Source organism: Nocardia sp. NPDC003726 (assembly GCF_053586955.1).
In genome coordinates, this window is record NZ_JBSFNF010000008.1 from 57,168 (window position 1) to 282,315 (window position 225,148).

The following is a 225,148-nucleotide window of genomic DNA, read 5'->3' on the forward strand; positions in this document are numbered from 1 at the left end:
GACGGTGCGCCTGCCGGTGTTGAGGATCAGTTCGAGGCCGCAGGCCTTGGCGGCGGCGTCCATGCTTTCGACGATGTCGGCGAAGAAGGCGTTGCGCAGGTCGGAGACCATGACGCCGACGATGTTGGAGGTCCGGCTGGCCAGCGAGCGCGCCATGATGTGCGGTCGGTAGCCGAGGTCTTCGGCCGCGTCGAGCACGGCTCGGCGGCGGTGCTCGCTGACCTTCGGAGAGTCGCGCATGACCAAGGAGACGAGGGCGCGGGAGACGCCGGCGCGGGCGGCGACGTCTTCCATGGTCGGTCGTGCCATGTCGCCTCCGTTCCGTCTTCGCAGGCATTTTCGGCTCGCACGATACAAGCTGCCCACGTGCTGATCAATAGAGCGCTCCAATCGGGGTTCAGGGTTGGCGTTTCGCGGCGCGGAAGCCCCATATTGCCTGGTGAGCGGGTTTCAGACGCTGCGCTGACGACGCTTGACACCCTATGACCTGCGTTACATAGTTGGAGCGCTCCAACAGAACGGACACCTCGACAGTCGAAGGTCGGAGAAGCACCGATGACCGAACCCCTGCACCCGCTGCGCGTCGCGGCCGCGCCGATCTCCTGGGGAGTCTGTGAGGTTCCCGGCTGGGGCCGTGTGCTCGACGCGCCCACCGTCTTGGCGGAGATGGCCGCACTCGGCCTGACCGCAACGGAACTCGGTCCTCCCGGCTATCTGCCGCGCGATCCGGGGGCGTCGCGCCGGTTGCTGGAAACCTTCGGGCTCAGGGCGGTCGGCGGGTTCCTCGCCGTCGTGCTGCACCGCGATCGGCACGGCGCCGTCGCACGCGCCGAGAACGTCGCCGCCCAGTTGGCCGCCGCGGGCGCGGAAGTTCTCGTGCTCGCCGCCGCGACGGGGTTGAGCGGGTACGACGCGCGCCCGCGACTCGACGGCTCCGAATGGCGCGCCTTGGTCGACACGGCCGCGGCGGTCCGCCGCGCGGCCGCCGCACACGGCTTGCGCACGGTGCTGCACCCGCATGTCGGCACCCATGTGGAGAGCGAGGCCGAGGTCGAGCGGTTCCTCGCCGATTCCGATCTCGACCTCTGCCTCGACACCGGGCACCTGCTCATCGGCGGCGCCGAGCCGGTCCGGCTCGCGCGACGGTACGCCGAGCGGATCGGGCACATCCATCTCAAAGACGTGCGCGGCGCGCTGGCCGATCAGGTGCGCGCCGGAGAACTGGACTACAGCGCGGCCGTGCGCCGCGGACTGTATGTGCCGCTTGGCGCCGGCGATGTCGATATCGCGGCACTTGTGCACACCGCGCAGACCGCAGGTTATGGGGGTTGGTACGTGCTGGAGCAGGACGCCGCGCTGCGGCCGGGCGAGTCGGCGCGGCAAGCGAGCGACGATGCCCAGCGCAGCCTGGGCCACCTCGCGGCCATCGCGCCGGCCACGGCGGGAATCTAGTGGAAGCGGCGACAACGATGACAACACCGCGCGACGTGACCGCGAGACGGCGGCGTTCGAGCCGATTGCTGCCGTGGATCGCCACGGCCGCCTTCCTGGCCGCGTGCAGCGGTCCCGGCGCCGACGCGCCCGCGCCCGCACAGACGCCGATCGCGGCCGGGACGGTGGAATCCGTCGCGGTGGTCACCCACGGCAGCCCCGGCGACGCGTTCTGGAACGTCGTCGAGAACGGCGCGCACAACGCGGGCAAGGATCTCGGCATCCGGGTGCAGTACAACGCCTCCGGCGATCCCGCGCAGCAGGCGAAGCTGATCGACAACGCGGTGGCGCAGGGCGTCGACGGGCTCGTCGTCTCGATGGCCAACCCGGAGGCGCTGCGGCCGTCGGTGGAAAAGGCCGTCGCAGCGGGCATTCCGGTGGTGACCATCAATTCCGGCGAGTCCGAGAGCGCGAAGTTCGGCGCGTTCGCCCATGTGGGACAGAGCGAATCGCTGGCAGGAGAGGCCGCGGGCAGGCGCCTCGCCGAGGCGCGACGCACCAAGATGCTGTGCGTCATCCACGAGGCGGGCAATATCGGCGCGAATCAACGCTGCGCGGGCGCGACCAAGGCGTTCGGCAACGCGACCACGTTGCAGGTGGACATCAACAATCCCACCGACGCGCAATCGAGGATCAAAGGCGCGCTGGAGGCCGATCGATCCATCGACGCGGTCCTGACGTTGAACTCGCAGGTCGCCGCGCGAGCGGTGGACGCGGTGCGGGAGGCCGGGTCGGCCGCGACTGTCGCCACCTTCGACCTGAATTCCGATGTGGTGGAGGCCCTCCGGGAGGGAAAGCTGCTGTTCGCGGTCGATCAGCAGCAGTACCAGCAAGGCTATCTGCCGATCGTGCTGCTGAAGCTCTATCGGACGAACCTGAACACCGTCGGAGGCGGCGCGCCGGTGCAGACCGGTCCCGGCTTCGTCGACAAGAGCAATGTGGATGCCGTCGCCGCGCTCGTCGCGCAGGGCACGCGCTGAGGGGGATGACATGATCGCTGCCACGACGACGACCGACCCGGTGCGAGATGCGGGCCGCGCACCGCTGCAACGCTTGGCGATGCGTCCGGAGATCGGCGCGGCGCTGGGCGCGCTACTGGTGTTCGTGTTCTTTTCCGTGGTCACCGACCGTTTCCTGAGCCCGCTCGGTGTCGCGACCTGGTTGGACGACGCCTCCACGCTGGGCATCATGGCGGTGGCCGTGGCGCTGCTGATGATCGGCGGCGAGTTCGACCTGTCGGCGGGCGTGATGACCGCGTCCACGGCGCTGGTCACCGCGCTGCTGGCGGTGCACGCCGGCTGGAACGTGTGGTTCGCGCTGCTCGCTTCGCTGGTGTTCGCGCTGGTCGTCGGCGCGTTCAACGGCTGGGTGGTGATGCGGACCGGGCTGCCCAGCTTCATCGTCACACTGGGCAGCTTCCTCGCCCTCCAGGGCCTGAACCTCGGTGTGACGCGACTGGTCACCGACACGGTGCAGGTGTCGGGCGTGCGGGGCGCGGACGGCTACCAGTCGGCGGGCTGGGTATTCGCCTCGACGCTCGACATCGGGGACGCGCACCTGCAGGCGTCGGTGGTCTGGTGGGTCGTGCTCACCGCGATCGCGGCGATTGTTCTGGTCCGCACCAGGTTCGGCAACTGGATCTTCGCCGTCGGCGGCGCGCTGCCCAGCGCCCGCGCGGTGGGGGTGCCCGTGGATCGCACCAAGATCCTGCTGTTCATGGGCACCGCGTTCGCCGCGTGGGTGGTCGGCTCCTGCAACATCCTGCGTTTCGCCGGCGTGCAGGCCAACCAGGGCGTCGGGCTGGAACTGCACTACATCATCGCCGCCGTGGTGGGCGGGTGCCTGCTCACCGGTGGCTTCGGCTCGGCGGTCGGGGCCGCCATCGGCGCGCTGATCTTCGGCATGGCGCGCCAAGGCATCGTCTTCGCCCGCTGGGACAGCGACTGGTTCATGCTGTTCCTCGGCGTGCTGCTGCTGGCGGCGGTGCTGGTCAACAACCGATTCCAGAAACGAGCCGAAAGGGTGCGCCGATGACTGCCCTCATCGAGGCCGTCGGCCTCGGCAAGAGCTACGGCGGCGTCGTCGCCCTACGCGAGGTGTCGACGGTGGTGAACGCGGGCGAGGTGACCTGTGTGCTCGGCGACAACGGCGCGGGCAAATCCACGCTGATCAAGATCCTCGCCGGGGTGCATCAGCACGACCGGGGCGAACTGCGCGTCGAGGGCGAAGCGGTGCGGTTCGCCTCGCCGCGGGCGGCGTTGGATCGCGGCATCGCGACGGTGTACCAGGATCTCGCGGTGGTGCCGCTGATGAGTGTGTGGCGCAACTTCGTGCTCGGCTCCGAGCCGACGTTCGGATTCGGCCCGTTCCGGCTGCTGGACCGCAAGAAGGGCGGCGCGATCGCCCGAACCGCGTTGACGGACATGGGCATCGAGATCCGCGACATGGAACAGCCGGTCGGCACCTTGTCCGGTGGGCAGCGTCAGTGCATCGCCATCGCGCGGGCGGTGCACTACGGCGCGAAGGTGCTGATCCTCGATGAGCCGACCGCGGCGCTGGGCGTGAAACAGGCCGGGGTGGTGTTGCAGTACGTCGTGCGGGCGCGCGAACGCGGGCTCGGCGTCGTGCTCATCACCCACAACCCGCACCACGCCTATCCGGTCGGCGACCGCTTCCTGCTTTTGCAGCGCGGCGCGACGCTCGGCTCATACGAGAAATCCGAGATCGACCTGCCCGAGTTGACCCGCCAGATGGCGGGCGGGGCGGAGCTGGAGGCGTTGCAGCACGAACTGCAGCGTGTGGTGACGCCGTGAACGCACAGACCGAGCTGGAGGCGTTGACCATCGGCCGCGTCGGGGTGGACCTCTATCCCGAACAAAGCGGGGTGGCATTGGCGCAGGTGCGCAGTTTCGCGAAGTTCCTGGGCGGCACCGCGACCAACGTCGCCGTCGCGGCTGCCCGGCTCGGCCGGCGTGCGGCGGTGCTGACCAAGGTGGGTCCCGACGGCTTCGGCGAGTTCGTGCGCACGGCGCTCGAGGACTTCGGCGTCTCGTCCCGTTACGTGACGACCGCGCCGGATCTGCAGACACCCGTCGTGTTCTGTGAACTCACGCCGCCGTCCGATCCACCGCTGCTGTTCTACCGTTCGCCGATTGCGCCGGATCTGACCATCACTCCGGACGAAGTGCCCTGGGACGTGGTGGATGCCGTGCCGCTGTTGTGGGTCACCGGTACCGGAGTGAGCGCGCAACCAGCACGCGGCACACAGCGGGAGATCTTGCTGCGGCGGGCGCGACGCGGGCATACGGTGCTCGATCTGGACTACCGGCCGATGTTCTGGCCGGATGTCGAAACCGCGCGGGCCGAGATCGGGTGGATGGTCGACCACGTGAACGTGGTGGTCGGCAACCGCGCGGAGGTCGAGGTGGCGGTGGGCACCGCCGACCCGGACACGGCGGCCGATCGACTGCTCGCGCGTGGCGTGCGCTTGGCGGTGATCAAGCAAGGCGGCGAGGGCGTACTGGTGGCCACTGCCGAGGAACGTTGGACGATGCCGCCGTGCCGCGTGGATGTGGTGTGCGGGCTCGGCGCTGGTGACGGTTTCGGCGGCGCGCTGATCCACGGCCTGCTCTCGGACTGGGAACCACGGCGCATCGCGGCTTACGCGAACGCGGCGGGCGCGCTGGTCGCCGCCCGTCTGGCCTGTGCGGACGCGATGCCGACCGGCGCGGAGATCGAGGAACTGCTGTGCGGTTGAGCTGGCGCGATGTCACCGGTCCCGGGCCGAGGACGGAGGAGGCGCGATGACACTGCATCGTCCGGAAGGCACCCTGCGCGATGACGGTGACCCGATCCTGCTGACTCCCGACGACGCCGGATGGACCTACGCCGGGCTACGGGTACTGCGGATTCGCGCGGGCGAGTCACGAACCCTCCGGACGGGTGAGTTCGAGGCGTTCGTCCTGCCGCTGTCCGGAGCGTGCGCGGTGCGCGTGGACGGCGCGACCTTCGCGCTGACCGGCCGGGCCTCGGTCTTCACCCGCGTGACGGATTTCGCCTATGTCCCGCGCGACGCCGAGGTGGAACTGATGGCCGAGGGCGGTGATCTGGAGGTCGCGCTCCCGATGGCCCGCTGCGGAAAGCGGCTGGAGCCGAGATACGGTCCAGCCGAGGCGGTTCCGGTGGAAGTGCGGGGCGCGGGAAGCGCGACGCGTCAGGTCACCAATTTCGGCATACCCGGTGCGTGGGAACACGCGGACAAACTCAACGCGTGCGAATTGCTCACCCCGGACGGCAATTGGTCGTCCTATCCGCCGCACAAGCACGACGAGGCGAGCGATTGCGAGGTCGTCAACGAGGAGATCTACTACTTCCGCATCGCCGGACGCGACGGGGTCACTCCGTCCCGCGAGGGGTTCGGCCTGCACCGCACATACACCGCCGACGGCACGGTGAACGAGAACGTCGTCGTCCGCGACGGCGACGTCTTCCTGATCCCGCGCGGTTATCACGGCCCGTGCGTCGCGGCGCCCGGCTACCCCATGTACTACCTCAACGTGCTGGCCGGTCCGGCGCCCGAGCGGTCGATGGCGTTCTGCGACGACCCAGCGCACGGTTGGGTGCGGGCGCGCTGGAACGACGAGCCGCTCGACCCGCGCTGTCCGGCTACCTCCCACGAAGGACGGATCGGATGAAGCTGACCACGGCGCAGGCGCTGGTGGCCTGGTCGATCGCCCAGCGCTCCGAGACGCTCGACGGCAGCGAGGTGCCGTTGTTCCCCGCCGTCTTCGCGATCTTCGGCCACGGCAACGTGCTCGGCCTCGGTACCGCGCTGCACGAGCGTCGCGCCGAACTCCCCGTCTGGCGCGGGCACACCGAAGAGGGGATGACGCTGGCCGCCGTCGGCTACGCCAAGGCCACCCACCGGCGTCAGGTCGGCATCGCGACCTCGTCGATCGGTCCAGGCGCACTCAACATGGTGACGGCGGCGGGCGTCGCGCACGCCAATCGCCTCCCGCTGCTACTGCTTCCGGGTGACACCTTCACCGGACGCGCGCCGGACCCGGTCTTGCAGCAGGTCGAGCACTTCGGTGATCCGACGGTCACGGTCAACGACGCGTTCCGCGCGGTGAGCCGCTACTTCGACCGCATCACCCGCCCGGAACAGCTGATCGCCACGTTGCCGCAAGCGGCCAGGGTGCTCACGGATCCGGCCGATGCCGGTCCGGTCGTCCTGGCGCTGCCGCAGGACGTCCAAGCCGAGACCTACGACTTCCCCGACGCGCTCTTCGAGCCGGTGGTGCACCGTCTCACGCGGCCACGTCCCGACCACCGCGCACTTGCCGAGGCGGCCGCCGCACTGCGCACCGCCCGCCGCCCGCTGCTGATCCTCGGCGGTGGTGTCCGGTATTCGGGCGCTGGACCTACCGTGCTGGACTTCGCGGAGCGCGTCGGCATGCCGATCGTCGAGACCACCGCGGGCCGCACTCTCGTGCCGCACGCGCATCCGCTGTACGCGGGACCGCTCGGCATCACCGGCTCGGCGTCGGCGAACGCGCTGGCGGCCGAAGCCGACCTGGTCCTCGCGGTCGGCACCCGATTGCAGGATTTCACCACCGCGTCCTGGACGATCTTCGCGCCGGACGTTCGCCTGGTCGCGATCAACGTGGCACGCTTCGACGCCGTCAAGCACGGCGCCCTCGCGGTGGTCGGCGACGCCGAGGCCACCGTGGGCGAGCTGGCCGGGCAGACGGGGGAGTGGCGAGTCGACGCCGAGTGGACCGCACGAGCCGCCGAACTGCGCGGCGCCTGGGACGCGCACATCGACCGGTTGCGCGCACCGACCCAGGGCGCGCCGAGCTACGCCCAGGTGGTGGGCGTCGTCAACGACTCGAGCGAACCGGGCGACTATGTGATGACGGCCTCCGGCGGCCTGCCCGGCGAACTCGTCGGCGGCTGGCGGGCGGCAGGCGGCGCGCCGACCATGGACGTGGAATACGGCTTCTCCTGCATGGGCTACGAGCTCGCGGGCGCGTGGGGCGCGGCCATGGCGCGCACCGACGGCGTGGTGACGACCCTGCTCGGGGACGGCTCGTATCTGATGCTGAATTCGGAACTGTTCTCCGCGGCGTTCGCCGGGCACCCATTCGTGGCGGTGGTCTGCGACAACGACGGCTATGCCGTGATCGCGAGGCTGCAAGAAGGGCAGGGCGGCGAACCGTTCAACAACTTCTATGCCGATTGCCGCACCGTGGGCGCGGGATCGCCCCGAGTCGATTTCGCCGCCCATGCCGCCGCTCTGGGGTGCGCCGCTTTCACCGCCACCGACCTCGACGAATTCCGGGACGCCTACCTGCGGGCGCGGGCGACGGCGATCGCCGAGCGGCGTCCCGCCGTGCTGGTCGTGCGGACGCTGCCGTCGGCGTGGACCGATGCCGGCGCGTGGTGGGAGGTAGGCGTGCCGGAGCAGCTGCCGGGCCGCGCCGCCTACGACGAGGCGAAACCGCGCCAGCTGCGCTATTCGCGCTCGTGAACAGAACTTAACGAACGGTGCGCCGGCCGCCCCACGGACCTAAGCTGAAGTCGGGGTCTGACCGTGGTACGCTGAAATGCGTTGCGGCGCAATCTAATTGGTAGCAAGACAGTATCAGTGTCGAGCCGCGTCGCGAATATAGCTCCCTACCGCCCGGGGCGGTGGCTCAGGTCGGTGGGGACATGCTCGCCGGGGAGGGCGGCGAGCGTTATCCGGCGAAAAGTGCGGGTACCCGACGGGTGGGCCCGGCAATGTCGTGCGATCGGGACCCGACCGAGCGTGGGAGGTGACAACCAGCCCGCCCCTGAGCGAGCGTTGCGAGGGCACTCGCGAAGAGCACCCTGGTGAGCGTTAGCTCACAGTTGGGGGCGGGAAACGTGAGTAATTCGTCGGATCATGGCATCGTTGATCTACGAGACCAGGGCATATCGATAACACCTACCTGGCTCGTCTACAGAAAGTATGAAATGGCTCAAGGCATTGTGAAGTGGTTCAACAGCGAGAAGGGCTTCGGCTTCATCGCACAAGACGGTGGGGGCCCCGACGTCTTCGTGCACTACTCGGCTGTGAGCGGCGCGGGTTTCCGGTCCCTCGATGAGGGGCAGCGCGTGGAGTTCGAGATCGGCCAGGGACAGAAGGGTCCGCAGGCCCAGGACGTCCGCGTTCTCTGATCGCGACTTGACTTTCGAAAGGCCCCGCACCGGGATGGTGCGGGGCCTTTCCGTTTGCGTGGAGCGCCGCACGCCTGGTGGCGGGCGAAGGCGGGGGCAGCGCACGGCTGGCTGGTTGTATTCTGCAAGCAGTAGTTGCCGACCGACAGGAGTGCCAGGATGCGGGAGGAGGGACGTTCGGGATGCCCGATCAACGCGACGATCGAGGTGATCGGCGATCGGTGGACGCTGCTCGTGCTGCGTGACGTGATGTTCGGCGATCGGCGGCACTTCCGCGAACTGCTCGCCGGATCGGAAGAGGGCATCGCCTCCAACATCCTGTCCGACCGGCTCAAGCGCCTGGTGGCGGCCGGGCTGCTCAGCCGCGCGGACACCAGGCCCGGCCAGAAGGCCGAATACCGGCTCACCGAACCGGCCATCCAACTGGTGCCGATCATGGCGCAACTCGGCGCGTGGGGTCTGCGGCACCGCCCTACCACCAAACGTCTCCGGGTGCGGGCGGAATTGCTCGAGGCGGGCGGGCCGCCACTGTGGGCGGAGTTCATGGACGAATTGCGCGAGAGTCACCTCGGCATACCGCGCCTGGACCCGGATCGTCCGACCGCCACGCAGCGACTCGTCCAGGCTTACGCCGACGCGGTCGCCGAGGACGGTCGGGCGGCCGTCTCGTAGTCGTCAGCCGGCCAGGGCCTCGGCTCGGAAGAACTCGGCGGTGATCGCACGGGCTCGGGTGAGGTCGCGCCCATTGGACTTGACGAAGAAGTCTGCCGCACAGGCGAATTCGGCGACAATGAACGCCGTTATCGGTGCGGGGACCGCTCCGCTGCCCATTTCGCGGGTCCGCGATTTCAGGTCGGTCAGCTCGGCCACCGCCGCCGACAGATCGGCGGGCAGATCGCACTGCCGTAACAGCGTGGGCAGATGCATCGGCGCCACCGCCGCCGAGGGATGTTCGCGCAGCCAGCGCAGCGCCATCGCGGGGCGCAGCGCGTAGAACACCTTCTTCAGCGATCCCGTGCGCTCGAACAGCGCCCACTGCTTGGCGCCCAGATGCAGATAGTGCCGGCCGACCCGATTGCGGTCGGCGACCTCGTCGGCCAGCGCGCGCAGTCGGTCGCGGAATCGCGGGTCGCCGCGATACACGATCGGCGACATCAGCCACTCGATGAGCACCGCGTTGCCGCCCACCAGCAACCGCAATGCCTTCGCCAGATCCCAGCCGTTCACGTCCAGCAGGCCCGCGAGGGGCGTCTCCACCACGTCGCGGGTGCGCCAAGGGGACAGGTAGGTATCCAGGGCGGCGACATAGACGAACCGGCAGTCGTAGTCCGAATCGGGCGACGGGAATCCCCAGGCGCGGCTACCGCTTTCGATCGCCAACCGGATCGACACCCGGTGCTCCAGCTCGACTCGGGCCAGCTCACGATCGATGGACCCGACCACCGCCGGGTCCATCGAATCCGGAATCGCGCGTAGAGACATGGACGCGATGGTAAGTGCCGGAGCGAGGTTGTCGCAGCGGCATTTTCGTCGCTCAGGGCCTGCGCGCACCGCCGAGCGCGGCGGCGAATACGGCCATGATCGCAAGCGCCCCGCCCAGCCACGTGGCGGCGGCAACGCCCAGCGCGTCGGCCGCCAGGCCGCCGCTCAGCGATCCCAACGCGATGGCGGCATTGAAAACACCCGCGAAGAGGGCGGACGCGCCTTCCTTCGCGTGCGGGGACGCGGCGAAGACCCAGCTCTGCGTGCTCACCGAGACGCCGCCGTAGGACACGCCCCACACGATCATCAGCACGACGGCCCACGGCAGCGAGACGCCCAGCACGGGTAGGGCGATCGCGGCCGCGGCGAGAACCGAGTCGATCGCGATCAAGGTCCTGCGCGGCGCTCGTGCCGCCGCGGCTCCCGCGCCGAAATTACCCGCGACACCGGCGATCCCATAGACCAGCAGCAGCGCGCCGATCGTTTCCGCTTCGACGCCGGTCGCTTCCTCGAGCACGGGCCGCACGTAGGTGTAGGCGGCGAAGTGGCCGGTGACCAGGAACGCGACCACGAGCAGGGCGATCCGCAAGCCCGGCTGCCGTGTCAGCCGCAATACGCCGCGCAAGGCCAAGGATTCCGTCGCGGGCAGCCGCGGCAGCAGGACCGCCAGGGCCGCGAGCACCACTACCGCCAGGCAGGCGGCGGCCACGAACGCGATCCGCCAGCCGGCGAGCGCGCCGAGGAACGTTCCCGCCGGAATGCCGAGCACCGAGGCGACCGCGACGCCGGAGAAGACGAGCGAGGTCGCCGCGGTGACCGAGCGCGCGGGCACCAGCCGCGCCGCCAGACTCGCCGCGATCGCCCATACCCCGCCCATGCCGACGCCGACCAGCACCCGTGCCCCGATCAGCACGCCGAAGCTCGGCGCCGCGGCGGCACCGAGATTGCCGAGCGCGAGCACCGCCAGCAAGCCGCACAGCACCACCTTGCGCTCGGCTCGGCGCAGCGCGGCGGTGACCGAGGGCGCCGACAGCGCGGCGACCAGACCCGTGACCGTCAACGCGAGACCGGCGCGGCCTTCGCTCACCCGCAGCGCCGAGCCGATCGGAGTGAGCAGGCCGACCGGCAGCATCTCGGCGGTGACCACCGTGAACGTGCTCGCCGTCACCGCGCCGACGCCGAGCCACCCGCGCAGCACCGAAACCGGCTGCGGCGCATCGACTTGCTGAACCTGTGTCATGTCCTCCAGCCAACGGCTCGTGGCGAGGGGAAACAACGACGAAGGTCTCATAGTTCTATGAGCTGGACTCATCGACCGTGGAAGGGAAGCTGATGGGTGGGCTGGAGGTCCGCGAGCTGGAAGCGTTCCTCGCGCTCGCGGAGGAACTGCATTTCGGACGGGCCGGCGCCCGGCTGTATGTGTCACAGAGCCGGGTGAGCCAGCTGCTGCGTTCCCTGGAGCGGCGCATCGGCGGGCAACTGGTGGAACGGACCAGCCGCACCGTCCGGTTGACGCCGCTCGGCGCGGCCTTCCTCGCCGAACTGCGGCCCGCGTACGCGGCGTTGCGCGCGACGGTCGACGAGGCTCGCGCCGCCGCCCGGGGTGCCCACGGGAGCTTGCGCGTCGGGTTCCAAGGCGCGGGCAACGATCACCTGATGGCCGCGGTCGCGTTGTTCCAGCAGTGGCACCCGGGCTGCTCGGCAGAACTGGTCGAGATACCGCTCGCCGATCCGTTCGGTGCGGTGCGGCGCAACGAGGTCGACGCCGCCGTCGTGTTGCTGCCGATGGGCGAGGGTGATCTGGTGCTCGGCTCGGTGTTCGCGGGGCAGCAGCAGACTCTCGCGGTCGCCAGTTCCCATCCGCTCGCGGGCCGGGCCGAGCTGTCGGTGGAGGAACTCGCCGCTGTCGCGTTGATCGGAGTGCGCGCGCCCGCGCCGGAGTACTGGCGCAGGGCCCAAGCGCTCGACGTCACACCGGGCGGGCGAAGGGTGTGCTCCGGGCCGGAGGTCGGCACGTTGGAAGAAGGTCTCGCCGCGGTGGCGGCTGGGCGTGGGGCGATGTTGCTGTGCCATCCCACCGCGGAGTCGCACCGCAGACGGCCCGTGCGCTTCGTGCCGGTCACCGGGATCGCCGAGTCCCGCCTCGGGGTGGTGTGGCACCGGTATCGCGAGACCCCGCGGGTACGTGCGTTCTCCCGCGCGGTAGCAGCCACGAAGCCTGCCGAAGATGTGCGATCGGTCACCATCGGGGCGCACTGACGATTGGTCAGCGTGGTGTCGCGCGAATGGGTGAACAGCGCCGCCGATGTGGCGTAACAATTTCGTCAGCTGGTCGGTTCAGGTATTGGAAACTTATTTGCTGTCTCTATCGAAGCTGGGGTGAAATCGCTCCGTGCCCCCCATTTTTGCGGGCCGCGAAATTCGTCCGCATCGCTCCCTGTGTGCCATCTCGGCGGATCTATTAGCAAAGGAAAATAAGAGGTCCATTCAGCGCGTTGACCTGGGCAGACGGCGAGATGTGCAGCTCGCGAGCGTCACATGGCGTGCGTGTGGTCACAATCTTTTCATTTTGTGGTCTGCATCACCAATTTATCGAATTCCGTAACTGACGCTGTCCCTGCGCCGACATGCCGCATGTCAGCCAGTTCGACTGGAAAGTTTCGAGGAAGAGGTATTTCCATGATCCCCGTTATCATCGACACCGGTAGCGCTGCCCTGAACGGTCTTTTCGACACCCTCGGCGCCGCGTTGCACGGTCTTGTCGACACCTTGTGGACGGGTTCTTTCGGCGGCCGCTGACCGACGTAACGGTCGAACAGCTCCGACCGGGTCGCACGCCGACCGATGGCGTGACCGAGCGGGCCCCCGCACCCGAGGGTGTGGGGGCCCGCCGCCGAGCGCTGCAACGCCGGAGCTCGGGCTGGCCGTGTGCCGCGACGCGGGAGGACGGGATCAACCGTGCGCCGCGACGGCGGAGATCCGGGCGAGTTCTGCCGCGAGCCGGGCCGGGTGGGTCAGTTGCGGGTAGTGGCCCGCGCCCTCGATCGAAACCCGTTCCCGCGCGGTCGTGCCGGTGACCGGGTCGGCGGAACCGGCGATGATCCGCACCGGCACCTCGACCCTTTCGAGCAAGGTACGCAGCTCTTCGCGCCGCGCGGGGGCACTCGCCTCCTGTAGTGCGGCGACTGTTCGGCTCGCGACGCCGCGCCTGCGCAGGTTCGCCGCCGCGCTCGCGATCGCGTCGCTCTCTGGCACCCCGAGCCGTCGCGCCAGTGCCGCCGCCGAGATCCGGCGCATCGACGCGGTCGCGAGTGGCGAGCGCAGCAGCCGCCCCGACCGCGGCTGCAAGAACGCGGGCGCGACCAGCACCACGCCGGAAACCTTCTCGGGATGCCGCGCCGCGTACCGCAGCACCGGCCCGCAGCCGAGCGAATGGCCGACCAAAACCGGACGCGAGCGCACCGAAGCGAGCAACGTGGGCAGCGCCGCGTCGCGATCCCCGGGCGCCGAACGGCCGAGGCCGGGCAGGTCAACGACCAGGCTGGGCCCGTCCAGCTCCGCGCGCACCGCGTTCCAGGACTCGCCGTCCAGCGGAAGGCCGTGCAGCAGAACATAAGCCGGACGAACGCGTTCGCCGCTCACCCAGATGCCGTCGGTGAAACCGGCGGTCGGGTCGTCGGCCGCCGCGCCGAATCGCGTGGCCACCAGATGGTCGGCCCAGCCGAGCAGGGTGGCTTCGGTCGGCGGCATGGTGAGCCCGGCGCGGCGCGCCACCTCTTGTGCCGCCGAGGTGTCGTAGCGGTCGTCGGCGATGAAGCTCAGCGTCTCCGGATCGGCGCCGGTCAGGGCGGGTGGAAGCTTCGAGATGACGCCGACCGGGATCGAGAACCGGGGTGCGCGGACGCCGAGGTGATCCGCCAGCAGCCGAATCAGGCCGGGCAGCACGGGAGTCCGCTCGTCGAGCACCGTGTAGGACCGGCCCGCGGTATCGGGCAGCGTGGGCAGGCTGATCAAGAAATCCGTGAAGTAGTCCAGATCCACGATCGGCACAAAGGTGTCGGGCCCGCCGGGGAGCGCAGGAAGTCGCCCGTTCCACAGATCCTCGACGACGCTCGCCAGCCCGATGTATTGGCCGGGGCCGATCACGCTGCTCGGGTTCGCGACGGTCAGCGCGACGCCTTGTTCGGCCGCCCGCCGGCGCAGCAGCGGATCCGATTCGAACTTCGACGCCCCGTACGCGCCGTTCTCGTAGTGCTGTTCCTCGGATTCCTCGACGGTGATCCGATACCCGGTGATGTGCACGACGCGTCGCAGATCGGGCAGGGCGGCGGCCCACTCGAGCACGCGCAGCGCCCCGGTGACGTTCACCGCGTACGCGTCGTCGGCCGCGAGCCCGAAGGCGAAGCGGGCCGCGCAGTTGTACACGTCGCGAACGCCGGACGCATCGAAGTCGGCGGGCAGGCCGAGGTCCGGCGCGGTCACGTCGCAAGGAATGATCTCCAGCCCGCGCTCGTCCACGCCCTGTCTGCTCAACCATCCGGTGAGGCGCTGCTCGCTGCCCGCCCGCAGCGCGGCGGTGACGGAATGCCCCTGCTGGAGCAGGCGGGCGACGGCGTTGCGACCGAGGAACCCGGCGGCTCCGAAAACGATGCTGTCGGACATGTCAATCTCCTTACTAGACCGGTCTACATATTTTGTGGACACGAGAAAGCCATTGGCTGAGCGCCGTGTTCGGGGCTCAGATCATGGCGCGCAGAGTGCGTTCGACGCGTTCCAAGGGCGCACGGCTGCGCTGCGCACGGGCCAGCAGCAGTGCCCCCTCGACCATCGCCAGCACCGCGGCCGCCAGATCGTCCGCGTCGTCGCGGCCATCGGCGCGAAGCCGGATCCGCAGCGCCTGCTCCCACGCCGCGTACGCGGCGGCGCACTCGGCCTGAATGGGGTCGTTCGCCGCCGCCACGTCCAGGGCGACCGTGGCGACCGGGCAGCCCTGTTGCCAGCCGGATGCCTCCAGTCGGTCGCCGAACGCTCGCAGCAGCCTGCTCGCGGCCGCGGCGGCGTCACCCGGCTCGATCGTGTCGATCATCGCCGTGATCTCCTTGCCTGCCTGTGCGATCGCCGCGGCGACCAATTCGTCTTTGCCGCCGGGGAAATGGAAATACAGCGACCCGCGCGGCGCGCCGCTGGCCGCCAGGATCTGGTTCAGTCCCGCGCCGTAGTAGCCGTGCCGCTCCACCAGCGTGCGCGCCGCGTCGACGAGTTTGCCGCGAGTCTCGGTGCCTTTGACGCCCATGCGGTGACTGTAGACCGGTCTTCATATTTTTGCCAGCGCCGGGACTGACGACGGCCGCCTACCAGGTGGTAGCCGGGCCGGAAATCGCGCGCACTAAGCTGGTCGGCGGTAATTGCCGACCACATCCCCAGGAGTACTCCACGTGAGCCAAGCAGGCCGTCCTGTAGTTCTGATCGCCGACAAGCTCGCCCAGTCGACCGTCGACGCGCTCGGTGACGGTGTCGAGGTCCGGTGGGTCGACGGACCGGACCGCCCGGCCCTGCTGGCCGCGGTGCCCGAGGCCGACGCGCTGCTGGTGCGGTCGGCGACCACGGTCGACGCCGAGGTCCTGGAAGCCGGGAAGAACCTGAAGATCGTCGCCCGCGCCGGCGTCGGCCTGGACAACGTCGACGTGCCCGCCGCCACCGAGCGCGGCGTCATGGTCGTGAACGCGCCGACCTCCAACATCCACACCGCCGCCGAGCACGCCGTCACCCTGCTGCTCGCGGCCGCCCGCCAGATCCCCGCGGCCGACGCGACCCTGCGCGAGCGCACCTGGCAGCGCAGCAAGTTCAACGGCGTCGAGATCTTCGACAAGACCGTCGGCGTCATCGGACTCGGCCGTATCGGCCAGCTGTTCGCCGCCCGCCTGGCCGCCTTCGAAACCAAGATCGTCGCCTACGACCCGTACGTGTCGCCCGCGCGCGCCGCGCAGCTGGGTATCGAGCTGCTCACCCTGGACGAGCTGCTCGAGCGCGCCGACCTGATCTCGATCCACCTGCCGAAGACCCCGGAGACCAAGGGCCTGATCGGCAAGGAGGCCATCGCCAAGACCAAGCCGGGCGTGATCATCGTCAACGCCGCCCGCGGTGGCCTGGTCGACGAGGCCGCCCTGGCCGAGGCCATCAAGTCCGGCCACGTGCGCGCCGCGGGCCTGGACGTGTTCGAGACCGAGCCGTGCACCGACAGCCCGCTGTTCGACCTGCCGCAGGTCGTGGTGACCCCGCACCTGGGCGCATCCACCTCCGAGGCTCAGGACCGCGCGGGCACCGACGTCGCCAAGTCGGTGCTGCTGGCGCTGGCCGGTGAGTTCGTGCCCGGCGCGGTGAACGTCACCGGTGGCGCCGTCGGCGAAGAGGTCGCCCCCTGGCTGGACATCGTCCGCAAGCAGGGCGCCCTGCTCGGCGCGCTGTCCAACGAGCTGCCGGTCAGCGTGGAGGTGCAGGTGCGCGGCGAGCTGGCCGCGCAGGAGGTCGGCGTGCTGGAGCTGTCCGCGCTGCGCGGCATCTTCTCCGCGCTGGTCGAGGACCAGGTCACCTTCGTCAACGCGCCCGCGCTGGCCAAGGAGCGGGGCATCACCGCCGAGGTCACCACCGCCACCGAGAGCCCGAGCCACCGCAGCGTCGTCGACCTGCGCGCCGTGTTCGGCGACGGCAGCACCCTGAACGTGGCGGGCACGCTGACCGAGCCGCAGCTGGTGGAGAAGATCGTCAACATCAACGGCCGCAACTACGACATGCGCGCCGAGGGCCTCAACCTGGCCATCCTGAACTACGAGGACCGGCCGGGCGCGCTGGGCAAGATCGGCACCAAGCTCGGCGAGGCCGAGGTCGACATCCTGGCCGCGCAGCTGACCCAGGACATCGACAAGGAAGGCGCCACCGTGGTGTTGCGCGTGGCCCGCGAGGTGCCCGCCGACGTGCAGGCCGCGATCGCCGAGGCCGTGGGCGCGGCCAAGGTCGTCCAGGTCGACCTGTCCTGATCCGATCCGGGGCAACGCGCCCCGGTGCCCGCGGAACCGGCGCCGCGCACGAAGCACTCGTGCGCGGCGCCGGTCTCTTCACCCGCGTGCGGAGCCGCGTCGTCCGCGCGCCCGATGCTCGGCGACCCGGCCGCGCCGAGTAGCGTGACGGTGCTGCGGTCACCCGGCCGGAATGTCGCGCGCACGCCGACGGTCGCCTCATGGCCGCACGGTGCGGCGGCCGCGACCGGCAATATCGAACGGAGCATTTGTCATGAAACTTGCTGTCATCCCGGGCGACGGGATCGGGCCCGAGGTCATCGCCGAGGCGCTCAAGGTGCTCGACGCGGTCGTGCCCGGCGTGGAGAAGACCGAGTACGACCTCGGTGCGCGCCGCTACCACGCGACCGGCGAGATCCTGCCGGATTCGGTGCTGCCCGAGCTGAAGCAGCACGACGCGATCCTGCTCGGCGCGATCGGCGATCCGTCGGTGCCCAGTGGCGTGCTCGAACGCGGCCTGTTGCTGCGCACCCGGTTCGCGCTGGACCACCACGTGAACCTGCGGCCGTCCAAGCTGTTCCCCGGCGTGACCAGCCCGCTGGCGGGCAACCCCGACATCGACTTCGTCGTCGTGCGTGAGGGCACCGAGGGCCCCTACACCGGCACCGGCGGCGCGATCCGGGTCGGCACCCCGCACGAGGTGGCGACCGAGGTCAGCACCAACACCCGCTTCGGCATCGAGCGCGTGGTGCGCTACGCCTTCGCCAAGGCGCAGGCCCGGCGCAAGCACCTGACGCTGGTGCACAAGAACAACGTGCTCACCTTCGCCGGCTCGCTCTGGCAGCGCACCGTGGACCAGGTCGCGGCCGAGTTCCCCGAGGTCACAACGGCTTACCAGCACATCGACGCCGCGACCATCCACATGGTCAACGATCCGGGCCGGTTCGACGTGATCGTCACCGACAATCTCTTCGGCGACATCATCACCGATCTGGCCGCCGCCGTGAGCGGTGGCATCGGCCTGGCCGCCAGCGGCAACATCGACGCGTCCGGCGCCAACCCGAGCATGTTCGAGCCGGTGCACGGCAGCGCCCCCGACATCGCGGGCCAGTCCAAGGCCGACCCGACCGCGGCGATCCTGTCGGTCGCCCTGCTGCTGAACCACCTGGGCAACGCGGAGGCAGCCGCGCGCATCGAGTCGGCGGTCGCGAAGGACCTCGAGTCGCGTTCCGGCGCGGCGTCGACCGTGGAAATCGGCGACCGCATCGCGGCCACGCTCTGACACCGTCACACCGGAAGGTCCCGCTGCCACTGGGCAACGGGACCTTCCTGCGTTCGGGCCGGCACCTGATCGTGCTTGCCCTGGATTATGCGGCCTTCGGCGGTGACGGCATCGTTCGCCAGAGGGTTCAGGTAACCCAATCGTTCGACGCGCGAACCTAGTCGGGGTCGCGGGGAACCAGCGGAACCGCCGCGACGGCCGAAACCGCGGCCAGAAGGAAAGCCGCGGGGAAGCCGCTGGCGGTGATGAGCGCGCCGAACACGGGCGGGACCGCGGCCATGGCCAGGTTCTGCCCGGTGTTCTGGATGCCGAGACCCCGGCCGCTCCAGTACGGCCCCGCGATCTCGGCGACCGCGGTGAAGGCCAAGCCGTTGTCGGAGACGGTGATCACGGACGCGGCGATCAGCAGCGGAATGGCCGCCCACCACCAGTGGGTCGACGCGGTCAGCGCCAGCGCGGCCATCGACAGCACCGCGGCGACGGCCACCGTGCGCAGCGGGCCCATCCGGCTGCCGACCCGGTCCGACCACGCGCCCGCGCCGATGCGGCCCAGTGCGCCCAGGATCTGCGTGACGGTCACCAGCGCACCCGCGGCGGCCAGCGACCAGCCGACGTCGCGGTGCAACCACAGCAGCGCGAACGTCCACACGGTGCCCTGCGGGACGACGAGCAGCACCGAGACCAGATGGATGCGCCACAGCGTCGCGTTGTCGCGATAGGGATTGGCGCGCAACGCCGGATCGGCGGCCGCCCGGTCAGGGCGCGGCGGGTCGACGATGCCCGCCAGGCAACCCATGGACGCCACACCCGCCATGAGCGCGGGAACGAGAATCGCCGCGGGCACGCCGTGGGCGGAGGCGACGGCCGGAATCGCCAGCGCCCCGACGCCGACGCCCAGCGGCTGCGCGGTCTGTCTGATGCCCATCGCCAGCCCGCGCCGCTGCGGCGGGAACCAGCCGACGATCACCCGGCCGCTCGCGCCGTTGGTGCTGGCCGCGCCGACGCCGCCGAGGAACAGCAGCGCGCCCAGGGCGATGTCGTTCGTCGTCGCGGCCGCGGCGCAGCCGGCCGCCAGCATCAGCAGCGGGCCGCCGACCAGCACCTTGCGTTCGCCGATCCGGTCGACCAGATAGCCCCACGCGATCAGGGTGCACACCAGGCCGACGGTGGGCATCGCCACCAGCAGGCCTGCCGTCGCCAGCGGCATGCCTCGGTCGGTCAGCGCGGGCAGCAGGAACGGGACGCCGTGGATGAAAACCGCGCTGGAGGCCTGGGCGAACACGCCGAGACCGAGCATGGACCAGCGCCGAACCTCGTCGATCTGCGTAACGGTCGCCATCGGCCTCACCTCGAAATCTCATTATTTGGGATCAAATTCCCACTTTGTGAACTTCGCTGCTCACGGTACACCCGGTGGGGGCTCGATTCGACGGTTGTGGCTGTCGGACTGCTCACAGGCGCGCCGTCGCCGGACCGGGGCGGAATCCGTACCACCCGGTCGGGCGCGTTCGAGCAGGTGGCGGCGGGTCGATAGACTCCGGGAATGCGTCTAGGTCGAGTTGCCAGTCCCGATGGAGTCGCCTTCGTCAGCATCGAAGGCGACGGAAGCGACAGCGTGGCCAAGGAGATCGCGGAACACCCGTTCGGCACACCGACGTTCACCGGGCGGAGCTGGCCCCTGGCCGACGTGCGGCTGCTCGCGCCGATCCTGGCCAGCAAGGTGGTCTGCATCGGCAAGAACTACGCCGCCCACGCCGCCGAGATGGGCGGTCCCGCCCCCGCCGACCCGGTGATCTTCCTCAAGCCGAACACCGCGATCGTGGGGCCGAACGCCCCGATCATCCTGCCGCCCAGCTCGTCCCAGGTCGATTACGAAGGGGAGTTGGCGATCGTCATCGGCCGTCCCTGCAAGGACGTGCCCGCCGCCCGCGCGCTGGACGTGGTGCTGGGTTACACCGCCGCCAACGACGTCACCGCCCGCGACCAGCAGCGCCACGACGGCCAGTGGACCAGGGGCAAGGGCTACGACACCTTCTGCCCGCTGGGTCCGTGGATCGAAACGTCCTTGGACCCTTCGGATCTGGAGATCGTCACCGAGCTCGACGGCGAAGTGCGCCAGCGCAGCCGCACTTCGCTTCTGCTGCACGACATCCCGAAGCTCATCGAGTGGATCACCACCGTGATGACGCTGCTGCCCGGTGACGTCATCCTCACCGGCACTCCCGAGGGCGTCGGCCCGATGCGCGAGGGCCAGCAGGTGTCGGTGACCGTCGAAGGCATCGGCACCCTCACCAATCCCGTTGCCGCCAAACGCTGATCGAAAGAGAGCCATGACTGAAGTACGGGTCCGATTCTGCCCGTCACCGACCGGAACACCGCACGTCGGCCTGATCCGGACGGCGCTGTTCAACTGGGCCTACGCCCGCCACCACGGTGGCACATTCGTCTTTCGAATCGAAGACACCGATGCCGCACGGGATTCCGAGGAATCCTACCTGGCGATAATCGACGCGCTGCGCTGGCTCGGCCTCACTTGGGACGAGGGCCCCGAGGTCGGCGGGCCTTACGCGCCATATCGCCAGTCGCAGCGAAAAGAACTGCACCAGGACGTTGTCCGGCGTTTGCTGGAGGCGGGGGAGGCGTACGAATCGTTCTCCACGCCGGAGGAAGTCGAGGCCCGCCATCGCGCCGCCGGGCGCGATCCCAAGCTCGGTTACGACAACTACGATCGCGACCTGACCCCCGAGCAGATCGAGGCCTACCGGGCCGAGGGCCGCCCCGCCGTGGTCCGGCTGCGGATGCCGGACGAAGACCTGTCCTGGCACGATCTGGTGCGCGGGGAGACTGTCTTCAAGGCGGGCAGCGTCCCGGACTTCGCGCTCACCCGAGGCAACGGCCAGCCGCTGTACACGCTGGTCAACCCAGTCGACGACGCCTTGATGCGGATCACCCACGTGCTGCGCGGCGAGGACCTGCTCTCCTCCACGCCGCGCCAGCTCGCGCTGTACGCCGCGCTGCGCCGGATCGGGGTCGCCGAATTCACTCCCGAGTTCGGTCACCTGCCGTTCGTGATGGGTCAGGGCAACAAGAAGTTGTCCAAGCGTGATCCGGAGTCGAATCTGTTCGCCCATCGCGACCGCGGGTTCATCCCCGAGGGTTTGCTGAATTATCTCGCGCTACTCGGCTGGGGACTGTCCGAGGACCGTGACGTGTTCTCCATGGCGGAGATGGTCGAGGCCTTCGACATTTCGAAAGTGAATTCGAATCCGGCCCGTTTCGATCAGAAGAAGGCGGACGCGCTCAACGCCGAGCACATCCGATTGCTGGCGCCGGGTGATTTCGCCCACCGGCTGCGGGAGTATCTCACCGGACAAGGCCATATCGGCGCCGAAATCGATGAGCGGGTGTTCGCCGCGGCGGCGGAACTCGTGCAGACCAGGATTGTCGTGTTGTCCGACGCTTGGGACCTTCTGCGTTTCTTGTTCGCGCCCGCGGAAGAGTTCGCGATCGACCCCGCCGCCGGAGCCAAGAATCTGGGTCCCGACGCGACCGAGGTATTGCAGGCCGCTATTACCGCGGTGGAGCCGTTGACCGAGTGGACCACCGAGGCGATCGAAGGGGCGCTGAAAAAGGCGCTGATCGATGATCTCGGGCTGAAACCGCGCAAAGCCTTCGCCCCGGTCCGGGTCGCGGTCACCGGATCGCATATCAGCCCGCCGCTGTACGAATCCCTGGAACTGCTCGGCCGCGACCTCACCCTGGACCGGCTGCGCGCGGCGGTGGACTGGAAGGAGGCGGCCCAGGCCGGCTCACAAGGCTGAAAATATGGCTTTGACCAGGCGATTTGTAGTTAACCCGTAGCCGTTTGGTACTCTTCTTCTCGGCCCGGAACACGGTCTCGAGTCACCCAGACGCGAGACGGAAAGACCTGGTCATTGGGGTATGGTGTAATTGGCAACACAGCTGATTCTGGTTCAGCCATTCTAGGTTCGAGTCCTGGTACCCCAGCGGAGAGTGTTGTAAGACTTCGGTTCGCGGCCGAAATCACTCAGCACCTGGCGATTTGGTCGCCGGGCCTCGGCCAGATAAGCTAGCCGAGCCTCCTGATCGAAAGATCAACCATGGCGCTCCTCGCGACAGCGAGAAGCAGTCCTGGCCCCGTCGTCTAGCGGCCTAGGACGCCGCCCTCTCAAGGCGGTAGCGCGGGTTCGAATCCCGTCGGGGCTACACGAGTGGAAGGCCCATGCTCATCGAGCATGGGCCTTTCTCGTTTCGCGGTGTCTTGTGGGGGTGCAACCCCCACACCCCGCCCGGAGGGCTTCGCCCCCGGACCCCCGGCGAGGGCTTCGCCCCGCCTGGCGGTGGTCCGGTGCGGTTGTCGGGTGCGGATCTGGGCGTTGCCCGCATGGGAGCGCCCTTCCCGAGTTTGCCTTCGCCGCGTCGGCTAGCGGTCATCGGCTGTACTGGCTGCTGTGTGTTGTATCTCGCCCAGGCGCTCCGCTCGGGTGTGTCCCAGGCCGAACGCGCCGACCGCCGGGTGACGCCGGGCGCGGTGGGGCCGACCAGCCGCGCCGCGACGGCGGCGGTGCGGCGCAGCATTCGGGTTGTGCGGATGAGTCGATGTCACCGGCCGCGATCCGGAAGCGTCGGCCCCCTGCCGGGTGTGCCTACCGCCCTCGGTTCCGCTCGCCGACATGAGATGGCCCTCTGAATGACGCGGTCGCGGGGGAGCGGCAAGAGAAAGGCCCTCCAGCGATCTTGCTGGAGGGCCTGCGGGGACTGTGCGGACTTATCCGCTCTTGCGCCGGAATTCCCGCTTGTGGCCGACCGCGGACTGCGCCGCGGACGCCTTCGACCGTCCGTCGAGGTGGTCGGCCGCGCGGGCGTTCTGCTGGTTCTTGCGCTCCAGTGCTTCCCGGAACTTGCGCTTCACCTCGTCGGCGCCATGGGACTTACCCGAATCCGCCATCGCTGCTCCTCGTCGTCGCGGCCGCGCGGCGCGTCCTCGCGGGCGGCGCTGCCCGGCCGATTGCTGTCGAACACCCGACGCTAGCCCGTGCGGGTGGTTGTGTCAGTTGGTTTTCGGGCGCGTCGCGCTACCCGAGCACGCTCGGTCAGTCCAGCGGCTGCGCGGTGGTGCCGCCGAGCGGCATCGCCGGGAGTCCGAGTTTGCGGTGATCCCAGCTGCGCGTGCGCTCGGGCACCACGCGCACGGCGACCCGCTTGTGCAGCATGGCCTCCACCATCGGCCGCAGCTCCTCGCTGTAGGGGCCGGTGTAGCGCTCCCACACGCTCACGCCGACGGCGAAGAGTTTCTCGGCGTCCTCGACGATCTCGGCGCGGCCCTCGATCGACACGCCTCTGAGCTGGTCGTAGGTGTCGCCCTCCTCGATCATGCAGGTGACCCTGGGATCGCGGCGCAGGTTCACGGCCTTCTGCGATTTGGCCTTGGTCTCGAACCACATCTCGCCGTCGATGAGCGCGTACCACATGGCGGTCAGGTGCGGCGTGCCCTTCGGGCCGATGGTCGCCAGCGTCGCGATCCGGCTGCGCCGCAGGAACTCGGTGATTTCGGTGTCGGACATCACGATCTGTGCCCGTTGGTTGACTCCCATGGGCCAACTGTAGAGAGTCCGGACTGAAACGTGTTACAGACGCTTGTGCAGGGCCTCGGCCGCCGCGACCAGATCCGCCGCCCACCGGGCGCCCGGCCTGCGGCCCATCCGATCGATCGGTCCCGACACCGACACCGCCGCGATCACCGTGCCCCCGGCGTCGCGCACCGGCGCCGAGACGCTGGCCACGCCGGCCGCGCGTTCGGCCGCGCTCTGCGCCCACCCGCGCTTGCGCACCTCGGCCAGCGCGCGCTCGCCGAACACCGCGTCGGCCAGGATGGTGCGCTGCAGTTCCGGGTCGGCCCACGCCAGCAGTACTTTGGCCGCCGAGCCCGCGGTCAGCGGCAGCCGCGCCCCGATCGGCACGGTGTCGCGCAGTCCGACGGGAGGTTCCAGCGCCGCGACGCAGACGCGGGCGTTGCCGTCGCGGCAGTACAGCTGGACGCTCTCGCCGGTGATCTCGCGCAACCGGGGAAGAATGGCCGACGCCGCCTCGAGCAGCGGGTCGTTGGCGCTGGTCGCGAGTTCGGCGAGGGCTGGACCCGGCCGCCAGGTGCCGTTGCTGTCGCGCGCGAGCAAACGGTGCACCTCCAAGCCGACGGCGAGACGGTGTGCGGTGGCGCGGGGCAGGCCGGTGCGCGCGCACAGCTCGTTGAGACCCGAGGGATGCTCGGCTACGGCGTAGAGGACCGCCACTGCTTTGTCGAGGACGCCGATGCCGCTATGCTGTCTCATAGAACGATACTAGCGTCTCGAATGTTGAGAAATCCACCTTCGTGGATCCCTTCTCTCAGCGTTCGGACCAGGCGCAGCTATCCCAACTTGTGCAACCGTCGCCGCATCGAAGTCCAGATCGCGGAACGGCTGCTTCGTCCGAAAGGTGATCGACAATGGCCGAACCGCGCACGCTGGCCGAGAAGGTATGGGACCAGCATGTCGTCGCTCGCGGGGAGGGCGAGGGTGCCTCGCGCGAACCGGACCTGATCTACATCGACCTGCATCTGGTCCACGAGGTGACCAGCCCGCAGGCCTTCGACGGGCTGCGCGCGGCGGGCAGGGCGGTGCGGCGGCCCGACCTCACGATCGCGACCGAGGACCACAACGTCCCGACGATCGATATCGACAAGCCGATCGCCGACCCGATTTCGCGCACCCAGGTGGAGACGCTGCGGCGCAACTGCGCGGAATTCGGTGTGCGGCTGCACCCGATGGGCGACCTTGACCAGGGCATCGTGCACGTGGTCGGGCCGCAGCTGGGCCTGACCCAGCCGGGCATGACCGTGGTCTGCGGCGACAGCCACACCTCCACGCACGGCGCGTTCGGCGCGCTGGCGATGGGCATCGGCACCTCCGAGGTCGAGCATGTGCTTGCCACCCAGACCCTCTCGCTGCGCCCGTTCAAGACGATGGCGATCACCGTGGACGGCGTCATGCCCCCCGGCGTCACGAGCAAGGACCTGATCCTGGCCGTCATCGCGAAGATCGGCACCGGCGGCGGCCAGGGCTACGTCCTGGAGTACCGCGGCGAGGCCATCAGGGCCATGTCGATGGAGGCCCGAATGACGATCTGCAACATGTCCATCGAAGCGGGCGCGCGGGCCGGCATGATCGCGCCGGACGAGACCACCTACGAATTCCTCAAAGGGCGGCCGCACGCGCCGCAGGGAGCCGACTGGGACGCCGCGGTGGCCGCCTGGGAGGCGCTGAAGACCGACGAGGGCGCCGTTTTCGACGCCGAAGTGCACATCGACGCCTCCGCGCTCACCCCGTTCGTCACCTGGGGCACCAATCCGGGTCAGGGCGCCCCGCTGGGCGAGGCCGTGCCCGATCCCGCCACCATCGCCGACGAGGTGGCCAGGGAGTCGGCGGAGAAAGCTCTGCGTTACATGGACTTGGAGCCGGGTACTCCGCTTCGACAAGTGCCGATCGACACCGTATTCGTCGGCTCCTGCACCAACGGACGCATTGAAGATTTGCGTGCGGTGGCCGGGATTTTGAAGGGACGACATGTCGCCGACGGGGTGCGAATGCTGGTTGTACCGGGGTCGATGCGGGTTCGCGCACAGGCGGAAAAAGAAGGACTCGGGGAGATTTTCACCGCGGCCGGCGCCGAATGGCGGCAAGCGGGCTGTTCAATGTGCCTGGGAATGAATCCGGACCAGCTGGAGCCGGGCCAGCGTTGTGCGTCCACCTCGAACCGCAACTTCGAGGGCAGGCAGGGCAAAGGCGGCCGTACGCACCTGGTTTCTCCTCTCGTGGCGGCCGCGACGGCGGTCCGCGGAACACTGTCGTCGCCTGCGGATCTGGACTGACCGCCCCCGATTCCCTCAATCAAACCCAGGAGATTCGTTATGGAAGCCTTCACTGTGCACAAGGGCATCGGGGTGCCGCTGCGCCGCTCCAATGTCGATACCGATCAGATCATCCCGGCGGTCTACCTCAAGCGGGTGACGCGGACCGGATTCGAGGACGGCTTGTTCGCCGCATGGCGGACCGATCCCGACTTCATTCTGAACATCCCGCCTTACAACAGGGGTAGTGTCTTGGTGGCGGGTCCGGATTTCGGTACCGGATCGTCACGTGAGCACGCTGTTTGGGCGCTGTCGGACTACGGCTTTCGGGTGGTCATCTCATCCCGGTTCGCCGACATCTTCCGCGGCAATGCGGGCAAGGGCGGTCTGGTCGCCGCTCAGATGTCACAGAACGATGTCGAAATGCTCTGGAAGTTGCTCGAGGAACAGCCCGGCTTGGAATTGGTTGTGGACCTCGAGGCGCGCACGGTGACGGCCGCAACCGTCGTGTTGCCGTTCGATATTGATGACTACACCAGGTGGCGTCTGCTGGAGGGATTGGATGACATCGGGCTGACGCTGCGCCGGGAGGACGCGATCGCCCGGTTCGAAAAGGCAAGGCCAACATGGAAACCCACTACCCTGCCAGCACATATTTCGCAGACGTAATCACCCCCGCCGGTTAGCTGGGCAGCCGGAGTTGTGGTAGCTGGACGTGTGCTAAACCACATGAATTTTGGCGTGGCACATAGACTCTTGCCCAAAGTGGGTTTACCGTGGTACCTAGTCGGTCCGACGACGGGCCATTAGTCTGCGGAGGATTCAATGAACAAGGCGGAACTGATCGACGTTCTGACCGAAAAGTTGGGTACGGACAGGCGCACGGCCACCGCGGCAGTCGAGCATGTGGTCGACACCATCGTGCGCGCGGTGCACAAGGGTCAGAGCGTCACCATCACCGGTTTCGGTGTGTTCGAACAGCGTAAGCGTGCGGCTCGCGTCGCACGGAACCCGCGTACCGGCGAAACCGTGAAGGTCAAGCCCACTTCGGTGCCCGCGTTCCGCCCCGGAGCCCAGTTCAAGGCGGTGATCGCGGGTAAGCAGAAACTGGCCGCGACCGGGCCCGCCGTCAAGCGCGGGGTGAATGCGCCGGTGTCGGCGAAGAAGGCGGCGGCCAAGAAGACGGCGGCCAAGAAGACCGCCGCCAAGAAGTCGACGCCGACCAAGGCGCCCGCCAAGACCACGGCCCGCAAGGCCGCTGCCAAGGCCCCGGCGAAGAGCACCGCGCGCAAGACGACCGCTACCAAGACCGCTGCGAAGAAGGCGCCCGCGAAGAAGACCGCGGTCGCGAAGAAGGCTCCGGCCAAGAAGACGGCCACCAAGGCCACGGCGGCCAAGAAGTCCACCACCACCGCCGCCAAGAAGACCACCGCGAAGAAGACCGCGGCCAAGAAGGCCCCGGCTCGCGGCACCCGCTGATCTCGAGCCACCGCCGGATCGGCGCTGAATGCGTGGCCCCACGACTGGGCCCATTCGCCTCAACGTCGAGACGGCCCCGGGAGACACCCGGGGCCGTTTTCGGCTGTCCGCCTACCGAGAACTCACGGCCGTGGCCGCCGCTCGGCGCCCGCCGACCCGCGCGGTGACGCGGAAGGTTCCGGTCTAATCGGACCGCACCACGTAGGCTGACAGCGATCGATCCAGATGGTCGGCGGCCACCAGGCGATGGCCGACGAACGACAGCACCCACACACTGCCCTTGCGATTGCGCGCCGACGGCAGCGCGATCCCGTCGCGTTCGGCCAGCCATCCCAGCAGATCGGGGATCACTTTGCCTTGACTGCAGACCACGCGAATGGCGTTGTCCGACACCAGGGCTCGAAAACGTTCCCGGGCCTGGTCCGGGTTTTCGGCGTACCCGGATTCGGAAAGCAATGGCTCCTCGATGATTTCGACACCGAGCTTCTCCGCCAGCGGCGCCACGGACTGCACGCAACGCAGCGGGGGAGCCGAGTAGACCTCGGATGCGCCGAATGCCAACAGATTCGACGTGAGGGCCTGCGCCTGCGCCTCGCCGTCGCGGTCGAGCGGACGCTGATCGTCCGGACCGTTGAAGCGGTCCCTGCGGCCCGCTTTGGCATGCCGGACCAACAGCACGGTCTGGGTACGCGCGGGCAGCCGGGTGAAGGCGCGCACCACCTGCCGGTCCATCGGATACGACAGTTGGTCCATCACCCGATCCAGCGGATGCCAGCTGAGCACGTCCACCTCGGAGTTGACCGTGAATTCCCCGCCCACCTGTTCGGCGGCCCAATAGTCGACCCGCTTCAGCTTGCGATGACCGGGGATCGGGTAGGTCACGTGGCCGAGGTAGCGGCCGAGCCTGCTCTCCAGCCCGGTTTCCTCCCTGACCTCGCGGACCGCGGCCAGCACCGGCGTCTCACCCGGGTCGAGCTTGCCCTTCGGCAGCGACCAGTCCTCGTACTTGGGACGGTGGACGAGGGCGATCTCGATCGCACCCGTGGACGACTCACGCCACAGCACCGCTCCCGCGGCGTGGATATTGGCGGTGACGCGGGGATCCCAGAAGGGGCCCCCTTCCTGCTCGAACCCCGTTTTGGCGTTCACTGCTGATCTGGCCTCCGCAGCCGCATCAAGAACTCCTGATGATCTCTGATCTTGTCCCCGTCGCCGGAGGTGCCCGGCGACGCCCGCCACGTGCCGTCCGGTTGCAGCACCCAGCAGCGCGTGGTCGGCGACAGGGCCGAGTCGAAGACCCCGCCGAGTTGTTCGGTCAACCGCGGATCCTTCACCTGCGCCATCACCTCGACCCGGCGATCGAGGTTGCGGTGCATCATGTCGGCGCTGCCGATCCAGTACTGGTCCTGCGCCTGGAAGTGCATGATGCGGGAATGCTCCAGGAACCGGCCGAGGATGGAGCGCACCTCGATGTTCTCGCTCATGCCCGGCACGCCGGGGCGAAGGCCGCAGATGCCGCGCACCACGATCTGCACCGGCACGCCGGCTTGGGAGGCCCGGTACAGCGCATCGATGACCTCTTCGTCGACGATGGCGTTGGCCTTCATCCGGATTCGGGCGTCCTGCCCCTGACCCGCCAGCTCGGTCTCGCGCTGGATGCGCTCGATGATGCCGGAGCGCACGCTGTGCGGGGCGACGAGCAGATTGCGGTAGTTCTCCTTGCGCGAGTAACCGGTCAGCGAATTGAACAGGTCGGTCAGATCGGCGCCGATATCCGGTGCGGCGGTGAGCAATCCGACGTCCTCGTAGAGGCGGGCGGTCTTCGGGTTGTAGTTGCCGGTGCCGATGTGGCAGTAGCGCCGGATGGTGGCGCCCTCGCGGCGGACCACCAGGCAGGTCTTGCAGTGGGTCTTCAGGCCGATGAGGCCGTACACCACGTGCACGCCGGCCTGTTCCAGCGCGCGGGCCCACTTGATATTGGCCTGCTCGTCGAAGCGCGCCTTGATCTCGACCAGGGCCACGACCTGCTTGCCCGCCTCGGCGGCGTCGATGAGCGCGTTGACGATCGGGGAGTCGCCGGAGGTGCGGTAGAGCGTCTGCTTGATGGCGAGCACCTGCGGGTCCGCGGCGGCCTGTTCGATGAATCGCTGCACGCTGGTGGAGAACGAGTCGTACGGATGGTGCACCAGCACATCGCCCTCGCGCAGGGCGGCGAAGACATTGCGCGGCGTCTCACGCTCGCCGAAGGCGGGCGGCGTCGCCGGGACGTACGGGGTGTCCTTCAGGTTCGGCCGGTCGACGCCGTACACCTGCCAGAGGCAGGACAGGTCGAGCAGGCCGGGCACCTGGATGACGTCACCGGGATCGACGTCCAGCTCGCGCAGGAGCAGATCGAGCATGTGCTCGGTCATGTCGTCGGACACTTCCAGTCGCACCGGCGAACCGAACCGCCGCCGCGCCAGTTCCCGCTCCAGCGCTTGCAGCAGGTCCTCGTCGCGATCCTCGTCGACCTCGAAGTCGGCGTTGCGGGTGATCCGGAACGAGTGGTGCTCGACCACGTCCATGCCGGGGAACAGCAGGTCGAGGTGCGCGGCGATGAGCGCTTCCATCGGCAGGAAAGCGGCGATCGGGGAGCCGGATTCGGTGCGGCGCACGCGGACGAACCGATCGACGTTGTCGGGGACCTTGACGCGGGCGAAGTGCTCGCCGCCGGTCGCGGAATCCTTGACCGTGACCGCGAGGTTGAGGCTCAGACCGCTGATGTAGGGGAAGGGGTGCGCGGGGTCGACCGCGAGCGGGGTGAGGACCGGGAAGACCTGATCCTGGAAGTAGCCGGACAGGCGCAGGCGTTCGTCCTCGTCCAGATCGCTCCAGTCGATGATCGCGATGCCCTCCGCGGTCAGCGCGGGCAGCACGCTGTCGAGGAAGACGCGGGCATGCCGCACCGCGATCTCCTGGGTGCGCGTGGCGATCAATTCCAACTGCTCGCCGGGGGAGCGGCCGTCGGCCGAGCGCACCAGCAGGCCGGTCTCGGCACGGCGTTTCAACCCGGCCACCCGCACCATGTAGAACTCGTCGAGATTCGACGCGAAGATCGCCAGAAACTTCGCACGCTCCAGCAACGGCAGCGACTCGTCCTCGGCGAGGGCGAGCACGCGGGCGTTGAAGTCGAGCCAGCTCAATTCGCGATTGAGGTAGCGATCGCGGGGCAACCGCACCGCCGACGAGTCGGCCGACAGGGGTGTCGCCGCTGGGGGTGGCGTGGGAAGCAACGGCTGCTGCTTGACGGTTTCCGTATCGCTCACGCCAACGATCATCCCCTACCGGAGAGGTCATGTGCATCCCGCGACCGGGATCGTCATGTGTCTCACGCCACCATGGCGACCGGCTAGCACACGTGCGGAACGGGTTCGTGAACGCCGCCCGGCCAGCCGATGTCGTGCAGGACAGCACGCGTCGCGTTTCCGGCCCCGAGGGCCACCGCGCGGTCGAGGTCGGCGGCGGTGTCGACGTCCAGGCGCAGGCCCGGCCAGTCCCCGGCGAGATCGACCGCGCCCGCGTCGATATGGCTGCGTGCCGAGCCAGGGCCGAAACGGGGATCGAGCGCGGCGACCGGGTCGCGGACCACCAGCGCGGCGGTGCCGCTGCCCTCGTGATCGATCACGATCGAGCGCAGTCCGCGCGGGGCGGCGGCGAGCATGTCCGACAGTTCGTCCGGGCGCAGCGCGGGCAGATCGGCTTGCAACGCGAGCAGATCGATCGGGCCGTGCGCGCCGCGCAGCGCGGCGGCGGTGGCGGCGAGCGCGGTGTTGAGCCCGTCGGCGTGCTGCTGACGCGGTTCCGGGTGGACTTCGGCGCCGAGCGTGCGGGCCAGATCGGCGACGGCGGGGTCGGGCGTGACCACGGTGACCGACACGACCTCGCCGACCGCGGCGGTGGCGGTCACGGTGTCGGCGAGCATCGCCAGCACCAGCCGGGCCCGGTGCTCCGGGCGCAGCCGGTCGGCCAGTCGGCTCTTGGCCCGATCGAGGCTCTTGACCGCGATCACGGCATGCACGGCGTGCGGGCGCATGCGGGCAATCCTTCCATGGCATATTGGGCTGATGACGAGGGCGGCTGTGCTGGGCGCGGGATCGTGGGGCACCGCGTTCGCGAAGGTGTTGGCGGAGGCGGGAACCGAGGTCACGATCTGGGCCAGGCGGCCGGAGGTCGCCGCGACGCTGGCCTCCGAACATCGCAATCCCGATTACCTGTCGGATATTCCGCTGCCGCCGGTCGCGGCCACCCACGACCCGGCGGTGGCGCTGGAGGGAGCCGACATCGTCGTGCTGGCGGTGCCGTCGCAATCGCTGCGGGCCAACCTCGCGGAATGGAAGGGATTGATCCCCGGCGACGCCACGCTGCTGAGCCTGGCGAAAGGCATCGAGACCGGCACGCTGCTGCGGATGAGCGAGGTGATCGCGGAGGTCAGCGGCGCGGATGCGAGCCGGATCGCGGTGCTGTCCGGGCCGAACCTGGCGCGCGAGATCGCGGTGGGCCAGCCCGCCGCGACCGTGGTCGCCTGCTCGGACAACGAGCGCGCGGTCGCGGTGCAGCACGCCTGCGCGACCGGATACTTCCGGCCCTATACCAACACCGATGTGGTCGGCTGCGAAATCGGCGGCGCCTGCAAGAACGTCATCGCGCTCGCCTGCGGTATCGCGTCGGGGATGGGTCTGGGCGACAACTCGATCGCCAGCCTGATCACCCGAGGGCTGGCGGAGATCATCCGGCTCGGGGTGGCCCTCGGCGCGGAGCCGGTGACGCTCGCGGGCCTGGCCGGAGTCGGCGATCTGGTCGCCACCTGCACTTCCCCGTTGTCGCGCAACCGGTCGTTCGGTCATGTGCTCGGCGCGGGCGGTTCCATGGACGCTGCCCAGTCGGCGACTCATGGCCAAGTCGCCGAGGGTGTGAAGTCCTGCACATCGGTGCGCGCGCTGGCCGAGCGGCACGGTGTCGAGATGCCGCTGACCACCGCGGTGCATCAGGTCTGTCACGAAGGGCTCTCCGTGCGCGAAGCCGTCGGCAACCTGCTCGGGCGGCGGATGAAGCCGGAGTGATCCCGGCTCGCCGTGGCGGGAGTGTCCGGGACGGTCAGCGGTGGGATCGCGTTCCGAAACGGGTACGGTTCGGGGCATGACGAACCGGATCAGGGTGGCTGTGGTGTTCGGCGGGCGCAGCAACGAGCACGCCGTGTCCTGCGTATCGGCCGGCAGCGTGCTGCGCCACCTGGATCAGGAGAAGTACGAGGTCGTGCCGATCGGCATCACCGCGGAGGGTCGCTGGGTGCTGGGCGGTTCGGACGTGGCCGCGCTCGGCATCCACGATCGCGCCCTGCCCTCGGTGGACGCCACCGGCACGGCACTGACCCTGGCCGCGGACCCCAGCCGCTCGGGGGCGCTGATCGCGCTGGACGATCCCGGCGCGGCGCTCGGTTCGGTCGACGTGGTGTTCCCGATCCTGCACGGACCGTTCGGTGAGGACGGCACCTTGCAAGGAATGCTGGAACTCGCAGGAATCCCCTATGTCGGCCCCGGCGTACTGGCCAGCGCGGCGGGCATGGACAAGGAATTCACCAAGAAACTGCTCGCGGCGGAGGGGCTGCCGGTCGGCACCCAGGTGGTGTTGCGGCCCGGCGACGCGACGGTCGGCGAGGAGGACCGGCAGCGCTTGGGCCTGCCCGTGTTCGTCAAACCGGCGCGCGGCGGATCCTCGATCGGCATCACCCGCGTCACCGACTGGAACGAGCTGGACGCGGCCATCGCCGCCGCACGCGCGCACGACCCGAAGGTGATCGTCGAAGCGGGGATCGTCGGACGCGAGGTGGAGTGCGGGGTGCTGGAATTCCCGGACGGCCGGGTCGAGGCGAGCGTGGTCGCGGAGATCCGGATGCCGGAGACCGGCGTCACCACCGACGGCCCCGGGTTCTACGACTTCGACACCAAGTACCTCGACGACGTCTGCGAATTCGACGTCCCCGCGAAACTGGACGACGAGGTGTCCGACCGGATCCGGGAATTGGCCGTGCGCGCGTTCCGGGCCCTCGACTGCCAGGGCCTGGCGCGGGTGGATTTCTTCGTCACCGAGCAAGGGCCGGTGATCAACGAGATCAACACGATGCCGGGATTCACCGCGATCTCCATGTACCCGCGCATGTGGGAGGCCACCGGCATCGATTACGCCGCGCTCGTCTCCACCCTCATCGAAACCGCGCTCGTCCGCGGCACCGGTCTGCGCTAGGGCGCGGCGGCGCGGTAGCGATCCGGCGAGCAATCACCGGGTGCCCGGCCAGTTATCGGCGATACGTGGAATCGGGCGGGACCGCGCGGAGTCCTCGGGAGATCAGTACGAGCTCCCGCAGCGCATCGGACATCTTTCGTCGGCTGCGACCCGGGGCCCGACGGTTGCTGAAGAATCGCCACTCGAAATCTCCGGATGATCGGGCGGACGCGGGGAACGCGATCCCGCGCGCGACGTCCGCGGCATGCTCGACATCCACGCCGGGACCGGGCAGCGAGCGCTGCGCGAGGCGCGTCAGTTGGGCAGCGGTCCCGGGTCGATCGGCTGGAGCGGAAGGTTGGCGGTGATGGTGTCGGAGACTTCTTGCAGCGGGGTCGGACCCGATCCGTCGGGGACGGTGAGCGCGACGTAGGTCCCCCGGTCGACGGCGAACCACGTGCTCGCTTTGGCGGCCTGGTCGCGGACCTCGAACCACTGCACGCCGTTCACGACCTGCAGCGGCGAAGCGCGGTTGAACTCCAGCGGGCGATCCAGCCCGCAGCGCAGCACGATCGGGTCGCCGCCTTCGGCGCGCTGCCACGCGCGGGTGGCCGGTGGAGCGGGTTCGACCAGGGTCGATTTCGTGAACTCGCCCAGGTCCGCAGGCAGGGCGGGCAGCAGGGCGGCGCAGGCCGGGCCCTCCGCCGCCGGAGCAGGGACGGGGCCGAGCACCAGCGGTTCCCGCTCGACGGGCGCCCGGCGCGCGAGCACGGCGGCCACGAGCACCGCGACGACCAGCACGACCGGAAGCGCCACCGCCGTGGCGATGAGCGCGGGCGGGTACTGGTGTGCCCGGGCCGGCGCGGGTTCGCTGTCCGGCTCGGCGACGCCGGCTTTCTCGCCGTCCGCGCTCTTCGCGGCGGAGGCGGCAGCGGTCTGCGTGTCATCGTCCGCGCCGCTCGAGGACGAGGGCTCCCTCGGGGCGTTCCCCGGGTCCGTCGCATCGGTGTGTTCGTGCCCGGGCTCCGCCGAATCACGGTCCGACGAATCCGCCGCCATGCTCACCGATCCTTTCTTCCTCGCGCGTCGGCGCTGGTCGCCGCCCCCGCCGCAGGGCGAGGGGCCGGGTGGTACTCGAGTGCCTCCGAAAGGGTACCGTCGGGCTCGTTCCAGCAAGCAGCGCGCCGGAAAGGATCGGTCATCAGCGCCAGCAGGGCCCCGAGGACAGTGCGTGAACTGGGCGAGTTCGCGCTGATCGAGCGCATCAACGCGGGCCGCGTGCAGGCGCCGGGTGTCCTGCTCGGCCCCGGCGACGACGCGGCGCTGGTCGCGGCGCCGGACGGCCGGTTCGTGGTCACCACCGACATGCTCGTGCAGGACCGGCACTTCCGGCTGGACTGGTCCGGTCCCGAGGACGTCGGCCGCAAGGCGATCGCGCAGAACGCCGCCGACGTGGTGGCCATGGGGGCGACGCCGACCGCGTTCGTCGTAGCGCTCGGCTGCCCGGCCGACACCCCGCTCGAGGTGATCGACGGCCTCGCCGACGGCATGTGGGCCGAAGCCGCAAGGGCGGGGGCGTCCATCGCGGGCGGCGACCTGGTTCGCAGCCGCGAACTGGTCGTCTCCGTCACCGCCTTCGGCGATCCCGGCCGCGGCGCGCCGGTCACCCGGGCGGGAGCGCGCGTGGGCGATGTCGTCGCGGTGGCGGGCCGCCTCGGCTGGTCGGCCGCTGGACTGGCCGCCTTCACCGCCGGAGCGACCGGACCCGAAGTCGCGGAAGCCCTTGCGGCGCATCGTGTTCCGCAACCGCCGTACGCGCTAGTGCTGGACGCGCTGGGACGCGGGCGACAGGGAGGAAAGAAACTTTCTATAGCGCAGCGCATTTCGCCTGCCGAGACCGATGCCCCCGATATCGGCCTGCACGCGCTGACCGATGTGTCCGACGGGCTGCTCGCGGATCTGGGTCACATCGCGTCGTCCTCGGGTGTCGCCATCGACCTGGATTCGGCCGCCCTGCGCGACCCGGCGCTGGAATCCGTCGCGGCCCTGCTGGAAGCCGATGCGGCGCAATGGATCCTGACCGGCGGCGAGGACCATGCCTTCGCGGGCGTCTGGGCGCCGGGCCGCGCGCTACCGCCCGGATGGGTCGCGATCGGGCGGGTTGTGGCCGGTCGCGGGCTCACCGTCGACGGTGTGGCGCAGACCGGCGACGGCGGGTGGGAATCGTTCCGTGGGGCGGACTCGTCATCCGGCGACCGGCCACGCTAAGTTGTGCGGTCATGGGCGCGAAACCACTGTCGGAAATCATGGATCCGGGATGGGCGAAGGCACTCGAGCCGGTGGCGGATCGGATTGCCGCCATGGGCGAATTCCTTCGTGCCGAGAACGCCGCCGGCCGTGGCTACCTGCCCTCGGGTGACAACGTCCTTCGGGCCTTCCAGCGTCCGTTCGACGCGGTGCGCGTGCTCGTCGTCGGCCAGGATCCGTATCCCACGCCGGGCCACCCGATGGGACTGAGTTTCTCCGTCGCGCCGGACGTTTCGCCGATCCCGCGCAGCCTGGCCAACATCTTCGCCGAATACAGCAAGGATCTCGGTCACCCGACGCCGTCCTGCGGCGATCTGAGCCCGTGGTCGGATCAGGGAGTCCTGATGCTGAACCGCGTGCTCACCGTGTCGCCCGGCAAGCCGGCCTCACATCGCGGCAAGGGGTGGGAGGCGGTCACCGAGCAGGCGATCCGCGCCTTGGTCGCCAGGGACGAGCCGTTGGTCGCGATCCTGTGGGGCCGCGACGCGGCGACGCTCAAACCGCTGCTGACCGAAGCCGAGGTGCCCTACATCGAGTCCGCGCATCCGTCGCCGCTGTCGGCGTCTCGTGGATTCTTCGGTTCCCGCCCCTTCTCGCGAGTGAACGAATTGCTCGACGAACTGGGGGCCGAACCGGTTGACTGGCGCCTGCCCTGAATCGGGCGTCTGTGTGTGATCGACCGAGTTAACGAGTGAGGAGCTGTTCCATGCACAACACCACCGTCCGCGGCGCGCTGCGCGGCACGACCGCGACCCTGGCCTTCTGCGCCGCTCTCAGCAGCGGCGCCGCCGTCGCGAGTGCGGCCCCGCTGCGGCTGGAGCCCGCTACGGAGACCACCACGGCTCCGGTCGCCGAGGAATACACCTCGACCGGCTCCTCCACCATCTCCGCGTCGGTGAACGCCAAGATCGCGTGCCTGTTCTTCGCGGGCAATCTCGCCTGCTGAACCCTCGAAACGCCGGGTTCGCGCCAGCGCGGCCCGGCGTTGTGCGATCCTACGGATCGTGAGTAATGCGAACTATCTTCTCGAACCGTCCCGGCTCCGGCTGCGCGGTTCGGGCGGAATCGAGCTGGCCGCCGATCAGTTCGGCCCGGTCGACGGCCCGCTCGTCGTCTTCTTGCACGGTGGCGGGCAGACCCGCCATTCGTGGAAGAAGACCGGCGCCCGGCTCGGCGCGTCGGGGATGCGGGTCGTCACGGTCGACGCCCGCGGCCACGGCGACAGCGAGTGGGCGCCGGATCGCGACTACCGGCGCCAGACCATGGTCGACGACCTGCTGCTGGTACTGGAACAGCTGGGCGAGCCCGCGGTGGTCGTCGGGGCCAGCATGGGGGGAATCACCGGTCTGCTCGCCACCGCGCGGCCCGGCGGAGAGGCGATCACCGCGCTGGTGCTCGTCGACATCGTGACCCGGCCCGAGCCGGAAGGGGTGGCCCGAGTGATCGACTTCCTCGGCAAGCATCGCGACGGCTTCGACAGTCTCGAACAAGCCGCCGACGCGGTCGCCGAGTACCTGCCGCACCGCCCGCGCCCGAAGAGCCCCGAGGGACTGCTGCGCAATCTGCGCGAGCGCGACGGTCGCTGGTACTGGCACTGGGATCCGGACATGCTCAGCGACCGGGTCGAGGATCCGTCCGCGATGATCGAGCCGATGGAGGACGCGGCGCGGGCGCTGCGCATCCCGGTGCTGCTGGTGCGCGGCATGCGCTCGGACGTGGTGAGCGCCGAGGGAGCCGAAGCCTTCCAACGGCTCGTGCCGCACGCTCAACTGGTGGAGATCGGCGGCGCCGCGCACACCGCGGCCGGTGACGACAACGACTCGTTCACCGACGCGGTGGCGAAATTCGTGCTCTCGACCCGGGAGTGACGCCCGATCAGGCGAGCCCGGCGTAGTCCGGTTTGCGCTTCGCGACGAACGCGTCGACACCTTCGCGTCCGGCGGCGGAGCCCGCGGCCGCTGCGATCCCGTCGCGCTCGCTGTCGAGCTGATCGCTCAAAGTCGCCGTGTCCGACTGCCGCAACAGCGACTTGATGCTCGCGTGGGTGGAACGCGGCCCGGCGGCCAGGGTCCGCGCGAGGCGCTGCGCCTCCTCGGCGATCTCGGCGTCGGGAACCAGCCTGCTCAGCACGCCGAGGCGCACCGCGTCGCCGGCGTCGAGGACGGCGTCGGTGAGCAGGATCTCGCGCGCCCGCGCCCGCCCCACGATGCGCGGCAGCGTCCAGGACATGCCGCCGTCGGGGCTCAGGCCGATGCCGGGATAGGCCGGACGCAGTTTGGTGCCGGGTCCGCCGAGGGCTATGTCGGCCAGGCAGACCAGGCTCATACCCGCGCCCGCCGCCCAACCCTGCACCGCGGCCACCACCGGAACCGTCGTAGCGTCCAGCGCGCGCACGAATTCGTGCAGGTCGGTGGCGAGACCGTGGATGTGCGCCGAGCGGTCCTGCGCCGCGGCGAAACCGCGCACGTCGCCACCCGCGCAGAAGTTCGCGCCCACGCCGCGCAGCAATACCGCGCCCACCTCGGAGCCGAGCGAGCGCAGTGCGGCGGTGCCCGCGTTGATGCCGGCGAAGTCCATGGATGTGCCGTTGGCGGAAGTGGCGATGGTGATCTGGAGGACGCCGTCGACGGTCGTCACGTACCCGGCTTGCTCGCTGGTGGTCATGTTCTGCACCTTAATCGGCGCGTCCGGGCGCGAGCCCTCGGTGGTCCGCGGCATCCGGGCGCGGGAGAGACACGAACTCTATGGCCGAATTATGTCGCCTAGGGGCTGTCCTCTGCGGAGTCGGCGTGCATCGTGGGCGTGCGCACCATGCGCACCTCGATCGCGGCGGTGAATGCCTCGACCTTGCGCGTGCCGTCGAGCACGAAACCGTGCCGCCGGTAGAACGCCTGGGCGCGCGCGTTCTGCTCGAACACCCACAGCGAGCACGGAGCGGCCGGATCGAGCGCGGCGCGAATCAGCTCGTCGGCGACTCCGCTGCCGTGCCAGGAGGAACGCACGTACAGGGCGTGCAGCTCGAGCGGGGTCACCGCGTCCGCGTCGCCGGGCGGGCCCGCGCTGGAGAATCCGATCACCACGTCGTCGACGATCGCGACCTGCGTGCGGCCCGGATAGCGCGCCCGGTCGCGCTCCCACTGCTCGGCTCGCCGCCCGATGTCGAAGGCGTCGAGCACGTGCGCGGGCACCAGCCCCCGGTACGCCTCGCGCCAGCAGGCGATGTGGCATTCGGCGAGGCTGTGGACGTGCTCGGCGCTGAGCGGCTGGACCCGCCACGGACGCTCGGTCACCGCGGCCATGCGCGGCCCGCACTCATGACGACGCCCCGGACCACCCGATACGGGTGCCGGGGCGTGTGCCGGCGGTGCCGGTCAGCCGGAGGGCGGATCAGCCGCGGGCGACCTTGCCCGCCTTCAGGCAGGAGGTGCACACGTTCATGCGCCGGGTGTTGCCCGGGGCGACCTGCGCGCGCACGGTCTGGATGTTCGGGTTCCAACGACGGTTGGTGCGCCGGTGCGAGTGCGAGACCGACTTCCCGAAGCCGGGGCCCTTGGCGCAGACGTCGCAGACGGCAGCCATAGTCGCGAACTCCTTCATGTCAATGGTGGGGACCGCCGCCTTCGCGGTGCGGCGCGTCCTCGTGCAATGTCGAGTGTGTGCCCTGCCGGCGGAGAGCCGGCCAGCGCTGACCGGTGACGGCCGCGCGAGGCAACCCTGCAAGGGTAGCTGTGCCGCCTTCGATCCACCAAACCGGTCCCCGCGAACGAGTGCCGGATCGGTCGCCGGGCATATCCATTCTAATGACGCGGTCTTGCCGGTCGCCTGTCGGGACCGCCCGCTAACCTGGCGGGCGGTGGTGGCGCGTGGGTGGCGGAAGGGAGTGAGGTGACGGTGTCCGCAGCGCGAGACGTGATGGACGGCACGGCATTGCTGCGCTGGGGCCGCACCTGTCTCGCCGGCCTGGAGCAGCGGCGTGACGAGATCAACGCGCTCAACGTCTTTCCGGTGCCGGACGCCGACACCGGCACCAATCTGCTCGCCACCATGCGCGCCGCGGTGGAGGCGGGCGAGGGGGCCGCGCGGGCGAACGGGAGCGCGAGCGCCGTCGCCGTCGCGATGGCGCACGGCGCGACGGTCGGCGCCCGCGGCAATTCCGGCATCATCCTGTCCCAGGTGCTGCGCGGCGTCGCCGACACGGTGCACCGCGGTCCGTTCACGGCCGACAACCTGCGCGCCGCGCTGGCCAGGGCCTCGGAACTGGTCCGCGAGGCGCTGAGCGTGCCGATCGAGGGCACGATCCTCACCGTGCTGGACTGCGCGACCGCCGCGGCCGCCGGATGCCCCGACCAGGAATTGGCCGACGTGGCGCTCGCGGCGGCCGACGGCGCGGCCAAAGCGCTCGGTGACACGCCGTTCCAATTGGGTGTGCTGCGCCGGGCCGGTGTCGTCGACGCGGGCGCCCGCGGGCTGGTCGTGCTGCTGGACAGCTTGGTCGCCGTGACCAGAGGGGAGGCGCCGGCGCGGCCGGAGTACCCGCGGCCCGCGGCGTCCGCGCGTCCGGCGCCCGCTCGCGAGGCCGAACCGCAGTACGAGGTGATGTACCTGCTGACCGACTCCGACGAGCGGAGAGTGGCCGCGCTGCGCGCACGTCTTGGCGAACTCGGCGACTCGGTCGTCGTGGTCGGCGACGGAAGCGGGTCATGGTCGGCGCACGTGCACTGCGCCGACGCGGGTGCGGCGGTGGAGGCGGGCATCGCGGCGGGCAGGCTGAGCCGGATCCGCGTCGAGAACGTCGCTTTCGCGTCGCATGCCGAGCTGTCCGACGTGAGCATCGGCGCCGCCGATCGCAGTGGGGGCGCGGGTCGAGATCCGGGCGAACCATTCGATGGTGGTGCGTTCGGGACCGGGGCAACCCGCGTCGACGGCATCGCGGGGTCCGCCCCGGCCGCCGATTCGACGCAGGTGGTGGCCGGAGCGCTCGGCCCGAGCGCGGCGCCCGCGGGAGTTCCGGCCGATCGCGGGATTCTGGCGGTGGTCGCGGGCGCGGGCGCGGCGGCGCTGTTCGAGGACGCGGGCGCGGTGGTGCTGGCGGACGAACCCGTCACCGCGTCCACGTTGCTGGCCGCGATCCGGCGGATGCCCAACCGCGAGGTGCTGGTGCTGCCCAACGGCGCGCTGCCCGCGCACGAACTCGTCGCCGTCGGTGTCGCCGCGCGTGACGCCCACCGCGACGTGCTGCTGTTGCCCAGTGGGTCGATGGTGCAGGGACTGGCCGCGGTGGCGGTGCACGACCGCGGGCGGATCGCGGTGGACGACGCCTTCGCCATGTCGGAGGCGGCCGCCACCACGCGCTGGGGATCGCTGCGCGTGGCGACCGAGCGCGCGCTCACCATGGTCGGCACCTGTGCACCGGGCGATGGGCTCGGCCTGGCCGGGCACGACGTCGTCGTGATCGAGCGCGACGTGCGCGCCGCGGGACGGACGCTGCTGGACCGCCTGCTCGCCTTCGGTGGCGAGCTGGTCACCCTGCTGATGGGCGCCGCGGCGCCGGACGGACTCGGCGACGAGTTGGCGGCGTATATCGCGCGGCACTTTCCCGGTGTCGAGGTGATCGTGTATTCCGGTGGGCAACAGGGTGATTCGGTGCAGATCGGAGTGGAGTAGGGCATGGCGACACTGAGCGATCGGCTCGACCACATCCTCGGCGCGAAGGCGGCGGCCTCGCTCGCGGACGCCTTCGGGATGCAGACCGTCGAGGACCTGCTGCGGCACTACCCGCTGCGGTACGCGACGCAGGGGCAGCCGCTCACCGAGGAAGCGCCCGAGGACGGCTCGCACATCACCGTCATCGGACGGATCACCAAGGCCGAACTGCGGCCGATGCGCAACCGCCGCGGGTCGTTGCTGAAGGTGGTGCTCGACACCGGCGCGGGTCGCGGCGTCGACGTCACCTTCTTCCACGGCGACAAAGTGAAGTACGTGGTCCGCGAAGGCATGCGCGCGATGATGTCCGGCACCGTCAACTACTGGCGTCCCGGCCAGTGGAATCTGAGCCACCCCGGCTACCTGATCCTGCCGGAGACCGAGGGCGAGGACGACTCGGTCGGCGCGCTGACCAAGGTGCGCGGCGGCGGAGACCTGCGCGGCCTCGCCGAGAGCGCGAAAGGCGCGGCGGGCGTGGATACCTCCTTCATGGAACGCGAGTTCATCCCCGTCTACCCCGCGACCGCGAAGGTGCAGAGCTGGGACGTGCTCGCCTGCGTGCGTCAGGTCCTCGATCAGCTCGATCCGCTCGACGATCCGCTGCCGGAAGACCTGCTCGCCGAACGCGCGCTGCCCACCTTGTCCGACGCGTTGCGTCTGATCCACCTACCCGAGCGCAAGGGTGACATCGATCGGGCCAAGGATCGGCTGCGTTTCGACGAGGCGCTGGCTCTGCAATTGGTGCTGGCCGAGCGCAGGCACGAGGTGTCGGGGCGCAGGGCGCGCGCCTGCGCGCCACGGCCGGACGGCATCGCCGCGGCGTTCGACCAGCGGCTGCCCTTCGAGCTCACCGCGGGGCAGCAGCAGGTCGTCGCGGAGATCTCCGCCGATCTGGCTCGCGAGCAGCCGATGCACCGGTTGCTGCAAGGCGAGGTCGGCTCCGGCAAGACGATCGTCGCCCTGCACGCCATGCTGCAGGTGGTGGACGCGGGACTGCAGTGCGCGCTGCTCGCCCCGACCGAGGTGCTCGCCGCGCAGCACTATCGGTCGCTGCGCGGCATGCTCGGCGAGCTGGGCGCCGCGGGCGAACTGGGCGCGGCCGACCACGCCACCCGCGTGGTGCTGGTGACCGGGTCGATGTCGGCCGCGGCCAAGAAGGCGGCGCTGCTGGAAGCGGTGACCGGAGAGGCGGGCATCGTGATCGGCACGCACGCGCTGATCCAGGACAACGTCGAGTTCTTCGACCTCGGCATGGTGGTGGTCGACGAACAGCATCGCTTCGGCGTCGAGCAGCGGGACGCCTTGCGCGCCAAGGCGAAAGCCGGGACCAGTCCGCATCTGCTGGTGATGACCGCGACGCCGATCCCACGCACCATCGCCATGACGACGCTCGGCGATCTGGAGACCTCCACCCTCACCGAACTCCCGAAGGGCCGCTCGCCGATCGTCTCCAAGGTGGTGCCGCGCAGACAGCACCCGAACTGGGTGGATCGCGCTTGGGAGCGGATCGTGGAGGAGGTCGCCGCCGGGCGCCAGGCGTACGTGGTGTGTTCGCGTATCGGCGACGACGAGGAGACCGCGGGCAGATCCCGCAACGGGCGCGCGAAGAACGGCGACGGTGAGAAGGAAGGACCGACCACCCAGGCCGTGCTCGACGTGTTCGAGATGCTGCGCGCGGGCCCGCTGTCCGGCGTGCGGGTCGGCCTGCTGCACGGCAGGCTGCCGGCCGACGAGAAGGACCAGGTGATGCGGGCGTTCAACGACGGATCGGTGGACGTGCTGGTGTGCACCACCGTGGTCGAGGTCGGCGTGGACGTGCCCAACGCGACGGTGATGGTGATCGTCGACGCCGACCGGTTCGGCGTCAGCCAACTGCATCAGCTGCGCGGCCGGATCGGCCGGGGCGAGCACCCCGGCCTGTGCCTGCTGATCACGGACGCCGCGCCGGGCGGGTCGGCCATGGCTCGGCTGGACGCGGTCGCCGCAACCACCGACGGCTTCGAACTCGCGGTGCTCGACCTGCGGACCCGCCGCGAGGGTGACGTGCTCGGCGCCGCCCAGTCCGGCACGGCCCGGTCGCTGCGGCTGCTGTCGCTGCTGGACGATCTCGAGGTCATCACCGCCGCGCAGGAATTCGCCCGCGCGGTGGTGGCCGCCGACCCGGGGCTGCGCAGGCATCCCGGCCTCGCGGGAATGATGCACGCGGCGGTGGATTCCGAGCGTCTGGAGTACCTGGCGAAGTCCTGACTGCACGGGCGCTCTTCCCGCCACAGGTCGCGCGGTATGCCGAAATCCTCGGCTGCTCCCCGCAACGGATCGTCGGCTCGCTCTCCGGTTCGAGGTGTGGGTGCATGCGTGGTGGTGTCGCCGCCGCGCCCATACGCTCTGCGGTTGGAGGTGTGGGTGCATGCGTGCGTGGTGCCGCCGCACCCATACGCTCACCGCTTCGAGGTTCGCGTCCATGTATGGCGGTGCCGTCGCCGCGCCCATACGCTCTGTGGTTCGAGGTGTGGGTGCATGCGTGGCGGTGCCGTCGCCATACCCTTACGCTCGCTGCTTCGAGGTTCGCGTCCGTGTGTGGCGGCGGCGGCGCACCGATACGCGCACTGGGGGAGCCGAAGAGTTCAGCGCCGCACGGCGGACTGGCGGGCGCGGTTGTGTGTGGTGTTCTGGTCAGACGGCGGCGAATGAACCGCAGCGCTGCGGCCGTTTCAAGGCCGCGACCTCGTCTACGCCCACGAAGGAGCGGTCTCGGGCCCGGCGTCTGGAAAAGCCCGACCGGAACCAGGTCACGTCTCGAGTCCGCGCACGCCGAGGGTCCGGACGATCCGCGCCGTGGTCGTCCGGAACAATTCGCCGGAATCGGAGTGGTCAGCGCCCGAGCCGCGGGTAGGGCAGGTCGGTGCTGGTGTGCTCGGCGATCGCCAACGGACTGCCGATGTGCGGGAAGGCGCGCTGTGGGCACGCCGGGCGCTCGCACACTTTGCAGCCCGCGCCGATCGGGACCGAAGCCGCCGGGTCGTCCAGTTGCAGCCCGGCCGAGTACACCAAGCGGTCGGCGTATTCGATATCGCAGCCGAGGCCGATGGCGAAGTTCTTCGCCGCGGTGCCGAACCCGTGCGGGGTGATCGCCGCGGTGCGCGCGATCCACAGATACCGGCGGCCGTCGGGCATCTCGGCCACTTGGGTGAGGATCCGGCCGGGATTGGAGAAGGCCTCGTGCACCACCCACAGCGGGCAACTGCCGCCGACCCGGGAGAAGTGGAACGCGGTCGCGGACTGGCGTTTGGAGATGTTGCCGGCCCGGTCGGTACGGACGAAGAAGAACGGAACGCCACGCTGGCCCTGCCGTTGCAGGGTACTGAGCCGATGGCAGATCGTCTCGAACCCGACCTCGAAACGCAGACCGAGCAGGTCGATGTCGTAGCGCAGTTCCTCGGCCGAGCGCAGGAATCGGCCGTAGGGCAGCACCAGCGCGCCCGCGAAGTAATTGGCCAGCCCGATGCGCGCCAGCGTGCGGGATTCGCCGGTGAGCGAGGGGCTCTCGGCCAGCACGGCATCCAGCTCGGCCCCGTACAGCAGCAGGCCGAGCGTCGTCGCGATCTGGAAAGCGCGCTGGCCAGGACGCAACCGGCGAGCGAGCGTGAGCGTGCGGGTCTCCGGGTCGTAGTGGCGCTTGGGGACGGTGGGGTCGGCGCCGTCGCCGCGCACCAGAACGGTGACGCCGGCGCGCTCCTCGGCGATGCGGGCGAGCTGGCGGTCGAGCGAGCCGATGGTCAGCCCGGAGTTCTCGAACAGTTGCTCGGCGGCGATGTCCAGTTGTGGGATGTGGTTGTGGTGGTCGTAGAAGAAGTCGCGCACGTCCTCGTAAGGCATGGGCACACCGGGCGCGCCCGCAGGCGCGGACACCCGCGCCGACAGCAGGTCGAGCTGGTCGGTGGCGGCGCGTAGTCGGCGATGCATGGCGACGACGATCCTGGCGACTTCCGGTTGGCGGGTCGCCAGCTCTTCCACCTCGGTCAGCGGCGCGGTGTGCCCGCCCGCGGCGTCGACCAGCACTTCGTGCAGGTCGGAGACGAGCCGGGCGTCGGAATCCGCGGCGAAGAACTGGACATCCAGATCGAAGGTGGAATTCAGTTTCAGCAGTACGGGAATGGTGAGGGGGCGCTGGTCGCGCTCGAGCTGATTGAGGTAGCTCGGCGACAGATCCAGCGATTTCGCCAGAGCCGCCTGAGTCATCCTCCGCTCTTCACGCAATCGCCGAAGCCGGGCGCCCGCATACATCTTGCGCACGTGCACGATGGTAGCTGCGATTATTTGCAATCATCGCAATAACGCGCGTTATTACACACAAAACTCTGCTTTTGCCAGGTGTCCAGCAATGCATTCGATCTGCGTAGCGTGCGAAGAGAGGTTTTGCCGTCGCGGAAGTCGAGGACACCCTTCCCTACCGAACGATTGCTTGGTTCAATCGATCGGTTCCGGTATCCCGCTCCGGCGCCAGGAAGTGAGTAGAACGAATGCCCGATCCCGACGAACTCGTGCGTGCGATGTGCCGAAGCTGGTCCGATCCCGATCCGGACCGGATCAGCGCGTACTTCGCCGAGGACGCCGTCTACCACAACATTCCGATGGAGCCCATTGTCGGCCGCGCCGCCATCCGCGACTTCATCGCAGGCTTCCTGACCACCTTCGAGGCCATCGATTTCGACATCCACCACCAGATCGCCGCGGGCAACGTGGTGATGAACGAGCGCACCGACACCCTCCGCTCCGCCGGGCGCGAGACCCCGCTCGCGGTCATGGGCTTCTTCGAAGTCGCCGACGGCGTCATCACCACCTGGCGCGACTACTTCGACATGGCCGCCATCAACCGCGCTTTCGGCCTGTAGGAGCCTCAGCCGAAAAGATCGTTCGCGGATTCGGCCGTAGCCGCCTTGCGCGTCCAGGACTCGAGCTGGTCGAGATCGGTGCACCCGGCGATCTCGGCTCGGGTCCTCGCCGGGATGTCGATCCCGCGTGCTTCCAATACAAGGAAGAGAGCTCGCACCGCTTCTTCGGTCCGCCCCTCGTCGCGTCCTTGCGCCACGTACTTACGGGCGAAATCGCTCTGGTACTCGTACTTGAAGGTCGACGTCATCAGTTCCTCCAGTCGATGCCGGGCCGTCTTCGACAGTGCCGCGACAACAAGGTCATAGTACATTTTCGCCCGCTCGTCATCGGTACTCTGCAGTCCGGCGACACCACGCGGCCACCTGAGCGTCCGGTGTGACGATCATCAGGAAGACCGGGCACTGCAATCGAGCCCGGAGAGTGCTGACATACACCGGCCAAGCCCACTGTCGGGAGCGGTCACGACCGAGCTGCACTTCCAGCACGATGCCGGCCACGGCGATTCCCGCCGAATCGGTGCAGATCAAGGCGACATCGCCCCGGAACTCGGTGGGGCCGACGTCCGTGTAGTCGGATGACTCCGTGCGCGCGTCAGCGTACTCGGGTAGGGAGATGCCGAACGCGTCGGTGAGTAGACCGGCCGCCAGAATCGGCCGCGACCGGAACATCTCTACGAGCACTTCGTGCTGCTGTGTCGGCATGAGGTGAAAGATAGTAGGGCGCAGCGACATTCGGATTTGTGAAGTGAATTTTCATATCGATGGAACCGAATCGAGGACAGGCGCGTCGAAGGTAGGCAAGAGGGGAAAGACGGTGTCGTAGTCGACTTGTGAGGAGGGGTAGCCGATGGAGCGTTGTTCCGGGTGTCATACGGCGTGGCGGCGAGGGATGCGGGCGCGGGCGCGGGAGTTGCTGGTGACGCGGCGGGAAGAACCGTGTGATCGGTACACCCGACGGCGGCGGCAACCGCCTCGGCCGGAACCGGAGTCCAGCTGAGATGCGGAAGATCGGTGCCCCCTTCGACAGGCGAAGGGGGCACCGAATCAGCGATCGGCGGGCAGGATCACCGCACGGCCGCCGCCGCGGCGACCATATTGCGGAGCGAGGCTTCCACCTCGGTGCGTCCCCTGGTCTTCAAGCCGCAGTCCGGGTTCACCCAGAGTCGTTCGGCCGGAATGGCTTTCAGCGCCGCGCGCAACGATGCGGTGATCTCGTCCACGCTGGGCACACGCGGAGAATGGATGTCGTACACGCCGGGGCCGACGCCGAGGTCGAATCCCGCCGCGTTGAGGTCGTCGAGCACCTCCATGCGCGAGCGTGCCGCCTCGATGGAGGTGACGTCGGCGTCCAGCCCGGCGATCGCGTCGATCACCTCGCCGAACTCCGAATAGCACAGGTGCGTGTGGATCTGCGTCGCGTCGGACACCCCGGAGGTCGCCAGCCGGAACGCCCGCACCGACCAATCGAGGTATCCCGGCTGATCGGCCGCGCGCAGGGGGAGCAGTTCCCGCAAGGCGGGCTCGTCGACCTGGATGATCCGGATGCCGGCCGCTTCCAGGTCCACGGTCTCCTCCCGGATCGCCAGCGCCACTTGGCGGGCGGACTCGTCCAACGGCTGATCGTCGCGCACGAACGACCACGCCAGGATCGTCACCGGGCCGGTCAGCATGCCTTTCACCGGTTTGCCGGTGAGCGACTGCGCGTAGCCGATCCACTCGACGGTCATCGGCTCGCGCCGCGCGACGTCTCCGAACAGGATCGGCGGACGCACGCAGCGCGTCCCGTAGGACTGCACCCACCCCTGCTCGGTCGTCGCGAACCCGTCGAGTTGCTCGGCGAAGTACTGCACCATGTCGTTGCGTTCCGGCTCGCCGTGCACGAGCACGTCCAGCCCCAGCTCCTCCTGCAGCGCGATGACGTCCGCGATCTCGGCGCGCATCCGGCGCACGTACTCCGCTCGATCGATCTCGCCTTTGCGCAGCGCGGCGCGCGCCAACCGGATGGCCGAGGTCTGCGGGTAGGAACCGATCGTCGTGGTCGGCAGCGCGGGCAGCCGCAAACGGTCCCGTTGCAGTTCCCGGCGTTGTTCGGCGGGCGCGCGGCGGTCGGCGTCCGGCCCGAGCGCGGCCAGTGCGGCCCGCACCCGCGGATCGTTCAGCCGCGGATCCGACCTGCGCGACGCCAGCGCCGCGCGCACCTCGGCCAACTCGGCGGCGATCGCCTCCGTGCCCTGGGTCAATCCGGTCGCGAGCAGGCGTACCTCCGCGACCTTCTCCGCGCCGAACGCCAGCCAGGACCGCAGTCGCTCGTCCAGCCCGGTTTCCGCGGCCAGCGAGTACGGTACGTGCAGCAACGAGCAGGAACTCGAAACCGCCACAGGCGCAGCGGATTCCGACAAGGCGCCGAGTGTGGCGACGGCCCGGTCGAGATCGGTGCGCCATACATTGCGACCGTCCACGACCCCCGCGACGACCAGCTTGCCCGCCAGCGCGGAAATGGTGGAGATGTCGGCGCCCGCGGTGAAGTCGAGGGCGACCCCCTCTATCCCCGTGCTCGCCAGCGCCGGCAGTGCGGCACCCGGCTGCCCGAAGTAGGTCGCGACGAGCACCGCAGGGCGCTCGGCGGCGTCGGCCAGTTCCTCGTAGGTGACCTGCACCAAGCCGATCTCCTCCGCCGTGAGGTCGGTGACCAGCGCAGGCTCGTCGATCTGCACCCACTCGGCGCCGGCGACGGCGAGCCTGCGCAGCAGCTCCCGGTACAACGGCAGCAACTCGATCAGCCGGGCCAGCGCCGAACCGCCGGTCGCCTTCGCCAGCTTCAGGAAGGTGATCGGCCCGATCACCACCGGACGCGCGGGCACGCCCAGTTCGAGCGCTTCGCGCAGTTCCGCCAGCAGCTTGTCCGGGTGCAGCGAGAAGGAGGTGTCCGGGCCGATCTCCGGTACCAGGTAGTGGTAATTCGTGTCGAACCACTTGGTCATCTCCAAGGGTTCGACGGCGTCGGTGCCGCGTGCGGCGGCGAAGTACCGTTCCAGCGGGTCCGTGATCCCTGCGACCCGGGGCGGCAACGCGCCGAGCAACTCGGCCGTGTCGAGCATCTGGTCGTAGTAGGAGAACGTACCGACCGGAATGGAGTCCAGGCCCGCGGCTTGTAATTCGGCGAACTGGGCGTGCCGGAGTTCGCGCGCCACGGCGTGCAACCGACCGGCGTCGATCTTGCCTGCCCAATAGGCCTCGGTGGCCCGCTTCAGTTCGCGCCGCGGCCCCACTCGTGGAAGCCCGAGAACCGTCGCGGTGAACGACTTTTGCTGTGCAACAGTCACGATGTTTCTCCATTGCTGAGGACGAAAGCCATCGCCATACGGGCAGGCGGAGAACCCGGTGACATGCCGGTGATGTTCCCGGCCGAGGAGCCCGACACGTCAGCTGGTGATCCGCGCGCCCAATCCACGAGGCGGTGGCCGCCGGATACGGCGTACCCGGCACGGCTGGCAGGTCTTCGGACTCGCGGGCACCGGCCGTGCGGGCCGGCATACGCCGGATAGCTCCCGATGGCCGACCTACTGGCCGTCGCTTCCCGAGTCGCGGAGCCTTCCGGCTCGGTGAACTCAGTGCCTGGTGACGGCGGTCGTTCCTGCATACCGCTGCGGGACAGTCCCGGATTCCCACCGGGTTCCCTCTCACCCGCCGTGACGTCGCCGCACGGGCGGGCTCGACTCCGTCGCGCGACGTCGGGGCTCCATCTCGTCGTGCTGCGGTGAACCAGCTGCCCACTCAGCATAGGACGCGGCGAGGCGAGCAGATCGCGAGGGATGTCACGCCGGCAATTGCCCGGCCCGCGCGACGCGCAGCGATCGGGCGCCTGCTTCCCGTTCCGGCTACCGGCCCGCCCGCGCATGCGGACTCGGATCGCTCCATCGGCCATCCGGACGTCGGGCCATCCGGTAACCACCTTCTCGAACTCGCCGTTCGCCTGGTCCGCAGGTGCGGACGCGGGTCAGGCGAACTCGGCTCGATACCGCGCCCGGCCATCGGGCACCTGTTCGACGGCCCACGCCCTCGGACCTCCGCACCGATCCCGGCCTCCGGACAGCACATCGGTTGCTGCCGCGGCGCCCATGTGTCGGGCCGGTGAACGCAACTTCGCAACGGTGCTAGCCGGTCTTGTGAAGAGGTTTGCGAAGGGGGCTTCTGTGTCGGTGCGGTTCACGCGGCCGGGTACCTTAGGTCAATGTTCTCGAAAGTCTTGGTTGCCAACCGTGGCGAGATCGCCATCCGCGCCTTCCGCGCGGCCTACGAACTCGGCATCGGGACGGTCGCCGTGTTCCCGTACGAGGACCGCAATTCGGTCCATCGGTTGAAGGCGGCGGAGTCGTACCAGATCGGCGAGCCGGGCCATCCGGTGCGGGCCTACCTGTCGATCGAGGCGATCATCGAGGCGGCCAAGTCGGCGGGCGCGGACGCGATCTACCCGGGCTACGGGTTCCTGTCGGAGAACCCGGATCTGGCGGCGGCGTGCGCGCGGGAGGGCATCACCTTCATCGGACCGTCGGCCGAAGTGCTCGAACTGGCCGGTAACAAGGCGCGGGCGATCGAGGCGGCGAAGGCCGCCGGGTTGCCGGTGTTGCGTTCGAGCGCACCGTCGTCGGACGTGGAAGAGTTGCTGGCGGCGGCGCGGGAACTGGAATACCCGATCTTCGTCAAGGCGGTCGCCGGTGGCGGCGGGCGCGGAATGCGCCGGGTCGCCGCGCCCGACCAGCTGCGCGAATCGATCGAGGCGGCCTCGCGGGAAGCGGAGTCGGCGTTCGGCGATCCGACGGTGTTCCTGGAGCAGGCCGTGGTGAACCCCCGCCATATCGAGGTGCAGATCCTGGCTGATCAGCACGGGAATGTCATGCACCTGTTCGAGCGGGACTGCTCGGTGCAGCGGCGGCACCAGAAAGTGATCGAGCTGGCGCCCGCGCCGAATTTGGACCCCGCATTACGCGAGCGGATCTGCGCGGACGCGGTCGCCTTCGCCAGGCAGATCGGCTACTCGTGCGCGGGCACCGTGGAATTCCTGCTGGACGAGCGCGGCAACCATGTCTTCATCGAGATGAACCCGCGCATCCAGGTGGAGCACACGGTGACCGAGGAGATCACCGACGTCGACCTGGTGCAGTCGCAGCTGCGCATCGCGGCGGGCGAGACGCTCGAGCAACTGGGTCTGAGCCAGGACGCCGTGACGATCCGCGGCGCGGCCTTGCAATGCCGGATCACGACCGAGGACCCGGCCAACGGATTCCGCCCCGACACCGGCCGCATCACCGCCTACCGCACGCCCGGCGGCGCGGGCATCCGCCTGGACGGCGGCGCGAACCTGGGCGCAGAGATCGGCGCCTACTTCGACTCCATGCTGGTCAAGCTCACCTGCCGGGGCCGCGACTTCGGCGCCGCGGTGGCGCGGGCGAGCCGGGCGCTGGCGGAATTCCGGATTCGCGGCGTGGCCACCAATATTCCGTTCCTGCTCGCGGTGCTGGACGATCCCGACTTCAGGGCGGGGCGGGTCACCACCTCGTTCATCGACGAGCGTCCGCAGCTGCTGACCCTGCGCAGGTCCGCCGACCGCGGCACCAAGATCCTCGACTACCTGGCCGACGTCACGGTGAACAAGCCGCACGGCGAGCGGCCGACCACGGTGTACCCGCACGACAAACTGCCCGCGATCGATCTGAGCGTGCCGCCGCCGGACGGCTCCCGCCAGCGCCTGCTGCGGCTGGGTCCGGAGGGTTTCGCGCGGGCGTTGCGCGAGCAGAAGGCGGTCGGCGTCACCGACACCACCTTCCGCGACGCGCACCAGTCGCTGCTGGCCACCCGGGTGCGCACCAACGGCCTGCTGGGCGTGGCGGGGCATGTGGCGCGGTTGACGCCGGAGCTGCTTTCGGTGGAGTGCTGGGGCGGTGCCACCTACGACGTGGGGTTGCGGTTCCTGTACGAGGACCCGTGGGAGCGGCTGGCGGCGTTGCGGGAGGCGATTCCGAACATCTGTCTGCAGATGCTGCTGCGCGGCCGCAACACCGTCGGCTACACCCCGTACCCGGAGGCGGTGACCCGCGCGTTCGTCTCGGAGGCGACCGCCACGGGCATCGACATCTTCCGTATCTTCGATGCCCTCAACAACGTGGACCAGATGCGTCCGGCCATCGACGCGGTCCGCGAGACCGGCACCGCGATCGCGGAGGTCGCGATCAGCTACACCGGGGATCTGGCGAATCCGGACGAGTCGCTCTACACCCTGGACTACTACCTGAAGCTGGCCGAGCAGATCGTGGACGCCGGCGCGCACGTGCTGGCGATCAAGGACATGGCCGGACTGCTGCGCGCCCCGGCCGCGACCAAGCTGGTCACCGCGTTGCGCAGCAATTTCGATCTGCCGGTGCACGTGCACACCCACGACACCCCCGGTGGCCAGCTGGCCACCTACTTGGCCGCGTGGCAGGCCGGAGCCGACGCCGTCGACGGCGCCAGCGCGGCGATGGCGGGCACCACCAGCCAGCCCGCGTTGTCGGCGATCGTCGCCGCGGCGGCGCACAGCGAGTACGACACCGGGTTGAATCTGCAGAACGTGTGCGACCTGGAGCCGTACTGGGAGGCGCTGCGGAAGGTGTACGCGCCGTTCGAGTCCGGTCTGCCCGCGCCGACCGGCCGGGTCTACACCCACGAGATCCCCGGCGGGCAGCTGTCCAACCTGCGCCAGCAGGCCATCGCGCTCGGGTTGGGCGACCGGTTCGAGGAGGTCGAGGCGAAGTACGCCGCCGCCGACCGGCTGCTGGGCCGTTTGGTGAAGGTCACCCCGTCCTCGAAGGTCGTCGGCGACCTGGCGCTGGCCCTGGTCGGCACCGGCGTCGACGTCGAGGACTTCGCCGCCGACCCGGGCCGCTACGACATCCCGGATTCGGTGATCGGCTTTCTGCGCGGGGAACTGGGCACACCCGCTGGTGGCTGGCCCGAACCGTTCCGCACCAAGGCGCTGGCCGGGCGCGGCGCGGCCAAGCCGGAAACCCCGTTGACGCCCGCGGACGAGAAGGGCCTCGCAGGCAGCTCCGAGGAGCGGCGGGCGACGTTGAACCGGTTGCTGTTCCCCGGCCCGACGGCCGAATTCCTCGCCCACCGCGAGAAGTACGGCGACACCTCCGGGTTGTCGGCCAACCAGTTCTTCTACGGCCTGCGCCGCGGTGAGGAACACCGGGTGCAGCTGGAGAAGGGCGTCACCCTGCTCATCGGCCTGGAAGCGATCTCCGAGCCCGACGAGCGCGGCATGCGCACGGTGATGTGCATCCTCAACGGGCAGCTGCGGCCGGTGTCGGTGCGCGACCGGTCGATCGCCAGCGAGATCCCGGCGGCGGAGAAGGCCGACAAGGCCAACCCGGGTCATGTCGCGGCGCCATTCGCCGGTGTCGTCACTCTCGCGGTGTCCGAGGGCGATTCGGTCGCGGCGGGCGACACCATCGGCACCATCGAGGCCATGAAGATGGAAGCCGCGATCACCGCGCCGCGCGCCGGCATCGTCGGCCGCGTCGCCATCGGCGCCGTGCAGCAGGTCGAAGGCGGTGACCTGCTCATCGAACTGGCGGTACGGGAGTCGTCGGCCGGATGACGCGGATCGTCGCGGGGACGGCGGGCGGACGGCGCCTGCGGGTGCCGCCGTCCGGCACCCGTCCGACCTCCGATCGCGTCCGGGAGGCGCTGTTCAGCGCGTTGGACGCCCGGCTGGACTTCGCGGGCGCGCGGGTGCTCGACCTGTACGCGGGTTCCGGCGCGCTGGGCTTGGAGGCGCTCTCGCGCGGCGCCGAGCACGCGCTGCTCGTCGAATCCGATCGCAAGGCGGCGGCCGTGGTTCGCGGCAATATCGCCGATCTCGGCCTGCCGGGCGCCGAACTGCGGGTGGCGACGGTGGCCAGTGTGCTGCAATCGGGCGGGGCGGGCGAGTTCGACCTGGTCTTCTCCGACCCGCCCTACGCGGTGGACAACGCCGTGGTGCTGGCCGACCTGAGCGCGCTGGCCGAACGCGGTTGGCTGCGTCCCGGTGCGCTGATCGTGCTGGAGCGCTCGGCGCGTTCGCCCGAAACAGTCTGGCCCGCAGGCTTCGTCCCGGCCAAGTCGCGCCGGTACGGCGAAACCCGCATCGAGCTGGCCGAGTTCGATCCGGAGGAATAGGAGCGGGTGCGGCCACTCGTGCCGGGCCGGGTGTGTCCTGCTAGCGTCGCCTCATGGCAGGAGCACTGTGCCCCGGGTCGTTCGACCCCGTGACCTACGGACACCTCGACGTCTTCACCCGGGCGGCGGCCCAGTTCGACGAGGTCGTCATCACCGTCATGATCAACCCGAAGAAGCAGGGCATGTTCACCGTCGATGAGCGCATGGAGATGCTGCGCGAGTCGACCGCGCACCTGGGCAACGTCCGGGTGGAGTCGTGGCAGGGCCTGACCGTGGACTTCGCCCGCGAGCAGGGCATCACCGCGATCGTGAAGGGCCTGCGCGACGCGGGCGACTTCGGCTACGAACTGCAGATGGCGCAGATGAACAAGAAGCTGTCCGGGGTGGACACCTTCTTCATCGCCACCAACCCCGCCTTCAGCTTCCTGTCCAGCTCGCTGGTCAAGGAGGTCGCCACGTACGGCGGCGACGTCGCCGACATGCTGCCCCCGTCGGTACACAAGCGCCTCCTCGACCGCTTGGCCGAACGAAAGAGCTGACGTACGGAGAGGCGGTTCAGAACACCAAACCGCGGAGGGCCAGGAAGCGCATGCCGCCGACCGCGGCGGTGATCGCCAGGATCGCGACGGCCTGAGCGGTGTCCCCGAGCCCGGGAGCCCACAAGCCCAGCGCGGCCAGCGCCGCCGTGCTGACGCCGAGTCCGACCAGCGCGAGGCCGCCGCCTTCCCATTGCGCGGTGAACCAGCCGACTCGTTCCGCCGCGTGGAAGGTGAGCTGGCGGTGCAGCTCGTTGGCGATCACGGTGCTGACGATCGAGCCGACGACGTTGGCGATCAGCGGTCCGACGCCGTGCATGGCGAGGAACAACAGGACGTAGGCGATGTTGCTGGAGCCGCCGACCAGCGCGAACCGGATCAGTTGGGCGAAGGCGCGATCACCGCGCAGATACCGGGCGAGCCGGCCGAACCCGGCCGTCACCGAGGTCGTCGGCAGTACCGGGGAGGGGCCGACCCAGGGCACGAAGAAGCTGGTGGCGCTTACTCCTCCGGGTCGCGGCAGTTCCAGTAGGGTCATCGTCTTTCCGATCGAACACAAGCCCTCGGCGGGGACAACGGCGATGGTGCTCGCGTGGCTTCCCCCGTCGACTCTTGACAGGTTCCGTTCGTCGGCCCGTATCGGGCACTGGCTGACGTGTCGGCGCCTGTCAACATTCGACGGCGGGTTGTCCGTACCTCCGGCTTCCTTGTCCGCGATCCGGGGAACGCGGTAGGTGCTGAAGATCTTGGTAGACCTTCCAGAAAAATGTAACACGAAGCGGAGAGGCGGTCTCCACTTGATTTCTGTGGCGTGCGAGACACCTGCACGACACACCGGAAAGTGACTCGGCACGAGCGGTGACGAGGGGCACACTGGGCGTCGGGCGGAGAGTTTCGCCGTGAGTCCGCAGGAGGGTAGTGAGCATGTATCGCGTATTCGAAGCGCTCGACGAACTGGTCGCCATCGTCGAAGAGGCGCGCGGCATCCCCCCGACCCGCAGCTGCATCGTGCCGCGCGGCGATGTGCTCGAACTACTCGACGACGTCCGCGACGCGCTGCCCGGCGAACTCGACGACGCCCAGGACGTGCTCGACCATCGCGACAAGATCGTCTCCGATGCCAGGACCGCCGCGGAGACCGCCGTGACCGGGGCCAACGAGCAGGCCGAGCGCACCATCAGCTCGGCGCGCGAGGAAGCCGACCGCATCCTCGCCGACGCCAAGGCGCACGCCGACCGGATGGTCGCCGAGGCGAGCGCGCACGCCGATCGCCTGGTCGCCTCCGCCCAGGAGGAGGCCGACCGGGTGGTCGCCGACGGCAACGCCGAGTACGAGGCGGTGACCGGGCGGGCGCGGCTGGAGTCGGAGCGCATGATCGAGGCGGGCAAGGCCGCCTACGACCGCTCCGTCGCCGACGGGCTCGCCGAGCAGGAGCGGCTGGTCACGCAGACCGAGGTGGTCCGCGCCGCGCACGCAGAATCGGCCAGGGTGATCGACGCCGCGCACGCCGAGGCGGATCGCCTGCGCGAGGAATGCGATCACTACGTCGACTCCAGGCTCGCCGATTTCGAGGAGACGCTGACCAGCACGCTGCGCACGGTCGGGCGGGGCCGCCATCAGCTGCGCAGCGGGGCGGGCGCACCCGACTACGCGTCCGAATTCCGCAGGTAGCGGCGGTGGGCTGCGTTTGGGCGTGCACCGTGTGATCGCGTATTGTTGAGTGGTTGCCCGTATCCCCTCGATCGTGAGTGAGTTCGTGATGTCCGCCGGTTCCGGTTCCGCCTCGCGTCCCCAGTCGGCCAAGCGCCGCTCGCCGGACGCGGGTTTCGTGCTGGACACCCGCAGCCTCGGCCGCAGGCCGGGGACGATGCGCGAGTTGCGCCGCACCGTCACCACCGAGGAGCGGATCGGTCTGGATCTGATCGGCGTTCCCGTCGGCGCGCAGGTGGAGTTCGACCTGCAGTTGCAGGCGGTGTCCGAGGGAGTGCTGGTCACCGGGACGGTCTCGGCGCCGCTGGAAGGCGAGTGCTCGCGCTGCCTCGAGCCGTTCACCGATGCCGTCACCCTCCAGGTGACCGAGCTGTTCGCCTACCCGGACAGCACCACCGAGCAGACCACCGAGGACGACGAGGTCTATCGCATGGACGACGACCTCATCGATCTCGAGCCGGTGGTGATCGACGCCGTCGGCCTCGAGTTGCCGCTGCAGCCGCTGTGCACCCCGGATTGCGCGGGACTGTGCCCGGAATGCGGCGTACGGATGGCGATTGCGGGATCCGACCATCGGCATGAGATACTTGACCCTCGCTGGGCCGGACTGGCTAAATTCGCCTCCGGATCGCCCGGCACCGGCAGCCCCGACGAGGGTGCGGCCGACCGAGACCGCTGAGCAAGACCGTCAGCCGAAACCGGCAGAGCAATTAGACAGAGGAGAAGTAGTCGTGGCCGTTCCCAAGCGCCGGATGTCCCGTTCCAACACCAGGTCGCGGCGCAGCCAGTGGAAGGCCGCCGCGCCGACCCTGATCACCTGCCCGAACCGCGCCTGCGGCGAGAAGACCCTGCCGCACATCGCCTGCCCGTCCTGCGGCACCTACAAGGGCCGCCAGGTCACGGCGGCGGTCTGACCGTACGACCTGTCGTAGCGACGTGACCGACGAACCCGACTCGTCCGGTGAACACGCGAGCCTTCTCGCCGCGTTGGGCGTCGACCTGCAGCCGGATCTGCTGCGTCTCGCACTGACCCATCGTTCCTACGCGTACGAGAACGGCGGCCTGCCGACGAACGAGCGTCTCGAGTTCCTCGGCGACTCCGTGCTCGGGCTGAGCATCACCGAACGGCTGTATCACGAGCATCCCTCGAAGACCGAGGGTGAGCTGGCCAAATTGCGCGCGAGCGTGGTGAACATGCGCGCGCTGGCCGAGGTCGCCCGCGGCCTCGGCGAGGGCGGGCTCGGCGCCCACCTGCTGCTGGGCAAGGGCGAGGAACTCACCGGCGGCCGGGACAAGGAGAGCATCCTCGCCGACGGCATGGAGTCGTTGCTCGGCGCCGTGCATCTCGAGCACGGCATCGAGGTGGCTCGTTCCGTGGTGCTTCGCCTGTTCGCCGAGCTGCTCGAGCGCGGCCCGCGGATGGGCGCGGGCCTGGACTGGAAGACCAGCCTGCAGGAACTCACCGCCGAGCGTGGTCTCGGCGTGCCCAGCTACGAGATCACCTCGACCGGGCCGGACCACGACAAGGAGTTCACCGCCACCACGGTGATCGGCGGCCGGGCCTACGGGCAGGGCGTCGGCCGGTCGAAGAAGGAAGCCGAGCAGAAGGCCGCGGGGGCCGCCTACGAGGCGCTGACCGCCGAAACCTGACGTGCCCGAACTTCCCGAGGTCGAGGTCGTGCGGCGCGGGCTCGCCGAGCACGTGGTCGGCCGGATCATCGAATCGGTGGCGATCACCCATCCTCGCTCGGTGCGTCGCCATCTCGAAGGCGCCGCAGATCTCGCCGCGCGGCTGACCGGCCTGAAGGTCGCCTCGGCCGAGCGTCGCGGCAAATTCCTCTGGCTCACCTTCGACGATCCGGAAGCGGCGCTGGTCGTGCATCTCGGCATGAGCGGCCAGATGCTGGTGCAGCCCGCCGACGCGCCGCTGGAGAATCACGCCCACATCCGCGCCACCCTCGGCGACGGCACCCAGTTGCGCTTCGTCGACCAGCGCACCTTCGGTGGTTGGACGCTCGCTCCGCTGGTCGAAGTGGACGGCACCCTGGTGCCGGAGCCGGTCGCGCACATCGCCCGCGACCCGCTGGATCCGCGGTTCGACGTCGAATCCGTGGTCGCCGTGATCCGGGGCAAGCAGAGCGAGATCAAACGCGTGCTGCTCGACCAAGGCGTCGTCTCCGGCATCGGCAACATCTACGCCGACGAGGCGCTGTGGCGTGCCAAGATCCACGGTGGGAGGCCCGCATCGGGGCTGTCCAGGCCCGCGGTGCGCGGGTTGCTCGCCGAAGTCGCGGCCGTGATGGGCGAAGCGCTCGCCGCGGGCGGTACGTCCTTCGACGCGCTCTATGTGAATGTCAACGGCCAGTCGGGCTACTTCGAACGGTCCCTCGCCGTATACGGTCGGGAGCACGAGCCGTGTCGCCGGTGTGGTGCGCCGATCATCCGCGAGCGGTTCATGAACCGCTCGTCCTACTCCTGCCCGCGCTGCCAGCCGAAGCCTCGGCGTCGTTAGCGCGGGCGAGCTACCGTTTCCTCAGGGCGGTTCGGAATTGTCAGCCGACCGTGAGGAAGGGAAGCATGCGCAAGCTCACCTATTACGTCGCGTCGACCATTGACGGATTCATCGCCACCGAGGACGGCTCGGTCGATTTCTTCCCGGTCGGCGGCGACCACGGTCCCTCGATCAACGCGCAGTACCCCGAGACGCTGCCCACCAAGGTGCGGGAGGCGATCGGGCTGGAGGAGCGCAATCGCTACTTCGACACGGTGCTGATGGGACGCAAGACGCACGACTTCGGCGTCCGCACCGGCACCTCGACCCCTTACGCGCATCTGCGGCAGTTCGTGGTCTCGACCACGCTGCCGGAGAGTCCCGATCCGGCCGTCGAGCTGATCTCGGAGAACCCGATCGAGAAGGTTCGTGCCCTGAAGCGGGAAAGCGGGCTCGGCATCTGGCTGTGCGGCGGCGGTGAGCTGGCGCAGGCGCTGCTGCCGGAGATCGACCAGATCTTTCTCAAGCTCTATCCGATCGTGCTCGGGAGCGGTCGCGCGCTGTTCGGCGCCGGGTCACGGCTGCCGGAACCGGCCAAATTCCGGGTGATCACCAGCACGGTGTTCGAAGACGGAGTGGCCTTCGTCAAATACAGCCGGGTGCACTGACCCGGTGCCCGGCCAGGAACCGACCGGGATGCCGGACGGCGCCGCGGCGCCCGGTCCGGAAGCGGCGCTGCGCGAGATCGGCTTCTGGCTGGAGCGCTCGAGGGCCGAGACCCACCGGGTGAAGGCCTACCGGCGCGCCGCCGATGTCGTCGCGGGGTTGTCCGCCGACGAGCGCGCGGCGCGCCGGGCGGCGGGCACCTGGACCGAGCTCGCCGGCATCGGCCCCAAGACCGCCGCCGTCATCGAGCAGGCGTACGCCGGCGTGGTGCCGCGGTACCTGGCCGAGTTGCGGGCGGCGGCGCAGCCGATCGGGGCGCCGGGCAAGCCGTTGCGGGAGCGCTTGCGCGGCGATCTGCACACCCACTCGAACTGGTCCGACGGCGGCAGCCCGATCGAGGAGATGATGCGGGTCGCGGCCGCGCTCGGGCACGAATACTGCGCCCTGACCGACCATTCCCCGCGCCTGACCGTGGCCAACGGCCTGTCCGCCGACCGGTTGCGCAGGCAACTGGACGTGGTCGCCGAACTCAACGAGCGGATGGCGCCGTTCCGTATCCTCACCGGCATCGAGGTGGACATCCTCGACGACGGCACCCTCGATCAGCAGGCGGATCTGCTGGCCCGGCTGGACATCGTGGTGGCCAGCGTGCACTCGCGGCTGCGGGACGACAGCGCGACGATGACCAAGCGCATGGCGTACGCGGTCGCCGACCCCAACGTCGACGTGCTCGGCCACTGCACCGGCCGCCTGGTCACGGGAGGGCGCGGCACCAGGCCGGAATCCACGTTCGACGCCGAGGTGGTGTTCGAGGCGTGCCGCACCTACGGCACCGTCGTGGAGATCAACAGCAGACCCGAACGCCTCGATCCGCCTTCGCGATTGCTGCGCCTGGCCGCCGAGATGGGATGTCACTTCTCGATCGACACCGACGCGCACGCGCCCGGGCAGCTCGACTGGCAAGGGTACGGTTGTGAGCGCGCGCTCGCGAACGGCGTCGCGCCGGAACGGGTGATCAACACCTGGCCGCTGGCGGATCTGCTGGCCTGGACTCGCGCGCGAGCGTGACCGCGGGGTCAACTGTTGTCGAACAGTACGACTTCGCTTGTGTCAGAGGGCTGTCGGCGCCGAGAATAAGGGCCACACGGATTGCTGGGGGGATCAACTGGTGGGCGACTTTCCGCTCGAAATCGTGCTCGCGCTCATCGGTATCGCGGTGCCCATCGGCGCGTTCCTGTGGGAGTTCGTCTTAGCGGGCCGCAGGCGCCTCGGCTATCGGGTGCAGATGGACACGCCCGTCACCGGTGAGATCGAATCGGTGTTCCCCGGTGTGCTGCCGCAGTTGCGCCCCTCAGCGGACGGCGCGAGCCCGGATCTGAAGGACATCTCGGTCGTTCTGGTGCGCGTCGAGAACAGCGGCATCACGACCATCGACAGTCATGACTACAAGGCGCCGGACGCCGCGCGGATCGGTTTGCACCTGCGTTTTCCGCAACGCCGCGTGATCGGCATGGCGGTGAACGAGCTCAGCGATCCGGCCTTGGCCGACAATCTCGACGCCGATTCCGGCATCGCGGTGCGCGAGGACACCGGCGGGCACATCGGCGTGATCGATCTGCCGAAAGTGCCGCTCGCCCCCGGCGATCACTACAAGATCCTGGCGATCCTGCAGCGTTCGGAAGGGATGGGCGAATACCCGCAGCCCGTGCTGCGTGGCGGCATCAAAGGCGGGCGGATCACCGAGACCCGTAGCCGCACCGGCGTTCCCCTGATGATGGTCGCGCTGACCGTGTTCCTGGTGCTGGTGATCATCGTCCAGTTGGTGGTGGCCGCTTTGGAGCCGTCGCCGACGCCGCTGGACTGCGCCTCGGGCAAACTGACCGTGCTCGGGTCGACGGCGTTCGCCCAGGTGATAAAAGACGCCGCCGAGCAATACCGCAAGAGTTGCGCCGGAGCCAGTTTCGCGTACGGCTTCGAGGGGTCCGAGCGTGGATTGGACCGGCTCGCCGAGCAGGGTACGGGCGATTCCGGCCTGATCGCCATCACCGACGGCGCCAAGGGCGGCGGTTACCCGGCGCTGGTGCACCGGCCGTTGGCGTTGTCGCTGTTCACCATGATCGCGCATCCCGGCGTCGGCGTCCGCGATCTCACCCTCGCCCAGATCCGGGATCTCTACCGGGGCAAGGTCGGCAACTGGCGCGAGGTGGGCGGTCCGGACCTGCCGGTGGTGCTGGTCAACCGGATCCCCGGCTCCGGAACGCGCACCATTTTCGAACGCAGGCTGCTGGAAGGCGCGCAGCCGGAGCGCCCGCACGTGAGCTGCACGGCGCTGAAGGGCACCGTCACCACCGCGCCCGCGCAGTGCGAGGTGCAGGTCACCGCAGACATGCGCAAGGCGGTGGCGGAAATACCAGGGGCGGTCGGCTATTCCGAGTTCGCCGAGGCCGTCGCCGCCGGTCTGCCGACGATCGCGATCGATGGCGTCGGCGCGAGCCGGGACGCCGCCGTGCGGCGCGCCTATCCCTTCTGGGGCGTGGAGTACGCATACAGTAACGGCGAGTTGCCCGGTGGTTCGCTCGCCGCGAGTTTCCTGCACTTCCTGACCGATAGGACCGGCAAAGAGGTGCTGCGCGCACACGGCAACGCGCCGTGCGCCGACCTGCCCGACCCCGGCCGCTGCCTGCCCGATCAGTGAACCGGCAAGGCGGGGACACCGGACTACCCATCGGTAGCCGAACGAACGCTGGGTGCGGCGATTTTTCCCGAACTGTTTGGTTTGAACGACGCCCGCTGAGGTACCTCCCACTCGGCCCCCCTGATCATGCCGGAGGCGTGACCAGGCCAACCAAGCCCCATGGACGGCGGTGCAGCTAGGTCTTCACCCCCGCCGCGGCGGCCACTTAGTTCAGTTCGGCGCCCGGTACTCCGAGTGCTGGGTGAATGCGAGTGCTACTTGGTTGTCCCTGGAAGGAGGGTCATGAGCGCGCTTTCCGTGCCGATTTCCGCGCAGGCGTCGTCTGATCTGGAGATGCCGTCGTCCGACTACCTGCCGACAGATCGTTCCAGCGGCCCGTTCCGCATCGCGATGGTCGTGCCGCCGTACTTCGACGTCCCGCCCAAGGCGTACGGCGGTGTCGAGGCCGTGGTGGCCGACCTCGTCGACGCGCTGGTGGCCCGCGGCCACGACGTCACGCTGTTGGGCGCGGGTGAGCCGGGGACGAAGGCCAAGTTCGTGCCGGTGTGGGACCGAGCGCTGCCCGAACGCCTCGGAGAGCCGTTCCCCGAGGTCGTGCACGCGCTGCGGGTGCGTCGCGCGATCGAGAAGCTCATGGCCACTTCGGGTGTGGACCTGGTGCACGACCACACCTTCGCGGGGCCGCTGAACGCGACCGTCTTCCAGAACATGGGCCTGCCGACGGTGCTGACCGTGCACGGGCCCGTGGAGGACGACATCTACCGCTATTACCAGGATCTGGGCGACGAGGTCGCCTTGGTGGCGATCAGCGACCGCCAGCGCGAACTCGCGCAGGGTCTCAATTGGTCCGGGCGGGTGCACAACGCGCTGCACGTCGACGATTGGCCGTTCCGCGTCGAGAAGGACGACTACGCGCTGTTCCTCGGCCGGTTCAACGAGTGCAAGGCTCCGCATCTGGCGCTGGAAGCCGCGCACGCCGCAGGCATCCCGCTGGTGCTGGCAGGCAAGTGCAGCGAACGTCCCGAGCAGGCCTACTTCGAGGAGAAGGTGCGGCCGCTGCTGACGGAAAACGACCACGTGTTCGGTCTCGCCGACGCGACGGCCAAGCGTAAGCTGCTTGCGAACGCGCGTTGCCTGTTGTTCCCGATTCGCTGGGAGGAACCGTTCGGCATGGTGATGATCGAATCCATGGTCTGTGGCACGCCGGTGGTCGCGCTGCGCGGCGGGGCGGTGTCCGAGGTGATCGTCGACGGCGTGACCGGCCGCATCTGCGAGGATCCCGCCGAATTGCCCTCGGCCATCGAAGAGGTCCGGTCGATGGATCCGTACGCCTGCCGGGCGCACGTGCAGGCCAAGTTCGGCTCCGACACACTCGGCTTCGGCTATGAGCAGGTGTATCGCCGGGTGCTGCGCTCGAAGCAGCGGGCCGGCGCCGCGCCGCTGGTCACCACGGCGTCCGTGGCCACGCCGCTCGACGCCCCGGCGTCCGGCTCGCCGATCCGGATCGCGGCGAGCGGCTAGGCGTGACCGATTCCGCGCCCGTGAGCCACGCCCCCCTGAACTCCGGCGAGCCCGCCGGGTTCGGGGGGTGCGGCTCGGTGACCCTGGTCGAAGGCGGCACGTTCTGCCTGTCCAATCGGCTCGGCGACGTCGAACCGGGCAAGCCGCACGGCTTGTTCTTCCGGGACGCCCGCGTGCTGTCGCGCTGGGAGTTGCTGGTGAACGGCAAACCCGCCGAGTCGCTTTCGGTATTGAGTCCCGAGGCGTTCGCCGCCAGGTTCGTGTTGCGCAGGCCCCCGCAGGCGGGCCTGGCCGACAGCACGCTGCTGGTGGTGCGCGAACGGATCGTCGCCGACGGCATGCACGAGCTGATCACGCTGGAGAACATGGGCCGCGAGCCCACCGCGGTGCTGCTGGAATTGCACGTGGACGCCGACTTCGTCGATCTGTTCGCGGTGAAGGAAGGCCGCGCCGGTCACGGGCGGGCCGACGTGACGGTAGCCGACGGGGAGTTGGTGCTGCACGATCACGCCGACCGCAGCCGGGGCATCTCGATTTCGGCGACCGTGGAACCCGAGGTCATGCCCGGTTCGCTGCTGTGGAGGGTGATCGTGCCGGTCGGCGAATGCTGGCAGACCGAGATCATCGCCCAGCCGACCGTGGGCAACCAGCGTTTCCAGGCCATCTCGCCGGGGGAGCACTACAACGTCAGCGCGCCGGGCCGAAAGATCGAGGCCTGGCGCGACACCGCCACCGACATCGCCGCGTCCGACCCCGTGCTCACCCGGGTGCTGCGCCGCACCGAGAGCGACTTGGGTGCGTTGCAGATGCGCGACGAATCCGGCGACGCGCGGCCTTTCGTCGCCGCGGGCGCGCCGTGGTTCATGACCCTGTTCGGCCGCGACAGCCTGCTCACCGCGTGGATGGCGCTGCCGCTGGAGGCCGATCTGGCGCTGGGCACGCTGCAGCAGCTGGCCGAACTGCAAGGGCAGGACGTGAACCCGCTGACCGAGGAGGAACCCGGCCGCATCATGCACGAGATGCGCCGCGGGCCCGCGGGCGGGCAAGTGTTCGGCGGCAACATCTACTACGGAACGGCCGACGCCACACCGCTGTTCGTGATGCTGCTGGCCGAATGCCATCGCTGGGGCGCCGACTCCGAGGCGATCCGGCAACTGCTGCCTGCCGCCGACGCCGCGCTGCACTGGATCACCGACTACGGCGACCGGGACGGCGACGGCTTCGTCGAGTACCGCCGCGCGACCGACCGCGGCCTGATCAACCAGGGGTGGAAGGACAGCTTCGACGGAATCAACGACGCCACCGGCCATATCGCCGAAGCGCCCATCGCACTGTGCGAGGTGCAGGGGTATGTGCACGCCGCGATGCTGGCCAGAGCCGAACTGGCGGAGGCTTTCGACGACCCGCGCCTGGCCGGACAGCTAAGGGAACGCGCCGCGGAGTTGCGCGTCAAGTTCGCCGAACAGTTCTGGCTGGCCGACCGCGGGTGGTACGCCGTGGCGCTGGACGGCGGCAAGCGGCAGGTCGACGCGCTGACCAGCAATGTGGCGCACTGCCTGTGGTCGGGCATCGCCACCGACGAGCACGCGGCTGAGCTGGTGGCGCGGATGTCGGCTCCGGAGATGGATTCCGGCTTCGGGCTGCGCACGCTGGCGTCGAACATGGGCGCCTACAACCCGATGAGCTACCACTGCGGCTCGGTGTGGCCGCACGATACGGCGATCGCGGTGGCGGGCCTGCTGCGCTACCGGCATGTGCCCGGCGCGGTGGAGCTTGCGACTCGGCTGGCCACCGGCCTGCTGGACGCCGCGGCGGTGTTCGACGGGCGTCTGCCGGAGTTGTTCTGCGGCTTTCCCCGGTCGCGCTTCGCCACGCCGGTGCCGTATCCGACTTCCTGTTCGCCGCAGGCGTGGGCGAGCGCGGCGCCGCTGTTGCTGGTGCGCGCGTTCCTCGGGCTCGACCCCGACGCGCCCACCAGGACGCTCACGGTCCGGCCGCAACTGCCCGCGCGGTGGGGCAGGCTCTCGCTGCGCGCGTTGCGGCTCGGTGCCACCACCGTCGACCTGGAAGCCGAGGGCGCGCAGATCACCGCGGCGCGCCTGCCCGACGACTGGCGGTTGGTGACCAGGTGACCCGCACAGGTTGCCGCGCGGCGGAAGCGGGTACGCCCCCGATGTAGGGATATTGCAAGCCTTCTCGCACTGATACGCAGCACGGGAGGTGCACGATGCAGACATCGCTGGACACACAGGATCTGTGGCGGAGCCGGTACCGGGATTGTTCCGCGGAGCCGTCGACGGATCTCGACATGGATCGCGCCTTGTTCATCCGCAGCGTGCACGCCGGTCACGGCCCGGAGTGCCGCCAGTACCTCGCGGCGGCGGCGTACTGCCTCGCCCACGGGGACGAGCACTGAGCCAACGGCTTGCACGCCGCAAGAGCACCGAGCGTCCTGCCCGATGCCTGGTCTCGGCGTGAGGTCTACAGGATCGCGAAGGCCACCACGAGCCCGAGCGCGAAATGCGCGGCCGCCACCACGAGCACTTCAGTGGTGTAGGTGTCCGCGTGCAGCGCCGTGCCGATGTCGATGCCGAGCGCCCGTTCGATGACGCGCACCGAGACGACCTGGGCCACGATGCCGACCAGGCCGAACACCAGCGCGGCGATCAGGCCCTCGGAGAGCTTGCCGCCACCGCCGACGGCGAAGATGGCGAGCACGACGATGAACGCCATGCTGATCATGCCCGCCGCGGTGACGATGATGGCGTTCGGCTTCCCCGCGACCACCAGTTTGCGCAACTTGCCCGGCGTGGTCAGGTCGATGGCGTAGAAGCCGACGAGCATGAGCACCAAGCCGACGAGGGCGTAGAGGACGATCGCTCCCACACCCTCGCCGAGCGAGTTCCAGTACCCCGATTCCAGGGCGACTGCGGTCATCTTGATCCTTCCGGGACGGGTCGGCGTGCGGCCGAGATGGATTGGTGCTCGACGAGGACGCTGCTCAGTCGGTGGTGATGCGATGCGGGACGAAAGCGGAGCCGTCGTCGGTGATCAGTCCCGCTGTCTCGCGGATGCCGAGCCCCGCCGCGGCGTCGCCGACGATCCACGCGCCGAGCACCGGGCGCATGTCGTCGAATTCCGGCAGCGGGTCCAGCAATTGGTACACGTAGCCTTCCTCGCCGTAGACGCCGCCGGTCGCGGTCTCCAGTCCGGCGCCGACGATCGTCATGTTGGCGCCCTCGCGTCCCAGCTTCGGTTTGCGGATGTACTCGGTGAGCTCGTTGGGCTGGTCGAGATAGGCGGGCAGCAGATTCGGGTGGCCCGGGTACATCTCCCACAGCACCGCGAGGATCGCCTTGTTGCTCAGCAGCGTCTTCCACAGCGGCTCGATCCACATGGTCTCCGGCAGGCTGTCCACGACGCGTTTGCCGAAATCGTCGTCGAGCACCCATTCCCAGGGGTAGAGCTTGAAGACCGCCTCCATCGGCGCCTCGGCCAGGTCGACGAAACGTTCCAGCTCGGAATCGAATCCGATCTCCTCGATCGGCAGCGCGATGGTGTCGAAGCCCGCCTCGGCCGCGGTCTCCTGCAGGTAGGCGGTGGTGACGTTGTCCTCGCCCGTGGCGTCGGCGCCGGACCAGGTGAAATGCAGTTGCGCGGTGGGCAGCGCGTCACGCAGTTCGCCCCACCGATCGACCAGCTTCTCGTGCAACGAGTTCCACTGGTCGCCGCCGGGGTAGCGGTCGGTCAGCCAGTGCCACTGCACGATCGCCGCCTCCAGCAGCGAGGTCGGGGTGTCGGCGTTGTACTCCAGCAGCTTCGCCGGACGTCGCGCGTCGTAGCGCAGATCGAAACGCCCGTACACGTGCGGGTCGGAGCGCCGCCAGGACTCGGCGATCGGGCCCCAGCTCCACTCGGGCAGGCCGAAATCGGCGTACCGCTCGGTGAGCACGATGTGCTCCACCGCGTTCAGGCACATCGAGTGCAGGAGTTCGACGTCGGCCTCCAGCGCGAGGATCTCCGACATCTCGAACTCGTAGTGCACCGATTCGTCCCAGTACGGCCGCGGCTGACCGCTCGCGTCCCGTCCCGGGGAACCGTAGACCAGGCCCTGGCTTTCGATGATCTGCTGCCAGCCCGGCCGGGGCGTGTCCCGTACGCGTCGCATCTATGACCCTCCGCCGGTGCTCTTGCTGCCCAGGCCGCCGCGCTGAATGGTGGTGCCGCTCTTGGTCTTGATCTCGGCGCTCTTCGGCCTGATCGTGGTGCCGCCGGTGGGCGGCTTGCCGATGGCACCGGTGCCGCCGTAGTAGTAGCGGTACTGCGGCCCGCCGCCGAGGATGATCAGACCGGGATTGAGGCCGGTGTCGTTGACGAAACCGGGACGGCCGTCGCCGCAATAGGAATCGTCGACCACGATCTCTTGACCGTTCTCGGTTCTCACGCACTGGGCCGTGACCCGGTCCGGCGCGGCGAGGGCACGATAGGCCAGATAGCCGCCGCCGACCAAGGCCGCGACGCCGACGATGGCGACGCCGCCGATCATCACGCGCTTGCGGGTGCGCTTCTTGGCCTCCTCGGCCGCGATGGCCGCCTGCTGCGCTTCCTCGGCGCGCTTGCGCGCCTTCTCCCGCGCCCGCGCCTCGGCCACCGTGGGCGGGCGGGGCCGGGTCACGCCCGCTTCTTGGCGCTGGATGCTGCCGGGGCGCGGCGGCGCGGCGGATGGGCGGTCTGGACCGCTCGTGCCGCCGGACGGCGCCGAAGTGGGCGCCGACCAGTCGATTCCGGGCTGATCGGCGGCGTCCGGAGCGGGCGTGGTGGTCGATCGGTCGGCGCCGCCGGAGGCGGGCGTCGACCGGTCCTGTTCCTCGCCGGGCGCCGGCGTGGGCCGGTCCTCGGCCGGGCGCTGCGGCTCCGACGGCCGCGCGGGCTCGTCCCGGCGCTCGTCACCCGGATCTCGCGTGCTCATCGCTGCGACCCCCTCCTCGCCCGAACCACCACTACCGCTCCTCGAAACCGGTCAAATCACCCCGCGCGGGCTCCCAGCTTTCCACAACCAACTTGACCTGACCAGGTGTGTCCCCGGAACGCATGAGGCTCAGCAACCGCTCGCAAGCCGGTCGGGGCCCCTCGGCCACCACGTGCACGCGGCCGTCCCTGGCATTCGTCGCGTGCCCGGCCAGTCCCAGTTCCAACGCCCGCGACCGAGTCCACCAGCGGAAACCCACGCCCTGGACCAGCCCGTGCACCCAGGCGCTCAACCGAACGGCCTGGTCCATCAGGCCTCGATGTCGAACGACAGCGTCACCTTCGTGCCCGCCTTCAACGTCCGTCCCACCGTGCAGACCTTGTCGATGGCACGCTGCACGGTCACCAGCAACCGTTCTCGGGCCTCGTCGTCGAGTTCGCTGAGGTCGAGCTCGAACACCTCCTCCAGGTGCGGGTAGACCTCGTTCTCCCGATCGGCGTCGCCGGAGACGCGAATGGTCGCGTCGAAGTTGTCGCCGAGTTTGCGCGACAGCGGGAAGTCCGCGCTGAGGCCGGAGCAGGCGGCCAGCGCGATCTTCAGCAATTCGCCGGGGGTGAACACACCGGGAACGCCCTGCGATCCGATCAGGACTTCGGCGCCTCGGGAGCTGCGCCCGGTGTATGCCCTGGTTCCGGTGCGCTCCACCCACAACGTGGTGGGCTCCGGCGCGCTCGGCGCCGCGGTGGCGGTGACGGATGTAGCGGTCTGTTCAGCCATGGGTTCGATCCTGCCATTGTCGTCGCAATCAGCTCGCGGGCCTGGCAACGCCGCGCCAGGACCGGCCATTCCGCACGGTCGGCGGCCCGTGGCCGGGATTACTCCTGGAACCGGTAGCCCATACCCGCCTCGGTGAGCAGGTGTTTGGGACGCGATGGATCGTCCTCCAGTTTGCGGCGCAATTGCGCCAGGTAGACCCGCAGGTAGTGGGTCTCGGTGGCGTAGGAGGGGCCCCACACTTCGCGCAGCAGCTCCCGCCGCCCCACCAGCTTGCCCCGATTGCGCACCAGCATCTCGAGCATGCCCCACTCGGTGGGGGTCAGGTGGACGGTCTCGCCGCGCTTGGTGACCTTCTTGGCGGCCAGGTCGACGGTGAACGAGTCGGTGGTCACCACGGGCGCCGAGGCGTCGGGATCGGTGGCGCCGCGCCGGACCGCGGCGCGCAACCGGGCCAGCAGCTCGTCCATGCCGAACGGTTTGGTGACGTAGTCGTCGGCCCCCGCGTCGAGCGCTTCGACCTTGTCGGCGGAATCCGTCCGCGCCGACAGCACGATCACCGGAGCCGAGGTCCAGCCGCGCAATCCGGCGAGCACCTCGATGCCGTCCATGTCGGGCAGGCCGAGGTCGAGGATCACGACGTCCGGATGCCGGTCGGCCGCCGCCCGCAGGGCCGCGCCGCCGGTCGCGGCGGTGATCACCTCGTAGCCGCGGACCGAGAGATTGATCCGCAACGCGCGCACGATCTGCGGTTCGTCGTCGATCACGAGCACCTTCGTCGCCACCGCATCGGGCGTCTTCGTCACAACCGCCGCCTCCTGTGTCGTCGCGGACACCTCACTCACCCGCGCTCGTCGTCTCGTGTGCCACGGCGCCGCCCGTGCCGTCGGTCTCGGACGGCTTGCCGCCGGGCAGCTCGACCAGCATGGTCAATCCTCCGCCGGGTGTCGGCTCGGCGTGCACGGTGCCGCCCATCGCCTCGACGAACCCGCGCACCACCGACAGGCCGAGGCCGACGCCGGTGGTGTTGTCCCGGTCGCCGAGGCGCTGGAACGGTTCGAACAGTTGCTCCTCGGCGCCGTGCGGGATGCCGGGCCCGGTGTCGATGACCGCGATCGCGACCCGGTCGCCCGCGCGTTCGGCGGTGACGCGGACCGTGCCCGCGCGCGGGGCGTGGCGCAGCGCGTTGTCGAGCAGGTTGGCCAGCACCCGTTCCAGCAGGCCGCTGTCGGCGCGCACCGAGACGTCGCCCACCTCCACCCGGACCCGGTCCATCGCCGCACGCCGCAACCCGCGCGCGCCCATCCCGACGCTCACCAGGGCGCGGTGCACCACCTCGTCCAGGTAGACCCGCCGCAGCTGCGGCGTGACGACTCCGACCGCGAGCCGGGAGGAGTCGAGCAGATTGCCGACCAGCGCGGTGAGCTGATCCACCGATTCCTCGATGGTCTCCAGCAGTTCGGCGGTGTCCTGCGGGGAGAACTCGACGTCGTCGCTGCGCAGGCTGGAAACCGCCGCTTTGGCGCCGGCCAGTGGGGTGCGCAGGTCGTGGCCGACCGCCGAGAGCAACGCCCGCCGCAGGCGATCGGCCTCCAGCAGGGCCGCGGCGGCACTCGCCTCTTCGGCCAGGCGGGCCTGCCGGACCAGGGCGACGGCCTGGTTGGTGACCGCGTTGAGCACCGGACGGTCGGCGGCCGCCAGCGGGCGACCGGCCAGCAGCAGCCGGTGGCGGGCGTCGCCCGCTTCCACCACGGTGTCCGCGTCGGAGGGCTGCCGCGGCGGGTCGGCACCCACTTCGGCGAGCACGTGGTCGCCTTCCACCAGGCCGACCGCGCGTTGCGCGAAGACCTCTCTGATCTGTTCGAGCAGCCGGGGCAGGTCCGCGCCGTGCAGGATCGCGCCGGAGAACATGGTGAGCAGTTCGGCCTGCCGAGAGGCCTTGCGCGCCTGAGCGGTTCGCTTCGCGGCCAGGTCGACCAGCGCCGCCACCGCGACGGCGACGATGAGCAGCACCACCACGGTGATGAAGCTGTTCGGCTCGGCGATGGTCAGGCTGTAGCGCGGCGGCGCGAAGAACCAGTTCAGCAGCAGCCCGGACAACAGCGCCGAGAACGACGCGGGCACCACGCCGCCGAGCAGCGCCACCGCGACCACGCCGACCACGAACACGGCGCTGATCCCGCCGAGATCCAGCACCTCATCGAGGGAGGCGGCGCTGATCGCGCAGACCAGGGCCGGCACCAGAACGGCGGCGAGCCACGCGGCCACGGGGCGGCGCGGGTGCAGGCCCGCGTACCGGAATCCGCGGTGGGCCTGTTCGTGCGTCACCATGTGCACGTCGATCTTGCCGGAGCGCTGCACCACCGTGGAGCCGATGCCTTCATCGACCATGCGCGCCCAGCGCGAGCGGCGGGAGGTGCCGAGCACCAACTGCGTGGCGTTCACCTCGCGGGCGAACTCGAGCAGCGCCGTGGGCACGTCGTCCCCGGTGACGGTGTGCAGGGAGGCGTCCAGGCTGGCCGCGAGCTCACGCAACCGCGCCAGTCGTTCGGTGGAGACCCCGGCCAGGCCGTCGCCGCGCACCACGTGCACGACCACCAGATCGGCGCTGGATTTGGTGGCGATCCGGCTGGCCCGGCGCACGAGCGTCTCCGATTCCGGCCCGCCGGTCACCGCAACCACGACGCGCTCCCTGGCCTCCCACAGTTCGGTGATCCGGTGATCGGCCCGGTACCTGGCCAGCGCGGCGTCCACCTGATCGGCCAGCCACAGCAGCGCCAGTTCGCGCAGCGCGGTGAGGTACCCCGCGCGGAAATAGTTCCGCAGCGCCGCGTCGATCTTCTCGGCGGCGTACACGTTGCCGTGGGAAAGCCTGCGCCGCAACGCTTCCGGGGTGATGTCGACCAGCTCCACCTGGTCCGCCCCGCGCACCACCGCGTCCGGCACGGTCTCGCGCTGCCGGATGCCGGTGATCTGCTCGACGACGTCGTTGAGGCTCTCCAGATGCTGCACGTTGACCGTGGAGATCACGTCGATGCCCGCGTCGAGCAGTTCCGCCACGTCCTGCCAGCGCTTCTCGTGCGCGCTGCCGGGCGCGTTGGTATGCGCCAGCTCGTCGACCAGCACCACCGCGGGGGCGCGGCGCAGCACCGCGTCGACGTCGACTTCCTGGAAGATGCTGCCGCGATATTCGATCAGCTTCGGAGGGATGCGTTCGATGCCGTCGAGCAGTTCCGCGGTCTTCTCCCTGCCGTGCGTCTCGACCACCGCGGCCACCACGTCGCGACCCCGCTCCAGTCGCCGGTGCGCCTCGCCGAGCATGGCGTAGGTCTTGCCGACTCCCGGCGCGGCGCCCAGGTAGATCCGCAGCCGACCGCGTTTCACGCCTTCATCATCGCGCGTCGCGCCGCTCCGGCCGAGTATCCCGCGTTCGTCACGGCGCGCTGGCGCCCCACCGCCGCGCATCATCCGCCTCGAGCGCCACCGGTTGCGGCCGCGGTGCCCGCGCACGAGTTCCGATCGCGCGGATGACCAGCGCGCAGCAAACGAAGGCGACGACGAAGATCACTGCCGACATCGCGCTCCTTTCTTCTGTCCGGCTGGGTGGCACCGACAGGTCCCGCCCGGCTCTCCACTTCTACCGTCGCCAGACGGACGGACCTCGATTTTTACGGTGTGTTGACGGTCCGCCCGTGTTCCTTGACGCGTTGCTTGCGGGCGGTGAACGACCGTCAACGAACCGCAAATGCCGCGCACCGGGGCGTCAAGAAGTCGTCAGGAAACGGCCGCACGCGCCGCCGGGGCGCTTCACTCGCTGTGTCGCGCCGAAGCCCGGCGCGCGGATGGAGGTTGTCGAGTCATGTCGGTCGTGGTGTTCACCGCGCTCACCGTGGCGGCGTTCGCGCTGCTCGGACTGGTTCAGCGCGGGGTGGAGAAGTTGTGATCGCGAATCTGACCGGTCTCGTCCTCGCCGTCGGCGTCGCGGTCTATCTGGTCGCGGCGCTGCTGTTTCCCGAGAGGTTCTGAGTGAGCACGACAACCGCGGGGATCGTCTTCGTGGCCGCCCTGGTCCTGGCGCTCGCGCTGGTGCACGTGCCGCTGGGCGATTACATGTACCGGGTCTACGACGGCCGCGAGCACTCCCGCGTCGAACGTCTCGTCTATCGCGCGATCGGAGCGCACCCCGGAGTCGAGCAGCCCTGGCCCGTGTACGCGCGCAGCGTGCTGGCCTTCTCGGCGGTGAGCATTCTGTTCTTGTTCTTCTTCCAGCTCGTCCAGGGCGAGTTGCCGCTGCACCTGAACGATCCGGGCACCGCGATGACGCCCGCGCTGGCCTGGAACACCGCGGTCAGCTTCGTGACGAACACGAACTGGCAGAACTACTCCGGCGAATCCACCCAGGGTCATCTGGTGCAGATGGCCGGGCTGGCCGTACAGAACTTCGTCTCGGCGGCGGTGGGCATGGCGGTGGCCGTTGCGCTGGTACGCGGGTTCGCGCGCAGGCACACCGGCGACCTCGGCAACTTCTGGGTGGACCTGGTGCGCGGCACGCTGCGCATCCTGCTGCCGATCGCGTTCGTCTTCGCGCTCGTGCTGGTGGCGGGCGGCGTGATCCAGAACTTCCACCTGCACGACCAAGTGGCGCAGACGCTGGGCGGCGCCCGGCAGACGATCACCGGCGGCCCGGTCGCCAGCCAAGAGGTGATCAAGGAACTGGGCACCAACGGCGGCGGCTTCTACAACGCCAACTCCGCGCATCCGTTCGAGAACCCCTCCGCGTGGACCAACTGGGTGGAGGTCTTCCTGCTGCTGGTGATCAGCTTCTCGCTGCCGCGCACCTTCGGCCGGATGGTGGCCAGTCGTAAGCAGGGCTACGCGATCGTCGCGGTGATGGGGACGATCGCGCTGCTCGGCGTCACGCTGACCAATCTGTTCCAGCTCCAGCACCACGGCACGGTGCCCACCGCTATCGGCTCCTCGATGGAAGGCGTGGAACAGCGCTTCGGCGTGGCGAATTCGGCCACTTTCGCCGGTGCGACCACGCTGACCTCCACCGGAGCGGTCGATTCGTTCCACGACTCCTACACCAGCCTCGGCGGCCTGATGACGATGTTCGACATGCAGCTGGGCGAAGTCGCGCCGGGCGGCACCGGGTCGGGCCTGTACGGCATGTTGATCCTGGCGGTGATCACCGTGTTCGTCGCCGGGTTGATGGTCGGGCGCACCCCGGAGTACCTGGGCAAGAAGATCACGCCGCGCGAGATCAAACTGGCCGCGTCGTACTTCCTGATCAGCCCGCTGATCGTGCTGGTCGGCACGGCCGCGGCGCTGGCGATGCCGGGCCAGCGCGCGAGCATGCTGAACTCCGGGCCGCACGGGCTGTCGGAAGTGCTCTACGCGTTCACCTCGGCCGCCAACAACAACGGCTCGGCCTTCGCGGGCTTGACCGGCAACACCGAGTGGTACAACACCGCGCTCGGGCTGGCCATGCTCTTCGGCCGCTTCCTGCCGATCGTCCTCGTGCTCGCGCTGGCCGGTTCGCTCGCGCGCCAGGGCAGCACTCCCGCGTCGATCGGCACGCTGCCCACGCACCGGCCGCAGTTCGTCGGCATGGTCGTCGGCGTGACGGTGATCCTGGTCGCGCTCACCTTCCTGCCCGCGCTGGCGCTCGGGCCACTCGCCGAAGGAATCCACTGACATGTCCAGTCCCGTTCTCGAAATGGCTTCGGCGCAGGCCGGGTCCGAGCGGCCGCGGCGGGGCAAGAGCGTCCGCAGCGGGGTGCTCGACCCGAAAATGCTGCTGACCTCGTTGCCGGAGGCGGTGCGCAAGCTCGATCCACGCACGCTGTGGCGCAACCCGGTGATGCTGATCGTCGAACTGGGCGCGGTGTGGTCTACTGTGCTCGCTCTGCTCGACCCGACCTTCTTCGCCTGGGCCGTCGTCGTGTGGCTGTGGCTCACGGTGATCTTCGCGAACCTGGCCGAGGCCGTCGCGGAGGGCCGCGGCAAAGCGCAGGCCGACACACTGCGCAAGGCGAAGACCGACACCGTCGCGCGGCGACTGGTCGAGTGGTCGCCGGGCGCGTGGGTGGCCGAGGAACGGGTCGCCGCTCAGGAACTGCGCCGCGGCGATCACGTCGTGGTCGAAGCCGGACAGGTGATCCCGGGCGACGGCGACGTGGTGGAAGGCATCGCCTCGGTGGACGAGTCGGCGATCACCGGTGAATCCGCGCCGGTCATCCGCGAATCCGGCGGTGACCGCTCGGCGGTGACCGGCGGCACCACCGTGCTGTCGGACCGGATCGTCGTGCGGATCACCCAGGAGCCGGGGCGCAGCTTCATCGACAAGATGATCGCCCTGGTGGAGGGTGCGAGCAGGCAGAAGACCCCGAACGAGATCGCGTTGAACATCCTGCTGGCGGCGCTGACGCTCATCTTCGTCTTCGCGGTGGTCACGCTGCAGCCGATGGCGATCTTCAGCAAGTCGAACAATCCGGGCGTGCCGGACACCGCGGCGCTGGACGCGCACGGCGTCACCGGCATCGTGCTGGTCTCGCTGCTGGTGTGCCTGATTCCGACGACCATCGGCGCCCTGCTGTCGGCGATCGGGATCGCGGGCATGGACCGCTTGGTGCAGCGCAATGTGCTCGCCATGTCCGGCCGTGCCGTCGAGGCCGCCGGGGACGTGAACACTCTGCTACTGGACAAGACCGGCACGATCACGCTCGGCAACCGCCAAGCGGCGGACTTCGTCCCGGTACCCGGCGTGAGCAAGGAGGAGCTGGCCGACGCCGCACAGCTTTCCAGCCTGGCCGACGAGACCCCGGAAGGCCGTTCCATCGTGGTCTACGCCAAACAGGCTCACGGTCTGCGGGAGCGCACGCCCGGTGAGCTGAACCACGCGCGCTGGGTCGAGTTCACCGCGCAGACCCGGATGTCCGGCGTCGACGTCGAGAGCCGCAGGTTGCGCAAGGGCGCGGCGAGTGCCGTCACCGAATGGGTGCGCGCGCAGGGCGGTTCGGTGCCCGGCGAGCTCGGCGCGACCGTCGACGGCATCTCCGCCGCGGGCGGCACGCCGCTGGTCGTCGGCGAGGCCGACGGCGACGGCGCCAGGGTGCTCGGCGTCATCCACCTCAAAGACGTGGTGAAACAGGGCATGCGCGAGCGGTTCGACGAGATGCGCAGCATGGGCATCCGCACGGTGATGATCACCGGCGACAACCCGCTGACCGCGCAAGCGATCGCGGACGAGGCGGGGGTCGACGATTTCCTCGCCGAGGCGACGCCGGAGGACAAGCTGGCGCTGATCAAGCGGGAACAGGAGGGCGGACGCCTGGTCGCGATGACCGGCGACGGCACCAACGACGCGCCCGCGCTGGCGCAGGCCGACGTGGGCGTGGCGATGAACACCGGCACCTCGGCCGCCAAAGAGGCAGGCAACATGGTCGATCTGGATTCCGATCCGACCAAGCTGATCGAGATCGTGGAGATCGGCAAGCAGCTGCTCATCACGCGCGGGGCGCTGACGACGTTCTCCATCGCCAACGACATCGCCAAGTATTTCGCGATCATCCCCGCGCTGTTCGTGACGCTGTTCCCCGGCCTGGACCTGCTCAACGTCATGCGATTGGCCAGCCCGCAGTCGGCCATCCTGTCCGCGGTGATCTTCAACGCCGTCGTCATCGTGGCGCTGATCCCGCTGGCGCTGCGCGGCGTGCGCTACCGGCCGTCGAACGCTTCGAAGTTGCTCAGCCGCAATCTGATCGTCTACGGGCTCGGCGGCATCATCGCGCCGTTCCTCGGCATCAAACTCGTCGACCTCGTGGTCCAGTTCCTCCCCGGGATGTCCTGACATGCGCCTTTCAACCTGGATCCGGCAGCATCTCGCCGCCCTGCGCGCGTTGCTCGCGCTCACGGCGATCACCGGAATCGTCTACCCGCTGGCGGTTTTCGCGGTGGCCCAGTTGCCCGGTCTGCACGAGAAAGCGGACGGGTCGTTGATCGAGGTGAACGGAACGACGGTGGGCTCCGGCCTGATCGGGCAATCGTTCACCGGCCCCGGCGGTGCGGCCTCGGCGCAGTATTTCCAGAGCCGCCCTTCGGCCGCCGGTGACGGCTACGACCCGATGTCCACTTCCGCGAGCAATCTCGGACCCGAGGACATCGTCGACACTCCGGCACGCGCGAGCCTGCTCACCGCGGTCTGCGCTCGCAGCAAGGAGGTCGGCAACCGTGAGGGGATCGACGGCAGCCGCCCGTTCTGCACGAAAGACGGTGTCGGCGCGGTGCTCTCGGTGATCGGACCGCGTGACTCCGACGGGGACGTTTCGCGCCCCGTACGGGTCGTCAGCGTCAACGAGGCGTGTCCGGCACCGCCGTTCGTCGCGGCCTATCGCGGCGTCCGGGTCGACTGCGCCGAACCGGGACAGGATTACTCCATCGGACGCATCGTCCCCATCCGCGGCGACGCGCCCGCCGACCCGGCGGTGCCCGCCGATGCGGTCACCGCGAGCGGGAGCGGGCTCGATCCGAACATTTCGCCGCGGTACGCGGCCATCCAGGTGCCTCGGGTCGCGAAAGCGCGCGGGATCTCCGAGCAGCAGGTGCGCGCCGTAGTGGACGAGCACACCAGCGGCCGGACACTGGGATTCCTCGGCGAGCCGCGGGTCGACGTGCTGCGGTTGAACCTGGACCTGGATCGCCGGTACCCCTACCGCGGTTGACGCGGAGGCGGCCGCGGGCGGTGTCGTTGTGCCGCCCGCGGCCGTCGACGGCGGTCAGTGGCCGCGGGCGATCCAATCGGCGAGGAAGGGCTTCTCCGCGCCGATGGTGGTGGAATCGCCGTGTCCGGTATGGACCGTGGTCTCCTCCGGGAGCGTCAGCAGGCGTTGGCGGATCGACTCGATGATCGTGCCGAAATCGGAGAACGATCGGCCGGTCGCGCCGGGGCCGCCGGCGAACAACGTGTCGCCCGTGAACACGGCCTTCGCGTCGGGCAGATGCAGTGCGACCGAGCCGGGGGAGTGGCCAGGGGTGTGCAGGACGTGGATTTCGGTGTCGGACACGCCGATCCGATCGCCGTGCGCGAGCGGCTGGTATCCCGTGTCGGGATGGGTCATGCGCCACAGCGGTTCGTCGCCGGGGTGCAGCAGGATGGGTGCGTTCAGGCGCTCGGCGAGTTCGGGGGCGACCGTCACGTGATCGTTGTGTCCGTGGGTGCACACGATCGCGCGAACGGCGCGCCCGGCGACCGCCGCGAGAATCGGGCCTGCGTCGTGGGCGGCATCGATGACGACCACCTCGTCGTCGTCGCCGACGAGCCAGATGTTGTTGTCCACCGCCCAGGTGCCGCCGTCGAGGCGGAACTCGCCGGAGGTGACGACGCGGTCGATGCGGATGGTCACCAGACCACCACCGAACGCAGCACGTCGCCCGCGTGCATCTTGGCGAAGGCTTGCTCCACCTGGTCCAGCCCGATGCGTTCGGAGACGAACCGGTCCAGCGGCAGCCGTCCCTGGCGGTAGAGGTCGATCAGGGCGGGGAAGTCACGTTCCGGCAGACAGTCGCCGTACCAGGCGGATTTCAGCGCGCCGCCGCGGGAGAAGAAGTCAAGCAGCGGCATCTCCAGGGTCATCTCCGGGGTCGGCACGCCGACGAGGACCACCGTCCCGGCGAGGTCGCGGCCGTAGAAGGCCTGCTGCCAGGTCTCCGGCCGTCCGACCGCGTCGATGACCACGTCCGCGCCCCAGCCGTCGGTGTACTCCTGGATCTTCTCGACCACGTCCTCGGTGGTCGCATCGATCGTGTGGGTGGCGCCGAAGTCCGTGGCCCAGCGCAGTTTCCTGGCGTCGCGGTCCACCGCGATGACGGCGCGCGCACCCGCGAGCCTGGCTCCGGCGATGGCCGCGTCCCCGACGCCGCCGCAGCCGATCACCGCGACGGTGTCGCCGATCGAGACGTTGCCGGTGTGGATCGCCGAGCCGATGCCCGCCATCACGCCGCAGCCGAGCAGGCCCGCCACCGCAGGGTCGGCTTCCGGATCGACCTTCGTGCACTGGCCTTCGTGCACCAACGTCTTGTCGGCGAACGCGCCGATGCCGAGGGCGGGCGTCAGCTCGGTGCCGTCGGCGAGGGTCATCTTCTTGCTCGCGTTGCGACTGTCGAAGCAGTACCACGGCCTGCCGCGCTTGCAGGCCCGGCACTCACCGCAGACCGCGCGCCAGTTGAGGATCACGTAGTCACCCTCGGTCACATGGGTGACCGCCGCGCCGACGGCTTCCACCACGCCCGCCGCCTCGTGGCCGAGCAGGAACGGGAAATCGTCGGTGATGCCGCCTTCGCGATAGTGCAGGTCGGTGTGGCAGACCCCGCACGCCTGCACCCGCACCACCACGTCGTGCGGGCCCGGATCGGGAATCACCACCTCGACGCTCTCGACCGGTGCGCCTTTGCTGCGGGCCACGATCCCGCGGACGGTTTCCGACACCTGTGCCTCCTGAGCGAGTTCTCGGGACGCGGATCCGGTCGCTCCATGGACCCGCGAGCTGAACACCTGTCCATACAGTTGTTCCCGATCCGAACCCTACCGCCGGATCGCGCGAAGTCCCGAGTTTCGAGCGGGAATCGCCCGTGAGGGTTGACATTCCACTTTGGAGGGTTATGCTGGACTCATATTCCACTATGGAAGATAAACCCGTCGATAGGACCAGGCATGGACATCTCCACCGGCACTCGCGCCTCGAACGCCGAACGCGACGTCGTGGTGCGCCTGCTCGGCAGGCATATGGCGGACGGCCGGATCGATCTGCCCGAGTACGACCAGCGCGTCGCCCAGGTGTACGCCACCACCGATCGCGAAGACCTGCGCGCGGTGCTGTCCGATCTGCCCGAACTGGGCAAGGACGCCGTGGCGCCCGCTTCCGCGCGCCCCCGCATCCCGATCTGGCAGCGCATCGAGGGCAGCACCTGGCTCGCCGTGAGCCTGCTGGTGCTCGTCATCTGGGGCGCGGTCTCGCTGAGCGTCGGCGCGCTGACCTACTTCTGGCCGATCTGGGTGATCGGCCCGTGGGGCGCCGTCCTGGCGTTCCGGATGGTGGCGGGCTTCGAGAACGGCCGGTTCAGCCACCGCGCGAGCTGAGCTCCGACCGTCGGCGCTGTCACCCGTCGCACCGGGCGACAGCGCCGTTGTCGTGTCCTACCACCCGCGCCGCGCGGACTCGTGCGGGGGAAGCGAGGGTTCCCGCCGTGACCGCTGATCGCCGCGGTGACGGCGGCCGGGTGGTTGGTCGTCGGCCCGGTCTCGGTCGGACGGCACCGGACGGTCGCGGTATGCCGCATCGGGCCGCTCTCTTCGGCCGGTCCCTGGCTCGCGGTCCGCGGGCCTGCGTCCGGTCTGCTCGCTCCCTCGCGGATGACGGACCTCCGCGTCGTCGTAGTCGTCCCGAGGTCCGGCGCGGTGCGATGCGTCGGGCTCATCGGGACGCCGACGTCTCGGCGGGTCGAGACGGCCGGGTGCAGAACGCGGAGGCGGATTCGCCCCACCGCCGCGCGGGAGCCGGTCGCCTCGCCGAGCGGGTTCGGATTCCTCGCGGCGGCGGCGTCGTGCTGCCGCGGGCGGGCTGTAGTCGCCGGCCGGAGGGTTCGTTCGTGCTGTCGGCCAGGAGTTCGCGGTGCGTGTCGGTCGATCGGCATCGGTGCGCCGGGACGAGGTCGGTGGCTCGGCGGCTCCGCGACGGGTGGACCGGCTCTCGCCGCGCGCCTCCTGCGGCGGCTTCCGGCGGGATCTGCTCGCACGGGGCGGCTGCGGCGGACGACCCGGCTGGAGGACGGGAAGCTCCCGGGTGATCTGCGTGGCGCTGACGCCTTTCTCCTGATAAGTGGCGGCGATGTCGTGCGCGCGCAACCACGCGCCCGGATCGTGGCGGGCGACGGCGTCCAGCCACGGAAGGGTGTCCTCGAGCAGATCGAGCAGATCGCCGGGGCCGTCGCCGAGCGCGGCCCGGATGGCGGGGAAGGCTTCCGTGGGGAAGGTCCACTTCCATTCGGACCGAGCTTCCGCGTGTCTGCGGCCGTGCAGGACGAGGTCGCCGGAGCGGGAGATCTTGGCCCGCACCGTCCGGACGCCGGACTCGATGACGAGTTCGCCCGTTTCGGTGCGGGTGATCTGCTCGGTCTGGTCGTCATCGTCGAGTTCGGGGGCACCGATCTCGTCGTCGGGGTCGACGCGGCGCATCCATTTCGTGACCGCGCCCAGCGGGAGCAGCGGCTGTCGGTCCGCAATGTGGGCGCGGGTGATCCGCAATGTCCGCGCAATCCCGGCGACGAGATCCGCCCGGCCCGGGGATTCCGCGGCGTCGGGCAGGTCGTCGTCCTCCCAGTGGTCTGGGGGCGCCGACCGGGGGCCGATGCCGGTGCGCCCGGGTCGCTCGCTCCTGCCGTACGCCGGTTCGGCGGATCGCCCGGCTCGGCCGGGAAAATTCCCAGGACTGGGAGTTTCGTCCTCGTCGGCGTCGTCCCCCGGCGGGTCCGCGTCCTGCTCCGGTCCCCGCAGTTTGATCTCGAACCACGCCGCGCCAAGGGCGGCCGCGGCGAAAGCCGCCGCGACCGCCACCTCCATCCGCACATCGCTCAGCAGCGCGCTCTTGCTGCGTTCACAGGCGTGCAGGAACACCAGGCTGCCGAGGACGAGCCCCGCGATCCGGGCAAGGCGGAACCGGGTACTTGTCCCTGGTGAGGGGGCAGACATCGTGGTGCGCTCCCGAACGTTCCGCTGACGAATCAGAGGGATCGTAAGGGGCCGGAGGATGTGGCGTCAGTGCCAGTTCGAGACCGGGCATGGGCGGCGGGCTGACGGAAGAGACGCGTGCCGGTGGCAGAGCGGGCGTTCCCGCATCCCGGTGCGCCGGCGGAGTCGGTCGCGTCGCGGCCGCCGACCCGATGCGACCGGCGCCGCCGTCGCCGTCCCGGCAAACCCGGGGCATATCGAAATGCGCGCGAACCAGCGGCGAGTCGATAACCTACGGATATCGCCGAACCACCACTCGGCCGCGCACGCCGTCGGGCCCCGGAAGCTCCCGGTACGCGACGGATACCATGACAGGTCGCCGGATGCGCTGCCCCGACGCGGAACGCCGACCGGGCAGAACACGGAAAGGTCGTCGAACTTGCACCTGAAGAGCCTGACGTTGAAGGGCTTCAAATCCTTCGCGTCCGCGACGACGCTGCGCTTGGAACCGGGCATCACGTGTGTGGTCGGTCCCAACGGCTCGGGCAAATCGAACGTCGTCGACGCGCTCACCTGGGTGATGGGCGAGCAGGGCGCCAAGGCGTTGCGCGGCGGCAAGATGCAGGACGTGATCTTCGCGGGCACGGCGGGCCGCGCGCCGCTCGGCCGTGCCGAGGTCACGCTGACCATCGACAATTCCGACGGCGCGCTGCCGATCGACTACGCCGAGGTGTCCATCACCAGGCGCATGTTCCGCGACGGCGCGGGCGAGTACGAGATCAACGGCAACTCCTGCCGCCTGATGGACGTGCAGGAACTGCTCAGCGACTCCGGCATCGGCCGCGAGATGCACGTCATCGTGGGTCAGGGCCAGCTGTCGGCCATCCTGGAATCGCGCCCTGAGGACCGCCGCGCGTTCGTCGAGGAAGCCGCCGGTGTGCTCAAGCACCGCAAACGCAAGGAGAAGGCGGTCCGCAAGCTCGAGGCCATGCAGGCCAACCTGGCTCGGCTGACCGACCTCACCACCGAACTGCGCCGCCAGCTCAAACCGCTGGGCAGGCAGGCGGAGGTGGCGCGCAGGGCGCAGACCGTGCAGGCCGACCTGCGCGACGCCCGGCTGCGGCTGGCCGCCGACGACCTGGTCACCCGGCGCGAAGAGCTGGCCAGCCAGCAGAGCAAGGAAGCGTACGCGCGCGAACAGCAGATCACCGTGCAGTCCGAGCTGGACGCCGCGAACGCGGCGCTGGCGCAGCAGGAATTCCAGCTGTCGCGGCTGACGCCGAGCGCGGAGGCCGCCGCGCAGCTGTGGTTCCAGCTGTCCGCGCTCGCCGAGCGGGTCAACGCGACCATCCGCATCGCGGGCGACCGGGCGCGGCACCTGGACGCGGCGGCTCCGGTCAGCACCGGCCGCGACCCCGAGCAACTCGAGGCCGAGGCCGACCGGGTCGAGGCCGAGGAGGCCGAGCTGCGCGAAGCGGTGGAGATCGCCACGGAGACGCTGGAGGCGGCCCGCGACCAGCTGGCCGAACGCGAACACGCCGCCAAGGCCGCCGAGCAGGCGCACTTGGCCGCGGTGCGGGCGATCGCCGACCGGCGCGAGGGAGTGGCCCGGTTGTCCGGCAAGGTGGACACCCTGCGGGCCAGGGCGCAGTCGGTGGACGCGGAGATCGCGCGGCTGTCGGTCGCGATCGCCGACGCCCGCCATCGCGGTGAGGCCGCGCAAGCCGAATTCGATACGGTGCAAGCCGAACTCGCCGAACTCGACGCGGGCGAGGCCGGTCTCGACGCTCAGCACGAGCACGCGGCGCAGGCGCTGGAACTGGCCGATCAGCGGGTCACCGAACTGCGCGAACAGGACCGGGACGCGAGCAAGCGCGTCGCGTCGCTCAGCGCGCGCATCGAGGCGCTCGGCATGAACCTGGCCCGCCGGGACGGTGTGGCCTGGCTGGTGGAGCACCGCGAGCAGGGATTGCTCGGCCCGCTCTCGGCGCTGCTGCGCGTGCACGGCGGCTTCGAGGCGGCGGTCGCCGCCGCGCTGGGCCCGCTGGCCGACGCCGTCGCCGCCGACACCGGCGAGTCCGCGCACGCCGCGATCCAGGCGCTCAAGGACGCCGACGCGGGCCGCGCCGCCGTCGTCTTCGGCGCCGAGCGTGCCGATCGGCCGCGGCCGGACGCGCTGCCCGACGGCGCCCGCTGGCTGTTCGACGTGGTCGAATGCCCCGACTCGGTGCGCGGCGCGATCGCGGCGCTCACCGCGGGGATCGCGGTGGCCGACGATCTGCCCGCCGCCCGCGCGCTGGTCGCGGCGCGGCCCGAACTGCGCGTGGTCACCCGCGACGGCGACCTCACCGGAAACGGCTGGCTGCTCGGCGGTTCCGATCGCGCGCCCAGTCAGCTGGAGATCCAGGCCGACATCGACGCCGCCGAGGCGGAGTTGGTCGCGGCGCAGCGGCGCGCCGAGGAACTCGAGGCCGCGCTGTCCGGCGCGCTCGAGGAGCAGGCCGATCGCAAGGACGCCGTCGACCAGGCGCTGCTCGCCCTGCACGAATCCGATCAGGCGCTGGTCGCGATCTACGAGCGGCTGGGCAGGCTCGGTCAGACCGCCCGCACCGCGCACGCGGAGAGCGAACGGCTGGTCGGCCAGCGCGACGACGCGGAGGCGAGCCGGGAGGAGGCGCTGGCCGCGCTGGCCGAGCTGGAGGATCGCCTGCGCCACGCGGAATTGGAGCAGTCCGAGGCGGACGCCGACGGCGCGGGCGCGGCGGGCACCGAATCCGCGGGCCGCGCGCGCGAGGAGGCCGCCGCCGCGCTGGCCGAGGCGCGCGCCATGGAGGTCGAGGCGAGGCTCGCCGTGCGTACCGCCGAGGAGCGCGCGGAATCCGTTCGCGGCAAGGCCGATTCGCTGCGCCGCGCCGCCCGTGCCGAGCGGGAGAACCGCGCCCGCGCCGAACGCGCGCGAGCCGCGCGCAGGCAGGCGGCCGAACTCGCCGCCGCGGTGGCCGAATCCGGTGCGAAGATCGCCGCCGAACTCGAGCGGGTGGTGGCCGAGGCCGGCGCCCGCCGCGACGAGCTGGTGCGCAAACGCTCGGAGTGCGCCGCGCAGGTCGAACAGGTCAAGGAGCGGGTGCGCGCGCTCACCGCGCAACTGTCCCAGCTCACCGACGCGGTGCATCGGGACGAGGTGGCCAAAGCCCAAGCGGCGCTGCGCATCGAGCAGCTGGAGGCGACCATCGCCGAGCAGTTCGGTATCGCGCTGGACGATCTGATCGCCGAGTACGGCCCGCACGTGCCGCTGCCGCCGTCGGCGCTGGAGATGCAGGAGTACGAGCAGGCCAAGGAGCGCGGCGAGCAGGTCAGCGAACCCGCCCCGATGCCGTACGACCGGCAGACCCAGGAGCGTCGCGCCAAGCGCGCCGAGAAGGATCTCGCCACCCTGGGCAAGGTGAATCCACTCGCGCTGGAGGAATTCGCGGCGCTGGAGGAGCGGTACAACTTCCTGGCCACGCAGCTCGAGGACGTCAAGAGCGCGCGCAAGGATCTGCTCGACGTGGTCGCCGAGGTCGATGCCCGCATCCTGCAGGTGTTCACCGAGGCGTACGCCGACGTGGAGCGCGAGTTCGTCGAGGTGTTCGCGAAACTGTTCCCCGGCGGCGAGGGCAGGCTGCTGCTCACCGACCCCTCGGACATGCTCACCACCGGCATCGAGGTGGAGGCCCGTCCGCCGGGCAAGAAGGTCAAGCGCCTGTCGCTGCTGTCCGGCGGGGAGAAGTCGCTGACCGCCGTCGCGTTGCTGGTGGCCATCTTCCGCGCCAGGCCGTCGCCGTTCTACGTGATGGACGAGGTCGAGGCCGCGCTGGACGACACCAACCTGCGCCGTCTGATCGGCCTGTTCGAGCAGTTGCGGGAGAAGAGCCAGCTGATCGTCATCACCCACCAGAAGCCGACGATGGAGATCGCCGACGCGCTCTACGGCGTCAGCATGCGCGGCGACGGCATCACCCAGGTGATCTCTCAGCGGTTGCGCGGGGAGAACCTGGCCCCGGTCGGCGCCGCGGGCTGACCCGCCGCGCGGTCAGCTCCGGCGTGCGGGCAGGGTGACGGTGCCGGAGTCCAGGTCGACCAGTGGGTCGTCACCGGAGATCCGATCGTCGACCTTGGCGATCGCCACCCATTCCTTGCGCTCGTGGATGTGCTTGCGCGAGGGGCCGAATATCTCGTCGACCTCCGCGCCGACCGGATCGCGCCGGGCGCGGCCGGATCGTCTGCGCATGCCTTCCACCGTGCCGAGCGTACGCCTCGCCGCTCGACAACCCCGGTGAGCAGGGCCTGCGCCCAGTGGCACCGGCACCGGCACCGGTCCGCCCCGCTTCTCGGTGCGGCCTTTTCACCACGCGGCCGCGGACGAGACGATCGCCCCCCCATCGGGAAGCTCGGGTCCCGCGTGGTTCGGCCGCGACGCTCCGTCTCTCGGCGGCTACGGCCTCGGTGGGGGACCCCTCAGCTCCGGGGCCGCCGGCGACAGCGAGTCGTCTCATGTGATCCGGCTCGTACGCGACGCCACGGTGCGACGGGATCCCCGAACCGCGAATCGACCCCGATCACCCAGTCTTATCGGAGCTTTCGTGGTCGAGCAGCGCTTTGATCTGCGCCGCACCGGTTTCGGCGAGCCAGGCGTCGAATGTCCGCAGCCCGGGATGGATTGCGCGGATCTCGTCGACGTCGGCGCTCCAGCCGCCGGTGTGGCGCATGAGCCGCCACGTATTGCCGATCTCCGCGCCGATCGCGTCCGCCTCGGCTTCGCCGACTTCGTGGTAGCTGACTCGATGACCGGTGGCCGCGCTGATCGCCGCCGCGGCCACGGGCGGGACGAGCACGTCACCTGCGAGTTCGAGGACGCGGCCGTGGAAGCGATCCGGGTCGGCGAACGCCAGACCGGCGATGTCGCCGATGTCCGCGACGGCGATCACCTTCATCGGCCCCTCAGCCGGGAACAGGTGCCGGTGCACGCCGTCTTTGATGCCGTCGACGGGTGACGTGCGCAGCAGGTAGTTCTCCATGAAGCGCACCGGGCGCAGCAGGGTGTATTGCAGACCGCTGGCGATGATCGCGTCTTCGATGCGCTTCTTACCCGTCGCGCCCCACGAGGTGCTGTCGCCCATCGAGGCGATGCCGGTGAACACGATCTGCCGCACCCCGGCCGCACGTGCGGCCTCGACGATCGCTTCGCCGCGCGCGGCCTCCAAGTCGACGTCCCAGCCTTCCGGACCGTAGGCGGCGGGCGGGACCAGGAACAGGCCGCTGACACCGGCCAGCGCCGCGGGCAAGGTCTCGGGGGCGTCGAAGTCGCCGACGACGAGTTCCGCGCCCGCCGCGGCCGGTTCCTGCGCGGCGTGCGCGTGCGCGTCGCGGACGAGCGCGCGCACCGCCCTGCCGTCGGCCAGCAGTCGCCGGGCGGTCGTGCCGCCCTGCTTGCCGGTGGCCCCGGTGACCAGGATGAGGTTGTGCTGAGGGGACATGCTCCGCCTTCTCTGCTCGGTAGAATCGGGTTGGTTGACCCGGATCCGGACGATACGGGTCGCGCCACCGATCGACCAGGCTGCTTATCGGAAGGCCGTAACGAAATGACCGCATCGCTCGCTCCGGGCGGGATGTCGCGATCCGATGCCCGCCGCAATCGCGCCCTCGTGCTGGCGGCCGCGCAGCGCGCCTTCGCCGAACAGGGCGCCTCCGTGTCACTGGTCGAGGTCGCCCGCAGGGCTGGTGTCGGCGCGGGCACCGTCTACCGGCACTTCCCCACGAAAAGCGCACTGCTGGAAGCGGTTATGCAACAGCGCATCGACCGGTTGGCGAAGCTGGCCGCCGACCATCTCGCCGCACCCGATCCCGGCGCCGCCTTCTTCGACTTCTGCACCGCGGTGATCGCCACGACCCCGGACAACCAGGCGCTGTGCGACCTCGTTCAGTCCGACGACGGTTGGCCGCGCGCGCTGGTACAGAGCGCGGGGGTGCGATTCCACGGTGCGGTGGCGGCTCTGCTCGCCGCGGCCAAGCGGGAGGGGGCGGTCCGGGCCGACATCGAACTCGACGACGTGCTCGCCATCTTCACCGGATGCGTTGCGATCCAACGGCTCCGTAAGGCCAGTGGCGGCCTCGACCGTACCGCCGCGATCGTGCTGGACGCGCTGCGCGCGGGGCCGGTCGGACCGGTGGTGACGAAACGGGAGGGCGACACCGAAGACCGTAACGAAACTGGGGAGCGTAACGAAAGCGAAGCGGATCGCTGCCCGGTGTGCCGGGCGGCGGTGCCCCGGGCCGGGACGGGTCGCAGGGCCAGATACTGCTCGGCCGCGTGCCGTCAGAAGGCGCATCGCCGACGGGTCGCGGCGGCACGCTGAGTCCGAATGGTGCATTTGTGCCATCGGGTGCTCGGCTGCGCCACGGACCGATCGGACCCCGGCTCGTGATCCCCGGGTGAGCCGGTGATCCGCGGGGCGCTCGCCGCCGGTTGGAAGGGGTTACCGGTTGCTCAGAGCAGGTCGCTGACGTCGTCGGGCACGTCGACGGCGTACTTGCGCAGAATGTCCATCGAGATCACTTCCAGGGCGTTCTCGTGTGTGGCGGCCAGCACCACGGGCGCGGCGACGCCGTCCTCGTGCGCGTGCAGCCATCGCACGGCGACCACGCACCACCGGTCCCCCGGCTGCAAACCGGGAAAATTGTTCTCCGGGCGGGGTGTGCTCAAATCGTTTCCGATGGAAGCCTGATGCTCCAGGAATTCTGCCGTGACAACGGTGCAGACGGTGTGGCTGCCCAGATCCTCCGGCCCGGTACTGCAGCAGCCGTCCCGGTAGAAGCCGGTGAGAGGATCGGTGCCGCACTCTTCCAGCGGCCCCCCAAGCACGTTTCGATCGGTCACGTCGCCGATCCTATTGTCCCTTCGCGAGAAGTTCCGCAGGACAAGAAATCTGGAGGGCTGTGTCGGTGCCCGCTCGCACCGGCCCACGGCCCGGTACCTGCGATGTTCGCCGACTTCGCGCCGTCGGCCCCGGCGCGCGACTCGCGCGCCGGGTGCGGCTCGGGGCCGATCCCGTGACGACCGGTCTGCAAGGATGGTCCGCGTGAGTCCCGAAGTCTGGATCCTGATCGCCGCGGTCGCCGCACTGCTGCTCGTCGTGCTCGTCGCCGGATTCGTCCGGTACAAGCGCGGCCGCGTGTCGCTGACGCCGCCCACGCAGGACAAGGAGCTGACCGACCGGTCCGGTGGCTACACCGCGTCCGGCGGATTCTCCTTCAGCCGGGGTGGCACGGCGACCGAACCGCAACCGGTCGAGCGCACCGACACCGAAGGACAGCCGCACGTCGGCGATGACGCCGCGATACCGCGCGACGCGCCCAAACGCGGCATCACGAACGTTCCCTTGCCGGATGCCGACGTCACCGAGGCGGCCCCCGCGCCGGAAGTCGTCGAGCCGGCCACCGAAGCGGAGGCCGGGCCGGAGACGGTGCCGCAGGACAGCGACGCGGTGGAGGCCCCGGAGGCCCCGGCTCAGGACACGACCGCCGAGCCGGTCACCGGCACCACGGGCCCGGACACCGGCGTCACCACCGAGATCGTCGCGCCCGACACGCCCGCTGGCGTCGAGGCGCCCGCCGCGCTGGAGGAGATCGAGCCCACCGCGGGCCGCCTGGTCCGGCTGCGCGGACGGCTGTCGCGCTCGCAGAACGCGGTCGGCAAGAGCCTGCTCGGCCTGCTCGGCGGCGGCGACCTGGACGACGACTCGTGGGAAGAGGTGGAGGACACCCTCGTGCTCGCCGACCTCGGCACCGCGAGCACCACGGCCGTCGTCTCCCGGCTGCGTGCGGAGATGGCGGCGCGCAGCGTGCGGACCACCGACGAGGCGCGTGCCGTGCTGCGCGACGTGCTGATCGAGCAGCTGCGCCCGGAGCTGGACCGCTCGGTGCGCGCGCTGCCGCACCCCGATCACCCGTCCATCCTGCTCGTGGTGGGCGTGAACGGCACCGGCAAGACCACCACCACCGGCAAGCTCGCCCGGGTGCTCGTGGCCGACGGCCGCCGGGTGCTGCTCGGCGCGGCCGACACCTTCCGCGCCGCGGCGGCGGACCAGTTGCAGACCTGGGGCGAGCGGGTCGGCGCCGATACCGTCCGCGGTCGTGAGGGCGCCGACCCGGCCGCGGTCGCCTTCGACGCGGTGGCCGCGGGCGTCGAGCGCGGGGTGGACGCGGTGCTGATCGACACGGCAGGGCGGTTGCACACCAAGACGGGCCTGATGGACGAGCTGGGCAAGGTCAAGCGCGTGGTGGAGAAGAAGGCCGCCGTCGACGAGGTCCTGCTCGTGCTGGACGCGACCGTCGGACAGAACGGACTCACCCAGGCCAGGGTGTTCGCCGAAGTGGTCGACATCACCGGCGTGGTGCTGACCAAGCTGGACGGGACGGCCAAGGGCGGCATCGTCTTCCAGGTCCAGCACGAACTGGGCGTGCCGGTGAAGCTGGTCGGGCTCGGCGAGGGCGCCGACGACCTGGCTCCGTTCGAGCCCGCCGCGTTCGTGGACGCACTGCTGGGCTAGAGCCGTCCCGATCCCGAGTCCGGCCCGAAGAGGTTGCCGCGGGCGGCGTTCTGCCCACCGGCTGCGCCGCGTGCGCTCCTGGGTCGACGCCGCCCGCGGTGCGAGGGCGGTCACACCCCGGAAGTTTGCCGACTCATCCTGTGCGGTAACGAATGTCCGATTCACGAAAAGCGTGCTCACAGCGCCGCGAACACCGCGGTGTAGGTGACGAAACGTAGTGGCAACACGGCTGTGCCATCCGTTCACGTAGGTGAAACACGGCAGCTCTACGGATGAAACACCGAGTTAGGACCCTTCTGTTCAGGTCCATTTGCCGGAATCGGCTGGGCCCGAGATGAGGAGGACATTAAAGTGGCTTTTCCACTTACCGGTGCACCGGATACCGGTGACACCGCATGGATGCTGGCGAGCTCGGCGCTGGTGTTGCTGATGACGCCGGGCCTGGCTTTCTTCTACGGCGGCATGGTCCGGTCGAAGAACGTGCTCAACATGATCATGATGAGCATCAGCGCCATGGGCTTGGTCGGCGTCCTGTGGTCGCTGTACGGATACTCGACGGCCTTCGGCGACAACACCTTCGGCCTGATCGGTGATCCGACGCAGTTCTTCGGCCTCAAGGGCCTGATCGGCGGCAACTCCGTCGCCGAGGTCAAGGACGCGGCGGGCTCGGTCACCACCGAAGCGGTGAACATCCCGCTCGCCGGCACGATTCCGGCGACCGTCTTCGTCGCCTTCCAGCTGATGTTCGCCATCATCACGGTTGCCCTCATCTCGGGTGCGGTCGCCGACCGCTTGAAGTTCGGCGCGTGGCTGCTGTTCGCAGGCATCTGGTCCACGGTGGTCTACTTCCCGGTCGCGCACTGGGTGTTCGATTTCGACGTCAAGGACGCCGACGGCAACGTCGTGCACGAGGGCGGCTGGATCGCCAACAAACTGCTCGCGGTCGACTTCGCCGGTGGCACGGCGGTGCACATCAACGCCGGTGCGGCCGGTCTGGCCCTGGTGCTGGTGCTCGGCAAGCGCAAGGGCTGGCCGACCACCCCGTTCCGCCCGCACAACCTGCCGTTCGTCATGCTCGGCGCGGGTCTGCTGTGGTTCGGCTGGTTCGGTTTCAACGCCGGTTCCGCGGTGACCTCCGGCGGCCTCGCCGGTTCGACCTTCGTCACCACCACCATCGCCACCTGCGCCGCGATGCTGGCCTGGCTGCTGGTGGAGAAGATCCGCGACGGCAAGCCCACCTCGCTGGGCGCGGCCTCGGGCATCGTGGCGGGTCTGGTCGCCATCACCCCGTCGTGTTCCTCGGTGAACGTGCTCGGCGCGCTCGCCATCGGCGTCGTCGCGGGCGCGCTGTGCGCCCTCGCGGTCGGCCTGAAGTTCAGGTTCGGCTTCGACGACTCGCTCGACGTGGTCGGCGTGCATCTGGTCGGCGGCATCGTCGGCACCCTGATGGTCGGTTTCGTCGCGGCGCCCGAGGCGGGTGCGGCCAAGACCGGTCTGCTCTACGGCGGCGGATTCGATCAGCTGTGGCGACAGGCGGTGGGCGCCGGTGTGGTGCTTGCCTTCTCCTTCGTCGCGACCCTGATCATTGCCTATATCGTGAAGTTCACCATTGGGCTGCGCGTGAGCGAGGAAGCGGAGTCGGTCGGCTTGGACGAGTCCGAGCACGCGGAAACCGCCTACGACTTCGCCGCTCTGGGTAGCACGGCACGTTCGGCCGTCAAGGAGGCATGACGAACATGAAACTGATCACCGCAATCGTCAAACCGTTCACGCTCGAGGACGTCAAGTCCGGTCTCGAGCAGGCGGGTGTGTTGGGCATGACCGTCAGCGAGGTCCAAGGGTACGGCCGGCAGAAGGGCCACACCGAGGTGTACCGCGGCGCGGAGTACTCCGTCGATTTCGTGCCGAAGGTCCGTGTCGAGGTCGTCGTGGACGACGCCTCCGTCGACAAGGTCGTGGAGGTGATCGTGGAGGCCTCCCGCACCGGCAAGATCGGCGACGGCAAGGTCTGGGTCACCCCGGTGGAATCGATCATCCGGGTGCGCACCGGCGAACGCGGCACCGACGCGCTGTAGCGGAAAATCGAGTCGAGCGGCGGCCCCGCTCCCACCGGAGCTCCCGGTCGGGGCGGGGCCGCGCGCATGAATGGGCGGTGGGTTGTGGCAAGTCAGTACGAGCACGACGGTGACCGGAAGGTCACCGGACAAGGCGGCGGCAAGGTGTCCAACGGAGCGGCCGACCTGGTCCGCGCGCGAACCCAACTGCTCGACGGCGGCCAGCCGCGCAATCCACGGCTGGACGCCCAGTCGCTGCGCCAGGCGCTGGTCGACCTCTACGAACTCTGGCTCACCGGCAAGGGCGCCGAACTGGGCATCGCACCCGACAGCGGCCTGGCCGTGGTGGCCGTCGGCGGCCTCGGGCGCGGCGAGATGCTGCCGTACTCCGATCTTGATCTGGTGCTGCTGCACGACGACGTCGACCCGGCCCGGGTGGCCGAGGTCGCCGACCAGCTCTGGTATCCGCTGTGGGACGCGCACATCAAACTCGACCACAGTGTGCGCACCGTTCCGCAGGCGTTGCGGGTGGCCGCGGACGATCTGATCGCCGCGCTCGGCATGTTGGAGGCCAGGCACATCGTCGGCGACCAGGAACTGAGCAATCTGCTGATCGGCGGGGTGCGCCGGGAGTGGCGCACCGGCATCCGTTCCCGCTTCGACGAGCTCATCGCCCAAGCCCAGGCCAGATGGGAGCGCAACGGCGAGATCGCCCACCGCGCCGAGCCCGACCTGAAGAACGGGCGTGGCGGCCTGCGCGACATCCAGCTGCTGGACGCGCTGGCCATCGCCCAGCTCACCGACGCGATGCCCGGCCTCGGACCGGACGTGCCCGGCGGCGGATTGAAGCAGGCGCACCGGCGGCTGCTGGACGTGCGCACCGAACTGCACCGCGTGGCAGGCCGCGCCCGCGACCAGCTGCGCGCCCAGGACGCTGACGAGATCGGCGCGGCCCTGCGCATCGGCGACCGGTTCGACCTGGCGCGCACCCTGAGCGATTCGGCCCGGACGGTCAGCTACTCCGTGGACGTCGGGCTGCGCACCGCGGCCAACGCCCTGCCCCGGCGCGGGTTGGCGCGCCTGCGCCGGATGCCGGTGCGCAGGCCGCTGGACGAAGGCGTTGTCGAGCACGCGGGCGAGGTCGTGCTGGCGCGAGACGCCCGCCCCCAGCGCGACCCTGGACTGATCCTGCGCGTCGCGGCGGCGTCGGCGCAGACCGGCCTGCCGATGTCGGCCACCACGCTCAACCGGCTCTCCGAGGACGCCCCCGAGCTACGCGAGCCGTGGCCCAAGGACGCCCTCAACGACTTGCTGGTGCTGCTGGGCGCGGGCCGCGGCACGATCGACGCGATCGAAGCGCTCGACCGGACGGGACTATGGGGCAGGCTGCTGCCGGAGTGGGGCGCGGTGCGCGATCTGCCGCCGCGCGATGTCCAGCACATCTGGACCGTCGACCGCCACCTCATGGAGACCGTCGCCTACGCGGGCGGTCTGAGCACCAGGGTGGCCAGGCCCGACCTGCTCGCCCTCGGCGCGCTGCTGCACGACATCGGCAAGGGCCGCGCGGGCGACCACAGCGTGGTCGGCGCGGAACTGGCCACCCACATCGGCCGCCGCCTCGGTCTGTGGCCGTCGGACGTGCGCACGCTCAGCGCGGTCGTGCGCCACCACCTGCTGCTGCCGGAAACCGCGACCCGGCGCGATCTGTCCGATCCGGAGACGGTGCGTTCGGTCGTCGACGCGCTCGACGGCGATCCGCAACTGCTGGAACTGCTGCACACGCTGGCGGAGGCGGACTCACAGGCCACCGGTCCCGGCGTGTGGGGCGACTGGAAGGCGTCGCTGATCGGCGAACTCGTCCGGCGCTGTCGGTTGGTCATGGCGGGTGACCAGCTGCCGACCCCGGAGCCGATCGCACCGGAACTGGTCGAGAAGGCCAGGGCGGGCGGTGTGCACGTCGACCTGAAGCCCGGCGAGAGCAAACACACCTATGTCGTCACGGTCATCGCGCCCGACAGCTCCGGACTGCTGTCCGACGCCGCCGGTGTGCTCGCGCTGCATTCGCTGCGCGTGCTGTCGGCCGCGCTCGGTGTCGAAGGCTCCTCCGCGGTGGACACCTTCGTCGTCGCCCCCAAATTCGGCGACCCGCCCGACCCGGGGCTGCTGCGCCAGGAATTGATCCGGGCCACGGCCGGTGACCTGGACGTGCCCGCGGCGCTGGCCAAACGTGAGCGCGAGGCGGACACCATCGGCCGCAGCCGGTACGCGCGGGCCCAGCCGCGAGTGATCTGGTCGGACACCTCGACGCCGGGACAGGCCATCCTCGAACTGCGTGCCGAGGACCGGGTCGGCCTGCTCAGCAGGCTGGCCGCGGAGCTGGCAGGCTGCGGAGCCGACGTCCGCTGGGCCAAGGTGGTGACGATGGGGTCGGCGGTGGTCGACAGCTTCTGCCTCGATCTGGGGACCGAGGACGGCCCCGCGCGCAGGGAAGCGATCGGGAAAGCGATTCTCGCGGTGGTTCCCAGAACTGCGCCGAAACCTCCAGCAGACGGTGCTTCGGATTCGGAAAATCAGGATTAGCAGCACTTTTATCCGGTGATAATTCTGTTGCGCAATATTTGCTGCATCCCGACTCTCGGCTCGCGACCGCCCCATACGATCTAGGGCGTCCGGCTGTCGCGAGCACGAGGGGAGCAGGTCGATGGCAATTGAGGTCGTTTCGGCGTCCACGATGACGAGTGACGAGACCACCCACATGGCGCGCTGTGTCGGCGGCGACCGGTGGGTGGTCTCCTGGCTTCCCGGTCGCACCCTGACCGGGCGGCAGGCGGTGACCGCGATGACGATCGCCTCCACGGTCGCCTGCTCGCCCATCCCGAGCACGGCGGAGTGGGCCCTGCTCGACGGACTGGCCCTGGAGCTGGGCCTGACCGCCAACGAGGCGGTCTTCATGGTGGCCGAGGAGAACCACGACTACCGCAAAACGGCCAGGCCGCGCCGTCGCGTGCTCGACTAGCGAGCCCCGCCGCGCCGGGAAGGACGCACCGCCTGCGCGAACACGCGGGCGATCCCATTACCCTGGGAGAGAATGTGACGTCCCCCGAGATCAGGAGCGCGATCGGTGTTCGAATCCCTGTCCGACCGGCTTACCGGTGCCCTCAAGGATCTGCGCGGTAAGGGGCGTCTGTCACCGGCCGACATCGACGCCACCTGTCGCGAGATCCGCTTGGCCCTGCTCGAGGCCGACGTCGCGCTGCCCGTGGTGCGCGGATTCATCGGGCGGATCAAGGAGCGCGCCAAGGGCGCCGAGGTCTCCGCCGCGCTGAACCCGGCCCAGCAGGTCGTGAAGATCGTCAACGAGGAGCTCATCGGCATCCTCGGCGGCGAGACCAGGCGGCTGAACCTGGCCAAGAATCCGCCGACGGTGGTCATGCTGGCCGGTCTGCAAGGTTCCGGTAAGACCACCCTCGCGGGCAAGCTGGCGAAACTGCTGAAGGGGCAGGGGCATCAGCCGCTGCTGGTGGCATGCGACCTGCAGCGTCCCGGCGCGGTCACCCAGCTGCAAGTCGTCGGCGAGCGCGCGGGCGTGCCCGTCTACGCGCCGCACCCCGGCACCTCGGTCGGTGGCGGTGAGAACCCGCTCGGCATCTCCGCCGCCGATCCGGTGAACGTGGCCCGCGGCGGTGTGGAAGAGGCGCGCCAGAAGCAGTACGACGTCGTCATCGTCGACACCGCGGGCCGTCTCGGCATCGACGAGGAACTCATGCGCCAGGCCGCGGGCATCCGCGACGCCGTGCAGCCCGACGAGACCCTGTTCGTGCTCGACGCCATGATCGGCCAGGATGCGGTGAACACCGCCGAGGCGTTCCGTGACGGCGTCGGCTTCACCGGCGTGGTGCTCACCAAGCTCGACGGCGACGCCCGCGGCGGTGCGGCGCTGAGCGTCCGCGAGGTCACCGGCGTGCCGATCCTGTTCGCCTCGACCGGTGAGAAGCTCGAGGACTTCGACGTCTTCCACCCCGATCGCATGGCCAGCCGCATCCTCGGCATGGGCGACGTGCTCACGCTGATCGAGCAGGCCGAGCAGGTCTACGACGCCAAGCAGGCCGAGGAGGCCGCCCGCAAGATCGGCAGCGGCGAGCTCACCCTCGAGGACTTCCTCGACCAGATGCTGGCCATCCGCAAGATGGGCCCGATCGGCAATCTGCTGGGCATGCTGCCTGGCGCGGGCCAGATGAAGGACGTGCTCGCGCAGGTCGACGACAAGCAGCTCGACCGCGTGCAGGCGATCATCCGCGGCATGACCCCGGCCGAACGGGCGAATCCCAAGATCATCAACGCCTCCCGCCGCCTGCGCATCGCCAACGGCTCCGGCGTCCAGGTCTCCGAGGTCAACCAGCTCGTCGACCGCTTCTTCGAGGCGAAGAAGATGATGGCGATGATGGGCCGCCAGATGGGGCTGCCCGGCGCTCGCCGCGGCAACGCCAAGAAGGGCAAGAAAGGCAAGAAGGGCGGTCGGGGCCCGACGCCGCCGAAGGTGCGCGGCGGTTTCCCGGGGATGGGCGGCATGCCCGGCCTGCCCGCCGGGATGCCAGACCTGTCCGACATGCCGGCCGGTCTGGACCAGCTGCCGCCCGGCCTCGAAGGCTTCGATCTCAGCAAGCTGAAGTTCCCCAAGAAGTAGGACGCTCGCGCCGCCCGCGCTGTTCGTGGGCGGCGCTGCGCTCTGCTTCGCGGCTCGGTCGTGCGGCGAGGCCGAGCGGCCTGCTGGACGGGCTTCGCGGCCGTTCCCCGCTCGGATGACCGATCGGAGAAGCGGACAGTAGGTTGGAGGCCGCCGACGAGTTCCAGGAGGTTGCCGTGCATCTACGCGGTGTGGTTCTGCCCGAAGGCGAGATGCGCGACCTCTGGGTACGCGACGGCCTGGTGTCGTTCGATCCGGTGCCCGGAGCCGAAACACTATGCGGCGCAGGGTGGATCGTGCCGGGATTGGTCGACGCCCACTGCCACGTCGGGATCCGGTACGGCGGCGGCCATGAGGACCGAGCGGGTGCCGTCGCGCAGGCCGAGACCGAACGCGACGCGGGCGCCCTGCTGCTGCGCGACGCGGGCTCGCCCATCGACACCCGGTTCATCGACGACCACGAGGAATTGCCTCGGATCATCCGCGCCGGCCGCCACATCGCCCGCCCGAAGCGCTACATCCGCGAACTGGGCATCGAACTGGACGACGAACGCGACCTCCCGGAGATCGTCGCCGAGCAGGCCAGCCTGGGCGACGGCTGGGTGAAGATCGTCGGCGACTGGATCGACCGCTCCGTGGGCGACCTGCGCCCGCTGTGGAGCGACGCGATCTTGAAACAGGCCATCGACGCCGCGCACGCCAACGGCGCACGGGTCACCGCGCACGTCTTCGGCGAGGACGCGCTACCCGGCCTCATCGACGCGGGCATCGACTGCCTGGAGCACGGCACCGGTCTCACCGACGAGACCATCGAGATGATGGTCGAGCACGGCACCGCGCTGGTCCCCACCCTGATCAATATCGACACCTTCCCCGGCATCGCCGACAGCGCGGGCAAATTCCCCGTCTACGCGGCGCACATGCGCGATCTGCACCGTCGGGTGCGCGGCACGGTCGCCGCCGCGCACGAGGCGGGCGTGCCGATCTTCGCGGGCACGGACGCCGGCGGCTCCATCCGGCACGGGCGCATCGCCGACGAGATCTCCGCGCTCGCCGCCGCGGGCCTGTCCGGCCACGACGCACTCGGCGCGGCGTCCTGGCAGGCTCGCTCCTGGCTCGGGCGGCCCGGCATCGAGGACGGCGCTCCCGCCGATCTCGTTGTCTACGAGGAGGATCCGCGCACCCACCCCGAGACGCTCAGCACACCGTACGCCGTCGTCCTGCGCGGACGCGTGTACGGCGGGCACGGTCCGGTCACCGGCCATCGATAACGCGTCACCGCGGCTCACCCGCGCGTATACGGAAGCGGCGTAAGGTCGGATTTCGTGACAATTCGCCTCGGATATCAGATGCCCAACTTCAGCTACGGCAAGTCGGTGCGTGAGCTGTTCCCCACGGTGATCGCGCAGGCCAGAGAGGCCGAAGCCGCCGGTTTCGATACGGCCTTCGTCATGGACCACTTCTATCAGCTGCCCGGCATCGGCACGCCCGACGAGCCGATGCTCGAGGCCTACACCGCCCTCGGCGGCCTGGCCACCGCGACGCAGCGAATCCAGTTGTCGGCGTTGGTCACCGGCAACACCTACCGCAATCCGGCGATGCTCGCCAAGACGGTCACCACGCTGGACGTGGTCAGCGGTGGCCGCGCCGTGCTCGGCATCGGCGCGGGCTGGTTCGAACTCGAGCACCGGTCGCTCGGCTTCGAGTTCGGGACCTTCACCGACCGCTTCGAGCGGCTCGACGAGGCGCTGCACATCATCCAGCCGATGCTGCGCGGCGAGCGGCCCACCTTCGAGGGCAAGTGGTACCGGGTCGAGAACGCGATGAACGAGCCGCGCGTGCGCGATGATCTGCCGATCCTGCTCGGCGGCAGCGGTGAGAAGAAGACCTTCGGCCTTGCCGCCCGCTTCGCCGACCATCTCAACATCATCTGCAACGCCTCCGAGCTGCCGCGCAAACTCGAGGCGCTGCGGGCGCGGTGTGCCGAGGTCGGCCGGGATCCGCAGACCCTGGAGACCAGCTACCTGTGCTTCGTCATGATGGACGAAGACGGTGACCTGGTGCGCAAGCAGCAGCGGGATTACCTGAGCCGCATGGGTATCGACCTGTCGGAGCTGTCGGACGCCGAGCGTGCGCAGAGTCCGGCCGACCGCCAGTTCGTCGGCACGCCCGACGAGGTTGCCGAGCAGCTGCGGACCCGCGTTCTCGACCACGGCGTCGACGGGCTGATCATCAACATGGTGTTCAACGGGCACGAACCGGGCGCGGTCGAGCTGGCCGGACGCACCTTTGCTCCGCTGGTGCGCTGACGAGCGAGAACCGGGCTCGAATGCGGTTGGCGCTGGTTATGATCGGGCGATGATAGCCCCTCCGTGGCGCGCGTCGTACGGTGTCGACGCGCCGTCGGTGTTGTTGTTGCTGGGAGTTCTCGCGGTTGGGTATCTCGCCGCAGCTCTGGTGGTGGCGCTGTTCCAGCAATTGCGTCCGAGCCTGCTGCTCCTGCTGATCGGCGTCGTGCTGGCCACGCAGTTCGGGTTGTTCCTGCACGCGACCCGCCGGGGCAAGTTCCGGGTCTGGGCGCGCCTGCTCGACGACCTCGAACTGCGTGGCGACGAACACCTGCTCGACATGGGCTGCGGCCGCGGGGCGGTGCTGCTGGCCGCCGCGCGCCGCTTGCCCGCCGGGCGGGCGGTGGGCCTGGATCTGTGGTGCTCGGCCGACCACTGCGGGAACACCCCCGCTACCGCGGAGCGGAACGCGCTGGCGGAGAACGTCGCCGATCGGATCGAATTGCGCACCGGCGACATGACCGACATGCCGTTCCCCGACGGCGTGTTCGACGTCGTCGTCTCCAGCTTGGCGATCCACGACATCAAGACCGCCGAGGGCCGGGCCTCCGCGGTCAGGGAGGCATGCCGGGTGCTGCGTCCCGGCGGCAAACTGGTCATCGTCGATATCGGCAACACCAGGCAGTACCGCGCCGTCCTGGCGGCGAACGGCGCGACCGGTCTGATCCACCGGCCGGTGGGGTGGCGGATGTGGTGGGGCGGCCCCTGGGTGCCCACCCGCGCGCTCATCGCGACCGCACCGGGATAGTCCGAGGCGCGCCGATCGTCATGGGCGAGCCGGACGCGATTTCTGGCGTGATCGCCTCGTCTGGCACAATGGACCACCGTCCTTCCGGACAAGTGTCAGCCCGTCTCCGGTTCCGTACCGCGCGGCGGTCACACACTCGAAAGCGCAAAACCGGGCTCGCAGACCATGCGGGTCGCCGAATTGCGTCGTGACCAACCAACGAAAGGCAGATCAGCAGTGGCTGTTCGCATCAAGCTCACCCGTCTGGGCAAGATCCGCAACCCGCAGTACCGCGTCGTCGTCGCGGACGCCCGCACCCGCAGGGACGGCCGGGCCATCGAGTCCATCGGCAAGTACCACCCGAAGGAAGAGCCCTCGCTGATCGAGATCGACTCCGAGCGCGCGCAGTACTGGCTGGGTGTCGGCGCGCAGCCGACCGAGCCGGTCCTCCAGCTGCTGAAGATCACCGGCGACTGGCAGAAGTTCAAGGGCATCGAGGGCGCCGAGGGCACCCTCAAGGTCAAGCCGGCCAAGCCGTCGAAGCTGGACCTGTTCAACGCCGCGCTGGCCGCCGCCGACAACGAGCCGGTCGCCGAGGCGGTCACCCCCAAGAAGAAGAGCAAGAAGGACGCCGAAGAGGGCGCCGAGGCCGGGGCCGCCGAGTAATGAACGGGCGATACCCGTCCATCGGATACCCGTCGCGGGCCGTTCGTAGACCGGCCCCAACGACGGGTGAGTCGCGTCGCGAGGTGATGGAGCAGTGAGCGCCGTCGTCGCCGATGCCGTCGAGCACTTGGTGCGCGGCATCGTCGCCAATCCCGATGACGTCCGCGTCGAGCTGATCACCGGCCGCCGCGGACGCACGGTCGAGGTGCACGTCCACCCCGACGACCTGGGCAAAGTGATCGGACGCGGTGGACGTACCGCGACCGCGCTGCGCACCCTCGTCGCCGGGATCGGCGGCCGTGGCATCCGGGTCGACGTGGTCGACACCGACCAGTAGATGGAACTCGTCGTCGGACGGGTCGCCAAGTCGCACGGCGTGCGCGGCGAACTCGTCGTCGAGGTGCGCACCGACGAACCGGAGGCGCGTTTCGCGCCGGGCGCCAGGTTGCGCGGCCGGTTGCCGCGCGCGACGCAGGTTCGCGAGTTCACCGTGGAGTCGGCCCGGGAGCACTCGGGCCGGCTTCTGGTGTTTCTGGCCGGGGTGGCCGACCGCACCGCAGCCGACGCGCTGCGCGGCATGCTGTTCCTGGTCGACAGTGCCGACCTTCCGCCTTCCGAGGACCCGGACGAGTTCTACGACCACGAGCTGGAGGGGTTGGTGGTCCGGCTCACCGACGGCACCGTGGTCGGCTCCGTCCGTGAAGTGCTGCACTCCGCGGCCGGTGAGCTGCTGGAGGTGCGCGCCGCGGACGACGGGCGGGAGATCCTGATCCCGTTCGTCACCGCCATCGTGCCCACGGTGTCGCTCGCCGATGGCGTGATCGTGATCGATCCGCCCGAGGGTCTGCTCGACCCGGAATGAGACGGTGCCCGATCGCGCCCGCCCCGGCCTGCGACGTGCGGCCCGGCGGCGCTAGGAGACAGGCATGAAACTCGACGTCGTCACGATCTTCCCCGAGTACCTGGAGCCGCTGCGCACGGCGCTGCTCGGCAAGGCGATCGACAAGGGGCTGATCTCGCTCACGGTGCACGACCTGCGCCGGTGGACCCATGACGTGCACAAGTCGGTCGACGATTCCCCGTACGGGGGTGGGCCCGGCATGGTGATGAAGCCGACCGTGTGGGGCGACGCGCTCGACGAGGTGTGTCCCGATGACGCGCTGCTCGTGGTGCCAACGCCGGCGGGCGTGCCGTTCACACAGGCCACGGCGCGCCGTTGGGCCGCCGAGCGGCATCTCGTCTTCGCCTGCGGCCGCTACGAAGGCATCGACCAGCGCGTCTTCGACGACGCAGCCCGCCGCGTCCGGGTGGAGGAGGTCAGCATCGGCGACTACGTGCTGATCGGCGGCGAGGCGGCGGTGCTGGTGATGACCGAGGCCGTGGTCCGGTTGCTGCCCGGCGTGCTCGGCAATCAGCAGTCCCATCAAGAGGATTCGTTCTCCGACGGGTTGCTCGAAGGTCCGAGCTACACCCGCCCGGTCTCCTGGCGCGGGCTCGACGTCCCGCCGATCCTGCTGTCCGGCGACCACGCGAAGGTGGCCGCGTGGCGACGCGAGCAATCCCTCGCGCGGACCCGCGAACGCCGTCCTGACCTGCTGGCCGACCGCGACACGGCCGGACCAGGGCGATAGGCCCACTCCCCACGCCCGTCGGCCCACGTATGGTGCGGAGCCTGGTCGTGCGGTTCGGACGGCCGCAGATTCGGCTGGGAGTGTGCCGCGACAGGGCTGCGCAAAGCCGCCGGACGCCCGCTCAGTGCTGCTCGATTCGGCGGTCCGGCTGCTCGGACGCGGGCGGCGTCGAGGCGGTGACCCTCCGTGAGGTCGGGCTCAGCGCCGGTGTGTCGCACAACGCCCCCTACAAGGACTCATCTCCGCCGGAGCCGTGACCGGGCCCGCCGCGTCTCACGGCAGCAAGCCGTGGCGGCGGGCGGCGACCACCGCCTCGTGCCGGGAGTGCGCGTCGAGCTTGACCATCGCGTTGCGCAGGTAGCTCTTCACGGTCTCCTGGCCGAGCGAGAGTCGTTGCGCCGCTTCCTGATTGGTGCAGCCCATGGCGATCTGGGACAGCACGTCCAGCTCCCGGCGGGACAGCTTCGGGCTGTCCGGCCGCGGCTCGCCGGTCATGACCCGGGTGAGTCGTTCGCAGACCGCGTGCAGCCGTCCGCGCAGCCGGTCGTCCTCGGCGGAACGGGCCATGCCGCGCAGTTCGGCGTGGATGTCGCGGAGTTCCTCCGTGATCGCAGGCGCCGCCGCCGCCGACGGGGCGGTGACCTCGAGCATCCGCAGCCTGCGGTCGACCTCGTCGCGCACGGCGATCTCGGTGGCCAGCCTGCGCCCGGCCTGGACGACGAGATCCGCGGTGCGATCGCCCAGCGGGCTCGCGCCGCGCGTCGCGGCGTAGAGCACCGCGCGGGAGCGCTGGTCCACCACCACGGGTACGGCGAGCACCGAGCGGATGCCCTCACCGGAGACCGGCCCGTCGTAGTCGTGGGTGATCGAGGAGGCGCGGCGATAGTCGGAGACCGCGGCGGGCCGTCCCGACTCCATCACCCGGCCGCCCAGCCCCGAAGCCCGCACCACGGCCAGGCCGCGCAGGCCGTTGGTCAGCGTGCCGAAGAACTCCGTCAGCAGCAGCGCGTCGCCGTGCACTTCGCCCCCGAACGCCACCGGCACGCCCGCGGTGCTCGCCACCCAGCGGATCTCGGCACGCAGCGCGTCGCTGTCGCGCGGACGCAGCAAGGCGGTGTGGGTCACGGGACTCACCCCTTTTCGGGGGTAGTGGGCGGTGGGATGTGACCCACATCCTATTGCACACCCGGGTTGCGCTGGATCACAGAACGAGGAGAACTGAAGATGGGCACCGATCTGAATCAGCGGGTGCGCGAACTGCTGGACTGCTACGACCGCGCCGACGCGTCGGCGGCGGACCTGCTGTGCGATCGGCACCCGGCCGACCGGGTCGCCTTCACCATCGTCGAGACCGACCTTTCCTCGACCGACCTCACCTACGGCGAACTGCGCGAACGCTCGGCCCGCTTCGCCGCGGCACTCGCCGGACTCGGCGTCGAACCCGGTGACCGGGTGGCCACGCTGATGGCGAAATCGGCGGACCTGGTGGTCGCCCTGCTCGGCATCTGGCGCCGCGGCGCGGTGCACGTTCCGCTGTTCACCGCCTTCGCTCCGCCCGCGATCGCCCTGCGGGTGAACGCCGCCCGCACGTCGCTCGTCATCGCCGACGCCGACCAGGCGCCGAAGCTGGCGCCCGGCCCCGATTTCCCCGAAGACCCGGCCTGGCGGCTGATCGTCGCCGGAGCCGAGGCGCCCGAGGGGGCGTTGCGGATGGACGAGTTGCTCGACAGTCATACGGCCGCCTCCCCGCAGGCTCACCCGGTCGCGGTGGGCGGCGACGGACTGCTCGTCCAACTGTTCACCAGCGGCACCACGGGCACGCCCAAGGGCGTCCCGATCCCGCTGCGCGCGCTGGCCTCCTTCCACGCCTACCAGGAATTCGCGCTGGACGTCCGGCCCGAGGACGTCTTCTGGAACGCCGCCGATCCGGGCTGGGCCTACGGGCTGTACTACGCCATCCTCGGTCCCCTGGCCACCGGCATCCGCAGCATCCTGCTGCACGCGGGCTTCTCGGCCCAGCTGACCTGGCAGGTGCTGGAGACGTTCGGCGTCACCAACTTCGCCGCCGCCCCCACGGTGTATCGAGCGTTGCGCGCCGACGGCGCCACGCCGCCGGTGCATTCCCGGTTGCGCCGCGCCTCCTCGGCGGGCGAACCGCTCACCCCCGAAGTGGTCGCCTGGTCCGTCGAGTACCTGGGCGTCGCGGTGCGCGACCACTACGGCCAGACCGAGCACGGCATGGTCATCTGCAACGCCTGGCACGAAGACCTCGACACCGAGACTCCCGCCGGATCGATGGGGCGCTCGCTGCCGGGCTGGACCTGCGCCGTGCTCGCCGACGACGCCGACACGGTCGCTCCCACCGGCGAACTGGGCCGGGTGGCGATCGACACCCGACGCAGCCCGCTGCTGTGGTTCCTCGGCTACCTCGATGCTCCGGAACGCACCGCACAGCGTTACACCGCCGACGGCCGCTGGTACCTGACCGGCGACGCGGGCTCGCAGGACGCGGACGGCTTCTTCCGTTTCTCCTCCCGCGACGACGACGTGATCATCATGGCCGGCTACCGCATCGGCCCGTTCGAGGTGGAGAGCGTGCTCGTGCTGCACGAGCAGGTCGCGGAGGCGGCCGTGGTCGGCATGCCGGACGAACTGCGCGGCGAAGTGCTCGAGGCGTTCGTCGTGCTGCGCGACGGCGCCGTGGGCGGTCCCGAGCTGGAAGCCGAGCTACAGAGCCTGGTGAAGCGCAAGTTCGCCGCGCACGCCTACCCGCGCAAGGTGCACTTCGTGGCGAGTCTGCCGAAGACGCCCAGCGGCAAGGTGCAGCGGTTCGTGCTGCGGCAGGGCGGTGCCCGATGACCTCGGCCGCGCTGCCCCAGCCCAGCTACGCCTCCGGCGTGTCGGACGTCCCGCTGCTCGGCGACACCATCGGCGGCAATCTCGATCGCACGGTGGCGGCGTTCCCGGATCGCGAAGCGCTGGTGGACCGGCCGACCGGACGGCGCTGGACCTACCGAGCGCTCGGCGCCGCGGTCGACGCCCTGGCCTGCGGCCTCGCCGGGCAGGGCATCGGCAAGGGCGACCGGGTCGGCATCTGGGCGCCGAACTGCGCGGAGTGGTTCCTGGTGCAGTACGCCACGGCGAAGATCGGCGCGATCCTGGTCAACGTCAATCCGGCCTACCGCACCGGCGAACTGGAGTACGTGCTGCGGCAGGCGGGCGTGCGGATGCTCATCGCGGCCGAGCGGTTCAAGTCGTCGGACTACGTGGCGATGATCGAGCAGGTCCGGCCGAACTGTCCCGCGCTGGCGCAGGTGGTCGTGCTCGGCACACCGGAGTGGGAGTCGCTGTCCGGCACCGCGGTCGACGCCGACCGGCTCGCCGGGCTGGGCGCGCTGCTGTCGGCCGACGACCCGATCAACATCCAATACACCTCGGGCACAACCGGATTCCCCAAGGGAGCCACGCTCAGTCACCACAACATCTTGAACAACGGCTATTTCGTCGGCGAACTGTGCGGATACACCGAGCGGGACCGGATCTGCGTGCCGGTGCCGTTCTACCACTGCTTCGGCATGGTGATGGGCAACCTGGCCGGCACCAGTCACGGTGCGGCCATCGTGATCCCGGCTCCGTCGTTCGACCCGAAAGCGGCCTTGGCCGCGGTCGAGGCCGAGCGCTGCACGTCGCTCTACGGCGTGCCGACGATGTTCATCGACATGCTCGCCGCGCTGGACTCGGCGGCCGCGGACCTGTCCACGCTGCGCACCGGGATCATGGCGGGCTCGCCGTGCCCGGTGGAGGTGATGAAGCGGGTGATCGACCGGATGGGCATGCGCGAGGTCTGCATCTGCTACGGCATGACCGAGACGTCTCCGGTCAGCACCCAGACCCGGCGCGACGACGGCATCGATCGGCGCACCGCGACGGTCGGCCGGGTGGGACCGCACCTGGAGGTGAAGATCGTCGACCCGGCGACGGGTCTCACGGTGCCGCGCGGCGAACCCGGCGAGCTGTGCACCCGCGGCTATTCGGTGATGCTCGGCTACTGGGACGAGCCGGACAAGACCGCGGAGGCGATCGACGCCGCCCGCTGGATGCACACCGGCGACATCGGCGTGATGGACGACGAGGGCTACCTGGCCGTCACCGGACGGATCAAGGACATGGTCATCCGCGGCGGCGAGAACGTCTACCCGCGGGAGATCGAGGAATTCCTCTACACCCATCCCGACATCCTGGACGCGCAGGTGATCGGCGTGCCCGATCCGAAGTACGGCGAGGAGTTGATGGCCTGGATCCGGATGCGCGATGGGGCAACGCCGTTGGACGCCGCGGCGTTGCGCGCCTTCGCCACCGGCAAGCTGGCGCACTTCAAGATCCCCCGCTACGTGCACGTGGTGGAGGAATTCCCCATGACGGTGACCGGCAAGATCCGCAAGGCCGAGATGCGGGAACTGTCGCGGCGGTTGCTCGGTCTGGACGACAGCTGAGATGCGCGCGGTTCACCTGGGTGTGGACCGTCTGTCGGGCGGCGACGGTAGTGTCTCCGACGTGACGACAGCGCCCGAGACTGCCAGTGCAGAGTCCACACCCGCCGTGCCACGCTCCGACGCCGCGGGCCCAGCCAGCGTGAACCGTCGCATCGCCGAGGAACTCGCGGTGCGCGAGACCCAGGTGCGCGCCGCCGTCGAACTGCTCGACGCGGGCTCGACGGTGCCGTTCATCGCCAGGTACCGCAAGGAGATCACCGGCGGTCTGGACGACGCGCAGCTGCGCCTGCTCGAGGAGCGGCTGCACTATCTGCGCGAACTCGACGAGCGCAGGGCCGCGATCATCGAATCGATCCGTGGCCAGGGCAAACTCGACGACGCGCTGCACCGGCAGATCCTGCTCGCCGAGACCAAGGCCCGGCTGGAGGACATCTACCTGCCGTACAAGCCGAAGCGGCGCACGAAGGCGCAGATCGCGCGCGAGGCCGGGCACGAGCCGGTGGCCGACGCCCTGATCGGGGATCCGAACACCGATCCGGCGCAGTACACCGCCGAGCAGCTCGACGGCGCGCGCGCCATCCTGGTCGAACGTTTCGCCGAGGACGCCGACCTGGTCGGCGAGTTGCGCGAACTGATGTGGAGCCGCGGGCAGATCACCTCCACCGTGCGCGCGGGCAAGGAAGAGACGGGCGCGAAGTTCGCCGACTACTTCGACTTCAGCGAGCCGTTCGACAAACTGCCCTCCCACCGCGTGCTCGCACTGCTGCGCGGCGAGAAGGAGGAAGTGCTCACCCTGCACCTCGAGCCCGACACCGAGGAGCCGCAGCCGGGCGAGCGCACCGTCTACGAAGGTCGCATCGCCACTCGCTTCGGCATCGCCGACCGCGGCCGCCCCGCCGACGCCTGGCTGCTGGACACGGTGCGCTGGGCCTGGCGGACCAAGCTGCAGGTCAGCCTCGGCATCGACACCAGGATGCGGCTGCGGCAGGCGGCGGAGAAGGACGCGGTCGACGTGTTCGCCGCGAATCTGCGCGATCTGCTGCTGGCCGCCCCCGCGGGCACCCGCACCACCATGGGCCTCGACCCCGGCTACCGCACCGGCGTGAAGGTGGCGGTGGTCGACGCCACCGGCAAGGTGGTCGCCACCGAGGTGATCTACCCGCACAAACCGCAGGGCCAGACCGAGAAGTCGCTGGCGGTGCTCGGCGCGCTGGTCGCCCGGTTCGGCGTGGAACTCATCGCCATCGGCAACGGCACCGCCTCGCGTGAGACCGATGCCCTTGCCGCCGAGCTGATCTCGCGCATCCCGGAGAACAAGCCCACCAAGATCGTGGTCTCCGAGGCGGGGGCCTCGGTGTACTCCGCCTCCGCCTACGCCTCCCAGGAGCTGCCCGACCTGGACGTGTCGCTGCGCGGCGCGGTGTCGATCGCGCGGCGGTTGCAGGACCCGCTGGCCGAGCTGGTGAAGATCGACCCGAAGTCCATCGGCGTCGGCCAGTACCAGCACGACGTCTCCGAATCGCTGCTGGCCCGCTCGCTGGGCGCGGTGGTCGAGGACGCGGTGAACGCGGTCGGCGTCGACGTGAACACCGCCTCGGTGCCGCTGCTGTCGCGGGTCTCCGGCATCGCGGGGTCGGTGGCGGAGAGCATCGTGGCGTACCGGGATCAGAACGGCCCGTTCCGCAGCAGGACCGCGCTGCTCGACGTCCCGCGCCTGGGCCCGAAGGCGTTCGAACAGTGCGCGGGCTTCCTGCGCATCCGCGGCGGCGACGATCCGCTGGACACGTCCGCGGTGCACCCGGAGGCGTATCCGGTGGTGCGGCGCATCCTCGAATCGACGGGGCGCGGCATCGCGGAGATCATCGGCAACACCACGGCGCTGCGCTCGCTGCGCGCGAGCGATTTCACCGACGAGCGCTTCGGTGTCCCCACCGTCACCGACATCATCGCCGAGCTGGAGAAGCCGGGTCGCGACCCGCGTCCGGAGTTCAAAACCGCCGAGTTCGCCGCGGGCGTGGAGAAGGTCGCCGACCTGAAGCCGGGCATGGTGCTCGAGGGCGTGGTGACGAACGTGGCCGCATTCGGCGCTTTCGTCGACGTCGGCGTGCACCAGGACGGCTTGGTGCACGTCTCGGCCATGTCGCACAACTTCGTCAAGGACCCACGCGAAGTGGTCAAGTCCGGCGACGTGGTGAAGGTGAAGGTGCTCGAGGTGGACGTCGCGCGCCAGCGCATCGGCCTGACCCTGCGCCTGGACGACGAGCCGGGCGCACCCGCCAAGGGCGGCGAAAACCGGCAGCGCGGGCAGGGCGGCCGATCCGGAGGCGACCAGCGGCAGAACGGCCAGAACCGGCAGCAGGGCCAGAACCGCACTCAGGGCCAAGGCCGCGGCGGCAACCAGCGCCGCAACGCGCCCGCTCCCAGCGGCGCGATGGCCGACGCGTTGCGCAGGGCGGGCTTCGGCCGGTAGTCCGATGCGCGGGAGGGAGTAGCGGCCATGCGACGGTGGCTCCACGAGGACGTGATCGCCCAAGGGCGGCTGCCGTTGCTGTGCTTCCTGCTCGGGTTCATCGTCGGGTTCCTGGTCATCCGGGTCAGCGTCCGGCTGATCCGCGCCCGGGTGCGCTGGTGGCCGGGCAACCTGCGGGCCGGGGACACGCACGTGCACCACATGGTGTTCGGGGTGATCCTCGTGCTCTCCTCCGGCGTCGGCATGGTCGCCCAGTACGAGAGCGCCGACACCGCCACGGCCAGCATCCTCGCCGCGCTCTTCGGTGTGGGCGCGGCGCTGGTGCTCGACGAATTCGCGCTGATCTTCTATCTGCGCGACGTGTATTGGGAGGAGCAGGGGCGCACGTCGGTGGACGCGGTGTTCGTCGCGCTCGCCGTGACGGGCTTGCTGCTGCTCGGCTTCCACCCGCTGTGGATGCTGGACATCAACGACTTCCGGCGCGATCCGAGCATCGAGGTGCGCGCCTTCGTCGTCGTGTTCGCCATGGTCAATCTGGCTCTCGCGGCGATCGTGATCGCCAAGGGGAAGATCTGGACCGGCCTGTTCGGCATGTTCTTCCTGCCGCTGCTGGTCGTCGGCGCGTTGCGGCTCAGCAGGCCGGGAGCGCCGTGGGCGCGCTGGCGCTACGGCGACCGCAGGCGGCTGATGTACCGGGCCATCGTCCGGGAACGGCGATATCGTCGCCCGGTCATCCGCGCCAAGATCTTCGTGCAGGACCTGGTGGCGGGGAAACCGGATGTGGAGCACGTCCGCACGGCGGCGGAGGCCGAACTCACCCGCACGGTCGTGCCCGCTCCACCGGCCCCGCACCGCGACCATTCGTTCTGGCATTCCGACCACGGCCCGCTGCATACGCCCGGGCCGCCCGCCCAGGACGCGATATCCGGCGAACAGAAGCGCTGACGAACGCGTCCGGCCGGGCCGGCCGGTCGAGAGGCTCGGTTCGGCATGCAGTTGCCGCGCGTCACCGTCGGGTCGCGTAGTCCCGAGAAGCATTCCGCATGACCGCGGCTATGCGTATACGTATACTACGTTCATGTTGGATCCGCTCAGTCTTGCGGTCGGCGCAGGCCTCGCCGGTGTCGGATGGGTATGTGGTCGGTTCGGCTCTCGCCGCGGCCGTGTCGGGAAGACGCTCTCCGCGCGCTGCGGTTGTGGTCACGACCTGGCGGTGCACGACCGCGCGTCGGGCAAATGCCATGCCGAGCTCTCCCGCAAAGGAACCCACGGCCTGCGCGAGTGGGTCGGTTGCCCCTGCCGCCGCTATACCGGCCCGACACCGCTCGAGGAAGTGTTCGCCTCGCCCATACTCCCGCCGGAGTCGTGAACCCGGCCGCGCCCGGCGTAGCGTGAAGGAGGCCGCCGACTCGCCGCTACCAGGGTCGATTTCTTCCGCGACCCGGCGATCTGGCACAATGCTCAGGTTGCCCTGGGTGGTTGTCGACCCGGCGCACCCCATTTGATCGGAGCATGAACCGGCCGAGCACCTCCAGTGCCGCCAGGGTCCTCTGTTCGCGCGAAACCAGAAGGATGGAAATGAACACCCTTGACTTCGTCGATGAGAAGTCGCTGCGCAGCGACGTCCCCGAGTTCCGGCCGGGCGACACGCTGAACGTGCACGTGAAGGTCATCGAAGGCTCGAAGGAGCGCATCCAGGTCTTCAAGGGCGTCGTGATCCGTCGCCAGGGTGGTGGCATCCGCGAGACCTTCACCGTCCGCAAGGTGTCGTTCGGCGTCGGTGTGGAGCGCACCTTCCCGGTGCACAGCCCGAACATCGACCACATCGATGTCGTGACCCGCGGTGATGTCCGGCGCGCCAAGCTGTACTACCTGCGCGACCTGCGTGGCAAGGCCGCCAAGATCAAGGAAAAGCGCTGAGTTAGCTTTTCGGCACAACAGATCTTCCTCAGCCCGGCATCGGACTTCGGTTTCGCTGCCGGGCTAATCTGTTCGGCGTGGCAGACGAAAGTGGGTCGGTGTCGGTGTCCGAATCGGGCGACGAGAGTACGCGAGCGGGTCGCGCCAAGCGGCGAGCGAAGAAGAAGCAGCGGCCGTTCTGGCAGGAACTGCCGATCCTCATCGTGATCGCCGCGGTGATCGCCGCGCTGATGGTCACGTTCGTCGGTCGGCCGTACGTGATTCCCTCCGAGTCGATGGAAACCACGTTGCACGGATGCGCCGGGTGCACCGGTGACCGCATCTACGTGCAGAAGCTGAGCTACTACTGGGGCGATCCGCAGCCGGGCGACGTGGTCGTGTTCGTCGGCCCGCCGTCGTGGAACACCCACTACCAGTCGATCCGCTCGGACAATCCCGCGGTCCGCGGCGTGCAGAACTTCTTCTCCTTCTTCGGTCTGGTGCCGCCGGACGAGAACGACTTGGTGAAGCGGGTGATCGCGGTCGGCGGCCAGACCGTGCAGTGCTGCGACGCGCAGGGCCGGGTCCTCGTGGACGGCAAGCCCCTGGACGAGCCGTACGCCCGGTACTTGTTCCCCTACGTGCCGGGGCAGCCCTACAACGCCAACGGCGGACGCGAGTTCAAGCCCGTGAAGGTGCCCGAAGGGCATCTGTGGGTGATGGGCGACAACCGCAACCAGTCCGCCGACTCCCGCGCCCACATCACCGACGAACTGCAGGGCACCATTCCCGTGGACAACGTCCGCGGCAAGGCGGTGTTCAAGATCTGGCCGCCGGGGCGGATCGGTCCGGTGCGTTCGGAGAATCCCCAGCAGAACTGATCACGCGGGACGCAGGATAATTGGACGGTGGGGCAAGGTCGAGTGCCGGTGGGTAACGGTTGGCCGCCGCGTGTGGTGATGCGCAGGGCCGGAGGATTGCGCACGCTCGAGGCGGCATTGATCCGCAGCGGTCTCGGACCGGTCGCCGGCGTGGACGAGGCCGGGCGCGGTCCCTGCGCGGGACCGCTCGTGGTGGCGGCGTGCCTGCTCGCGCCGAAGGCGTACGACAAGCTGGCCGGGCTCGACGACTCCAAGAAGCTCACCGAGGCCGTCCGCGAGGAGCTGTACCCGGTGATCATCCGCCTGGCGCTCGCCTACCGGGTCGTGGTCATCCCGGCCTGGGAGATCGATTCGATCGGCATCCACGTCGCCAATATCGAAGGGATGCGCCGCGCGGTGGCCGGGCTCGGGCACACCCCCGGCTATGTGCTGACCGATGGATTCCGCGTGCCCGGCATACCGGTGCCCTCGCTGCCGGTGATCGGCGGGGACGGTGCGGCGGCCTGCATCGCGGCGGCCAGCATCCTGGCCAAGGTCACCAGGGACCGCATCATGGTCGAGTTGGATCAGCGGTTCCCCGGCTACGGCTTCGCCGCCCACAAGGGCTACAACACGCCCGAGCACACCGCCGCGCTGCAACGCCTCGGCCCCAGCAGCGAGCATCGCCGCTCCTGGCGCAATGTGCGCGAAGCCGCCGGGTTGCGGCCGGTCGCGGCGGCGGCCGATGTCGCGGACGCCGTACTGGCCGAGGGCTTGGACGAGGCGCTGTCGGAGCAGTTTCCGAACGCGCGTACGGCTGGCCGAGTAGCTACCGACGCAGCGCATGCGCGATGATGTCACCACACGACGCGATGCGGCGAGAAGGAGGACGTCCCACCCGATGAGTGCCGAGGACCTCGAGAAGTACGAAACCGAGATGGAGCTCTCGCTGTATCGCGAGTACAAGGACATCGTCGGTCAGTTTTCGTACGTGGTGGAGACCGAGCGCCGCTTCTACCTGGCCAATTCCGTGGAGCTGCGACCGCAGAACGCGGACGGCGAAGTGTATTTCGAGGTGCGGATGAGCGACGCGTGGGTGTGGGACATGTACCGCCCGGCCCGCTTCGTCAAGCACGTCCGGGTCATCACCTTCAAAGACGTCAACATCGAGGAGCTGGAGAAGCCGGACCTGCGCTTGCCCGAGTGAGCCAGGCGGAAGTTCCGCACAGCCACTCGGTTATCAACAGGTTTTCCGTTTCCCCAGGTCGGCGGCGCTGACCTGATCGGCTCCCGGCGCACGCTGGCGGGGTGACAGACAAACAGGCGCTCGGCGCGCACGGTGAGCAACTGGCGGCGGACTTTCTGCGCGCCGCGGGGATGGAAATCGTCGCCAGGAATTGGCGGTGCCGATACGGCGAGCTCGACCTGATCGCCGTGGACGGGGATGTGACCGCGTTCGTCGAGGTCAAGACGCGTTCCGGCTTGGGGTACGGCACCCCTGCGGAGTCGGTCACCTTCGCCAAGCGGCAACGGATCCGGCGGCTGGCCCTGCTCTGGCTGGCCGAGCAGGACGGGCCGTGGCGGCGCGTCCGTTTCGACGTGGTGTCGGTGCTGGTGGCGCGAGGGCGTACACCGGTCATCGACCATCTCGAGGCGGTGTTCTGATGGCTCTCGGGCGGGCGCATTCGGTCGCGGTCACCGGCGTGGACGGTCTGCTCGTCGAGATCGAGGCCGATATCGGCCAGGGCCTGCCATCGGTCCATTTGGTCGGGCTTCCCGACACCGCGTTGCAGGAGTCCCGTGACCGAGTCCGCTCCGCGGTGGCGAACTCGGGGGAGAAGTGGCCCGACGGCCGGGTGGTGCTCGCGCTGTCGCCCGCGACGCTGCCCAAGCTGGGCAGCGTGTACGACCTGGCGCTCGCCGTCGCGGTACTGGACGCGTCCGGCGCGGTGCCCTCGCAGCGGCTCGCGAAGACGGTGTTGCTCGGCGAACTCGCGCTGGACGGACGGGTGCGGCGGGTGCGCGGCATCCTGCCCGCCGTGCTCGCCGCACGCAAGGCCGGCTGGTCCACCGTTGTGGTGCCCGCGGTGACGCTGGCCGAGGCCGGGCTGGTCGAAGGCATCGAAGTCCTCGGTGCGCGCAGCTTGCGTGGAGTGGTGGCCTGGTTGCGCGGGGAAGGCGCGCTCGACGAGCCGGACGGCGACCTGCCGGACACGGTGGGGCAAGGCGGCGATCTGAGCGAGGTGGTCGGGCAGGAAGAAGCGCGCTGGGCCCTGGAGGTGGCCGCGGCGGGCGGCCACCATCTGCTGCTCACCGGGCCGCCCGGCATCGGTAAGACCATGCTGGCCCAACGTCTTCCCGGGCTGCTGCCTCCGCTCACGGAAGCCGAGGCGCTGGAGGTCACCGCCATCCATTCCATGGCAGGCACGCTCGCCGGTGAACACCCGTTGATCACCGCCCCGCCGTTCGTCGCCCCACACCACTCCACCTCGGTGACCGCGATGATCGGCGGCGGTTCGGGGACCGCAAGGCCGGGCGCGGTCAGCCGGGCCCACCGCGGCGTCCTGTTCCTCGACGAATGCGCCGAACTCGGCACGAAGGTGCTGGAGGCGATGCGAACGCCGCTGGAGGAAGGGGAGGTGCGCATCGCCCGGCGCGACGGTGTCGCGCGGTATCCGGCCCGCTTCCAACTGGTGCTGGCGGCCAACCCGTGCCCGTGCGCTCCGGCTCGCGACGTCGATTGCATCTGCGCGCCGCTGGCTCGCCGGCGCTATCTCGGCAAATTGTCCGGGCCGCTGATGGACCGGATCGACATCTGGGTGCGGATGCACGGACAGTCCGGTGCGGCGTTCAGCACCGACGCGGCCGAGAGCAGCGAGGTGGTCCGCGGCCGGGTCACCGTGGCGCGGCGCGCCGCCGCCACCCGCTGGCGCGAATACGGGTGGCTCACCAATGCCGAAGTCCCCGGCCACATCTTGCGTCAACGCTTCCGCTTGCCGAACGAATCGCTCGCTCCCGTCGAGGCCGCGTTGCGTCTCGGGCGCATGTCCGCGCGGGGCGCCGACCGAGCCATCCGCGTCGCCTGGACCATCTGCGATCTGCGCGGCGGCGAGCTTCCCTCGGCACAGGATGTGCTGTCGGCGTTGAACTTTCGCCAGCGGGCCGCGCAATGACGCCCTCCGCGAAGGCTGGAACCGACCTGCCTGCGGCCGTCGATCGGCCCGCCGTCGAGGATGCGCCCGCCACGAGCGGCGTGCCCGTGAGCGGGACGGGATCGTCGTCCCGCGAGCACGACGAGCGGCGGCTCGCGTGGGTGTACCTGTCGCGGGTGGTGCAGGGCCCGTGTGCGCCGCTGTCGGCGCTCATCGAGTCGGTCGGGGTGGTCGAAGCGGCGCGTGCCGTTCGGGAGTGCGCGCTCCCCGAACCGCTTCGCGGGCCAACGCAGCAGCGGCGCGCCGTCGACGTCGCGGCGCGGGACCTCGAACTCATGGATCGGATCGGCGGACGCGTGGTGACGCCGGACGACGCGGAATGGCCGGCCTGGCGCATGCTCGGCCTCGCCCAGCTGGAGCCGGGCAAGGATCGCGACGGCGCTCTACCGCTGGTGCTGTGGGTGCGCGGCCCACGCTCGCTGCTGGAGTCCACTGAACGCGCGGTGGCGGTGGTCGGGGCGCGGTGCAGTACCGGCTACGGCAACCGGGTCACGGGGGAGATCGCGGGAGACCTCGCCGCGCAGGGCTGGACCATCGTGTCCGGAGCGGCGTTCGGCATCGACGGCATGGCACACCGGGCGGCGCTGGCGGTGGATGGGCGCACGATCGCCGTGCTGGCCTGCGGCATTGACCGGCCCTACCCGGCCCAGCACGAGCGCCTGCTGACCGATATCGCCGAAACCGGTTTGGTGGTCAGCGAATACGCGCCCGGTGTCACCGCGCAGAAGCATCAGTTCCTGGCCCGCAACCGCTTGATCGCCGCTCTCGCCGACGGCGTGCTCGTCGTCGAGGCGGGGCTGCGCAGCGGCGCGCGGAACACCGTCAAATGGGCCCGCCGCATGGGCCGCCCCGCCTTGGCCGTGCCGGGTTCGGTGACCTCGGCCGCTTCGGTGGGCTGTCATCGCATGATCCGCGACGGCGAAGCCCTGCTGGTGACAAGGGCCGAGGAAGTCGCCGACGAGGCGGGGCCGTTGCGTCTGTCGGTCCCCGAAGCGGCGGCATCGGGCGGTAACCCGGAGGATCGGCTGACCGGAGACGAGGCGCTGGTCTTCGAAGCGCTGCCCGGAATCGGCTCGCGACTGCCGCTGGAGGTGTCGCGGCAGTGCGGAGTGCCGCTTCCTGTGGTTCGCGCGACCTTGTCCGCTCTGGAATTGGCAGGTCTGGTGGTCAGTGACGAAAGCGGTTGGCACCGAAGGGCGCGGCGCCGATGAATGTGTTCGGCGCGGTCGCTTGCCATCCGGATCGCGGGTGGGGACGGTGGAGGCATGGAAGAACTGCCCGAAGATCTGGAAGCGCTGCTGGCGGAGTACGGCAGGCATCTGCGGCTCGGGCGCAACCGTTCGGAGCACACGGTGCGCGCGTACCTGGGGGACGCACGATCTCTGCTGGAGCATCTGTACACGCGGTCGGCGGATTCGGCGATCCGCGAGCTGGACCTGATGTTGCTGCGTTCGTGGCTGGCCCGGCAAGCCGCCGCGGGCGCGGCGCGAACCACCGTGGCACGGCGGGCGTCCTCGGCGCGCACGTTCACCGCTTGGCTCACCCGGACCGGTCGGCTTCCGGTCGACCCCGGGCTGCGGCTGGGTTCGCCGAAAGCGCATCGCGTGCTGCCCGCCGTGCTCGGGCGGCAACAGGCGCTCGGCGCCATGGACGCGGCGGAATCCGGTGCGGCGCAGCGTGACCCGATGGCGTTGCGCGACCGGGCGATCGTGGAATTGCTGTACGCCACCGGCATCAGGGTCAGTGAGTTGTGCGGGTTGGACATCGAAGACGTGGACCGCGAACGGCGCGTGGTGCGTGTGCTCGGCAAAGGCAACAAGGAGCGTTCGGCGCCGTTCGGCGCGCCTGCGGACGAGGCGGTCGGTAACTGGCTGCGCTACGGACGCCCCGCCTTCGCCACCGCGGAGTCCGGTCGAGCGCTGTTGCTGGGCCGCCGCGGGAGGCGCTTGGACCAGCGTCAGGCCAGAACGGTCGTGCACGAGGTGGTCTCGGCCATCCCCGGTGCGCCGGACGTGGGTCCGCACGGTCTGCGGCACACCGCCGCGACCCACCTGCTCGAGGGCGGCGCCGACCTGCGTGTGGTCCAGGAACTGCTCGGACACGCGAGCATGGCCACCACCCAGCTCTACACCCACGTCTCCATCGACCGGCTCAAGAAGGTGCACGACCAAGCCCACCCACGCGCCTGACCAACGCTTGGTGACCGCCAGTGCGTCGTACCTCTGGAAGGTCGCCCACAACGGCGGTGCGACCTCGATCGAGTGCGTCGCGTCCGCATTGGCCGCTCGCGATGTCCTGCGACAACGTCAACGCGTTGCGGTCGCCGGTTCCGCCCAAGCGGAGGACGCCGTCACCACGGCGTCTGCCTACGAAGCGAGTAGGGCTACGTGCGCCGATGTGCAACCCGTGGGCTCATGGACTGACGTAGTAGTGCATCCAAGCCTCTCGCCCGTCCGTGGTCCGCCAGCCGCCAGGCCCGCTGTGCACCTGCCGCCAACCGTGCCTCTCGTACATGGCTATCGCTGCCGCACTGCCGGAGGTCACCGTCAGCACGGCACGCTGCCCCCGGCTCGCGGCCATGCGCACGGCCTCGGTGAGCAGCAGCGAACCCACCCCTGCCCGGCGCGCCCAAGGGACGACATACAACCGGATCACCGAGACGACAGTCTCCGCACCGGCTGATGCGCGCACGACCTCCGGCATGCCCCCGCTCGCGCCGAGTGCGGCGTGTCCGACCACGGTCGCGTCGCGCTCGGCGACGACGGCCGCGAGGAGTTTGGGCGGTGACAGCCAGCCTGCCGGGTCCGCGGGCCAGGCGTCCGGGTACCGGTCGTTGTCATGGACCTGTCGCAGTGCCGCGGCGCAGGCGACGAGGTCGCTGTCGGTGCGCGGTCGAATGATGACGCTCACCCGGACCATTCTGACTGCCCGTGGCTGGAGGCAGTCTTATTCAGACCGAGCGGTTGGATTTTGCACCGTTGTCGTGCGCTGCGGTCCGATACTGCCTCGCTCACGCAGCGAAGTAGTCGAATATGCATGTGATCGGCGCCGAGAAAGCGCACTCTTGAGGTAGCGAATCAGTGCCCGCAGTTCACGGCCTACTTCGAGTGGGAAGACGAGCGATGTCTACGTCCAGCGGACCACAGGCCCTGCGTCGCGAACTGTACCCATTGGTGGGGCAGTCCGCGTGGCGCCACTCGGCCCTTGCTTCCGCCTCGCCTCAGCCCGCGGCATCCGACGGGGCGCGTGAGATCTCCCTCGACGGCGGCGCGTCCAAAATGACGATCGGGCGGTCCGTCGCGGCCGACATCATCGTCAATTCCGATCCCACCGTATCCCGGCTGCACGCCATTCTGGAGCGGGTGGGCGGCTGCTGGATCATCGTCGACGACGGATTATCCAAGAATGGGACATTCGTCAATGGCGAACGTGTGGGCGGACGGCGGAAACTCGGCTCCGGCGATACTATTCGCGTGGGTCGATCGGTATTCGTCTTCCGTGCCGACGAATCCTTCGACGGGGAATTGACTCTCGCCCATTCACCGCTGCCGACCCGTAGCTCGCTGACACCGGCTCAGTACGTGGTTCTGGAGGCGCTGTGCCGTCCCTACGACGCGCGCGACGCGTATTCGTATCCCGCCTCCAACCGGCAGATCGCGGACGATTTGTGTCTGAGTCTGTCCACGGTCAAGACGCATATGCGGGCGCTGTTCCGAATATTCCAGGTGGAAGCCTTACCTCCCAACCAGAAGAGGCTGTTTCTGGTCGAACGCGCTATCGAATTCGGCATAGTCGCCGACCAGGAGAGGTAAGGCTCCGGTAGAAAGGAAGAAATCCGGTCAGATCGGCTGGAAACCGGCTCCGGCGCCGCCGCGTGCGTTCACGTCGGCGACGATCGCGGTGATATCGGTGCCGAGCTGCGGTCCCAGGCACGGCACCGCCAAGTAGCCGTTGACCATGCCGACGAGCGTCGTCCCCACCACGAGCGGAGCTCCCGAGTCACCTTCGACGACACACGTCTGGGTCCATGTGGCATCGGCGCCCGCGAACATGTCGCCATAAGCGGGCCCGCAGGTCCGGCCGGTGGTCCTTCCTTCCTTGCAGACGGTGTCCGGTGGGCGGGCCGGCCCGCCCAATCCGGTGATGGTGGTTCCTCCCACCTGGTTGACCGGCGTCACCTTCCCCGGATCGAATTCGATGACGGAAAAGTCCATGTCGCCGCTGGCGTACACGACAGTGCCGACGGTACCGGCGTCGCGATCGCTCTCCGGGACGATGGCGGCATTCGCCTCGCCGCAATGCGCCGCGGTGAACCCGACCAGCCTGCCGCCGGCGTCGCGTCCGATCGTGGTGAGCGTGCAGATGTTCTGACCGCCGACGACGATGCCGGAGCCGCCACCCAGAACGGATGGCGCTGCGGCCTGCGCGGTCCCAGGTGCTCCGAACGGCGCCGTCATCGCGGCGAGTGCCGCCGCGGCGCCAACGAGTTTCCTGAACTTGGTCATCCGGTAATTCAACCGCACTCCTCGGCCCGTCACCGCGGATTCCCGGATGTTCACCGGCCCGTTGTCCGGCGGGACCGGAATCGAATTCTCGTCGGCACGCGAGAAGCGCCCCGGGGCTCCTGGCCTGCCCGAGGCGCTCTCGTGTTCCATGCGCTTCCGGCGAAACGCGATCAGGCGGCGCAAATGGCCACGGTAACCGCGTTGACCACCGGCGGAAGCAGCAACAGAGGAGCACAGAAAATGCCCAGCGGCCAAATCAGACCCAGTGTCGCGGGCTCGACTTGCACGGGTACCGGATGATCCGCCACCTGCATCGGCCCCGGTGATACGTCGGGAGCTGCGGAAGCGAAACCCGAACCAAGGGCGATGATCGGTGCGAGCGCTACCGCCGCTGCCGTTACACGCATTTTGTTCGTGATCATGATGTCTCCAGTGGTTGATTGCTTCACCAGCCCTCGTTGGTTGAAGGCCTCAGTGTGAACACACTCACAACTCTTCTCGAAGCGCGCGCGAGAGACCATCAACCTCGGGGTCGGAATCATTCATCCCGGGGGAATCGGGGAGACATCGGAATCGCTATTCTGCACGATTCCGCGCGCACGGAATGCGGCTTTCGAGTTCTGGCGAGACCGCGCCGGACCGAGGAGGACTCCCGGTCGGCACGGCCCCGCCGCAACGATCAGCCGTGCGCTACCGGGGCCGGCTCCGGCTCTCCGGCGGGCTGCGGACGCCGGGCGCGCAGCAGGACCGCACCGAGCACGGCGGCGGCGATGCTGAATCCGGCGCTGATCCACGCGCCGGTGGACATGGCGGTGGTGAAGGCGTCCTTGGCGGGCTCGATGTAGCCGAGCTGGAAGGCGGCGCCGATGGATTCCCGCGCCGCGTCCGGCGCGTCGGCGGGCATGTTCGAAGTGAACACACCGGCCAGCACGCTACCGAGCACCGCGATGCTGATCGCCATGCCGACTTGCTGGATCGTGTCGTTCATCGCCGAGCCGACGCCCGCGTGCTCCAGCGGAATCGCGCCCATGATGGCGGCATAGGCCGCCGGACCCGCCAGGCCGCCGCCGACACCCATCACCAGCATGCTGACCAGTACCCACAGATAGCCGCTGCCCATCGCGAGGATGCCGAAGGCCACGCCCATGACGAGCAGGCCGGACACGACGAGCGTCTTGTTGCTCAGGGTCTTGCCGAGCGTCGCGCCGAGGCCGTTGCACACCGCGGCGGCCACGGCGTACGGCAGCAATGCCAGCCCGGCCTTCATCGGGCCGTAGCCGAGCACGAACTGCAGGTACTGGGTGAGCATCAGCATGACCGCACCCATGCCGAAGACCATCAGCAGCAGGGTGAGGCAGGTGCCGGTGAAATCGCGGCTGCGGAACACGGCCAACGGCAGCATCGGATGCGCCGATCGGCTCTCCCATATGACGAAGGCGGTCGCCGTGACGGCGGCCAGCGCGAGCACGCCGAGGTTCCACTCCCGTTCGATGATCACGTAGACCGTCGCGCTCAGCGCCACGACGGACAGCACGACGCCGACGAGGTCGATCGGCCGCTGCTCACCGGTGGTCTCCGGCATCAGCACGACGGCCGCGACGATCGCGAGCACCGCCACCGGGATGTTGAGCAGGAACACCGAACCCCACCAGTAGTGCTGGAGCAGGAAGCCGCCGAGGGTGGGTCCGGCCACGATGCCGACCATGGAGACCGTCGACCACGCCGCCATCGCCGTGCGACGTTCGTCCTCGGCGAAGGTGGTCATCAGGATCGACAGCGTCGAGGGCATCAACAGCGACCCGCCGACGCCCATCGCGACGCGGGCGGCGACGACCTGCCACGGTTCGGTCGCCAGCACGGCGGCCAGCGAGGCCACCCCGAAGACGGCGAGCCCGGTGATCAGCGCTCGTCGCCTGCCGAACCGGTCGGACAGGCTGCCCGCGGTGAGCAGCAGCCCGGCGAAGACCAGCACGTAGGCGTCCAGGATCCACTGGACATCCGACGGTGTCGCGCCCAGCTCCCGGATCAGCGAGGGAATGGCGAGATTCAGCACGGTGCTGTCGAGCATCAGCACCAGCAAGGACAGACAGAGGACCCCCAGGACCCACCAGCGACGGGGGTCTCGCACAATGTTCGATTCCACTCGCACAGCGTACGAGAATCTCGAACAGTGTGCGAGCGATTATAAGATCGTGTTGTGACCAAGCAGTTCGCGTCGGTATGGACCAAGCAGACCCGCCAGCCCAAGTCGCCTGGGCTGCGCCGCGAGCAGATCGTCGCGGCGGCCGTGGAGATCCTCGACGCCGAGGGGCTGGAATCGCTGAGCATGCGCAAGCTCGGCGCGAAACTGGGTGCGGGGGCGACCAGTCTCTACTGGCACGTCTCCAACAAGGACGAGCTGCTCGAATTGGTGCTCGACGAGTTCTGGGGTCTGGTCCGGACGCCTGAGCCGGAGCAGGCGTCCTGGCGGGAACTGCTGAACACCTTCGCCTACAGCCTGCGCGCGTCCATCAGAGAACATCCTTGGATGGCGTCGCTGGTGGGGCAGCTGCCCAGCATCGGCCCGAACTCGCTGCGTTTGAGCGATCGGCTGCGCCGCGCGTTCGTCCAGGCGGGGTTCCATGGCGTGGACATCTATCTGGCCAGCGGGACGGTGATGTGTTTCGTGCTCGGTCAGGTGATTCCCGAGATCGCCTGGGACAAAGTGTCCAAGGGTATGGAGATCGACGCCGACGGCGTGCTGCGCGTGATGGAGGATGTGGCCGGCGACTATCCCGAGATGCTCGCCGACTACCGGGCGACCGTGCCGACCGATAGTGAGGCCGCGCGGGCGATGGCCTTCGACTTCGGTCTGCTCTGCGTTCTCGATGGGCTGGAAGCCCGCTTGCGCAACGTGTCCGGACCCGGCCGGCAGTCGCGGGCGGCGGGATCTCCCGCCGGTGACGCCGGTCGATCTTGAAACAGGTTCTTGTTGGGCGGAAACGACTACAGAACCGTATCGGGTCGATAAATTGGAACGTGTTCCATACCGAAGATGCGGCGGAAGGATACCGCGGGCAACGCGGCGCCGACGCGCGGAAAGGCGTCTACGTGAGCACCCATACCGTTCTCGGCCGAGAGGTGCGCATGCCGGTTCGCATCCGGCTGGCGCACGCGTTCATGGCCACCTACCTGGTGCCCGCCGAGCCGGCGCAGCGCCTCATCGACTATTCCGGCCTGCGGATTCTGCGGCTTCCGGGCGGACGGGCGATGTGCACCCTGGTCTTCGTGGACTACGTCGACGGCGATCTGGGCCCCTACAACGAGTTCGGCGTCTCGTTCATGGTGCGCCACCACACCGCGGGAGCGGCATCCGGAATCGGTGATCTGCGGGCGCTGACGACCGGGCGGGCCGGCGTTCTGATCCACAAGCTGCCGGTGGACGGCGACTTCACCTTGGCCGCAGGGCGCGGCATCTGGGGCTTCCCGAAGGAGCTCGCCGAATTCGCGGTCGATCACGACGGCCCGGCGCGCAGCGGCGCGCTGCACCAGAACGGCCGGCTGATCGCGGATCTCACGGTGCGGCCCGGGTTCACGACCCCGAACCGCCGCGCCACCGCATCCTCGTTCGACGCCTACTCGCACATCGACGGCGTCACCCGCTGTACGCGCTGGGAGATGCGGCCCTCCGGCATGCGAGCGCGTTTCGGCGGGGCGGAACTGACGCTGGGCGACCATGCCATCGCCGCGGAACTCCGGTCGCTCGGGCTGCCGCGGCGGGCGCTGATGTGCTCGTCCGTCGCGCGGTTGGCGATGACGTTCGAAGACGCGATCGCGATCTGACGTCCCTGCCGCATAACCTCCCGGTCACGGGCGGGCCTGGCAGGTGGACGGTCCGGCGCGGCGGCGGTTAGCCTGACGTAGCGGATCGTTAGCCAACGCTCTACGTCATGGAGTGGGCCCGTGGTCGTCGCCGATCGGACCTGTGCTGCTGAAGAGGCTGGTGAGCTGTGGATGTCGGGCGATGTCGAGCACCTTCGGGGAGCGATTCGCCCTCCGTCATGCGCCCCTTCCCTTCGGTTGCTGGGTTGTTCGGGAGAGTTCGAGTGTTCGGCCCGCCGTCCGGACCATCCGCTAGCCGGCATGCTCACCTGGACAGCGTTTCCCGCGCGCGCAGCGGGATCAGCGGCGTTCCCGTCGCCGGTGATGATGGGCCGCGAGCTTCCCCGATCCCCACTAGCGTGGTGCGTCGTGACCACCGTGCAGTCCGGCGTCCACCCGCGCATCGGAACACCGCCTGGCGCGACGGCATGCCTGCCACCCGAGCGGGCAGGCCGCGCGAGGCGTTGGTTTCCGGACACCCGCTGTCGTTCGACCCGAACCGAGTCGGCGTGACGCTGCCGAACCCAGGAGCCGAGCCGGAAGAGGACGACGAGGAACTCGACTACCGCTTCACGCTGGCCAACGAGCGCACCTTCCTGGCTTGGATGCGGACCTCGCTGGGACTGCTGGCCGGTGGCGTCGCGGTGCACACCCTGGTCCAGTCGTTCCGGATCGCGGGATTGCGGCGCGCGATCGCGCTCAGTTGCCTGGTCTTGGCGGCGGTAACCGCGATCGGCGCCTACGGGCATTGGCGGCGCATCGGCGTGGCCATGCGCCGCGGCGACGCGCTGCCGGAGACGGTCCTGGTGCCGATCCTGTCGGCGGGCATCGCGATCGTCTCGGTGCTGGCGGCGGTGGCGGTGCTGCTGCGGTGAGCGCGCCACATCTGGCCGCCGAACGCACCGCACTGGCGTGGCGGCGCACCGCCGTGTCGGCGATGGTCGTCGGCACCCTGTTCATCCATCAGGCGCTCGGCAGCGGATGGCGCGCGGCGGCGATCGCGCCCATCGGCGGTGCGATCGCGATGGCGGCGCTGACGGGAGCCTGCTACCTGCGCAACCGCGGTCTTCGCCGGGGCCGCTACGCCCACGGCGGCCGCGTCGTCGCCGCGACCGCCGCCGCGGTGGTCGCGGTCGCACTGGCCGCGGCGGCGGCCGGTTTCCTCGAACCGCTGCCATGACCGGGTGGCGGCCGAGCAAGGTTGGCCGAGACGACAGGAGGACGACAATGTGCACAGCGAGCGAGCCGAGCGGTTTCATCGTCGCGGAGCACGAACGTGCGGCCGCCGCACTGCCGTTCGGCGACACGACCGATCCGGCCGACGCCGATCGCGGTTTCATCGCCGCGCTCGATCCCGGGGTGATCACCTCCGAAGACGGCACCGTCGTGTGGGACAACGACTCCTACTCGTTCCTGCGCGAGCCTTGCCCGGTCTCGGTCCATCCGAGCCTGTGGCGGCAATCCGGGCTCGCGGTGCGACAGGGGCTCTACGAGGTCTGTGAGGGCATCTACCAGATCCGCGGTTTCGACATCTCGAATATGACGCTGGTCGAGGGTGATACCGGGGTGCTGGTGATCGATCCGCTGATCTCGGTGGAGACCGCGGCGGCCGGTCTCGCGCTCTATCGCGCGCATCGTGGCGACCGCCCCGTGACCGGGCTGATCTACACCCATTCCCATGCCGACCATTTCGGCGGGGCGTGCGGCGTCACCACCGCGGAGGCGGTGGAGGCGGGGCGCTGTCCGGTGCTGGCGCCCGCGGGCTTCCTGGAACACGCGGTGGCGGAGAACATCTACGCGGGCACGGCGATGGCCCGCCGGGCGGGATACATGTACGGTGCCGTGCTGCCGCGCGGGCCGCTGGGCGCGGTGGGCTCCGGACTGGGGCAGACCACGTCGGTCGGCACGGTCACGTTGATCCCGCCGACCGTCGACATCACCGCCACCGGCGAGGAGAAGACCATCGACGGCATCCGGATGGTCTTCCAGCTCACGCCCGGCACCGAGGCGCCCGCGGAGATGAATTTCCATTTCCCCGATCGCCGCGCGCTGTGCATGGCGGAGAACGCGACCCACACCCAGCACAATGTGCTCACGTTGCGCGGCGCGCTGGTGCGCGACGCGAACGTCTGGGCGAAATACCTGACCGAGGCGATCAACCTGTTCGCCCGTGACTCCGACGTCGTCTTCGCCTCGCACCACTGGCCGACCTGGGGCACCGACCGTCTGGTGGAATTCCTTTCGCTGCAACGGGATCTGTACGGGTACCTGCACGACCAGACCGTCCGCCTGCTGAACCAGGGCCACGTGGGCGCCGAGATCGCCGAAATGGTCACGCTGCCGCCCGCCATCGAGGAAGCCTGGCACGCGCGCGGCTACTACGGTTCGGTCAGCCACAACGTGAAGGCCGTCTACCAGCGCTACATGGGGTGGTTCGACGGCAACCCCGCGCATCTGTGGGAGCATCCGCCGGTCGAATCCGCCCGGCGCCATGTCGAGTTCATGGGCGGCGCGCAGGAGATACTGCGCAAAGCGCGGGCCTCCTACGACGCCGGGGACTACCGCTGGGTGGCGCAGGTGCTCAACTACGTGATCTTCGCCGATCCGGACAACGATGCCGCGAAACACCTGCAGGCCAGCACGTTCGAGCAACTCGGCTACGGCGCGGAGAACGCCACCTGGCGCAACTTCTATCTCAGCGGAGCCTACGAGTTGCGCTACGGCTCGTTCGGCACGCCGACCAAGAGCGATTCGCCGACCATGGTGGCGGCGCTGTCCGCCGACCAGATCTTCGACGCCTTGGCGCTGCGCGTCGACGGCCCGAAGGCGTGGAACCTCCGGCTGGTGACCGACTGGATCCTCACCGACCAGGACCGCACCCACCGGCTCGAGTTGCGCAACGGCCGCCTCACCCACTTCGACGTCGCCCCTGGCATGGCCCTGCCGGAAGCCGACGCCACCTTCACGCTGAGCAAGGCCACCCTGATCCGGGTGTTGCTGGCCGGCGAAGACTTCGGCGTCGCCGCGGCGGCGGGCGACATCGTCATTGAAGGAGACGTCACCAAGCTCGCCGAACTGGCCGACATTTTCGACGCCCCCGACCCCGACTTCGCGATCGTCACGCCGTAGCCGGCTTGCGCTCATCTCGCCTGGTGTGTGCCGTCCGTCTTCAATCGGAGGTCGGCAACGTCGCGAGGTAGCGGCCCGCGACGAAGCGCTGGATCAGCCGCACCACGGGCCCGCCGAGCCGGGTGTACCAGGTGGCGGGGCGGGAGAAGGCCACGATCAGCCCGTACACCGTGTCGTCGGCGGCGTCGTACTCGACGGCGAACAGTTCCTCGCCGGAGGCCGGGTGGCCCGGCAGGGTCCCGTAGGCGAAGCCCCGCCGGTCGGGTTCGTCGAGGACGTACACCACGCGGCACGGCGCGATGATCCCGAACGGACCGAGACCGAGCCGCACGGTGATCGCGGTGCCGGGCTCGGCCGTCGGTGTATCCGCGGATCGGAAGATTCCCGTGCCCTTCTGCACGCCGTAGGCCAGGATCTCCGCGCCTGCCCGCTCGAACAGCGCGCGCCCCCGCCCGATGCGTCGCCGCAGCCTGAGCCCGTGATAGCCCTCCGGAGGCGCACCCCGGGTCGCGCCGAGTTCGGAGTACGTGAACGGCTCCAGCCCATCCGCCATGACCTGATCTTCACCCCGGCCCCCGCGGTCTGGCCACCCTTCACCGCCGACACGCCGGGAGACGAGGTCACCGACCGACGCGCAGCCGATCGTCCGGCGCCGGAAGCGGGACGCACCGGTTTGAGCCGCAGGGGACCGAGGCGAAGCAGCCCGAGCGGATCCAGATACTCGCGGTTGCGGCTACCGCGCTCGACGCGGGCTCCCCAGTGCAGACATGCCGCCACGCATCCTGGGTGCCCGGCCTCCAGCGTGCCGATCCGGGCGCCTCGTCCGACCCGTCTGCCCTCGGGGACTTCGGCGAGCACGGGCTCGTAGGTCGTGCGCAGCCCGCCGGGGTGGTCGATGGACACGACATGCTTGTCGGCCACCGTTGCGGCGAAAACGACGATCCCGTCCCCCGCCGCGAGCACGGCTTGGCCCTCGGCACCGGCCAGATCGACCCCGCGATGCCCCGGTAGCCAGTTCCGCGCCGGTTTGTCGAAGTGCCGCATGACCGCGGGGCGCGGTTGCAGCGGCCAGTCGAATCGTCCTTCGGGCCGGGCGGTCGCGACCGGTATCGTCGCGACGATCGCGGCGATGCCGAGAGCCAGCGCCGAGGACAGGCGCCGACCACGCCGTAAGACCTTGGTCATGCGTGCCGGGCCGGCGGATCCGACTACGCGCCGCAGCGGGGCGCGAGCGGTGCGCACAGGTCGCTACCGGGGGCGGAAGGCGTCTCACGCTGCTCGTCCCCGCCGAGTCCGGATTGCCGGAAGTGGAGCGGCGCGTGCCGCAGCAGGTGGGACAGCGATGGCAGGCACGCCGAACCCGTGCACGCCCCGGGCGCGGGTTTCGCGGCAGGAGTGTCGGCCCCGACCGGCGGCGCGGTCGCTACACCGAGCACGAAGAACAGCGGGACGAAAAAGGTGGTGGCAGTGGAAATCGGTTTCATGACTCCACCCTTGCGCGGTCGCGGCCTCGCCGATGGTTCGATCCGCGGACTGGGGATAACCGGCCCGACTGTGAAAAGCCGCCGTTCCGCCTGGTCGCAGCCGTCCGACGGGACCGATTTAGATCTGGTGCCCGGAGGTCGTAAACTGATCGGGCGGTCTGTGCGTGCATGGACCGACTTCGCGCGCCACCCGTGCTTGTTCATAGCGGCGCTGTTCGAATCGAACTCGAGATCATTGGGTTCGCGGCAGCGTGTTCGGAACAGGGAATCGCCGGCTGGTCCCCACCTCCGTGGTCGGGTCCGACGATTCGGTGGCGCCAGGGCAGCGGATCGCCGATTCGCTGCGTCAACCGGCAACGAAAGAGAGATACGGGAGCCATGGCTGTCGTAACCATGAAGCAGCTGCTCGACAGCGGCGCGCACTTCGGACACCAGACCCGGCGCTGGAACCCGAAGATGAAGCGGTTCATCTTCACCGACCGCAACGGCATCTACATCATCGACCTGCAGCAGACGCTGACCTACATCGACAAGGCCTACGAGTTCGTCAAGGAGACCGTCGCCCACGGTGGCACCGTCCTCTTCGTCGGCACCAAGAAGCAGGCCCAGGAGTCGATCGCGGCCGAGGCGACTCGCGTCGGGATGCCCTACGTCAACCAGCGCTGGCTGGGCGGCATGCTCACCAACTTCTCCACCGTGCACAAGCGTCTGCAGCGCCTCAAGGAGCTCGAGGCCATGGAGCAGACCGGTGGCTTCGAGGGTCGCACCAAGAAGGAAATCCTCATGCTCACGCGTGAGATGAACAAGCTGGAGCGCACCCTCGGCGGTATCCGCGACATGCAGAAGGTGCCCTCGGCCATCTGGGTCGTCGACACCAACAAGGAGCACATCGCCGTCGGCGAGGCGCGCAAGCTGAACATCCCGGTCATCGCGATCCTGGACACCAACTGCGACCCCGACCTGGTCGACTACCCGATCCCTGGCAACGACGACGCGATCCGTTCCGCCGCCCTGCTGACCAAGGTCGTCGCCTCCGCGGTGGCCGAGGGTGTGCAGGCGCGCGCCGGTATTTCCTCGGGCGACGAGAAGCCGGAGGCGGGCGCGGGCGAGCCGCTGGCCGAGTGGGAGCAGGAGCTGCTCGCGCAGGCCGCCCCCGGCGCCGAGGCCGCCGAGACTTCGGCCGAAGCCTCGGCCGAAGCCTGAGACTCGTCACCACCGCGGCGTGAGCGAACGGTCCCGGAGGCAGTAGCCTGCGCACCCACGCGGGGCCCGTGCACGCCGCGGTCGGGCACAGTTCCGGCGGCGTTCACGGGCGAGTGCCATCGTGATCGCCGCTGCCAAAACTCACACTTCTCCGAAGGAGGCTCGCCGAGAATGGCGAACTACACCGCTGCCGATGTGAAGCGGCTCCGGGAGCTGACCGGCTCCGGCATGATGGACTGCAAGAACGCGCTGGCCGAGACCGACGGCGACTTCGACAAGGCCGTCGAGCTGCTGCGCATCAAGGGCGCCAAGGACGTCGGCAAGCGTGCCGAGCGCACCACCGCCGAAGGCCTGGTCGCCGCCAAGGACGGCGTCATGGTCGAGATCAACTCCGAGACCGACTTCGTCGCCAAGAACGCGGAGTTCCAGCAGCTGGCCGAGCAGGTCGTCACCGCGGCTGCGGCGGCGAAGCCGGGCGACCTGGACACGCTGAAGGCGCTGGACCTCGGCGGCAAGACCGTCGACGAGGCCGTGCAGGCGCTCGCCGCGAAGATCGGCGAGAAGCTGGAACTGCGCCGCGTCATCTCGCTGGACGGCCCGGTCGCCATCTACCTGCACAAGCGTGCCTCCGACCTGCCGCCCGCCGTCGGCGTGCTGGTCGAGTACACCGGTGAGGGCGACGCAGCGGCCGAGGCCGCCCGCGCCGCCGCCATGCAGGTCGCCGCGCTCAAGGCCAAGTACGTGACCCGCGACGAGGTTCCGGCCGACGTCGTGGAGAACGAGCGCCGCATCGCCGAGCAGACCGCTCGCGAGGAGGGCAAGCCGGAGGCCGCGCTGCCGAAGATCACCGAAGGCCGGGTCAACGGCTTCTTCAAGGACGTCGTGCTGCTCGAGCAGCCGTCGGTCACCGATTCCAAGAAGACCGTCAAGGCGCTGCTGGACGAGGCCGGTGTCACCGTCACCCGCTTCGCCCGCTTCGAGGTCGGCGCGAACTGAGTTTCGCCGCACCTCCAGCGTGCAGGCCCCCCGCCGACCGAACGAACGCCGGTTGACGGGGGGCCTTCTGCTGCCGCTCCAACCGAATAAGGCAGGATGGGTGCCGCTCTGCCTTGCTCTACGTCACAGGCGCCTGCCGTGCGCAACGAATCGCCGCAAGAACGACAATCCCTCGCCGAAGGAGACTGGAGACCCATGACGGACCCGGGGACCGATCGCCCAGGATATCGCCGGGTGCTGCTGAAACTCGGCGGGGAGATGTTCGGCGGCGGGAAGGTCGGACTCGACCCGGACGTCGTGCAGACGGTGGCCGAGCAGATCGCCGAGGTGGTCGCCACCGGCGTCCAGGTGGCCGTGGTGATCGGCGGCGGGAACTTCTTCCGCGGCGCCGAACTCGAGGAGCGCGGCATGGAACGCGCGCGCTCGGACTACATGGGCATGCTCGGCACGGTGATGAACAGCCTTGCGCTGCAAGACTTCCTGCAGCAGCAAGGCGTGGACACCCGGGTGCAGACCGCGATCACCATGGGTCAGGTCGCCGAGCCCTACCTCCCGCTGCGCGCCAAGCGGCACCTGGAGAAGGGCCGCGTGGTCATCTTCGGAGCTGGCATGGGCATGCCGTACTTCTCCACCGACACCACCGCCGCGCAGCGCGCACTGGAGATCGGCGCGGACGTGGTGTTGATGGCCAAGGCGGTCGACGGAGTGTTCACCGCCGACCCGCGCGTCGACGAGACCGCGACCATGTACACCGAGATCACCCACAAAGAGGTCATCGAGCGCGACCTCAAGGTCGCGGACGCGACCGCCTTCAGCTTGTGCATGGACAACCAGATGCCGATTCTGGTGTTCAATTTGTTGACCAAGGGCAATATCGCCCGCGCGGTCGCCGGTGAGAAGATCGGCACACTGGTTCGGTCCTGATACCCGCCGACCGCGGATCATGACATGACGACGCTGTGGAGGAAACGGTCGTGATTGAAGAAGCGCTCTTCGACGCCGAGGAGAAGATGGAGAAGGCCGTCTCGGTGGCGAAGGACGATCTCGGAACCATTCGTACCGGTCGGGCGAATCCGGGCATGTTCTCCCGGGTCGTGGTCGACTACTACGGCTCGCCGACCCCGATCACCCAGATGTCCAGCATCACGGTGCCGGAGCCGCGCATGGTCGTGATCAAGCCCTACGAGGCGGCTCAGCTGGGGCCCATCGAGACCGCGATCCGCAACTCGGATCTGGGCGTCAACCCCACCAACAACGGCGACATCATCCGGATCTCGGTGCCGCAGCTGACCGAGGAGCGCCGCCGTGAACTCGCCAAGCAGGCGAAGGGCAAGGGCGAGGACGCCAAGGTCGCCATCCGCAACGTCCGTCGCAAGGCAATGGACGAACTGGCCCGCATCCAGAAAGATGGCGAGGCAGGCGAGGACGAGGTCGGGCGTGCCGAGAAGGAGCTCGACAAGACCACCGCCAAGTATGTCGGCCAGGTGGACGAACTGGTCAAGCACAAGGAAGCCGAACTGCTCGAGGTCTGACGCGGATCGGTCGGCACGCGGGACCGGGCCCGGAGGAGGCCCAGGTCACCGCGAGTGCCGCCGGTGATTGCGCCGAGGCCCACCCGGGCGGGGGACGAACGGAACGACGAGTTGAGCGACGGGACAATCGTGGCCGAGAACGCCGCCGCGACCGGTGCGGCAGAGGAGCCGCCGGTGAACGGGACAGCCGATGCGATGCGACAGCACGCGCACGATGCTGATGCTTCCGGTCATGAACCGCTAAGCAGCCCCGCGAATCCTGCCGCGGCGAATCCGGCTCCCGCGTCGAGCGGTTCACGCGCGGGTCGCAATCTGCCCGCCGCGCTGACCGTCGGCTTCGGACTCGGCCTCTCGCTGATCGCGATCCTGCTGTTCGTGCCGAAGGTGTTCATCGGCGTCGCGGCGGCCGGGGTCGGTGTGGCCACCTGGGAGGTCGCCAAGCGGCTGCGCGAGGCCGATGTGCTCGTTCCGCGGGTCCCGCTGATCGCAGGCGGCCAGGCGGTGTTCTGGCTGGGCTGGCCGTACGGCGCCAGCGGGGTGGCGGGCGCGTTCGCCGCGACCACGTTGATCTGCATGGTCTGGCGACTGTTCGACCACGGCTTGCGGACCGCACCGCGAAACTTCCTGCGCGACACCGCCATCACGGTGTTCACGCTGGCCTGGATTCCGCTGCTCGCCTCGTTCGCCACGCTGCTGCTGCTCGAACCGGACGGCAACCTGCGGGTGCTGACCTTCATGATCCTGGTGGTCTGCTCCGACGTCGGCGGTTATGTGGCCGGCGTGCTGTTCGGCAAGCATCCGATGGTGCCCTCGATCAGTCCCAAGAAGTCGTGGGAGGGCTTCGGCGGCTCGCTGGTGTTCAGCGTGATCGGCGGCCTGCTCACGGTGACGCTGCTGCTGGATGCCAACTCGATGATCGGCGTCGTCCTCGGCGTCGGCTTGGTGCTGGTGGCCACCTGCGGCGATCTGATCGAATCGCAGATCAAGCGGGAACTCGGCATCAAGGACATGGGCACGTTGCTGCCCGGCCACGGTGGCATCATGGACCGCCTCGACTCGATGCTCCCCTCGGCGTTCGTCTCCTGGCTGGTGCTGTCCACGCTGCTGTGAGCCCGCGCGTCACACCTTCTTGGCCGCGCGACGCAGCTGCAGGATGCGCACACCGCCCACCGAGGCCATGACGAGTGCGCCGCCGATCACCGACAGCAGCACGGTGACGCCGAGCGGCAGCGAGAAGTTCCAGAAGAAGAAGTGCACCTGGACCTGTTCGAGGTTCTGCACGATGAAGATCAGCAACAGCACCAGGATCAAGACGCCCGCGACGAGCCCGGTCCAGGCGTAACCGGTGCGCGAGGCAAGAGACTTCTTGACCGGGACGGCGGGCGGGACGCCCGGCGGCGTCGGGCGCTGACGCTGGGACAGATCCGGGTCCGGTTCCAGCGGGTGTTCGGGAGGCGTGGACATATCTCGATCATGGCCGACGGCCATCCCGCCCGCAGGTATTTCCTCGTGACGAACCGGGGGTGTCGAGCCGCCGCACGTGGTCGAGTGCGGGGGAGATTGCTCCGGATGGGAGAATGGAGAAACTATGACCGTCTCCCTGCCCCTGGTTTTCGACGCTCCGCGCCGCGGCATGCCGCCGCGTCATCTCGCCGACCTCGACGCCGAGGGCAGGCGCGCGGCCGTCGCGGAGCTGGGCCTGCCGAAATTCCGCGCCGATCAGATCGCCCGGCAGTACTACGCGCGTCTGCAAGCCGATCCTGCGCAGATGACGGATCTGCCCGCCGCGGTCAGGGAGAAGATCGGCGAAGCGCTGTTCCCGCCGCTGCTCGACGTGGTCAAGCATGTGGCCTGCGACGACGGGGAGACCCGCAAGACGCTGTGGCGCGCCGGCGATGGCACGCTGCTGGAGAGCGTGCTCATGCGCTATCCCGATCGGGCGACCCTGTGCATCTCCAGCCAGGCCGGTTGCGGCATGGCGTGCCCGTTCTGCGCCACCGGCCAGGGCGGGCTGAACCGCAACCTGTCCACCGCGGAGATCGTCGACCAGGTGCGGGCCGCGGCCGCCGCGCTGCGGGACGGGGAAGTGGCGGGTGGGCCGGGCAGGCTGTCCAACATCGTCTTCATGGGCATGGGGGAGCCGCTGGCGAACTACAAGCGAGTGGTCGCCGCGGTCCGCCGGATCACCTCGCCCGCGCCGGACGGCCTCGGGATCTCCCAGCGCAATGTCGTGGTCTCGACCGTCGGACTGGCTCCGGCCATCCGCAAACTGGCCGACGAGGGCTTGTCCGTCACGCTCGCGGTGTCGCTGCACACGCCCGACGACGAACTGCGCGACACCCTGGTTCCGGTCAACAATCGCTGGCCCGTCGCCGAAGTGCTCGACGCGGCCCGCTACTACGCCGACAAGACCGGCCGCCGAGTCTCGGTCGAATACGCGCTGATCCGCGACATCAACGACCACCCATGGCGCGCGGACATGCTCGGCGAGAAGCTGCACAAGGCGCTCGGCTCACGGGTGCACGTCAACGTCATCCCGCTCAACCCGACTCCGGGGTCCCAGTGGGACGCCAGCCCCAAGCCCGTCGAGCAGGAGTTCGTCCGCCGCGTGAATGCCAAGGGCGTGCCCTGCACGGTCCGCGACACCCGCGGCCAGGAGATCGCCGCCGCCTGCGGACAGTTGGCCGCGGAGAACTGAGCTACCTGGTCGGCGTGACCCCGGCTTGTCGCCGCTCGCTGACGGCGACGGTTGACGGACGCCCTACCCGCGGTTCTTCGCCGGACGGTTGGTCGCGGCGCGACGTTCGGCTTCCTTCGCCTTGATGCGCTCGTTCTCCGCGCGGACCGCGGCGTAGTTCTCCCGCTCGCGCACGAGCCACTCCGGCGGGTCGGCGAGCAAGGCGTCGATCTCGTCGACGGTGAGGTGGTCGGAGACCCCGGCGCGGGTCAGGCCGGTGTTGGAGACGCCGAGTTTGCGTGCCACCACATCGCGCGGAAACGGGCCGGTGCGGCGCAGTTCGGTGAGCCATTCGGGTGGATCGTTGCGCAGCGCGTCGAGCTGGGCGCGGGAGATCGGCGCGTTGCGGAACTCCTCGGGTGCGGCCGGAAGATAGATGCCGAGCTTGTCCGCCGCCGTCAACGGCTTCATCATCTGCGATTTCTGGTCCGGGCTCACCGGGCCAGCTTACTGGGCGGCGCGGCGGGGCCCGACTGTGCGGTGGCATACGCTTCCACGAATGAGCCGGTTGGAGTCGATCGATGTGGTGCGCCTGCGCTGGTTCGTCGCGGTCGCGCAGGAGTTGCACTTCGCGCGCGCGGCGAACTCGCTGCACATCTCGCGGCAGAAGCTCAGCCATACCGTCATCGACTTGGAGAACGAGCTCGGCACAAAGCTGTTCGTGCCGGGCGCGCAGCCGACCCAGCTCACCGATGAGGGGCGGGAGCTGCTGGAGCAGGCGCGCGAGATCATCGCCCGAGCCGAATCGGTGGCTCGGCGGGACGAGCCGGAGGTTCCGGCCCCCCTGCGGGTTGGTTTCGTGCCGGGTGTCACGGTGTCCAAGTGGACCCGGATCTGGGCCGAGCGGTTCCCGGACGTCCCACTCGAGGTGAGCGCGCTGGCGCAGGCGGATCAGGAAGCGGCTTTGCGCGCGGGCCGGGTGGACATGTGCTTCGTCCGGCTCCCGATCGACCGGGAAGGCATGAGCGCGATCCCGCTCTACCGGGAGGTTCCGGTCGTGGTGGTGCAGAAGGAGCACCCGCTGTCGGTGTTCGACGAGGTGCGCATGGCCGACCTGGCCGACGAGCGGCTGCAGGACACCTCGGACGTCGACGCGGTCGGCGGCGCACTGGAACTGGTCGCCGCGGCCGGTGGCGCGGCGATCGTGCCGCACTCGCTCGCTCGCCTGCATCACCGCCGCGACCTCGTCTACCGTCCGATGCTCGACATCCCCGACACCGAGGTCGCGCTGGCCTGGCCCGCCGATCGCACCACCGATCTGGTGGAGGATTTCATCGGGGTCGTCCGTGGCCGCTCCGAGCGCAGCTCCCGCGGCCAGGCCCGAGCCGAGAAGACCGAGCCGCGGAAGAAGGCCGCCGTCAAGAAGACCGGAGGGCGCCCGGCCCCGGCCAAGAAGCCCGCCCGGCGTCGCGGACGGTAGCCGGTCCGGCGGCGGCACGAACCGGCCCGGGTCCGCGCCGCCCGGCGATCAGCCCTTGCAGACTCGGTTCAGTTCGTCGGTCGCGGCGTCCATGCTCGTGACCTTGTCATCGGTCAGGGCGCGGGCATAGGCGGCGATGGCGTCCTTCTCCGCGCCCTCTGCCGGGATGGCCGACAGCTTGGCGGCCAGCGACTGCTGCACGGTCGGGTCCAGATTGCCGCCCGACTCGTCGATGGCGGCGTTGATCGCGTCGACGGCCGCGCCGCAGGCCGGTGACTGGGCATGCGCGGGCGCGGCGGGCAACAGCAGCAGCGAGCCGAACGCGCTCACGGCGAGCAGGGCGGCCGAACAGGTCTTGATCATTGCGTCCTAAGTGGTCGTGGGAACAGAAACCGAGGTCCGCGACCCGGCTGGGACGCGGACCTCGGACGCACACGGTACCGGGCCATGGCCCGCGGTACAGGACGAATGAACTTGTGCGGGAAGGATTCTCGGCTAGCGCGGCTTGCGCTGGAGCAGCGAGTCACGGATCAGGATGCCCGCGATCAGGACGGCGAAGCCGACGAGGAAGATGTCCTCGACCTTGCCCTTGTGGTTGCCGACCAGCATGGCGAGCAGGATCAGCGCGACGATCCAGCCCGCGATCCGGAAGGTACGGCGCGACTCGCCGCTCCAGCCCCAGGCCGCGGAGGGAACTTCGGCGGGATCGACGCGAGTGACGACGCGCTCGGTTTCGACGTGTTCGAGTTCCGTGGCGGCCACGATCGCTCCTTAGCTGTTACTTGTACCGCGATTCCGGTACACCCTCGATGAGCTGCTGCCGCATATCGTGACATACGACGGTGCGTCGTTGTAAGTCGGCCCGCGCCCGTCGAACGTGTTTCGAAGGTAGGACACAATGAAGGCGTGTCCGACATCGTGAGAGTCCTGCTGCTGGGCAGCACCGGATCCATTGGCACTCAAGCGCTCGAGGTGATCGCCGCCAATCCCGACCGCTTCGAGGTGGTCGGACTCGCCGCGCGCGGCGGCAACACCGAGCTGCTCGCCGCCCAGATGGCCGCAACGGGCACCCGCAATGTCGCCGTGGCAGACCCGGCCGCGGCCCAGCGGCTGGACCTGCCCCTCGGCGGTCCGGGAGCGGTGACCGAGCTGGTGCGCCGCACCGAGGCGGACGTGGTGCTCAACGCCCTGGTCGGCTCGCTCGGGCTGGAGCCGACGCTGGCCACCCTTCAATCCGGTACGCGCCTGGCCCTGGCCAACAAGGAGTCGCTGGTCGCGGGCGGCTCCCTGGTCACCCGTGCCGCCGCCCCCGGGCAGATCGTCCCGGTGGACTCGGAACATTCCGCGCTGGCGCAGTGCCTGCGCGGCGGCCGCGCAGACGAGGTCGACCGGCTGGTGCTGACCGCGTCCGGCGGCCCGTTCCGCGGCTGGACCGCCGAGATGCTGGAGTCGGTCGAGCCCGCCGAGGCGAAGGCGCATCCCACCTGGTCGATGGGTTTGATGAACACCCTCAACTCGGCGTCGCTGGTGAACAAGGGACTCGAGCTGATCGAGACGCACCTGCTGTTCGGGGTGCCCTACGACCGCATCGATGTCACCGTGCACCCGCAATCGATCGTGCACTCGATGGTCACCTTCACCGACGGCTCCACGCTCGCCCAGGCCAGCCCGCCGGACATGAAGCTGCCCATCGCGCTGGCGCTCGGGTGGCCGGACCGGGTGCCGGGCGCCGCCGCGGCCTGCGATTTCGCCACCGCGTCCACCTGGACGTTCGAACCGGTCGACAACGACGTCTTCCCCGCGGTGGAGCTGGCGCGCGCCGCCGGTGAGGCCGGTGGCAGCGTCACCGCCGTCTACAACGCCGCCAACGAAGTGGCGGTGCAGGCTTTCCTGGACGGCGTCATCCGTTTCCCGCAGATCGTCGGCACGGTGGCCGCCGCGGTGGAGGCCGCGGGGCAGTGGCGCGCCGAGCCCGATTCGCTCGACGAAGTCCTCGCCGCGGACGCCTGGGCGCGGGAGTTCGCCGCAGCCCGGGTGCGCGCGTGACGCCCTGGCGCCGGATCGGACGCGCGCGGCGACGGCGTCCTGGCACACTGAACACACAGGACCGGACTTTGTCCCATTAGGGTGGTCAGAGTGCTCGCGGCCAGGAGCGGACGCGTGCGGGCGGGATATACGAGCTGCGCATACGCAGGAGGGCTGTAGAGCAAATGGTGTTCGCGTTGGGGTTCGTGCTGTTCGCACTGGGCATCACGGTGTCGATCGCGCTGCACGAATGTGGGCACATGTGGACCGCCCAGGCGACCGGCATGAAGGTGCGACGGTATTTCATCGGCTTCGGGCCGAAGATCTTCTCGTTCCGCCGCGGTGAGACCGAATACGGCCTCAAGGCGCTTCCGCTCGGCGGTTTCTGCGACATCGCCGGCATGACGGCGCTCGACGAACTGCGCCCGGAGGAACTCGACCGCGCCATGTACCGCCAGGCCACCTGGAAGCGGCTGGTGGTGATGTCCGGCGGCATCGCGATGAACTTCGTGCTCGGCTTCATCTTGATCGTGGTGCTCGCCGTCGGCTGGGGGTTGCCGAACCTGAAGGAACCGCCCGCGACCGCGCTGGGGGTCATGAGCTGCGTGCCGCAAGGCAAGCCGGACGGCTCGAGCGAGCCCTGCACCGGCACGGGCCCGGCGCAGCGCGCCGGACTGCAGCGCGGCGACATCGTCAAAGAGGTCAACGGCGTCAAGGTGGACACCTGGCGGCAGTTCCAGGCCGAGACTCAAAAGCAGACCGGCCCGTTCACCTACGTCATCGAGCGCGACGGCCGCACGCTCACCATTCCGGTGACCCCGGAGCGCGTCGTGCGTTACCCCGAAGGCGGGGGCGAGGGCCGCGTGGTCGGCGCCATCGGCGTGGCGCCGGAGCGCTACGACCCCGTGCAATACGACCTGCTCGGCGCCGTTCCGGCGGCCGCGGGTTTCACCGGCGACATGTTCCTGCGCACGGTCGACTCGCTGACCCAGATGCCTGCGAAGGTCTCCGCGCTGTGGGACGCGGTGACCGGAGGTGAGCGTGATCCGGAAACCCCGGTCAGCGTGTACGGCGCCAGCAAGATCGGCGGCGAGACCGCCGAACGCGGCCTGTGGAACATCTTCATCCTGGTGCTGGCCAGCCTGAACTTCTTCCTCGGCATCTTCAACCTGCTGCCGTTGCTGCCCCTCGACGGTGGGCACATCGCGGTGGTGATCTACGAGAAGATCCGCAACACCATCCGCGGCTGGAAGGGGCTCGCGCCGGGAGCGCCGGTGAACTACCTGAAGTTGCTGCCCGCGACCTATGTCGTGGTGGTGATCGGCGGTGCCTACATGCTGCTCACCCTGGCCGCCGACATCGTCAACCCGATCAAGCTGTTCTGACCGAGGCCGCCGATCGTTGGTGTGACCGGTGACGTACGGTGGGCCTAGCGCACCACGGCTAGACTCGGCACCGAACCGGCCGGACACGACGAAAGTAGGCAGCCGAAGGTGACCAGCACAATCGGATTGGGGATGCCGACCGCCCCCGCGGCAGTGCTCGCTCCACGGCGTAAGACCCGCCAGCTGATGGTGGGCAATGTCGGGGTTGGCAGCGACCACCCGATCTCGGTGCAGTCCATGACCACGACCAAGACGCACGACGTGAACGCCACCCTGCAGCAGATCGCGGAGCTCACCGCGTCGGGGTGCGACATCGTGCGGGTGGCCTGCCCGCGTCAGGAGGACGCGGACGCGCTGGCCACGATCGCCGCGAAATCCCAGATCCCGGTGATCGCCGACATCCACTTCCAGCCCCGCTACATCTTCGCCGCGATCGACGCCGGATGCGCCGCGGTGCGGGTCAACCCCGGCAACATCAAGGAGTTCGACGGCCGGGTCAAGGAGGTCGCCAAGGCCGCGGGCGCGGCGGGCATCCCGATCCGCATCGGCGTGAACGCCGGTTCGCTGGACAAGCGGATGCTGGAGAAGTACGGCAAGGCTACGCCGGAGGCGCTGGTGGAGTCGGCGCTGTGGGAGGCGAGCCTGTTCGAGGAGCACGGGTTCGGCGACATCAAGATCTCGGTCAAGCACAACGACCCGGTGGTCATGGTGGAGGCCTACCGTCAGCTGGCCGCGCAGTGCGACTACCCGCTGCACCTCGGCGTCACCGAGGCGGGCCCGGCGTTCCAGGGCACGATCAAGTCGGCGGTGGCGTTCGGCGCGCTGCTGTCGGAGGGCATCGGCGACACGATCCGCGTGTCGCTGTCCGCGCCGCCCGCCGAGGAGGTCAAGGTCGGCGGGCAGATCCTGCAATCGCTGAACCTGCGTCCGCGCAAGCTGGAGATCGTGTCGTGCCCGTCCTGCGGGCGCGCCCAGGTCGACGTGTACACGCTGGCCAACGAGGTGACCGCGGGCTTGGAGGGCATGGCGGTGCCGCTGCGGGTGGCCGTTATGGGTTGTGTCGTGAACGGGCCCGGCGAGGCGCGCGAAGCCGACCTGGGCGTGGCCTCCGGCAACGGCAAGGGCCAGATCTTCGTCAAGGGCGAGGTCATCAAGACCGTCCCGGAGGCGCAGATCGTCGAGACGCTCATCGAAGAGGCGATGCGCATCGCCGAGGAGATGGGCGAGGAGGCCGGCACCGGCGAACCGGTCGTCACCGTTCGATGAGGACGCGCCTACCAGCGCTTTCGGCATAGCCATACCGCATCGCGCCGGTTCGTGGCAGGCTGTCACCGTGCGGAGTCTGCTGGAGCCGGCGCGTCGGGCCAAATACGCCCCTGCGCGGCAGCTCGCTAATCGGGATCTTGCCCAGGTGCTGCGTGTGCTGGATGCCGATCCGGTGGCCTCGTGCATGGTGGCGGCCCGCTTACAGGAGTTCGGCCTGGACAACCGGTGCGGCCAAGGGGAGCTGTGGAGCAGGGGCGGTCCGGCGGAGTCGCTGTGTTTCTCGGGGGCGAACCTGGTGCCGTTGCTGGGGGATCGCGACGCGTTGCGCGCGTTCGCAGACCGCGCTGTCCGCTGGCCTCGGGTCTGTTCCTCGGTGGTGGGGCGCAGGGAACTGACGTTGCCGCTGTGGGAGATGCTGTCCGGTCATTGGGGTCCGGAGCGCGAGCTACGCGGGGAACAGCCGCTGCTGGCGCTGGCCCAGCCGCCGCTGGCTACGCCGGACGCGGAGGTCCGCCGGGTGCGTCGGGACGAACTCGACCGCTATCTGTCGGCCGCGATCGCCATGTTCATCGAGGAGGTCGGCGTCGATCCGCGCGCGGGTGACGGCGGACGTGGCTACCGCCGGCGCATCCAGAGCTTGATCGAATCCGGCCGTGCCTGGGCTCGTTTCGAGGACGGGGAAGTGGTCTTCAAAGCGGAGGTCGGCTCCGTGTCCCGGCGCACCGGCCAAATCCAAGGCGTGTGGGTGCACCCGGATCACCGGGGCAGGGGGTACGGCACCGCGGGCACCGCGGCGGTCGCGAACGCCGTGGTCGCCTCGGGCCGCACCGCGAGCCTGTACGTGAACGACTACAACGCGATAGCTCGCCGCGCCTACAGCCGTGTCGGATTCCGGCAGATCGCGACCTTCGCCACCGTCCTGGTCGACTGAGCGTGGCCGTCCGCGCGGCGAATCCCGGAGTGCCGCAGGCGTTTGCCCGTGAGTCACTACTACCATCGGTGCCGATGTCGACTCGGATGCTCCTCTCGCTCGCCGTCGCGGCCGTCACGGTGGTCGCCGCCGGTTGCGCGAGCAAGCCGCAGGGGCCGGTCCCCGTCGCGGACGCGTTCGTCACAGCGTTCGCCGAGCACCGGGTGAGCGCCGCCGCCGACCTCACGAATCTGCCGGAGAAGGCAAGTGCCGCGCTGCGTTCCGCCTGGGATCAGCTGCAGGCCGAACAGCTCACCGCCCGTACCGGCGCGGCGCGCGTGACCGGTGACACGGCGACCGTCGACTACACCTACGAGTGGCGGCTGCCCAAGAACCGGATCTGGAAGTACTCCGGCCAACTGCAGATGGGACGCAGCAACGGGCGCTGGATGGTGCGCTGGACCTCCTCCGACATCCATCCCAGACTCGGCGACACCCAGACCATGGCGTTGCGCTCGGATCCACCGCCGCGGGCGCGGGTGAACGAGCAATCCGGCAGCGACGTCATGGTGCCGGGCAAGGTGTCCAGGGTCGCGTTCGTCGCGGCCGACGCCGCCGATCCGAAAAGCGTGGCCACCGCGCTGTCGGCCGCGCTGTACCGCTTCGACAAATCGCTGACGCCGCAGTCCATTCTGGACGCGGCCGAGGCCGCACACGGCCCCTATACGGTCGCGCTGCTCAACGACCTCGAATCCGCCCAGGTGACCACCGATCTGATCGGGCTGCCCGGCGTCACGGTGACGCAGCAATGGGATCTGGTCGCCACCGATCGGGAGTTCGCGCCCGATCTGCTGACCCAGGTGCGCAAAACGGTGATCGCGGAAGTGGACGGCAAGGCCGGGTGGAGCGTGGTCACCCTGAACGCCAACGGGGCTGACACCGATGTCCTGATGGAGGTGCCCTCGCAGCCGGCGCCGTCGTTCTCGCTGAGCATCGACCGCAATGTGCAGAACGCCGCCCAGAGCGCCGTGCAGCCGCGTACCGAGCAGACCATGATGGTGGTGCTGCGCCCGTCCACCGGCGCGATTCTGGCGGTCGCGCAGAACAAGGCCGCCGATCGGGACGGCCCCCTCGCCACGATCGGTCAGTATCCGCCCGGGTCGGTGTTCAAGACGGTGACCGCCGCCGCGGCCATGTCGAACGGCCTCGCGACTCCCGACACGGTGCTGCCGTGCCCGAGCCGAATCGTGATCGGCGAGCGGACCATTCCCAATTACAACCTGTTCACCGTCGGCAATGTGCCGATGTCGACGGCCTACGAGCGGTCCTGCAACACCTCGTTCGCCAAACTCGCCAGTGCCCTGCCCGGTCCGGCGTTACGCGAGGCCGCCGCGAAGCTCGGTGTCGGGCCCACCTATTCGGTGGTGGGACTGCCGACGACCTCCGGCTCGGTGCCCGCGTCGGACGACCTGATCCAGCGCACCGAGGACGGGATCGGCCAGGGCAAAGTGGTGGTCAGCCCGTTCGGCATGGCCCTCATGGCGGCCACCATCGCGCACGGCTCGGCGCCCGTGCCGTACCTGATCGCCGGGCGGCCCACCCAGATCGATGGCGATCGTCCTGCGCTGGCCCCCGATGTCATCGAGGGACTGCGCACCATGATGCGCCAGGTGGTCGTCGGCGGCACGGCCGAGCGGATCGCCGATCAAGGCGAGGTCTACGGCAAGACCGGCGAAGCCGAAGTGGACGGCGGGTCGCACTCCTGGTTCGTCGGCTTCCGCGGCGACCTCGCCTTCGCGACGCTCCTGGTCAAAGGTGGCAGCTCCGACAACGCCGTCGCGGTGACACGCGACATGCTGGCGGCGCTGCCACCCGAGTATTGACCTGTGCGGGCTCGGTCGTCAGTCATCGGGGGGCGGCCCGATCAGCAGATGTTCCAAGCTGACCGTGTGGTCGGAGTACTCGTCGACGCCGATGACGGCGACGAAGTCCCGATCACCGGCACGCTGTTGCAACGCGCCCCACGAGTGGGCGAGGTACCACCCCGCTCCGGCGGTGCCGCGTGGACCCAAACCGCCGCAGTACATCCAGTAGCGGCCGGGATGCCGCTGCGGACTGGGACGCACGCGGGCGACGACGCCGATATTGCGGTCGTCGCCGGAGTCGTACCCGCTCCCGTCGGCCAGCCGCAGCCGCACGGCTTGGGAGCCGTCGTCGGCGGGGCTCTCCCGCACGGTGAACAGCGGACGCTGGGCGGTGTCCAGATACAGCCGCAGGCAGTCGTTGCCGATGAGTCCGAAGCTGATGTACGGGCGGTCGCGGTGCGCGCGGACATCGCGGTCGCTGCGAACGTCGACCGGAATGCTGGTGTGACGCTGCAGGAAGGACAGCACGTACAGCAATCCGCGAAGATCGTTCTCCGCCACGACCGACGGCAGGTCGGCGTACCGGTTGCCGAGCGCGCCGCCCGGTTTCTGGAACACACGCTGTCGGCTGATCCCGGCCGCTCGAAGCGCTTCCACCGACGACTGCGCCAATTCGTACGCCGGGTAGACCAGCGTCGTTCCGTCGGTGGTCGCCTCCGCCCCGAGGAATGCCTCCAGTGAGGCGTCCACGCCGATGAAACCCGTCTCCTGGGAACGGTCGACGGGTGTGGAGTTGGCCATTTGAAACAGTCCCTCGACGGTCCAGCCCGGGAACATTCGTTCCAGCACCCGGCAGTGATAGTCGCGCGGCAATCCGATCATGCGTCCGGACAGCCACTGGTAGTACTGCGCCTTCGCAGGCCCGTGCCCAGGCGGGATGGGCGGATCGAGCCGCGCCGCGCACCGGTCGTACGCGGCCAGAAAATCGTGATGACTTTTGAGATGCCGCTCCGCCAGCAGCATCTTGAGTACGGTCGCCAACGAAACCCCCTTACCCCTGCAGCCTCCGTCCACGGTGACGGAGACTCATGTCGTATTCGCTCAACCGCGACGAAACTGGGCCGCCGGCAAGTGCCTGCCGACGGCCCAGCCGCTTCAGCCGTCAGATGTAGGTGAATGGGAGACCATTACTGGTTCCTCCGGAGGTGGTCGCGGTGACTTGCACTGTTCCCGTTCCGGCGGGAGTGACGGCGGTGATCTGTGTTGCGGAGTCGACGGTGAACGAGGTTGCCGGTGTGCCGCCGAAATCGACGGCCGTGGTGCCTGTCAGGTCGGTCCCGGTGAGGACGACCGTCGTTCCACCGGCCGCCGGCCCTACATTCGGAAGCACGACCGCGAGTGTCGGTACCGCGATGTAGGTGTAGGCAAGGCCGTTGCTGGTTCCGCCGGAGGTGGTGGCGGTGACTTGCACCGTACCGGTCCCGGCGGGAGCAACGGCGGTGATCTGAGTTGGTGAGTCGATCGTGAACGAGGTCGCCGGTGTGCCACCGAAATCGACCGCGGTAGTGCCGGTCAGATCCGTCCCGGTGAGGACGACGATCGTGCCGCCCGCTTCCACGCCTACGTTCGGAAGCAAGGCGGTCAGGCTGGGCGCCGCGATGTAGGTGTAGGCGACGCCGTTGCTGGTTCCGCCCGGGGTGGTGGCGGTGATCTGCACTATTCCGGTACCGGCGGGCGCGACGGCGGTGATCTGCGTCGCGGAGTCCACGGTGAACGAGGTCGCCGGTGTGCCACCGAAATCGACCGCGGTCGTTCCGGTCAGGTTCGTTCCGGTGAGAACGACCGTTGTGCCGCCCGAGGCCGGTCCTACGCTGGGCACGCCCACGGTGAGAGCGGGCACCGGAATGTAGGTGTAGGCGACGCCGTTGCTGGTCCCGCCCACGGTGGTCGCGGTGACTTGGACGGTTCCGGTCCCGGCGGGGGCGACGGCTGTGATCTGTGTCGCGGAGTCGATGGTGAACGAGGTCGCCGGTGTGCCGCCGAAGTCGACCGCGGTCACTCCGGTCAGGCCCGTGCCGGTGAGGACGACGGTTGTCCCGCCCGCTTCCGTGCCGATATTCGGAGCCACCGTGGTGAGGGTGGGAACCGCGACGTAGGTGTAGGCGACGCCGTTGCTGGTTCCGCCCGGGGTGGTGGCCGTAATCTGGACGATTCCGGTCCCCGCCGGGGCGACAGCCGTGATCTGGGTTGGGGAGTCGACGGTGAACGAGGTGGCCGGTGTGGCGCCGAAGTTCACCGCTGTCGTACCGGTCAGGTCGGTGCCGGTGAGAACGACTGTCGTGCCGCCGGACACCGAGCCCAGGGTCGGAGCCGCCGCGGTGAGGGTGGGCAGCGCGACGTAGGTGTAGGCGACGCCGTTGCTGGTTCCACCCGCCGTGTCGGCCGTGACCTGAACAGTTCCGGTCCCCGCCGGGGCGACGGCCGTGATCTGCGTGTCGGAGTCGACGATGAACGAGGTGGCCGGTGTGGCGCCGAAGTTCACCGCGGAGGTGGTGGACAGCCCTGTCCCGGTGAGGACGACGATCGTGCCGCCGGTGACCGGTCCTACGTTCGGCACCACCGTGGTCAGGGCGGGGACCGGGATGTAGGTGTAGGCGACGCCGTTGCTGGTTCCGCCGGGGGTGGTGACGGTCAGTTGCACGGTTCCGGTCCCCGCCGGGGCGACGGCGGTGATCTGGGTGGCGGAGTTGACGGTGAACGAGGTGGCCGGTGTGGCGCCGAAGTTCACCGCGGTGGTGCCGGTCAGTCCTGTTCCGGTGAGAACCACTGTCGTTCCGCCCGCTACGGAGCCGACATTGGGAAGCGCCGTGGTCAGCGTGGGCACTGCGATGTAGGTGTAGGCGACGCCGTTGCTGGTTCCGCCGGGGGTGGTGACGGTCAGTTGCACGGTTCCGGTCCCCGCCGGGGCGACGGCGGTGATCTGGGTGGCGGAGTCGACGGTGAACGAGGTGGCCGGTGTGGCGCCGAAGTTCACCGCGGTGGTGCCGGTCAATCCCGTGCCGGTGATCACGACTGTCGTGCCACCGGTCGCGGGACCCACATTCGGCACGACCGTGGTGACGGCGGGGACCGGGATGTAGGTGTAGGCGACGCCGTTGCTGGTTCCGCCCGGAGTGGTGACGGTCAGTTGCACGGTTCCGGTCCCCGCCGGGGCGACGGCGGTGATCTGGGTGGCGGAGTCGACGGTGAACGAGGTGGCCGGTGTGGCGCCGAAGTTCACCGCGGTGGTGCCGGTCAATCCTGTGCCGGTGATGACCACTGTTGTCCCGCCTGCTTCCACGCCCGCGTTCGGTACCACCGCGGTGACAGTGGGCAGCGCGACGTAGGTGTAGGCGACGCTGTTGCTGGTTCCGCCAGCGGTGGTGACGGTGACTCCCACGGTTCCGGTTCCGGCGGGTGCGACGGCCGTGATCTGGGTGTCGGAGTTGACGGTGAACGAGGTGGCCGGTGTGGCGCCGAAGTTCACCGCGGTGGCTCCGGTCAGGCCCGTGCCGGTGATGACGACCGTGGTTCCGCCGGTGACCGGCCCTACGCTCGGGACCACCGTGGTCAGGGCGGGCACGGCGACGTACGTGTAAGCGGCGGCGTTGCTGGTTCCGCCAGCGGTGGTGACGGTGACTCCCACGGTTCCGGTTCCGGCGGGTGCGACGGCCGTGATCTGGGTGTCGGAGTTGACGGTGAACGAAGCTGCCGGTGTGGCGCCGAAGTTCACCGCGGTGGCTCCGGTCAGGCCCGTGCCGGTGATGACGACCGTGGTTCCGCCGGTGACCGGCCCTACGTTCGGCACCACCGTGGTGATGGCGGGCACCGGGATGTAGGTATAGGCCAGGCCGTTGCTGGTTCCGCCGGGTGTCGTGACGGTGACTTGCACGGTTCCGGTCCCGGCCGGGGCGACCGCCGTGATCTGAGTGGCCGAGTTGACGACGAACGAGGTCGCCGGTGTGGCGCCGAAGTTGACCGCTGTCGCTCCCGTCAGGCCCGTGCCGGTGATGACGACCGTCGTCCCGCCGGTGACCGGACCGGCGTTGGGCACCAACGTGGTGATGGCGGGCACCGCCACATAGGTGAAGGGAAGGCCGTTGCTGGTTCCGCCGGCAGTGGTGACGGTGACCTGAACGGTCCCCGTTCCGGCCGGAGAGACGGCGGTGATCTGGGTGTCGGAGTTGACGACGAACGAGGTCGCCGGTGTGCCACCGAAGTTCACCGCGGTGGCAGTCGACAGGCCCGTGCCCGTGATGACGACCGTTGTTCCACCGGTTGTCGGACCGGTCGTGGGTACCAGGCTGGTCAGCGCGGGGACGCCGGCATAGGTGTAGGTGACACCGTTGCTGGTCCCGCCCGAACCCGTGACCGTGACCTGCACGCTCCCCGTTCCGGGAGGCGCGATGGCGGTGATCTGAGTGGGCGAATTGACCGTGAAAATGGTTGCGGTGTTGCCGAACCGGACAGTCAGTGGGCCGGTGAACCCGGTGCCGGTGATCGTGACGGTGTTACCTCCCGAGGCAGGCCCTGCGGTCGGCGAGATGGAGGTGATGGTGGGGACGACCACGTAGATGAACGGCACCGCACCGCTGGTGCCGCCCGGACCGGTGACCGTGACCGGCACGATCCCTGTACCGGCCGGCGTGACAGCCGTGATCTGGGTGTCGGAGTTGACCGTGAACGAGGTCGCCGGTGTGCTGCCGAAATTGACTGCGGTAGCTCCCGTGAAGCCCGATCCGGTGAGCGTGACCGTCGTCCCGCCCGCGGTGGAGCCTTGGTTCGGGCTGATGCTGTTGAGCGCGGGAACCGGAACATAGGTGTAGGGGAGGCCGTTGCTGGTTCCCCCCGCGTTGCTGACGGTGACCTGCACCGTACCGACCGAGCCGGCCGGGGCGATGGCCGTGATCTGAGTGGGTGAGTCGATCGTGAAAGTGGTCGCGGTACCGCCGAACCGCACGGTCGTCGGACCGCCGAATCCGGTACCCGTGATAACGACGCTGGTTCCACCCGTTGCGGGCCCTGATGTCGGGGAGAGGGAAGTGATGGTAGGCATGGCGCTGCCTCCTTTTTGCCGTGGTGATGATTCCTCTGCACCGGGGGGCGCCCGCCGCTCTTCAACGGCCCGGCTATCTCCATTAACGCCTTTGGATTGGTGGCTGGCAACGTATCTCGCGATCCGTTTTGGTCCGTTTTCGGTTCGCCGGTGGCACGTCGGGTAGCGGCGCGAACATCCTGGCAGGTGTTGTGGCAGCAAAAATTTCGACGGTGCTACGGCGCTGCCGATGAGTACACCGCTAGCACGCAGCATGCCGAGATCTTCGGTCTCGGCGAACGGTTGGCGACCATCCGGAAAGTCCGTCGGCATCCCGGGCTCGCCAGCCCTTTCCGGGTTACAGGAACAGTTCCGGCGGATCGTCGAATTCGATGCCCGCCTGTCGCGCTCGGGACACCATCTTCCGATCCCACTCGCGGTGCACCCGGAGTGCCATACGGAACTCGCCCATCTGCTGTGACATCTGCTGGGTCTGCGAAATGGCGAGGTCGCTCAATACTTTCGCGGCGTCCGCCTTCGTCTTGGTCATGTGGGCGTCGACGTCGCCGCGTTTGAACCACGCCGTCACCGCCGCCGACAGGGCCGACGAGCCGGCGATGAGCACGAGCGCCGCGAAGATCGGCGACTGCTGGACCAGATTCATGACGCCTCCCTCAGCTTCACGGCGCGCAGTATTCGAACGTCTTGCAACACCTGATGGCGCTTCCACAGGAACGCCAGACCCAACGCGATCGGCAGCGGCCCTCCGAGAACCGTCGCCGGGCCGAGGGTTCCGTGCTGCAGTTGCAACAGCAGCAGCTGCGCACCGAAGGCGACCAGGGACCAGCCGAGCGCGCCCAGACCGACCTGCTCGATCAGATAGCCCCAGACCCGCCGGGCGAACAGACCGACCAGTGTCGTGGCGCAGCCGATCAGCATGAGGACCAGCCACAGCGTGCGGAATCCCGGCGGCATGGCGGCGAACGCCGAATCGGGCGGCGGCCCATAGACGCACTGCAACAGCATCGAGGCACCGAAGACGGCGCACAGCACGACCTCGAAGGGATCGTGGCGGGTCTTCTCCTTCCTGGCCTTCATGCTGGTTCACCGCTGTCCGGTGGCGCAGGGCTGACCCGGTGGCGCGCCGACTCGACCGCGGGCAGACCCAGCGCCGCCGCGACGAGGGCCAGGACGAACCCGGAAAGGTCGGACGAGACAACGCCCTTGGTGACCCCGTACCCGATCAGCGCGACCAGCAGTGGATACAGCAAGGCGCGGACGGGCTCGCTGTGCAGGATCGTGATCACTTTGTTCATCGGTTCTTCCCTTTCTCTCTTGGCGGCGGCAACGGCGCCGCCGGCCGAACGCGAAGCCCGATCACTGGATGCACCCAGTCGTCGGGTCCGTTGGGACACGGTCAGGAGTTCTGACCGCGTCGGTGTCGTGGCGTCCTACCCCGACCGGGGAACTAGTTGAACCCGTGTGCGGGGGAGGATGGTTCGTGGTGCGATATTCCCGCCCGCACCGCGGCGGTGACGTCCCGTCGAATGCCGGTCGTCACCGTGGCACGAGGATCCGGCGCGTGCGGTCCCGAAGGCGGGGGGAGGAAGGTAGGCATGGCGCTGCCTCTCTGTTTGCTGGTTCCTCCGAAGCGGGGGTGCGCGAAGCTGGTGCCGGATCGGTTAACTCCGTTATGCCGCAGGAAAGGCGCGTCGGCAATGTGTCGGGTGATCCGTTTTTGTCCGTTTTCCGGATTGTTGCCACGTGTTGACCAGTGCCGCGTGCCGCGCCGGGTGCGCAGCGTCCGGCCTTGCCGCGAAGTTGTTCTCGCCGGTATGGCGGGCCGGGACTGTCGTCCTCGCTGTCCACCATTCGCTCGATGGACGGAATCCGCACGCGCGCAGTGGCTGTCAGGGTGTGGGTGCCTGCTCGGCCTCGGGGCGACCATCCGCCGGTGTGCAGGAAGGTCCGGCCGGTCGCGCGGAGCGGTCCATTGGATCGGGCCGCGATAGTGCCGGATGCTCGGCCGGGCAACGCGAACGGACCGCCACCGGAATCCCGGCGACGGCCCGTGAGCTGTCCGGATCAGACGTAGGTGTAAGTGACTCCGTTGCTGGTGCCACCCGAGCCGGTGACGGTGATCTGCACGGCTCCGGCCGCTCCGCCGGGAGCGACGGCGGTGATCTGTATCGCGGAGTCGATGGTGAAGGTCGTCGCGGTGCTGCCGAACCGCACGGTCAGCGGGCCGGTGAAGCCGTCACGATTCCCGTCCCGGCGGGAGCGACGGCCATGATCTGGGTGTCCGAGTCGACGGTGAAGGAAGTCGCCGGTGTGGTACCGAAAGTGACCGCGCTCCGGCGCCGCTACTTCTGCAATGCTCCACCCACTCCGTTCGTCCGTTTTCTCACCCGTGCTGGGTGGGCGTGGTGCGGCGGTGCACTCGAAATGGTTCGACATCCACTTCGGCCGACGGAAGGTCTGCCGTCAACCCTTCAAAGCGCGGATCATGTCGATGAGCACCCGTGCGCCTTCTCGTGTCAGTCGGTCATCTCGCGTCGCTTGGTCTTCGGTGGCTCTGAACTGGAGTTCGCCCTCCCAGCCGTCGATTGTGGTGGTGAGGCCGACGTCCAGCAGTGTGGTGGCGCGGTCGCCCCCCCCCTTGGGCAGTGGCTCGGTAGCTACCTTGACGCTTACGCCGTCCACAGTCAGGACGTTGGTCGGGTAGTTCTCTGTCGGCGCGGCAGGTGTGGACGCGGTGCTACCACTGGCGGTGATGCGGAACAGAGAGACGTATCCAAAGGAAGAGGGCCACGCGGACCCGTCGTCCTTTTCATAAACACATCCGTTGCCGGTGCCGATCTTATCGGTCAGCACTTTCCCACCGGCTCCGGCGCCGACTTTCAGATACTCGGCACCAGGCCGGGTGGCGAAAAATCGTATCGCAGAATCGCACAACTCCTGGATAGTGTGACTGCTAGCCGGCATCTCATACTTGTTGGGCTGAGTGGATGAGAACAGGTCGCACGCCGAAAGCAGCACCATCAGCGCGGAAACAGCCAGCGGCTCTCGCAGGTTCATGTCGGATCGCTACCAACTTTCGGGCGCCTCGAGGCGTTGGAGGGCTTGGGTGATCCAGGTTGTGAAGTGGGTGGTCAGGTCGGTGGGGGTGGTGGGGCGGATGGTGATGTGGTCGGTGCGGTGTTCGGTGTAGCGGCCATCGGTGGAGATGTCGTGCCACTGGAGGACTTTGGTGGGTTTCGTGTGGGTGTGCAGGGGGGCGGTGATGAGGACGGCGGTGCCGCCGCCGTCGACCGGGCGGCCGAGGAGGCGTTGGTATTGCTCGCGGGGGGTGTTGCGGGCGTTGTCCTGGAGGTAGGTGTCGCGGCGGGGGACCAGGTCGTCGGGGTGGAAGGTGGCTGGTTTCTCTTTGCCGGGGGCGCAGGCGGGGATTGCGTTGACCAGGCGGGCGGGGAGTTGGTCGGCGGGGAACAGGCGGGCGCGGATCGGGCCGTGCTCGTGGTGGTTGCCTGCTTGGCTGAGGACGACGGCGCGGTAGCTGTCGCGGGCGCCGAGGATCCGGTATTCGCGGACGTCGTCGGGACCGGTGCTGTTCTTGTGCTTGCAGGTGCCGCCGAGGATTTCGATCCGGAGCTCGGAGTCGCCGAGGGTGCGGAAGGCGGCGGCGATCTCGTCGAGTTCGTCAGGGGAATAGCGCTGCCATACGGCGGTGCGGTGGGCGGCGAAGTCGTCGCGGAAGGCGAAACGGCTGGTGTAGCGCAATGGGCTGGGGATGCGATCGTGTGCGTCGCCGTACCAGAGAGCGGCGAAGTCGTCCGGGTCCCAGGTCCATTCAGCCATGTGAGGTCCAATCCGGCCGCGTCGAAGCGGCCATGTCCGCGCGCGCACGCCCGCGAGCGAGGCGGGCGTGCGCGGAGTCGAGAAGGTTGCGGCTGATCAGTCGGGCGTGCCGCCGATGACGCCGCCGGGCAGCGTTCTCGGAGGTTCACCGAGCAACTCGTCGGTGTTCTCCTGGGTGATCAGGTAGTCCGGCGTCTTGTGCTCGGATTCGTCGTCCTTGCCGCCGCCGCGAGCACCGGGCGCCATCATGCCGGGCATGCCGCTTGTGCCCCGGAGTCCGGAGGTCGCCCTCGCGGCAGCAGCCGGGTTCATCGCTGGGTTCTGCGTTCCCGGTGTGCCCGGGACACTGCGGGCCGGTTGCGGCTGGTTCGTTGTGCTGGGCGTGCCGGGCATACCCGGTGTGCCGGGGCTGTGCGGAGTCGGGGTGCCTGCCGGAACGGTCTTGGTCGGGTCCGTGGTGGAGGCGGGAGTCGTCGAGGTGGGGTCCACGCCCGCGGGCTTGGTAGTGGTGTCGGACGCCGACGTGTCGGAAGACTGCTGATCCTGTGTCGATTCGTCGGTGGACTGCTGCTGCTGTTCCTCGGTACTCGACTCGTCGGGCTTGCCGTCGCCGTCTTTGTCGCCGGGAATGCCGGAATCGGTGGTAGGACCGTTGCCGGAGTCGTTGGAAGCGGGGCCGCCGCTGTCGTCGCTCTTGTATCCGCCCGGCGGAGGAGCTGGGATGTCCACCGACGCGGTAGGGCCGACCGGAGTGGGCAGCACCGGGATCTTGCCGTCCATCTCGCTGAACGGTTGTACGTAGTACTCGTTCATCGCGACCCGCGCCGACTGCTCGGCCAGGAATCGTTCACTCGACAGGTTCCAGCGTCGCGGGTGGAAGATGCGATCCTCGAACGGGATATTGACGAGGTCGGGGATCGCCTTCTTGGTGTTGGTGATCGCGGTGGCGGCGTCGCGGACTCGGTAGTACAGCTCTTCCAGCGATGTCGTCAGATTCTGAGCGTCGCTGGTGTATTTGGCGATGGCGCTCTTGGACTGCTCCGCTGCGGGGCCGGACCAGGCTTGGGCTATGGAAGCCTGGATCGAGCGCGCGAAGGTTTCGACACCCCGCTCCCACTCGTTGCGAGCTTGCCAGTACGTGTCAGCTTGGGTGAACGTGTCGGTGGGATCGAGTGGCTTGAACGTGTCGTTGATCCGGGAGTGTTCCCAACTGTCGGTGTGCTCACCACCGTTTGGGATGCGCTTGTTCTCGTAGCCGCTCATTAGTTGGCTCCATTCGGGAGCCTGGGCGGCGAGAATTGGACTCCGACCGGTGGGCGCTCGGGCAGCGTGGTGTTCAGCCTATTGAACTCCGCGGCAAAGTTACTGTCTGCCTGCATGATTCGATCCCGGGCAAGCCGGTGCACTTCTTGGATGTCCTCGACGATGCGATAGTGCTCTTCCATGATCTGATGGACGCTGTTACGGTCCTCGGCTCCCCGAGCCTTCTTCTTGAACCTATCGACCAGCGTCTGTGCCGAGACCATGTCGCCGTTACCCTCACCCAGGCCCCAGTGAGACTGCCCTGACACGAGATCCATATACCTCTGAATCTTCCGAATTGCGTCCTTGAAATACTGACAGTCCCGGTCTATGTAGACGAAATCCTCCGGGGACATCTGGATGCCTAGCTGCCCTTCTCGTGCGGCGTTCAAGATGTTGCCCATCGGCCGAGGTGGCTGTGCGTTGTCGTCACTCATGTGCTAAATCCCTCCCGGTGAGCACGATCGCTTCAGCATTTTCAAACGGTTGAAGGAATTGTTGGGACTACCTTCTCCGCCAGAGTCTTCGCAAGTGCGCAGGTGTCGAGTTGGCCTGTCTTTCGATTCGACGGCGGGTTGCTGAGGAAGATCTCAAGGCTTCCGCCCTTCATCTCGACGTTTATCGTGCACACGGCGTCGGGGTGCTCCTCGACCTGCCGCGTCGAGATCGCACGACGTCCGTTGATGGCGAACTCACGGGTGTCGGCGAACTTCTTGTCCCGCACCATGTCGACGGTGATATTCGTCGTTCTGATGACAGGTGCATATCCATCCGTCTGGACCCAGCCGCAACCACGCCACTTGACTCCCCCTGACGCGTTCGAGTCCTGCTTGTCTTTGCTGCGCAGATTCTCTGAATCGAGGATGCTCTGCGGAATGTCGGTGCACGGGTCGTAGCCCGTTGGTACGTCAGGGGCGAGGGTTGCGCTAGCGGAGGAGGTTCCGCTTGACGCTGCACCGTCATCAGCCGGACCGCAGCCTGCCAGAACGAGTGCGGCGCCGACGGCGAGGGTGGTCAGTCGCCGCGAACTCTGCCCTGAGGTCATTGGTTCCCCTCGCACACCGGTGTCTTGTTCCTGGCCTATCCAGGGCCGGACCGGCTCCTCCGCCCCCTGCAGTGAAACCTGACGCTACCGGCGGCGTTTGCCGGGTGCAAGCGACCTGACCTGCTTTGCAGGTGAGTGACCGCCCAGAGCCCCGGCCTCGCGCGAGGAGGAGGCCGGGGTTGTAGGAGAGCGGCTCGGTCAGGACTGGGAAAGGACCAGGTCACCGCTGGTTATGCGAACAGTGAATGAGTCCCAGTCGCCCGGCCTGAACACGAGAGCAGGGCCACTGGGATTCTTCGAATCGCGAACACCCACAGAGCCTTCGCGCAGGAACGCGACCTCGACGCAGTCTTTCTCGGCGCTGCTGTAGCTGCTCTTGAACCAGTTGGCAGCGGATAGGTCGGCGTTCACTCGGCGTACTCCTTCGCGATCTGGTCGATGAGAGTGCGGCTTCGCTCCTGGTCGAGTGCCGATCGCTGGATATCGGCGTACGTCTGGCGATACCGCCGGATCTCCTCGGGCTTCTCAAGATACAGGTCACCTGTGAGCCCCTGCATGTAAACGACCGGTGGCTCGGTGAGATGGGCTGTTGGGTGCTTCGGGAAGTCGAGCATCACAAACGAGCCAGCGCCCAGGCCCGCGTACGCATGGGCCGAGAGGGGCACCACTCGCACTGAAACATTGGGTTGTTCACCGACAACCATCAGATGTCGAAGCTGCCGCTCCATGACTGAGGGACCGCCGATCGCGCGTCGGAGCGCGGATTCGTCGACAACAGCCTCCAGAAGTACGGGATTCGAGACGCTGTCCACGCGAGCCTTTCGCTGCCTGAACATCTCGATCCTTCGTTCGACTTCAGGTCCGGGTATAGAGGGGAGGTCGACCCAGATCAGTGCTCGTCGATACTCATCGGTTTGCAAGAGTCCGGGCAGAAGGGTTGTCTGGTAGGAGACCAGACGCTTGGCAAACGCCTCGAGTTCCACGAAGAGGCTGAACTCTGCGGCGATGGTGTCACCGTATGCATGCCACCACCCCGTATGTTTGGTCTCCTCGACCAGGTTGAGCAGAATCGCGGTGCGCTCTTCGGAAGCACCGTAGACCTGGCACAACCGCTCGATGAACAGTGGATGCAGCCTGACCGGCTGTCCGGTCTCCATCCGCCAGAGGGTCTGTTTGCCCACGTCGATCGCATCCCGCGCGTACTCCGCGCTGACGCCCGACTTGATCCGCAGCTCGCGCAGCTGACGCCCCAGCATCCGGCGGGGCAGGGTGGAACCTGTTGAACTCACGACGAATCCCTTTCGTAGCCAAACTATCGGCCGGGTACCTAACTGGAACCATGCGGCGGGGGGCCTTGGAACCTGGGCGGTTTCCGCCCGATTCCACCACTGAGAACATTCCCGCCGAGCGATATCCGGTGCTTCACTGAACGCGCCCGGACCCAATCGAAGAAGTGCTGAAACCTTAACCGCGCCAACGGTTCCAGGTCCAGCGACCGGGATATCTCGCGTACCGAACTATGTGAATCGAGGATGGCGAATGAATCATGCGGCATTCGCGGACACTCCCGCGTCCCGCTGCGCGTTTTACCGCCGCACCTGTGGGCTGCCCGCCGGGATACATCCGGAGATCGGCCGCATCGTCGTGAAGGCGGGCGTGGTCGGCGGCATCACGATGCCCGACCGGCTGGGGCAGTGCGTGCGCGACGACATGCTTTTCCGTGGCCAGGCGATCGGCCCCGTGGTCGCGCATATTCGTTCTCGCCGATGGACTTTCCTGTGCCGGCCGGATCTGCCCGACGACGTGCGGTTGTTCGCCGCGTTGTTCCGGATCGATGTTTCGATCGTGCCGTTCGGCAGCGAAATCGCGCTGCCGTCTCCCGCCGACGCGAGCAACGCCTTTCGCCGATGGGTGGTCGCGCCGCGAGATACGTTTCGTCCGTCCGGAATGGTGATCGTGAATTGCGTGCTGGCCCGCGCGGGCGGGAAAGGTGCGCCGTGAGCGAGGGTCTGCCGACGCGGAGTCAACTGCTGCGGGCCTGCCGGGAGGACGGGCCGCCGCCTGCGCATCCGGTGCTCGCGCAGGCGCGCACCCTGACCGACCTGCATTCTGTCCGTCTCCGCGCGGACCGTGGATGCGTCTGCGGCGCCGAGGAGCGCCGGGCGCGGCTGATCCGCGAGATCGACCGCTGGGTCGAGGTGCGTTTGCCCGCCGCGCGCGGCGGAGCCTATCTGCACACCGAATCGTTCGGCTCGGTGGTCGATCGCTTGGCGCGGCTGAGCGCGTGTGCCTACGCGGCCATGGCCGGCGACCAGGAGTGGGACCTGTGGTTCGCGTGGGAGCGGCTGGCCGAAGCGGCGGTCGCCTACGAGGATCTGGTCGGCGAGCTGAGCAGTGGGCGGCGCAGGTTGCCGAGCGCTTTCTAGCGCGGGTCAGTTTCGCAACAGGGTGGCGGCGAGGTGATGCCGCAGTGGTTCGCCGACCGCCGCCATCCGGAGGGTGTAGTCGATGGTGTCGCCGGACAGGCGCAGCGACCGGCCGAGGGCGGTCACGAGTTTCGCCGTGCTGCTGCGCCCGATGGTGGTGGAGTCCAATTCCATGCGCAGCGTGCCGTCTTCGACGGCGAGGGAGCCCTCGCAGATTTCGGTGATTCCGGTGGGATGGGCGAGGATCAATTCGACGCGGTCGGGGCGCGGGCAACGCAGATAGCCCGTTTCGGCGTGCAGCGGCCTGCCGTCGTCGGTGGCGCGGGTCTTCTGCCGGTAGGTGAGGAACGGCCGGCCGAGATGGCCGAACCGGATTTCCTCGACATAGCCGAACGGCTGAATGGTCGGGTATTCACCCTGCCCATTACCGCGCCACGTGCCGAGCAGTGGAGCGAGCGGAGCGATATCGGGGTGCAGGGCAATAGCAGGCTGGGGTTCGACCACGGCGAACAGCCTAAACCTGCGCTCGTCCAACCGTTCGGGTACTCCCGATTTTGCTGCAGGCTAAGGTTAGCTTCGCCTTATCACCAATGTGGTGTGGTCGGAAAGGAAACAAGAAGTTGAACGGACGCTGGAATGAGTCGCGCCGTGGCGGTTTGCCTCGGTCGCGGACCCGACGTGGTCTGCTGCGCGCGTCGGCGCTTGGTGTCGCGCTGGTCGTGGCGGCGGGCTGCTCGGACTCGAAGCCGGACGAGGTGCCCGCGCTCGACGGCAACAAATACGTCCAGACCAATCTCGCGGCCAACAACGCGGAGTACAAGGCGCAGCTTGTTTTCCCCGACCTGGTCAACGCCTGGGGGCTGGCCAACCGCCCCAAGGGCGCGGGCGGGCACTTCTGGGTCGGCGCGGGCGGCAAGTCGTTCCAGTTCGTCGGCGACGTGACCAAGTCCCCGGACGACAAGCTGCACAAGCTGTTCCAGGACGACTTGAAAATCGTCACCATTCCCGGGGCGGATGCCGACACCTCGGACAAGAGCGCGGGCAAGACCACCGGCGTGGTGTTCAACCCCGCGCCGATCACCTCCGACCTGTTCGTGGTGCACGACCAGCCGGTGGAGGCCGAAGGCGGGCCGCTGAACGGTTCGGCGCGGTTCATCTTCGCCACCGACTCCGGCAAGATCTCCGCCTGGACCGAGCTGGGCTTCGAGGGCCGGATCGTGCGCCACGACGGGCCCGCCAACCTGGTATTCGACGGGCAGGCGCAGGGAATGCAGTTCTTCGGGATCGCGCTGGCTCCCTCCGGTGACAAGCTGCTGGCGGCCGATTTCGGCGCCGACCCGCAGGTGCGGACGTTCGACAAGAACTGGCAGCTGATCCCGACCACCGGCTTCGCCAACCCGTTCGCCACCGGTGACGCGATCGACCCGGCCGCGCCGGAGAAGGGCAAGAAGGCCAAGCCAGGCGACCCCGCGCCGTTCAACGTCTCGACCATCGGCAACCGGGTCTTCGTCGCCTATGCCACCACTCAGCCGGACGAGAAGGACGCGACCAAGTTCGATGCCGGTGAAGAGGACTCGCTGGACAAGGACGAGGAAGGCGGCAAGCCGGACAAGGGCAAGCTCGCCGAGTTCGACGCGGGCGGCAAGCTGGTGCGCATCATCGACGACGGCAAGCGCCTCAACGCGCCGTGGGCGGTGACGATCGCGCCGGACGGGTTCGGTCCCCTCAGCGGAAAACTGCTGGTCGGCAACTTCGGCGGCGCGGGGCACGTGCTGGCCTACGACGACATCACCGGCAAGTTCGCCGACTACCTGCGCGACGCCGACGGCAAGCCGGTCGCCATCGAAGGACTGTGGGCGCTGATGTTCGGCAACGGCGAGAGCCTCGGTGACGCCGACTCGCTGTACTTCACCGCCGGACCCGACGACGAGAAGGACGGTCTGTTCGGCAAGCTCCGCTTGAAGTAGTCCCGCTGCGAGGCGGCCCGTACCGATTCGGTGCGGGCCGCTCGCGCTTCAGCGGCCTCCGGTCGGCGCGGAGGCTCGCGGTTCGGTGCGCCGTTCGCGGATGGCGGACTCGACTTCCTCGACCGCCGTCCGGATCATCGCTCCGTAGCCGTCGTCGGCGAGGGTGTGCAGACGGGTGCGGGCGGCGTCGATCTGGCGCTGCGCGGCGTCGAACGAGCCGAGCCTGCGGTAGTCGTCGGCGAGATTGAGGTGCAGCGACGGGTAGAACGCGGCCACCCGCAGCGATCCGTCGAAGCTTCGAGCGCGATCATCGGAGAGGCTGTCGGCGGCGTCCAAGGCCCGGATGTCCCAAGTGAGCGCTTCGGCGGCGTCGTCGTACAGGTCGGCAAGGTAATGAGCGAGGGTGCACCGGTGCAGTGGGTCACCCTGCGGCCCGAGTGAGGCCCATACGGTGAGCAGAGCCTCCCGTGCGTCGTCCGGACGGCCCTCACGGCCGAGGGCTACGGCGTTGGTGATGGTTTCCATGGTGTGGTCGGGTGCTGCATACATTCGGGTCTCCTTCATGGGGGTGATAGATGCCTGTTCGTGTGCGAGTCCGGCCGGGTCGGCTCGGCGGTGGACGGTCGGGGCTGGGCGGGCAGCCGCCGGATGCGGCTGCGGGGCGGTCTGGGCGATCGGAAGTAGCCGTGGGTGGGCGTCGCGATCGCGAGACGAGTAATCGGATCGCGCGCCGCCGGTGGAGGGACGCGGTTGTGCGTGCGCAGTGGTTGCACGGCTGTCGGTCGTCGGACCGGAGGGACGCGGTTGCGCGTGCGCAGTGCCTGCACGGTCGTCGGACCGAAGGGCGGGTCGTGCGTGCGCGGCGGTTGCACGGGTGAGGGGCGCCGGTGTCCGACGACTTATCCGGAGGCGTTCTCGCGGAGGGGCCGGACCGGCATGGCCAGGGTGGTGAGGTCGCCGTCGGTGGCGGAGCGCAGGACCACCGGCTGATCGGCGGCGATGACGTCGAGCATGAGATCGGGACCGAGCGCGGTGTGGACAGCGGGTAGCAGAGTCGCGGGGTCGAAGGACAGCGTGACGGCGGAACCGGTGACCTGCGCGGGCAGGCAGTGCGCCTCTCCGAGCCCTGATACTGCGATCTCGTTCGGATGAATCGCGAATTGCATTGTGCCGTATGCGCTTTCGAGAACATTCAGCATGGAGTGCCGGGCGACGACGACCCTGGTGCGCACCGGTCCCAGTCCCGCCAGTAGGGCGCGGTGGTCGGGGAAAGGGCCGTCGATGACGGGCGAGTGGTGTTGCGCGCCGTCTCCCATCAGAAGCAGTCCGTCGTCGGACGGTGCGACGACGACCTCGTGCATGCCGCGCAGCTGCTCGGTGATCGACTCGAGCCCGCTGGAATCGAGCACCGCGGACCAATTGCCGCCGTGCTGCCGGTTCGCCACGACGGTGCGGGTGGACAGGCGGTAACGATCGGTTGCCGTCAGAGTCACCGTGTTCGCGCTCGCTTCCAGCAGGACGCCTGCCAGCACGGGTACCTCGCGGGTGCGCGCTGCGGCGGTGCGGACCTGGTCGAGCGCCTCGGCCAGCGCCGCCGCATCGACCGCCACGTGCGTGCCGAGCGCCTGTTTGACCACGGCGGCGACGCGCGCGGCCTCTTCCGCTCGATGTGCCAGTTCCGCCACGTGACGGTCGAGCAGGCGGCGCGCCCGCTCGCTGTCACCGGCGAGGATTTCCGCGATGGCATCCAGCGGCAGGTCGATCGCGCGCAGCTGCCGGATGAGCACCGCCCGCTCCCGCTGCGCCTCGGTGTAGTAGCGGTACCCGGTCAGCGGATCGACCCGGGCGGGGACGAGCAGACCGCAGTCGTCGTAGAACCGCAGCGCGCTCGCCGTGAGCCCGCTGGCCCGCGCGAGCACACCGATCGTGATCAACTGTGCCGATTCCAATCCCATCACCCGGTCATCATGGAGCCTCAACCAACTCGAAGGTCAACCTCCCGGCGGGGACAACACCGTCGGCCAGTCCGGGGATGAGTCGCGGGACCATCAGCGTCGGCTGCTGGGACCCGCGCGGTGCATACCCGTGGACGTGACACCCGGGCGGCAGACGGCTCCGTTCGCTGTTGTCACGCGGGACGCACGCACGAGGGATCTTGTGGTCACGGTGACGGTCGCCGCGCCGGTGGTCTATCGGTCGGCCGCGTTGCGCGCCAACGGCAACCGCCGCCCGGCTGGCCGTCGCCGCGCTGGTGGTGCTCGCGGTGATCCCGGCGCAGAACTGCCTCGGGCCGAGGGAACCGCCTCGGTGCAGGGGCGTCCATCCTGCGAGGCCAGACCATCGGCGGTCGCGCTCGGTGCTAGTCAGTCGGCCTCGGTGGGGGTGACGCGCCAGCGGCGCGACCAGTCCCAGACCGAGCCGAGTGCGGTGCCGAGTTCGGCGCCAGCGGTGGTCAGCTCATAGGACTTGTCCGGATTCTTCGCGATCAGGCCCGCGGACTGCAGGTGCTGCAGGCGCACCGAAAGCATGCTCGAAGAGCAGTTGCCCATGCGCCGGCGCAACTCGAGGAAGCCGAGGCGGTCGGGTTCCAGTTCCCACAGGATGCGCAGGATCCAGCGTTGGCCGAGCAGGTCCATGGTGGCCAGCAACGGCGCGTTCGCCGGGTCGTCCCGCCCGCGCGGCGGCTTGGGTTCGTTTGCGCTTCTCATTTAGAACCAGCATAGTGGTTCTGAATCAGAAGCATCGGCCCGGTGCCGGGCGGACCGAAAGGGTGACGGTGGACGACAGGATCGGACGGCGAATCGTGCTGATCACGGGCGCCTCCCGCGGGATCGGCGCGGAGACCGCCCGGGTGCTCGCGGCGCGCGGCGACCACGTGGTGATCAACTACCGGGAGAAGGGCAAGCGGGCCGACGCGCTGGCGGAGTCGATCCGGCAGGCGGGCGGCAGCGCGACGACGGCGGGCGCCGACATCGTCGACGCGGATTCGGCTCGTTCCCTGGTCGCCGGGGTCGTCGAAAAGTTCGGCCGTCTGGATGTGCTGGTGCTGAACGCGTCGGGCGGGCTGGAGCGCAATGCCCGCCCCGACTACGCGATGGCGCTCAATCATGACGCGCAAGAACGGATCGTGCGACTGGCGTTGCCGCACATGCCGTCCGGCTCGCGCATCGTTTTCGTTACCAGCCACCAAGCGCACTTCCACGGCCGCAAGCCCGTCCCCGCCGACTACGAACCCATCGCCGCAAGCAAGCGCGCGGGCGAGGACGCGCTGCGCGCCATGATCCCGGATCTCACCGCCGCGGGCATCGCCTTGCACGTCGTCTCCGGTGACATGATCGACGGCACGATCATCGTCCAGCTGCTGGAGCGCCGAAACCCCGCCGCCGTCGCGGCGCGCCGAGAGCACGGTACTTTGCCCACGGTCACGGAGTTCGCCACCGCGGTGGCCAATGCCACCACCGCCCCCGCCCACCCCGGCCACACGATCTATATCGGTGGCCTGGACTACCTCGACGCGCAGGAGGTCGGTTCCTGAGGTCGACCCGGTCCGCAGCCGCGCTCACCTCGGTCGTAGAACTGGACTCGCCCTGGCGTCGAGCCCGCCGCGTCGATTGAAGTGGTTGCGATAGCGCCGAGCCGACCGGAACGCGCACTTCGATTTTCGCACCGTTCGATGATGTCGGGGGTGTTCCCTCGGTTCGGCCGGCCAGGCGAGTTGCGCGACACCCTCGACCTGATGACGCGATTGGCCACGGAGCTGACTCCGAGTCCGCTGATCGACGTGCCGCCGGTGTGGACCCGGATCCGATCCTCGCCACCCATCCGGTCACCCGCGACGTGGATCGTGCGGCGGTCGACGCCTTCGTCTGCGCGCTCGCCGGATATCGGGCAATGGCCTGCCGGAAGCCGGGGCCGCCGCGCTCGCCGCGGTTGCGCACGCATCAGTCGTTGTTTGCCGGAGTCGCCGGAGAGTGGCTGGCGTGTCGGCTGGGTTGGCGATAATCCCAGGAGAGACGACTCTCTCGTCGAAAACCGTGAGGTCACTGAATGTTTGCGGAAGTTTGAGGGACGGCGCGCGACCGGATAAATCGGTCAATGGGCGTGTCGCGGTGGCGGAAGTGACCGAATTCGACGCGGGCCGGGCCACTCTCGGTCACGCTGGGCATATGTGGATGTTCGGGCAGTGCCGGGACACCGGCGAGGCAAGGCATCGAGGACGCGCTCGTGACGCGTCCACCCTGGTCGAGATGGGGGTCCGGAAAATGGAACAGGTGTCCGAGGCCCGGGTGATTCCGGGCAAGGAACTCCTGCTGGCCGCCTTCCGCGGCTTGCCGCACATGGATCATCCGATGCTGGAGGCGGCCGGAGAACTGGCTCAGCTGCACCAGACGCGCGAGCGGACTCCCGCGAGCCGGTGCGACAAACTCGACCGGCGCCGAGCGCAACTCGTGCGCGGCATCGACCGCTGGGTCACCTTGGCGACGCCGATCCCGCCGCCCGCCGCGCCCGAACACACCGAGACCGTCGGCCATATCGTGGACCGACTGGCCGTGCTGGCCGCCCAGGCGTTCGTGGCGCTGGCGCACGCGCCGGAATCGGTCTTCTACGACGCGTGGGTCCGCATCGATGAATTGGCCGACGGCTACCAGGATCTCGTCGACGACCTGCGGGCCGGAACGAGACGACTACCGGAGGGGCGCTACGACCGCTGGTAGCCTATCGGCCCCGTCCGAACAGCCGGAACGAGCGCCGGCGTCGGCGCGGCAGGGTCGAATACACCATGGTCATGTCGGCGAAGACCTCCGCTTCCCGCTCGCGATCGACGCCGAAATCGGCACGGCCGAGCACATGTTCGATCGAGCGCGGCGAAATCGACGGCAGGATCACGGCCAACGAGGGCGGCACCGGGTTGCCGCGCTCTCGGTCCTTGTCGTGACCCAGGAGCATGTGGCCGACCTCGTGCAGGATGACGTGATCGGCGTTGCGGCCGGTCGCCGCGGCGTCGTAGACGATGATGTCGTCGTGCTTGCGTGCCACCCACAGGCCGCCTCCGCCGCAACCCGTGTCGGCCAACATCGCCTTCGGTACCGGGTGCAGGCTGATCGAGCGTCCGCGGTGGGCGGCCACCGCGGCCAGATAAGCGGTCAGGTTCCACGGGTTCGGGAGGGGCACGGTCCGGGCGGCATCCCCGAAACGAGCTTCCATGCTGGTCATCGGCGCCCACCTTACCTATCGGTCGGCGACTAGTCATCCGCGGAATCCGGGCATACCGTCGAAAGGTGATCGGCCGCCGGCCAACGCGATCGGATCACTCCGCGGCGGGCCCGCTGTCCAGAGGTTGCGCCCGCATGGCCCGGATGGCCAGATAGTTCAAGCCCCACAGCGCGATTCCGATGGCCAGCAGCACGCCGGCGATGGCGTACTGCGCCGGATTGCGGTCGGTGAACGGTGTGACGAGGAAGCCGCAGCTGAGCGCGCCCACGACGGGCAGCGGCGTCGGCGTCTTGAAGTGCTTGTGCCCCACCGGGTCTCGACGCAGCACCAGCACGGCGACGTTGACCACCGTGAACACCGCGAGCAACAGCAATGCCGTGGTGCCACCGAGTTCGGGCACCTCACCGACGAACAGGATCAACCCGAGTGCGAGCAGCGTGGTGAAGACGATGGCGTTGTAGGGCGTCCTGCGGCGCTCGTGCACGCGGCCGAACGGCCGGGGCAGCACGCCTTGGCGGGCCATGCCGTAGATCAACCTGCTGGCCATCAGCATGTTGATCAGCGCCGAATTGGCGACGGCGAACATGGTGATGTAGGCGAAGATGTGGGTGGGGAAGCTCGGCGCGCCTGCCTCGACCACCTTCAGCAGCGGGGTGTCGCCCGCGCCGAGCTGATCGGCGGGCACGAGCGCGACCGCGCTGATCGACACCAGCACATAGATCAGGCCGGTGATGATCAGCCCGGCGAGCAGCACTTTCGGGAAGATCCGGGTGGGTTCCTTGCATTCCTCGGCCATGTTCACCGAGTCCTCGAAACCGACCATCGCGTAGAACGCGAGCGTGGTGGCCACGATGACGCCGCCCACCGCGTTGCGCTCCCCGGTGTCGAATTCGACGACGCGGGAGAAGTCGCCGTCGCCCACGCCGAGCGCCCAGCAGCCGATCCCGATGACGATCAGCAGTCCGGTCAGCTCCACGCAGGTGAGCACCACGTTGAGCTTCACGCCCTCGCTCACCCCGCGCAGGTTGACCGCCGCCACCACGGCCATGAACAGCAGCGCGATCACCGTCACCGCGGTGCCGCTGCCGAGATCGAGGTCGAAAGCCTCGGCGAAGTTGGCCGCGAACGCCCGCGAGGCGGTGGAAGCGGAGGTGATGCCGGAACTCATCACCGCGAAGGCGACCATGAACGTGAGGAAATGGATGCCGAAAGCCTTGTGCGTGTACAAGGCCGCGCCCGCGGCGTGCGGGTACTTGGTGACCAGCTCCAGATAGCTGAACCCGGTGATGAGCGCGACCAGGAACGCCACCAGGAATGGCACCCACACCGCCCCGCCGACTTCGTTGGCCACCTTGCCGGTGAGCGCGTAGATGCCGGTGCCGAGGATGTCGCCGACGACGAACAGCAGGAGCAATCCCGGCCCCATCACCCGTTTGAGTTCGGGCCCGGAATCGGATGTCGGATCGGCAGTGACTTCGGACATGCGTCCTCCCCTCGGCAGTAGGCCGAGGGTACCCATTCCGGCGCGGAATAGTCGGGCACCGCGCGGTATTCGGCTTGATGTTCACCCGGGACGAGCCGGGCCGCTAATCCTCCCGGTCCATCCCGCGCACGGCCTCCACGATCATGGCCGCGGAGTCGCGCGGGCTCAGCGCCATGGCGCGGAGCTGATCGAAGATCACGCCGAAACGCCGGATCTCGGTGTGCCCCTCGATCAGTTCGTCACCCGCCATGCCCTCCACGTAGACCAGTTCCGGATCGGCGGGGTCGGGGAAGTCCAGCAAGGTGAACGAGCCGGCCATGCCGGGGTGCGCGCCCGCGTCGAAGGGCAGTATCTGCAGGATCACGTTCTTCCGTTTGATCTCCTGCAGCAGCCGCTCGAGCTGTCCGCGCATCACCACGGGCCCGCCGACGGTCCGGCGGATGGCCGCCTCGTCCAGGACGACCCACAGTTCGAGCGGGTCCTCCTTGGTCAGGTTGACGGCGCGATCCATCCTCGCCTTCGCCCTGCTCTCCATGACCGACGCCTCCAGCTTGGGCATCGAGGTATCGATCACGGCTGTCGCGTACTCGTAGGTCTGCAAAAGGCCCGGGATGAAGGAGGTCTGGTAGTGCCGGGCGGACAACGCCTCGGACTCGAAGTTGATGTAGGCGGCGTATACCTCCGACACACTGCCCTCGTAGGCGCGCGACATGCCGGGCTTCAGCGCGTCGGACAGCAACTCCAGTGCGTCCTCGCGCTGTTCGTCGCCGATACGGTAGAGGTCGAGCATCGCCATCAGCGTGCGCCGCTGCGGCCGCGCCTGCGCAGTTTCGATCCGGTACAGCGTGGTGACGTTGATGCCGGTCTTCGCGCTGACCTCTTCCTTGCTCAGCTGGGCGTTCTCGCGCATCTCGTGCAGCATCGCCGCCAGCCGCCGCAAACGGACGGTCAGTACGGTGCGCTTGCCTGCCATCAGTCCAACCCCTTCGGTCTGCGCACCTGCTGGAACGTGTTATGACGTTCGCCCTCGAATGCGGCCTGCGTGCAGCGGATCTGTGCCTGGTGTGGGCACAGCAACAGAGACTACCTCCCGTGATCCACGTTATGGTCGGTGTTTTCGCGCGCGGTTGCGGCCGGTGGGCGACATCGCGGGGTGAATCGGACCGACTGCTCGGTTACGCGGGCCTCCGGAGACTCGCCGAACTGCCCGGAGTCGCTTTCCGGACGGCGGGAACGCCATTTCCCGCGCCCGATGGTCGCCGACCTCTGCCCTCCGGTGTCCGACGGGATTCCGGCTCGCGATGGTCGTCGGGAATAGCGCTGGCCGCGGGTCGCGAAGCTATTGCAGATTAATTGCCAATGTATTCATACATATGCCATCGGGGAACTATGTCGCGGTAGATGCCACATTTTGAAGTGTGCCAAGAGTTTGCCACAATTTGGTTTCATCTCGTGTTCCCGACCATCGCCCCGGGTCGCCGATGGATAATGACCGCGTGACGAGGATGGACGACCTCGCGCTGAGAAGCGCCTCCGCGGTAGAGAGCGTCATCGCGGGCACGCCGCAGAGCGTGGGTAGCTTCCGCTTCTGGTTCGAGGATCAACGATGGGAATGGTCGGACGAAGCGGCCGCGATATACGGCTACACCGAGGGAAGCACGCGACCCAGTACGGAACTGTTGCTGGCGCACAAGCATCCCGACGACCGCGCACTGGTCGCCGATTCCATCGCCACCGCCGTGCACACCGGTGAGCCGTTCTGCGGACGCCACCGCGTCATCGACACCGCCGGGCGCGTCCATCACGTCATCGTCGTCGCCGATCGCATGCTCGACGACCAGGGTCTGATAATCGGCACCGCGGGTTATTTCATCGACGTGTCCGGCACGCTGGAGGAGAACCGGCAGGAGATCCTCGACGACACCCTGCCCGAACTGGTGGAATCGCGAGCGGTGATCGAGCAGGCCAAGGGCGTGCTCATGGTCGTCTACGGCATCAACGCCGAACAGGCGTTCCGGGTGCTGCAATGGCGCTCCCAGGAAACCAACATCAAGTTGCGGACGCTGGCGCGCCAGCTGGTCGGCGAGGTCCCCGCGATGGGCGGCGGACCCACGGCCCAACGGGCCCGCTTCGACCACCTGCTGCTGACCATGCACGACGTCCTGGCGACGAAATGAGCGCCGCGCCGGTGACCGATATCCGATAGGCAGCCGTGCCCGCGGCTCCCGTGACATCAACGCCGCAGCGCCCTGCCGTGTCCTGAACCGGCCGCTTGCCTCCGTGTGCCACGGCTCCGCGCGCCGCGGAGCGAACTCCCCGTTTGCCGCAGCGTCGCCGCCGAATGCGCGCTGCGCCAAGGTCATCCAGGGCGCGGGGGTTGCGTGATCTTCGCCCTTCGACCGGTCCCACTACCGATAAGTCGGAGACAATTCATTAGAAGTAACCATAGTGGGAGGGAGTCGTTGTGGTCAGTGAGTACACATCGGCACTCGAGCGGGAAATCCTCGACATGCGCGCGCAACACGAGACGTTGCTGCGGACCGGGCGGCAGTGGTCGTTGCGCGCGATGTTCGGCACACCCGATTGGGACATCGTCGATTACTGCCGCGACTTCCGGCCCAGCCGGTTCGGGGAACAAGCCTGTGCGGAGGTGGAACGCTTCTGCCGCGAGCACGGGATCTGGCTCGAGCCCGCGGGCCCGCACTACAACAGCATGACGCCCTATCTGCATCCCGGCGCCGTCAGCGCCGAACGGATGACGATCATCGGCCTGTACAACGCCATCCTGTTCTGGCTCAACGACACCGTGGGACGGGAGAAGTTCGGGCACCTCGGCGACGAGGAACAGCGACAGGCGCGGGTGGCGATCGACCGGCTGTGCGTGCTGCTGCGCACCCGGTCGGCGCCGCGGGACGCCACCCCGCTGGAAACCTCGACCTCGGCGTTCCTCACGAGGTTGTCCGCCAGCGCGGACGCGGACTGGCTCGACCGATTCGTCGAATCCACCATCGAGCACCTGCGGCCCGCGATCCAGGATCAGAACGCCCGCGCCCGCGGCGGGTTGCTCAGCGTCGCGGAGTACATCGATCTGCGGGCCCAGGTCTCGGGCATGTATCCGGCGATCGCGCTGTGCGAGTTCGGCCGGGACGACTACCTGCCCTGGGAGCGGATCCGGCGGGCCGGGCCTGCCGAGGAGCTGCTGCGGCTACGGGTGCTGACCGTGGAGATCGGCGCGCTGATGAACGACGTGTTCTCCTTCGAGAAGGAGTGCATCGTCGATCTGGCCGATTTCAACCTGATCCCGGCGCTGCTGCTGAACCATCCCGGATGGTCGCTGGCGGACGCCGTGGTTGGCGCCACCGAGATCGTGCGCGCGCGCCTGAGCGAGTTCCGGGAACTGTGCGCGGCGGCCACCGAACGATGCGACCGCCTCGCGGCGGAGGACGCCGCCTTGGCGGCCACCGTCGCCACCCACATCACCGATCTGATCGCCTGCGTGCAGGCGACCTGGGTCTGGCAGGTGAAGACCCTGCGGTACAAGGGTGCGTCTATTTTCCGGGAGAACGGGTTGCAGTAGCGCCCCGCCCTCACCATTGCTGGGAATGCTTCCAGGCGGCAGTACTCGACGGTCTCGAACATGTGTGGATACGATGCGTCGGGGGCTATCTCCGGCCTGAATGGTGAGGGGGTTGCGGTGGAACAGATCGAACTCGCCAGGATGGCGAACTTGTGGTGGCGCGCTCTGCAGGCCGTCGCCGGTGGGTCCGCGTCTGTACCGGACCCCGAGATCGTGCTGCTCGGGATGGTGGAGGAACTGGCTTCCGGCGTGGAAGCCGAGCCTTTCGACGCGAGCGTGGGCAGGCGCGTGGGCGCGGCGCTGGCCTCCACCGGATTGGCCGACCCGGCCGTGCCGAGTACGTCCGCCCAGGTCTTGTACGGATTGGCCGAACACGCGGCGTCCCCGGAGGCCGGGCGACGACTGGCGGCGCTGCTCGCCGAGGTCGGTCAGGGCTACGAGGCGCAGACGCGCGCGCACGAGGACGCGCGCCGATCCGATGACGCGCGCTTTCGCGTGGTGTTCGACAACGCGGCGATCGCCATCGCCATCGGGGACACCGACGGGACGTTGCTCGATGTCAACCGGGGTCTGGCCGAGATGATCGGGGTCCCGGTGGAGAGCCTGCGCGGGGTGTCGGTCTACGACTTCGCCCACCCCAACGACCGCGAGGCGATTCGCACGCTGGTGTACGAGAAGCTGGTCCCGGCCGGCGCGGGCACGGTGAAACTGGAGCAGCGCATCCGGCGCGCCGACGACAGCTACGGGTGGGCGTCGTTCGCCATCACCTTCGTCAAGGGCACGGACGGGCAGAGCGATTACCTGCTCGCGGTCGGTGAGGACGTCACCGAGCAGCACCGGATGCGCGAGGAACTGCATCGGCAGGCCCGGCACGATCCGCTCACCGGCCTGCCGAACCGTCGCCACCTCATCGAACGCATCGACGCGATGATCGCCGACGCGCGCAACGGGGATCGAGCGGGATTGTGTTTCGTCGACATCGACCGCTTCAAACACATCAACGATCGCTACGGCCACGGCACCGGTGACCAGATCTTGACCGCGGTCGCCGAACGCCTGCAGGACAGCGTGCGCGGAACCGGCTGTCTGGTCGCCCGCATCGGCGGGGACGAGTTCGTCGCGCTGATCCCGCCGCCGGCCAGCGATCACCGGGTGGCCACCGTGGCGAACAGCCTGCTGGAGGCGCTGGTAGATCCGATCACGGCTGGTGACCGGCGACTACGCATGTCGATCAGTATCGGCGCGGTGGTCACCGCGGTCGCGGGCGCGGATGCCGAGTCGCTGCTCGACGCGGCCGACACCGGCCTCTACCGGGCGAAGGCCGACGGCAAGGGCCGGTGGGTGTTGCACATTCTGGACACCGACACCTCCCTCGGCCCGCAACCGGTGTTGTGAACGGCGGTGCGATCCTTTGCGCACAGGGGCGGCCGAGTGGTGTCCGAGCGTTCGCATTCGAGTGGAAGCGGCCGCGGCGCGGGAGTTCAGGAGGCCGATGGTTGCTCAGCGGGCCAGCAACCTGTGCAGGAACGCGGGTGGGACCATCGGCCGTTCCTCGTCCCAGTGGCCTTCGCGCAGGTCGTAGCTCAGACTGTGCAGCAGTGAGATGATCCACGGTCCCTCGTCGAGCAGCGGCCGGATGAGACCGGCGTCGGCGTACCGGAGCACGACCGGGACCAGTTCGTCCTTCGCCGCCTCGGTCTTGCCCGACGCCGCGAGGCACGACGCGAGCAGCAGCGATGCCTGTGCCGCGGCGCGCGGGCGTCGATCGGCGTCGATGGAGTCCCGCAGCTGACCGGCGCGCGCGGCAGCGGCGGCGGCTCTCTTGGCGGCTCCCGAACGCAGCAGCATGCGGATCGCGGAATCCTCGCGCATCTCCGCGGCCATCGTGGCGATACCGCCTTCCCCGGCCGGCGGTTCGGTGACGTAGGTGGCCGTCAGGCCGAGCCGCACCTGCTCGTTGGCCACGCGGGTGGCCAGGCGCGGCAGTTTCAGGGCCCGCGCCACCTCGGCGCCTTCGTCCAGCCGTCGCGCGGCGGCGGCCAGGTCACCGCGCAGGGCTTTGATCCGCGCGCCGGTGGCGTAGTTGGCCATCAGCAAGTCCACCGGACCGCCCTCGGTGCCGAGCCTGCCCGCCTCGTCGAGCAGGCGCTCGGCCGCGGCGAGCTGGTCGCGTTCGTACAGCAGTTCGCCGAGCAGCGCGCCGGCCAGCCGGGCGGCATAAGACCGCGGGCCCGAGGAACTGGTGGATATCTCGACGGCGGTGCGGAAGCTGTGTTCGGCCGTGGCGATGTCGAGCTGTTCCCTGGCCGCGATGCCGACCAGGCAGTGGCTGTACATCAAGGTGAACGTGCTGCGGTTCTTCCGGTAGAAGGGGGTGGCCCAGTCGTTCCACTCCCGCGCTCCCTCGTAGTCGAACTTGCTGATCGCGGAGAACGCGGCGAGGTTGGCGGCCGCGCACAGCGCCCACGGTCCCAACGTGTCGGCCCGGCCCAGGCATTTGCCGACCACGGCGTCCAAGCCTTCCGGATGGTCGCCGAACGCGCGTTCCACGCTCTCGATGAGGTCGGCCTCGAGCGTGAGATCGGGATCGGCGGCCGGATCGTTGTCCAGCGACGCCCGCACCAGCCGTAACGCGGCATGCAATTCGGTGGGCCGCCGCAGCAGCACGTGCGTCCAGGCGACGCCGACCTGGAGCATGGGACGGGTCGCGGCGATGGCGGGCGGGAGTTTGGCCAGCAGTCCCAGGAACGTGGCGAGCTGCCCGTCCTGCACCAGAGCGCGGGATTTCCCCTCGAGGAGATCGACGGCCATGTCGCCGTCGTCCGCGGCCAGCGCGTGGTCGATGGCCTCGCTGAGCATCCCGTGGTCGCCGAACCACGTGGCCGCCTTGCAGTGCAGTTCGCGAACGCGCTCGGGATTGTCGCGCTCGAGTCGCTGACGCAGGAACTCCGCGAAGAGATGGTGGTAGCGGAACCATTCGCCGCTGTCGTCGACGCGGCGCAGGAACAGGTTGCGGCGTTCGAGGTTCTCCAGCAGAGGCTGCCCGTGCGGCATCCCGGTCAGCGCCGTGGCGAGACTGCCGGAGATCCGGTCGGGAAGGGAGGTGGCGAGCAGGACCTCGCGCAGTTCGGGCTCGACGGTGTCGAGCACGTTCTCGGCCAGGTACTCCGCGATGGCGTGATGGCGCCCGGACAGGTGAGCGATGAGCGAGGCCGGATCGGGGTGCTCGCGCAGCGACAGGGAGGCCAGCTGCAACGCCGCCGCCCAGCCCTCGGTGTAGTCGCGCAACTCGGCGCTCTCGGTGTCGGCCAGGGTGAGGCCGGTCTGCTCGGTGAGGAAGGCCTGTGCCTCCTCGGTGTCGAAACGCAATGCGGCGGCGTCGATTTCGACGAGCTGGTGCCGAACGCGCAGGGTGCCGAGCGGAAGGCCCTCCAGCGACCGGCTGGTCAGGATGATCTGCAGGTGCCGCGGACCCTGGTCGATCAGGTAGAGCAGGGCGTCGACGGCGGCGGGATCGGTGATCCGGTCCCAGTCGTCGATCACCAGGGCGAATCGTTGCTCGCCTTCATCGATGGCGTTGATCAGCGTGGTGAGCACGTAGCGCGCGGCGGCGGTGTCGCCCTCTTCCAGGACCGGGGCCAGGCCGGGCGCCAGCGTGGGGCTCACACGGTTGAACGCCTCGGTCAGGTGGGTCAGCAACCAGACCACGTTGTTGTCGTCGCGATCGACGTTCAACCAGGCCACCGCCACGTTCTCGGTGTCGGCGAGGCGCTTGGCCCATTGGGCCGCCAGTGTGCTCTTGCCGAACCCGGCCGGTGCGTGGATGACGGCCAGGCGGGGTCGCGGCTCGGTCTGCAACGCGTTGATCAGGCGCTCGCGCTGGACCAGCGGGCGGGTGGACATCGCAGGGCGGAACTTCGTCTCGGGAGTCGGCGGCGTCTTCGGGTGGGGAGTGGGAAAACGCGCGGTGGCGGTCATCGGCCGGGTGCTGAGGTCCTCGGGCGCCGGCTGCGCGCCCGCGGGAAGGGTCATGTGCTCGACCGGCATGTCGTTGCCGCGCTGGAACTCGCGCAGCATCTCGCCGAACGCGGCGGCCGAGGGCGGCCGATCCGCGGGATTGTGCGCCATGCTGGCCTCGATGGCGGCCGCGACCTCGTCGGGGATGCCGTCGAGCCGCAGGTCCGGCAGCGGGTCGGCGGAGATGCGCAGGAACTGCGCGACGATCTGCTCGCCGGAACGCCGCTCGTAGGCGGCGTGACCGGTGATCATGGCGAACAGCGTCGCGCCGAGCCCGTAGACGTCCGAGGCGACCGAGGGAACGCCGGAGCGCAGCACCTCCGGCGCGGTGAACGCGGGTGAGCCGGTCACCACTCCCGTGGTGGTCTCGAAACCGCCTTCGACCCGGGCGATCCCGAAATCGGTCAGTTGCGGCTCGCCGTAGTCGGTGAGCAGCACATTTCCCGGCTTGATGTCGCGGTGCAGGATGCCGGCCCGGTGCGCGGTCTCCAGAGCGCCCGCCAGCTTGACGGTGATCGCGATCGCCTCGGGCAACGGCAGGAAGCCTTCCCGGCGGATGCGGTTCTCCAGCGAACCGCGCGAGTGATACGGCATCACCAGGTAGGGGCGTCCGCTGCGGGTGGTGCCCACTTGCAGGATCGGCACGATGTTCGGATGCCCGGACAGGGCGCCCATGGCCTGCTGCTCGCGCAGGAAACGTTCGATGTTCTCCGGCTCCAGTTCGGGGCGTGCGGTGAGGACCTTGACCGCGACGCTGCGGTTCAACGCCCGTTGCCTGCAGCGGTAGACCACACCGAACCCGCCCTTGCCGATCACTTCGGGATCGTCGAGACCCGCGCCCTCCAGTTCCCGCTCGATACCTGGAGGCCGATCGTGCTGTGTGGCGAACGGGTCCGATCCTGCCATGGCCCTGCTCTGTGTCGGATGTCTGTGGTCCTGCGGTTGGATACCCAGTTTATGCCCAGCGAACCGCACCCTTGGTTATTACGCCTGATATAGACAATGAGGTGGGGAGGGTATTGTCGCCAGGCCCCCGCCTGTCGATCCGGTCTGGTCGCCGCGATTCGGCAATCTCATTTCCAGCGCGGTGAAAAGAGCTGGGGCGCAGAGATTTCGCCGTGGAATCGGCCTATGGCGAACTTTATGAGCGGGGGTGTTCGAGTGGCTATGACGTATGTCAGAATCCGCGCATGACCATCGACGTCTGGGCGCAGCATCCGACCCGGCGGTTCCTCGCCGACGACATGTTCGCCTCGCTGCGGCGGTGGACCGGAGCCGTGATACCCACCGACGAGATCCCGCTGTCGTTCACCCTCGACGCGATGGACGCCGCGGGCGTCGAACGAGCGTTCATCTCGGCGTGGCACGGGCCGGAAGGCGTGCTCATCTCCAACGACGAGGTCGCGGCCTGGGCGGCCGAGGCGCCGGAGCGCCTGCTTCCGGTCGCGTCGGTGGACCTGCGCAGGCCGATGGACGCGGTCCGGGAACTGCGCCGCCGCGTCGACCAGGGCTTCAAGGGGCTGCGGGTGCTCCCGTGGCTGTGGGAGGCGCCGCCGACCGATCGGCGCTTCTATCCGTTGTTCGCGGCGTGCGTCGATTCGGGAATCCCGTTCTGCACGCAAGTCGGGCACACGGGGCCGTTGCGGCCGTCGGAAACCGGGCGTCCCATCCCGTACATCGATCAGGTCGCGCTCGACTTCCCCGAGTTGACGATCGTCTGCGGGCACATCGGTTATCCGTGGACCGAAGAGATGATCGCGGTCGCGCGCAAGCACGAGAACGTCGTCATCGATACCTCGGCGTACACGACCAAACGACTTCCGCCGGAATTGGTCTCGTACCTGAAGTCCGGAAGTGGCCGCCGCAAGGTGCTGTTCGGCACGAATTATCCGATGATCTTCCCGCAGCACGCGCTCGACGGCCTCGCCGCTCTCGGCTTGGACGACGAGACGCGCGAGCTGTATCTGGACGGCAATGCCCGAAGGGTTTTCGGACTGGCCGGTTGACCGACTTACGCGGCGGCGTGTCGGCGGCGCGTTTGCGCGACGATGGGCGGTTCGGGCCATAGGATTCCCCGGCGCGCATCGTGAGGAGGCCGAATGCTCTGGGTTGTACAGGTGTTCGCCGTCGCGGCCGCCTTGCTCCATGTCGGCATCTTCGTCATGGAGTCCGTGCGGTTCGGCGACCCCAAGGTGTACCAGGGGGTCTTCCGGGTTTCCGGAGCCGAGCTGGCAGCGGCGCGGCCGTGGGCGTTCAATCAGGGTTTCTACAACTTGTTTCTCGCGGTGACGACGCTGGTCGGCGTGGCGATCCTGCGAACGGTGCCGGAGGCGGGGTGGGCTCTGGTGCTCGCCGGTTGCGGGTCGATGCTGGCCGCTGCGGTGGTGCTGGTGGCACACGACCGCCGCTTCGCCAGGGGTGCGGTGATGCAGGGCGCGCTGCCCGCGCTGACCTTGCTCGCCGCCGTGACCCAGCTGTAACCCGTCCGCGTAGCCGACGGGCGGCCGAGCGCCGGTGGGGCGGTGCGAAATCGGTGTGACTGCGCGATTGCTTCGGCGAGGGTTTCGACGCCGCGCGATCAATCGGCAGCGCATTCTCGGCTACCGAAAGTTCGAAGCGGTGGGCGAATTCGCACGCGCGAGCCGGTGAACGGCCGTACGGATGGCGGGCAGCCGGTAGCGCTCGTCATCGCCGATCGGTGCCGGGCGTGCACGGTCGATGCGCCGAAAAAGGTTGCGACCGGTCTGCTCTGAGTGTCCGCGCGTCGTCAGCAGCCCTTGACCGCAGAAATGCGGACGCAATCTTGCGTTCTTGCATCTGTACGTGCATGATCCAGCTAGCCTAGTTGTGACAACCCATCCGATGGCCGGGATAACCGAATCGAGAGCCAATTATGTTGGTAGAAACAGCGTTGGGGTCGGGTCAACTCGGAGTGTGGCGGTGAGCGCGCCGACGGTCGGCGCCTTACCGACCGCGCCGCAATTGTTGTGTGCTTTCCAGGGACGGCGTTTCCAGGACCGGGAACTGCTGCGGTCCGCGCACGCACTCGCCGAGCTGCACCAGCGCCGCGCGCAGGTGGTGGACGCCGCACTCGTCGCCGAGATCGACTGCCGGCGCCGCGAACTGGTAGACGAGATCAACGACTGGGTCGCGCAGGAGATCCCGCAGCATCGCAACGGGGCTTCGTTGCACACCGAAAGCCTGGGCGCCGTGGTCGACCGGATGGCACGTAGCTGGGTGGACGCCAATCAGGTCATCCACTCCGAGGGCGGGCGCAGCGACAACACCCATAAACACTGGTACCAACTGGCCGAACTCGTCGACGGGTACACTGACCTGGTAACCGACGTGGCCGGTGGCCGCCGCCGTTTGCCCGAACAGTGAGTTCGTCGCGACGGTGGTCTCGTCCGCGGTAGTGACACTGCCCCGCAGCGTCACTCGTCCGAATGGCGACGTCCCGGCGCCGAGTCTCGCGACCAGTGGCTCCAGCCGGGCGCTCTTGTCGCCGGCACAGTGACGGCGGGCGCAACGGGGCGCCCCGCCCGGCGTGCCGCGTGGTCGACTGGCGCGGCACGCCCGTGACGGATTCACCTGCGTGGCAACTGTTCAGCGACTGTTACTCGACCGCCGATGCGCGCTGCCCCGCGGGCGCGGCGTCTGCGCAGATAGCGCCGGATCCGGCTGGCGCAGAAGTACACCAGCGCCAGGCCGAGGACGAGCAGCACCGCCGCGATCACCGCCGCCGCCAGCGGGTGGAACACGGCCAGGGTGACCACGCCCGCGACGGTCACGTCCTCGGCGGTGCTGACCACGATATTGCTGGCGGGCTCGGGGGAGGTGTTGACCGCCATGCGGGTTCCCGCCTTCACCAAGTGGCTCACCAGCGCGGCCGTACCGCCGACCGCGCCCGCGGCGAGTTGCGGCAGCGAACCGTCCTGTCCCGCCAGCAGAGCCGCGACCACGGCGCCCGCGATCGGCCGCACCACGGTGTGCACCGCGTCCCAGAACGAGTCGAGATACGGGATCTTGTCCGCCACGGCCTCGATCAGGAACAACGCCGCCGCCGCGATCAGGACATCGGTGCGCTGCAACCCTTCCGGCACCGAATCGGTGAATCCGAACCGGCCGAGGAGGCCGAGCAGCAGCACCACCGCGTAGGCGTTCACGCCGCTGGCCCAGCCTGCGGTGAAGATGAGAGGGAGTGCGGACACGAGCCCATGGTATGGCGACGGGGTGACAGTCTGCCCTGCGCTGCACCGAGTCCGCCCCGGGGGCAGGCGAGCCCCCGCGGCCCACTTCGACCAGGTCTCGGCGACCCGGTCAACCGGACCGCGGTCCGGCACTGTTCCCGCTGGCCCTCGGCATCGGCGTGGTCGGCCGATTACGCTGTTCGCTATGTCTGTCCGCACTCGCAAGCCCCTCGTCCCGGGCACGCTGTCGCCCACCCGTGAAGTCCCGCGCGCCATCGAGCGCCCGGAATACGCGTGGAAGAAGACCGCCGACGAGGGGCGCGAGCCCTGGGTGCAGACCGCGGAGACGATCGAGAAGATGCGCATCGCGGGCAAGATCGCCGCGCAGGCGCTGGAAGAGGCGGGCAAGGCGGTCGCGCCGGGCGTCACCACCGACGAGCTGGACCGCATCGCGCACGAGTACATGTGCGACCACGGCGCCTACCCGTCCACCCTCGGTTACAAAGGGTTCCCGAAGTCGTGCTGCACCTCGCTGAACGAGGTCATCTGCCACGGCATCCCGGACTCGACTGTGATCGAGGACGGCGACATCGTCAACATCGACGTCACCGCCTACATCAACGGCGTGCACGGCGACACCAACAAGACCTTCCTCGCCGGTGACGTCGACGAGGAGGTGCGCCTGCTGGTCGAGCGGACCGAGGAGGCCACCATGCGGGCGATCAAAGCGGTGCGTCCCGGCCGGGCGCTGAACGTGATCGGCCGCGTCATCGAGTCCTACGCCAACCGTTTCGGCTACGGCGTGGTGCGCGACTTCACCGGCCACGGTGTCGGCCCGACCTTCCACAGCGGGCTGGTGGTGCTGCACTACGACCAGCCCGCGGTGGAGACGATCATCGAACCCGGCATGACGTTCACCATCGAGCCGATGATCAACCTCGGCGGCATCGACTACGAGATCTGGGACGACGGCTGGACCGTGGTCACCAAGGACCGCAAGTGGACCGCCCAGTTCGAGCACACCTTGGTCGTCACCGAGTCCGGGGCCGAGATCCTGACCCTCCCGTGACCGGCGCTGCGGCCGGGCTCCGGAAGACCGGCCTGCGATGAAGGGCGCGTTGCTGGTCGCCGGCACGACTTCGGACGCGGGGAAGAGCGTCGTCGTGGCCGGGATCTGCCGGATGCTGGCGCGGCGCGGCGTGCGCGTCGCGCCGTTCAAGGCGCAGAACATGTCGAACAACTCCGTGGTCACCCTCGACGGCGGGGAGATCGGGCGGGCCCAGGCGCTGCAGGCCCAGGCGTGCGGGCTGGAGCCGAGCGTGCGGTTCAATCCCGTCCTGCTCAAACCGGGCAGCGACCGCCGCTCCCAGCTGGTGGTGCGGGGCCGGGCGATCGGCACGGTCGGCGCCGAGGACTATTTCCGGCATCGGCGCCGGTTGCGCGAGGTGGTGGCCGCCGAGCTGGCCGCGCTGCGCGCCGAGTTCGACGTGGTCGTCTGCGAGGGCGCCGGTTCACCCGCCGAGATCAACCTGCGCGCGACGGATCTGGCGAACATGGGTCTCGCGCGCGCCGCCGCGCTGCCGGTGCTGCTGGTCGGGGACATCGATCGCGGCGGCGTGCTCGCCCATCTGTTCGGCACCGTGGCCATCCTGGAACCCGAAGACCAGCGATTGATCTCGGGTTTCGTCGTCAACAAGTTCCGCGGCTCGGTGCAGCTGCTGCGGCCGGGGCTGGAGCGTCTCACCGAACTCACCGGCCGTCCCACCCTGGGCGTGCTGCCCTACGTAGATGACCTCTGGATCGATGCGGAGGACTCGCTGGGCACCGTCGCCGACGCGCCGGTGGGCCGCCCCCGGCCGCCGGTGGGCGACGAATGGCTGACAGTCGCCGCGATCCGGCTGCCGCGCATCTCCAATTCCACCGACGTCGAGGCGCTGGCCTGCGAACCCGGCGTCGCGGTGCGCTGGGTGAGCGAGCCGTCCCGGCTGGCGGACGCCGATCTGGTGGTGCTGCCCGGCAGCAAGGCGACGGTGTCGGATCTGGGGTGGCTGCGGCGTACCGGCATCGCCGACGCGCTGGTGGCGCGGGCCGCCGCCGGCGATCCCATCCTGGGCGTGTGCGGCGGATATCAGATGCTCGGCGCTCGTATCGTCGACCGGGTCGAGTCCGGCGCGGGCGAGGTGGAAGGGCTCGGGCTGCTGGACCTGACCGTCGAATTCGCCGACCCGAAAGTGTTGCGCCGCAGCGCGGGGCACGCCGCGGGCGTCGCCGTGCGCGGCTACGAGATCCATCACGGCCGCGTCACGCACCGTGGCGACCCGGCGTGGCTCACCGTCGACGGCGAGCCGGAGGGCAGCGTCCGAGGCGCGGTGTGGGGCACGCACCTGCACGGGCTGCTGGAATCCGACGAATTCCGCCGCAGGTGGCTGCGCACTGTCGCCGCGGCGGCGCGCCGGTCGGGTTTCGCTGTGGCCGAGGATGTCTCGGTCGCTGCGGTGCGCGCCGCGCAACTCGATCTGCTGGCCGATCTGACCGAAGCCCATCTCGACCTCGCCGCGCTCGAGCGCCTGCTGGCCGAGGGCGCGCCCGCCGGTCTGCCGATCCTGGCCACCGACGTGCTCGCCCCGAGCGACCGTATCGGTTGACGGGAGCCACCCCGCGCCTTACCTTGCAGTAAGGAATTCGGCTCCAGGTAAGGCTGGGTCGAGCGAGTGCGGTCGGGTGCGAGGATGATGGCGGCGGAGAAGAGACCCAACAGCCGAGGGGGCAATGTGGTGTCGGCGACGGTGACCAGCAAGGGGCAGATCACCATCCCGATCGACGTGCGAGTGGCGATGGGACTGCGCACCGGCGTGCGGGTCGCCTTCGTTCCCACGCCCACCGGCACCTACGAACTGGTGCCCGAAACGCGCACGATCAAGTCGCTGAAGGGCATCGTCGGCTGGTCCGGCTCGCCGATCGGCCTCGCGGAGATGAACGAGGCCATCGCGGGCAACGTGGTGGAAGGGAAGGCGCGATGATCGGCCTTGACGCGAATGTGCTGATCCGCTATCTCACCCAGGACGACCCGGAGCAGTCCGCCCGCGCCAATCAGGTGATCGACGGGCTCAGCGAGAGCAAACCCGGCTACGTCACCATGATCGTGCTCGCCGAGATCCACTGGGTGCTGCGCCGCGGCTACAAGCAGGACCCCGAAGCCGTCACCGACGTGCTGCTCGGCCTGCTGGACTCCAGTGAGATCGTGGTCGAGCGCGCCGACACCGTGCGCCAGGCGCTGCGCCGGGCCGCCGACGGCGCGGACTTCGCCGACGCGCTGATTCAGCAACTCGGCCAGGAGGCCGGGTGTGAGCTGACCGTCACCTTCGATCACAACGCGGGTGAGCGGGCCGGGATGCGCCTGCTCGCCTGAATCCGCCCCCGACCCGCCGCCACCGCCCCGCGAGCCGTGTAGCGTGAATCGGCATGGAATCTCGGCAGATCACGGTGGGTGACCGGGCGTGGACCGTGCGGATCGACGGACCGGAATCCCGGCACAGCGTGCTGCTGCTGCCCGACGCGGGCGAGCCGGCGGACGTCTTCGACCAGGTGTGCGCCCGCCTGCACACCTCGGATCTGCGCACCTTCGCGGTGGAATCGATCGAGGGCCTCGACTCGACCGGGGTGACCGCGATCCTCGACGCGCTGAAACTGCCCTGGGTGAACGTGGCCGGATGCGGCGCGGGCGCGGTGCTGGCCTGGCAGGCGTGCGCACGCGGCTTCGGCCGCTTCCAGAGCCTGGTCGTGGCCGATCGCGGCCACCCGGCGACGCCCGGCGCCGACGGAACGGTCGCGGACGCGGCCACCGGCCCGGTCGAGGTGCCCACCACGCTTCTGGTGACCAAGAATCTGCCGCGCTCGGTGGCCGACACCTCCGGGCGGTTCGTCTACGGCGAATTCCGGGTGGTCGAGGTCGACGTCACCAACGTGGCCACCGAAGCCGACCACGAGCTGGCCACCGAGATCGTGCTACGCACCAGCCTTTGGTGACGTCGCGGCCTGGTAGCCCGCGAGCCAGTCGAGCCAGCTGTCGAGCTCGCCGAACGCCTGGGCCAGCGCTTCGGGGCCGGACAGGAACACGTCGTGCTTGGCTCCGTCGATCGGCACCATGTTGGTGCGATCGCCCAGGCAGCCCGACCAGCGCTGGATCTGCTTGACGTCGAGCACCGCGTCGGCCACGTCGACGGCGGGACCGTACCGCCTGGCGAACTTGGTCATCCGGGAGCGCAGGATCAGCGAGGGCACCCCGATGTCGAGGCCCTGGTGCAGCCGCGCGTGGCCGTTGCGGATCGCGCGCAGCCAGCCGAACCGGACGGGGAAGCCGTGCAACGGCTTCCAGTCCAGGTTGTAATCCCACGTGCCCGACACCGACCGGTGCAGGCTGTCGCCGTAGGTGCTGACCTTGCCGCCGGGCAGTTGCACCATCCTCCGGAACCGGCCGAGCGCTTTGATGATCGGCGTTCCGACGGTCCGGTAGTAGGAGGGGCCCTGCAGGTCGAACCACGGGCTGTTGAGCACCACGCCGGTGATGCCCGCGGCGGCCGTCCCCCGGGAGCGGTTGAGCCGGTCCAGCCACAGCGGCACGACCAGGCCGCCGGTGGAGTGGGCGGTGAGCACGACAGGAGCGCCGGTCTCCGCGCGGACGATCCGCAGCGACTCCTCGAGCTCCCGGTCGTAGAAAGCGAGATCGGTCACATAGTGCGGGGTGTGTCCTTCGCGCAGCGAGCGACCGCATTTGCGCAGGTCGAGAGCGTAGAACTGGAACCCGCGGGCGGCGAAGTGCTCGGCGAGGTGCTCCTGGAAGAAGTAATCGGTGAAACCGTGGACGTAGAGCACCGCACCGGCGGTCTGCTCGACGGCGCCGGAGGGCACGTAGCGCACCAGCGTGGCGACCACCTCGCCCTCGCCGTCGGGATCGGGGCCAAGCGGCAGCGTGCGCTGCTGATAGTGCGGACCCAGCACGTCGGGGCGCCAGCCTTCGCCATCCGGCGAGGTGCCGACCGGCTCGGCAAGCGACTGTTCGTTCGTCACGCGACCAATCTATTGGACGGTGTCAAACGCTGGCAGACGGCAGCCGCCGGCCCGACCGGCGAAGTGACGATCGTCTCTGTCGCATTCCGCACAATCAGCAGGTTCGTTGCGGGATGGGGGCATGGTGAGGTGCACAATTGGGCATAGGTGAACGACGGGTAACCTAACTCCCGCCATGCCGTTCGGGGCCGGCGAACGCCGGAACCGAGCCACAACTACACCGTGCCCAGGCTGGTCCACCCGCCCGGTGGGCCCGCGCAGACAAGGAAGTCGATCTACCCGTGCCGAACGCTGCCATGACTGAAAAGACCGATGTAGTACTCATCGGTGCCGGGATCATGAGTGCCACTCTCGGCGCGCTGCTGCGGCAGCTGCAGCCGGACTGGTCGATCTCCCTGTTCGAGCGGCTCGACGCCGCCGCGGCGGAGAGCAGCGATCCGTGGAACAACGCGGGCACCGGACACTCCGCGCTGTGCGAGCTGAACTACAGCCCGCAGGCGCCCGACGGCTCGGTGGACATCACCAAGGCCGTCGACATCAACGAGCGTTTCCAGGTCTCCCGGCAATTCTGGTCCTACGGCGTGGAGAACGGCATCCTGCGCGATCCGTCCGCGTTCATCAACCCCATCCCGCACGTCAGCTTCGTGCACGGCGCCGACAACGTGGAGTACCTGCGCAAGCGGTACGAGGCGCTGGCGCCGCACCCGCTGTTCGAGGGCATGGAGTACATCGACAGCCCCGACGAGTTCTCCCGCCGCCTGCCGCTGATGGCGCGCGGCCGCGACTTCTCCGACCCGATCGCGCTGAACTGGACCGACGGCGGCACCGACATCGACTTCGGCTCGCTCACCCAGGAACTGCTCGCCTACCTCGGCGCGTCCGGGGCCGACCTGGCCTTCGGGCACGAGGTGCGCGATCTGGCCAAGCAGTCCGACGGATCCTGGGTGGTCACGGTCCGCAACCTGCGCACCCGGGAGACCCGCAAGCTGATCAGCAGGTTCGTCTTCGTCGGCGCGGGCGGCGGCGCGCTGCCGCTGCTGCAGAAGGCGGGCATCAAGGAGGCGAAGGGCTTCGGCGGCTTCCCGGTGAGCGGTCAGTTCTTCCGCTGCGTCAACCCGGCGCTGATCGACCAGCACGAGGCCAAGGTGTACGGCAAGGCCGCGGTCGGCGCTCCGCCGATGTCGGTGCCGCACTTGGACACTCGCGTCATCAAGGGCAAGCCCGGCCTGCTGTTCGGCCCGTACGCGGGCTGGACGCCGAAGTTCCTCAAGGACGGCAAGAACACCGACCTGTTCAAGTCGGTGCGGCCGAACAACATCTTCTCGCTGCTCGGCGTCGGCGTCACCGAGCTCGGCCTGACCAAGTACCTGGTCAGCGAGCTGCTGAAGTCGCAGGCGGGCAAGGTGGTCACGCTGTCGGAGTTCATCCCGCGCGCCGAGGCAAGGGACTGGGAGCTGATCACCGCGGGCCAGCGCGTGCAGGTGATCCGCCGCAAGGGCGTCGGCGGCGTGCTCGAGTTCGGCACCGCCGTGATCGCCGCGCAGGACGGCACGATCGCCGGTCTTCTCGGCGCTTCCCCGGGCGCCTCCACCTGCGTCACCGCCATGCTGGACGTGCTGCAGCGGTGCTTCCCGCAGGAGTACGCCGCGTGGACGCCGAAGCTGAAGGAGATGGTGCCCTCGCTGGGCGTGAAGCTCTCCGACGACCCGGCGTTGTTCCACGAAGTGTGGGAGTGGACCTCCAAGGCGCTCAACCTCGTCGACGGCGGCGACAACACGCCGAGACGTGCAGGGGTCGCGGCGAACGCCTAGGTTGTGATAGCAAGGCGCGATGATGTCAACGGTTGCTCTCAAACGCTCCTGGGCGCAGGATCTCGATACCGCGACGCTCTACCAGCTGTTGAAACTTCGCGTCGAAGTCTTCGTCGTCGAACAGAAGTGCGCGTACCCCGAACTGGACGGGAAGGACCTGCTCCCCGAGACCAGGCACTTCTGGCTCGATGACGAGGGCGAGGTCATCGCCACGCTGCGGTTGTGCGAGGAGCACCACGACGGTGTGAAGAGTTTCCGCATCGGCAGGCTGTGCACCGCGGCGCCCGCCCGCGGGCACGGATACACCACGCGACTGCTGCAGGCGGCGCTGGCCGAGGTCGGCTCCGCGACGGTGCGCCTGAGCGCCCAGAGCTACCTGATCGACCTGTACACCAAGCACGGCTTCAAGGTCGACGGTCCGGAGTTCGAGGAAGACGGGATCCCCCACGTGCCCATGCGCAGGGGAGGCGAGTAGCCCTCCTGCCCGCCAATCGCACCCGCTCCGGGAGTCTCCGGGGCGGGTGCGGCGCTTCGAGGGTGTGTCCGCATCGGTTCTGAATCGAAGGGCCGTGTCGGTCGGGTGAGGTCGCGTGCTTAGAGTTGGGGCGTGTCCTTGTCCCGTGCCGAAACAGTGCCGACGTCCGAACAGCATCGCCGTACTCGTCCGGGTTCGGACGGTGAGGCGGGATTCCCGTTCTCGGCGGTGGTCGGGCAGGAACGGCTGCAACTGGCGCTGATCCTGTGCGCGGTGCATCCCGGTATCGGCGGCGTGCTGGTGCGTGGCGAGAAGGGCACCGCGAAGTCGACCGTGGTGCGCGCGCTGGCGCAGCTGCTGCCGCCGGTGGTGGACGAGACCGGCGCGCGCCCCGCTCGCCTGGTGGAGCTGCCGGTAGGCGCGACCGAGGACCGCGTGGTCGGCTCGCTGGACCTGGAGCGGGTGCTGCGCGACGGGGAGCAGGCGTTTCGTCCCGGTCTGCTGGCCGCGGCCCATCACGGTGTGCTGTACGTCGACGAGGTCAACCTACTGCACGACCATCTGGTGGACGTGCTGCTCGACGCCGCGGCGATGGGCCGGGTGCACATCGAGCGCGACGGCGTGTCGCACTCGCATCCCGCGCGATTCGTGCTGGTCGGCACCATGAATCCGGAGGAGGGCGAGCTGCGTCCGCAGTTGCTGGACCGGTTCGGCCTGACCGTGGACGTGGCCGCATCGCGGAATGTGGACGTGCGCATGGCGGTGGTGCGCCGCAGGCTGGACTACGAGGCCGACCCGTCCGGATTCGCCGCACGATACGCCGAGGCCGACCGCGCGGTGGCCGAGCGCATCCTCGCCGCCCGTGACCGGCTGGGGCAGGTGGCGCTCGACGATGTGGAGCTGCGCCGGATCGCCGCGCTGTGCGCCGCGTTCGACGTCGACGGGATGCGCGCCGATCTGGTCGTCGCGCGCACCGCGACGGCGCATGCCGCCTGGCGCGGCGCCGACGCGGTGACCGAGGACGATGTGCGGGTGGCCGCCGAACTGGCGCTGCCGCACCGCCGCAGGCGCGATCCGTTCGACGAGCCGGGCATCAGCGAGCAACAGCTCGACGACGCCATGCGCGACGCCGCCGCGGAGGCGCAACGCGAGCAGCCGTCGTCTCCTCCGCAGGATGCCTTGGAGACGGACGATGCGGTAGCGGAAAGGCGGGAGTCTTCCGACGACGGCCCCGCCGATCCCGCGCCGACCGACGGCCCCGAAGACCCGTCGCCGCCGGAAGGTCCGGGCGGCGGGCGTTCGGGCGAAGGGCGCACCGGCACACCGATTTCCGCCGGCGCGCGGACACCGCGCTGGGAGGTTCCCGGTGTCGGCGAGGGCGCCCCGGGACGCCGCTCTCGCGCGGAATCCCGGCACGGACGAGTGGTGCGTTCCAGCACCGACACCTCCTCCGGGCTGTATCTGCTCGGCACCGTGCTGGCGGCCGCGCCGAAACAGCGGGCGCGCGGGCGGGACTCGGGGCCGATGCGGCTGGCCGCCGAGGACCTCCGCGGGGCGTACCGGGAGGGCCGCGAGGGGAATCTGGTGGTGTTCGTCGTCGACGCGTCCGGTTCCATGGCCGCCCGCGACCGTTTGTCCGCGGTCACCGGTGCGGTGGTCACGCTGCTGCGCGATGCCTACCAGCGCCGGGACAAGGTCGCCGTCGTGAGCGTGCGCGGTGCGGAGGCCGAACTCGTGCTGCCGCCCACGTCGTCGGTCGACATCGCGGTGCGCCGGTTGTCCGGGATGCGCACGGGCGGGAAGACGCCGCTGGCGGCGGGCCTGCTGAAGGCGCGCGAGGTGGTGCTGCGCGAGCGTGTGCGTGATCCCCGGCGCAGGCCCATGCTGGTGCTGCTCACCGACGGTCGCGCCACCGGCGGCGCCGACCCGGTTCCGCGCGCCCGTGCCGCGGCCCGCTCGCTGGCCAGGGACGCGGTCACCTCGATCGTCGTCGACTGCGAACGCGGCATGATCCGGCTCGGTCTCGCCGCGGATCTGGCTCGCGAACTGCGCGGAGGATATCTGCGGCTGGCCGAGCTGACCGGCGATTCGGTCGCCGACGTCGTCCGGTCGAGTGCCGCGGGCCCCAGCGGCACGTCGCGCGCGGCGTGAGAACGACTTACGGCACACGCGTGGTTGGCGGCGTGGGCGTGCGGCCCCGTCTGGTTGGCGGCGCGAGCACACGGTGCTCGTCTGGTTGGCGGCTCGGCCACACGGCGCCCGTGCGGTCGGCGGCGCGAGCATACGGCGGCCGCCCGGTGGGAGCGTTCCGTGCCGACCCGCGCAGGTCGGGTTGCGGAAGGTCGTGGTTGTCGGCGTGGACGCGCCATAGGTCGGAGTGATCCGAAGACGAGCAAGGAGATTCGATGCCCAAGGGTGTTCCCGAGACCGTTCCCGACGACGGGCTGACCACGCGGCAGCGGCGCAACCAACCGGTGCTGGCGGTGCACACGGGGCCGGGCAAGGGCAAGTCGACGGCCGCGTTCGGTATGGCGCTGCGGGCCTGGAACCAAGGTTTCGACGTCGCGGTGTTCCAATTCGTCAAGAGCGCCAAGTGGAAGGTCGGGGAGGAAGCCGCCTTCCGCGCGCTCGGCGCGCTGCACGAGCAGACCGGCGCGGGCGGGCCGGTCGAATGGCACAAGATGGGCGAGGGCTGGTCCTGGACCCGCAAGCAGGGCACGGAAGAAGACCACGCGGCGGCCGCGCTGGCGGGCTGGCAGGAGATCGCCCGCCGCTTGAAAGCCGAACAGCACCGCTTCTACGTCCTCGACGAATTCACCTACCCCCTCAAATGGGGCTGGGTCGACACGGCCGAAGTAGTCGAAACCCTCCGTACCCGCCCGGGTAACCAGCACATCGTCATCACCGGCCGCGACGCCCCCCAACCCCTCCTCGACGCCGCCGACCTCGTCACCGAGATGACCAAACTCAAACACCCCATGGACGCGGGCCGCAAAGGCCAGCGAGGCATCGAATGGTGATGTCCGCGAGCGGCACATGGCTGCGGCGAATCGCGAGAGGCCCGCACGATGGTGTGCCGCTCGCGACGCGGGGGCGCGGATGAGGGCCGTTGTGGTGGCGGCGCCGGCGTCGGGAAGCGGGAAGACGACGGTGGCGACCGGGTTGGTGGGGGCATTGCGGAGGGTGGGGCATCGGGTGGCGCCGTTCAAGGTGGGGCCCGATTACATCGATCCTGGGTATCACGGGTTGGCGGCGGGGCGGCCGGGGCGGAATCTGGATCCGGTGCTGGTGGGGGCGGAGCGGGTGGTGCCGCTGTACCGGCACGGTGTCGCGGAATGCGATCTCGCCGTGGTCGAAGGCGTGATGGGGTTGTTCGACGGGCGGATCGACGAACATCATTCGGGTCCGGTGGCGGAGGGCTCGACCGCGCAGGTCGCGGCTCTGCTCGGGGCTCCGGTGGTGCTGGTGGTGGACGCGCGGGGGCACAGCCAGAGTTTGGCGGCGCTGCTGCACGGATTCGCCACCTTCGACAGCGGGGTCCGGCTCGGCGGGGTGATCCTCAACCGGGTGGGCAGCGAACGGCACGAGCAGGTGCTGCGCGCCGCCTGCGATCGCGTCGGGTTGCCGGTGCTCGGGTCGTTGCCGCGCTTGGCCGAACTGGAGGTGCCGTCCCGGCATCTCGGTCTGATCCCGGCCGTGGAACACGGTCCGGCCGCCACGGCGGCGGTCGCGGCGATGACGGACCTCGTGGCCGCGCATGTGGACCTGCATGCCGTCGCGGCACTCGCCCGCTCGTCGGTGACGGGACCGGCGTGGGATCCCGACGCGGCCGTGCGTGGGCTCGAAGGAGCATCTGCTGCGAGTTCTGTTGGCGGAGTCGGTGACTCGGGTACCTCGACGGTCGACGGTGATGAGGACTTGTGCGTCTCGACCGAGCCCGGCGACGCCTCGAGCGCCGGCGGAAGCGCGGACGGCGCGATTGCCGTCGAGCCCGCCGATGGGCAGGGTCCCCTGGTCGCCATGGCCGGTGGCCCAGCGTTCACGTTCGGCTATGCCGAGCATCGCGAGCTACTGGTTGCCGCAGGGGCGCGGGTGGCCGTGTTCGATCCGCTGCACGACGGATTGCCTACCGGAACAGCGGCATTGGTGTTGCCCGGTGGTTTCCCTGAGGAGCATGCCGCAGAACTGGCCGCCAATTCCGGCCTGTTGCGGGCGGTGGCCGAAGCCGCCCGGCACGGGATGCCGATGCACGCCGAGTGCGCCGGGTTGCTGTATCTGACCCGATCACTGGACGGGCACCCGATGGCCGGAGTGGTGGACGCCGACGCGGAGTTCGGCTCGCGCTTGACCCTCGGCTACCGGGACGCCGTCGCGCTGACCGACTCGCCGCTGTGGCGCGTCGGCGAGCGGGTCCGCGGGCACGAGTTCCACCGCACCCGTCTGGTGTCGGCGCCGCCGCGCGATCCGGTGTGGGGATGGCGTGGCAGCGCGGGGGAGCGAGTCCAGGAAGGGGCGTCGAGCGGCAACGTGCACGCGTCGTACTTGCACACCCATCCGGCGGGGAATCCCGCGGCGGTGCGGCGATTCGTCGCCGCCGCGACGCGGTTCGCGAGTTCCCGTGCCGTCGGCTGAGGTCGTCGTCGGCATCGGCCTGCGACCACGCACCTCGGCCCGCACGATCAGCGCCGCCTTGCGCGAGGGTGTGGGCGACCACCGGATCGTGTGCCTGGCCACCATCGCGCAGCGCGCCACGGAACCCGGCCTGCGCGCCGTCGCCGCCGACCTCCAGGTACCGCTGCGCGCCTACTCCGCCGACGAACTGGCGTCGGTCACCGTCCCCAACCCCGGCGACCGGACGCGCTCGGCCGTCGGCACGGCAAGCGTCGCGGAGGCCGCTGCCCTGCTCGCCGCCGACGGCGGGCCGCTGGTGCTGCCCAAACGCGTCGTGCACGGCGTGGTGCTCGCGGCAGCGCTGTTCGCGCCGTAGCGCCCGGTTGCCGAGGACATTCGCCCGATCGCTGCGACCGCGTGGGTGCCGTTCCCGATCGCCGCGACCGCGTGGGTGCCGTTCCCGATCGCTGCGACCGCGTGGGTGTCGCTGCCCGCCTGCCACGCCCGCCTGGGCGTCGTTGCGGGCCTACTGCGACGCGACTGTGCGGCGCCCCACCGCCTGCTCTTCGCCACCAGGTATTCCCCACCAATAACCGGCAGTGATCACCCGGGGAACGCGACGGTGGTTGTCTCAGGGCGCGACCGAGCCCCAGTCGGCGAAGCCGGTCGGGTCGTGGCGGCCGATGCTGGCGTGCTCGAACAGGCCCCAGCCTTCGGCGTCGCCGCAGCGGGCGCGGGCGACGTGATCGGTCACCCCGTAGGGGATGCGGGCGACGATCCCGGGATCGGTGAGGTCGTAGCGGCTCGAGGACGACCAGTCGCGCCCCTTCCACTGGCCGTGCTGCCAGTCGGGATCGCCGCCGTAGCCGCACCCGACGTGCAGGGGAACGCCAGTGCCCGGCGTGATCTCGATCTCCAGGGGCTTGCCGTCCGGCGTGGTCAGCTCGAGTCGCGCACCGACGGGAACTCTTGTGCCGGAACGGTAGTCGATGGAGATGCGGGGCCAGCCGAGCTGTTCGGTGCGTCCGTCGGGCCAGATCCTGGTCGCGTCGTTGAGCGTGCGCCTGCCGTCCGGCTCCTCCTGCACGATGACGACGACGGCGAAATCGTCGAACCGCAGCGGCACGTACAGCCACCAGAATCCGCCCGAGGGTTCGGCGGCCGCGCGGCCGGGCGGTTCGGTCTCGCCGACCGGGCGGATGCCCCACGACCGGTCCCTGGTTCCGGTCCACACCGCCGGGTCGACCGCGACGTCGTCGCCGTCCACGCGCAGCGTTCCGGCCCACGAGCCGACCTGCGCGAAGCGGGACGCGTCGATGATCGGCCGGTTGCCCGCGAGGATGAGGTGCGGTTGTTCCTGCACGGCGGGAAACGCCCCGGTCCAGGTCAGATCGAAGCCCAGATCGTCGTGCTCGCAGACCACTCGGATGCGGTGCAGCGGCTCCAGCACCTCGACGCGGTAGCCGCCGACGCGCTGGTCCAGGCTGCGGTCGCCGAGCGCGTCGGAGAAGCGCACCGCGCGCACCGTGTCGCCGCGACGGACCGCGGCGTAGGCGTCGGTCACCCCGAGATTCGGGTACACGCCGAGTCCGGTGATCAGGAACGTTCCGCCGTCGCGGTCGTGGGCGTTGAAGTAGCTGCGGTCGTAGAAGTTCCGATCACTACTGGCCACCCGGGCCAGTGACAACGGGGTCTGGTGGATCGGGTATTCGTCCAAGGGCACAGGCATGATCAGTCCCATTCGTAGGTTCCGTCGAGCAGCGCTTCCAGGCTTGCCCGGTGCATGACGTAGTCGTCGCGATCCGGCGTGTCGGTGTCCTCGCCGAAGTGGATCATCCTGCGCTTCACCCGCGCCATCACGATCGCGTGGCGCAGCGCGGCGTACACGATGTAGAAATCGAGATCGCGCACCGCATGGCCGGTCAGCTCTTCGTATTCGGACACCACGTCGTCGCGGCGCAGGAAGTCGGGCAGTCCGGGCTGACCGAAGCGGGTGGCCAGATCCTGGAAGAACCGGTGGATGAAGATCACCCAGCCCAGGTCGAGTTCCCGCGGACCGAGCGCGGCCATCTCCCAGTCCAGCACCGCCACCGGGTCGAATTCGCGGTAGATGATGTTGCCGGGACGGGCGTCGCCCCAGGTGAGCACGTCCGGGCCGGGGTCGGCGGGCCAGTGCTGCTCCAGCCACGCGAAACTTCGCTCGATGAGGGGGATTTCGAAGCCGTCGTCGGCGAGCCCCCATCGGTACCACGAGCGCTGCGCGGCGACGTGCCTGCGCAGCGATTCGCCCGGCCCGTCCAGCATCGGGAACAGCGCCGCGGGGTCGGGTATGCCGTGGATCTTGGCGATCACCTCGACGGTGTTGTGGGCGAGCCGGAGGCGTTCGGCGGGATCGGCGTCGAACAGCCAGCCGATGAACACGTACGGCGGGTTGTCCGTCGGCACCCGTCCGTCCACCCGGCGCATGACGAAGAACGGTGCGCCGAGCGGCTTCTCGTCGTTCTCCAGCCAGCACAGGCCCGGCACCGGAACGTCGGTGGCCGCGGCGACACCCGCCATCACCTGGTACTGAGTGGCCAGGTCGTAGGTCTCGAAGACAGGGAACGATCCGGCCTCGGGCGCCATCCGCGCGACGAACGACCCGCGCTCGGCCCGCCCGCCCGCGGTCCACTCGGCGTCGAACAGGATCGAGGTGCTGGACATGCCGCCGGACTGCGGACGCGACAGATCGTGGATGCGCGGCGGTTCGTCCGCGGCGACTTTGGTGTGCAGCCAGCGCGTCAGGTCCCCGGCGAGCGTGTCGAGGTCGCGTTCGCTGACGGTCAGCTGATGTCGCTGTGCCGGGTCCGGATCGTCGGTCATCGTTGTCCTCCTGACACGTGCGGCCGGGGTTCGCCCGGGATACGCGACTGTAACGCGTTCTAGTTATTGGCGGGCCGGAACCGGAAACGAATCCCGTGCGGCCCGGTCGGGCGGACACGTAGGCCGAAAGAAGGACCCGGAAAGCCAGGGTTTTCCCGGAGGTCATCCCATGACCTGGTCGGATACGTTCGGCTGACCAATGTGTCGGCCGGCGAGGGGAGCGGTGTGAATACCGTCGAAATGGATGTGGTGGCCAGCGGTGAGGCGCGGGACGGCGCCGAGCGGCGGCCGTGGGGCCTGCCGGCCCGGATCGCGTTCCGCTTCGCCTTCGCCTATTTCGGCCTGTTCTGCCTGCTGTTCGCGCAGATCCTCTTCGTTTTCACCGGAATACTGAGCAAGTGGCTGCCGGAGGACGCGGTCATCTGGCAGATGCGCGCGACGGGCCCGCTGGTCGGCTGGGTCGGCGACCATCTCTTCGGGGTCGAAGCCGTCCTGCACGAGGATTCCGGCAGCGGCGATCAGGCCGCGATCTGGGTGCTGATCTTCTGTGAACTGGTCGCGGCGGCGCTGATCACGATCGTGTGGTCGGTCCTCGATCGCCGTCGCCGCGACTACGCGGCACTGCTCAGCTGGTTCCTGGTGTTCGTCCGGCTGTGCCTGGGCGGCCAGATGCTCTTTTACGGCCTGGCCAAGGCGATTCCGTCGCAGATGCCCGCGCCGTCGCTGACCGCGCTGCTGCAACCGTACGGGACGATGAGCCCGGCGTCGGTGCTGTGGAACCAGGTCGGCGCCGCCCCGGCGTACGAGATCCTGCTCGGCACGGCCGAAGTGCTCGGCGGCCTGCTGCTGTTCCTGCCGCGCACCGCGACGGCGGGCGCGTTGCTCAGCCTGGTGAGCATGGCGCAGGTCTTCGTGCTGAACATGACCTACGACGTGCCGGTGAAGATCCTCTCGTTCCACTTGCTGCTGCTGTCGCTGGTGGTGCTGGCGCCGCAGGCCGGGCGGCTGGCGAACGTCCTGGTGCTGGAACGTCCCTCCGAACCCGCCGCGCAGCCGCCGCTGTTCGGTTCCCGCCGCGCGAACCGGATCGCGGCAGGGGCGCAAGTGGCGCTGGGTCTGTGGGTGCTGATCGGTGGGGTGTACATCGGCTGGCAAGCCTGGCAGGAGTCGGGTGACGGCGCGCCGAAGCCGCCGCTCTACGGCATCTGGACCGTCGGCGAGTTCACCAGGGACGGGCATCCGGCTCCGCCGCTGCGCACCGACGACGGCCGCTGGCAGCGGCTGATCATCGATCGCAGCGGGACGACGGTGCAGACGATGGACGACTCCTTCGTGCCCGTCGTCGCGGTGGTCGACGAGGCCGCGCACACCATCGTGCTGTCGGAGGCCGCGCCGTCGGCGGGCGCACCACCCGCCCGTCTCGGAGCTTTCACCTTCACCCAGCCCGGACCCGAGGCGCTGGCGCTGACGGGCGAGCTGAACGGAACACCGGTGACCTTGTCGCTCGACCGGATGGACCTGAACTCCTTCCCGCTGCGCGGCCGAGGCTTCCACTTCGTGCAGGAATATCCGTACTTCCGCTGAAATCGCCAACGCCAACGGTGCTTTTGGATACCTTCGGTCTGCATCGACTGGGACTGGAGGGACCGCCGTGACCGAAGCGATCCTCGAACGGACAGACGCCGCGGACGAGGAAGCGCCGCAACCCCGGCCCTGGCGCGCGACGACGCGGGTGGCCTTCCGCTTCGGTTTCCTGTATTTCGGGCTGTTCTGCCTGGTCTATCCGTCGATCGTCCCGGAGTTCCTCGGATCGGCGCGCGAAGGGCTGCCGGACTGGGTGAACTCCGGTGCCGCCCGTGCGCTGCGCCCGGTGATCGAAGGGACCGGGACGCGGGTGTTCGGGGCGTCCGTCGCGGCGAACACGGCCTCGATCAGCGGCGACCAGGCCTACTTCTGGGTGCTGGTGTTCGTCGTCCTGATAGTGGCGGTGCTCGGCACCGTCGTCTGGAGTGCGCTGGACCGGCGGCGGCCGCACTACCGGGCCTTGCAGCCGTGGTTGCTGCTGTTCGTGCGCTTGTGCCTGGCCGGGCAGATGATCGCCTACGGCATGGCCAAAGCCATCCCGACCCAGATGCCGCCGACCCCGCTGAGCCGGCTGCTCGAGCCTTACGGGAATTTCAGTCCGATGGCGGTGCTCTGGAACCACATCGGGGTGTCGCCGCAGTACGAGATCCTGCTGGGCTGCGCGGAACTGCTCGCGGGCGTACTGCTGTTCGTGCCGCGCACCGCACTGGTGGGCGCGCTGCTCGCCTTGGTGTGCACGACGCAGGTGTTCGTGCTGGACATGACCTACGACGTGCCCGCCAAGATCCTGTCGTTCCACCTGATGCTGCTGTGCCTGGTGCTGCTCGCCCCGGAGGCGGGCCGTGTGGCGAACGTGCTCGTACTCGACCGGCCCACCGGACCGTCCACGGCACCGCCGTTGCTGCGCTCGCCTCGGGCCGACCGCATCGCGGCCGTGATGCAGATCGCGCTCGGTGTGTGGCTGGTGTTCTCGAACGCCTACACCGGCTGGGAGAGGTGGAACGAGCAGGGCGCGGGGCGGCCGGAACCTCCGCTGTACGGCATCTGGGCGGTCACCGACTTCAGCGTGGACGGCAAAACGCTGCCCCCGTTGACAACCGACGGATTACGTTGGCAGAGAATAGTTTTCGATCGGGACGGCGTCACGGTGCAACGAATGGACGGCCAGCTGGTACCGGTGCTCGCCATGGTCGATCCCGACGCGCGCACCGTGGTCATGGCCGCGCCGCCCGCGGCCGCAGGCGCGGGGCCGCAACCGCTGGGCAGTTTCGGCTTCGACCGGCCGGCACCCGACCGGCTGACTCTGACGGGCACCCTCGCCGGGCAGCCGGTCTCGGTGGCACTGACCTCGGTCGCGCTCGATGATTTCCCCGTGCGCGGCCGCGGGTTCCATTGGGTGCAGGAATATCCGTATTTCCGCTGAGCCGCCCGGTCAAGCCTCGAGGTCGTCGGCGAACCCGATGTCCTCGTGCCACAGCGCGGGATGCTCGGCGATGAAGCGGGTCATCAGGTCGATGCAGCGCCGGTCCTCCAGGACGGTGACGGCGACGCCGTGGCCGGCGAGCCACTCGTGCCCGCCGGAGAACGTCAGCGACTCACCGACCACCACCGAGCCGATGCCGAACTGGCGCACCAGGCCGCTGCAATACCAGCACGGCGAGAGCGTGGTGACCATGATGGTGTCGCGGTAGTCGCGCCGTCGTCCCGCCGCGCGGAAGGCGTCGATCTCGGCGTGCACGCTGGGATCGCCGGACTGCACCCGGCGGTTGCGGCCGCGGCCGAGCACCGCGCCGTTCGCGTCGAAGAGGGCGGCGCCGATCGGGATCCCACCTTCGGCGAGTCCGCGCAGCGCTTCGTCGTAGGCCACGTCGAGCAGTCGTGCCGGTGTCAGCTGCTTCATCGCTCCGCCTTTCCGAGCTGGACGACTCCACCGCAACCTACCGCCGTGAGCTGCCGGATCGCTCGCCACTCGCGCCGTAGGCCCCGCCCGCGCCGGTCGATTGCCGGGGTCCGGCGGTCGCGCCGTAGGCTCGAAACTTGTGCCGAACACGTCAGACGCAACGCAAGACCAGCCCACCGGCGACCCGAACTACCTGGTCGGGCTCGATCTGCACGGCCGGCGTGTCGTCGTGGTCGGCGGCGGGTCGGTGGCCCAGCGCAGGCTGGGCCTGCTGATCGCCTCCGGCGCGGACGTCCACGTGGTGAGTCGTGCCGTCACGCCCGCGGTCGAGGGGATGGCGAGTTCCGGGCAGATCACCGTCACGCTGCGCGATTACGCCGACGGCGACCTCGACGGCGCCTGGTACGCGATCGCGTGCACCGACGAGCCGGAGACCAACGCGGCGGTGGTGGCCGAGGCGACCCGGCGGCGGATCTTCTGCGTGCGTGCCGATACGGCTCGGCTGGGCACCGCGGTCACCCCCGCCACCGCGCGCTACGACGGGCTGACCCTCGGCGTGCTCGCGAGCGGACAGCACCGGCGCTCGGCGGCCGTGCGCAACGCGGTGCTGGAAGCTCTGCAATCCGGAGTGGTGAGTGACGACTCGACGCCGATCGCGCCAGGCGTCGCCTTGGTCGGCGGCGGACCGGGTGATCCCGACCTGATCACCGTGCGCGGACGACGGCTGCTGGCCAGGGCGGATCTGGTGGTGGCCGACCGGCTCGCGCCGCCGGAACTGCTCGCCGAACTCGGGCCCGAGGTCGAGGTGGTCGACGCCGCCAAGATCCCGTACGGGCGGGCGATGGCGCAGGAAGCGATCAACAACGCGCTGATCGAAGGCGCGAAAGCGGGCAAGTTCGTGGTGCGGCTCAAGGGCGGCGACCCGTACGTGTTCGGGCGCGGCTACGAGGAACTGGAGGCGTGCGTGGCCGCCGGGGTTCCGGTGACGGTGGTGCCCGGCGTGACCAGTCCCATCTCGGTGCCCGCGGCCGCGGGTATCCCCGTGACCCACCGCGGCGTCACCCACGAGTTCGTGGTGGTGAGCGGGCATGTCGCGCCGGGCCACCCGGACTCGCTGGTGGACTGGCCCGCGCTGGCCCGGCTGCGCGGCACGTTGGTGCTGATGATGGCGGTGGAGCGGATCGAGCAGTTCGCCACGGCGCTGCTGGAGGGCGGCCGCCCGGCGGGAACGCCCGCCACCGTCATCCAGGAGGGCACGCTGCGCACGCAGCGCGTGCTGCGCGCCGATCTCGGCACGGTGGCCGCCAGGGTGCGCGCCGAGGGCATCCGCCCACCCGCGATCGTGGTGATCGGCCCGACCGCCGGATTCTCCGCCGACGCGATCGTTCCGCACGCCGACTCCGCGGCGGGTTAGCCTCACCGCTGCCGCTGCCGCTGCCGCTGCCGCTGCCGCTGCCGCTGCCGCTGCCGCTGCCGCTGCCGCTGCCGCTGCCGCTGCCGCTGCCGCTGCCGCTGCCGCGTGATCGGCATCCGAGCGGACGGTGGTGCACGCAACCCCGCCTGTCAGGTCGCCTCGGCACCCGTGACGGTGGCCGTTCGCCGAGTGCGCGGGCCGTTGGCATTCGACTTCGCAGCAGATCGCTCAGCCGACGAGTGGGGAGCGGAGCGGGCGAGTCGCCCGCCCTTCGGCCCGCGTGTCACGGACGGTCGGCTGTCGGCGTCGGACCAGGCAGCATCGCCGACCTCCGCCGCGTCGTCCGCGCCGCGTCATGCCTTTCCGCCTCGACCGCCGGGCAGGGTGGGGCGGACGTCTCGGAGGCGCCCCACGCGGTGAGCAGCCGGCGCCGGCCTGACCCGGCCGGATGGTCGGGACAGCTCCCCGTCACCGGTCCGACCGGGCCGGTGGGTGGACAAATGCGGCAGCGGCATCAATTACAGTGACTCACTGTGCTTCGGAACCCCGCTGCGACGATGCAGTATCCAGTGACGCAGCGGGCCTTCGGGCTCGCGATCCTAGTCCTGAGCGGACTGCAGCTCATGGTCGTGCTCGACGGCACGGTCGTGATCTTCGCGCTGCCGCGGCTGCAGGAGGAGATGGGGTTGTCCAGCGCGGGCAGCGCGTGGACGGTGACGTCCTACGGGCTCACCTTCGCGGGCCTGATGCTGCTCGGCGGCAGGCTCGGCGACGCGTTCGGCCGCAAGCGCATGCTCGTGGTCGGCGTCGCGCTGTTCACCCTGGCCTCGCTGTTGTGCGGCTTGGCGCAGAACCAGGCGATGCTGCTCGCGGCGCGCGCGTTCCAGGGCGCCGGCGCCGCTGTCGCAGCGCCCACCGCGTTCGCGCTGGTGGCGACGACCTTCGCGCCGGGCAAGGCACGCAATCAGGCGATCGCGATCGTCGGCTCGATGGTCGGCATCGGCTCCGTCGGCGGACTCGTGGTCGGCGGCGCGCTGACCCAGCTGTCCTGGCGGTGGATCTTCCTGATCAACGTCCCGATCGGCGCGCTGATCATCCTCGGCGCGGCCTACAAACTCGCCGACACCGAACATCACCGTTCGGCCCTCGACCTGCCCGGCGCGGTGCTCGGCACCATCGCCTGCGCGTCGATCGTGTTCGGCGCCACCGAAGGGCCGGAGATGGGATGGGGGCACCCGGCGATCATCGGTTCGCTGATCGCGGGCGTGGTGCTGCTCATCGTCTTCGTGGCGCTGGAACGGCGGGTGGACGACCCGCTGCTGCCGTGGTCGCTGTTCGACAGCCGCGACCGCGTCGCCACCTTCCTGCTGATCTTCCTCGCCGGCGGCGTGCTGGGCGCGATGACCTTCTTCGTCGCGCAGTTCATGCAGAACGTCATCGGGTACGGGCCGCTCAAGGCGGGCGTCGCGGCGATCCCGTTCACCGTCGGCATCGGCATCGGCGGCGCGGTGGCCTCCAAGGCGGCGCTGTACATCGCGCCGCGCTGGCTGCTCGCGGGCGCGGCCGTGGTGCTCGGCGTCGGACTGCTGTTCGGCTCGACTCTCGACGGCGAGGTCATGTACTTCGCCACGCTGCTGCCGCTGCTGGTGGTGATCGGCCTCGGCGTCGGCATCGCCATGGTGCTCGCACCATTGTGCGTGCTGGTCGGCGTGCCACCGGCCAATATCGGGCCGCTGGCCGCCGTCGGGCAGATGTTCATGAACCTGGCCACGCCGGTGGCCATCGGCCTGCTCACCCCGATCGCGGCCTCACGGACCCTTTCGCTCGGGGGCCGCACCGAGAAGGTGGCCGGGATGACGCCCGCGGAGATCGCCGCGCTCGGCAACGGCTACACCCTGGTGCTTTTCGTCTGCGCCCTCGTCGCGTTCGCGGCCGGACTGGTCGCCCTGACCCTGCGCTTCACCCCCCAGCAACTGGCCATGGCCCAGCACGCCCAAGAGGAAGCGCAGCAAGGGGGCGTTTGATCTGCCGCTTCTTCGTCGCGGCGTGTTCGCGGCCTCATGGATTGGAAGACGTGGTCGAGGTCGCCGAGGCGGACTCAGAATCGCCCGACTACGCGCCGGGGTGTCACCCGCACGATGACGCGTGGCCCGTCGTTGACCGACGCGGGGTTGAAGTCCGCGTACTTCTGTCCGGTGTACTTCGCCGAGAGCTCGTCGGGCAGCGTCTTCTCCGGGTCGGGCGTGATGGTCGCGCTGCCCCGGATCTCCGCGTAGACGTACGGGTTGTCCGGCGGGTTGATCAGCACGGTGATGCGCGGGTCGCGCGCCAGGTTCTTGCCCTGCTGGCGATCGGTCGTGGTGGAGAAGAGCAGGTCGTCGCCGTCGCGCTTCAGCCAGATCACCGTCAGATGCGGTTGCCCGTTGGGGCCGATCGTGGCCGCGGTGGCGAAGACCTTTTCTTCGTCCAGGTACTTCTTCAGGTCGTCGGAGAGCTCTGCGATGCTGGTCACGTTCTGAGCGAACAACGCGGCGCCGCACGGCATTCCCGTCGGCTCCGCGCACGCCGCCGAAGAACTCTGTCGAGCCGGTCGCGGACCGAAGGATCGGGCGGCGGCGAATCCGGCCGCCTCGCGGTGTGCGCGTTCGGGCAGAGCGCGGAAGTGCCTGCGGAAGGTGTTGTGCACGACGACCATGTCGCCACGCGCGCCCGCGACCGTGTTGATCAGCCGGGCCCCCCCGGCACGTCCTCACCGCGGCCGAACGCGGGCGGCGGTGGGCGGAGGTTGTCGCGGCCTACCCCGGCTACGAGACCTACCAGAAGCGAACGACCCGCCGTATCCCTCTTGTCCTGTTGACCGCGCACGACAACTGACACGGCTCGACGGCGCCAGGTGCTCGTGAGCCGAAGGCACGAATCGGGCCGAACTCGCCCCGCACCACGGAACAGCCGGACGCGCTCAGGTGATGATCAAAAGCTCCGTCGGCGAAGCGATCTCGGCTCGCAACCCCGCTTTGGCCGCCACCCGCGCGACGCCGCGCACATCGGCCGGTTCGGCTCTGCTGAGCACGAGCGCGCGCGCCAGCAGACCCTTGTGGTGCTTGTTGAAATGACTCACCACCGTCCGTGACCCGTCCGGATGTTCGGTCAGCACGTTGGCGGTGATCGCGCCGGGCACCCGCCCGAGCTGCTGATAGGTGCCCGAGCGCAGGTCGACGACGAGTTCGCCCGACGCCTCAGCGTGCAGCGCCGCGGGCAACTCGTCGCGCCAGACGGCCGAAAGCGTCGGCAGTCCGGGCAGTTTCGAGCCGCCGGACAGGCGGTAGGCGGGAATCGGGTCACTCGCGCGGACCGCGCCGAACAGCGCGGAGCCGATGCCGAGCCGGGCGTACGCCTTGGCCCGCTGCGCCTTGGTGAACGAGCGCGCGTCGAGCGCGTCGTAGAGGACGCCGGTGTAGCGCTCCAGCGCGGGACGCGTCGGAGCGGTGCGCAGCGCGGCGTTGCGGGCGATCTCGCCGTCGGCGCCCTTGCCGAGGCCGAGCGCGGCGCGGGAGCGTTCCGGGTCTGCCGCCAACCGAACGACTTCCTCGATCAGCCGGGCACGCACCGCCGTGAGCTGCGGCATCGCCAGTGCGTCCAGCGCGAGCGGCGCCCCGGAGCCGCCGTCGGACTTGGTTTCGGAGGGAGGCAGCAGCACCAGCACGAACGAATACGGTAATGCGCTGGGACCAGCGTTCGGCCAGCGACTACCCTGTGCATCCGTGATCACCCGCCTCTCCCGCCTGTTCCTGCGCACTCTCCGCGACGATCCCGCCGATGCGGAGGTGCCCAGCCACAAACTCTTGGTCCGTGCCGGCTATGTGCGCCGCGTCGCCCCGGGTGTCTACTCGTGGCTGCCGCTGGGCCTGCGCGTGCTGCGCAAGGTGGAGGACGTGGTGCGCGCGGAGATGGACGCGATCGGCGCGCAGGAGATCTCCCTGCCCGCGCTGCTGCCGCGCGAACCGTACGAGACCACCAACCGGTGGACCGAGTACGGCGACGGCCTGTTCCGGCTGCGCGACCGCAAGGGCGCGGATTACCTGCTCGGCCCCACCCACGAGGAGCTGTTCGCGCTCACCGTGAAGGGCGAGTACAGCTCCTACAAGGACCTGCCGGTCACGCTCTACCAGATCCAGACCAAGTACCGCGACGAGGAACGTCCCCGCGCGGGCATCCTGCGCGGGCGCGAGTTCGTGATGAAGGACTCCTACTCCTTCGACCTGGACGAGGACGGCCTGAAGGCCAGCTACCACGCGCACCGCCAGGCCTACCAGCGCATCTTCGACCGGCTGCGGGTCAAGTACGTCATCGTGGCCGCCACCTCGGGCGCGATGGGCGGCAGCGCCTCGGAGGAGTTCCTGGCCGACAGCCCCGTCGGCGAGGACACCTACGTGCGCTGCCCGGAGTCCGGCTACGCGGCCAATGTGGAGGCGGTGGTCACGCCCGCGCCCGAACCGCTGCCGATCGAAGGGCAGCCCGAGGCCGTCGTGCACGACACCCCCGACACCCCGACCATCGCGACGCTGGTGGACTGGGCCAACAGCGCGGGCATCGCCGAGCGCTACGGCCGCCCGGTCACCGCGGCCGACACGTTGAAGAACGTGATGGTCAAACTGCGCCACCCGGACGGCAAGACCGAGATCGTCGGCATCGGCGTCCCCGGTGACCGCGAGGTCGACGACAAGCGCCTCGGCGCCTCGGTCGAACCGGCCGAGGTGGAACTGCTCACCGACGCCGACTTCGCCGAGAACCCGTTCCTGGTCAAGGGCTATATCGGCCCGAAGGCACTGCAGGCCAACGGCGTTCGCTACCTGGTCGATCCCCGTGTCGGCACCGGCACCAGCTGGATCACCGGCGCCGACGAGCCTGGCAAGCACGTCGTCGGCCTGGTCGCGGGCCGCGACTTCACCCCCGACGGCACCATCGAGGCGGCCGAGGTCCGCGACGGCGATCCCTCGCCCGACGGGCGCGGCGCCCTGGTGGCGGCGCGCGGCATCGAGATCGGCCACATCTTCCAGCTCGGCAACAAGTACACCGACGCGTTCGAGGTGGACGTGCTCGGCGAGAACGGCAAGCCGGTGCGGCTGACCATGGGCTCCTACGGCATCGGCGTCTCGCGCATGGTCGCGGTGATCGCCGAGCAGCAGCACGACGACAAGGGGCTGCGCTGGCCCGCGGCGGTCGCGCCCTACGACGTGCACGTCGTCATCGCGAACAAGGACGACGCGGCCCGCGCCGGCGCCGAAGAGGTGGTGTCCGGCCTGCACGCGCAGGGCTTGGACGTGCTCTTCGACGACCGCACCGCCTCGCCAGGGGTGAAGTTCAAGGACGCCGAGCTGCTCGGTATGCCGCTGGTGCTGGTGATCGGCCGCGGCTGGGCCGAGGGCAAGGTCGAACTGCGCGACCGCTTCACCGGCGAGACCGAGGAACTTCCCGCCGCCTCCGCGGTGGACGCGGTGGTGGCCAAGGTGCGCGGCTGACCTGTTTCCCCGAACGGCCAGCCCCCGGCGGAATCTGCCGGGAGCCGTTCACATCGGCGCGAGAGGGGGCACGGCGTCGGCTGTGCTCGCGATCGCGGCGGACCTACGCGACCGTAACCTGAATTCGCTGGTCACAGATCCGCGGACCTCGTCCACGCTGCTGTTACCCGCTGGTAAGTTAACCGGCATGACAAACACCGACGTGCGGTTGTTCAACCCCGCCACCTATGACCCGCAGCAGTTCGACGCCGAGACGCGGCGCCTGTTGCGCGCCACGATCGAGTGGTTCGAGGGGCGGGGCAAGCAGCGTCTGCTCGCCGACGACGCGAACGCGGTGTGGACCGCGGACTTCCTCGACTTCGTGAAGAAGGAGAAGTTGTTCGCCACCTTCCTGACCCCGGCGGCGTACGCCGACGGCGACCCTGACCGCCGCTGGGACGCGGCGCGCAACGCCGCGTTGTCGGAGATCTTCGGCTTCTACGGCCTGGCGTACTGGTACGCCGAGCAGGTCACGATCCTCGGTTTGGGTCCGATCTGGCAGAGCGACAACGAGGCGGCCAAGAAGCGCGCGGCCGCCGACCTGGCCGCGGGCGAAGTGATGGCGTTCGGCCTGTCCGAGCAGACCCACGGCGCCGACATCTACAACACCGATCTGGTGCTCACCCCGACCGAGCCGGGCAGCGAGGACGCCGAAGCCGGAATCCTCTTCCGCGCCGACGGCGAGAAGTACTACATCGGAAACGGCAACGTGGCCAGCATGGTCTCGGTGTTCTCCCGCCGCGCCGACCTCGAAGGCGCCGACGCGTACGTATGGTTCGCCGCCGACTCCAGGCACGAGAACTATCACCTGCTCGGCAACGTCGTGCACCAGCAGATGTACGTGAGCACCTTCCGGCTGGAGAACTACCCGGTGCGCGCCGAGGACATCCTGCACACCGGCCCCGAAGCGTTCTCCGCGGCGCTGAACACCGTGAACGTGGGCAAGTTCAACCTCTGCCACGGCGGCATCGGCATGGTCGAGCACTCCTTCTACGAGGCGATCACGCACGCGAACAACCGCGTCCTCTACGGCAATCCGGTCACCGAATTCCCGCACGTGCGCGCGAATTTCGTCGACGCGTACGCGCGCATCATCGCGATGAAGCTGTTCAGCGACCGCGCGATCGACTACTTCCGCAGCGCGAGCCTGGAGGATCGCCGGTACCTGCTGTTCAACCCGATGACGAAGTCCAAGGTGACCTCCGAGGGCGAGACCGTCATGACGCTGCTGCTGGATGTGCTGGCCGCCAAGGGATTCGAGAAGAACACCTACTTCGCCGAGGTGCAGCGGCTGATCAGCACGCTGCCCAGGCTGGAGGGCACGGTGCACGTGAACGTGGGGCAGATCCTGAAGTTCATGCCCAACTATCTGTTCGACCCGCAGGACTACCCGGAGATCGGCACCCGCCAGGACCCGGCCGACGACGCGTTCTTCTGGCGCCAGGGCCCGGCGCGCGGCGCGGGCAAGGTGCGCTTCGCCGACTGGACGCCGATCTACGACAAGCACGCCGACATCCCGAACGTGAGCCGCTTCTACGAGCAGGCCCGAGCGCTGCGCACGCTGCTGACCACGGCGGCTCCGGACGCCGCGCAGCAGAAGGACCTGGACTTCATGCTGACCATCGGCCACCTGTTCTCCCTGGTGGTCTACGGCCAGCTGATCCTGGAGCAGGCCGAGATCACCGGCTTGGACCGCGACCTGATCGACCAGATCTTCGACTTCCAGATCCGCGACTTCAACGCCCACGCCACCGCGCTGTACGGCAAGCCGTCGGCCACGCCGGAGCAGCAGGGCTGGGCCGCGTCCGCGCTGCGGCCGCCGGTCGCCGACCGCCCGCGTTTCGACCGGGTGTGGGCCGAGGTGGCGTCCTACGACGGCGCCTACGAGATGCGGCCGTAGCGGTCACATGTCGAGCGAACGACGGCCCGCGCTGTCCGCGGCCGCCGTTCGCGCCGTTTCTTGCGGCGCACAGGGTCGCGGGTAGCCGGGGTCAGGCCTTGCCGGGAAACGCGACCGTGGGCGGATTCGCGCCGAGGATCGACTGCCACGCGGCCAGCCGGACGGCGGCCTCGGTGAGCGCTTCCACGCCGGTGCGCCGGATGGCGATGGAATCGCCGCGCTCGACCACCGACCGCCAGGCGACGGCGGTGTCGGACTCGACCGTCACGGCCAGCCGGGCGGCGGAGATCGGATCGGTCACCGCGAACGGCGTCGTGTAGGCCGCGTCCGGCGGCGGCACCGTCCCGCCGCCCAGCGCGAGGACGTCCACGGTGGTGTCGCGGCGGGCGCGGTGCGCCGCGGTGTGCTCGGCGACCAGCCTGGTGCGCTCGGAGGAGGCGTAGGCCGCGATCACCCCGTAGGCGTACACCGCGCCGTATTCGGCGTTCAGCGCGTCGATGAGCGCTCGGCGCTCGGCTTCGGTCATGCCAGCAACACCCCTGTCTGCACCGCGCAGGCCGCGCTGATCGAAGCGAGCAGACCGGCCCGGTAGCCGGTCAGGGCGCGAGCGAGCTCGGCCGCCGATTTCTGGGACGCGGTGAGCTGCGTGCGCAGCGTCTCGACGCTCGGCGGAGTGGTGGGCGGCACGGCGCTGCCCGACGCCACGACCGACGGGCCGGACGCGCCCGCGCGGGTGCGGTGCGCCGGTGTGGTGCCGTCGGCGTAGACGCCGATGGCGCGGTCGATCTCGGTGCGCAAGGCGTCGGCGTGGGCGGTGCGCTCGGCCGCGATCGCCGCCAACGCGGCGTGCCGGTCGGGCGCGACGGCGATGGCCGCGCTCGCCGCCGCGGCGTCGGCGCGGGCCGCGACCTCCTGTGCGGCAAGCGGATCCGGCTCGTGGACCACGTCGTCACCGGTGCAGCCGGCCAAGGCGCCCAGGGCGAGCACCCCGGCCGTCCCCCCGCCCGCGAGTCGTAGCGCGCTGCGACGATCCAGGACGGTGTGGCGGGGCTCGTGCCGGTCGGAGGGCATGCCGGTAGTGCGCCCGGCACGCGGCGGGGCGGGAAGGCGGATGGGCACGGCACTATCGTGCCAGACTCGCGACGCTGTGCGGACCAGCGTCGGCCGTGGCGTGCGGACTCCTCGACCACTGGTCCTTTACACTCTCGTGGCGCGTTACGCTAGACCTTCGGTAGAGAATTTTCCCGCCGCGTCACAACTGAACCAGGAGCCGCCCATATGCCGATGCCGACCGAGGAAAGGGTGAGCCAGCTCGTAGCTGGTCTCGTCGAACGCCGAGGATTCGATCTGGAGGGCGTCGAGATCGCGACGGCGGGCAAGCACGTCGACGCGCAGGCTCGGGTGCAGGTGACCGTGGACCGCGACACCTCCGATCTGGACGCCCTGGCGAGTCTGAGCACGGAGCTGTCGGCGCTGCTCGACGACGCGGGGGAGTTCGGCGAGACGCCCTACCTGCTGGAGGTCACGACCCCTGGGATCGACCGCCCGTTGACCGCCGCCAGGCACTGGCGGCGGGCGCGCGGCCGGAAGGTGCGAGTGCGGCTGCGGGAAGGCGCGCAGCCACCGGAGGGGGTGGCGACCTTCGAGGCCAGGGTCGGCGCGCTCACCGGCGACGCGGTGGCGCTGGTGCTCGGCGGCAAACGCGACCCGCGCCTGGTGACGGTGCCGCTCGCCGACATCGCCACGGCCGTCGTCCAGGTCGAGTTCTCCCCGCCCGGCGCGCGCGAGCTGGAACTCGCGGGCGGAGTCGTCCCGGGGCGGCCCGCTCCGGGTGCGGAAGACGCGGTGGCGGTGGACGACGCCGCGAAGCTCCGAGGAACACCGAATGCATTGTCCGAATCCGTAACAGCGTCCGATTCGCCGACCGAAGGGATCGTGGAATGAACATCGAAATCGAAGCCCTGCGCGCGATCGTCGCCGACAAGGGGATCTCGATCGAGACCGTGATCTCCGCGATCGAGTCGGCGCTGCTCACCGCGTACCGCCACACCGAGGGGCACCAGCCCAACGCGCGCATCGACATCAACCAGCGGACCGGCGTGGTCAGGGTGATGGCGCGCGAGGTGGACGCCGACGGCAACGTGATCTCCGAATGGGACGATACCCCGGAGGGTTTCGGCCGGATCGCGGCGACCACCGCCAGACAGGTCGTGCTGCAGCGGCTGCGCGACGCGGAGAACGAGAAGTCCTTCGGCGAATTCTCCACCCACGAGGGCGACATCGTCGGCGGTGTGGTGCAGCGCGACGCGCGCGCCAACGCCCGCGGCACCGTCGTCGTGCGCATCGGCAGCGAGCTGCACGGCGCGGAGGGCTTGATCCCGCCCGCCGAGCAGGTGCCCGGCGAGACCTACGAGCACGGCGACCGGATCAAGTGCTACGTCGTCGGCGTCTCGCGTGGGCCGCGCGGGCCGCAGATCACGCTGTCGCGCACCCACCCGAACCTGGTGCGGCGCCTGTTCGCACTCGAGGTGCCGGAGATCGCGGACGGTTCGGTGGAGATCGTCGCCGTGGCGCGCGAGGCGGGGCACCGCTCCAAGATCGCCGTGCGCACCACGGTGCCCGGCGTCAACGCCAAGGGCGCCTGTATCGGGCCCATGGGACAGCGCGTGCGCAACGTGATGAGCGAGCTGGCCGGCGAGAAGATCGACATCATCGACTACGCCGACGATCCGGCGACCTTCGTCGGTAATGCGCTGTCGCCGTCGAAAGTGGTTTCGGTCACCATCGTCGACCCGGACGCTCGGGCGGCCCGCGTCGTCGTCCCCGATTTCCAGCTTTCGCTGGCGATCGGCAAGGAAGGGCAGAACGCCCGCCTCGCCGCGCGGCTGACCGGGTGGCGCATCGATATCCGCAGCGACGCCGCCCCCGGTGACCTGGGCGGATCCGTGCGAACGGAGGCGCATCGGAGTTGACGGGAGTCCGCGGGCGCAGTGCTCGGGATGACAGGTTCGTAACTTCCGAAGGGGAGGGGTTCGGCGTTCGGCGCGTGGCAGCGGTAGAGTGGTCCAAGGTTCAGTCCGAGCCTTCGGTTCCACTGCGCGATCGCACCACCGAGCAGCACCCGGCGCCCCAGCGCCCCGCGGCTCCGGTGCGAACGTGTATCGGATGCCGGAAGCGCGAGCTGGCCGTCGATCTGTTGCGGATCGTGGCTCGGGACCGTGAGACCGGAGACGGCGCCCACGTCATCGAGATCGTTCCCGATCCGCGGCGCAGACTTCCCGGACGGGGTGCCTGGCTGCACCCCCTTTCGGCTTGTCTGCGCGCGGCAGAGCGGCGCCGAGCGATCGGCAGAGCACTACGAGTGTCCGGATATCTGGATATCTCAGCCCTGGAGCATTACCTCGAGAACAGGCACGAGCACTCATGAGCACACCGTGAAGTACCAACGATGAACGTCCATCGGAGATAACCCGAGGTCGTGCGGGCCGCCGTCCCCAGAACGGTGGGGCTGCTCGACCTCTCAGTGAGGAGAGCAGTGGCAGGCAAGGCCCGCGTGCACGAGTTGGCAAAAGAACTCGGTGTCACGAGCAAGGAACTACTCGCAACGCTCAAGGAGCAGGGCGAGTTCGTGAAGTCGGCGTCCTCGACGGTGGAAGCTCCCGTCGCGCGCAGGCTGCGTGAGTCGTTCGCGGCGAAATCCGCCCCGTCCAACGGCAACAAGCCGGGTGCACGCCCCGGACCGTCCGGCCGTCCGGCCCCCAAGCCAGCGGGCGCAGGCCCGCGTCCCGGTCCCCGTCCTCCGGCGCCCACTCCGGCGCCCACCGCGCAGGAGACCGCCGCTCCCGCCGCGCGCACCGGCGAATCGCCCGCCGTGAAGCCCGGCCCCGCCGCGCGTCCGGGACCGGCGCCCGCGCCCAAGCCCGCCGCAAGGGAAACGGTCACCCCGCAGGCCGCCGCGGCTTCCGGCGCGAGCGCGAGTTCCGCGCCCGCCCCGGCCGGTCCGCGTCCGACTCCTGGCGGTCCGCGTCCCGGACAGCAGCAGCGTCCCGGCGCCCCCGCCCCGGGCGGTCAGCGCCCGGGTGGCGCGGCGCCCGGCCCGCGTCCGGGGCCGAAGACCCCGCGCGTCGGTAACAACCCGTACTCGTCGGCTCCCGAGCGTCCCGCGCCGCGTCCGGCCCCCGGTCAGGGTGGTCCGCGTCCCGGTCCTTCGCAGGGTGGCCCGCGTCCCGGCCCGGCCCAGGGCGGCCCGCGTCCGGGTCCGTCGCAGGGTGGTCCGCGTCCCGGCCCGGCCCAGGGTGGCCCGCGTCCGACGCCGGGCCCCGGTGGGCCGCGTCCCGGCGGTCCGCGGCCGAGCCCCGGCTCGATGCCGCCTCGTCCCAATCCCGGCGCGATGCCGTCGCGTGCGGCGCGTCCCGGCGGCGCGGGCGGCCCCGGCGCGGGTCGTCCCGGTCGTCCCGGCGGCGCCGGTGCCGGTCGTCCCGGTGGCGGTGGCGGTGGCGGCTACCGCGGCGGTGGCGGCGGCGCTCCCGGAGCGGGCGCGGGTGCGCCCGGCGCCGGTGGTGCGGCCGGTGGCTTCCGCGGTCGTCCCGGTGGCGGCGGTGGCGGCGGCCGTCCGGGTGGTCCCGGTGGCCGCGGTGGTGCGGCCGGCGCGTTCGGCCGTCCCGGTGGCGCGCCACGGCGTGGCCGCAAGTCCAAGCGGCAGAAGCGGCAAGAGTACGACTCGATGCAGGCGCCCGCCGTCGGCGGCGTGCGGCTGCCGCGCGGCAACGGCGAGATCATCCGGCTCGCCCGCGGCGCGTCGCTGTCGGACTTCGCGGAGAAGATCGACGCGAACCCGGCCGCGCTGGTGCAGGCCCTGTTCAACCTCGGCGAGATGGTCACCGCGACCCAGTCGGTGAACGACGAGACCCTCGAGCTGCTCGGCAGCGAGATGAACTACGTCGTGCACGTGGTCAGCCCCGAGGACGAGGACCGCGAGCTGCTGGAGTCGTTCGACCTCACCTACGGCGAGGACGAAGGCGGCGAGGAAGACCTCGAACAGCGTCCGCCGGTGGTGACCGTCATGGGTCACGTCGACCACGGTAAGACCCGCTTGCTGGACACCATCCGCAAGGCGAACGTCCGCGAGGGCGAGGCGGGTGGCATCACCCAGCACATCGGCGCCTACCAGGTGCTCACCCACCTCGGCGACGAGGACCGGCTGATCACCTTCATCGACACCCCTGGTCACGAGGCGTTCACCGCCATGCGTGCCCGCGGTGCGAAGGCCACCGACATCGCGATCCTGGTGGTCGCCGCCGACGACGGCGTCATGCCGCAGACGGTGGAGGCGATCAACCACGCGCAGGCGGCCGACGTGCCGATCGTCGTGGCGGTCAACAAGATCGACAAGGAGGGCGCGAACCCGCAGAAGGTTCGTCAGCAGCTCACCGAGTACGGCTTGGTCGCCGAGGAATACGGCGGCGACACCATGTTCGTCGACATCTCCGCCAGGCAGAACATCAACATCGACGCGCTGCTCGAGGCGGTCCTGCTGACCGCGGACGCGGCGCTGGACCTGCGTGCCAACCCGGACATGGACGCGCAGGGCGTGGCCATCGAGGCGCACCTCGACCGCGGCCGCGGCCCGGTGGCGACCGTGCTCATCCAGCGCGGCACCCTGCGGGTCGGCGACTCGATCGTGGCGGGAGACGCCTACGGCCGGGTGCGCCGGATGGTGGACGAGCACGGCGAGGACGTCGAGGCGGCGTTGCCGTCGCGGCCGGTCCAGGTCATCGGCTTCACGTCGGTGCCGGGCGCCGGTGACAACCTGCTCGTGGTCGACGAAGACCGGATCGCGCGGCAGATCGCCGACCGGCGCAACGCGCGCAAGCGCAACGCGCTGGCCGCACGCAGCCGCAAGCGGATCAGCCTGGAAGATCTGGATGCCGCGCTGAAGGAGACCAGCGAGCTGAACCTGATCCTCAAGGGCGACAACTCCGGTACGGTCGAAGCCCTCGAAGAGGCGCTGCTCGGGATCCAGGTGGGCGACGAGGTTCGCCTGCGGGTGATCGACCGCGGCGTCGGTGGCGTCACCGAGACCAACGTCAACCTGGCGTCGGCCTCGAACGCGATCATCATCGGCTTCAACGTCCGCGCCGAGGGCAAGGCCACCGAGCTGGCCAACCGCGAGGGCGTCGACATCCGGTACTACTCGGTGATCTACCAGGCCATCGACGAGATCGAGAAGGCCCTCAAGGGCATGCTCAAGCCGATCTACGAAGAGGTCGAGCTGGGCCGCGCCGAGATCAGGGCGATCTTCCGTTCGTCGAAGGTCGGCAACATCGCCGGTTGCATGGTCACGTCGGGTTCGGTCAAGCGCAACGCCAAGGCGCGCCTGCTCCGGGACAACGTGGTGGTCGCCGAGACGATGACGATCTCGTCGCTGCGCCGGGAGAAGGACGACGTCACCGAGGTCCGCGAGGGCTACGAGTGCGGTATGACGGTCACCTACTCCGACATCAAGGAAGGCGACATCATCGAGGCCTACGAGCTGCGCGAGAAGCCGCGCGACTGATAGACCGAGACGAGACCGGACGCCGCGCGATGAGCGCGGCGTCCGGTCGGTCTTCCTGAACTGGGGAGGGTAAGGGTGTACCTGGGTGCACTGGAGTTCGACCTGCTGCTGGGTGATGTGCATTCACTGAAACAGAAGCGCTCGGTGATCCGGCCGATTCTGGCCGAATTACAGCGTTTCGGTGTGAGCGCGGCCGAAGGCGGGGAACACGATCTATACCGTCGCTCGCTGCTGGGCGTGGCCATGGTCAGTGCGGGCATGGATCACCTGACCGAGGTGCTGGACAAATGTGAACGGCACGTCGCGGCCCGTCCGGAGTTACAGTTGCTGGCGGTGCGCCGCCGAATCTTCGGGCCCGAGGACTGACGCGGCGTAGCGACGGAGCTCGGGTGGCGGCACCGGGCCACGCGACGACCGCCACCGAACAGAGTTGATAGTGAGGAGGAAACGGCCATGGTGGACCAAGCCAGGGCACGCCGACTCGCCAAGCGGATCTCCTCGATCGTCGCGACCGCGATCGAATACGAGGTGAAGGACCCGCGGCTGCGTTTCGTGACCATCACCGACGCCAAGGTCACCGGCGATCTCAGGGAGGCGACGGTGTACTATACCGTGATGGGTGAAACCCTCGACGCCGAACCGGATTACGAAGGCGCGGCGGCCGGACTGGAGAAGGCCAAGGGTGTTCTGCGCTCGAAAGTGGGTGCGGGAACGGGGGTGAAGTTCACCCCCACGCTGGCATTCGTACTGGACACCGTGCCCGACGCGGCACGGCAGATGGAGGAACTGCTCGCCAGGGCGCGGGCCGCGGACGACGAGGTCGCCAAGGTGGCGGCCACCGCCAGGCACGCGGGCGACGCCGACCCCTACAAGGTCGAACGCGACGCCGACGAGTGACATGCGGTAGTCGATGACGACGATGCGGGAAACGGCCGGCTTGGACACGGCCGTGGCGGCGCTGGACGCCGCGCGCTCGGTGACCATCGTCTGCCATGTGCAGCCCGATGCGGACACCATAGGAAGTGGTCTGGCGCTGGCGTTGGTGCTGCATCGGCGCGGCGTCGCGGTGCAGGTGTCCTTCGCCGAGCCCGCGGAACTGCCCATGTCGATGCGATCGTTGCCCGGCGTGCGGCACCTGGTGGCCCCGGCCGAGGTGCGCGCCGAGGTCGACCTGCTCGTCGCGGTCGATTGCGGCAGTGCGGGGCGGCTGGGGGCGCTGGCCGATCGATTGCCCGGTGCCGCAACGACATTGGTGATCGATCACCATCGGTCGAACACGTGCTTCGGAGCGATCAATGTGGTCGATCCCGCCGCGGAGTCCACCACGAGCCTGATCGCCCGGTTGCTCGACGCGTGGGGTGTGCCGATCGATGCGGACGTGGCGCATTGCCTGTACGCCGGTCTGGTCACCGACACGGGTTCGTTCCGGTGGGTGCGGCCGGGCACGCACGAACTGGCGGAGCGGCTGCTTGCCACCGGCATCGATGGTGCGCACATCGCCCGCACGTTGATGGACACGCACCCGTTCGGATGGCTGCCCATGCTCTCCCGCGTGCTCGGGACGGCGCAGCTCGTCCCGGAGGCGCGCGGCGGCGTGGGGTTGGTGTACGCGTTCGTGCGGCGCGACGACATCGATGACGTGCGATCGGAGGAAATCGAGAGCGTCATCGATATCGTGCGCACGACCGCCGAAGCCGGAATCGCCGCGGTGTTCAAGCAATCGCGTGTGGTGCCGGATCGGTGGACGGTGTCGCTGCGCTCGCGCGACAGCGGAGCCTCCGCGGGTGACGGGGTGGACGTCGCCGAGGTCGCCACATCACTGGGCGGCGGCGGGCACCGCTTCGCCGCCGGCTACACCGCGCACGGCGCGCCCGAGGACTTGATCGGCGCGCTGCTGACCGCGCTCGGATAACCGTATGTCTCGACCTGGCGCATCCGTGTTCGTCGGTGAGCCGTACCGAGGTCGGAACGACGGTGGTCTCGGAAGGAGCGACGTGCGGGGAAGGTGTTCGTGAGCGCGCAGAGTCCCGGCGACGCGGATATCGGCGACCCGGCCCTGCCAGCGAGCGAACCGGCGCCCGTCGACCGGGCTGCCGCTGCCGGTCCCGGGCGCATTCTCGGCCTCGCGTTGCCCACCCTCGGCGTGCTGGTCGCCGAACCGATCTACCTGTTGTTCGATCTGGCCGTGGTCGGCAGGCTCGGCGCGCTCGCGCTGGCCGGTCTCGCCGTCGGCGGGTTGATCCTGGCGCAGACCAGTTCGCAGCTGACCTTCCTGTCCTACGGCACCACCGCGCGCTCGGCGCGTCGCCACGGCGCGGGCGACCACCGCGGAGCCGTCGCCGAGGGCGTACAGGCGACGTGGATCGCGGTGGCCGTCGGCCTCGCGATCCTGCTGCTGGTCCAAGCGTTCGCCGTGCCGGTGACCAGCGCCATCGCCGGCGGCGGGGACATCGCTCAGCAGGCGCTGGACTGGGTGCGGATCGCGCTGTTCGGCGTGCCGCTGATCCTGATCTCCATGGCGGGCAACGGGTGGCTGCGCGGGGTTCAGGAGACGCGCAGGCCGCTGGTCTACGTCGTCGCCGGACTCGCCGCGTCGGCGATCCTCTGCCCGGTGCTGGTGCACGGAGTGCTGGGCGCACCGCATCTCGGCCTGCCCGGCTCCGCCGTGGCGAACGTGGCGGGTCAGATCGTCACCGCGGTCCTGTTCCTGCGCGCGCTGCTGCGCGAGGGCGTTTCCCTCGCCCCGCACTGGTCGGTGATGCGCGCGCAGCTCGTACTCGGGCGCGACCTGATCGTCCGCAGCTTCGCCTTCCAGGCCTGCTTCGTCTCGGCGGCGGCGGTCGCCGCGCGTTTCGGCGCCGCGTCGGTAGCGGCCCACCAGTTGGTGCTGCAACTGTGGAACTTCCTGGCGCTCGCGCTGGACGCGCTGGCCATCGCCGCGCAGACGCTCACCGGCGCGGCGCTCGGCGCGGGCGATGCCACCGGCGCCCGCGCCATCGCCCGGCGCGTCACCCGCTGGTCGGAGATCTTCAGCCTCGGGCTGGCCGCCTGCTTCGCGGCGGGGGCGGTGGCGATGCCCGCGCTGTTCACCGACGATCCGGACGTGCTCGAGCGCGCGCATGTGGTGTGGTGGTTCTTCGTCGCGCTCATCCCCGTGGCCGGCATCGTGTTCGCGCTCGACGGCGTGCTGCTCGGGGCGGGCGACGCGGCGTATCTGCGTACCACCACGCTCGGTGCGGCGCTGCTCGGTTTCCTGCCCGCCATCTGGCTGTCGCTGATCTTCGACTGGGGCGTCGCCGGAATCTGGTCCGGCCTCGCCGCGTTCATGCTGTTGCGGCTGGTCGCCGTCGCGGGCCGGGCGCTGTCGGGCCGGTGGGCACTGGTCGGCGCCGAGTTGCCGAGGTGACCGACACCCGGCTCGGCCGGTGCGTGCGAATCCGAATCGATGTGCCAAGGTAGGTGTGGTGATACCCAAGTTGATGGCGGTGAGCGACATTCATGTCGGGCACCAGGGGAATCGGCCGGTCGTCGAGCAGATCAAGGCGGACTCGCCGGAGGACTGGCTCATCGTGGCCGGCGACGTGGGGGAGAAGACCGAGGACATCCGCTGGGCGCTGCAACTGCTGCGCGGCCGGTTCGCCAAGGTGATCTGGGTGCCGGGCAATCACGAGCTGTGGACGACGGCGAAGGACCCGGTGCAGATGGTCGGCGCGGCGCGCTACGACTACCTGGTGTCGATGTGCCGCGACCTGGACGTGCTGACGCCGGAGGACCCCTTTCCGGTGTGGCAGGGCGCGGGCGCCGAGGAGCACGGCGGAGCGGTCACGCTGGTGCCGATGTTCCTGCTGTACGACTACTCGTTCCTGCCGGAGGGAGCCACCACCAAGGCGGAGGGCCTGGCGATCGCCCGCGAGCGCAACGTGGTGGCCACCGACGAATTCCTGCTCTCGCCGGATCCGTACCTGACCAGGGACGCCTGGTGTCACGCCAGGGTGCAGGCGACCAAGCGCAAGCTCGACGCGCTCGCTCCCGGCACACCGGTCGTCCTGATCAACCACTTCCCGCTGGTGCGGCAGCCGACCGACGTGCTGTTCTACCCGGAGTTCGCGCTGTGGTGCGGCACCGAGCTGACCGCGGACTGGCACACCCGCTACAACGTGGTCTGTTCGGTCTACGGTCACCTGCACATCCCGCGGACCTCGCACTACGACGGCGTCCGGTTCGAGGAGGTGTCGCTGGGCTACCCGCGCGAATGGCAGCGCCGCGGCCTGCCCGAGCGATTGCTGCGCCAGATCCTGCCCGCCCCGGAGTACCCGCCGGGCACGCTGAACAAGTGGGGCGGGCATTTCCAGGTGACCCCCGAGATGGAGGCCGCAGCCGCGGAGATGCGCAGCAAGGCGCAGCAGCGGCGCGGGCTGGCGTAGTCCGGGGGCACATGGCGCTGCGATCCGATCCCGCGCGGCTCGACTACGCTCGTCGGTGATGATCGAGAACATTCTGCCCGCGGGTGTGGCCTCGGCCGAGTTGCTGGCGTACCCGGAGGATCTGCGACCGCATCCGGCGGAGGAGCATCTCATCGCCAAGTCGGTGGAGAAGCGGCGCCGTGATTTCATCGGCGCGCGGCATTGCGCCCGGCTGGCGCTCACGCAGCTCGGCGAACAGCCGGTCGCGATCGGCAAGGGCGAACGCGGCGCTCCGGTGTGGCCGCGCGGAATCGTCGGCAGCCTGACCCACTGCGACGGCTATCAGGCCGCCGCGCTCGGCCACAAGCTGCGGTTCCGTTCCATCGGCATCGACGCCGAGCCGCACGCCACGCTGCCCGACGGCGTACTGGACTCGGTCAGCCTGCCGCCGGAGCGGGATTGGCTGAAGACCACCGATTCCGGACTGCACCTGGACCGGCTGCTGTTCTGCGCCAAAGAGGCCACCTACAAGGCGTGGTTCCCGCTGACGCTGCGCTGGCTCGGCTTCGAGGACGCGCACATCACCTTCGACATCGAGGACAGCTCCGCCGATTCCGGGCGCGGCAGCTTCCACACCGAACTGCTGGTGCCGGGGCAGACCACCGACGGCGGCACGCCGCTGCTGTCGTTCGACGGCCGTTGGCTGATCACCGACGGGTACATCCTGACCGCGATCGCGCACGTCTGATGGACGGACTCGGCGGGCTGCTCGTCATCGACAAGGCCGGTGGCTGGACCAGCCACGACGTCGTCGCGAAATGCCGCAAACTGCTGCGCACCAAGAAGATCGGTCACGCGGGCACGCTCGACCCGATGGCGACCGGCGTGCTCGTGCTCGGCGTGGAGCGCGCGACCAAACTCCTCGGCCTGCTCACCCTGACCACCAAGGCGTACACCGCGACCATCCGGCTCGGGCAGGCGACCAACACCGACGACGCCGAGGGCGAAGTGCTGGCCACGACTCCGGCCGGCCACCTCGCCGACGACGAGATCGCCGCGCGGACAGCGGAATTGACCGGCGACATCGAGCAGGTGCCCGCCACGGTGAGCGCGATCAAGGTCGACGGCGAACGCGCCTATGCCCGCCACCGTGCCGGCGAGGACGTGCAGCTGGCCGCCCGCCCGGTCACGGTGTCGCGCTTCGACGTGCTCGCCCGGCGCGACGTCGGCGATTTCGTCGACCTGGAGGTGGTGGTCGAGTGCTCCTCGGGCACCTACGTGCGGGCGCTCGCCCGTGACCTCGGCGCCGCGCTCGGCGTCGGCGGCCACCTGACCGCGTTGCGCCGCACGAGAGTCGGCCCCTTCACGCTCGAGCGCGCCCGTACCCTGGACGACTTGGCCGCCGCCGCCGAGTCCGGCACGCCGCAGCTGAGCCTCGATATCGACGCCGCGGTGCGAACGGCGTTCCCGCGCCGCGACATCGATGCGAAGCAGGCCGACGACCTGCGCAACGGACGCTGGCTCGCCCCGGCCGGAATCCCCGGCGTCTACGCCGCCATCGATCCGGAAGAACGCGCTATCGCCCTGCTGCGTGAGTCGGGCAATCGCGCGTCCTCGGTGATGGTCGTCCGCCCTGCCAATCTCTGATCCAGCGGGCGATAATGGCGGACCACCTTGCGCCGAGGAGTGAATGCCGATGATGCGAGTCGTCGCGACGATCGTCGCGGTCCTGGTCGGTGGCGCGGCGCTGGTCGGCAATGCCGGCGAGGCGCGCGCAGCCACGCAGGCATCGGTGCTGGAAGGCCGCGGGCGGATACTGGTGACCCTGCCCGACTCCGACGATGTGCGGGTGCTCGATGTGGAAGTGTGGATCGATGGCCGGAACGTGAGCTGTGACGGCAATCCGTGCAAGGTCGCACAGGGACACGCCTACTCGTTGGCCTACGACCTCCCCGCGGGAGCACATCGAATCGAGATCCGGCCGCCCGGTGAACCCGACTTGCTCGACCAGGTCGTGGCTGTGCGGCCCGCCGACCATTTGCTCGACACTTTGCAATGCCTGCACCTGCCCGTGCCGCACGACCCCGGCCTCGTCTGCTGATATCGCGAAGGCTCCGGCGCGCCGGGCCGAACAAGCTTCCGAATCGGGGAACGACCGGTTCGGCGCCGGCCAGCTGTAGCCCCGCCCAGACCGTCACCTGGTTGGCCGTCAGCACCGGATTGCCCGAAGTAGCCTCCAGGTCCGGCAGCACCGTCATGATGTGCCTCGCGGTGTCGGAACGAGCAGCGCCTGCGCGCCGGGATGGTCGTTGTCCGCCGCCAGCCGCAGCGCCTGGGCCGGGGTGAGGAGGCCGGGCCTCGGCGTGGAAGGCGTCGCAATTCCAGCGCACCGCGCGTGCCAGCCGCGGCGCAGGTCTGCGGCGCTTGTTCGTCCAGCAGACGTGCGTGGCCGGAGATGGCGGCCTTGGTGAGGGTGATGTTGCGGCGCCACGCGGTCCTGCTTCCTGATCGGGCCGCCGGGTGGGCAGACAGCGGTGGATGCGCGCTACAGCTCGGCGAGCACCTCCGACCAGATCGCCAGAGCGTCCTCGATCTGCGTGTCGGTCACGATCAGCGGCGGAATCATCCGCACGACGTTCATGTGCGCGCCGCAGGTCAGCAGGAGCAGGCCCTTGTCCACCGCGGCGCGCTGAGCGGCCGCGGCGGTGGCGGTGCCGGGCTCGCCGGTGGCCGTGGTGAACTCGGCGCCCACGAGCAGTCCGAGGCCGCGGACATCGCCGATCGCCTTGGTGGCGCAGGCGCGCAGACCGCGCAGCAGTTGCTCCCCGCGGGCAGCCGCGTTGTCCACCAGCCCCTCGGATTCGATGACGTCCAGCGTGGCGATCGCCGCCGCGCACGCCACCGCGTTACCGCCGTAGGTGCCGCCCTGCGAGCCCGGCCACGCCCGCGCCATCAGTTCGCGCGGCGCCGCGATGCCCGACAGCGGGAACCCGCTGGCCAGACCCTTCGCGATGGTGATGACATCGGGCCGGACGCCGAAGTGCTGATGCCCGAAGAACTTTCCGGTGCGACCGAAGCCGGTCTGGATCTCGTCGAAGACCAGCAGGATGCCGTGCCGGTCCGCGCGTTCGCGCAGCCCTTGGAAGAACTCGGCGTTGCCGGGCACGTAACCGCCCTCACCGAGCATCGGCTCCACGATGAACGCGGCGGTCTCGGCGGGCGAGGTGAGCGTGGCGAACAGGTAGTCCAGTTCGCGCAGCGCGAAGACGGTCGCTTCGCGCTCGCTCCAGCCGTAGCGGTAGGCGGTGGGGAAAGGCGCGACGTGCACGCCCGGCATGAGCGGGCCGAACCCGGCGGAGAAACGGGTACCGGAGGTCGTCATGGTCGCGGCCGCCAGGGTGCGGCCGTGGAAACCGCCGTGGAAGACGACGACATTCGGCCGCCCCGTGGCCTGGCGCGCCAGGCGCAGCGCGGCCTCGACCGCCTCACTGCCGGAGTTCGCGAAGAACAGCGTGTCCAGTCCTTCCGGAAGCACGACGCCGAGCCGCTCGGTCAGCTCCAGCAGCGGCCGGTGCAGCACCGTCGTGTACTGGCCGTGGATCAGCGAGGCCACCTGCGCTTGGGCGGCGGCGACCACCCTCGGGTGGCAGTGGCCGGTGCTGGTCACGCCGATGCCCGCGGTGAAGTCCAGATAGCGGCGGCCGTCGGTGCCGTAGAGGTAGCACCCCTCGCCGTGGTCGACGATCACCGGCGTGGCTTGTTTCAGGATGGGCGAGAGCTCCGTCATGGTGAATCGCCTCCCGGTACGGGTGCGGATGTCTATTGCCGGATTGTCAACTCTATGCATAACCTGCGGCAGGGTCGCGGCGATTGCCGGATGCGGCGTGCGGCCAGACGCCTACGCCGTGGGCTGGCCGCCCGCAAGCGCAATCGACCGAGACGAGCGCCGCACGGCGGACACGGGGTCTGCCGTATGTTCTGCCCGGCCGCGTCGCCGCTCGGGGGCAGCGGAGACGCCTGTGCGGCCGGTACGGAGGCGACCGGTCAGGCGGTGAGCCAGATGGCGTCGGCGGCGGGGCGGCCGAGGTCGGTCGGTGACTCGGTGGCGCCGATGCGGATGGCGATGGTGCCCGCGAAGTCGCGCCGTTCGACGACCGTGATGGCGGTGTCCAAGGCGATGCCGACGGAGTCGAAGTAGCGCAGCATGTCGGGGTCGGCGTCGGAGATGCGCGCGACCCGGCCGGATTCACCGGCGCGGAAGTCGCTGAGCTGGCGCGCGGGCGGGGTGGGCACCGCGCCGTCCACCGAGGGGATCGGGTCGCCGTGCGGATCGCGATCGGGGTATCCGAGTTTGGCGTCGATGCGGGCCATCAGCAACTCGGAGACCGCGTGCTCGAGCACCTCGGCCTCGTCGTGCACCTCGTCCCAGCCGTAGCCGAGTTCGTTCACCAGGAAGGTCTCGATGAGCCGATGCCTGCGCACCATCGCGACGGCGGCCCTGCGGCCCTCCGGCGTGAGGGCGATCGCGCCGTAGCGAGCGTGCTCGACCAATCCTTGGTCGGCGAGTTTGCGGACGGCTTCGGACACGGTCGAGGCCGAGACGCCGATCCGTTCGGCGAGCAATTTGGTGGTCACCTTCTCCTGAGACCACTCCTGCGCGGTCCAGATGACCTTCAGGTAGTCCTGCGCGACCGAGGACAGCACAGGCGCGATCGTCGCGGTACCGCCGTGCGCATCGCCCGGCGCCGGGGCGTCGGCCAACTCGCGTCGAGTGGCGATATCTCGTTTACCTGGCACACAACCGAGCTTAGGCACTGGCGTCGCGATACACACATCCTCGGCCTGCCGTGCTCTGATCGACAACGAATCGCTATTCGCCGTTCACCGCCGAGAAGTGGGCGGATGGATGCCGGGAGCGCGCGCAGCCGAGCGCGGTCGCGTCGTCATCCGGCCGGATGACGGACAGCCGTATGCCCCTGGTGCGGCTCGGACCTCCGCGTCGGCTCACGGCGGCGGAACCGTTGTGTGAGATCAGCACGCCCGAATACTGTTCGGCACCTGATTTGCGTAGGCTGCGCACTGTGCAGAGATGGCGAAGTCTCGACGAGGTGCCCGCGGACTGGGGGCGCTGTGTCCTCACGATCGGTGTGTTCGACGGTGTGCACCGCGGCCACGCGCAGTTGATCAGCCGGGCCGTGAAGTCCGCCGCCGCGCGCGGCGTGCCCGCGGTGCTGATGACGTTCGATCCGCACCCGATGGAAGTGGTCCGCCCGGGCTCACATCCCGCGCAGTTGACCACCCTCACCCGTCGCGCCGAGCTGGCCGAGGAACTGGGCGTCGACGTGTTCTGCGTCATGCCCTTCACCCAGGAGTTCATGAAGCTGACTCCGGCGCGCTATGTCCACGATCTGCTGGTGGAGCGGCTGCACGTGGTGGAGGTGGTGGTCGGCGACAACTTCACCTTCGGCAAGAAGGCCGCGGGCACCGTCGAGACCATGCGCGAACTCGGCAGGCGATTCGGCTTCGAGGTCGACGGAGTGAGCCTGCTCGCCGAACACGCCGTGACCTTCTCCTCCACCTACATCCGCGCGTGCGTGGACGCGGGGGACATGGCGGCCGCGGCCGAGGCGCTCGGGCGCCCGCACCGCGTGGAAGGCGTCGTCGTGCACGGCGACGGCCGCGGCAAGCAGCTCGGTTTCCCCACCGCCAACGTCGCGCCGCCGATGCACGCCGCGATCCCGGCCGACGGCGTGTACGCCGGATGGTTCACCGTGCTCGGCCCCGGCCCCACCATCGGCACCGTCACCCCCGGCGAGCGGGCCATGGCCGCCGTCTCGGTGGGCACCAACCCGACCTTCTCCGGACGCGCCCGCACGGTGGAGGCGTACGTGCTCGACGGCGAGGCCGATCTGTACGGTCAGCACGTCGCGGTGGACTTCGTCGAGCACATCCGCGGCCAGCGCAAGTTCGAGTCGGTGGACGAGCTCATCGAGTGCATGGGCCGCGACGTGGAGACCGCGCGCAAAATCCTCACCGCCGCCGACGCCCGCTGAACGGTCAGGACTTCATGAACTCGAGCAGGTCCTCGTTGAGCTGCTCGGCGTGCGTGACGTACAGGCCGTGCCCCGCGGTCGGGTATTCCTTGTAGACGCAGTTCGGGATGAGTTTCGCGGTGTGCCTGCTGCTGGCGTCGATCGGGATGGACTGATCAGGGACCCCGTGTACGACCAGGGCGGGAATCGACAGATTCCGCAGCGTCTCGCGGTGATCGGACGGGAAGGTCGACTCCCAGACCGCGATGGTGGCCCACGGCGAAGCGGACAGGCAGCGGCGGGTCTCGTGCTCGATCAGCGCGGGAGAGACGTCGTTGCCCAGGTGGGTGGCGAAGTATCCCTGCGCCCGGTCGGCGAACCACTTGGGCCGGTCGGTGCGCCACTGCGCGACCGACGCCCGGCTCAGCTCCTCCGGAAGGCCCTCGGGATTGTCCTCGGTCTGCCGCAGGAACGGCAGCGTCGTGGCCAGCAGCGCGATGCGCGCGACCCGCGCGGTGCCGTGCCTGGCCAGATAGCGCGCTACTTCCGCACCGCCCGCGGAGTGGGCGACCAAGGTGAGTTCGCGCAGATCCAGCCGTTCGATCAGCTCGGCCACGTCATCGGCGCGGGTGTCCAAGTCGTATCCGGTCGACGGGCGGTCCGAACGGCCGTGCCCGCGCCGGTCCAGCAGCACACAGCGGTAACCCTGTTCGACGAAGAAGGGGACTTGGTACTCCCACATCTCCGCGTGCAGCGACCACCCGGCCAGGAACACGATCGGCGCTCCGGTGCCGTAGTCCTCGTAGGCCAGGCGGGTGCCGTCGGTCGTCTCCAGGTAAGGCATCGTCGTCTCCTCGTATTCGGCGGTACGACAAGAAGATTCGCAGCCGAAATGCGGCGAGTCGATTACCCGTGAGGTAATGCCGTTGCTTCCCTGCGCGCCGGAACCGGAACCGGAACCGGCTCGGCGGGCCCGCGATTTCGGCGGACCGCTCCCGGTCCGGTAGGGTGTTCCCTCGGGTTTGCTGCGGTCCGCGGTGGCGCCCACACCCGGGTGACCGGAGATTCGAGCGCGGAACTGAGAAACAGGAGTGGATGCCCCATGGCACTGACCACCGAGCAGAAATCGGCGATCCTCGCCGAGTACGGCCTGCACGAGAAGGACACCGGCTCGCCGGAGGCGCAGATCGCGCTGCTGTCCAAGCGCATCGCCGACATCACCGAGCACCTGAAGAAGCACAAGCACGACCACCACACCCGCCACGGACTGATGGCGCTGATCGGTCGTCGCAAGCGGCTGTCGAAGTACCTGCAGGACAAGGACATCAACCGCTACCGTTCGCTGATCGAGCGGCTCGGGCTCAGGCGGTAATTTTTTCCAGCGCCTGCGGCGCTGGGTGTTCGCGGCCCCTTTGTGGCTCGCGTCCGAGCGACCGCTGCTGGCGACTTCGTCGCGGACGCAGCGGTCGCTCGGACGCGAGCCGGGCCGCGAACGGCGGATGCTCGGTCTCGCTTCGCTCGTAAGACCTGGTCGTGGGGGGCTGGGCGCGCTGTGTTGTGATGGGGGTATCGGG

Annotated in this window: 211 protein-coding genes, 2 tRNA genes, 2 pseudogenes and 1 riboswitch (1 of these 216 running past the window's edge); of the genes and pseudogenes, 135 read left to right on the forward strand and 80 right to left on the reverse strand. The window is 69.3% G+C overall.

Annotated elements, in window-relative coordinates; translation table 11 throughout:
* Window positions 1-309, reverse strand: partial view of a LacI family DNA-binding transcriptional regulator gene (locus tag ACWDMM_RS13060; protein ID WP_195078642.1) — the beginning only. Its footprint begins 693 nt before the window's first position; only the first 309 of its 1,002 coding nucleotides appear in the window; its start codon is at window positions 307-309; its stop codon lies off the left edge, out of view.
* A 246-nt stretch (window positions 310-555) separates the two neighbouring features.
* On the opposite strand from ACWDMM_RS13060, the gene ACWDMM_RS13065 reads away from it, so the two are divergent.
* The 9 genes from ACWDMM_RS13065 (at window position 556) to ACWDMM_RS13105 (ending at window position 9,366) form a co-directional block, all read left to right on the forward strand.
* Window positions 556-1,452 (forward strand): TIM barrel protein, encoded by an 897-nt coding sequence (locus ACWDMM_RS13065; RefSeq protein WP_195078643.1) that lies wholly within the window; start codon window positions 556-558, stop codon window positions 1,450-1,452.
* Window positions 1,453-1,469: 17 nt separating this feature from the next.
* The gene (locus ACWDMM_RS13070) at window positions 1,470-2,471 is read left to right on the forward strand and encodes a sugar ABC transporter substrate-binding protein (protein WP_195078644.1); all 1,002 of its coding nucleotides are present in this window, start codon (window positions 1,470-1,472) and stop codon (window positions 2,469-2,471) included.
* Window positions 2,472-2,481: 10 nt separating this feature from the next.
* Window positions 2,482-3,525: an ABC transporter permease gene (locus ACWDMM_RS13075; RefSeq protein WP_357107774.1), complete on the forward strand. Its 1,044-nt coding sequence runs from the start codon at window positions 2,482-2,484 to the stop codon at window positions 3,523-3,525.
* Window positions 3,522-4,304, forward strand: a complete 783-nt coding sequence (locus tag ACWDMM_RS13080) for an ATP-binding cassette domain-containing protein (RefSeq protein ID WP_195078646.1) — start codon at window positions 3,522-3,524, stop codon at window positions 4,302-4,304. Before ACWDMM_RS13075 ends, ACWDMM_RS13080 begins: the two co-directional genes overlap by 4 nt.
* Entirely contained in the window at window positions 4,301-5,248 is a 948-nt protein-coding gene (gene iolC / locus ACWDMM_RS13085) for a 5-dehydro-2-deoxygluconokinase (protein ID WP_195078647.1), read from the forward strand. The genes ACWDMM_RS13080 and iolC overlap by 4 nt, the downstream gene beginning before the upstream one ends.
* Before the next feature lie 46 nt (window positions 5,249-5,294).
* Complete coding sequence (iolB, locus tag ACWDMM_RS13090; RefSeq protein ID WP_357107771.1) at window positions 5,295-6,185, forward strand: 5-deoxy-glucuronate isomerase; 891 nt, start codon at window positions 5,295-5,297, stop codon at window positions 6,183-6,185.
* Window positions 6,182-8,023, forward strand: a complete 1,842-nt coding sequence (gene iolD, locus ACWDMM_RS13095) for a 3D-(3,5/4)-trihydroxycyclohexane-1,2-dione acylhydrolase (decyclizing) (RefSeq protein WP_357107769.1) — start codon at window positions 6,182-6,184, stop codon at window positions 8,021-8,023. Before iolB ends, iolD begins: the two co-directional genes overlap by 4 nt.
* A 467-nt stretch (window positions 8,024-8,490) precedes the next feature.
* A complete protein-coding gene (locus ACWDMM_RS13100; protein ID WP_054814460.1) occupies window positions 8,491-8,694 on the forward strand; it encodes a cold-shock protein in 204 nt (67 codons plus the stop codon).
* Between the two features lie 159 nt (window positions 8,695-8,853).
* Window positions 8,854-9,366 carry a winged helix-turn-helix transcriptional regulator gene (locus ACWDMM_RS13105; protein ID WP_449937476.1) on the forward strand — a complete coding sequence of 171 codons (513 nt, stop codon included), beginning with the start codon at window positions 8,854-8,856 and terminating at the stop codon, window positions 9,364-9,366.
* A 3-nt stretch (window positions 9,367-9,369) separates the two neighbouring features.
* Here the strand turns inward: ACWDMM_RS13105 and ACWDMM_RS13110 are convergent, their stop codons facing one another.
* Window positions 9,370-10,176: a nucleotidyltransferase domain-containing protein gene (locus ACWDMM_RS13110; protein ID WP_357107765.1), complete on the reverse strand. Its 807-nt coding sequence runs from the start codon at window positions 10,174-10,176 to the stop codon at window positions 9,370-9,372.
* A gap of 52 nt (window positions 10,177-10,228) precedes the next feature.
* Entirely contained in the window at window positions 10,229-11,416 is a 1,188-nt protein-coding gene (locus tag ACWDMM_RS13115) for an MFS transporter (RefSeq protein ID WP_357107762.1), read from the reverse strand.
* Window positions 11,417-11,493: 77 nt separating this feature from the next.
* Between ACWDMM_RS13115 and ACWDMM_RS13120 the strand changes: the two genes are divergently transcribed.
* On the forward strand, window positions 11,494-12,435 hold the full coding sequence (locus ACWDMM_RS13120) for a LysR family transcriptional regulator (protein ID WP_449937481.1): 942 nt from the start codon (window positions 11,494-11,496) through the stop codon (window positions 12,433-12,435).
* A 693-nt stretch (window positions 12,436-13,128) separates the two neighbouring features.
* Here ACWDMM_RS13120 and ACWDMM_RS13125 read toward each other — a convergent pair.
* On the reverse strand, window positions 13,129-14,838 hold the full coding sequence (locus tag ACWDMM_RS13125) for an alpha/beta fold hydrolase (RefSeq protein ID WP_195078653.1): 1,710 nt from the start codon (window positions 14,836-14,838) through the stop codon (window positions 13,129-13,131).
* 76 nt (window positions 14,839-14,914) lie between these two features.
* Window positions 14,915-15,469: an LmrA/YxaF family transcription factor gene (locus tag ACWDMM_RS13130; RefSeq protein ID WP_195078654.1), complete on the reverse strand. Its 555-nt coding sequence runs from the start codon at window positions 15,467-15,469 to the stop codon at window positions 14,915-14,917.
* A gap of 142 nt (window positions 15,470-15,611) precedes the next feature.
* On the opposite strand from ACWDMM_RS13130, the gene serA reads away from it, so the two are divergent.
* Together serA and ACWDMM_RS13140 are read left to right on the forward strand one after the other, a co-directional pair.
* Window positions 15,612-17,210: a phosphoglycerate dehydrogenase gene (serA, locus tag ACWDMM_RS13135; RefSeq protein ID WP_195078655.1), complete on the forward strand. Its 1,599-nt coding sequence runs from the start codon at window positions 15,612-15,614 to the stop codon at window positions 17,208-17,210.
* Window positions 17,211-17,463: 253 nt separating this feature from the next.
* Window positions 17,464-18,471, forward strand: a complete 1,008-nt coding sequence (locus ACWDMM_RS13140; RefSeq protein WP_195078656.1) for a 3-isopropylmalate dehydrogenase — start codon at window positions 17,464-17,466, stop codon at window positions 18,469-18,471.
* Window positions 18,472-18,628: 157 nt separating this feature from the next.
* Here ACWDMM_RS13140 and ACWDMM_RS13145 read toward each other — a convergent pair whose 3' ends face one another.
* On the reverse strand, window positions 18,629-19,810 hold the full coding sequence (locus tag ACWDMM_RS13145) for an MFS transporter (protein ID WP_449937484.1): 1,182 nt from the start codon (window positions 19,808-19,810) through the stop codon (window positions 18,629-18,631).
* Window positions 19,811-20,014: 204 nt separating this feature from the next.
* Here ACWDMM_RS13145 and ACWDMM_RS13150 point away from each other — a divergent pair, with 204 nt between their 5' ends.
* The 4 genes from ACWDMM_RS13150 (at window position 20,015) to ACWDMM_RS13165 (ending at window position 22,698) form a co-directional block, all read left to right on the forward strand.
* Window positions 20,015-20,788 carry a fumarylacetoacetate hydrolase family protein gene (locus tag ACWDMM_RS13150; protein ID WP_067797504.1) on the forward strand — a complete coding sequence of 258 codons (774 nt, stop codon included), beginning with the start codon at window positions 20,015-20,017 and terminating at the stop codon, window positions 20,786-20,788.
* 13 nt (window positions 20,789-20,801) lie between these two features.
* Window positions 20,802-22,292 carry a glutamate--tRNA ligase gene (gltX, locus tag ACWDMM_RS13155; protein WP_449937488.1) on the forward strand — a complete coding sequence of 497 codons (1,491 nt, stop codon included), beginning with the start codon at window positions 20,802-20,804 and terminating at the stop codon, window positions 22,290-22,292.
* Window positions 22,293-22,407: 115 nt separating this feature from the next.
* Window positions 22,408-22,479: transfer RNA gene (locus ACWDMM_RS13160), tRNA-Gln, on the forward strand.
* Between the two features lie 146 nt (window positions 22,480-22,625).
* A tRNA-Glu gene (locus ACWDMM_RS13165) sits at window positions 22,626-22,698 on the forward strand.
* A 562-nt stretch (window positions 22,699-23,260) separates the two neighbouring features.
* On the opposite strand, the gene ACWDMM_RS13170 is transcribed toward ACWDMM_RS13165, so the two are convergent.
* The 3 genes from ACWDMM_RS13170 to ACWDMM_RS13180 form a co-directional block, all read right to left on the reverse strand.
* On the reverse strand, window positions 23,261-23,440 hold the full coding sequence (locus ACWDMM_RS13170) for a DUF5302 domain-containing protein (protein ID WP_195078660.1): 180 nt from the start codon (window positions 23,438-23,440) through the stop codon (window positions 23,261-23,263).
* A 145-nt stretch (window positions 23,441-23,585) separates the two neighbouring features.
* On the reverse strand, window positions 23,586-24,086 hold the full coding sequence (locus tag ACWDMM_RS13175) for a pyridoxamine 5'-phosphate oxidase family protein (RefSeq protein WP_449937490.1): 501 nt from the start codon (window positions 24,084-24,086) through the stop codon (window positions 23,586-23,588).
* Window positions 24,087-24,119: 33 nt separating this feature from the next.
* Window positions 24,120-24,821, reverse strand: coding sequence for an IclR family transcriptional regulator (locus ACWDMM_RS13180; protein WP_195078662.1), 702 nt, complete (start codon window positions 24,819-24,821; stop codon window positions 24,120-24,122).
* 155 nt (window positions 24,822-24,976) lie between these two features.
* Between ACWDMM_RS13180 and leuC the strand changes: the two genes are divergently transcribed.
* From leuC to ACWDMM_RS13195, 3 genes are all read left to right on the forward strand, one after another.
* Window positions 24,977-26,398 (forward strand): 3-isopropylmalate dehydratase large subunit, encoded by a 1,422-nt coding sequence (gene leuC, locus ACWDMM_RS13185; protein ID WP_195078663.1) that lies wholly within the window; start codon window positions 24,977-24,979, stop codon window positions 26,396-26,398.
* A gap of 39 nt (window positions 26,399-26,437) precedes the next feature.
* On the forward strand, window positions 26,438-27,046 hold the full coding sequence (gene leuD / locus ACWDMM_RS13190) for a 3-isopropylmalate dehydratase small subunit (RefSeq protein ID WP_195078664.1): 609 nt from the start codon (window positions 26,438-26,440) through the stop codon (window positions 27,044-27,046).
* Between the two features lie 156 nt (window positions 27,047-27,202).
* The gene (locus ACWDMM_RS13195) at window positions 27,203-27,856 is read left to right on the forward strand and encodes an HU family DNA-binding protein (protein WP_357107747.1); all 654 of its coding nucleotides are present in this window, start codon (window positions 27,203-27,205) and stop codon (window positions 27,854-27,856) included.
* A gap of 183 nt (window positions 27,857-28,039) precedes the next feature.
* Here ACWDMM_RS13195 and ACWDMM_RS13200 read toward each other — a convergent pair whose 3' ends face one another.
* From ACWDMM_RS13200 to cofC, 3 genes are all read right to left on the reverse strand, one after another.
* Window positions 28,040-29,005 carry an NUDIX hydrolase gene (locus ACWDMM_RS13200; protein WP_195078666.1) on the reverse strand — a complete coding sequence of 322 codons (966 nt, stop codon included), beginning with the start codon at window positions 29,003-29,005 and terminating at the stop codon, window positions 28,040-28,042.
* Window positions 29,002-31,173, reverse strand: coding sequence for an RNA degradosome polyphosphate kinase (locus ACWDMM_RS13205; RefSeq protein ID WP_195078667.1), 2,172 nt, complete (start codon window positions 31,171-31,173; stop codon window positions 29,002-29,004). The genes ACWDMM_RS13200 and ACWDMM_RS13205 overlap by 4 nt, the downstream gene beginning before the upstream one ends.
* 71 nt (window positions 31,174-31,244) lie before the next feature.
* Entirely contained in the window at window positions 31,245-31,928 is a 684-nt protein-coding gene (gene cofC, locus ACWDMM_RS13210) for a 2-phospho-L-lactate guanylyltransferase (RefSeq protein WP_449937494.1), read from the reverse strand.
* 31 nt (window positions 31,929-31,959) lie between these two features.
* On the opposite strand from cofC, the gene ACWDMM_RS13215 reads away from it, so the two are divergent.
* Window positions 31,960-32,955 (forward strand): NAD(P)H-dependent glycerol-3-phosphate dehydrogenase, encoded by a 996-nt coding sequence (locus tag ACWDMM_RS13215; protein WP_195078669.1) that lies wholly within the window; start codon window positions 31,960-31,962, stop codon window positions 32,953-32,955.
* 76 nt (window positions 32,956-33,031) lie between these two features.
* Window positions 33,032-34,135, forward strand: a complete 1,104-nt coding sequence (locus tag ACWDMM_RS13220; RefSeq protein ID WP_195078670.1) for a D-alanine--D-alanine ligase family protein — start codon at window positions 33,032-33,034, stop codon at window positions 34,133-34,135.
* A 294-nt stretch (window positions 34,136-34,429) separates the two neighbouring features.
* Here ACWDMM_RS13220 and ACWDMM_RS13225 read toward each other — a convergent pair whose 3' ends face one another.
* Entirely contained in the window at window positions 34,430-35,173 is a 744-nt protein-coding gene (locus ACWDMM_RS13225) for a DUF3515 domain-containing protein (RefSeq protein ID WP_357107738.1), read from the reverse strand.
* Between the two features lie 168 nt (window positions 35,174-35,341).
* Between ACWDMM_RS13225 and thiL the strand changes: the two genes are divergently transcribed.
* The 4 genes from thiL to ACWDMM_RS13245 are packed head-to-tail and all read left to right on the forward strand — an operon-like array spanning window position 35,342 to window position 38,289.
* A complete protein-coding gene (gene thiL, locus ACWDMM_RS13230; protein ID WP_195078672.1) occupies window positions 35,342-36,382 on the forward strand; it encodes a thiamine-phosphate kinase in 1,041 nt (346 codons plus the stop codon).
* An 11-nt stretch (window positions 36,383-36,393) separates the two neighbouring features.
* Window positions 36,394-37,077 (forward strand): uracil-DNA glycosylase, encoded by a 684-nt coding sequence (locus tag ACWDMM_RS13235; protein WP_067797457.1) that lies wholly within the window; start codon window positions 36,394-36,396, stop codon window positions 37,075-37,077.
* A gap of 50 nt (window positions 37,078-37,127) precedes the next feature.
* Window positions 37,128-37,367 (forward strand): hypothetical protein, encoded by a 240-nt coding sequence (locus tag ACWDMM_RS13240; protein ID WP_195078673.1) that lies wholly within the window; start codon window positions 37,128-37,130, stop codon window positions 37,365-37,367.
* A 58-nt stretch (window positions 37,368-37,425) separates the two neighbouring features.
* On the forward strand, window positions 37,426-38,289 hold the full coding sequence (locus ACWDMM_RS13245) for an alpha/beta fold hydrolase (protein ID WP_195078674.1): 864 nt from the start codon (window positions 37,426-37,428) through the stop codon (window positions 38,287-38,289).
* A gap of 7 nt (window positions 38,290-38,296) precedes the next feature.
* On the opposite strand, the gene ACWDMM_RS13250 is transcribed toward ACWDMM_RS13245, so the two are convergent.
* From ACWDMM_RS13250 to rpmB, 3 genes are all read right to left on the reverse strand, one after another.
* Window positions 38,297-39,085 carry an enoyl-CoA hydratase/isomerase family protein gene (locus tag ACWDMM_RS13250; protein WP_195078675.1) on the reverse strand — a complete coding sequence of 263 codons (789 nt, stop codon included), beginning with the start codon at window positions 39,083-39,085 and terminating at the stop codon, window positions 38,297-38,299.
* Window positions 39,086-39,183: 98 nt separating this feature from the next.
* Complete coding sequence (locus ACWDMM_RS13255) at window positions 39,184-39,720, reverse strand: GNAT family N-acetyltransferase (RefSeq protein WP_323124202.1); 537 nt, start codon at window positions 39,718-39,720, stop codon at window positions 39,184-39,186.
* A gap of 88 nt (window positions 39,721-39,808) precedes the next feature.
* On the reverse strand, window positions 39,809-40,000 hold the full coding sequence (gene rpmB, locus ACWDMM_RS13260; RefSeq protein ID WP_039799620.1) for a 50S ribosomal protein L28: 192 nt from the start codon (window positions 39,998-40,000) through the stop codon (window positions 39,809-39,811).
* Window positions 40,001-40,333: 333 nt separating this feature from the next.
* Here rpmB and ACWDMM_RS13265 point away from each other — a divergent pair, with 333 nt between their 5' ends.
* Window positions 40,334-42,085 carry a DAK2 domain-containing protein gene (locus tag ACWDMM_RS13265; RefSeq protein ID WP_195078919.1) on the forward strand — a complete coding sequence of 584 codons (1,752 nt, stop codon included), beginning with the start codon at window positions 40,334-40,336 and terminating at the stop codon, window positions 42,083-42,085.
* Between the two features lie 3 nt (window positions 42,086-42,088).
* Window positions 42,089-44,371, forward strand: a complete 2,283-nt coding sequence (recG, locus tag ACWDMM_RS13270; protein ID WP_195078676.1) for an ATP-dependent DNA helicase RecG — start codon at window positions 42,089-42,091, stop codon at window positions 44,369-44,371.
* Window positions 44,372-44,995: 624 nt separating this feature from the next.
* On the opposite strand, the gene ACWDMM_RS13275 is transcribed toward recG, so the two are convergent.
* Window positions 44,996-46,417, reverse strand: a complete 1,422-nt coding sequence (locus tag ACWDMM_RS13275; protein WP_195078677.1) for a short-chain fatty acyl-CoA regulator family protein — start codon at window positions 46,415-46,417, stop codon at window positions 44,996-44,998.
* Between the two features lie 227 nt (window positions 46,418-46,644).
* Between ACWDMM_RS13275 and ACWDMM_RS13280 the strand changes: the two genes are divergently transcribed.
* Window positions 46,645-47,016: a nuclear transport factor 2 family protein gene (locus ACWDMM_RS13280; protein ID WP_195078678.1), complete on the forward strand. Its 372-nt coding sequence runs from the start codon at window positions 46,645-46,647 to the stop codon at window positions 47,014-47,016.
* A 5-nt stretch (window positions 47,017-47,021) separates the two neighbouring features.
* Here the strand turns inward: ACWDMM_RS13280 and ACWDMM_RS13285 are convergent, their stop codons facing one another.
* The 3 genes from ACWDMM_RS13285 to metE all read right to left on the reverse strand — a co-directional run bounded on the left by ACWDMM_RS13285 (window position 47,022) and on the right by metE (window position 50,342).
* The gene (locus ACWDMM_RS13285) at window positions 47,022-47,264 is read right to left on the reverse strand and encodes a hypothetical protein (RefSeq protein ID WP_323124203.1); all 243 of its coding nucleotides are present in this window, start codon (window positions 47,262-47,264) and stop codon (window positions 47,022-47,024) included.
* A 76-nt stretch (window positions 47,265-47,340) separates the two neighbouring features.
* The gene (locus ACWDMM_RS13290; protein ID WP_449937504.1) at window positions 47,341-47,718 is read right to left on the reverse strand and encodes a hypothetical protein; all 378 of its coding nucleotides are present in this window, start codon (window positions 47,716-47,718) and stop codon (window positions 47,341-47,343) included.
* 362 nt (window positions 47,719-48,080) lie between these two features.
* The gene (metE, locus tag ACWDMM_RS13295) at window positions 48,081-50,342 is read right to left on the reverse strand and encodes a 5-methyltetrahydropteroyltriglutamate--homocysteine S-methyltransferase (protein WP_449937649.1); all 2,262 of its coding nucleotides are present in this window, start codon (window positions 50,340-50,342) and stop codon (window positions 48,081-48,083) included.
* A 147-nt stretch (window positions 50,343-50,489) separates the two neighbouring features.
* Window positions 50,490-50,719, reverse strand: a riboswitch (cobalamin riboswitch).
* Window positions 50,720-51,247: 528 nt separating this feature from the next.
* Between metE and ACWDMM_RS13300 the strand changes: the two genes are divergently transcribed.
* Genes ACWDMM_RS13300 through coaD form a run of 3 tightly spaced genes read left to right on the forward strand, consistent with a single transcriptional unit; the run spans window position 51,248 to window position 55,751 of the window.
* Window positions 51,248-54,652, forward strand: a complete 3,405-nt coding sequence (locus tag ACWDMM_RS13300) for a pyruvate carboxylase (protein ID WP_449937506.1) — start codon at window positions 51,248-51,250, stop codon at window positions 54,650-54,652.
* Window positions 54,649-55,212 (forward strand): 16S rRNA (guanine(966)-N(2))-methyltransferase RsmD, encoded by a 564-nt coding sequence (gene rsmD / locus ACWDMM_RS13305; protein WP_449937509.1) that lies wholly within the window; start codon window positions 54,649-54,651, stop codon window positions 55,210-55,212. Before ACWDMM_RS13300 ends, rsmD begins: the two co-directional genes overlap by 4 nt.
* A gap of 53 nt (window positions 55,213-55,265) precedes the next feature.
* Complete coding sequence (gene coaD, locus ACWDMM_RS13310) at window positions 55,266-55,751, forward strand: pantetheine-phosphate adenylyltransferase (RefSeq protein WP_195078681.1); 486 nt, start codon at window positions 55,266-55,268, stop codon at window positions 55,749-55,751.
* Window positions 55,752-55,767: 16 nt separating this feature from the next.
* Here coaD and ACWDMM_RS13315 read toward each other — a convergent pair whose 3' ends face one another.
* Window positions 55,768-56,286 (reverse strand): GtrA family protein, encoded by a 519-nt coding sequence (locus tag ACWDMM_RS13315; protein ID WP_195078682.1) that lies wholly within the window; start codon window positions 56,284-56,286, stop codon window positions 55,768-55,770.
* Window positions 56,287-56,672: 386 nt separating this feature from the next.
* Between ACWDMM_RS13315 and ACWDMM_RS13320 the strand changes: the two genes are divergently transcribed.
* The 10 genes from ACWDMM_RS13320 to ACWDMM_RS13365 all read left to right on the forward strand — a co-directional run bounded on the left by ACWDMM_RS13320 (window position 56,673) and on the right by ACWDMM_RS13365 (window position 66,963).
* Window positions 56,673-57,419, forward strand: coding sequence for a DivIVA domain-containing protein (locus tag ACWDMM_RS13320; RefSeq protein ID WP_195078683.1), 747 nt, complete (start codon window positions 56,673-56,675; stop codon window positions 57,417-57,419).
* An 88-nt stretch (window positions 57,420-57,507) separates the two neighbouring features.
* Window positions 57,508-58,137, forward strand: a complete 630-nt coding sequence (locus ACWDMM_RS13325) for a YceD family protein (protein ID WP_195078921.1) — start codon at window positions 57,508-57,510, stop codon at window positions 58,135-58,137.
* A gap of 52 nt (window positions 58,138-58,189) precedes the next feature.
* Window positions 58,190-58,372, forward strand: a complete 183-nt coding sequence (gene rpmF, locus ACWDMM_RS13330) for a 50S ribosomal protein L32 (protein WP_039799574.1) — start codon at window positions 58,190-58,192, stop codon at window positions 58,370-58,372.
* Window positions 58,373-58,394: 22 nt separating this feature from the next.
* Entirely contained in the window at window positions 58,395-59,108 is a 714-nt protein-coding gene (gene rnc / locus ACWDMM_RS13335; protein ID WP_067797422.1) for a ribonuclease III, read from the forward strand.
* Between the two features lies 1 nt (window position 59,109).
* Window positions 59,110-59,970, forward strand: coding sequence for a bifunctional DNA-formamidopyrimidine glycosylase/DNA-(apurinic or apyrimidinic site) lyase (gene mutM / locus ACWDMM_RS13340; protein ID WP_449937513.1), 861 nt, complete (start codon window positions 59,110-59,112; stop codon window positions 59,968-59,970).
* A gap of 65 nt (window positions 59,971-60,035) precedes the next feature.
* Window positions 60,036-60,617 carry a dihydrofolate reductase family protein gene (locus ACWDMM_RS13345; RefSeq protein WP_195078685.1) on the forward strand — a complete coding sequence of 194 codons (582 nt, stop codon included), beginning with the start codon at window positions 60,036-60,038 and terminating at the stop codon, window positions 60,615-60,617.
* Window positions 60,618-60,645: 28 nt separating this feature from the next.
* Window positions 60,646-61,683, forward strand: a complete 1,038-nt coding sequence (locus ACWDMM_RS13350) for a PHP domain-containing protein (protein ID WP_449937652.1) — start codon at window positions 60,646-60,648, stop codon at window positions 61,681-61,683.
* Between the two features lie 100 nt (window positions 61,684-61,783).
* On the forward strand, window positions 61,784-63,310 hold the full coding sequence (locus tag ACWDMM_RS13355) for a PstS family phosphate ABC transporter substrate-binding protein (protein ID WP_195078686.1): 1,527 nt from the start codon (window positions 61,784-61,786) through the stop codon (window positions 63,308-63,310).
* 333 nt (window positions 63,311-63,643) lie between these two features.
* Window positions 63,644-64,831: a glycosyltransferase family 4 protein gene (locus tag ACWDMM_RS13360; RefSeq protein WP_449937655.1), complete on the forward strand. Its 1,188-nt coding sequence runs from the start codon at window positions 63,644-63,646 to the stop codon at window positions 64,829-64,831.
* A 20-nt stretch (window positions 64,832-64,851) separates the two neighbouring features.
* Entirely contained in the window at window positions 64,852-66,963 is a 2,112-nt protein-coding gene (locus ACWDMM_RS13365) for an amylo-alpha-1,6-glucosidase (protein WP_195078687.1), read from the forward strand.
* A 349-nt stretch (window positions 66,964-67,312) separates the two neighbouring features.
* On the opposite strand, the gene ACWDMM_RS13370 is transcribed toward ACWDMM_RS13365, so the two are convergent.
* The 8 genes from ACWDMM_RS13370 to ACWDMM_RS13405 all read right to left on the reverse strand — a co-directional run bounded on the left by ACWDMM_RS13370 (window position 67,313) and on the right by ACWDMM_RS13405 (window position 74,151).
* The gene (locus ACWDMM_RS13370; RefSeq protein ID WP_067798388.1) at window positions 67,313-67,768 is read right to left on the reverse strand and encodes a DUF350 domain-containing protein; all 456 of its coding nucleotides are present in this window, start codon (window positions 67,766-67,768) and stop codon (window positions 67,313-67,315) included.
* Between the two features lie 64 nt (window positions 67,769-67,832).
* A complete protein-coding gene (locus ACWDMM_RS13375; RefSeq protein ID WP_449937516.1) occupies window positions 67,833-68,999 on the reverse strand; it encodes a glutathionylspermidine synthase family protein in 1,167 nt (388 codons plus the stop codon).
* A complete protein-coding gene (locus tag ACWDMM_RS13380; protein WP_449937518.1) occupies window positions 69,000-69,800 on the reverse strand; it encodes a hypothetical protein in 801 nt (266 codons plus the stop codon). It abuts the gene before it with no gap.
* Between the two features lie 31 nt (window positions 69,801-69,831).
* The gene (locus ACWDMM_RS13385; protein ID WP_449937520.1) at window positions 69,832-70,110 is read right to left on the reverse strand and encodes an acylphosphatase; all 279 of its coding nucleotides are present in this window, start codon (window positions 70,108-70,110) and stop codon (window positions 69,832-69,834) included.
* Window positions 70,110-70,577 (reverse strand): OsmC family protein, encoded by a 468-nt coding sequence (locus ACWDMM_RS13390; protein ID WP_195078691.1) that lies wholly within the window; start codon window positions 70,575-70,577, stop codon window positions 70,110-70,112. The genes ACWDMM_RS13385 and ACWDMM_RS13390 overlap by 1 nt, the downstream gene beginning before the upstream one ends.
* A 98-nt stretch (window positions 70,578-70,675) precedes the next feature.
* The gene (locus tag ACWDMM_RS13395; RefSeq protein WP_323124206.1) at window positions 70,676-71,380 is read right to left on the reverse strand and encodes a response regulator; all 705 of its coding nucleotides are present in this window, start codon (window positions 71,378-71,380) and stop codon (window positions 70,676-70,678) included.
* A gap of 31 nt (window positions 71,381-71,411) precedes the next feature.
* Complete coding sequence (locus ACWDMM_RS13400; RefSeq protein WP_449937522.1) at window positions 71,412-73,958, reverse strand: ATP-binding protein; 2,547 nt, start codon at window positions 73,956-73,958, stop codon at window positions 71,412-71,414.
* A gap of 49 nt (window positions 73,959-74,007) precedes the next feature.
* Window positions 74,008-74,151 carry a hypothetical protein gene (locus ACWDMM_RS13405; RefSeq protein ID WP_195078693.1) on the reverse strand — a complete coding sequence of 48 codons (144 nt, stop codon included), beginning with the start codon at window positions 74,149-74,151 and terminating at the stop codon, window positions 74,008-74,010.
* A 168-nt stretch (window positions 74,152-74,319) separates the two neighbouring features.
* Here ACWDMM_RS13405 and ACWDMM_RS13410 point away from each other — a divergent pair, with 168 nt between their 5' ends.
* Genes ACWDMM_RS13410 through ACWDMM_RS13430 form a run of 5 tightly spaced genes read left to right on the forward strand, consistent with a single transcriptional unit; the run spans window position 74,320 to window position 79,297 of the window.
* Window positions 74,320-74,517, forward strand: coding sequence for a hypothetical protein (locus ACWDMM_RS13410; protein ID WP_357107867.1), 198 nt, complete (start codon window positions 74,320-74,322; stop codon window positions 74,515-74,517).
* The gene (gene kdpF, locus ACWDMM_RS13415; protein ID WP_353963128.1) at window positions 74,514-74,600 is read left to right on the forward strand and encodes a K(+)-transporting ATPase subunit F; all 87 of its coding nucleotides are present in this window, start codon (window positions 74,514-74,516) and stop codon (window positions 74,598-74,600) included. The genes ACWDMM_RS13410 and kdpF overlap by 4 nt, the downstream gene beginning before the upstream one ends.
* Window positions 74,601-76,271, forward strand: a complete 1,671-nt coding sequence (kdpA, locus tag ACWDMM_RS13420; RefSeq protein ID WP_449937524.1) for a potassium-transporting ATPase subunit KdpA — start codon at window positions 74,601-74,603, stop codon at window positions 76,269-76,271.
* A gap of 22 nt (window positions 76,272-76,293) precedes the next feature.
* Window positions 76,294-78,426, forward strand: coding sequence for a potassium-transporting ATPase subunit KdpB (kdpB, locus tag ACWDMM_RS13425; RefSeq protein WP_449937658.1), 2,133 nt, complete (start codon window positions 76,294-76,296; stop codon window positions 78,424-78,426).
* A 1-nt stretch (window position 78,427) separates the two neighbouring features.
* Window positions 78,428-79,297 (forward strand): potassium-transporting ATPase subunit C, encoded by an 870-nt coding sequence (locus ACWDMM_RS13430; RefSeq protein ID WP_449937527.1) that lies wholly within the window; start codon window positions 78,428-78,430, stop codon window positions 79,295-79,297.
* A 54-nt stretch (window positions 79,298-79,351) separates the two neighbouring features.
* Here ACWDMM_RS13430 and ACWDMM_RS13435 read toward each other — a convergent pair whose 3' ends face one another.
* Window positions 79,352-79,981, reverse strand: a complete 630-nt coding sequence (locus tag ACWDMM_RS13435; RefSeq protein ID WP_449937661.1) for an MBL fold metallo-hydrolase — start codon at window positions 79,979-79,981, stop codon at window positions 79,352-79,354.
* Entirely contained in the window at window positions 79,975-81,060 is a 1,086-nt protein-coding gene (locus ACWDMM_RS13440; RefSeq protein WP_195078698.1) for an S-(hydroxymethyl)mycothiol dehydrogenase, read from the reverse strand. The genes ACWDMM_RS13435 and ACWDMM_RS13440 overlap by 7 nt, the downstream gene beginning before the upstream one ends.
* A gap of 225 nt (window positions 81,061-81,285) precedes the next feature.
* Here ACWDMM_RS13440 and ACWDMM_RS13445 point away from each other — a divergent pair, with 225 nt between their 5' ends.
* Window positions 81,286-81,711, forward strand: a complete 426-nt coding sequence (locus ACWDMM_RS13445) for a DUF1707 SHOCT-like domain-containing protein (protein ID WP_195078699.1) — start codon at window positions 81,286-81,288, stop codon at window positions 81,709-81,711.
* A gap of 57 nt (window positions 81,712-81,768) precedes the next feature.
* Here the strand turns inward: ACWDMM_RS13445 and ACWDMM_RS13450 are convergent, their stop codons facing one another.
* Window positions 81,769-83,319 (reverse strand): hypothetical protein, encoded by a 1,551-nt coding sequence (locus tag ACWDMM_RS13450; protein ID WP_449937530.1) that lies wholly within the window; start codon window positions 83,317-83,319, stop codon window positions 81,769-81,771.
* A 418-nt stretch (window positions 83,320-83,737) separates the two neighbouring features.
* On the opposite strand from ACWDMM_RS13450, the gene smc reads away from it, so the two are divergent.
* Window positions 83,738-87,358: a chromosome segregation protein SMC gene (smc, locus tag ACWDMM_RS13455; protein ID WP_449937533.1), complete on the forward strand. Its 3,621-nt coding sequence runs from the start codon at window positions 83,738-83,740 to the stop codon at window positions 87,356-87,358.
* 12 nt (window positions 87,359-87,370) lie between these two features.
* On the opposite strand, the gene ACWDMM_RS13460 is transcribed toward smc, so the two are convergent.
* Both ACWDMM_RS13460 and ACWDMM_RS13465 read right to left on the reverse strand, forming a co-directional pair.
* Entirely contained in the window at window positions 87,371-87,568 is a 198-nt protein-coding gene (locus ACWDMM_RS13460) for a hypothetical protein (RefSeq protein ID WP_195078702.1), read from the reverse strand.
* 328 nt (window positions 87,569-87,896) lie between these two features.
* Window positions 87,897-88,814, reverse strand: a complete 918-nt coding sequence (locus ACWDMM_RS13465) for an NmrA family NAD(P)-binding protein (protein ID WP_449937535.1) — start codon at window positions 88,812-88,814, stop codon at window positions 87,897-87,899.
* Window positions 88,815-88,844: 30 nt separating this feature from the next.
* On the opposite strand from ACWDMM_RS13465, the gene ACWDMM_RS13470 reads away from it, so the two are divergent.
* Window positions 88,845-89,693, forward strand: a complete 849-nt coding sequence (locus ACWDMM_RS13470; protein WP_449937537.1) for a TetR/AcrR family transcriptional regulator — start codon at window positions 88,845-88,847, stop codon at window positions 89,691-89,693.
* Between the two features lie 131 nt (window positions 89,694-89,824).
* Here the strand turns inward: ACWDMM_RS13470 and ACWDMM_RS13475 are convergent, their stop codons facing one another.
* Window positions 89,825-90,214 (reverse strand): DUF2237 family protein, encoded by a 390-nt coding sequence (locus tag ACWDMM_RS13475; RefSeq protein WP_019048221.1) that lies wholly within the window; start codon window positions 90,212-90,214, stop codon window positions 89,825-89,827.
* 193 nt (window positions 90,215-90,407) lie between these two features.
* Here ACWDMM_RS13475 and ftsY point away from each other — a divergent pair, with 193 nt between their 5' ends.
* The 13 genes from ftsY (at window position 90,408) to trmD (ending at window position 103,996) form a co-directional block, all read left to right on the forward strand.
* Entirely contained in the window at window positions 90,408-91,886 is a 1,479-nt protein-coding gene (gene ftsY, locus ACWDMM_RS13480) for a signal recognition particle-docking protein FtsY (RefSeq protein ID WP_449937539.1), read from the forward strand.
* 351 nt (window positions 91,887-92,237) lie between these two features.
* On the forward strand, window positions 92,238-93,617 hold the full coding sequence (locus tag ACWDMM_RS13485) for an ammonium transporter (protein WP_323124210.1): 1,380 nt from the start codon (window positions 92,238-92,240) through the stop codon (window positions 93,615-93,617).
* Between the two features lie 5 nt (window positions 93,618-93,622).
* On the forward strand, window positions 93,623-93,961 hold the full coding sequence (locus tag ACWDMM_RS13490) for a P-II family nitrogen regulator (protein ID WP_040868325.1): 339 nt from the start codon (window positions 93,623-93,625) through the stop codon (window positions 93,959-93,961).
* 144 nt (window positions 93,962-94,105) lie between these two features.
* Window positions 94,106-96,520 (forward strand): [protein-PII] uridylyltransferase, encoded by a 2,415-nt coding sequence (locus tag ACWDMM_RS13495; RefSeq protein WP_195078928.1) that lies wholly within the window; start codon window positions 94,106-94,108, stop codon window positions 96,518-96,520.
* 121 nt (window positions 96,521-96,641) lie between these two features.
* Window positions 96,642-96,956, forward strand: coding sequence for a hypothetical protein (locus ACWDMM_RS13500; RefSeq protein WP_067808803.1), 315 nt, complete (start codon window positions 96,642-96,644; stop codon window positions 96,954-96,956).
* A gap of 105 nt (window positions 96,957-97,061) precedes the next feature.
* Entirely contained in the window at window positions 97,062-98,624 is a 1,563-nt protein-coding gene (gene ffh / locus ACWDMM_RS13505) for a signal recognition particle protein (protein WP_195078705.1), read from the forward strand.
* Window positions 98,625-98,836: 212 nt separating this feature from the next.
* Complete coding sequence (locus ACWDMM_RS13510) at window positions 98,837-99,895, forward strand: amidohydrolase family protein (protein ID WP_195078929.1); 1,059 nt, start codon at window positions 98,837-98,839, stop codon at window positions 99,893-99,895.
* 54 nt (window positions 99,896-99,949) lie between these two features.
* Window positions 99,950-100,933: an LLM class F420-dependent oxidoreductase gene (locus tag ACWDMM_RS13515; RefSeq protein ID WP_195078706.1), complete on the forward strand. Its 984-nt coding sequence runs from the start codon at window positions 99,950-99,952 to the stop codon at window positions 100,931-100,933.
* Window positions 100,934-100,982: 49 nt separating this feature from the next.
* Window positions 100,983-101,720 (forward strand): class I SAM-dependent methyltransferase, encoded by a 738-nt coding sequence (locus ACWDMM_RS13520; RefSeq protein WP_195078707.1) that lies wholly within the window; start codon window positions 100,983-100,985, stop codon window positions 101,718-101,720.
* Between the two features lie 216 nt (window positions 101,721-101,936).
* Window positions 101,937-102,365 carry a 30S ribosomal protein S16 gene (rpsP, locus tag ACWDMM_RS13525; RefSeq protein ID WP_357107675.1) on the forward strand — a complete coding sequence of 143 codons (429 nt, stop codon included), beginning with the start codon at window positions 101,937-101,939 and terminating at the stop codon, window positions 102,363-102,365.
* A 94-nt stretch (window positions 102,366-102,459) separates the two neighbouring features.
* Window positions 102,460-102,702: an RNA-binding protein gene (locus tag ACWDMM_RS13530; RefSeq protein WP_011210690.1), complete on the forward strand. Its 243-nt coding sequence runs from the start codon at window positions 102,460-102,462 to the stop codon at window positions 102,700-102,702.
* On the forward strand, window positions 102,703-103,227 hold the full coding sequence (gene rimM, locus ACWDMM_RS13535) for a ribosome maturation factor RimM (protein WP_449937542.1): 525 nt from the start codon (window positions 102,703-102,705) through the stop codon (window positions 103,225-103,227).
* Window positions 103,228-103,291: 64 nt separating this feature from the next.
* Window positions 103,292-103,996 (forward strand): tRNA (guanosine(37)-N1)-methyltransferase TrmD, encoded by a 705-nt coding sequence (gene trmD, locus ACWDMM_RS13540; protein ID WP_357206882.1) that lies wholly within the window; start codon window positions 103,292-103,294, stop codon window positions 103,994-103,996.
* Between the two features lie 273 nt (window positions 103,997-104,269).
* On the opposite strand, the gene ACWDMM_RS13545 is transcribed toward trmD, so the two are convergent.
* Window positions 104,270-105,121 carry a helix-turn-helix transcriptional regulator gene (locus ACWDMM_RS13545; protein WP_357107669.1) on the reverse strand — a complete coding sequence of 284 codons (852 nt, stop codon included), beginning with the start codon at window positions 105,119-105,121 and terminating at the stop codon, window positions 104,270-104,272.
* A 99-nt stretch (window positions 105,122-105,220) separates the two neighbouring features.
* On the opposite strand from ACWDMM_RS13545, the gene ACWDMM_RS13550 reads away from it, so the two are divergent.
* The 12 genes from ACWDMM_RS13550 (at window position 105,221) to ACWDMM_RS13605 (ending at window position 119,119) form a co-directional block, all read left to right on the forward strand.
* The gene (locus ACWDMM_RS13550) at window positions 105,221-106,855 is read left to right on the forward strand and encodes an AMP-binding protein (RefSeq protein ID WP_449937546.1); all 1,635 of its coding nucleotides are present in this window, start codon (window positions 105,221-105,223) and stop codon (window positions 106,853-106,855) included.
* Entirely contained in the window at window positions 106,852-108,489 is a 1,638-nt protein-coding gene (locus tag ACWDMM_RS13555; RefSeq protein WP_449937548.1) for an AMP-binding protein, read from the forward strand. Before ACWDMM_RS13550 ends, ACWDMM_RS13555 begins: the two co-directional genes overlap by 4 nt.
* A 61-nt stretch (window positions 108,490-108,550) precedes the next feature.
* Window positions 108,551-110,959, forward strand: coding sequence for a Tex family protein (locus ACWDMM_RS13560; RefSeq protein ID WP_323124211.1), 2,409 nt, complete (start codon window positions 108,551-108,553; stop codon window positions 110,957-110,959).
* 27 nt (window positions 110,960-110,986) lie between these two features.
* Complete coding sequence (locus ACWDMM_RS13565; protein ID WP_323124212.1) at window positions 110,987-111,904, forward strand: hypothetical protein; 918 nt, start codon at window positions 110,987-110,989, stop codon at window positions 111,902-111,904.
* A 633-nt stretch (window positions 111,905-112,537) separates the two neighbouring features.
* On the forward strand, window positions 112,538-112,879 hold the full coding sequence (gene rplS, locus ACWDMM_RS13570) for a 50S ribosomal protein L19 (RefSeq protein WP_014352079.1): 342 nt from the start codon (window positions 112,538-112,540) through the stop codon (window positions 112,877-112,879).
* A gap of 77 nt (window positions 112,880-112,956) precedes the next feature.
* Window positions 112,957-113,739, forward strand: coding sequence for a signal peptidase I (gene lepB / locus ACWDMM_RS13575; RefSeq protein WP_397068887.1), 783 nt, complete (start codon window positions 112,957-112,959; stop codon window positions 113,737-113,739).
* 48 nt (window positions 113,740-113,787) lie between these two features.
* On the forward strand, window positions 113,788-114,573 hold the full coding sequence (locus ACWDMM_RS13580) for a ribonuclease HII (protein ID WP_195078932.1): 786 nt from the start codon (window positions 113,788-113,790) through the stop codon (window positions 114,571-114,573).
* A 46-nt stretch (window positions 114,574-114,619) separates the two neighbouring features.
* Entirely contained in the window at window positions 114,620-114,925 is a 306-nt protein-coding gene (locus tag ACWDMM_RS13585; RefSeq protein ID WP_011210678.1) for a DUF2469 domain-containing protein, read from the forward strand.
* A 101-nt stretch (window positions 114,926-115,026) separates the two neighbouring features.
* Window positions 115,027-115,383, forward strand: a complete 357-nt coding sequence (locus ACWDMM_RS13590) for a YraN family protein (RefSeq protein WP_195078714.1) — start codon at window positions 115,027-115,029, stop codon at window positions 115,381-115,383.
* Window positions 115,383-116,891: a YifB family Mg chelatase-like AAA ATPase gene (locus ACWDMM_RS13595; RefSeq protein WP_449937553.1), complete on the forward strand. Its 1,509-nt coding sequence runs from the start codon at window positions 115,383-115,385 to the stop codon at window positions 116,889-116,891. Before ACWDMM_RS13590 ends, ACWDMM_RS13595 begins: the two co-directional genes overlap by 1 nt.
* An 86-nt stretch (window positions 116,892-116,977) precedes the next feature.
* Complete coding sequence (gene dprA, locus ACWDMM_RS13600) at window positions 116,978-118,141, forward strand: DNA-processing protein DprA (RefSeq protein ID WP_449937555.1); 1,164 nt, start codon at window positions 116,978-116,980, stop codon at window positions 118,139-118,141.
* Window positions 118,142-118,195: 54 nt separating this feature from the next.
* Window positions 118,196-119,119 (forward strand): tyrosine-type recombinase/integrase, encoded by a 924-nt coding sequence (locus ACWDMM_RS13605; RefSeq protein WP_195078717.1) that lies wholly within the window; start codon window positions 118,196-118,198, stop codon window positions 119,117-119,119.
* Between the two features lie 223 nt (window positions 119,120-119,342).
* On the opposite strand, the gene ACWDMM_RS13610 is transcribed toward ACWDMM_RS13605, so the two are convergent.
* Window positions 119,343-119,840 (reverse strand): GNAT family N-acetyltransferase, encoded by a 498-nt coding sequence (locus ACWDMM_RS13610; RefSeq protein ID WP_323124213.1) that lies wholly within the window; start codon window positions 119,838-119,840, stop codon window positions 119,343-119,345.
* A 263-nt stretch (window positions 119,841-120,103) separates the two neighbouring features.
* On the opposite strand from ACWDMM_RS13610, the gene ACWDMM_RS13615 reads away from it, so the two are divergent.
* Window positions 120,104-120,742 (forward strand): FHA domain-containing protein, encoded by a 639-nt coding sequence (locus ACWDMM_RS13615; protein ID WP_449937558.1) that lies wholly within the window; start codon window positions 120,104-120,106, stop codon window positions 120,740-120,742.
* 27 nt (window positions 120,743-120,769) lie between these two features.
* Here ACWDMM_RS13615 and ACWDMM_RS13620 read toward each other — a convergent pair whose 3' ends face one another.
* From ACWDMM_RS13620 to ACWDMM_RS13630, 3 genes are all read right to left on the reverse strand, one after another.
* The gene (locus tag ACWDMM_RS13620; RefSeq protein WP_449937560.1) at window positions 120,770-121,435 is read right to left on the reverse strand and encodes a serine protease; all 666 of its coding nucleotides are present in this window, start codon (window positions 121,433-121,435) and stop codon (window positions 120,770-120,772) included.
* Window positions 121,436-121,605: 170 nt separating this feature from the next.
* Entirely contained in the window at window positions 121,606-121,884 is a 279-nt protein-coding gene (locus tag ACWDMM_RS13625; RefSeq protein ID WP_195078719.1) for a hypothetical protein, read from the reverse strand.
* Window positions 121,885-122,114: 230 nt separating this feature from the next.
* Window positions 122,115-123,578: an MFS transporter gene (locus ACWDMM_RS13630; protein ID WP_323124214.1), complete on the reverse strand. Its 1,464-nt coding sequence runs from the start codon at window positions 123,576-123,578 to the stop codon at window positions 122,115-122,117.
* A gap of 54 nt (window positions 123,579-123,632) precedes the next feature.
* Between ACWDMM_RS13630 and ACWDMM_RS13635 the strand changes: the two genes are divergently transcribed.
* The 5 genes from ACWDMM_RS13635 (at window position 123,633) to ACWDMM_RS13655 (ending at window position 128,425) form a co-directional block, all read left to right on the forward strand.
* Entirely contained in the window at window positions 123,633-124,394 is a 762-nt protein-coding gene (locus ACWDMM_RS13635; protein ID WP_357107653.1) for a TetR/AcrR family transcriptional regulator, read from the forward strand.
* A 131-nt stretch (window positions 124,395-124,525) separates the two neighbouring features.
* Window positions 124,526-125,257: an acetoacetate decarboxylase family protein gene (locus ACWDMM_RS13640; protein ID WP_195078936.1), complete on the forward strand. Its 732-nt coding sequence runs from the start codon at window positions 124,526-124,528 to the stop codon at window positions 125,255-125,257.
* A 548-nt stretch (window positions 125,258-125,805) separates the two neighbouring features.
* A complete protein-coding gene (locus tag ACWDMM_RS13645; RefSeq protein ID WP_323124233.1) occupies window positions 125,806-126,171 on the forward strand; it encodes a YidH family protein in 366 nt (121 codons plus the stop codon).
* Complete coding sequence (locus ACWDMM_RS13650; RefSeq protein WP_195078722.1) at window positions 126,168-126,476, forward strand: DUF202 domain-containing protein; 309 nt, start codon at window positions 126,168-126,170, stop codon at window positions 126,474-126,476. Before ACWDMM_RS13645 ends, ACWDMM_RS13650 begins: the two co-directional genes overlap by 4 nt.
* A gap of 47 nt (window positions 126,477-126,523) precedes the next feature.
* Window positions 126,524-128,425: an alkyl/aryl-sulfatase gene (locus ACWDMM_RS13655; RefSeq protein WP_195078723.1), complete on the forward strand. Its 1,902-nt coding sequence runs from the start codon at window positions 126,524-126,526 to the stop codon at window positions 128,423-128,425.
* A 40-nt stretch (window positions 128,426-128,465) separates the two neighbouring features.
* On the opposite strand, the gene ACWDMM_RS13660 is transcribed toward ACWDMM_RS13655, so the two are convergent.
* From ACWDMM_RS13660 to ACWDMM_RS13670, 3 genes and pseudogenes are all read right to left on the reverse strand, one after another.
* Window positions 128,466-128,978, reverse strand: a complete 513-nt coding sequence (locus tag ACWDMM_RS13660) for a DUF1990 family protein (RefSeq protein ID WP_195078724.1) — start codon at window positions 128,976-128,978, stop codon at window positions 128,466-128,468.
* A gap of 113 nt (window positions 128,979-129,091) precedes the next feature.
* Window positions 129,092-129,610: pseudogene (locus ACWDMM_RS13665) on the reverse strand (M23 family metallopeptidase); the annotation flags it as partial.
* Window positions 129,611-129,633: 23 nt separating this feature from the next.
* Window positions 129,634-129,909, reverse strand: coding sequence for a hypothetical protein (locus ACWDMM_RS13670; protein ID WP_449937564.1), 276 nt, complete (start codon window positions 129,907-129,909; stop codon window positions 129,634-129,636).
* 378 nt (window positions 129,910-130,287) lie between these two features.
* Here ACWDMM_RS13670 and rpsB point away from each other — a divergent pair, with 378 nt between their 5' ends.
* The 5 genes from rpsB (at window position 130,288) to ACWDMM_RS13695 (ending at window position 134,750) form a co-directional block, all read left to right on the forward strand.
* Window positions 130,288-131,112 carry a 30S ribosomal protein S2 gene (rpsB, locus tag ACWDMM_RS13675; RefSeq protein ID WP_195078726.1) on the forward strand — a complete coding sequence of 275 codons (825 nt, stop codon included), beginning with the start codon at window positions 130,288-130,290 and terminating at the stop codon, window positions 131,110-131,112.
* 171 nt (window positions 131,113-131,283) lie between these two features.
* A complete protein-coding gene (gene tsf, locus ACWDMM_RS13680) occupies window positions 131,284-132,108 on the forward strand; it encodes a translation elongation factor Ts (RefSeq protein ID WP_195078727.1) in 825 nt (274 codons plus the stop codon).
* Window positions 132,109-132,303: 195 nt separating this feature from the next.
* A complete protein-coding gene (gene pyrH, locus ACWDMM_RS13685) occupies window positions 132,304-133,032 on the forward strand; it encodes a UMP kinase (protein ID WP_039799499.1) in 729 nt (242 codons plus the stop codon).
* A gap of 50 nt (window positions 133,033-133,082) precedes the next feature.
* A complete protein-coding gene (frr, locus tag ACWDMM_RS13690) occupies window positions 133,083-133,640 on the forward strand; it encodes a ribosome recycling factor (RefSeq protein WP_195078728.1) in 558 nt (185 codons plus the stop codon).
* Window positions 133,641-133,835: 195 nt separating this feature from the next.
* Window positions 133,836-134,750, forward strand: coding sequence for a phosphatidate cytidylyltransferase (locus ACWDMM_RS13695; RefSeq protein ID WP_397069173.1), 915 nt, complete (start codon window positions 133,836-133,838; stop codon window positions 134,748-134,750).
* Between the two features lie 9 nt (window positions 134,751-134,759).
* Here ACWDMM_RS13695 and ACWDMM_RS13700 read toward each other — a convergent pair whose 3' ends face one another.
* A complete protein-coding gene (locus ACWDMM_RS13700; protein ID WP_449937567.1) occupies window positions 134,760-135,104 on the reverse strand; it encodes a LapA family protein in 345 nt (114 codons plus the stop codon).
* 124 nt (window positions 135,105-135,228) lie between these two features.
* Between ACWDMM_RS13700 and rlmN the strand changes: the two genes are divergently transcribed.
* The gene (gene rlmN / locus ACWDMM_RS13705; RefSeq protein ID WP_357107640.1) at window positions 135,229-136,338 is read left to right on the forward strand and encodes a 23S rRNA (adenine(2503)-C(2))-methyltransferase RlmN; all 1,110 of its coding nucleotides are present in this window, start codon (window positions 135,229-135,231) and stop codon (window positions 136,336-136,338) included.
* A 63-nt stretch (window positions 136,339-136,401) separates the two neighbouring features.
* Here rlmN and ACWDMM_RS13710 read toward each other — a convergent pair whose 3' ends face one another.
* Window positions 136,402-136,815, reverse strand: a complete 414-nt coding sequence (locus tag ACWDMM_RS13710; protein WP_195078731.1) for a DUF5997 family protein — start codon at window positions 136,813-136,815, stop codon at window positions 136,402-136,404.
* A gap of 61 nt (window positions 136,816-136,876) precedes the next feature.
* Here ACWDMM_RS13710 and ACWDMM_RS13715 point away from each other — a divergent pair, with 61 nt between their 5' ends.
* Window positions 136,877-137,797, forward strand: a complete 921-nt coding sequence (locus ACWDMM_RS13715; protein ID WP_449937570.1) for a LysR family transcriptional regulator — start codon at window positions 136,877-136,879, stop codon at window positions 137,795-137,797.
* A 48-nt stretch (window positions 137,798-137,845) separates the two neighbouring features.
* On the opposite strand, the gene ACWDMM_RS13720 is transcribed toward ACWDMM_RS13715, so the two are convergent.
* Window positions 137,846-138,160 (reverse strand): hypothetical protein, encoded by a 315-nt coding sequence (locus ACWDMM_RS13720; protein ID WP_195078733.1) that lies wholly within the window; start codon window positions 138,158-138,160, stop codon window positions 137,846-137,848.
* Window positions 138,161-138,292: 132 nt separating this feature from the next.
* The gene (locus tag ACWDMM_RS13725) at window positions 138,293-138,559 is read right to left on the reverse strand and encodes a DUF2631 domain-containing protein (protein WP_195078734.1); all 267 of its coding nucleotides are present in this window, start codon (window positions 138,557-138,559) and stop codon (window positions 138,293-138,295) included.
* A gap of 144 nt (window positions 138,560-138,703) precedes the next feature.
* Between ACWDMM_RS13725 and dxr the strand changes: the two genes are divergently transcribed.
* From dxr to ACWDMM_RS13750, 5 genes are all read left to right on the forward strand, one after another.
* Entirely contained in the window at window positions 138,704-139,843 is a 1,140-nt protein-coding gene (dxr, locus tag ACWDMM_RS13730) for a 1-deoxy-D-xylulose-5-phosphate reductoisomerase (protein WP_195078735.1), read from the forward strand.
* Between the two features lie 164 nt (window positions 139,844-140,007).
* Window positions 140,008-141,207, forward strand: coding sequence for a M50 family metallopeptidase (locus ACWDMM_RS13735; protein WP_195078736.1), 1,200 nt, complete (start codon window positions 140,008-140,010; stop codon window positions 141,205-141,207).
* A 108-nt stretch (window positions 141,208-141,315) separates the two neighbouring features.
* Entirely contained in the window at window positions 141,316-142,473 is a 1,158-nt protein-coding gene (gene ispG, locus ACWDMM_RS13740; protein WP_355152515.1) for a flavodoxin-dependent (E)-4-hydroxy-3-methylbut-2-enyl-diphosphate synthase, read from the forward strand.
* Between the two features lie 67 nt (window positions 142,474-142,540).
* Window positions 142,541-143,404, forward strand: a complete 864-nt coding sequence (locus ACWDMM_RS13745; protein WP_195078738.1) for a GNAT family N-acetyltransferase — start codon at window positions 142,541-142,543, stop codon at window positions 143,402-143,404.
* A 74-nt stretch (window positions 143,405-143,478) separates the two neighbouring features.
* Window positions 143,479-145,266 carry a penicillin-binding transpeptidase domain-containing protein gene (locus tag ACWDMM_RS13750; protein WP_195078739.1) on the forward strand — a complete coding sequence of 596 codons (1,788 nt, stop codon included), beginning with the start codon at window positions 143,479-143,481 and terminating at the stop codon, window positions 145,264-145,266.
* Between the two features lie 18 nt (window positions 145,267-145,284).
* Here ACWDMM_RS13750 and ACWDMM_RS13755 read toward each other — a convergent pair whose 3' ends face one another.
* From ACWDMM_RS13755 to ACWDMM_RS13815, 13 genes are all read right to left on the reverse strand, one after another.
* Complete coding sequence (locus ACWDMM_RS13755) at window positions 145,285-146,289, reverse strand: hypothetical protein (protein ID WP_357206875.1); 1,005 nt, start codon at window positions 146,287-146,289, stop codon at window positions 145,285-145,287.
* A gap of 121 nt (window positions 146,290-146,410) precedes the next feature.
* On the reverse strand, window positions 146,411-150,343 hold the full coding sequence (locus ACWDMM_RS13760) for a beta strand repeat-containing protein (protein ID WP_449937575.1): 3,933 nt from the start codon (window positions 150,341-150,343) through the stop codon (window positions 146,411-146,413).
* 337 nt (window positions 150,344-150,680) lie between these two features.
* Complete coding sequence (locus ACWDMM_RS13765; RefSeq protein ID WP_067808723.1) at window positions 150,681-150,986, reverse strand: hypothetical protein; 306 nt, start codon at window positions 150,984-150,986, stop codon at window positions 150,681-150,683.
* The gene (locus ACWDMM_RS13770) at window positions 150,983-151,420 is read right to left on the reverse strand and encodes a hypothetical protein (protein ID WP_195078742.1); all 438 of its coding nucleotides are present in this window, start codon (window positions 151,418-151,420) and stop codon (window positions 150,983-150,985) included. The genes ACWDMM_RS13765 and ACWDMM_RS13770 overlap by 4 nt, the downstream gene beginning before the upstream one ends.
* Window positions 151,417-151,638 carry a hypothetical protein gene (locus ACWDMM_RS13775; protein ID WP_195078743.1) on the reverse strand — a complete coding sequence of 74 codons (222 nt, stop codon included), beginning with the start codon at window positions 151,636-151,638 and terminating at the stop codon, window positions 151,417-151,419. The genes ACWDMM_RS13770 and ACWDMM_RS13775 overlap by 4 nt, the downstream gene beginning before the upstream one ends.
* A gap of 769 nt (window positions 151,639-152,407) precedes the next feature.
* Window positions 152,408-152,557 (reverse strand): IPT/TIG domain-containing protein, encoded by a 150-nt coding sequence (locus tag ACWDMM_RS13780; protein ID WP_449937578.1) that lies wholly within the window; start codon window positions 152,555-152,557, stop codon window positions 152,408-152,410.
* 249 nt (window positions 152,558-152,806) lie between these two features.
* Window positions 152,807-153,400: a hypothetical protein gene (locus ACWDMM_RS13785; RefSeq protein ID WP_449937580.1), complete on the reverse strand. Its 594-nt coding sequence runs from the start codon at window positions 153,398-153,400 to the stop codon at window positions 152,807-152,809.
* 9 nt (window positions 153,401-153,409) lie between these two features.
* Window positions 153,410-154,180: an ESX secretion-associated protein EspG gene (locus ACWDMM_RS13790; RefSeq protein WP_449937583.1), complete on the reverse strand. Its 771-nt coding sequence runs from the start codon at window positions 154,178-154,180 to the stop codon at window positions 153,410-153,412.
* Between the two features lie 96 nt (window positions 154,181-154,276).
* Entirely contained in the window at window positions 154,277-155,443 is a 1,167-nt protein-coding gene (locus ACWDMM_RS13795) for a WXG100 family type VII secretion target (RefSeq protein ID WP_195078752.1), read from the reverse strand.
* Window positions 155,443-155,919, reverse strand: coding sequence for a hypothetical protein (locus ACWDMM_RS13800; RefSeq protein ID WP_323124220.1), 477 nt, complete (start codon window positions 155,917-155,919; stop codon window positions 155,443-155,445). The genes ACWDMM_RS13795 and ACWDMM_RS13800 overlap by 1 nt, the downstream gene beginning before the upstream one ends.
* Before the next feature lie 41 nt (window positions 155,920-155,960).
* On the reverse strand, window positions 155,961-156,527 hold the full coding sequence (locus ACWDMM_RS13805) for a DUF3558 domain-containing protein (protein ID WP_195078753.1): 567 nt from the start codon (window positions 156,525-156,527) through the stop codon (window positions 155,961-155,963).
* A gap of 198 nt (window positions 156,528-156,725) precedes the next feature.
* Window positions 156,726-156,938, reverse strand: coding sequence for a DUF397 domain-containing protein (locus ACWDMM_RS13810; RefSeq protein WP_195078754.1), 213 nt, complete (start codon window positions 156,936-156,938; stop codon window positions 156,726-156,728).
* Window positions 156,935-157,816 (reverse strand): helix-turn-helix domain-containing protein, encoded by an 882-nt coding sequence (locus ACWDMM_RS13815; protein WP_195078755.1) that lies wholly within the window; start codon window positions 157,814-157,816, stop codon window positions 156,935-156,937. Before ACWDMM_RS13815 ends, ACWDMM_RS13810 begins: the two co-directional genes overlap by 4 nt.
* 250 nt (window positions 157,817-158,066) lie before the next feature.
* On the opposite strand from ACWDMM_RS13815, the gene ACWDMM_RS13820 reads away from it, so the two are divergent.
* Both ACWDMM_RS13820 and ACWDMM_RS13825 read left to right on the forward strand, forming a co-directional pair.
* Window positions 158,067-158,528, forward strand: a complete 462-nt coding sequence (locus tag ACWDMM_RS13820) for a DNA-directed RNA polymerase subunit beta (RefSeq protein ID WP_067808697.1) — start codon at window positions 158,067-158,069, stop codon at window positions 158,526-158,528.
* Entirely contained in the window at window positions 158,525-158,953 is a 429-nt protein-coding gene (locus ACWDMM_RS13825) for a DUF4254 domain-containing protein (protein ID WP_449937585.1), read from the forward strand. Before ACWDMM_RS13820 ends, ACWDMM_RS13825 begins: the two co-directional genes overlap by 4 nt.
* Before the next feature lie 6 nt (window positions 158,954-158,959).
* Here ACWDMM_RS13825 and ACWDMM_RS13830 read toward each other — a convergent pair whose 3' ends face one another.
* Window positions 158,960-159,457: a peroxynitrite isomerase gene (locus ACWDMM_RS13830; protein ID WP_195078939.1), complete on the reverse strand. Its 498-nt coding sequence runs from the start codon at window positions 159,455-159,457 to the stop codon at window positions 158,960-158,962.
* A gap of 152 nt (window positions 159,458-159,609) precedes the next feature.
* On the opposite strand from ACWDMM_RS13830, the gene ACWDMM_RS13835 reads away from it, so the two are divergent.
* On the forward strand, window positions 159,610-160,920 hold the full coding sequence (locus ACWDMM_RS13835) for a TIGR03118 family protein (protein ID WP_449937668.1): 1,311 nt from the start codon (window positions 159,610-159,612) through the stop codon (window positions 160,918-160,920).
* 48 nt (window positions 160,921-160,968) lie between these two features.
* Here the strand turns inward: ACWDMM_RS13835 and ACWDMM_RS13840 are convergent, their stop codons facing one another.
* From ACWDMM_RS13840 to ACWDMM_RS13850, 3 genes are all read right to left on the reverse strand, one after another.
* Window positions 160,969-161,469 (reverse strand): hypothetical protein, encoded by a 501-nt coding sequence (locus ACWDMM_RS13840; protein ID WP_449937588.1) that lies wholly within the window; start codon window positions 161,467-161,469, stop codon window positions 160,969-160,971.
* A 350-nt stretch (window positions 161,470-161,819) separates the two neighbouring features.
* Window positions 161,820-162,875, reverse strand: coding sequence for a DNA polymerase III subunit beta family protein (locus tag ACWDMM_RS13845; protein ID WP_449937590.1), 1,056 nt, complete (start codon window positions 162,873-162,875; stop codon window positions 161,820-161,822).
* Window positions 162,876-163,283: 408 nt separating this feature from the next.
* On the reverse strand, window positions 163,284-163,628 hold the full coding sequence (locus ACWDMM_RS13850; protein WP_067808687.1) for a winged helix-turn-helix transcriptional regulator: 345 nt from the start codon (window positions 163,626-163,628) through the stop codon (window positions 163,284-163,286).
* A 68-nt stretch (window positions 163,629-163,696) separates the two neighbouring features.
* Here ACWDMM_RS13850 and ACWDMM_RS13855 point away from each other — a divergent pair, with 68 nt between their 5' ends.
* Together ACWDMM_RS13855 and ACWDMM_RS13860 are read left to right on the forward strand one after the other, a co-directional pair.
* Entirely contained in the window at window positions 163,697-164,455 is a 759-nt protein-coding gene (locus tag ACWDMM_RS13855) for an SDR family oxidoreductase (RefSeq protein WP_449937591.1), read from the forward strand.
* 583 nt (window positions 164,456-165,038) lie between these two features.
* On the forward strand, window positions 165,039-165,635 hold the full coding sequence (locus tag ACWDMM_RS13860) for a DUF4254 domain-containing protein (protein ID WP_449937593.1): 597 nt from the start codon (window positions 165,039-165,041) through the stop codon (window positions 165,633-165,635).
* A 1-nt stretch (window position 165,636) separates the two neighbouring features.
* Here the strand turns inward: ACWDMM_RS13860 and ACWDMM_RS13865 are convergent, their stop codons facing one another.
* The 3 genes from ACWDMM_RS13865 to ACWDMM_RS13875 form a co-directional block, all read right to left on the reverse strand.
* Window positions 165,637-166,134 carry a hypothetical protein gene (locus ACWDMM_RS13865; protein WP_195078762.1) on the reverse strand — a complete coding sequence of 166 codons (498 nt, stop codon included), beginning with the start codon at window positions 166,132-166,134 and terminating at the stop codon, window positions 165,637-165,639.
* Between the two features lie 94 nt (window positions 166,135-166,228).
* Window positions 166,229-167,617 (reverse strand): APC family permease, encoded by a 1,389-nt coding sequence (locus ACWDMM_RS13870; RefSeq protein WP_357107579.1) that lies wholly within the window; start codon window positions 167,615-167,617, stop codon window positions 166,229-166,231.
* A 103-nt stretch (window positions 167,618-167,720) separates the two neighbouring features.
* On the reverse strand, window positions 167,721-168,590 hold the full coding sequence (locus ACWDMM_RS13875) for a helix-turn-helix domain-containing protein (protein WP_195078764.1): 870 nt from the start codon (window positions 168,588-168,590) through the stop codon (window positions 167,721-167,723).
* Between the two features lie 532 nt (window positions 168,591-169,122).
* On the opposite strand from ACWDMM_RS13875, the gene ACWDMM_RS13880 reads away from it, so the two are divergent.
* From ACWDMM_RS13880 to ACWDMM_RS13890, 3 genes are all read left to right on the forward strand, one after another.
* Window positions 169,123-169,794: a PAS and ANTAR domain-containing protein gene (locus ACWDMM_RS13880; protein ID WP_195078940.1), complete on the forward strand. Its 672-nt coding sequence runs from the start codon at window positions 169,123-169,125 to the stop codon at window positions 169,792-169,794.
* 287 nt (window positions 169,795-170,081) lie between these two features.
* Entirely contained in the window at window positions 170,082-171,194 is a 1,113-nt protein-coding gene (locus ACWDMM_RS13885) for a terpene synthase family protein (RefSeq protein ID WP_449937596.1), read from the forward strand.
* 117 nt (window positions 171,195-171,311) lie between these two features.
* A complete protein-coding gene (locus tag ACWDMM_RS13890) occupies window positions 171,312-172,589 on the forward strand; it encodes a diguanylate cyclase domain-containing protein (RefSeq protein WP_323124224.1) in 1,278 nt (425 codons plus the stop codon).
* 105 nt (window positions 172,590-172,694) lie between these two features.
* Here ACWDMM_RS13890 and ACWDMM_RS13895 read toward each other — a convergent pair whose 3' ends face one another.
* Window positions 172,695-176,117, reverse strand: coding sequence for a protein kinase domain-containing protein (locus ACWDMM_RS13895; protein WP_449937599.1), 3,423 nt, complete (start codon window positions 176,115-176,117; stop codon window positions 172,695-172,697).
* 284 nt (window positions 176,118-176,401) lie between these two features.
* Here ACWDMM_RS13895 and ACWDMM_RS13900 point away from each other — a divergent pair, with 284 nt between their 5' ends.
* The 3 genes from ACWDMM_RS13900 (at window position 176,402) to ACWDMM_RS13910 (ending at window position 178,595) form a co-directional block, all read left to right on the forward strand.
* Window positions 176,402-177,217: an amidohydrolase family protein gene (locus ACWDMM_RS13900; RefSeq protein ID WP_357206848.1), complete on the forward strand. Its 816-nt coding sequence runs from the start codon at window positions 176,402-176,404 to the stop codon at window positions 177,215-177,217.
* Window positions 177,218-177,310: 93 nt separating this feature from the next.
* Window positions 177,311-177,691 (forward strand): DUF1304 domain-containing protein, encoded by a 381-nt coding sequence (locus ACWDMM_RS13905; protein ID WP_449937601.1) that lies wholly within the window; start codon window positions 177,311-177,313, stop codon window positions 177,689-177,691.
* 544 nt (window positions 177,692-178,235) lie between these two features.
* Window positions 178,236-178,595 (forward strand): DUF4254 domain-containing protein, encoded by a 360-nt coding sequence (locus ACWDMM_RS13910; RefSeq protein ID WP_195078942.1) that lies wholly within the window; start codon window positions 178,236-178,238, stop codon window positions 178,593-178,595.
* A 203-nt stretch (window positions 178,596-178,798) separates the two neighbouring features.
* Here ACWDMM_RS13910 and ACWDMM_RS13915 read toward each other — a convergent pair whose 3' ends face one another.
* Window positions 178,799-179,422: a DUF4126 domain-containing protein gene (locus ACWDMM_RS13915; RefSeq protein WP_449937604.1), complete on the reverse strand. Its 624-nt coding sequence runs from the start codon at window positions 179,420-179,422 to the stop codon at window positions 178,799-178,801.
* Window positions 179,423-179,606: 184 nt separating this feature from the next.
* Between ACWDMM_RS13915 and map the strand changes: the two genes are divergently transcribed.
* From map to ACWDMM_RS13940, 5 genes are all read left to right on the forward strand, one after another.
* Window positions 179,607-180,470 carry a type I methionyl aminopeptidase gene (gene map / locus ACWDMM_RS13920; RefSeq protein ID WP_195078770.1) on the forward strand — a complete coding sequence of 288 codons (864 nt, stop codon included), beginning with the start codon at window positions 179,607-179,609 and terminating at the stop codon, window positions 180,468-180,470.
* A 37-nt stretch (window positions 180,471-180,507) separates the two neighbouring features.
* On the forward strand, window positions 180,508-182,046 hold the full coding sequence (locus tag ACWDMM_RS13925; protein WP_195078771.1) for a cobyric acid synthase: 1,539 nt from the start codon (window positions 180,508-180,510) through the stop codon (window positions 182,044-182,046).
* Between the two features lie 87 nt (window positions 182,047-182,133).
* The gene (locus ACWDMM_RS13930) at window positions 182,134-182,421 is read left to right on the forward strand and encodes an AbrB/MazE/SpoVT family DNA-binding domain-containing protein (RefSeq protein WP_228826967.1); all 288 of its coding nucleotides are present in this window, start codon (window positions 182,134-182,136) and stop codon (window positions 182,419-182,421) included.
* A complete protein-coding gene (locus tag ACWDMM_RS13935; protein ID WP_039799424.1) occupies window positions 182,418-182,810 on the forward strand; it encodes a PIN domain-containing protein in 393 nt (130 codons plus the stop codon). Before ACWDMM_RS13930 ends, ACWDMM_RS13935 begins: the two co-directional genes overlap by 4 nt.
* Before the next feature lie 53 nt (window positions 182,811-182,863).
* Window positions 182,864-183,427 carry an alpha/beta hydrolase gene (locus ACWDMM_RS13940; protein WP_449937609.1) on the forward strand — a complete coding sequence of 188 codons (564 nt, stop codon included), beginning with the start codon at window positions 182,864-182,866 and terminating at the stop codon, window positions 183,425-183,427.
* Here ACWDMM_RS13940 and ACWDMM_RS13945 read toward each other — a convergent pair.
* Complete coding sequence (locus tag ACWDMM_RS13945) at window positions 183,407-184,468, reverse strand: alpha/beta hydrolase (RefSeq protein ID WP_195078773.1); 1,062 nt, start codon at window positions 184,466-184,468, stop codon at window positions 183,407-183,409. The two genes, ACWDMM_RS13940 and ACWDMM_RS13945, sit on opposite strands and share 21 nt — an antisense overlap.
* A 296-nt stretch (window positions 184,469-184,764) precedes the next feature.
* Between ACWDMM_RS13945 and mqo the strand changes: the two genes are divergently transcribed.
* From mqo to ACWDMM_RS13975, 6 genes are all read left to right on the forward strand, one after another.
* Window positions 184,765-186,279, forward strand: coding sequence for a malate dehydrogenase (quinone) (gene mqo / locus ACWDMM_RS13950; protein ID WP_195078774.1), 1,515 nt, complete (start codon window positions 184,765-184,767; stop codon window positions 186,277-186,279).
* A 19-nt stretch (window positions 186,280-186,298) separates the two neighbouring features.
* A complete protein-coding gene (locus ACWDMM_RS13955; RefSeq protein ID WP_195078775.1) occupies window positions 186,299-186,754 on the forward strand; it encodes a GNAT family N-acetyltransferase in 456 nt (151 codons plus the stop codon).
* 156 nt (window positions 186,755-186,910) lie between these two features.
* A complete protein-coding gene (locus ACWDMM_RS13960) occupies window positions 186,911-188,905 on the forward strand; it encodes a magnesium chelatase subunit D family protein (protein ID WP_357107833.1) in 1,995 nt (664 codons plus the stop codon).
* Between the two features lie 254 nt (window positions 188,906-189,159).
* Window positions 189,160-189,774, forward strand: coding sequence for a cob(I)yrinic acid a,c-diamide adenosyltransferase (gene cobO / locus ACWDMM_RS13965; RefSeq protein WP_357107555.1), 615 nt, complete (start codon window positions 189,160-189,162; stop codon window positions 189,772-189,774).
* A gap of 79 nt (window positions 189,775-189,853) precedes the next feature.
* Window positions 189,854-191,386, forward strand: coding sequence for a cobyrinate a,c-diamide synthase (locus ACWDMM_RS13970; protein WP_195078777.1), 1,533 nt, complete (start codon window positions 189,854-189,856; stop codon window positions 191,384-191,386).
* Window positions 191,373-191,741: a cobalamin biosynthesis protein gene (locus ACWDMM_RS13975; protein WP_195078778.1), complete on the forward strand. Its 369-nt coding sequence runs from the start codon at window positions 191,373-191,375 to the stop codon at window positions 191,739-191,741. Before ACWDMM_RS13970 ends, ACWDMM_RS13975 begins: the two co-directional genes overlap by 14 nt.
* 255 nt (window positions 191,742-191,996) lie before the next feature.
* Here ACWDMM_RS13975 and ACWDMM_RS13980 read toward each other — a convergent pair whose 3' ends face one another.
* Entirely contained in the window at window positions 191,997-193,094 is a 1,098-nt protein-coding gene (locus tag ACWDMM_RS13980; protein ID WP_449937615.1) for a hypothetical protein, read from the reverse strand.
* A gap of 2 nt (window positions 193,095-193,096) precedes the next feature.
* Entirely contained in the window at window positions 193,097-194,227 is a 1,131-nt protein-coding gene (locus tag ACWDMM_RS13985; RefSeq protein WP_195078780.1) for a phosphotransferase family protein, read from the reverse strand.
* Between the two features lie 225 nt (window positions 194,228-194,452).
* On the opposite strand from ACWDMM_RS13985, the gene ACWDMM_RS13990 reads away from it, so the two are divergent.
* Complete coding sequence (locus tag ACWDMM_RS13990) at window positions 194,453-195,811, forward strand: DoxX family protein (protein ID WP_357107549.1); 1,359 nt, start codon at window positions 194,453-194,455, stop codon at window positions 195,809-195,811.
* Window positions 195,812-195,878: 67 nt separating this feature from the next.
* The gene (locus ACWDMM_RS13995; RefSeq protein ID WP_357107546.1) at window positions 195,879-197,234 is read left to right on the forward strand and encodes a DoxX family protein; all 1,356 of its coding nucleotides are present in this window, start codon (window positions 195,879-195,881) and stop codon (window positions 197,232-197,234) included.
* Window positions 197,235-197,243: 9 nt separating this feature from the next.
* On the opposite strand, the gene ACWDMM_RS14000 is transcribed toward ACWDMM_RS13995, so the two are convergent.
* On the reverse strand, window positions 197,244-197,687 hold the full coding sequence (locus ACWDMM_RS14000; RefSeq protein ID WP_449937672.1) for a nucleoside deaminase: 444 nt from the start codon (window positions 197,685-197,687) through the stop codon (window positions 197,244-197,246).
* A 163-nt stretch (window positions 197,688-197,850) separates the two neighbouring features.
* Here ACWDMM_RS14000 and cobA point away from each other — a divergent pair, with 163 nt between their 5' ends.
* Both cobA and ACWDMM_RS14010 read left to right on the forward strand, forming a co-directional pair.
* Complete coding sequence (gene cobA, locus ACWDMM_RS14005; RefSeq protein WP_449937620.1) at window positions 197,851-199,125, forward strand: uroporphyrinogen-III C-methyltransferase; 1,275 nt, start codon at window positions 197,851-197,853, stop codon at window positions 199,123-199,125.
* A 557-nt stretch (window positions 199,126-199,682) separates the two neighbouring features.
* The gene (locus ACWDMM_RS14010) at window positions 199,683-201,149 is read left to right on the forward strand and encodes an MFS transporter (RefSeq protein WP_449937622.1); all 1,467 of its coding nucleotides are present in this window, start codon (window positions 199,683-199,685) and stop codon (window positions 201,147-201,149) included.
* 74 nt (window positions 201,150-201,223) lie between these two features.
* Here ACWDMM_RS14010 and ACWDMM_RS14015 read toward each other — a convergent pair whose 3' ends face one another.
* Complete coding sequence (locus ACWDMM_RS14015) at window positions 201,224-201,820, reverse strand: PPOX class F420-dependent oxidoreductase (protein WP_323124226.1); 597 nt, start codon at window positions 201,818-201,820, stop codon at window positions 201,224-201,226.
* Between the two features lie 65 nt (window positions 201,821-201,885).
* Between ACWDMM_RS14015 and ACWDMM_RS14020 the strand changes: the two are divergent.
* A pseudogene (locus tag ACWDMM_RS14020) lies at window positions 201,886-201,999 on the forward strand (nitroreductase/quinone reductase family protein); the annotation flags it as partial.
* Window positions 202,000-202,084: 85 nt separating this feature from the next.
* Here ACWDMM_RS14020 and yaaA read toward each other — a convergent pair.
* Window positions 202,085-202,828, reverse strand: coding sequence for a peroxide stress protein YaaA (gene yaaA / locus ACWDMM_RS14025; RefSeq protein WP_195078785.1), 744 nt, complete (start codon window positions 202,826-202,828; stop codon window positions 202,085-202,087).
* Window positions 202,829-202,886: 58 nt separating this feature from the next.
* On the opposite strand from yaaA, the gene ACWDMM_RS14030 reads away from it, so the two are divergent.
* Window positions 202,887-204,644 (forward strand): proline--tRNA ligase, encoded by a 1,758-nt coding sequence (locus tag ACWDMM_RS14030; RefSeq protein WP_195078786.1) that lies wholly within the window; start codon window positions 202,887-202,889, stop codon window positions 204,642-204,644.
* Window positions 204,645-204,831: 187 nt separating this feature from the next.
* Complete coding sequence (locus ACWDMM_RS14035) at window positions 204,832-206,583, forward strand: acyl-CoA dehydrogenase family protein (RefSeq protein ID WP_449937626.1); 1,752 nt, start codon at window positions 204,832-204,834, stop codon at window positions 206,581-206,583.
* 91 nt (window positions 206,584-206,674) lie between these two features.
* On the opposite strand, the gene ACWDMM_RS14040 is transcribed toward ACWDMM_RS14035, so the two are convergent.
* Together ACWDMM_RS14040 and ACWDMM_RS14045 are read right to left on the reverse strand one after the other, a co-directional pair.
* Window positions 206,675-207,109, reverse strand: coding sequence for a ferritin-like domain-containing protein (locus ACWDMM_RS14040; RefSeq protein WP_195078788.1), 435 nt, complete (start codon window positions 207,107-207,109; stop codon window positions 206,675-206,677).
* Window positions 207,106-207,702, reverse strand: coding sequence for a hypothetical protein (locus tag ACWDMM_RS14045; RefSeq protein ID WP_323124227.1), 597 nt, complete (start codon window positions 207,700-207,702; stop codon window positions 207,106-207,108). Before ACWDMM_RS14045 ends, ACWDMM_RS14040 begins: the two co-directional genes overlap by 4 nt.
* 159 nt (window positions 207,703-207,861) lie before the next feature.
* Here ACWDMM_RS14045 and rimP point away from each other — a divergent pair, with 159 nt between their 5' ends.
* The 12 genes from rimP (at window position 207,862) to ACWDMM_RS14105 (ending at window position 219,643) form a co-directional block, all read left to right on the forward strand.
* The gene (gene rimP / locus ACWDMM_RS14050; protein ID WP_195078789.1) at window positions 207,862-208,527 is read left to right on the forward strand and encodes a ribosome maturation factor RimP; all 666 of its coding nucleotides are present in this window, start codon (window positions 207,862-207,864) and stop codon (window positions 208,525-208,527) included.
* On the forward strand, window positions 208,524-209,555 hold the full coding sequence (gene nusA / locus ACWDMM_RS14055; RefSeq protein ID WP_067808621.1) for a transcription termination factor NusA: 1,032 nt from the start codon (window positions 208,524-208,526) through the stop codon (window positions 209,553-209,555). Before rimP ends, nusA begins: the two co-directional genes overlap by 4 nt.
* A gap of 122 nt (window positions 209,556-209,677) precedes the next feature.
* Complete coding sequence (locus tag ACWDMM_RS14060; protein ID WP_323124236.1) at window positions 209,678-210,010, forward strand: YlxR family protein; 333 nt, start codon at window positions 209,678-209,680, stop codon at window positions 210,008-210,010.
* A gap of 108 nt (window positions 210,011-210,118) precedes the next feature.
* Window positions 210,119-213,139, forward strand: coding sequence for a translation initiation factor IF-2 (gene infB, locus ACWDMM_RS14065; protein WP_449937630.1), 3,021 nt, complete (start codon window positions 210,119-210,121; stop codon window positions 213,137-213,139).
* A gap of 75 nt (window positions 213,140-213,214) precedes the next feature.
* Entirely contained in the window at window positions 213,215-213,505 is a 291-nt protein-coding gene (locus ACWDMM_RS14070) for a DUF503 domain-containing protein (protein ID WP_067810001.1), read from the forward strand.
* 87 nt (window positions 213,506-213,592) lie between these two features.
* Entirely contained in the window at window positions 213,593-214,036 is a 444-nt protein-coding gene (gene rbfA, locus ACWDMM_RS14075) for a 30S ribosome-binding factor RbfA (RefSeq protein ID WP_195078791.1), read from the forward strand.
* 13 nt (window positions 214,037-214,049) lie between these two features.
* Window positions 214,050-215,051, forward strand: a complete 1,002-nt coding sequence (locus ACWDMM_RS14080; protein ID WP_449937634.1) for a DHH family phosphoesterase — start codon at window positions 214,050-214,052, stop codon at window positions 215,049-215,051.
* Between the two features lie 144 nt (window positions 215,052-215,195).
* Entirely contained in the window at window positions 215,196-216,545 is a 1,350-nt protein-coding gene (locus ACWDMM_RS14085; RefSeq protein WP_397069165.1) for an MATE family efflux transporter, read from the forward strand.
* Window positions 216,546-216,603: 58 nt separating this feature from the next.
* On the forward strand, window positions 216,604-217,563 hold the full coding sequence (locus ACWDMM_RS14090; protein WP_195078793.1) for a metallophosphoesterase family protein: 960 nt from the start codon (window positions 216,604-216,606) through the stop codon (window positions 217,561-217,563).
* Window positions 217,564-217,621: 58 nt separating this feature from the next.
* A complete protein-coding gene (gene npt / locus ACWDMM_RS14095) occupies window positions 217,622-218,290 on the forward strand; it encodes a 4'-phosphopantetheinyl transferase Npt (RefSeq protein WP_195078794.1) in 669 nt (222 codons plus the stop codon).
* Window positions 218,290-219,189, forward strand: coding sequence for a tRNA pseudouridine(55) synthase TruB (truB, locus tag ACWDMM_RS14100; protein ID WP_357113086.1), 900 nt, complete (start codon window positions 218,290-218,292; stop codon window positions 219,187-219,189). Before npt ends, truB begins: the two co-directional genes overlap by 1 nt.
* Before the next feature lie 43 nt (window positions 219,190-219,232).
* Entirely contained in the window at window positions 219,233-219,643 is a 411-nt protein-coding gene (locus ACWDMM_RS14105) for a hypothetical protein (RefSeq protein ID WP_449937638.1), read from the forward strand.
* Window positions 219,644-220,087: 444 nt separating this feature from the next.
* Here ACWDMM_RS14105 and ACWDMM_RS14110 read toward each other — a convergent pair whose 3' ends face one another.
* Together ACWDMM_RS14110 and ACWDMM_RS14115 are read right to left on the reverse strand one after the other, a co-directional pair.
* Complete coding sequence (locus ACWDMM_RS14110; protein ID WP_357113092.1) at window positions 220,088-221,329, reverse strand: aspartate aminotransferase family protein; 1,242 nt, start codon at window positions 221,327-221,329, stop codon at window positions 220,088-220,090.
* A 257-nt stretch (window positions 221,330-221,586) separates the two neighbouring features.
* A complete protein-coding gene (locus tag ACWDMM_RS14115) occupies window positions 221,587-222,255 on the reverse strand; it encodes a metal-dependent transcriptional regulator (RefSeq protein ID WP_195078950.1) in 669 nt (222 codons plus the stop codon).
* 368 nt (window positions 222,256-222,623) lie between these two features.
* Here ACWDMM_RS14115 and ACWDMM_RS14120 point away from each other — a divergent pair, with 368 nt between their 5' ends.
* Entirely contained in the window at window positions 222,624-223,595 is a 972-nt protein-coding gene (locus tag ACWDMM_RS14120; RefSeq protein WP_195078798.1) for a bifunctional riboflavin kinase/FAD synthetase, read from the forward strand.
* Window positions 223,596-223,599: 4 nt separating this feature from the next.
* Here ACWDMM_RS14120 and ACWDMM_RS14125 read toward each other — a convergent pair whose 3' ends face one another.
* Entirely contained in the window at window positions 223,600-224,418 is an 819-nt protein-coding gene (locus ACWDMM_RS14125; protein ID WP_357113096.1) for an alpha/beta fold hydrolase, read from the reverse strand.
* A gap of 258 nt (window positions 224,419-224,676) precedes the next feature.
* Here ACWDMM_RS14125 and rpsO point away from each other — a divergent pair, with 258 nt between their 5' ends.
* Window positions 224,677-224,946 carry a 30S ribosomal protein S15 gene (rpsO, locus tag ACWDMM_RS14130; protein WP_063021162.1) on the forward strand — a complete coding sequence of 90 codons (270 nt, stop codon included), beginning with the start codon at window positions 224,677-224,679 and terminating at the stop codon, window positions 224,944-224,946.
* Window positions 224,947-225,148: the final 202 nt, after the last annotated feature.

Excerpts from the sequence above, each read along its gene's own strand:
- ACWDMM_RS13065 (WP_195078643.1), top strand. The coding sequence starts at position 556 with ATGACCGAACCCCTGCACCCGCTGCGCGTCGCGGCCGCGCCGATCTCC.
- ACWDMM_RS13070 (WP_195078644.1), top strand. The coding sequence starts at position 1,470 with ATGACAACACCGCGCGACGTGACCGCGAGACGGCGGCGTTCGAGCCGA.
- ACWDMM_RS13075 (WP_357107774.1), top strand. The coding sequence starts at position 2,482 with ATGATCGCTGCCACGACGACGACCGACCCGGTGCGAGATGCGGGCCGC.
- ACWDMM_RS13080 (WP_195078646.1), top strand. The coding sequence starts at position 3,522 with ATGACTGCCCTCATCGAGGCCGTCGGCCTCGGCAAGAGCTACGGCGGC.
- iolB (WP_357107771.1), top strand. The coding sequence starts at position 5,295 with ATGACACTGCATCGTCCGGAAGGCACCCTGCGCGATGACGGTGACCCG.
- iolD (WP_357107769.1), top strand. The coding sequence starts at position 6,182 with ATGAAGCTGACCACGGCGCAGGCGCTGGTGGCCTGGTCGATCGCCCAG.
- ACWDMM_RS13100 (WP_054814460.1), top strand. The coding sequence starts at position 8,491 with ATGGCTCAAGGCATTGTGAAGTGGTTCAACAGCGAGAAGGGCTTCGGC.
- ACWDMM_RS13105 (WP_449937476.1), top strand. The coding sequence starts at position 8,854 with ATGCGGGAGGAGGGACGTTCGGGATGCCCGATCAACGCGACGATCGAG.
- ACWDMM_RS13110 (WP_357107765.1), bottom strand. The coding sequence starts at position 10,176 with ATGTCTCTACGCGCGATTCCGGATTCGATGGACCCGGCGGTGGTCGGG.
- ACWDMM_RS13115 (WP_357107762.1), bottom strand. The coding sequence starts at position 11,416 with ATGACACAGGTTCAGCAAGTCGATGCGCCGCAGCCGGTTTCGGTGCTG.
- ACWDMM_RS13125 (WP_195078653.1), bottom strand. The coding sequence starts at position 14,838 with ATGTCCGACAGCATCGTTTTCGGAGCCGCCGGGTTCCTCGGTCGCAAC.
- ACWDMM_RS13130 (WP_195078654.1), bottom strand. The coding sequence starts at position 15,469 with ATGGGCGTCAAAGGCACCGAGACTCGCGGCAAACTCGTCGACGCGGCG.
- ACWDMM_RS13140 (WP_195078656.1), top strand. The coding sequence starts at position 17,464 with ATGAAACTTGCTGTCATCCCGGGCGACGGGATCGGGCCCGAGGTCATC.
- ACWDMM_RS13145 (WP_449937484.1), bottom strand. The coding sequence starts at position 19,810 with ATGGCGACCGTTACGCAGATCGACGAGGTTCGGCGCTGGTCCATGCTC.
- ACWDMM_RS13150 (WP_067797504.1), top strand. The coding sequence starts at position 20,015 with ATGCGTCTAGGTCGAGTTGCCAGTCCCGATGGAGTCGCCTTCGTCAGC.
- gltX (WP_449937488.1), top strand. The coding sequence starts at position 20,802 with ATGACTGAAGTACGGGTCCGATTCTGCCCGTCACCGACCGGAACACCG.
- ACWDMM_RS13170 (WP_195078660.1), bottom strand. The coding sequence starts at position 23,440 with ATGGCGGATTCGGGTAAGTCCCATGGCGCCGACGAGGTGAAGCGCAAG.
- ACWDMM_RS13175 (WP_449937490.1), bottom strand. The coding sequence starts at position 24,086 with ATGGGAGTCAACCAACGGGCACAGATCGTGATGTCCGACACCGAAATC.
- ACWDMM_RS13180 (WP_195078662.1), bottom strand. The coding sequence starts at position 24,821 with ATGAGACAGCATAGCGGCATCGGCGTCCTCGACAAAGCAGTGGCGGTC.
- leuC (WP_195078663.1), top strand. The coding sequence starts at position 24,977 with ATGGCCGAACCGCGCACGCTGGCCGAGAAGGTATGGGACCAGCATGTC.
- leuD (WP_195078664.1), top strand. The coding sequence starts at position 26,438 with ATGGAAGCCTTCACTGTGCACAAGGGCATCGGGGTGCCGCTGCGCCGC.
- ACWDMM_RS13195 (WP_357107747.1), top strand. The coding sequence starts at position 27,203 with ATGAACAAGGCGGAACTGATCGACGTTCTGACCGAAAAGTTGGGTACG.
- ACWDMM_RS13205 (WP_195078667.1), bottom strand. The coding sequence starts at position 31,173 with ATGATCGTTGGCGTGAGCGATACGGAAACCGTCAAGCAGCAGCCGTTG.
- cofC (WP_449937494.1), bottom strand. The coding sequence starts at position 31,928 with ATGCGCCCGCACGCCGTGCATGCCGTGATCGCGGTCAAGAGCCTCGAT.
- ACWDMM_RS13215 (WP_195078669.1), top strand. The coding sequence starts at position 31,960 with ATGACGAGGGCGGCTGTGCTGGGCGCGGGATCGTGGGGCACCGCGTTC.
- ACWDMM_RS13220 (WP_195078670.1), top strand. The coding sequence starts at position 33,032 with ATGACGAACCGGATCAGGGTGGCTGTGGTGTTCGGCGGGCGCAGCAAC.
- ACWDMM_RS13225 (WP_357107738.1), bottom strand. The coding sequence starts at position 35,173 with ATGGCGGCGGATTCGTCGGACCGTGATTCGGCGGAGCCCGGGCACGAA.
- ACWDMM_RS13235 (WP_067797457.1), top strand. The coding sequence starts at position 36,394 with ATGGGCGCGAAACCACTGTCGGAAATCATGGATCCGGGATGGGCGAAG.
- ACWDMM_RS13240 (WP_195078673.1), top strand. The coding sequence starts at position 37,128 with ATGCACAACACCACCGTCCGCGGCGCGCTGCGCGGCACGACCGCGACC.
- ACWDMM_RS13250 (WP_195078675.1), bottom strand. The coding sequence starts at position 39,085 with ATGACCACCAGCGAGCAAGCCGGGTACGTGACGACCGTCGACGGCGTC.
- ACWDMM_RS13255 (WP_323124202.1), bottom strand. The coding sequence starts at position 39,720 with ATGGCCGCGGTGACCGAGCGTCCGTGGCGGGTCCAGCCGCTCAGCGCC.
- rpmB (WP_039799620.1), bottom strand. The coding sequence starts at position 40,000 with ATGGCTGCCGTCTGCGACGTCTGCGCCAAGGGCCCCGGCTTCGGGAAG.
- ACWDMM_RS13265 (WP_195078919.1), top strand. The coding sequence starts at position 40,334 with ATGGACGGCACGGCATTGCTGCGCTGGGGCCGCACCTGTCTCGCCGGC.
- recG (WP_195078676.1), top strand. The coding sequence starts at position 42,089 with ATGGCGACACTGAGCGATCGGCTCGACCACATCCTCGGCGCGAAGGCG.
- ACWDMM_RS13280 (WP_195078678.1), top strand. The coding sequence starts at position 46,645 with ATGCCCGATCCCGACGAACTCGTGCGTGCGATGTGCCGAAGCTGGTCC.
- ACWDMM_RS13285 (WP_323124203.1), bottom strand. The coding sequence starts at position 47,264 with ATGACGTCGACCTTCAAGTACGAGTACCAGAGCGATTTCGCCCGTAAG.
- ACWDMM_RS13290 (WP_449937504.1), bottom strand. The coding sequence starts at position 47,718 with ATGCCGACACAGCAGCACGAAGTGCTCGTAGAGATGTTCCGGTCGCGG.
- ACWDMM_RS13300 (WP_449937506.1), top strand. The coding sequence starts at position 51,248 with ATGTTCTCGAAAGTCTTGGTTGCCAACCGTGGCGAGATCGCCATCCGC.
- rsmD (WP_449937509.1), top strand. The coding sequence starts at position 54,649 with ATGACGCGGATCGTCGCGGGGACGGCGGGCGGACGGCGCCTGCGGGTG.
- coaD (WP_195078681.1), top strand. The coding sequence starts at position 55,266 with ATGGCAGGAGCACTGTGCCCCGGGTCGTTCGACCCCGTGACCTACGGA.
- ACWDMM_RS13315 (WP_195078682.1), bottom strand. The coding sequence starts at position 56,286 with ATGACCCTACTGGAACTGCCGCGACCCGGAGGAGTAAGCGCCACCAGC.
- ACWDMM_RS13320 (WP_195078683.1), top strand. The coding sequence starts at position 56,673 with ATGTATCGCGTATTCGAAGCGCTCGACGAACTGGTCGCCATCGTCGAA.
- ACWDMM_RS13325 (WP_195078921.1), top strand. The coding sequence starts at position 57,508 with ATGTCCGCCGGTTCCGGTTCCGCCTCGCGTCCCCAGTCGGCCAAGCGC.
- ACWDMM_RS13345 (WP_195078685.1), top strand. The coding sequence starts at position 60,036 with ATGCGCAAGCTCACCTATTACGTCGCGTCGACCATTGACGGATTCATC.
- ACWDMM_RS13350 (WP_449937652.1), top strand. The coding sequence starts at position 60,646 with ATGCCGGACGGCGCCGCGGCGCCCGGTCCGGAAGCGGCGCTGCGCGAG.
- ACWDMM_RS13360 (WP_449937655.1), top strand. The coding sequence starts at position 63,644 with ATGCCGTCGTCCGACTACCTGCCGACAGATCGTTCCAGCGGCCCGTTC.
- ACWDMM_RS13370 (WP_067798388.1), bottom strand. The coding sequence starts at position 67,768 with ATGACCGCAGTCGCCCTGGAATCGGGGTACTGGAACTCGCTCGGCGAG.
- ACWDMM_RS13375 (WP_449937516.1), bottom strand. The coding sequence starts at position 68,999 with ATGCGACGCGTACGGGACACGCCCCGGCCGGGCTGGCAGCAGATCATC.
- ACWDMM_RS13380 (WP_449937518.1), bottom strand. The coding sequence starts at position 69,800 with ATGAGCACGCGAGATCCGGGTGACGAGCGCCGGGACGAGCCCGCGCGG.
- ACWDMM_RS13385 (WP_449937520.1), bottom strand. The coding sequence starts at position 70,110 with ATGGACCAGGCCGTTCGGTTGAGCGCCTGGGTGCACGGGCTGGTCCAG.
- ACWDMM_RS13390 (WP_195078691.1), bottom strand. The coding sequence starts at position 70,577 with ATGGCTGAACAGACCGCTACATCCGTCACCGCCACCGCGGCGCCGAGC.
- ACWDMM_RS13405 (WP_195078693.1), bottom strand. The coding sequence starts at position 74,151 with ATGTCGGCAGTGATCTTCGTCGTCGCCTTCGTTTGCTGCGCGCTGGTC.
- ACWDMM_RS13410 (WP_357107867.1), top strand. The coding sequence starts at position 74,320 with ATGCCGCGCACCGGGGCGTCAAGAAGTCGTCAGGAAACGGCCGCACGC.
- kdpB (WP_449937658.1), top strand. The coding sequence starts at position 76,294 with ATGGCTTCGGCGCAGGCCGGGTCCGAGCGGCCGCGGCGGGGCAAGAGC.
- ACWDMM_RS13430 (WP_449937527.1), top strand. The coding sequence starts at position 78,428 with ATGCGCCTTTCAACCTGGATCCGGCAGCATCTCGCCGCCCTGCGCGCG.
- ACWDMM_RS13445 (WP_195078699.1), top strand. The coding sequence starts at position 81,286 with ATGGACATCTCCACCGGCACTCGCGCCTCGAACGCCGAACGCGACGTC.
- ACWDMM_RS13450 (WP_449937530.1), bottom strand. The coding sequence starts at position 83,319 with ATGTCTGCCCCCTCACCAGGGACAAGTACCCGGTTCCGCCTTGCCCGG.
- ACWDMM_RS13460 (WP_195078702.1), bottom strand. The coding sequence starts at position 87,568 with ATGCGCAGACGATCCGGCCGCGCCCGGCGCGATCCGGTCGGCGCGGAG.
- ACWDMM_RS13465 (WP_449937535.1), bottom strand. The coding sequence starts at position 88,814 with ATGTCCCCTCAGCACAACCTCATCCTGGTCACCGGGGCCACCGGCAAG.
- ftsY (WP_449937539.1), top strand. The coding sequence starts at position 90,408 with ATGGTCCGCGTGAGTCCCGAAGTCTGGATCCTGATCGCCGCGGTCGCC.
- ACWDMM_RS13490 (WP_040868325.1), top strand. The coding sequence starts at position 93,623 with ATGAAACTGATCACCGCAATCGTCAAACCGTTCACGCTCGAGGACGTC.
- ACWDMM_RS13500 (WP_067808803.1), top strand. The coding sequence starts at position 96,642 with ATGGCAATTGAGGTCGTTTCGGCGTCCACGATGACGAGTGACGAGACC.
- ACWDMM_RS13510 (WP_195078929.1), top strand. The coding sequence starts at position 98,837 with ATGCGCGACCTCTGGGTACGCGACGGCCTGGTGTCGTTCGATCCGGTG.
- ACWDMM_RS13520 (WP_195078707.1), top strand. The coding sequence starts at position 100,983 with ATGATAGCCCCTCCGTGGCGCGCGTCGTACGGTGTCGACGCGCCGTCG.
- rimM (WP_449937542.1), top strand. The coding sequence starts at position 102,703 with ATGGAACTCGTCGTCGGACGGGTCGCCAAGTCGCACGGCGTGCGCGGC.
- trmD (WP_357206882.1), top strand. The coding sequence starts at position 103,292 with ATGAAACTCGACGTCGTCACGATCTTCCCCGAGTACCTGGAGCCGCTG.
- ACWDMM_RS13550 (WP_449937546.1), top strand. The coding sequence starts at position 105,221 with ATGGGCACCGATCTGAATCAGCGGGTGCGCGAACTGCTGGACTGCTAC.
- ACWDMM_RS13555 (WP_449937548.1), top strand. The coding sequence starts at position 106,852 with ATGACCTCGGCCGCGCTGCCCCAGCCCAGCTACGCCTCCGGCGTGTCG.
- ACWDMM_RS13565 (WP_323124212.1), top strand. The coding sequence starts at position 110,987 with ATGCGACGGTGGCTCCACGAGGACGTGATCGCCCAAGGGCGGCTGCCG.
- rplS (WP_014352079.1), top strand. The coding sequence starts at position 112,538 with ATGAACACCCTTGACTTCGTCGATGAGAAGTCGCTGCGCAGCGACGTC.
- ACWDMM_RS13585 (WP_011210678.1), top strand. The coding sequence starts at position 114,620 with ATGAGTGCCGAGGACCTCGAGAAGTACGAAACCGAGATGGAGCTCTCG.
- ACWDMM_RS13595 (WP_449937553.1), top strand. The coding sequence starts at position 115,383 with ATGGCTCTCGGGCGGGCGCATTCGGTCGCGGTCACCGGCGTGGACGGT.
- ACWDMM_RS13605 (WP_195078717.1), top strand. The coding sequence starts at position 118,196 with ATGGAAGAACTGCCCGAAGATCTGGAAGCGCTGCTGGCGGAGTACGGC.
- ACWDMM_RS13620 (WP_449937560.1), bottom strand. The coding sequence starts at position 121,435 with ATGACCAAGTTCAGGAAACTCGTTGGCGCCGCGGCGGCACTCGCCGCG.
- ACWDMM_RS13655 (WP_195078723.1), top strand. The coding sequence starts at position 126,524 with ATGTGCACAGCGAGCGAGCCGAGCGGTTTCATCGTCGCGGAGCACGAA.
- ACWDMM_RS13660 (WP_195078724.1), bottom strand. The coding sequence starts at position 128,978 with ATGGCGGATGGGCTGGAGCCGTTCACGTACTCCGAACTCGGCGCGACC.
- ACWDMM_RS13670 (WP_449937564.1), bottom strand. The coding sequence starts at position 129,909 with ATGAAACCGATTTCCACTGCCACCACCTTTTTCGTCCCGCTGTTCTTC.
- rpsB (WP_195078726.1), top strand. The coding sequence starts at position 130,288 with ATGGCTGTCGTAACCATGAAGCAGCTGCTCGACAGCGGCGCGCACTTC.
- tsf (WP_195078727.1), top strand. The coding sequence starts at position 131,284 with ATGGCGAACTACACCGCTGCCGATGTGAAGCGGCTCCGGGAGCTGACC.
- pyrH (WP_039799499.1), top strand. The coding sequence starts at position 132,304 with ATGACGGACCCGGGGACCGATCGCCCAGGATATCGCCGGGTGCTGCTG.
- ACWDMM_RS13695 (WP_397069173.1), top strand. The coding sequence starts at position 133,836 with ATGCGACAGCACGCGCACGATGCTGATGCTTCCGGTCATGAACCGCTA.
- ACWDMM_RS13700 (WP_449937567.1), bottom strand. The coding sequence starts at position 135,104 with ATGTCCACGCCTCCCGAACACCCGCTGGAACCGGACCCGGATCTGTCC.
- rlmN (WP_357107640.1), top strand. The coding sequence starts at position 135,229 with ATGACCGTCTCCCTGCCCCTGGTTTTCGACGCTCCGCGCCGCGGCATG.
- ACWDMM_RS13715 (WP_449937570.1), top strand. The coding sequence starts at position 136,877 with ATGAGCCGGTTGGAGTCGATCGATGTGGTGCGCCTGCGCTGGTTCGTC.
- ACWDMM_RS13720 (WP_195078733.1), bottom strand. The coding sequence starts at position 138,160 with ATGATCAAGACCTGTTCGGCCGCCCTGCTCGCCGTGAGCGCGTTCGGC.
- ACWDMM_RS13735 (WP_195078736.1), top strand. The coding sequence starts at position 140,008 with ATGGTGTTCGCGTTGGGGTTCGTGCTGTTCGCACTGGGCATCACGGTG.
- ACWDMM_RS13750 (WP_195078739.1), top strand. The coding sequence starts at position 143,479 with ATGTCGACTCGGATGCTCCTCTCGCTCGCCGTCGCGGCCGTCACGGTG.
- ACWDMM_RS13760 (WP_449937575.1), bottom strand. The coding sequence starts at position 150,343 with ATGCCTACCATCACTTCCCTCTCCCCGACATCAGGGCCCGCAACGGGT.
- ACWDMM_RS13765 (WP_067808723.1), bottom strand. The coding sequence starts at position 150,986 with ATGAATCTGGTCCAGCAGTCGCCGATCTTCGCGGCGCTCGTGCTCATC.
- ACWDMM_RS13770 (WP_195078742.1), bottom strand. The coding sequence starts at position 151,420 with ATGAAGGCCAGGAAGGAGAAGACCCGCCACGATCCCTTCGAGGTCGTG.
- ACWDMM_RS13775 (WP_195078743.1), bottom strand. The coding sequence starts at position 151,638 with ATGAACAAAGTGATCACGATCCTGCACAGCGAGCCCGTCCGCGCCTTG.
- ACWDMM_RS13785 (WP_449937580.1), bottom strand. The coding sequence starts at position 153,400 with ATGAACCTGCGAGAGCCGCTGGCTGTTTCCGCGCTGATGGTGCTGCTT.
- ACWDMM_RS13790 (WP_449937583.1), bottom strand. The coding sequence starts at position 154,180 with ATGGCTGAATGGACCTGGGACCCGGACGACTTCGCCGCTCTCTGGTAC.
- ACWDMM_RS13795 (WP_195078752.1), bottom strand. The coding sequence starts at position 155,443 with ATGAGCGGCTACGAGAACAAGCGCATCCCAAACGGTGGTGAGCACACC.
- ACWDMM_RS13800 (WP_323124220.1), bottom strand. The coding sequence starts at position 155,919 with ATGAGTGACGACAACGCACAGCCACCTCGGCCGATGGGCAACATCTTG.
- ACWDMM_RS13805 (WP_195078753.1), bottom strand. The coding sequence starts at position 156,527 with ATGACCTCAGGGCAGAGTTCGCGGCGACTGACCACCCTCGCCGTCGGC.
- ACWDMM_RS13820 (WP_067808697.1), top strand. The coding sequence starts at position 158,067 with ATGAATCATGCGGCATTCGCGGACACTCCCGCGTCCCGCTGCGCGTTT.
- ACWDMM_RS13840 (WP_449937588.1), bottom strand. The coding sequence starts at position 161,469 with ATGTATGCAGCACCCGACCACACCATGGAAACCATCACCAACGCCGTA.
- ACWDMM_RS13845 (WP_449937590.1), bottom strand. The coding sequence starts at position 162,875 with ATGGGATTGGAATCGGCACAGTTGATCACGATCGGTGTGCTCGCGCGG.
- ACWDMM_RS13850 (WP_067808687.1), bottom strand. The coding sequence starts at position 163,628 with ATGAGAAGCGCAAACGAACCCAAGCCGCCGCGCGGGCGGGACGACCCG.
- ACWDMM_RS13865 (WP_195078762.1), bottom strand. The coding sequence starts at position 166,134 with ATGACCAGCATGGAAGCTCGTTTCGGGGATGCCGCCCGGACCGTGCCC.
- ACWDMM_RS13870 (WP_357107579.1), bottom strand. The coding sequence starts at position 167,617 with ATGTCCGAAGTCACTGCCGATCCGACATCCGATTCCGGGCCCGAACTC.
- ACWDMM_RS13875 (WP_195078764.1), bottom strand. The coding sequence starts at position 168,590 with ATGGCAGGCAAGCGCACCGTACTGACCGTCCGTTTGCGGCGGCTGGCG.
- ACWDMM_RS13880 (WP_195078940.1), top strand. The coding sequence starts at position 169,123 with ATGGACGACCTCGCGCTGAGAAGCGCCTCCGCGGTAGAGAGCGTCATC.
- ACWDMM_RS13895 (WP_449937599.1), bottom strand. The coding sequence starts at position 176,117 with ATGGCAGGATCGGACCCGTTCGCCACACAGCACGATCGGCCTCCAGGT.
- ACWDMM_RS13900 (WP_357206848.1), top strand. The coding sequence starts at position 176,402 with ATGACCATCGACGTCTGGGCGCAGCATCCGACCCGGCGGTTCCTCGCC.
- ACWDMM_RS13905 (WP_449937601.1), top strand. The coding sequence starts at position 177,311 with ATGCTCTGGGTTGTACAGGTGTTCGCCGTCGCGGCCGCCTTGCTCCAT.
- map (WP_195078770.1), top strand. The coding sequence starts at position 179,607 with ATGTCTGTCCGCACTCGCAAGCCCCTCGTCCCGGGCACGCTGTCGCCC.
- ACWDMM_RS13925 (WP_195078771.1), top strand. The coding sequence starts at position 180,508 with ATGAAGGGCGCGTTGCTGGTCGCCGGCACGACTTCGGACGCGGGGAAG.
- ACWDMM_RS13930 (WP_228826967.1), top strand. The coding sequence starts at position 182,134 with ATGGCGGCGGAGAAGAGACCCAACAGCCGAGGGGGCAATGTGGTGTCG.
- ACWDMM_RS13935 (WP_039799424.1), top strand. The coding sequence starts at position 182,418 with ATGATCGGCCTTGACGCGAATGTGCTGATCCGCTATCTCACCCAGGAC.
- ACWDMM_RS13940 (WP_449937609.1), top strand. The coding sequence starts at position 182,864 with ATGGAATCTCGGCAGATCACGGTGGGTGACCGGGCGTGGACCGTGCGG.
- mqo (WP_195078774.1), top strand. The coding sequence starts at position 184,765 with ATGACTGAAAAGACCGATGTAGTACTCATCGGTGCCGGGATCATGAGT.
- ACWDMM_RS13955 (WP_195078775.1), top strand. The coding sequence starts at position 186,299 with ATGATGTCAACGGTTGCTCTCAAACGCTCCTGGGCGCAGGATCTCGAT.
- cobO (WP_357107555.1), top strand. The coding sequence starts at position 189,160 with ATGCCCAAGGGTGTTCCCGAGACCGTTCCCGACGACGGGCTGACCACG.
- ACWDMM_RS13970 (WP_195078777.1), top strand. The coding sequence starts at position 189,854 with ATGAGGGCCGTTGTGGTGGCGGCGCCGGCGTCGGGAAGCGGGAAGACG.
- ACWDMM_RS13980 (WP_449937615.1), bottom strand. The coding sequence starts at position 193,094 with ATGCCTGTGCCCTTGGACGAATACCCGATCCACCAGACCCCGTTGTCA.
- ACWDMM_RS13985 (WP_195078780.1), bottom strand. The coding sequence starts at position 194,227 with ATGACCGACGATCCGGACCCGGCACAGCGACATCAGCTGACCGTCAGC.
- ACWDMM_RS14010 (WP_449937622.1), top strand. The coding sequence starts at position 199,683 with ATGCAGTATCCAGTGACGCAGCGGGCCTTCGGGCTCGCGATCCTAGTC.
- ACWDMM_RS14015 (WP_323124226.1), bottom strand. The coding sequence starts at position 201,820 with ATGGTCGTCGTGCACAACACCTTCCGCAGGCACTTCCGCGCTCTGCCC.
- ACWDMM_RS14035 (WP_449937626.1), top strand. The coding sequence starts at position 204,832 with ATGACAAACACCGACGTGCGGTTGTTCAACCCCGCCACCTATGACCCG.
- ACWDMM_RS14040 (WP_195078788.1), bottom strand. The coding sequence starts at position 207,109 with ATGACCGAAGCCGAGCGCCGAGCGCTCATCGACGCGCTGAACGCCGAA.
- rimP (WP_195078789.1), top strand. The coding sequence starts at position 207,862 with ATGCCGATGCCGACCGAGGAAAGGGTGAGCCAGCTCGTAGCTGGTCTC.
- nusA (WP_067808621.1), top strand. The coding sequence starts at position 208,524 with ATGAACATCGAAATCGAAGCCCTGCGCGCGATCGTCGCCGACAAGGGG.
- rbfA (WP_195078791.1), top strand. The coding sequence starts at position 213,593 with ATGGTGGACCAAGCCAGGGCACGCCGACTCGCCAAGCGGATCTCCTCG.
- ACWDMM_RS14080 (WP_449937634.1), top strand. The coding sequence starts at position 214,050 with ATGACGACGATGCGGGAAACGGCCGGCTTGGACACGGCCGTGGCGGCG.
- npt (WP_195078794.1), top strand. The coding sequence starts at position 217,622 with ATGATCGAGAACATTCTGCCCGCGGGTGTGGCCTCGGCCGAGTTGCTG.
- truB (WP_357113086.1), top strand. The coding sequence starts at position 218,290 with ATGGACGGACTCGGCGGGCTGCTCGTCATCGACAAGGCCGGTGGCTGG.
- ACWDMM_RS14105 (WP_449937638.1), top strand. The coding sequence starts at position 219,233 with ATGCCGATGATGCGAGTCGTCGCGACGATCGTCGCGGTCCTGGTCGGT.
- ACWDMM_RS14110 (WP_357113092.1), bottom strand. The coding sequence starts at position 221,329 with ATGACGGAGCTCTCGCCCATCCTGAAACAAGCCACGCCGGTGATCGTC.
- ACWDMM_RS14125 (WP_357113096.1), bottom strand. The coding sequence starts at position 224,418 with ATGCCTTACCTGGAGACGACCGACGGCACCCGCCTGGCCTACGAGGAC.
- rpsO (WP_063021162.1), top strand. The coding sequence starts at position 224,677 with ATGGCACTGACCACCGAGCAGAAATCGGCGATCCTCGCCGAGTACGGC.